Source organism: Streptomyces sp. NPDC006711 (assembly GCF_042869775.1).
Classification (GTDB): domain Bacteria; phylum Actinomycetota; class Actinomycetes; order Streptomycetales; family Streptomycetaceae; genus Streptomyces.
Genome location: NZ_JBIAGO010000009.1, coordinates 41,146 through 270,175, shown reverse-complemented (window position 1 = coordinate 270,175; position 229,030 = coordinate 41,146). Strand labels below are relative to the sequence as shown.

General features: G+C 71.6%; 198 protein-coding genes, 6 tRNA genes, 1 other RNA gene, 1 pseudogene and 2 riboswitches (1 of these 208 cut by a window edge). Of the genes and pseudogenes, 116 read left to right on the top strand and 90 right to left on the bottom strand.

Translation table 11 applies throughout. The features are described from left to right. The 7 genes from mtnA to ACFYM2_RS20415 form a co-directional block, all read left to right on the top strand. Window positions 1–78: the end of an S-methyl-5-thioribose-1-phosphate isomerase gene (mtnA, locus tag ACFYM2_RS20445; RefSeq protein WP_388837809.1), read on the top strand. It extends 1,071 nt beyond the left edge of the window; only the last 78 of its 1,149 coding nucleotides appear in the window; its start codon lies beyond the left edge, outside the window; the stop codon is at window positions 76–78. A 4-nt stretch (window positions 79–82) separates the two neighbouring features. Continuing rightward, window positions 83–772: a two-component system response regulator MtrA gene (mtrA, locus tag ACFYM2_RS20440; protein WP_189389435.1), complete on the top strand. Its 690-nt coding sequence runs from the start codon at window positions 83–85 to the stop codon at window positions 770–772. Window position 773: 1 nt separating this feature from the next. Next, window positions 774–2,774 carry an MtrAB system histidine kinase MtrB gene (gene mtrB, locus ACFYM2_RS20435; RefSeq protein WP_359003087.1) on the top strand — a complete coding sequence of 667 codons (2,001 nt, stop codon included), beginning with the start codon at window positions 774–776 and terminating at the stop codon, window positions 2,772–2,774. Continuing rightward, complete coding sequence (locus tag ACFYM2_RS20430; RefSeq protein WP_388837806.1) at window positions 2,764–4,665, top strand: LpqB family beta-propeller domain-containing protein; 1,902 nt, start codon at window positions 2,764–2,766, stop codon at window positions 4,663–4,665. Before mtrB ends, ACFYM2_RS20430 begins: the two co-directional genes overlap by 11 nt. Window positions 4,666–4,795: 130 nt before the next feature. Continuing rightward, a complete protein-coding gene (locus ACFYM2_RS20425; protein WP_388837803.1) occupies window positions 4,796–5,632 on the top strand; it encodes a ComF family protein in 837 nt (278 codons plus the stop codon). Between the two features lie 321 nt (window positions 5,633–5,953). Next, entirely contained in the window at window positions 5,954–6,643 is a 690-nt protein-coding gene (gene hpf, locus ACFYM2_RS20420) for a ribosome hibernation-promoting factor, HPF/YfiA family (protein ID WP_388837800.1), read from the top strand. A gap of 249 nt (window positions 6,644–6,892) precedes the next feature. Continuing rightward, window positions 6,893–7,648: a response regulator transcription factor gene (locus tag ACFYM2_RS20415; protein WP_359003095.1), complete on the top strand. Its 756-nt coding sequence runs from the start codon at window positions 6,893–6,895 to the stop codon at window positions 7,646–7,648. A 21-nt stretch (window positions 7,649–7,669) separates the two neighbouring features. Here ACFYM2_RS20415 and ACFYM2_RS20410 read toward each other — a convergent pair whose 3' ends face one another. Continuing rightward, window positions 7,670–8,833 carry a winged helix-turn-helix domain-containing protein gene (locus tag ACFYM2_RS20410; RefSeq protein WP_388837797.1) on the bottom strand — a complete coding sequence of 388 codons (1,164 nt, stop codon included), beginning with the start codon at window positions 8,831–8,833 and terminating at the stop codon, window positions 7,670–7,672. 119 nt (window positions 8,834–8,952) lie between these two features. Then, entirely contained in the window at window positions 8,953–9,531 is a 579-nt protein-coding gene (locus tag ACFYM2_RS20405) for a GNAT family N-acetyltransferase (protein WP_359003099.1), read from the bottom strand. Window positions 9,532–9,729: 198 nt separating this feature from the next. Between ACFYM2_RS20405 and secA the strand changes: the two genes are divergently transcribed. Continuing rightward, window positions 9,730–12,555, top strand: coding sequence for a preprotein translocase subunit SecA (gene secA / locus ACFYM2_RS20400; RefSeq protein ID WP_350230702.1), 2,826 nt, complete (start codon window positions 9,730–9,732; stop codon window positions 12,553–12,555). Between the two features lie 585 nt (window positions 12,556–13,140). Here secA and ACFYM2_RS20395 read toward each other — a convergent pair. Next, window positions 13,141–13,548 (bottom strand): Rv3235 family protein, encoded by a 408-nt coding sequence (locus ACFYM2_RS20395; protein WP_350230701.1) that lies wholly within the window; start codon window positions 13,546–13,548, stop codon window positions 13,141–13,143. A 279-nt stretch (window positions 13,549–13,827) separates the two neighbouring features. Here ACFYM2_RS20395 and ACFYM2_RS20390 point away from each other — a divergent pair, with 279 nt between their 5' ends. The 3 genes from ACFYM2_RS20390 to ACFYM2_RS20380 all read left to right on the top strand — a co-directional run bounded on the left by ACFYM2_RS20390 (window position 13,828) and on the right by ACFYM2_RS20380 (window position 20,736). Further along, window positions 13,828–14,334, top strand: coding sequence for a DUF6912 family protein (locus ACFYM2_RS20390; protein ID WP_359003101.1), 507 nt, complete (start codon window positions 13,828–13,830; stop codon window positions 14,332–14,334). A 91-nt stretch (window positions 14,335–14,425) separates the two neighbouring features. Continuing rightward, on the top strand, window positions 14,426–15,133 hold the full coding sequence (locus tag ACFYM2_RS20385; protein ID WP_388455669.1) for an HAD family hydrolase: 708 nt from the start codon (window positions 14,426–14,428) through the stop codon (window positions 15,131–15,133). 617 nt (window positions 15,134–15,750) lie between these two features. Further along, window positions 15,751–20,736, top strand: coding sequence for an NAD-glutamate dehydrogenase (locus ACFYM2_RS20380; RefSeq protein ID WP_388837795.1), 4,986 nt, complete (start codon window positions 15,751–15,753; stop codon window positions 20,734–20,736). A gap of 302 nt (window positions 20,737–21,038) precedes the next feature. On the opposite strand, the gene ACFYM2_RS20375 is transcribed toward ACFYM2_RS20380, so the two are convergent. Both ACFYM2_RS20375 and ACFYM2_RS20370 read right to left on the bottom strand, forming a co-directional pair. Further along, window positions 21,039–21,857 carry an ABC transporter ATP-binding protein gene (locus tag ACFYM2_RS20375; protein WP_388455747.1) on the bottom strand — a complete coding sequence of 273 codons (819 nt, stop codon included), beginning with the start codon at window positions 21,855–21,857 and terminating at the stop codon, window positions 21,039–21,041. A gap of 10 nt (window positions 21,858–21,867) precedes the next feature. Continuing rightward, on the bottom strand, window positions 21,868–22,770 hold the full coding sequence (locus ACFYM2_RS20370; protein ID WP_388837843.1) for an ABC transporter permease: 903 nt from the start codon (window positions 22,768–22,770) through the stop codon (window positions 21,868–21,870). 238 nt (window positions 22,771–23,008) lie between these two features. On the opposite strand from ACFYM2_RS20370, the gene ACFYM2_RS20365 reads away from it, so the two are divergent. Continuing rightward, on the top strand, window positions 23,009–23,635 hold the full coding sequence (locus tag ACFYM2_RS20365) for a TetR/AcrR family transcriptional regulator (protein ID WP_359003107.1): 627 nt from the start codon (window positions 23,009–23,011) through the stop codon (window positions 23,633–23,635). Window positions 23,636–24,611: 976 nt separating this feature from the next. Here the strand turns inward: ACFYM2_RS20365 and ACFYM2_RS20360 are convergent. The 4 genes from ACFYM2_RS20360 to ACFYM2_RS20345 form a co-directional block, all read right to left on the bottom strand. After that, on the bottom strand, window positions 24,612–25,493 hold the full coding sequence (locus tag ACFYM2_RS20360) for a carbohydrate ABC transporter permease (RefSeq protein ID WP_359003109.1): 882 nt from the start codon (window positions 25,491–25,493) through the stop codon (window positions 24,612–24,614). Further along, window positions 25,490–26,842 carry a sugar ABC transporter permease gene (locus tag ACFYM2_RS20355; protein WP_359003111.1) on the bottom strand — a complete coding sequence of 451 codons (1,353 nt, stop codon included), beginning with the start codon at window positions 26,840–26,842 and terminating at the stop codon, window positions 25,490–25,492. The genes ACFYM2_RS20360 and ACFYM2_RS20355 overlap by 4 nt, the downstream gene beginning before the upstream one ends. A gap of 7 nt (window positions 26,843–26,849) precedes the next feature. Next, window positions 26,850–28,244, bottom strand: coding sequence for an ABC transporter substrate-binding protein (locus ACFYM2_RS20350; RefSeq protein ID WP_388837793.1), 1,395 nt, complete (start codon window positions 28,242–28,244; stop codon window positions 26,850–26,852). Window positions 28,245–28,477: 233 nt separating this feature from the next. Beyond that, a complete protein-coding gene (locus tag ACFYM2_RS20345; RefSeq protein WP_388837791.1) occupies window positions 28,478–31,708 on the bottom strand; it encodes an FtsK/SpoIIIE domain-containing protein in 3,231 nt (1,076 codons plus the stop codon). Window positions 31,709–32,157: 449 nt separating this feature from the next. On the opposite strand from ACFYM2_RS20345, the gene ACFYM2_RS20340 reads away from it, so the two are divergent. From ACFYM2_RS20340 to ACFYM2_RS20325, 4 genes are all read left to right on the top strand, one after another. Beyond that, on the top strand, window positions 32,158–33,786 hold the full coding sequence (locus tag ACFYM2_RS20340) for a serine/threonine-protein kinase (protein ID WP_388837788.1): 1,629 nt from the start codon (window positions 32,158–32,160) through the stop codon (window positions 33,784–33,786). 142 nt (window positions 33,787–33,928) lie between these two features. Next, entirely contained in the window at window positions 33,929–35,173 is a 1,245-nt protein-coding gene (locus tag ACFYM2_RS20335; RefSeq protein WP_388837785.1) for a serine/threonine-protein kinase, read from the top strand. 90 nt (window positions 35,174–35,263) lie between these two features. Continuing rightward, window positions 35,264–36,370: a peptide chain release factor 2 gene (gene prfB, locus ACFYM2_RS20330; protein WP_359003119.1), complete on the top strand. Its 1,107-nt coding sequence runs from the start codon at window positions 35,264–35,266 to the stop codon at window positions 36,368–36,370. A gap of 449 nt (window positions 36,371–36,819) precedes the next feature. Beyond that, entirely contained in the window at window positions 36,820–37,797 is a 978-nt protein-coding gene (locus tag ACFYM2_RS20325) for a hypothetical protein (protein ID WP_388837782.1), read from the top strand. 119 nt (window positions 37,798–37,916) lie between these two features. Here ACFYM2_RS20325 and ACFYM2_RS20320 read toward each other — a convergent pair whose 3' ends face one another. Then, window positions 37,917–38,108, bottom strand: coding sequence for a hypothetical protein (locus ACFYM2_RS20320; protein ID WP_388455653.1), 192 nt, complete (start codon window positions 38,106–38,108; stop codon window positions 37,917–37,919). Window positions 38,109–38,385: 277 nt separating this feature from the next. Between ACFYM2_RS20320 and ftsE the strand changes: the two genes are divergently transcribed. The 5 genes from ftsE to ssrA all read left to right on the top strand — a co-directional run bounded on the left by ftsE (window position 38,386) and on the right by ssrA (window position 42,433). Next, window positions 38,386–39,075: a cell division ATP-binding protein FtsE gene (ftsE, locus tag ACFYM2_RS20315; RefSeq protein WP_359003125.1), complete on the top strand. Its 690-nt coding sequence runs from the start codon at window positions 38,386–38,388 to the stop codon at window positions 39,073–39,075. A 46-nt stretch (window positions 39,076–39,121) separates the two neighbouring features. Continuing rightward, window positions 39,122–40,045 carry a permease-like cell division protein FtsX gene (ftsX, locus tag ACFYM2_RS20310; RefSeq protein ID WP_350230686.1) on the top strand — a complete coding sequence of 308 codons (924 nt, stop codon included), beginning with the start codon at window positions 39,122–39,124 and terminating at the stop codon, window positions 40,043–40,045. Between the two features lie 97 nt (window positions 40,046–40,142). Next, window positions 40,143–41,345 (top strand): S41 family peptidase, encoded by a 1,203-nt coding sequence (locus ACFYM2_RS20305; protein WP_359003127.1) that lies wholly within the window; start codon window positions 40,143–40,145, stop codon window positions 41,343–41,345. A gap of 34 nt (window positions 41,346–41,379) precedes the next feature. Continuing rightward, window positions 41,380–41,892, top strand: coding sequence for an SsrA-binding protein SmpB (gene smpB / locus ACFYM2_RS20300; RefSeq protein WP_388837779.1), 513 nt, complete (start codon window positions 41,380–41,382; stop codon window positions 41,890–41,892). Window positions 41,893–42,063: 171 nt separating this feature from the next. Then, window positions 42,064–42,433: a transfer-messenger RNA gene (gene ssrA, locus ACFYM2_RS20295) on the top strand. Window positions 42,434–42,528: 95 nt separating this feature from the next. Here the strand turns inward: ssrA and ACFYM2_RS20290 are convergent. Both ACFYM2_RS20290 and ACFYM2_RS20285 read right to left on the bottom strand, forming a co-directional pair. Then, on the bottom strand, window positions 42,529–42,948 hold the full coding sequence (locus ACFYM2_RS20290) for a hypothetical protein (RefSeq protein ID WP_388455648.1): 420 nt from the start codon (window positions 42,946–42,948) through the stop codon (window positions 42,529–42,531). Window positions 42,949–43,042: 94 nt separating this feature from the next. Then, window positions 43,043–44,359 carry an MFS transporter gene (locus ACFYM2_RS20285; RefSeq protein WP_388837776.1) on the bottom strand — a complete coding sequence of 439 codons (1,317 nt, stop codon included), beginning with the start codon at window positions 44,357–44,359 and terminating at the stop codon, window positions 43,043–43,045. Between the two features lie 101 nt (window positions 44,360–44,460). On the opposite strand from ACFYM2_RS20285, the gene ACFYM2_RS20280 reads away from it, so the two are divergent. From ACFYM2_RS20280 to ACFYM2_RS20255, 6 genes are all read left to right on the top strand, one after another. Continuing rightward, on the top strand, window positions 44,461–45,471 hold the full coding sequence (locus ACFYM2_RS20280) for a LysR family transcriptional regulator (protein ID WP_388837773.1): 1,011 nt from the start codon (window positions 44,461–44,463) through the stop codon (window positions 45,469–45,471). 153 nt (window positions 45,472–45,624) lie between these two features. Next, on the top strand, window positions 45,625–46,818 hold the full coding sequence (locus ACFYM2_RS20275) for a hypothetical protein (RefSeq protein WP_388837770.1): 1,194 nt from the start codon (window positions 45,625–45,627) through the stop codon (window positions 46,816–46,818). Window positions 46,819–47,058: 240 nt separating this feature from the next. Further along, window positions 47,059–49,161 carry a bifunctional polysaccharide deacetylase/glycosyltransferase family 2 protein gene (locus ACFYM2_RS20270; RefSeq protein WP_350234598.1) on the top strand — a complete coding sequence of 701 codons (2,103 nt, stop codon included), beginning with the start codon at window positions 47,059–47,061 and terminating at the stop codon, window positions 49,159–49,161. Beyond that, complete coding sequence (locus ACFYM2_RS20265) at window positions 49,158–50,315, top strand: acyltransferase (RefSeq protein WP_388837767.1); 1,158 nt, start codon at window positions 49,158–49,160, stop codon at window positions 50,313–50,315. Before ACFYM2_RS20270 ends, ACFYM2_RS20265 begins: the two co-directional genes overlap by 4 nt. Window positions 50,316–50,457: 142 nt before the next feature. Further along, window positions 50,458–51,795, top strand: coding sequence for a nitrate/nitrite transporter (locus ACFYM2_RS20260; RefSeq protein ID WP_388837764.1), 1,338 nt, complete (start codon window positions 50,458–50,460; stop codon window positions 51,793–51,795). A 102-nt stretch (window positions 51,796–51,897) separates the two neighbouring features. Then, entirely contained in the window at window positions 51,898–53,052 is a 1,155-nt protein-coding gene (locus tag ACFYM2_RS20255) for a uroporphyrinogen-III synthase (RefSeq protein ID WP_388837761.1), read from the top strand. A 12-nt stretch (window positions 53,053–53,064) separates the two neighbouring features. On the opposite strand, the gene ACFYM2_RS20250 is transcribed toward ACFYM2_RS20255, so the two are convergent. Continuing rightward, window positions 53,065–53,325: a type II toxin-antitoxin system VapB family antitoxin gene (locus ACFYM2_RS20250; RefSeq protein WP_388837757.1), complete on the bottom strand. Its 261-nt coding sequence runs from the start codon at window positions 53,323–53,325 to the stop codon at window positions 53,065–53,067. On the opposite strand from ACFYM2_RS20250, the gene ACFYM2_RS20245 reads away from it, so the two are divergent. From ACFYM2_RS20245 to ACFYM2_RS20215, 7 genes are all read left to right on the top strand, one after another. After that, window positions 53,324–53,884 carry a GNAT family N-acetyltransferase gene (locus tag ACFYM2_RS20245; RefSeq protein ID WP_388455634.1) on the top strand — a complete coding sequence of 187 codons (561 nt, stop codon included), beginning with the start codon at window positions 53,324–53,326 and terminating at the stop codon, window positions 53,882–53,884. The genes ACFYM2_RS20250 and ACFYM2_RS20245 overlap by 2 nt on opposite strands. Window positions 53,885–53,965: 81 nt before the next feature. Continuing rightward, entirely contained in the window at window positions 53,966–54,526 is a 561-nt protein-coding gene (locus ACFYM2_RS20240; protein WP_388837754.1) for a CGNR zinc finger domain-containing protein, read from the top strand. Window positions 54,527–54,630: 104 nt separating this feature from the next. Then, window positions 54,631–55,218 carry a sigma-70 family RNA polymerase sigma factor gene (locus ACFYM2_RS20235; protein ID WP_350234597.1) on the top strand — a complete coding sequence of 196 codons (588 nt, stop codon included), beginning with the start codon at window positions 54,631–54,633 and terminating at the stop codon, window positions 55,216–55,218. Further along, window positions 55,215–55,973 (top strand): anti-sigma factor family protein, encoded by a 759-nt coding sequence (locus ACFYM2_RS20230; protein ID WP_388837751.1) that lies wholly within the window; start codon window positions 55,215–55,217, stop codon window positions 55,971–55,973. The genes ACFYM2_RS20235 and ACFYM2_RS20230 overlap by 4 nt, the downstream gene beginning before the upstream one ends. 172 nt (window positions 55,974–56,145) lie before the next feature. After that, window positions 56,146–58,503 carry a HelD family protein gene (locus ACFYM2_RS20225; RefSeq protein ID WP_388837840.1) on the top strand — a complete coding sequence of 786 codons (2,358 nt, stop codon included), beginning with the start codon at window positions 56,146–56,148 and terminating at the stop codon, window positions 58,501–58,503. A 373-nt stretch (window positions 58,504–58,876) separates the two neighbouring features. Further along, entirely contained in the window at window positions 58,877–60,310 is a 1,434-nt protein-coding gene (locus ACFYM2_RS20220; RefSeq protein ID WP_359003152.1) for an NAD-dependent malic enzyme, read from the top strand. 365 nt (window positions 60,311–60,675) lie between these two features. Then, a complete protein-coding gene (locus ACFYM2_RS20215; RefSeq protein ID WP_003968811.1) occupies window positions 60,676–60,957 on the top strand; it encodes an HU family DNA-binding protein in 282 nt (93 codons plus the stop codon). A 605-nt stretch (window positions 60,958–61,562) separates the two neighbouring features. Here ACFYM2_RS20215 and murA read toward each other — a convergent pair. Beyond that, complete coding sequence (gene murA, locus ACFYM2_RS20210) at window positions 61,563–62,903, bottom strand: UDP-N-acetylglucosamine 1-carboxyvinyltransferase (protein ID WP_359003154.1); 1,341 nt, start codon at window positions 62,901–62,903, stop codon at window positions 61,563–61,565. Window positions 62,904–63,208: 305 nt separating this feature from the next. Here murA and ACFYM2_RS20205 point away from each other — a divergent pair, with 305 nt between their 5' ends. From ACFYM2_RS20205 to ACFYM2_RS20150, 12 genes are all read left to right on the top strand, one after another. After that, window positions 63,209–63,808, top strand: coding sequence for a YqgE/AlgH family protein (locus ACFYM2_RS20205; protein WP_350230670.1), 600 nt, complete (start codon window positions 63,209–63,211; stop codon window positions 63,806–63,808). Between the two features lie 55 nt (window positions 63,809–63,863). After that, the gene (locus ACFYM2_RS20200; protein WP_267052954.1) at window positions 63,864–64,151 is read left to right on the top strand and encodes a DUF3039 domain-containing protein; all 288 of its coding nucleotides are present in this window, start codon (window positions 63,864–63,866) and stop codon (window positions 64,149–64,151) included. Between the two features lie 198 nt (window positions 64,152–64,349). After that, the gene (locus ACFYM2_RS20195) at window positions 64,350–65,669 is read left to right on the top strand and encodes an extracellular solute-binding protein (protein WP_388837748.1); all 1,320 of its coding nucleotides are present in this window, start codon (window positions 64,350–64,352) and stop codon (window positions 65,667–65,669) included. Further along, entirely contained in the window at window positions 65,666–66,622 is a 957-nt protein-coding gene (locus ACFYM2_RS20190; RefSeq protein WP_388837745.1) for a carbohydrate ABC transporter permease, read from the top strand. The genes ACFYM2_RS20195 and ACFYM2_RS20190 overlap by 4 nt, the downstream gene beginning before the upstream one ends. 122 nt (window positions 66,623–66,744) lie before the next feature. Beyond that, window positions 66,745–67,563 (top strand): carbohydrate ABC transporter permease, encoded by an 819-nt coding sequence (locus ACFYM2_RS20185; RefSeq protein WP_359003183.1) that lies wholly within the window; start codon window positions 66,745–66,747, stop codon window positions 67,561–67,563. Between the two features lie 520 nt (window positions 67,564–68,083). Then, entirely contained in the window at window positions 68,084–69,787 is a 1,704-nt protein-coding gene (locus ACFYM2_RS20180; RefSeq protein ID WP_388837742.1) for a beta-N-acetylhexosaminidase, read from the top strand. 343 nt (window positions 69,788–70,130) lie between these two features. After that, a complete protein-coding gene (locus tag ACFYM2_RS20175; RefSeq protein WP_359003162.1) occupies window positions 70,131–71,030 on the top strand; it encodes an FAD binding domain-containing protein in 900 nt (299 codons plus the stop codon). After that, complete coding sequence (locus tag ACFYM2_RS20170; RefSeq protein WP_388837740.1) at window positions 71,027–73,108, top strand: 2Fe-2S iron-sulfur cluster-binding protein; 2,082 nt, start codon at window positions 71,027–71,029, stop codon at window positions 73,106–73,108. The genes ACFYM2_RS20175 and ACFYM2_RS20170 overlap by 4 nt, the downstream gene beginning before the upstream one ends. Continuing rightward, window positions 73,105–75,420, top strand: a complete 2,316-nt coding sequence (locus ACFYM2_RS20165; protein WP_359003166.1) for a xanthine dehydrogenase family protein molybdopterin-binding subunit — start codon at window positions 73,105–73,107, stop codon at window positions 75,418–75,420. Before ACFYM2_RS20170 ends, ACFYM2_RS20165 begins: the two co-directional genes overlap by 4 nt. 123 nt (window positions 75,421–75,543) lie before the next feature. Further along, the gene (locus ACFYM2_RS20160) at window positions 75,544–75,957 is read left to right on the top strand and encodes a hypothetical protein (RefSeq protein WP_388837737.1); all 414 of its coding nucleotides are present in this window, start codon (window positions 75,544–75,546) and stop codon (window positions 75,955–75,957) included. A gap of 20 nt (window positions 75,958–75,977) precedes the next feature. Next, window positions 75,978–78,290, top strand: a complete 2,313-nt coding sequence (locus tag ACFYM2_RS20155) for a DUF6571 family protein (protein ID WP_388837734.1) — start codon at window positions 75,978–75,980, stop codon at window positions 78,288–78,290. A gap of 113 nt (window positions 78,291–78,403) precedes the next feature. Next, window positions 78,404–78,850, top strand: coding sequence for a hypothetical protein (locus ACFYM2_RS20150; protein WP_359003172.1), 447 nt, complete (start codon window positions 78,404–78,406; stop codon window positions 78,848–78,850). Between the two features lie 6 nt (window positions 78,851–78,856). Here the strand turns inward: ACFYM2_RS20150 and ACFYM2_RS20145 are convergent. Continuing rightward, a tRNA-Cys gene (locus tag ACFYM2_RS20145) sits at window positions 78,857–78,931 on the bottom strand. A gap of 194 nt (window positions 78,932–79,125) precedes the next feature. Between ACFYM2_RS20145 and ACFYM2_RS20140 the strand changes: the two genes are divergently transcribed. The 4 genes from ACFYM2_RS20140 to ACFYM2_RS20125 all read left to right on the top strand — a co-directional run bounded on the left by ACFYM2_RS20140 (window position 79,126) and on the right by ACFYM2_RS20125 (window position 84,995). Further along, window positions 79,126–80,562: an MFS transporter gene (locus tag ACFYM2_RS20140; protein WP_388837731.1), complete on the top strand. Its 1,437-nt coding sequence runs from the start codon at window positions 79,126–79,128 to the stop codon at window positions 80,560–80,562. Window positions 80,563–81,169: 607 nt separating this feature from the next. Continuing rightward, a complete protein-coding gene (locus ACFYM2_RS20135) occupies window positions 81,170–82,996 on the top strand; it encodes a DEAD/DEAH box helicase (RefSeq protein ID WP_388455611.1) in 1,827 nt (608 codons plus the stop codon). Window positions 82,997–83,476: 480 nt separating this feature from the next. Next, on the top strand, window positions 83,477–84,121 hold the full coding sequence (locus ACFYM2_RS20130) for a helix-turn-helix domain-containing protein (protein ID WP_350230659.1): 645 nt from the start codon (window positions 83,477–83,479) through the stop codon (window positions 84,119–84,121). An 85-nt stretch (window positions 84,122–84,206) separates the two neighbouring features. Continuing rightward, on the top strand, window positions 84,207–84,995 hold the full coding sequence (locus tag ACFYM2_RS20125; RefSeq protein WP_388455609.1) for a S16 family serine protease: 789 nt from the start codon (window positions 84,207–84,209) through the stop codon (window positions 84,993–84,995). Here the strand turns inward: ACFYM2_RS20125 and ACFYM2_RS20120 are convergent. The 8 genes from ACFYM2_RS20120 to ACFYM2_RS20085 all read right to left on the bottom strand — a co-directional run bounded on the left by ACFYM2_RS20120 (window position 84,925) and on the right by ACFYM2_RS20085 (window position 91,590). Beyond that, window positions 84,925–86,301: an MFS transporter gene (locus ACFYM2_RS20120; RefSeq protein WP_359005004.1), complete on the bottom strand. Its 1,377-nt coding sequence runs from the start codon at window positions 86,299–86,301 to the stop codon at window positions 84,925–84,927. The genes ACFYM2_RS20125 and ACFYM2_RS20120 overlap by 71 nt on opposite strands. Then, window positions 86,298–86,477, bottom strand: coding sequence for a hypothetical protein (locus ACFYM2_RS20115; RefSeq protein ID WP_359005007.1), 180 nt, complete (start codon window positions 86,475–86,477; stop codon window positions 86,298–86,300). The genes ACFYM2_RS20120 and ACFYM2_RS20115 overlap by 4 nt, the downstream gene beginning before the upstream one ends. Window positions 86,478–86,517: 40 nt before the next feature. After that, window positions 86,518–87,126, bottom strand: a complete 609-nt coding sequence (locus ACFYM2_RS20110) for an ArsR/SmtB family transcription factor (RefSeq protein ID WP_388837727.1) — start codon at window positions 87,124–87,126, stop codon at window positions 86,518–86,520. Between the two features lie 113 nt (window positions 87,127–87,239). Further along, the gene (locus ACFYM2_RS20105) at window positions 87,240–88,205 is read right to left on the bottom strand and encodes a glycine betaine ABC transporter substrate-binding protein (RefSeq protein WP_388837837.1); all 966 of its coding nucleotides are present in this window, start codon (window positions 88,203–88,205) and stop codon (window positions 87,240–87,242) included. Between the two features lie 17 nt (window positions 88,206–88,222). Further along, window positions 88,223–89,098: an ABC transporter permease gene (locus ACFYM2_RS20100; protein WP_388455604.1), complete on the bottom strand. Its 876-nt coding sequence runs from the start codon at window positions 89,096–89,098 to the stop codon at window positions 88,223–88,225. Then, a complete protein-coding gene (locus ACFYM2_RS20095; RefSeq protein ID WP_388455741.1) occupies window positions 89,095–90,351 on the bottom strand; it encodes a betaine/proline/choline family ABC transporter ATP-binding protein in 1,257 nt (418 codons plus the stop codon). The genes ACFYM2_RS20100 and ACFYM2_RS20095 overlap by 4 nt, the downstream gene beginning before the upstream one ends. Before the next feature lie 37 nt (window positions 90,352–90,388). Continuing rightward, window positions 90,389–91,036, bottom strand: coding sequence for an ABC transporter permease (locus tag ACFYM2_RS20090; RefSeq protein WP_350230653.1), 648 nt, complete (start codon window positions 91,034–91,036; stop codon window positions 90,389–90,391). A 38-nt stretch (window positions 91,037–91,074) separates the two neighbouring features. Then, window positions 91,075–91,590 carry an Lrp/AsnC family transcriptional regulator gene (locus tag ACFYM2_RS20085; protein WP_350230652.1) on the bottom strand — a complete coding sequence of 172 codons (516 nt, stop codon included), beginning with the start codon at window positions 91,588–91,590 and terminating at the stop codon, window positions 91,075–91,077. A 121-nt stretch (window positions 91,591–91,711) separates the two neighbouring features. On the opposite strand from ACFYM2_RS20085, the gene hppD reads away from it, so the two are divergent. Beyond that, window positions 91,712–92,857, top strand: coding sequence for a 4-hydroxyphenylpyruvate dioxygenase (gene hppD / locus ACFYM2_RS20080; protein ID WP_350230651.1), 1,146 nt, complete (start codon window positions 91,712–91,714; stop codon window positions 92,855–92,857). A gap of 175 nt (window positions 92,858–93,032) precedes the next feature. Here hppD and ACFYM2_RS20075 read toward each other — a convergent pair whose 3' ends face one another. Continuing rightward, complete coding sequence (locus ACFYM2_RS20075) at window positions 93,033–94,685, bottom strand: tetratricopeptide repeat protein (RefSeq protein WP_359005020.1); 1,653 nt, start codon at window positions 94,683–94,685, stop codon at window positions 93,033–93,035. 98 nt (window positions 94,686–94,783) lie between these two features. Here ACFYM2_RS20075 and ACFYM2_RS20070 point away from each other — a divergent pair, with 98 nt between their 5' ends. Continuing rightward, window positions 94,784–96,151 carry an FAD-linked oxidase C-terminal domain-containing protein gene (locus ACFYM2_RS20070; RefSeq protein WP_359005023.1) on the top strand — a complete coding sequence of 456 codons (1,368 nt, stop codon included), beginning with the start codon at window positions 94,784–94,786 and terminating at the stop codon, window positions 96,149–96,151. 10 nt (window positions 96,152–96,161) lie between these two features. Here the strand turns inward: ACFYM2_RS20070 and ACFYM2_RS20065 are convergent, their stop codons facing one another. Then, window positions 96,162–96,656, bottom strand: a complete 495-nt coding sequence (locus tag ACFYM2_RS20065; protein WP_388837724.1) for an SsgA family sporulation/cell division regulator — start codon at window positions 96,654–96,656, stop codon at window positions 96,162–96,164. A gap of 143 nt (window positions 96,657–96,799) precedes the next feature. Continuing rightward, entirely contained in the window at window positions 96,800–97,966 is a 1,167-nt protein-coding gene (locus ACFYM2_RS20060; protein WP_388837721.1) for a hypothetical protein, read from the bottom strand. A 266-nt stretch (window positions 97,967–98,232) separates the two neighbouring features. On the opposite strand from ACFYM2_RS20060, the gene ACFYM2_RS20055 reads away from it, so the two are divergent. Together ACFYM2_RS20055 and ACFYM2_RS20050 are read left to right on the top strand one after the other, a co-directional pair. Next, window positions 98,233–99,837 (top strand): RDD family protein, encoded by a 1,605-nt coding sequence (locus ACFYM2_RS20055; RefSeq protein ID WP_388837718.1) that lies wholly within the window; start codon window positions 98,233–98,235, stop codon window positions 99,835–99,837. A gap of 105 nt (window positions 99,838–99,942) precedes the next feature. Beyond that, the gene (locus tag ACFYM2_RS20050; protein ID WP_359005033.1) at window positions 99,943–100,737 is read left to right on the top strand and encodes an RDD family protein; all 795 of its coding nucleotides are present in this window, start codon (window positions 99,943–99,945) and stop codon (window positions 100,735–100,737) included. On the opposite strand, the gene ACFYM2_RS20045 is transcribed toward ACFYM2_RS20050, so the two are convergent. Further along, the gene (locus tag ACFYM2_RS20045) at window positions 100,723–101,073 is read right to left on the bottom strand and encodes a hypothetical protein (protein ID WP_359005036.1); all 351 of its coding nucleotides are present in this window, start codon (window positions 101,071–101,073) and stop codon (window positions 100,723–100,725) included. The two genes, ACFYM2_RS20050 and ACFYM2_RS20045, sit on opposite strands and share 15 nt — an antisense overlap. A 423-nt stretch (window positions 101,074–101,496) precedes the next feature. Here ACFYM2_RS20045 and ACFYM2_RS20040 point away from each other — a divergent pair, with 423 nt between their 5' ends. Further along, a complete protein-coding gene (locus ACFYM2_RS20040) occupies window positions 101,497–103,887 on the top strand; it encodes an immune inhibitor A domain-containing protein (RefSeq protein WP_359005039.1) in 2,391 nt (796 codons plus the stop codon). A 135-nt stretch (window positions 103,888–104,022) separates the two neighbouring features. After that, on the top strand, window positions 104,023–104,322 hold the full coding sequence (locus tag ACFYM2_RS20035) for a hypothetical protein (protein WP_359005042.1): 300 nt from the start codon (window positions 104,023–104,025) through the stop codon (window positions 104,320–104,322). Between the two features lie 22 nt (window positions 104,323–104,344). On the opposite strand, the gene ACFYM2_RS20030 is transcribed toward ACFYM2_RS20035, so the two are convergent. Further along, window positions 104,345–104,932, bottom strand: a complete 588-nt coding sequence (locus ACFYM2_RS20030; RefSeq protein WP_350230642.1) for an isochorismatase family protein — start codon at window positions 104,930–104,932, stop codon at window positions 104,345–104,347. Window positions 104,933–105,123: 191 nt separating this feature from the next. Continuing rightward, window positions 105,124–106,452: a nicotinate phosphoribosyltransferase gene (locus tag ACFYM2_RS20025; RefSeq protein WP_359005045.1), complete on the bottom strand. Its 1,329-nt coding sequence runs from the start codon at window positions 106,450–106,452 to the stop codon at window positions 105,124–105,126. A gap of 285 nt (window positions 106,453–106,737) precedes the next feature. Between ACFYM2_RS20025 and clpS the strand changes: the two genes are divergently transcribed. The 10 genes from clpS to ACFYM2_RS19975 all read left to right on the top strand — a co-directional run bounded on the left by clpS (window position 106,738) and on the right by ACFYM2_RS19975 (window position 114,597). Next, window positions 106,738–107,043 (top strand): ATP-dependent Clp protease adapter ClpS, encoded by a 306-nt coding sequence (gene clpS, locus ACFYM2_RS20020; RefSeq protein ID WP_350230640.1) that lies wholly within the window; start codon window positions 106,738–106,740, stop codon window positions 107,041–107,043. After that, the gene (locus tag ACFYM2_RS20015) at window positions 107,043–107,633 is read left to right on the top strand and encodes a DUF2017 domain-containing protein (RefSeq protein WP_388837715.1); all 591 of its coding nucleotides are present in this window, start codon (window positions 107,043–107,045) and stop codon (window positions 107,631–107,633) included. Before clpS ends, ACFYM2_RS20015 begins: the two co-directional genes overlap by 1 nt. Window positions 107,634–107,952: 319 nt before the next feature. Continuing rightward, window positions 107,953–109,422, top strand: a complete 1,470-nt coding sequence (locus ACFYM2_RS20010) for an amino acid permease (protein WP_388455589.1) — start codon at window positions 107,953–107,955, stop codon at window positions 109,420–109,422. 86 nt (window positions 109,423–109,508) lie between these two features. Continuing rightward, window positions 109,509–109,931 carry a M67 family metallopeptidase gene (locus ACFYM2_RS20005; protein ID WP_350230637.1) on the top strand — a complete coding sequence of 141 codons (423 nt, stop codon included), beginning with the start codon at window positions 109,509–109,511 and terminating at the stop codon, window positions 109,929–109,931. Window positions 109,932–110,023: 92 nt separating this feature from the next. After that, window positions 110,024–110,171: riboswitch (cobalamin riboswitch) on the top strand. A gap of 37 nt (window positions 110,172–110,208) precedes the next feature. Next, entirely contained in the window at window positions 110,209–111,183 is a 975-nt protein-coding gene (locus tag ACFYM2_RS20000) for an ABC transporter substrate-binding protein (protein ID WP_388837712.1), read from the top strand. A 58-nt stretch (window positions 111,184–111,241) separates the two neighbouring features. After that, window positions 111,242–112,270: a FecCD family ABC transporter permease gene (locus ACFYM2_RS19995; RefSeq protein ID WP_388837709.1), complete on the top strand. Its 1,029-nt coding sequence runs from the start codon at window positions 111,242–111,244 to the stop codon at window positions 112,268–112,270. Then, window positions 112,267–113,061 (top strand): ABC transporter ATP-binding protein, encoded by a 795-nt coding sequence (locus tag ACFYM2_RS19990; RefSeq protein WP_388837706.1) that lies wholly within the window; start codon window positions 112,267–112,269, stop codon window positions 113,059–113,061. Before ACFYM2_RS19995 ends, ACFYM2_RS19990 begins: the two co-directional genes overlap by 4 nt. Before the next feature lie 66 nt (window positions 113,062–113,127). After that, window positions 113,128–113,256, top strand: coding sequence for a putative leader peptide (locus ACFYM2_RS19985; protein WP_264198279.1), 129 nt, complete (start codon window positions 113,128–113,130; stop codon window positions 113,254–113,256). A gap of 110 nt (window positions 113,257–113,366) precedes the next feature. Further along, window positions 113,367–113,645: a MoaD/ThiS family protein gene (locus tag ACFYM2_RS19980; RefSeq protein WP_388837703.1), complete on the top strand. Its 279-nt coding sequence runs from the start codon at window positions 113,367–113,369 to the stop codon at window positions 113,643–113,645. A 1-nt stretch (window position 113,646) separates the two neighbouring features. After that, complete coding sequence (locus tag ACFYM2_RS19975) at window positions 113,647–114,597, top strand: cysteine synthase (RefSeq protein WP_359005063.1); 951 nt, start codon at window positions 113,647–113,649, stop codon at window positions 114,595–114,597. 75 nt (window positions 114,598–114,672) lie between these two features. On the opposite strand, the gene ACFYM2_RS19970 is transcribed toward ACFYM2_RS19975, so the two are convergent. Beyond that, window positions 114,673–115,185 carry a type II toxin-antitoxin system PemK/MazF family toxin gene (locus ACFYM2_RS19970; protein ID WP_388455584.1) on the bottom strand — a complete coding sequence of 171 codons (513 nt, stop codon included), beginning with the start codon at window positions 115,183–115,185 and terminating at the stop codon, window positions 114,673–114,675. Window positions 115,186–115,502: 317 nt separating this feature from the next. On the opposite strand from ACFYM2_RS19970, the gene ACFYM2_RS19965 reads away from it, so the two are divergent. After that, window positions 115,503–116,255 (top strand): MBL fold metallo-hydrolase, encoded by a 753-nt coding sequence (locus ACFYM2_RS19965; protein WP_388837700.1) that lies wholly within the window; start codon window positions 115,503–115,505, stop codon window positions 116,253–116,255. A 73-nt stretch (window positions 116,256–116,328) separates the two neighbouring features. On the opposite strand, the gene ACFYM2_RS19960 is transcribed toward ACFYM2_RS19965, so the two are convergent. Both ACFYM2_RS19960 and ACFYM2_RS19955 read right to left on the bottom strand, forming a co-directional pair. After that, entirely contained in the window at window positions 116,329–117,591 is a 1,263-nt protein-coding gene (locus tag ACFYM2_RS19960) for a PTS transporter subunit EIIC (protein ID WP_359005071.1), read from the bottom strand. A 387-nt stretch (window positions 117,592–117,978) separates the two neighbouring features. Beyond that, on the bottom strand, window positions 117,979–119,274 hold the full coding sequence (locus ACFYM2_RS19955; protein WP_388837697.1) for a PTS transporter subunit EIIC: 1,296 nt from the start codon (window positions 119,272–119,274) through the stop codon (window positions 117,979–117,981). Between the two features lie 230 nt (window positions 119,275–119,504). On the opposite strand from ACFYM2_RS19955, the gene ACFYM2_RS19950 reads away from it, so the two are divergent. The 3 genes from ACFYM2_RS19950 (at window position 119,505) to rdgB (ending at window position 121,990) form a co-directional block, all read left to right on the top strand. Next, window positions 119,505–119,738, top strand: a complete 234-nt coding sequence (locus ACFYM2_RS19950; RefSeq protein WP_018517946.1) for a glucose PTS transporter subunit EIIB — start codon at window positions 119,505–119,507, stop codon at window positions 119,736–119,738. A gap of 736 nt (window positions 119,739–120,474) precedes the next feature. Then, window positions 120,475–121,212 carry a ribonuclease PH gene (rph, locus tag ACFYM2_RS19945; RefSeq protein WP_388455576.1) on the top strand — a complete coding sequence of 246 codons (738 nt, stop codon included), beginning with the start codon at window positions 120,475–120,477 and terminating at the stop codon, window positions 121,210–121,212. Between the two features lie 175 nt (window positions 121,213–121,387). Further along, the gene (rdgB, locus tag ACFYM2_RS19940; RefSeq protein WP_388837694.1) at window positions 121,388–121,990 is read left to right on the top strand and encodes an RdgB/HAM1 family non-canonical purine NTP pyrophosphatase; all 603 of its coding nucleotides are present in this window, start codon (window positions 121,388–121,390) and stop codon (window positions 121,988–121,990) included. A gap of 66 nt (window positions 121,991–122,056) precedes the next feature. On the opposite strand, the gene ACFYM2_RS19935 is transcribed toward rdgB, so the two are convergent. The 4 genes from ACFYM2_RS19935 to bcp all read right to left on the bottom strand — a co-directional run bounded on the left by ACFYM2_RS19935 (window position 122,057) and on the right by bcp (window position 124,279). Continuing rightward, window positions 122,057–122,140, bottom strand: a tRNA-Leu gene (locus ACFYM2_RS19935). Between the two features lie 33 nt (window positions 122,141–122,173). Next, window positions 122,174–123,193, bottom strand: coding sequence for an HNH endonuclease signature motif containing protein (locus ACFYM2_RS19930; protein WP_359005082.1), 1,020 nt, complete (start codon window positions 123,191–123,193; stop codon window positions 122,174–122,176). Then, window positions 123,186–123,668, bottom strand: a complete 483-nt coding sequence (locus ACFYM2_RS19925) for an HNH endonuclease (protein ID WP_359005085.1) — start codon at window positions 123,666–123,668, stop codon at window positions 123,186–123,188. Before ACFYM2_RS19925 ends, ACFYM2_RS19930 begins: the two co-directional genes overlap by 8 nt. 143 nt (window positions 123,669–123,811) lie before the next feature. Next, on the bottom strand, window positions 123,812–124,279 hold the full coding sequence (gene bcp, locus ACFYM2_RS19920; protein WP_359005088.1) for a thioredoxin-dependent thiol peroxidase: 468 nt from the start codon (window positions 124,277–124,279) through the stop codon (window positions 123,812–123,814). Window positions 124,280–124,432: 153 nt separating this feature from the next. Between bcp and ACFYM2_RS19915 the strand changes: the two genes are divergently transcribed. From ACFYM2_RS19915 to ACFYM2_RS19905, 3 genes are all read left to right on the top strand, one after another. Continuing rightward, entirely contained in the window at window positions 124,433–124,750 is a 318-nt protein-coding gene (locus ACFYM2_RS19915; protein WP_359005091.1) for a DUF3618 domain-containing protein, read from the top strand. A 44-nt stretch (window positions 124,751–124,794) separates the two neighbouring features. Then, entirely contained in the window at window positions 124,795–125,127 is a 333-nt protein-coding gene (locus tag ACFYM2_RS19910) for a co-chaperone GroES (protein ID WP_114036654.1), read from the top strand. A gap of 73 nt (window positions 125,128–125,200) precedes the next feature. Beyond that, window positions 125,201–125,271, top strand: a riboswitch (guanidine-III (ykkC-III) riboswitch). Between the two features lie 30 nt (window positions 125,272–125,301). Further along, a complete protein-coding gene (locus tag ACFYM2_RS19905) occupies window positions 125,302–125,622 on the top strand; it encodes a multidrug efflux SMR transporter (RefSeq protein ID WP_359005094.1) in 321 nt (106 codons plus the stop codon). A 45-nt stretch (window positions 125,623–125,667) separates the two neighbouring features. Here ACFYM2_RS19905 and ACFYM2_RS19900 read toward each other — a convergent pair whose 3' ends face one another. Next, a complete protein-coding gene (locus ACFYM2_RS19900; protein WP_388837690.1) occupies window positions 125,668–128,259 on the bottom strand; it encodes a transglycosylase domain-containing protein in 2,592 nt (863 codons plus the stop codon). Window positions 128,260–128,453: 194 nt separating this feature from the next. Between ACFYM2_RS19900 and ACFYM2_RS19895 the strand changes: the two genes are divergently transcribed. The 5 genes from ACFYM2_RS19895 (at window position 128,454) to ACFYM2_RS19875 (ending at window position 133,545) form a co-directional block, all read left to right on the top strand. After that, window positions 128,454–129,254: an ABC transporter permease gene (locus tag ACFYM2_RS19895; protein ID WP_388837687.1), complete on the top strand. Its 801-nt coding sequence runs from the start codon at window positions 128,454–128,456 to the stop codon at window positions 129,252–129,254. 115 nt (window positions 129,255–129,369) lie between these two features. Then, the gene (locus tag ACFYM2_RS19890) at window positions 129,370–130,146 is read left to right on the top strand and encodes an ABC transporter permease (protein WP_388455565.1); all 777 of its coding nucleotides are present in this window, start codon (window positions 129,370–129,372) and stop codon (window positions 130,144–130,146) included. 55 nt (window positions 130,147–130,201) lie between these two features. Further along, complete coding sequence (locus ACFYM2_RS19885; RefSeq protein ID WP_388837684.1) at window positions 130,202–131,206, top strand: ATP-binding cassette domain-containing protein; 1,005 nt, start codon at window positions 130,202–130,204, stop codon at window positions 131,204–131,206. A 115-nt stretch (window positions 131,207–131,321) separates the two neighbouring features. Continuing rightward, the gene (locus tag ACFYM2_RS19880; RefSeq protein WP_388837835.1) at window positions 131,322–131,987 is read left to right on the top strand and encodes a DUF1707 domain-containing protein; all 666 of its coding nucleotides are present in this window, start codon (window positions 131,322–131,324) and stop codon (window positions 131,985–131,987) included. A 187-nt stretch (window positions 131,988–132,174) separates the two neighbouring features. Further along, window positions 132,175–133,545 carry a DUF445 domain-containing protein gene (locus tag ACFYM2_RS19875; protein WP_359005109.1) on the top strand — a complete coding sequence of 457 codons (1,371 nt, stop codon included), beginning with the start codon at window positions 132,175–132,177 and terminating at the stop codon, window positions 133,543–133,545. A gap of 277 nt (window positions 133,546–133,822) precedes the next feature. Here ACFYM2_RS19875 and ACFYM2_RS19870 read toward each other — a convergent pair whose 3' ends face one another. The 4 genes from ACFYM2_RS19870 to ACFYM2_RS19855 all read right to left on the bottom strand — a co-directional run bounded on the left by ACFYM2_RS19870 (window position 133,823) and on the right by ACFYM2_RS19855 (window position 139,442). Then, window positions 133,823–134,128: a hypothetical protein gene (locus ACFYM2_RS19870; protein WP_388837681.1), complete on the bottom strand. Its 306-nt coding sequence runs from the start codon at window positions 134,126–134,128 to the stop codon at window positions 133,823–133,825. An 89-nt stretch (window positions 134,129–134,217) separates the two neighbouring features. After that, window positions 134,218–135,117 carry a restriction endonuclease gene (locus ACFYM2_RS19865; protein ID WP_388837678.1) on the bottom strand — a complete coding sequence of 300 codons (900 nt, stop codon included), beginning with the start codon at window positions 135,115–135,117 and terminating at the stop codon, window positions 134,218–134,220. Window positions 135,118–135,191: 74 nt separating this feature from the next. Beyond that, window positions 135,192–138,329 carry a DUF3427 domain-containing protein gene (locus ACFYM2_RS19860; protein WP_388837675.1) on the bottom strand — a complete coding sequence of 1,046 codons (3,138 nt, stop codon included), beginning with the start codon at window positions 138,327–138,329 and terminating at the stop codon, window positions 135,192–135,194. Window positions 138,330–138,422: 93 nt separating this feature from the next. Further along, entirely contained in the window at window positions 138,423–139,442 is a 1,020-nt protein-coding gene (locus ACFYM2_RS19855) for an SEC-C domain-containing protein (protein ID WP_388837672.1), read from the bottom strand. Window positions 139,443–139,964: 522 nt separating this feature from the next. On the opposite strand from ACFYM2_RS19855, the gene ACFYM2_RS19850 reads away from it, so the two are divergent. The 7 genes from ACFYM2_RS19850 to ACFYM2_RS19820 all read left to right on the top strand — a co-directional run bounded on the left by ACFYM2_RS19850 (window position 139,965) and on the right by ACFYM2_RS19820 (window position 147,257). Further along, a complete protein-coding gene (locus tag ACFYM2_RS19850) occupies window positions 139,965–140,726 on the top strand; it encodes a class E sortase (RefSeq protein ID WP_388837669.1) in 762 nt (253 codons plus the stop codon). Between the two features lie 9 nt (window positions 140,727–140,735). After that, on the top strand, window positions 140,736–140,993 hold the full coding sequence (locus ACFYM2_RS19845) for a DUF3311 domain-containing protein (protein WP_388837666.1): 258 nt from the start codon (window positions 140,736–140,738) through the stop codon (window positions 140,991–140,993). Beyond that, window positions 140,990–142,477, top strand: coding sequence for a sodium:solute symporter (locus tag ACFYM2_RS19840; protein ID WP_388837663.1), 1,488 nt, complete (start codon window positions 140,990–140,992; stop codon window positions 142,475–142,477). The genes ACFYM2_RS19845 and ACFYM2_RS19840 overlap by 4 nt, the downstream gene beginning before the upstream one ends. 130 nt (window positions 142,478–142,607) lie before the next feature. After that, entirely contained in the window at window positions 142,608–142,928 is a 321-nt protein-coding gene (locus ACFYM2_RS19835; protein WP_388455550.1) for a DUF6412 domain-containing protein, read from the top strand. Between the two features lie 157 nt (window positions 142,929–143,085). Continuing rightward, the gene (locus ACFYM2_RS19830) at window positions 143,086–143,853 is read left to right on the top strand and encodes a YidC/Oxa1 family membrane protein insertase (RefSeq protein ID WP_359005155.1); all 768 of its coding nucleotides are present in this window, start codon (window positions 143,086–143,088) and stop codon (window positions 143,851–143,853) included. A gap of 134 nt (window positions 143,854–143,987) precedes the next feature. Then, on the top strand, window positions 143,988–144,845 hold the full coding sequence (locus ACFYM2_RS19825) for a fumarylacetoacetate hydrolase family protein (RefSeq protein ID WP_388837660.1): 858 nt from the start codon (window positions 143,988–143,990) through the stop codon (window positions 144,843–144,845). Between the two features lie 870 nt (window positions 144,846–145,715). After that, window positions 145,716–147,257 (top strand): choice-of-anchor A family protein, encoded by a 1,542-nt coding sequence (locus ACFYM2_RS19820; RefSeq protein ID WP_388455545.1) that lies wholly within the window; start codon window positions 145,716–145,718, stop codon window positions 147,255–147,257. Window positions 147,258–147,277: 20 nt separating this feature from the next. Here ACFYM2_RS19820 and ACFYM2_RS19815 read toward each other — a convergent pair whose 3' ends face one another. Together ACFYM2_RS19815 and ACFYM2_RS19810 are read right to left on the bottom strand one after the other, a co-directional pair. After that, window positions 147,278–147,751, bottom strand: coding sequence for a heme-degrading domain-containing protein (locus ACFYM2_RS19815; protein ID WP_388837832.1), 474 nt, complete (start codon window positions 147,749–147,751; stop codon window positions 147,278–147,280). A 71-nt stretch (window positions 147,752–147,822) separates the two neighbouring features. Then, a complete protein-coding gene (locus tag ACFYM2_RS19810; protein ID WP_388837657.1) occupies window positions 147,823–148,926 on the bottom strand; it encodes a Gfo/Idh/MocA family oxidoreductase in 1,104 nt (367 codons plus the stop codon). Window positions 148,927–148,982: 56 nt separating this feature from the next. On the opposite strand from ACFYM2_RS19810, the gene ACFYM2_RS19805 reads away from it, so the two are divergent. The 10 genes and pseudogenes from ACFYM2_RS19805 to ACFYM2_RS19760 all read left to right on the top strand — a co-directional run. Continuing rightward, window positions 148,983–150,110 (top strand): ROK family transcriptional regulator, encoded by a 1,128-nt coding sequence (locus ACFYM2_RS19805; RefSeq protein ID WP_359007764.1) that lies wholly within the window; start codon window positions 148,983–148,985, stop codon window positions 150,108–150,110. A gap of 262 nt (window positions 150,111–150,372) precedes the next feature. Continuing rightward, a complete protein-coding gene (locus tag ACFYM2_RS19800) occupies window positions 150,373–151,164 on the top strand; it encodes a hypothetical protein (protein ID WP_359007761.1) in 792 nt (263 codons plus the stop codon). Between the two features lie 108 nt (window positions 151,165–151,272). Then, the gene (locus tag ACFYM2_RS19795) at window positions 151,273–152,067 is read left to right on the top strand and encodes a GntR family transcriptional regulator (protein ID WP_388455538.1); all 795 of its coding nucleotides are present in this window, start codon (window positions 151,273–151,275) and stop codon (window positions 152,065–152,067) included. A 537-nt stretch (window positions 152,068–152,604) separates the two neighbouring features. Beyond that, window positions 152,605–153,735 carry a TIGR03364 family FAD-dependent oxidoreductase gene (locus tag ACFYM2_RS19790; RefSeq protein WP_388837652.1) on the top strand — a complete coding sequence of 377 codons (1,131 nt, stop codon included), beginning with the start codon at window positions 152,605–152,607 and terminating at the stop codon, window positions 153,733–153,735. A gap of 5 nt (window positions 153,736–153,740) precedes the next feature. After that, a complete protein-coding gene (locus ACFYM2_RS19785) occupies window positions 153,741–154,475 on the top strand; it encodes a phosphonatase-like hydrolase (protein WP_388837649.1) in 735 nt (244 codons plus the stop codon). Further along, window positions 154,472–155,551 (top strand): ABC transporter ATP-binding protein, encoded by a 1,080-nt coding sequence (locus ACFYM2_RS19780; protein WP_359007750.1) that lies wholly within the window; start codon window positions 154,472–154,474, stop codon window positions 155,549–155,551. The genes ACFYM2_RS19785 and ACFYM2_RS19780 overlap by 4 nt, the downstream gene beginning before the upstream one ends. A gap of 145 nt (window positions 155,552–155,696) precedes the next feature. After that, window positions 155,697–156,512: a 2-aminoethylphosphonate ABC transporter permease subunit gene (locus ACFYM2_RS19775; RefSeq protein WP_388837646.1), complete on the top strand. Its 816-nt coding sequence runs from the start codon at window positions 155,697–155,699 to the stop codon at window positions 156,510–156,512. Next, the gene (locus ACFYM2_RS19770) at window positions 156,499–157,296 is read left to right on the top strand and encodes an ABC transporter permease subunit (RefSeq protein ID WP_359007745.1); all 798 of its coding nucleotides are present in this window, start codon (window positions 156,499–156,501) and stop codon (window positions 157,294–157,296) included. Before ACFYM2_RS19775 ends, ACFYM2_RS19770 begins: the two co-directional genes overlap by 14 nt. Before the next feature lie 111 nt (window positions 157,297–157,407). Continuing rightward, the gene (locus ACFYM2_RS19765; RefSeq protein ID WP_388455529.1) at window positions 157,408–158,511 is read left to right on the top strand and encodes a 2-aminoethylphosphonate ABC transporter substrate-binding protein; all 1,104 of its coding nucleotides are present in this window, start codon (window positions 157,408–157,410) and stop codon (window positions 158,509–158,511) included. 140 nt (window positions 158,512–158,651) lie between these two features. After that, window positions 158,652–158,860, top strand: a pseudogene (locus ACFYM2_RS19760) (TIGR01457 family HAD-type hydrolase); the annotation flags it as partial. 91 nt (window positions 158,861–158,951) lie between these two features. Here ACFYM2_RS19760 and ACFYM2_RS19755 read toward each other — a convergent pair. Further along, window positions 158,952–159,731, bottom strand: coding sequence for an HAD-IIA family hydrolase (locus tag ACFYM2_RS19755; RefSeq protein WP_359007740.1), 780 nt, complete (start codon window positions 159,729–159,731; stop codon window positions 158,952–158,954). A 447-nt stretch (window positions 159,732–160,178) separates the two neighbouring features. Between ACFYM2_RS19755 and ACFYM2_RS19750 the strand changes: the two genes are divergently transcribed. The 3 genes from ACFYM2_RS19750 to ACFYM2_RS19740 all read left to right on the top strand — a co-directional run bounded on the left by ACFYM2_RS19750 (window position 160,179) and on the right by ACFYM2_RS19740 (window position 162,833). After that, entirely contained in the window at window positions 160,179–160,763 is a 585-nt protein-coding gene (locus ACFYM2_RS19750; protein WP_388837643.1) for a hypothetical protein, read from the top strand. Window position 160,764: 1 nt separating this feature from the next. Continuing rightward, window positions 160,765–161,448 carry a class F sortase gene (locus ACFYM2_RS19745; protein ID WP_388455525.1) on the top strand — a complete coding sequence of 228 codons (684 nt, stop codon included), beginning with the start codon at window positions 160,765–160,767 and terminating at the stop codon, window positions 161,446–161,448. Between the two features lie 263 nt (window positions 161,449–161,711). Further along, window positions 161,712–162,833 carry a glycoside hydrolase family 6 protein gene (locus ACFYM2_RS19740; protein WP_388837640.1) on the top strand — a complete coding sequence of 374 codons (1,122 nt, stop codon included), beginning with the start codon at window positions 161,712–161,714 and terminating at the stop codon, window positions 162,831–162,833. Window positions 162,834–162,895: 62 nt separating this feature from the next. Here the strand turns inward: ACFYM2_RS19740 and ACFYM2_RS19735 are convergent. Beyond that, a tRNA-Lys gene (locus tag ACFYM2_RS19735) sits at window positions 162,896–162,969 on the bottom strand. 195 nt (window positions 162,970–163,164) lie between these two features. Here ACFYM2_RS19735 and ACFYM2_RS19730 point away from each other — a divergent pair. From ACFYM2_RS19730 to ACFYM2_RS19710, 5 genes are all read left to right on the top strand, one after another. Beyond that, entirely contained in the window at window positions 163,165–164,925 is a 1,761-nt protein-coding gene (locus tag ACFYM2_RS19730) for a peptidoglycan-binding protein (protein ID WP_388837637.1), read from the top strand. 11 nt (window positions 164,926–164,936) lie between these two features. Further along, the gene (locus ACFYM2_RS19725) at window positions 164,937–166,259 is read left to right on the top strand and encodes an SPFH domain-containing protein (RefSeq protein ID WP_388837634.1); all 1,323 of its coding nucleotides are present in this window, start codon (window positions 164,937–164,939) and stop codon (window positions 166,257–166,259) included. A 192-nt stretch (window positions 166,260–166,451) separates the two neighbouring features. Continuing rightward, window positions 166,452–167,051: a lytic polysaccharide monooxygenase gene (locus ACFYM2_RS19720; RefSeq protein ID WP_388837631.1), complete on the top strand. Its 600-nt coding sequence runs from the start codon at window positions 166,452–166,454 to the stop codon at window positions 167,049–167,051. A gap of 89 nt (window positions 167,052–167,140) precedes the next feature. After that, window positions 167,141–167,791, top strand: coding sequence for an HAD family hydrolase (locus ACFYM2_RS19715; protein WP_388837628.1), 651 nt, complete (start codon window positions 167,141–167,143; stop codon window positions 167,789–167,791). 197 nt (window positions 167,792–167,988) lie between these two features. After that, window positions 167,989–168,993 carry an SGNH/GDSL hydrolase family protein gene (locus ACFYM2_RS19710; protein ID WP_388837625.1) on the top strand — a complete coding sequence of 335 codons (1,005 nt, stop codon included), beginning with the start codon at window positions 167,989–167,991 and terminating at the stop codon, window positions 168,991–168,993. Between the two features lie 34 nt (window positions 168,994–169,027). Here the strand turns inward: ACFYM2_RS19710 and ACFYM2_RS19705 are convergent, their stop codons facing one another. The 10 genes from ACFYM2_RS19705 to ACFYM2_RS19660 form a co-directional block, all read right to left on the bottom strand. Further along, on the bottom strand, window positions 169,028–170,569 hold the full coding sequence (locus tag ACFYM2_RS19705; RefSeq protein ID WP_388837622.1) for an MFS transporter: 1,542 nt from the start codon (window positions 170,567–170,569) through the stop codon (window positions 169,028–169,030). Window positions 170,570–170,864: 295 nt separating this feature from the next. Then, window positions 170,865–171,725, bottom strand: a complete 861-nt coding sequence (locus ACFYM2_RS19700) for a helix-turn-helix transcriptional regulator (RefSeq protein ID WP_388837619.1) — start codon at window positions 171,723–171,725, stop codon at window positions 170,865–170,867. A gap of 126 nt (window positions 171,726–171,851) precedes the next feature. After that, window positions 171,852–173,279 carry an MFS transporter gene (locus ACFYM2_RS19695; RefSeq protein WP_359007710.1) on the bottom strand — a complete coding sequence of 476 codons (1,428 nt, stop codon included), beginning with the start codon at window positions 173,277–173,279 and terminating at the stop codon, window positions 171,852–171,854. 166 nt (window positions 173,280–173,445) lie between these two features. Next, window positions 173,446–173,519: transfer RNA gene (locus tag ACFYM2_RS19690), tRNA-Lys, on the bottom strand. Window positions 173,520–173,610: 91 nt separating this feature from the next. Continuing rightward, window positions 173,611–174,369 carry an IclR family transcriptional regulator C-terminal domain-containing protein gene (locus tag ACFYM2_RS19685; protein ID WP_350230557.1) on the bottom strand — a complete coding sequence of 253 codons (759 nt, stop codon included), beginning with the start codon at window positions 174,367–174,369 and terminating at the stop codon, window positions 173,611–173,613. Between the two features lie 212 nt (window positions 174,370–174,581). Further along, window positions 174,582–175,364, bottom strand: a complete 783-nt coding sequence (locus ACFYM2_RS19680; protein WP_359007704.1) for an amino acid ABC transporter ATP-binding protein — start codon at window positions 175,362–175,364, stop codon at window positions 174,582–174,584. After that, window positions 175,354–176,004 (bottom strand): ectoine/hydroxyectoine ABC transporter permease subunit EhuD, encoded by a 651-nt coding sequence (ehuD, locus tag ACFYM2_RS19675; protein ID WP_388837616.1) that lies wholly within the window; start codon window positions 176,002–176,004, stop codon window positions 175,354–175,356. Before ehuD ends, ACFYM2_RS19680 begins: the two co-directional genes overlap by 11 nt. Beyond that, window positions 176,001–176,660: an ectoine/hydroxyectoine ABC transporter permease subunit EhuC gene (gene ehuC / locus ACFYM2_RS19670; RefSeq protein WP_359007698.1), complete on the bottom strand. Its 660-nt coding sequence runs from the start codon at window positions 176,658–176,660 to the stop codon at window positions 176,001–176,003. The genes ehuD and ehuC overlap by 4 nt, the downstream gene beginning before the upstream one ends. Then, window positions 176,657–177,535, bottom strand: a complete 879-nt coding sequence (ehuB, locus tag ACFYM2_RS19665) for an ectoine/hydroxyectoine ABC transporter substrate-binding protein EhuB (RefSeq protein ID WP_388837612.1) — start codon at window positions 177,533–177,535, stop codon at window positions 176,657–176,659. Before ehuB ends, ehuC begins: the two co-directional genes overlap by 4 nt. 76 nt (window positions 177,536–177,611) lie before the next feature. Next, a complete protein-coding gene (locus tag ACFYM2_RS19660; protein WP_388837609.1) occupies window positions 177,612–179,012 on the bottom strand; it encodes an amidase in 1,401 nt (466 codons plus the stop codon). A gap of 144 nt (window positions 179,013–179,156) precedes the next feature. Between ACFYM2_RS19660 and ACFYM2_RS19655 the strand changes: the two genes are divergently transcribed. Both ACFYM2_RS19655 and ACFYM2_RS19650 read left to right on the top strand, forming a co-directional pair. Then, window positions 179,157–180,254 carry an LLM class flavin-dependent oxidoreductase gene (locus tag ACFYM2_RS19655; protein WP_359007691.1) on the top strand — a complete coding sequence of 366 codons (1,098 nt, stop codon included), beginning with the start codon at window positions 179,157–179,159 and terminating at the stop codon, window positions 180,252–180,254. Between the two features lie 427 nt (window positions 180,255–180,681). Further along, entirely contained in the window at window positions 180,682–182,403 is a 1,722-nt protein-coding gene (locus ACFYM2_RS19650) for a glycosyl hydrolase family 18 protein (protein WP_388455503.1), read from the top strand. 145 nt (window positions 182,404–182,548) lie between these two features. Here ACFYM2_RS19650 and ACFYM2_RS19645 read toward each other — a convergent pair whose 3' ends face one another. Further along, window positions 182,549–184,474, bottom strand: a complete 1,926-nt coding sequence (locus ACFYM2_RS19645; protein WP_388837606.1) for an EAL domain-containing protein — start codon at window positions 184,472–184,474, stop codon at window positions 182,549–182,551. Between the two features lie 341 nt (window positions 184,475–184,815). On the opposite strand from ACFYM2_RS19645, the gene ACFYM2_RS19640 reads away from it, so the two are divergent. After that, on the top strand, window positions 184,816–186,087 hold the full coding sequence (locus tag ACFYM2_RS19640; protein WP_388837603.1) for a M6 family metalloprotease domain-containing protein: 1,272 nt from the start codon (window positions 184,816–184,818) through the stop codon (window positions 186,085–186,087). A 393-nt stretch (window positions 186,088–186,480) separates the two neighbouring features. On the opposite strand, the gene ACFYM2_RS19635 is transcribed toward ACFYM2_RS19640, so the two are convergent. From ACFYM2_RS19635 to ACFYM2_RS19620, 4 genes are all read right to left on the bottom strand, one after another. After that, window positions 186,481–186,554 (bottom strand) — tRNA-Lys (locus ACFYM2_RS19635). Then, on the bottom strand, window positions 186,545–187,270 hold the full coding sequence (locus tag ACFYM2_RS19630; RefSeq protein WP_388837600.1) for a hypothetical protein: 726 nt from the start codon (window positions 187,268–187,270) through the stop codon (window positions 186,545–186,547). Before ACFYM2_RS19630 ends, ACFYM2_RS19635 begins: the two co-directional genes overlap by 10 nt. Window positions 187,271–187,525: 255 nt before the next feature. After that, window positions 187,526–187,873, bottom strand: coding sequence for a hypothetical protein (locus ACFYM2_RS19625; protein ID WP_350230547.1), 348 nt, complete (start codon window positions 187,871–187,873; stop codon window positions 187,526–187,528). 230 nt (window positions 187,874–188,103) lie between these two features. After that, complete coding sequence (locus tag ACFYM2_RS19620) at window positions 188,104–188,979, bottom strand: LysR family transcriptional regulator (RefSeq protein WP_388837597.1); 876 nt, start codon at window positions 188,977–188,979, stop codon at window positions 188,104–188,106. Window positions 188,980–189,082: 103 nt separating this feature from the next. On the opposite strand from ACFYM2_RS19620, the gene ACFYM2_RS19615 reads away from it, so the two are divergent. Further along, window positions 189,083–189,631: a GNAT family N-acetyltransferase gene (locus ACFYM2_RS19615; RefSeq protein WP_388455493.1), complete on the top strand. Its 549-nt coding sequence runs from the start codon at window positions 189,083–189,085 to the stop codon at window positions 189,629–189,631. Between the two features lie 490 nt (window positions 189,632–190,121). Here ACFYM2_RS19615 and ACFYM2_RS19610 read toward each other — a convergent pair whose 3' ends face one another. From ACFYM2_RS19610 to ACFYM2_RS19565, 10 genes are all read right to left on the bottom strand, one after another. Further along, a complete protein-coding gene (locus tag ACFYM2_RS19610) occupies window positions 190,122–190,316 on the bottom strand; it encodes a hypothetical protein (RefSeq protein ID WP_358995194.1) in 195 nt (64 codons plus the stop codon). Beyond that, entirely contained in the window at window positions 190,313–190,540 is a 228-nt protein-coding gene (locus ACFYM2_RS19605) for a hypothetical protein (RefSeq protein ID WP_388837594.1), read from the bottom strand. The genes ACFYM2_RS19610 and ACFYM2_RS19605 overlap by 4 nt, the downstream gene beginning before the upstream one ends. A gap of 5 nt (window positions 190,541–190,545) precedes the next feature. Next, window positions 190,546–190,758, bottom strand: coding sequence for a hypothetical protein (locus tag ACFYM2_RS19600; protein WP_388837591.1), 213 nt, complete (start codon window positions 190,756–190,758; stop codon window positions 190,546–190,548). A 92-nt stretch (window positions 190,759–190,850) separates the two neighbouring features. After that, window positions 190,851–191,702, bottom strand: coding sequence for a helix-turn-helix domain-containing protein (locus ACFYM2_RS19595; protein ID WP_388837588.1), 852 nt, complete (start codon window positions 191,700–191,702; stop codon window positions 190,851–190,853). A 24-nt stretch (window positions 191,703–191,726) separates the two neighbouring features. After that, complete coding sequence (locus ACFYM2_RS19590; protein WP_358995183.1) at window positions 191,727–192,257, bottom strand: DUF6879 family protein; 531 nt, start codon at window positions 192,255–192,257, stop codon at window positions 191,727–191,729. Continuing rightward, window positions 192,220–192,414 carry a hypothetical protein gene (locus tag ACFYM2_RS19585; RefSeq protein ID WP_388455484.1) on the bottom strand — a complete coding sequence of 65 codons (195 nt, stop codon included), beginning with the start codon at window positions 192,412–192,414 and terminating at the stop codon, window positions 192,220–192,222. The genes ACFYM2_RS19590 and ACFYM2_RS19585 overlap by 38 nt, the downstream gene beginning before the upstream one ends. A 218-nt stretch (window positions 192,415–192,632) precedes the next feature. Continuing rightward, the gene (locus tag ACFYM2_RS19580) at window positions 192,633–193,964 is read right to left on the bottom strand and encodes an AAA domain-containing protein (RefSeq protein WP_388837585.1); all 1,332 of its coding nucleotides are present in this window, start codon (window positions 193,962–193,964) and stop codon (window positions 192,633–192,635) included. Next, window positions 193,961–195,547, bottom strand: coding sequence for a hypothetical protein (locus ACFYM2_RS19575; RefSeq protein WP_388837582.1), 1,587 nt, complete (start codon window positions 195,545–195,547; stop codon window positions 193,961–193,963). Before ACFYM2_RS19575 ends, ACFYM2_RS19580 begins: the two co-directional genes overlap by 4 nt. Beyond that, the gene (locus ACFYM2_RS19570; protein WP_358995172.1) at window positions 195,538–196,884 is read right to left on the bottom strand and encodes a hypothetical protein; all 1,347 of its coding nucleotides are present in this window, start codon (window positions 196,882–196,884) and stop codon (window positions 195,538–195,540) included. Before ACFYM2_RS19570 ends, ACFYM2_RS19575 begins: the two co-directional genes overlap by 10 nt. After that, window positions 196,805–197,692, bottom strand: coding sequence for a phosphatase PAP2 family protein (locus ACFYM2_RS19565; protein WP_388837579.1), 888 nt, complete (start codon window positions 197,690–197,692; stop codon window positions 196,805–196,807). Before ACFYM2_RS19565 ends, ACFYM2_RS19570 begins: the two co-directional genes overlap by 80 nt. A 339-nt stretch (window positions 197,693–198,031) precedes the next feature. On the opposite strand from ACFYM2_RS19565, the gene ACFYM2_RS19560 reads away from it, so the two are divergent. Further along, on the top strand, window positions 198,032–198,637 hold the full coding sequence (locus ACFYM2_RS19560; protein WP_350230533.1) for a histidine phosphatase family protein: 606 nt from the start codon (window positions 198,032–198,034) through the stop codon (window positions 198,635–198,637). 517 nt (window positions 198,638–199,154) lie between these two features. Here the strand turns inward: ACFYM2_RS19560 and ACFYM2_RS19555 are convergent. Then, the gene (locus ACFYM2_RS19555) at window positions 199,155–200,678 is read right to left on the bottom strand and encodes a hypothetical protein (protein ID WP_388837576.1); all 1,524 of its coding nucleotides are present in this window, start codon (window positions 200,676–200,678) and stop codon (window positions 199,155–199,157) included. Between the two features lie 402 nt (window positions 200,679–201,080). On the opposite strand from ACFYM2_RS19555, the gene ACFYM2_RS19550 reads away from it, so the two are divergent. Further along, window positions 201,081–201,491: a hypothetical protein gene (locus ACFYM2_RS19550; protein ID WP_388455728.1), complete on the top strand. Its 411-nt coding sequence runs from the start codon at window positions 201,081–201,083 to the stop codon at window positions 201,489–201,491. A 62-nt stretch (window positions 201,492–201,553) separates the two neighbouring features. After that, entirely contained in the window at window positions 201,554–202,417 is an 864-nt protein-coding gene (locus ACFYM2_RS19545; RefSeq protein ID WP_358995164.1) for a fused MFS/spermidine synthase, read from the top strand. Window positions 202,418–202,429: 12 nt separating this feature from the next. Here ACFYM2_RS19545 and ACFYM2_RS19540 read toward each other — a convergent pair whose 3' ends face one another. Next, window positions 202,430–203,005, bottom strand: a complete 576-nt coding sequence (locus ACFYM2_RS19540; RefSeq protein ID WP_388837573.1) for a hypothetical protein — start codon at window positions 203,003–203,005, stop codon at window positions 202,430–202,432. A gap of 99 nt (window positions 203,006–203,104) precedes the next feature. Here ACFYM2_RS19540 and ACFYM2_RS19535 point away from each other — a divergent pair, with 99 nt between their 5' ends. Together ACFYM2_RS19535 and ACFYM2_RS19530 are read left to right on the top strand one after the other, a co-directional pair. After that, window positions 203,105–203,794, top strand: coding sequence for a response regulator transcription factor (locus ACFYM2_RS19535; protein ID WP_358995158.1), 690 nt, complete (start codon window positions 203,105–203,107; stop codon window positions 203,792–203,794). After that, window positions 203,791–205,170, top strand: coding sequence for a HAMP domain-containing sensor histidine kinase (locus tag ACFYM2_RS19530; protein WP_358995156.1), 1,380 nt, complete (start codon window positions 203,791–203,793; stop codon window positions 205,168–205,170). Before ACFYM2_RS19535 ends, ACFYM2_RS19530 begins: the two co-directional genes overlap by 4 nt. A gap of 11 nt (window positions 205,171–205,181) precedes the next feature. On the opposite strand, the gene ACFYM2_RS19525 is transcribed toward ACFYM2_RS19530, so the two are convergent. Next, window positions 205,182–205,754 carry a GNAT family N-acetyltransferase gene (locus ACFYM2_RS19525; protein WP_358995153.1) on the bottom strand — a complete coding sequence of 191 codons (573 nt, stop codon included), beginning with the start codon at window positions 205,752–205,754 and terminating at the stop codon, window positions 205,182–205,184. 286 nt (window positions 205,755–206,040) lie between these two features. Here ACFYM2_RS19525 and ACFYM2_RS19520 point away from each other — a divergent pair, with 286 nt between their 5' ends. Continuing rightward, the gene (locus ACFYM2_RS19520) at window positions 206,041–206,415 is read left to right on the top strand and encodes a hypothetical protein (protein ID WP_358995150.1); all 375 of its coding nucleotides are present in this window, start codon (window positions 206,041–206,043) and stop codon (window positions 206,413–206,415) included. Window positions 206,416–206,728: 313 nt separating this feature from the next. On the opposite strand, the gene ACFYM2_RS19515 is transcribed toward ACFYM2_RS19520, so the two are convergent. The 7 genes from ACFYM2_RS19515 to ACFYM2_RS19485 all read right to left on the bottom strand — a co-directional run bounded on the left by ACFYM2_RS19515 (window position 206,729) and on the right by ACFYM2_RS19485 (window position 213,055). Next, window positions 206,729–206,890, bottom strand: coding sequence for a hydrophobic protein (locus ACFYM2_RS19515; RefSeq protein ID WP_100575597.1), 162 nt, complete (start codon window positions 206,888–206,890; stop codon window positions 206,729–206,731). A gap of 219 nt (window positions 206,891–207,109) precedes the next feature. Next, on the bottom strand, window positions 207,110–207,292 hold the full coding sequence (locus tag ACFYM2_RS19510; protein ID WP_358995146.1) for a hypothetical protein: 183 nt from the start codon (window positions 207,290–207,292) through the stop codon (window positions 207,110–207,112). 35 nt (window positions 207,293–207,327) lie between these two features. Continuing rightward, window positions 207,328–208,095, bottom strand: a complete 768-nt coding sequence (locus tag ACFYM2_RS19505; RefSeq protein ID WP_388837568.1) for a MerR family transcriptional regulator — start codon at window positions 208,093–208,095, stop codon at window positions 207,328–207,330. A gap of 59 nt (window positions 208,096–208,154) precedes the next feature. Continuing rightward, window positions 208,155–209,600, bottom strand: a complete 1,446-nt coding sequence (locus ACFYM2_RS19500) for a GH1 family beta-glucosidase (protein ID WP_388837565.1) — start codon at window positions 209,598–209,600, stop codon at window positions 208,155–208,157. A 295-nt stretch (window positions 209,601–209,895) separates the two neighbouring features. Continuing rightward, window positions 209,896–210,738: a carbohydrate ABC transporter permease gene (locus ACFYM2_RS19495; RefSeq protein ID WP_358995137.1), complete on the bottom strand. Its 843-nt coding sequence runs from the start codon at window positions 210,736–210,738 to the stop codon at window positions 209,896–209,898. Beyond that, window positions 210,735–211,730, bottom strand: a complete 996-nt coding sequence (locus tag ACFYM2_RS19490) for a carbohydrate ABC transporter permease (protein ID WP_388455466.1) — start codon at window positions 211,728–211,730, stop codon at window positions 210,735–210,737. Before ACFYM2_RS19490 ends, ACFYM2_RS19495 begins: the two co-directional genes overlap by 4 nt. Before the next feature lie 2 nt (window positions 211,731–211,732). Next, window positions 211,733–213,055 carry an extracellular solute-binding protein gene (locus tag ACFYM2_RS19485; RefSeq protein ID WP_388837562.1) on the bottom strand — a complete coding sequence of 441 codons (1,323 nt, stop codon included), beginning with the start codon at window positions 213,053–213,055 and terminating at the stop codon, window positions 211,733–211,735. A 251-nt stretch (window positions 213,056–213,306) separates the two neighbouring features. On the opposite strand from ACFYM2_RS19485, the gene ACFYM2_RS19480 reads away from it, so the two are divergent. After that, on the top strand, window positions 213,307–214,338 hold the full coding sequence (locus ACFYM2_RS19480; RefSeq protein WP_358995128.1) for a LacI family DNA-binding transcriptional regulator: 1,032 nt from the start codon (window positions 213,307–213,309) through the stop codon (window positions 214,336–214,338). Between the two features lie 99 nt (window positions 214,339–214,437). Here the strand turns inward: ACFYM2_RS19480 and ACFYM2_RS19475 are convergent. The 3 genes from ACFYM2_RS19475 to ACFYM2_RS19465 form a co-directional block, all read right to left on the bottom strand. Continuing rightward, a tRNA-His gene (locus ACFYM2_RS19475) sits at window positions 214,438–214,510 on the bottom strand. Between the two features lie 133 nt (window positions 214,511–214,643). Beyond that, window positions 214,644–215,246, bottom strand: coding sequence for an oligoribonuclease (orn, locus tag ACFYM2_RS19470; RefSeq protein WP_350230519.1), 603 nt, complete (start codon window positions 215,244–215,246; stop codon window positions 214,644–214,646). A 10-nt stretch (window positions 215,247–215,256) separates the two neighbouring features. Next, window positions 215,257–216,507 (bottom strand): helix-turn-helix domain-containing protein, encoded by a 1,251-nt coding sequence (locus ACFYM2_RS19465; RefSeq protein ID WP_350230518.1) that lies wholly within the window; start codon window positions 216,505–216,507, stop codon window positions 215,257–215,259. A gap of 1,191 nt (window positions 216,508–217,698) precedes the next feature. Here ACFYM2_RS19465 and ACFYM2_RS19460 point away from each other — a divergent pair. After that, the gene (locus tag ACFYM2_RS19460) at window positions 217,699–218,220 is read left to right on the top strand and encodes a universal stress protein (protein ID WP_350230516.1); all 522 of its coding nucleotides are present in this window, start codon (window positions 217,699–217,701) and stop codon (window positions 218,218–218,220) included. A gap of 150 nt (window positions 218,221–218,370) precedes the next feature. Here the strand turns inward: ACFYM2_RS19460 and glmS are convergent, their stop codons facing one another. The 3 genes from glmS to ACFYM2_RS19445 all read right to left on the bottom strand — a co-directional run bounded on the left by glmS (window position 218,371) and on the right by ACFYM2_RS19445 (window position 221,636). After that, complete coding sequence (gene glmS / locus ACFYM2_RS19455; protein WP_358995123.1) at window positions 218,371–220,188, bottom strand: glutamine--fructose-6-phosphate transaminase (isomerizing); 1,818 nt, start codon at window positions 220,186–220,188, stop codon at window positions 218,371–218,373. A 63-nt stretch (window positions 220,189–220,251) separates the two neighbouring features. Next, window positions 220,252–220,533, bottom strand: coding sequence for a hypothetical protein (locus ACFYM2_RS19450; RefSeq protein WP_358995120.1), 282 nt, complete (start codon window positions 220,531–220,533; stop codon window positions 220,252–220,254). Between the two features lie 218 nt (window positions 220,534–220,751). Then, window positions 220,752–221,636, bottom strand: a complete 885-nt coding sequence (locus tag ACFYM2_RS19445; protein WP_358995117.1) for a DUF4429 domain-containing protein — start codon at window positions 221,634–221,636, stop codon at window positions 220,752–220,754. Between the two features lie 182 nt (window positions 221,637–221,818). Here ACFYM2_RS19445 and ACFYM2_RS19440 point away from each other — a divergent pair, with 182 nt between their 5' ends. Beyond that, a complete protein-coding gene (locus tag ACFYM2_RS19440; RefSeq protein WP_358995115.1) occupies window positions 221,819–223,420 on the top strand; it encodes a beta-N-acetylhexosaminidase in 1,602 nt (533 codons plus the stop codon). Window positions 223,421–223,478: 58 nt separating this feature from the next. Here ACFYM2_RS19440 and ACFYM2_RS19435 read toward each other — a convergent pair whose 3' ends face one another. Genes ACFYM2_RS19435 through ACFYM2_RS19420 form a run of 4 tightly spaced genes read right to left on the bottom strand, consistent with a single transcriptional unit; the run spans window position 223,479 to window position 228,637 of the window. Further along, window positions 223,479–225,314 carry an IucA/IucC family protein gene (locus tag ACFYM2_RS19435; RefSeq protein ID WP_388837553.1) on the bottom strand — a complete coding sequence of 612 codons (1,836 nt, stop codon included), beginning with the start codon at window positions 225,312–225,314 and terminating at the stop codon, window positions 223,479–223,481. Next, entirely contained in the window at window positions 225,311–225,913 is a 603-nt protein-coding gene (locus ACFYM2_RS19430) for a GNAT family N-acetyltransferase (protein WP_358995109.1), read from the bottom strand. Before ACFYM2_RS19430 ends, ACFYM2_RS19435 begins: the two co-directional genes overlap by 4 nt. Next, window positions 225,910–227,205 carry a lysine N(6)-hydroxylase/L-ornithine N(5)-oxygenase family protein gene (locus tag ACFYM2_RS19425; protein WP_388837550.1) on the bottom strand — a complete coding sequence of 432 codons (1,296 nt, stop codon included), beginning with the start codon at window positions 227,203–227,205 and terminating at the stop codon, window positions 225,910–225,912. Before ACFYM2_RS19425 ends, ACFYM2_RS19430 begins: the two co-directional genes overlap by 4 nt. After that, window positions 227,189–228,637: an aspartate aminotransferase family protein gene (locus ACFYM2_RS19420; protein WP_358995103.1), complete on the bottom strand. Its 1,449-nt coding sequence runs from the start codon at window positions 228,635–228,637 to the stop codon at window positions 227,189–227,191. The genes ACFYM2_RS19425 and ACFYM2_RS19420 overlap by 17 nt, the downstream gene beginning before the upstream one ends. Window positions 228,638–229,030: the final 393 nt, after the last annotated feature.

Here is a 229,030-nt window from a genome sequence, read left to right as displayed (position 1 = left end):
GAGGGTGTCCTGTCCCCGGTGACAGGCGGCGGGCTGAGGGAGCTGTGTGCCAGGTCACGCCAGGTAACGATTAGCTAATGGGATGATGACGTTTATGAAGGGACGCGTCCTTGTCGTCGACGACGACACCGCACTGGCCGAGATGCTCGGCATTGTGTTGCGTGGAGAAGGTTTTGAGCCGTCGTTCGTAGCGGATGGCGACAAGGCACTGGCGGCATTCCGTGACGCCAAGCCCGACCTGGTGCTGCTCGATCTCATGCTGCCCGGACGGGACGGCATCGAGGTGTGCAGGCTGATCAGGGCCGAGTCGGGCGTGCCGATCGTCATGCTCACCGCCAAGAGCGACACCGTGGACGTGGTGGTCGGCCTGGAGTCCGGGGCCGACGACTACATCGTGAAGCCGTTCAAGCCCAAGGAGCTGGTCGCCCGGATCCGGGCGAGGCTGCGCAGGTCGGAGGAGCCCGCGCCGGAACAGCTCGCCATCGGCGATCTGGTGATCGACGTGGCCGGACACTCGGTGAAGCGGGACGGGCAGTCGATCGCGCTGACCCCGCTGGAGTTCGACCTGCTGGTCGCACTGGCCCGCAAGCCGTGGCAGGTGTTCACTCGTGAAGTACTCCTCGAACAGGTCTGGGGGTACCGCCACGCGGCGGACACCCGCCTGGTCAATGTGCATGTCCAGCGGCTGCGCTCGAAGGTCGAGAAGGACCCCGAGCGGCCGGAGATCGTGGTGACCGTCCGTGGCGTCGGTTACAAGGCAGGACCGAGCTGAGATGACCCAAGTGGCTGGGCGCAAGACGTCCTGGGGCGGCCGGTTGCTCCAGGACGGAGCGCCCGGCGGTCCGGTGCTGCGGCTCGTCGTGCGCTGGCTGCGGCGCCCGCTGCTGCCCGCCGCGCGGCTGTGGCGGCGCAACATCCAGCTCCGCGTGGTCGCGACCACGCTGCTGATGTCGCTCGGCGTGGTGCTGCTGCTCGGCTTCGTGGTCATCGGCGCGGTGCGCAACGGCCTCCTGGAGACCAAGGAGAAGGCCGCCGAGAGCCAGTCCGCCGGAGGATTCGCGGTGGCGAAGGACAAGGCGGGCACACCCGTCTCGTCCGGCACCGACGACTCCGCCCCGGGCGGGCGCGGCTCCGGTTCATCGGTGAGCTGGCGCAACGATCTGGTCACCCAGCTCGCCAGCAGCGGCCAGGGCGCGTTCTACGTCGTCGCCCTCGGCTCGGCGTCCTCCGACTCGGCGTCCAGCAACCGGGGGCCGCGCGCCTCCGGGTTCGTCGATCCCCGGGCCAGCGTGCCGCAGACCCTGCGGGACGACGTCGACGAGGGCACCGGCGCGTTCAAGACGTACACCTCGATCAAGTTCACCGACGGCCAGGAGGCCGAGCCCGGGCTCGTGGTGGGGACCCGGCTCAAGGACGTCGACGGGCAGTCCTATCAGCTGTACTACCTCTTCCCGCTGGTGCAGGAGGAGAGGTCGCTCACCCTGGTCAAGACGACCCTGGCGACCGCCGGGCTCTTCGTCGTCGTCCTGCTCGGGGCGATCGCCTGGCTCGTGGTGCGCCAGGTGGTGACGCCGGTGCGGATGGCGGCGGGGGTGGCCGAACGGCTGTCCACCGGCGTCCTCAGAGAGCGCATGAAGGTCACCGGCGAGGACGACATCGCCCGCCTCGGCGAGGCGTTCAACAAGATGGCGCAGAACCTCCAGGTCAAGATCAACCAGTTGGAGGAGCTGTCGCGGATGCAGCGCCGGTTCGTGTCCGACGTCTCCCACGAGCTGCGCACCCCGTTGACGACCGTACGGATGGCGGCCGACGTCATCCATGAGGCCCGGGCCGACTTCGACCCGGTCACGGCGCGCTCGGCGGAGCTGCTGGCGGGGCAGCTCGACCGGTTCGAGTCGCTGCTCGCCGACCTCCTGGAGATCAGCCGGTTCGACGCGGGCGCGGCGGCCCTGGAGGCCGAGCCGATAGACCTGCGGGAAGTCGTACGCCGGGTGATCGAGGGCGCCGAGCCGCTGGCCCAGTGCAAGGGCACCCGGATACGCGTGTCCGGCGACGAGCAGCCGGTGGTGGCCGAGGCCGATGCCCGCCGCGTCGAGCGGGTCCTGCGCAACCTGGTGGTCAACGCCGTGGAGCACGGCGAGGGCAGGGACGTCGTGGTGCGCCTCGCGGCGGCCTCGGGCGCCGTCGCGGTGGCAGTGCGGGACTACGGCGTGGGGCTCAAGCCCGGCGAGGCGACACGCGTGTTCAACCGCTTCTGGCGGGCCGACCCGGCCCGCGCCCGCACCACCGGCGGTACCGGCCTCGGCCTGTCGATCGCCGTCGAGGACGCGCGGCTGCACGGCGGCTGGCTCCAGGCCTGGGGCGAGCCGGGCGGAGGCTCCCAGTTCCGTCTGACGCTGCCGCGTACCGCCGATGAGCCGCTGCGCGGATCCCCCATACCGCTGGAGCCCGAGGACTCACGGGCCGCCCGTGAGCGCGCCAAGGCCGAGGCGGCCGCCGGTCAGGCACAGGGCAACCGGCTCTCCACCGTCCCGACGCCGCGCGTGGACCGTTCGACGCTGCCCGTGCCGCCCACCGCCCCTGCGCGCCCACGCACCTCGGGTCCGGCCGCCAGCCCCGCGGGGCTGCCGGGAGGCGGCGGGGGCCGGGTGGTGACACGGCTGGGTGACGCCGAGCAGGGCGCGCGGGCGGGCGCCGAGCGCGGCGAGGGCATGGCGGGCCCCGAACGGTTCGCCGAAGCGACTGACCAGGAGGGATCGGCCCGTGGGCGCTGACCGGGGGAGGGCCCGCGGCAAGCTGCTGGGGCCCGTGGTGGCGCTGGGCTGCGGCTCGCTGCTCGTGTCGGGCTGCGCGTCCATGCCGAGCAGCGGTGACGTGCACTCGGTCTCGGCGTCCCAGCGGGCCGACTCGCAGGTACAGGTCTACGCGGTGCCGCCACGGCCCGGGGCCGAGCCCAACGAGATCGTCGCGGGCTTCCTCGAGGCGATGACCAGCGATGATCCGCAGTTCGCGATGGCTCGTCAGTATCTGACCACGAAGGCCGCCAAGGACTGGCGGGCCGACCAGGTCACCGTCCTGGCCGACGGCCCCGACCCGCAGGCCAACCGCTCCAGCGACCGGGGCGCGGACTCCAGCGGCTTCACCTTCACCGTCTCCGGCAAGCGCGTCGCCCTCGTCGACAAGCAGCGCGCCTACCAGCCGGCCAAGCCGCAGGAGACGTACACCCAGACCATCCACCTGGTCCGCCAGAGCGGCCAGGACGGGACGGGCCGGGAGTGGCGCATCGACGCGCTGCCGCAGGGGCTGCTGCTCGGGCAGTCGGACTTCCAGCGGATCTACCGTTCCGTCAACAAGTACTACTTCGCGGCGGGCCAGGACCGTCTGGTCGCCGACCCGGTGTACGTGCGCCAGCGCACCGATCCCGAGACGCAGATGAACCTCATCACGCAGACGGTGCAGTCGGTCCTCGACGGCCCCACCAGTTGGCTGGAACCGGTCGTCACATCGAAGTTTCCCTCGGGGACGTCACTGAAGAGCGACACCAAGTCGCTCGCCCTTGACGACCGCAACGCGCTAAAAGTTCCCTTGAATGAGCGCGCGTCCAACGCCGGTGAAGCGGTGTGCAAGCGGATGGCGGCCCAACTCCTGTTCACCGTGCGGGATCTGACGACCACTCGGGTCAGCTCCGTAGAGCTCGACCGTGCCAACGGATCCCAGTTGTGCGTACTCAGCGGCGACCAGGCCGAGACGTACGCGCCCGACCGCATGTCGACAAGTCCCGGACAGTACTTCGTGGACGCCGGGGGCCATGTGGAGCGCATGCGCGCCGACAGCGGCTCGGGCGGCTCGGGCAGTGGCGTGGACGGCTCCGACGACACGGACTCCACGGCGGTCACGGAGCCGGTGCAGGGCCCGTTCGGCAAGGGCGAGCAGCAGGTGCGTACGGTCGCCGTCTCGCGGGACGAGAAGCGCGCGGCCGGGGTGTCGGCGGACGGCAAGTCGCTGTTCGTGGCTCCGCTCGCGGCCGGCGGCGAACTGGTGCGGACGTCGGTGACCAGCGCCGACAAGGACCCCAATGGCGGCCTCTCGTCGCCGAGTTGGGACGGGAGGGGCGATGTGTGGGTGGCCGACCGTGACCCGGCGAGGCCTCGTCTGCTGCGCCTTGTGCAGGGCTCGGGCTCACCGGAGACGGTGGACGTCGCCGGTCTCGGCGGCGGGCGCGTCCAGCAGGTGCGGATGTCGGCGGACGGGGTGCGGGCGGCGCTGCTGGTGTCCGACGGCGGCCGTACGACGCTGCGGATCGGCCGGGTCGAGCGGACCGCACAGGGCGGCAAGAACGTGATCTCGGTGGTCGAACTGCGGCCCGCCGCCCCGCAGATGGAGGACGTGACGGCGGTGTCCTGGGCCGGACGCAGCCGCCTGGTGGTGGTCGGCAAGGAGGTCGGCGGGGTCTCGCAGCAGCTGCGTTACGTGCAGACCGACGGTTCCACCTCGGCGGCCGGCACCCTGCCCAGCGTCAACAAGGTCACGGATGTCGCCGCCACCGACGACGACCGGATGCCGTTGGTGGCCCACTCGCAGGAGGACGGCATCGTCCGGCTGCCGCCGGGCGCGAACTGGAAGACGGCGGTCAAGAAGGGCTCGGCGCCGGCCTACCCGGGCTAGTCGGTCCGGGAACGCCCGGCGCCCCCAGCGCCCCCAGCGCCCCCCCCGGCACCCGCCTGCTCCGCCCGACGGTCCCCGCCGGTTGTCCACAGGGGTGGCCGGGGCGCGGCGGTGTGGGCACAGTGGACTCATGCGGGGGTGGTGGCGGGAGTTCTCCGGCCTGGTGCTGCCGGCTTCCTGCGGCGGCTGCGGCAGGCAGCGTACGGCGCTGTGCGGGCGGTGCCGGGCGGCTCTGCTGGACGGGCCGGTGCGGCGGGTGCGTCCGGCGCCCGAGCCGGCCGGGCTGCCCGAGGTGTACGCGGCGGCGCGGTACGAGGACGCGGTGCGCGCGGTACTGCTCGGTCACAAGGAGCGCGGCGCCCTCGGTCTGGCCGGGGTGCTCGGGCGGGCGCTGGCCGGCGCGGTGCGGGCGGCCGCCGGCCCCTGCGCGCGGGGGCCGTTGGTGCTGGTCCCCGTGCCGTCGTCGCGCCGGGCGGTACGGGCCCGGGGCCATGACGCGACCCGCAGGATGGCGCTGGCCGCCGCCGGAGAGCTGCGCAGGACAGGGACGGACGCCCGGGTGGCGCCGGTCCTGCGCCAGGGTCGCGCGGTGGCCGACCAGGCGGGGCTGAGCGCTCCGCAGAGGCTCGCGAATCTGACGGGCGCCCTGAGGGTGGCGGGCGGCGGGGCGCGGCTCCTGGAGGGCGCCGGCGTGGTCCTGGTGGACGATCTGATGACCACGGGCGCGTCCCTGGTGGAGGCCGCGCGGGCGGTCGCCGCAGGGCGGGTACGGGAACCGGGTATGGGTTACCGCGGAGAAGGCGAAGAAGATGGATGCCTCAGGCAGGGAATTCCGGGAAATTCACCGCCGGGATCCGCGCATCATCGGCGAAGAAGCGGGGATGCGCAGGTGCATGCGGGTCCTCGGGCGGTCCGGGCCGCGGTTGTCGCGGCCACTCCGGAATCGTTCGCGATAAACCGGAACTGACCGAGAACGTGCATCGTTGCAGGTAGTGAGAGAGCGGAAACACCTGACTGGAGGTACGTTCCAGTAGCGGGTGCCGACATCGCGTCGGGCGAGCTATGTTCGGTGGTGAGGAATGGCGAAAGCCCGTTCACTTAATGCACGGCTGAGCTCCGGCGCGTTTTCACTTACCACCCGACGAGGTGGGGTGGGGATCTTCTCGACGGGGGAGGAGGAGGTGATACGTCACCGAGTCCGAGGCTCCGGTACTCACCGGGGCCTGGTGCAAGTGCAAAAGGGAGCAACTCCGCGTTGAGGCGGAGTGATCCGGGAACGGAGTTCTGCGTGGACATCGTCGTCAAGGGCCGCAAGACCGAGGTGCCCGAGCGGTTCCGCAAGCACGTGGCCGAGAAGCTGAAGCTGGAGAAGATCCAGAAGCTCGACGGCAAGGTAATCAGCCTGGACGTCGAGGTGTCCAAGGAGCACAACCCGCGGCAGGCGGACCGCTCGGACCGGGTGGAGATCACCCTCCACTCGCGCGGCCCGGTGATCCGGGCCGAAGCGGCGGCAGCGGACCCGTACGCGGCGCTCGACCTGGCGACCGGCAAGCTGGAGGCGCGGCTGCGCAAGCAGCACGACAAGCGGTACACCCGCCGCGGCAACGGGCGGCTCTCGGCCGCCGAGGTCGTCGACGCCGTTCCGGGCGTGGCGCAGCTGGACGGAAACGGCGAGCTCGTGGCCACCGCGGATGAGGAGCGCGTCCCCACCACCAGGATCGGCTCGCTCGAAGTGCAGGGCGAAGGACCGCTGGTGGTGCGCGAGAAGACACACACCGCGGCTCCCGTGACGCTCGACCAGGCGCTTTACGAGATGGAGCTGGTCGGGCACGACTTCTATCTGTTCGTCGACTCCGAGACCAAGCAGCCCAGTGTCGTCTACCGGCGGCACGCGTACGACTACGGCGTCATCCGCCTGGAGACCGACCCGCTCGCCGGTGAGGACGCTAGTGGCGCGGGCGGCGCTCTGGGCGGCTGATCCCGCCGGGAAGGACCACGGGTGAACACGCCGGCCGACGCGTTGAACAACGGCGGACGGCGTGCCGTATCCACGGATGATGGTGCCCCTGGAGCGTCTGTGCGCCCCCAGGGGCACCACCGTGCGACCACGGAATCGCCTTTCTGAGGGCCGGGCATGAAATCATGGCGCCGCACGCCAACCCCGCCTCCCCGGAGCGTGGTTGGTGCGGCACACCAACTCGGGCCACGGCCTTCAGGGGGAGGAACGATGGCGGACAGCTTCGGGCCGGTGCACCACGGTTCCCACGCGGACAGCCCGAGCGGTGGGGACGGCTGCGACAGCGGCATGGGCGGCTCGCGCGAGGAGCCCATCCGCGTCCTGGTCGTGGACGACCACGCCCTCTTCCGCCGGGGCCTTGAGATCGTGCTGGCCGCCGAGGAGGACATCCAGGTCGTCGGCGAGGCCGGGGACGGCGCGGAGGCGGTGGACAAGGCGGCCGATCTGCTGCCCGACATCGTCCTGATGGATGTGCGCATGCCCCGGCGTGGCGGCATCGAGGCCTGCACCTCCATCAAGGAGGTGGCCCCCAGCGCGAAGATCATCATGCTGACGATCAGCGACGAGGAGGCCGACCTCTATGACGCGATCAAGGCCGGCGCGACCGGCTATCTCCTGAAGGAGATCTCCACCGACGAGGTGGCGACCGCGATCCGGGCGGTGGCCGACGGCCAGTCGCAGATCAGCCCGTCGATGGCCTCCAAGCTGCTCACCGAGTTCAAGTCGATGATCCAGCGCACCGACGAGCGCCGCCTGGTGCCCGCGCCCCGGCTCACCGAGCGGGAGCTCGAAGTGCTCAAGCTCGTAGCGACCGGGATGAACAACCGTGACATCGCCAAGCAGCTGTTCATCTCCGAGAACACCGTGAAGAACCATGTGCGCAACATCCTGGAGAAGCTGCAACTGCACTCCAGGATGGAGGCGGTGGTCTACGCGATGCGCGAGAAGATCCTCGAAATCAGATGACCGGCGCCGAAGCCGTGGCCCTCACGTGAGCGCCGCGGTGAGCGCCGCCGTCTCCTGAGGTGTCCCGGCCCGCTCGATCCGTACGGCGTCGCAGTTCACCCACTGGGCCGCCTCCCGCAGCGCCTCGGCCATGGGCCCGACGGCTCTGGGCGACTCCAGGGAGACCTGCTTGGCGACCAGGGTGCGGCCCTCGCGCGCCGGATCGACCCGGCCGATCAGCTTGCCGCCGGACAGCAGCGGCATCGCGAAGTACCCGTGGATGCGGCGGGGTTTGGGGACGTAGGCCTCCAGGCGGTGGGTGAAGCCGAAGATCCGCTCGGCCCGGGCCCGCTCCCACACCAGCGAGTCGAACGGCGAGAGCAGCGTGGTGCGGTGACGGCCGCGCGGCGCGGAGGCCAGCGCCTGAGGATCGGCCCACGCGGGCTTGGACCAGCCCCGCACGGTCACCGGGACCAGGCCGGAATCGGCGACCACCGCGTCGAACTGTTCACCCTTGAGGCGGTGGTAGTCCGCGATGTCCGTGCGCGTACCGACGCCGAGGGACTGGCCCGCGAGCCGCACCAGCCGGCGCAGGCATTCGGTGTCGTCCAGATCGTCGTGCAGCAGCGCGTCCGGAATCGCGCGCTCGGCCAGGTCGTACACCCGCTTCCAGCCGCGCCGCTCGGTGCAGACCACCTCGCCGTACATCAGAGCGCGCTCGACGGCGATCTTGGTGGCCGACCAGTCCCACCACTCGCCCTTGTTCTTGGCACCGCCCAGGTCCGTCGCGGTGAGCGGGCCCTCGGCGCGCAGCTGCTTGATCACCTGCTCGTAGGTGCTCTGCGGCAAGTCGTGGTTCCAGTGCGGGCGCGCGCGGTAGGCGCGGCGGCGGAAGGCGAAGTGCGGCCACTCCTCGATGGGCAGGACGCAGGCCGCGTGCGACCAGTACTCAAAGGCGTGGCCGCCGCTCCAGTACGCCTCTTCGACGGCCTTGCGGCCCACCGCGCCGAGGCGGGCGTAGGCGACGAGTTCGTGCGAGCGGGCGAGCACGGAGATGGTGTCGAGCTGGACCGCGCCGAGGTGGCGCAGCACTCCGCGCACTCCGCCCCTGCGGTCGGGCGCGCCCAGGAAACCCTGCGCGCGCAGGGCGATCCGGCGGGCCTCGTCGGCGGACAGTTCGACGGCGGGGAGCGGCAGGCTGGTCATGCTCCGCACGATAGTGGCCGCCACTGACAGCGCCCCGGGGGCGGGCGGGTGCGCGTGGGCGGGACGGGTCCGGGCCCGCGTTCACGGGCAACGCCCGTCGCGGCGCGGGCAGATGACGCTCAGGCCCGCGCGGGCGCGGGCAGATGCGGCAGCGTGGAGGGCAGGCCGAGATCGGAGGGGAGCAGGGAGCCGACCCAGGCATCGCGCCGGGTGCCCTTGTTGACCGTGCCCGCGCGCAGGACGCCTTCGATGGTGAACCCGGCCCGCTCGGCGACGGCCCGCGACGCGGTGTTGCCGACCTCGGCCCGCCATTCGAGACGGTCGACCCCGATCCGGGTGAACGCCCAGCGGGCGAGCAGCAGCACGGCCTCCGTCACATAGCCGCGGCCCCGGTGGCCGGCCGCCGCCCAGAAGCCGATCTCGGCTCCGCCCCGGCCGCGCGCCATGACGCCCATCACGCCGAGCAGCGGACCGCCGCCCCTGGGGAAGATCGCGAAGCAGTACTCGGTGCCGTCCTGCCAGGCCTGCGGAGCGATCTTCCCGGCGAAGGTTTCGGCGTCGGAGCGCGCATAAGGGGAGGGGATGGTCGTCCAGCGCTGGATCGCCGGGTCCTGGGCGGCCTCGTAGACCGCGTCGATGTCCTGGGGGCCGAGCGGACGCAGAAGCAGGCGCTCGCTGGTCAGCGTGATGGGTTCCATCGCCCGATTCTCCGGGGGTCCCGGCGGGCACGGCCACCCCTTTTCCCCCTCAGCCCGGCACCTTCGCACAGTCCTGTCCGTTGTCGTAACAGCAGACCTCCCGGCGCGGCCGGGTCCTCGCATACGATGACCGTTGCTGTATCCACACCCATAGCCACTCGACCGCGCCAGGCCCGACCGGCAAGGAGACCAACCCCCGTGTCCGTCCTCTCAAAGATCATGCGTGCAGGCGAAGGCAAGATCCTGCGCAAGCTGCACCGCATCGCGGACCAGGTCAACTCCATCGAAGAGGACTTCGTCAACCTCTCCGACGCCGAGCTGCGAGCCCTCACCGACGAGTACAAGGAGCGGTACGCGAACGGCGAGAGCCTGGACGACCTGCTCCCCGAGGCTTTCGCGACCGTGCGTGAGGCGGCCAAGCGCGTCCTTGGCCAGCGTCACTACGACGTCCAGATGATGGGTGGCGCCGCCCTGCACCTCGGCTACGTCGCCGAGATGAAGACCGGTGAGGGCAAGACCCTCGTCGGCACGCTGCCGGCCTACCTCAACGCGCTGTCCGGCAAGGGCGTCCACCTGATCACGGTGAACGACTACCTGGCCGAGCGCGACTCCGAAATGATGGGCCGGGTGCACAAGTTCCTCGGTCTCGAGGTCGGCTGCATCCTCGCCAACATGTCGCCCGCCGAGCGCCGTGCCCAGTACAACTGCGACATCACGTACGGCACGAACAACGAGTTCGGCTTCGACTACCTGCGCGACAACATGGCGTGGTCGCAGGACGAGCTCGTCCAGCGCGGCCACAACTTCGCGATCGTCGACGAGGTCGACTCGATCCTGGTGGACGAGGCGCGTACGCCGCTGATCATCTCCGGCCCCGCCGACCAGGCCACCAAGTGGTACGGCGACTTCGCCAAGCTGGTGACGCGCCTGACCAAGGGCGAGCCGGGCAACCCGCTCAAGGGCATCGAGGAGACCGGCGACTACGAGGTCGACGAGAAGAAGCGCACGGTCGCCATCCACGAGCCGGGCGTCGCCAAGGTCGAGGACTGGCTGGGCATCGACAACCTCTACGAGTCGGTCAACACCCCGCTCGTCGGATACCTGAACAACGCCATCAAGGCGAAGGAACTGTTTAAGAAGGACAAGGACTACGTCGTCATCGACGGCGAAGTCATGATCGTCGACGAGCACACCGGCCGTATCCTCGCCGGCCGCCGCTACAACGAGGGCATGCACCAGGCCATCGAGGCGAAGGAAGGGGTGGACATCAAGGACGAGAACCAGACGCTCGCCACGATCACCCTCCAGAACTTCTTCCGCCTCTACTCCAAGCTGTCGGGCATGACCGGTACGGCGATGACCGAGGCCGCCGAGTTCCACCAGATCTACAAGCTGGGCGTCGTGCCGATCCCGACGAACCGGCCCATGGTCCGCAAGGACCAGTCGGACCTGATCTACCGCACCGAGGTCGCCAAGTTCGACGCGGTCGTCGACGACATCGCCGAGAAGCACGAGAAGGGCCAGCCGATCCTGGTCGGCACCACCTCGGTCGAGAAGTCGGAGTACCTGTCGCAGCAGCTCTCCAAGCGCGGCATCCAGCACGAAGTGCTCAACGCCAAGCAGCACGACCGTGAGGCGACCATCGTCGCCCAGGCCGGCCGCAAGGGCGCCGTCACCGTCGCCACCAACATGGCCGGACGAGGCACCGACATCAAGCTCGGCGGCAACCCCGACGACCTGGCCGAGGCGGAGCTGCGCCAGGCGGGCCTCGATCCGGTCGAGCACGTCGAGGAGTGGGCTGCCGCGCTGCCCGCCGCCCTGGAGAAGGCCGAGCAGGCCGTCAAGGCCGAGTTCGAAGAGGTCAAGGAGCTCGGCGGCCTGTATGTGCTCGGCACCGAGCGCCACGAGTCGCGCCGTATCGACAACCAGCTGCGCGGCCGCTCCGGCCGTCAGGGCGACCCCGGCGAGTCCCGCTTCTACCTGTCGCTCGGCGACGACCTGATGCGCCTGTTCAAGGCCCAGATGGTCGAGCGCGTCATGGCGATGGCCAACGTGCCGGACGACGTGCCGATCGAGAACAAGATGGTCACGCGCGCGATCGCCTCGGCCCAGTCGCAGGTCGAGCAGCAGAACTTCGAGACCCGCAAGAACGTCCTGAAGTACGACGAGGTGCTGAACCGCCAGCGCGAGGTCATCTACGGCGAGCGCCGCCGCGTCCTTGAGGGCGAGGACCTGCACGAGCAGGTCAGGCACTTCATGGACGACACGATCGACGCCTACATCCAGGCCGAGACCGTCGAGGGCTTCGCCGAGGAGTGGGACCTGGACCGGCTGTGGGGCGCCTTCAAGCAGCTCTACCCGGTGAAGGTCACCGTGGAGGAGCTGGAGGACGCGGCGGGGGACCGCGCGGGCATCACCGCCGAGTTCATCGCCGAGTCCGTCAAGGACGACATCCACGAGCAGTACGCCGCCCGCGAGGAGCAGCTGGGCTCCGACATCATGCGCGAGCTGGAGCGCCGCGTGGTCCTTTCGGTGCTCGACCGCAAGTGGCGTGAGCACCTGTACGAGATGGACTACCTCCAGGAGGGCATCGGCCTGCGGGCCATGGCGCAGAAGGACCCGCTGGTGGAGTACCAGCGCGAGGGCTTCGACATGTTCAACGCCATGATGGAGGGCATCAAGGAGGAGTCGGTCGGCTACCTGTTCAACCTGGAGGTCCAGGTCGAGCAGCAGGTCGAGGAGGTCCCGGTCGTGGACGCCGCGCCCGCCGACGCGCCCTCGCTCACCAAGGAGGACACCATCCCGGCCGCGCGTCCGGAGATCCGGGCCAAGGGCCTGGACGCCCCGCAGCGCCCGGACCGGCTGCACTTCTCGGCGCCGACGGTGGACGGCGAGGGCGGCATCGTCGAGGGCGACTTCGACAACGGTGACGACGAGCCGGCCCGCTCGGAGTCCGACGGCATGACCCGCGCGGAGCGCCGCAAGGCGCAGAAGACGGCGGGTGGTCGCCGCCGCAAGAAGTAAGCGGTCGGCACACCGGCGAGGGCCCGGCACCGGGAGGGGACACGAACGTCCCGGACGGCGCGGGGCCCTTCGCCGTGCCCGGCCCTCCACCGGTGCCGGGCGTTCGCCGCGCCGGGCTCCGCCATGCCGGGCCCTTTGCCGTGGCGGCCTCTTAGCCGTGGCGGGCCCTCCGCTGAGTCCGGGCCCTCCGCTGTGCCGGGCTCCCCGCCGTGCCGGGCGCTTCGCCGTGCCAGACCCTCCGCCATGCCGGGCTCTTAGCCGTGGCGGGCCCTCCGCTGAGTCCGGGCCCGGCGCTGAGTCCGGGCCCCACCGCCGTCCCGGGCTCCCCGCCGTGCCGGGCCCCTTGCCGGGCCGGGCTCTCACCGTGGCGGCCCCCCGCTGAGTCCGGGCCCTCCGCTGTGCGGGCCCCACCGCCGTGCCGGGCTCCCCGCCGTGCCGGGGCCCTCCGCTGTGCCGGGCCCCAACCGCCGTGCCGGGCCGTTCGTGGAGGCCCCTCCGCCGTGCCGGGGCGGCGGAAGGGTGCCGGGCTCGCCCCGGGGCCGCCCGCTGCCTGGCCACGCCGCCGGCCCTCCGGCGCCGCACCCGTCATCCCCGCACCCGCTCACCGCCGAGTTCGACCGCCGCGCAGCGCCAGCGCAGGTCTGCTCCTCGCTCCAGGCGGAAGGCCATGGCGCGCACCTGCTCGCCGGCCGCGATGCAGGCGGCCACCTCGACGATGCCCCGGGCCGGCGGGGCCGCGCGGCAGGACCGTACGACGGGGCGGGCGCCCCGGGTGCGGAAGGGCGTGCCCGGGGCGAGCCGCACCAGTTGCTCGTACGCCTCTCCGACGGTCAGGCCCAGCATCCAGTGCACCGGGCGTTCGCCGCTGAGCACGGCGAGCAGCTTGTGCGCGAACAGTTCGTGCGGAGTGAGCCGCCGTGGCCCGCGGGTTCCGGTGCTGCCGGGCCCGCGCTGATCGCCGCGCCCCGCCGGTCCTGTCGTGGTCCTGCTCATGGCTGCCGCCCCCTTCGATACCAGTGAGTAACGTGCGTTGGGGACCTTGTACGGGGGCGGCGGGACGGCCCGCAAGGACCGCGCCGGGGGAGCCGAGGGGGCGCAGCGCTTCACCTATCCGAGTGAGCGCGGGGCACGTCTTCCCAGGTGGCGGCGGTGCTGACCGGCTTCGCGGGGAAGGGACACCGGGCGGGCACCGGCAGCTCGAAGGGGGACTCCCGCGCGTATCCTGAAGCCGTCTCCCGACCCGATGAGACGACGAGAAGAGAGCGGTCCCTCATGCGCGTGTACGTACCCCTGACCATCTCCGGTCTCGCGACGGCGCACCGTGCCGGAGAGCTCGGCCCCGGGCCGCTCACCGCCTACGCCGTCACGCCCGGCCTGCGCGAGTGGTACGTGTCCGACGACATCGAGGAGCTGGAGTACGCCGCGCTCAACCGGGCCGCCGCCGCCTCGCTGCGGCTGCTCGCCGGGGAGCCCGGCACGCCGAGGCGCCGGGTCGTGATCGCCGCCGACGTGCCCGACAACGCCGCGACCGCCGACCCGGACCGGGCGTTGGACGCGAGTTCGGTCGGCGAGGTGCGGATCGAGACCTCGGTGGCGCTGGCCAGGGCGGCCGCCGTCCACGTGGACGCCGAGGACGCGGTGGCCGATGTGACGGCCGCGGCCGACGCGCTCGGGGCTGCCGACCACGGCGACGACGACGCCCAGTTCACGGTGGACGGCGCCGAGGACCACGAGCTGCTGTGGTTCGGGGTGCAGGAGATTCCCAACCTGATCGCCTGACCTGCGCGTACGCCCGCCGCCCGGGCGTCGTGGGCCGGCGTCACGGCCCGCGCGGTGCTCGATTGTCAGTGGGGGTGGGTACTTTTTTGTCATGGGGTTCGTCATGGGGAACGGCACGCAGAAGACGGGAAAGCGCCCGGCGCATCTCGTCTGGGACTGGAACGGCACGCTGCTCGACGACATCGCCGCGGTCATCGAGGCGACCAACGCCGCGTTCGCGCAGCTCGGCATGGCGCCGATCACGCTGGAGCGCTACCGCGACCTGTACTGCGTGCCGATCCCGGTGTTCTACCAGCGGCTGATGGGCCGGCTGCCCACGGACGCGGAGTGGCTGGTCATGGACGCGGCCTTCCACGAGCAGTACTGGGCCAGGGCGGATGCCTGTGGGCTCACCGAGGGCGCCGCCGAGCTCCTTGCCGCGCGCCGGAGGGCGGGGCGCGGCCAGTCGCTGCTGTCCATGGCGCCGCACGAGCACCTGGTGCCGATCGTGCGGCGGCACGGCATCACCGAGCACTTCCTGCGGGTCGACGGGCGCACGGGGCCCTCGCACGGCAGCAAGGCCGAGCACATGGTGCGCCATCTGACCGCGCTGCGGGCGGCCGACCCGGAGATATCGGGCGAGCGGATCGTGGTGATCGGGGACGCGGTGGACGACGCGGTGGCGGCGGCCGCCGTGGGGGCGCGGGCGGTGCTGTTCACCGGGGGCTCCCACAGCCGGGTCAGCCTCACGGTCGCGGGCGTCCCGGTCGTCGACACCCTCGCGGAGGCGGTGGCCGTCGCGGAAGAACTGGTCGGCTGAGCTCGCGGGCGCGACGTCTAAGCAGACCGGCGACGTCTGCGGCGGCGCCCTGGCGGGCGGGCAGACCGGGGCTGGGGCGGGGGGCGGGCCGGCCCGAGCGGCCAAACCGTACGGCCGGACCGGGTGGGGGCAGACCGTGCCGGGAGAGGCAGGGGCGGGGCAGGCCGGGTCGGAGGAGGCCGGGCGGGATCGGGCCGGACGAGGCCGGGACCCCCTCGGCGGCTGGTTCGTGTCGTTGCTCGCGCCTCCGCGACGGGTCACGGACGCGGCCGTCGGCGGGTGCGCTGTCCAGAGTGTCCAACTCTGAGGCCCGCTTTTGTACACAAGAGGCTCATGACGATCCGGGGCCCAGGAGCGATAGCCTAGTCCCGTGATCAGCGCGATATGTCGCGGAGGCACTGATGCCTCTGCCCTGCGCCCGGCGCACGACCGTGCCCGGGCAGTCGCTGATTCCCCCCACCCGGAATCAAGGCCCCCAGCCACACAATTGGCCGGTATGCGCCCGGGTATCTCCCATCGCGGCATAGCGTCGACACCGACCGGACACCCCGCGTCGTGGCGTTGCGTCGCTTCTTTCCCCTACGTCACGCAACGGCGCGCGACAGGAGCCAGAGGACATGCAGACCAAGCTGGACGAAGCCAAGGCCGAGCTGCTCGCACGGGCGGCCCGGGTAGCTGAGAACAGCCCGGCCGGGGGGCCCGGAGCCCTGGGGGACACCCCCAGGAGCGACCGGGCGGCCACGACCGAGGCCACGAGCGAGGAAGGACCCGACCAGGGCGTCCTCCTCGGATACCTCCAGCGCTACTACCTGCACACCGCACCCGAGGACTTGGCCGACCGCGACCCGGTCGACGTCTTCGGCGCGGCACTCTCCCACTACCGCCTCGCGGAGAACCGGCCACAGGGCACCGCCAACGTCCGGGTGCACACCCCGACGGTCGAGGAGAACGGCTGGACGTGCAGCCACTCCGTCGTCGAGGTCGTCACCGACGACATGCCCTTCCTCGTGGACTCGGTCACCAACGAGCTGTCCCGGCAGAGCCGTGGCATCCACGTGGTCATCCACCCGCAGGTGGTCGTGCGCCGCGATCTGACCGGCAAGCTCATCGAGGTCCTGGACACCGGGACCCAGACGGCCGACCTGCCGCACGACGCGCTCACCGAGTCCTGGATCCACGTCGAGATCGACCGCGAGACCGACCGGGCCGACCTGAAGCAGATCACCGCCGATCTGCTGCGCGTCCTGTCCGACGTACGCGAAGCCGTCGAGGACTGGGAGAAGATGCGCGACGCCGCGCTGCGCATCGCCGACGAGCTGCCCAAGGAGCCGAAGGCCGGCGACCTGCTCGACGAGGACATCGACGAGGCCAGGGAGCTGCTGCGCTGGCTCTCCACCGACCACTTCACCTTCCTCGGCTACCGCGAGTACCAGCTCACCGACGACGACTCGCTCTCCGCCGTCCCCGGCACCGGCCTCGGCATCCTGCGGTCCGACCCCAAGCACGGCGAGGACGAGGCCCACCCCGTCTCGCCGTCCTTCAGCCGGCTGCCCGCCGACGCCCGCGCCAAGGCCCGTGAGCACAAGCTGCTCGTGCTGACCAAGGCCAACAGCCGCGCCACCGTGCACCGCCCGTCCTACCTCGACTACGTCGGCGTCAAGAAGTTCGACGAGCAGGGCAACGTGATCGGCGAGCGCCGCTTCCTCGGCCTGTTCTCCTCGGCCGCGTACACCGAGTCCGTGCGCCGGGTGCCGGTCGTGCGCCGCAAGGTCCAGGAAGTCCTCAAGGGCGCGGGCTTCTCGCCCAACAGCCACGACGGCCGCGACCTGCTCCAGATCATGGAGACCTACCCGCGCGACGAGCTGTTCCAGACCCCCGCCGACCAGCTGCGCTCCATCGTGACCTCCGTCCTGTACCTCCAGGAGCGGCGCCGGCTGCGCCTCTACCTGCGGCAGGACGAGTACGGCCGCTACTACTCGGCGCTGGTCTACCTGCCGCGCGACCGCTACACCACGGGCGTACGGCTGCGGCTCATCGACATCCTGATGGAAGAGCTCGGCGGCACCAGCGTCGACTTCACCGCCTGGAACACCGAGTCGATCCTGTCCCGGCTGCACTTCGTGGTCCGCGTCCCGGCCGGCACCGAGCTCACCGAGCTCACCGACGCCGACTCCGAGCGCATCGAGGCCCGCCTGGTCGACGCCGCCCGCTCCTGGGCCGACGGCTTCTCCGACGCGCTGAACGCCGAGTGCGGCGAGGAGCGCGCCGCCGAGCTGCTGCGCCGCTACGGACACGCCTTCCCCGAGGGCTACAAGGCCGACCACTCGCCGCGCGCGGCCGTCGCCGACCTCGTCCACCTGGAGCAACTGACGCACGGGCGGCGGGACTTCGCGCTCTCGCTGTACGAGCCGGTGGGCGCCGCACCCGGCGAGCGCCGCTTCAAGATCTACCGGATCGGCGAGCAGGTCTCGCTCTCCGCGGTGCTCCCGGTCCTCCAGCGCCTGGGCGTCGAGGTCACCGACGAGCGGCCCTACGAGCTGCGCTGTGCCGACCGTACGCACGCCTGGATCTACGACTTCGGCCTGCGCATGCCGAAGAAGAACAGCGGCGACCACCTGGGCGACGACGCCCGCGAGCGCTTCCAGGAGGCCTTCGCCGCCACCTGGACCGGCGCCGCCGAGAACGACGGCTTCAACTCCCTGGTGCTGCGCGCCGGCCTCAACTGGCGCCAGGCGATGGTGCTGCGCGCCTACGCCAAGTACCTGCGCCAGGCCGGCTCCACCTTCAGCCAGGACTACATGGAGGACACCCTCCGCGACAACGTCCACACCACCCGGCTGCTGATCTCGCTCTTCGAGGCGCGGCTCTCGCCCGAGCGCCAGAAGGCCGGCACCGAGCTCATCGACGGCCTGCTCGAAGAGCTCGACGGCGCCCTCGACCAGGTCGCGAGCCTGGACGAGGACCGCATCCTGCGCTCCTTCCTGACCGTCATCAAGGCGACGCTGCGCACCAACTACTGGCAGAAGAACGCCGAGGGCAAGCCCCACGCGTACATCTCGATGAAGTTCGACCCGCAGGCGATCCCCGATCTCCCGGCGCCCCGCCCGCAGTTCGAGATCTGGGTGTACTCGCCGCGTGTGGAGGGCGTCCACCTGCGCTTCGGCAAGGTCGCCCGCGGTGGTCTGCGCTGGTCGGACCGGCGTGAGGACTTCCGCACCGAGATCCTTGGCCTGGTCAAGGCGCAGATGGTGAAGAACACCGTCATCGTGCCGGTGGGCGCCAAGGGCGGTTTCGTCGCCAAGCAGCTGCCCGACCCGTCGGTGGACCGCGACGCCTGGCTCGCCGAGGGCATCGCCAGCTACAAGACGTTCATCTCGGCGCTGCTCGACATCACCGACAACCTGGTCGGCGGCGAGGTCGTGCCCCCGGCCGACGTGGTCCGTCACGACGAGGACGACACCTACCTCGTGGTCGCCGCCGACAAGGGCACCGCGACGTTCTCGGACATCGCCAACGACGTGGCGATCAGCTACGACTTCTGGCTCGGCGACGCCTTCGCCTCCGGCGGCTCCGCCGGCTACGACCACAAGGGCATGGGCATCACCGCCCGGGGCGCCTGGGAGTCCGTCAAGCGGCACTTCCGCGAGCTCGGCCACGACACCCAGAGCGAGGACTTCACGGTCGTCGGCGTCGGCGACATGTCGGGCGACGTGTTCGGCAACGGCATGCTGCTCTCGGAGCACATCCGCCTGGTCGCCGCCTTCGACCACCGGCACATCTTCATCGACCCGAAGCCGGACGCGGCCGTCTCCTACGCCGAGCGCCGCCGCCTGTTCGACCTGCCGCGCTCCAGCTGGGCCGACTACAACAAGGAACTGCTCTCGGCCGGCGGCGGCATCCACCCCCGCACCGCCAAGTCGATCCCGCTGAACACGCACATCCGTGAGGCCCTGGGCATCCCGGCAGGCGTCACCAAGCTGACCCCGGCCGACCTGATGCAGGCGATCCTGAAGGCGCCGGTCGACCTGCTGTGGAACGGCGGCATCGGTACGTATGTGAAGTCGTCCGCGGAGTCCAACGCGGACGTCGGCGACAAGGCCAACGACGCGATCCGCGTCAACGGCGAGGACCTGCAGGTCAAGGTCGTCGGCGAGGGCGGCAACCTGGGTCTGACCCAGCTCGGCCGGATCGAGTTCGACCGCAAGGGCGGCCCCGACGGCGAGGGCGGCAAGGTCAACACCGACGCCATCGACAACAGCGCCGGCGTGGACACCTCCGACCACGAGGTGAACATCAAGATCCTGCTCAACGGGCTCGTCACCGACGGCGACATGACCGTCAAGCAGCGCAACAAGATCCTCGCCGCGATGACCGACGAGGTCGGTCATCTGGTGCTGCGCAACAACTACGCGCAGAACGTGGCGCTGGCCAACGCGGTCGCGCAGTCGCCCTCGTTGCTCCACGCCCACCAGCGCTTCATGCGCCGTCTGGGCCGGGACGGGCACCTGGACCGCGCGCTGGAGTTCCTGCCGAACGACCGCCAGATCCGGGAACTGCTCAACGGCAACAAGGGGCTCAGCCAGCCCGAGCTCGCCGTCCTGCTCGCGTACACCAAGATCACGGTGGCCGACGAGCTGATCCACACGGTGCTCCCGGACGACCCGTACCTCGCCAAGCTCCTGCACGCCTACTTCCCCGAGCAGCTGCGCGAGAAGTTCACCGAGGCGGTCGACGGACACGCGCTGCGCCGCGAGATCATCACCACGGTGCTGGTCAACGACACCGTCAACATCGGTGGTTCGACCTTCCTGCACCGCCTCCGCGAGGAGACCGGGGCCTCGCTCGAAGAGATCGTGCGGGCGCACGCCGCGGCCCGCGAGATCTTCGGCGTGAACGGCGTGTGGGACGCGGTGGAGGCGCTGGACAACAAGGTCGACGCCGACGTCCAGACCCGGATCCGGCTGCACTCGCGCCGTCTGGTGGAGCGCGGCACCCGCTGGCTGCTCAACAACCGGCCGCAGCCGCTCCGGATCGCCGAGACGATCGAGGACTTCTCGGCCGGTGTCGCCCAGGTCTGGGACGCGCTGACGGAGCTGCTGCGCGGCGCCGACCTGGAGTGGCACCAGAGCATCCTGGAGGAGCTGACCGGGGCGGGTGTCCCGGATGAGCTCGCGCGACGGGTCGCCGGGTTCTCCTCGGCCTTCCCCGCGCTGGACATCGTGGCCATCGCGGCCCGCACCGGCAAGGAACCCCTCCAGGTCGCGGAGGTCTACTACGACCTGGCCGACCGGCTGGGGATCGCCAAGCTGCTCGATCGGATCATCGAGCTGCCGCGCGCCGACCGCTGGCAGTCGATGGCGCGCGCCGCCATCCGCGAGGACCTGTTCGCCACGCACGCCGCCCTGACGCAGGACGTCCTGTCGGCCGGCGACAGCACCAGCTCGCCGGAGGAGCGCTTCAAGGCGTGGGACGAGCAGAACGCGGCGATCCTGGGCCGCGCCCGCACCACTCTGGAGGAGATCCAGTCCTCCGACGCCTTCGACCTGGCGAACCTGTCGGTCGCGATGCGGACCATGCGGACGCTGCTGCGCACGCACAGCTGAGGCGGTGAACGGCCCGGGACCGTGAACCGTTGAAGGGGGCGCCCACCATCACGGTGGGCGCCCCCTTCGCGTGCTCGGGGCACGGTCGGGCGGGTGGAGCCCTTCCTGACCACGCCGGCTCCGTAGGCCGCCGGGTCCGGTTTGCACGGCGCGGGGCCCTGACCCCTCCTCGCGCAGTTCCCCGCGCCCCTTGAGCATCCGGGGCCGGCCCGCATGGGCAGGTTCGGCTTCCCCGGGCCCCGGCAGGGTTGGGGGAGGCCGGCACGGGCGCCCCCGGCGGGGCCGGGGCCGGCCCGCGTTGGTCACCTCTTCTTCGTGAAGCTTTCGTACGCCGCCAGTACCTCGTCCGTCGGCCCGTCCATCCGCAGCGTGCCCGACTCCAGCCACAGCGTCCGCTCGCAGGTCTCCCTGATCGACGCGTTGCTGTGGCTGACCAGGAACACCGTGCCGGCCTCCTTGCGCAGCTCGGTGATGCGCTCCTGGCTGCGACGCTGGAAGCGGGCGTCCCCCGTGGCCAGGGCCTCGTCGATGAGCAGTACGTCGTGGTTCTTGGCGGCCGCGATGGAGAAGCGCAGCCGGGCACCCATCCCGGAGGAGTACGTGCGCATGGGCAGCGAGATGAAGTCGTCCTTCTCGTTGATCCCGGAGAAGTCGACGATGTCGTCGTAGCGCTCACGCACCTCCTCGCGGGACATGCCCATGGCGAGCGCGCCGAGCGTGACGTTGCGTTCGCCCGTCAGGTCGTTCATCAGCGCCGCGTTCACGCCGAGCAGTGACGGCTGGCCCTGCGTGTAGATCTTGCCCCGCGCGGTGGGGAGCAGCCCCGCGATCGCCTTGAGCAGGGTCGACTTGCCCGAGCCGTTGGAGCCGATGAGGCCGATCGCCTCGCCGCGCCGGGCCACGAAGCTCACGCCCTTCACCGCGTGCACCTCGCGCAGGCCCGGGCTCTCCTTGCGCGAGACGATGCGGTTGAGCGCGGCGGTGGCGCCGCCCTTGTTCTTGGCGCCCCCGCCGACGACCTTGTACACGATGTGCACGTCGTCGGCGATGACGGTCGGGGTGCCGGGGGTGCCCGGCGAGTCCGTCGTGGTCTTCGGGGTCTTCGAGGTCTTCGGGGTCAGGGTGTCGGTGTCAGCCACGGCCGTACTGCTCCTCTGCCTTCCAGAAGTAGATGAAGCCCGCCGCCAGCGCGACGAAGGCCCAGCCCCCGGCCACCAGCCACACGTGCGGCGGCAGCTGCTTGGCGTGGAAGCTCTTGATCATGGCGAACCGGACCAGGTCGATGTAGACGGCGACCGGGTTGAGGCCGAGCAGCCGGCCCACCACGTGCGGCAGCTTGTGCAGCTGCGGGGCGAGGTTCCACATCACGCCGGACATGTACATCCAGGTGCGCAGGACGAACGGCATCACCTGGGCGACGTCCGGGGTCTTCGCGGTGACCCGGGCCATCACCAGGGACAGGCCCGTGTTGAACATCGATTGCAGGACGAGCGCCGGCACGAGCAGCAGCCACGAGGCGCCCGGCAGCTGCCCGAAGCCGATGATGATGATCGCCAGCGCCGCCAGCGAGAACAGCAGCTGCTGGAGCTGCTGGAGGGCGAGCGAGACGGGCAGCGAGGCGCGCGGGAAGTGCAGCGCGCGCACCAGGCCGATGTTGCCGGTGATCGCGCGGGTGCCCGACATGATCGAGTTGGCCGTGAAGGTCCAGATGAACACGCCCGTGACCAGCCACGGGATGTAGTCCGGCGTGCTGGATTTGTTGCCCATCAGGATGCCGAAGATGAAGTAGTACACCGCCGCGTTCAGGAGCGGCGTCATCAGCTGCCAGATCTGACCCAGCTTCGCCTCGCTGTACTGCGCGGTCAGCTTGGCGGTGGCGAACGCGGTGATGAAGTGGCGCCGGGCCCACAGCTGGCGTACGTAGTCGGGCAGCGTCGGGCGGGCGCCGCTCACCTTCAGGCCGTACTTGGCGGCCAGTTCGGCCGGGCTGAGGTTCTGGTCGCCGGCGGAGCTGCGGGTGGACTGCGTCGGGATGGATGCCGACGCTGCCGAGGGTGCTGCGGTCGGTCGCGCAGCTGCGGTCTGGCTCACTACGGTCGCTTTCGCCGGGGGCCCCGGGAGGCTTCCCGGGGGCGGGGGATCACTCGCGACGGGAGGGTTCCCGGGCGGGGGGGAGGGCTTGCGACGGGACGGGACCGTATCGTCGCAACGACGAGAGTAGGACGCGGTACGTCGCAACGCAACCGTCTCGTCGCAACGCTATGCTCAAGCCATGACCAAGACGGACCCGGAGACTCCCGCAAGCCGACCGCCGTCGCGGCGCGCGCCCGCCGGGGCGGCCGTGCTGCGTGAGGACGTCACGGACGCCATCCGCAAGGCCGTTTTCGAGGAACTTGCCGCGGTCGGGTTCGCCCGGATGTCCATCGAGGGGATCGCGCGGCGCGCCGGGGTCGGCAAGACGGCGGTCTACCGGCGCTGGAAGTCCAAGCTCAGCCTGGTCCTGGACCTGGTGTCCGTCTTCGCCGAGCAGGGGCTTCCGGTGCCGCACACGGGGTCGCTGTACGGGGACATCCGGGCGCTGCTCGCGGTGGCCTCGCTCGCGCTGCGCCACCCCATCGCCTCGCAGGTCATCCCGGATCTGCTCGTCGAGTCCGTACGCCATCCGGAGATCGCCGACGCGATCAAGACGGCGCTGCTCGACGGGCAGCAGGGGGTGGCGGCGGTGGTGGTACGGGAGGCGGTCGAGCGGGGTGAGCTGGCGGCCGGGGCGGATCCCGACCGGGCGCTCGATCTGATCGTGGGTCCGCTGTACTGGCGGCTCGTCGTGGTCAAGGGTCCCCTGCCGAAGGGGTACCTGGACGATCTGGCCAAGTCGGCGGTGGCCGCGCTGACGGCGTAACGGGCCGGACCCCGGCTGGGTATGCGGGTGGGCCAGCGCCAACCCCGCCGGGGGCGCGGGGAACTGCGCGAGGAGCGACCACGGCCCGCAGCCGACGTCCCTGGGGCTCCGCCCCAGACCCCGATCGCGCTGAACGCGCTCGTCCTCAAACGCCGGACGGGCTGAGGGGGCCGATACGGGCCAGCGCCAACCCCGCCGGGGGCGCGGGGAACTGCGCGAGAAGCGCCCACGGCCCGCAGCCGACGTCCCTGGGGCTCCGCCCCAGACCCCGTTCGGCCTGAACGGCCTCGTCCTCAAACGCCGGACGGGCTGAGGGTGCCGATACGGGCCAGCGCCAACCCCGTCAGGGGCGCGGGGAACTGCGCGAGAAGCGCCCACGGCCCGCAGCCGGGGTCCCTGGGGCTCCGCCCCAGGCCCCGTTCGGCCTGAACGGCCTCGTCCTCAAACGCCGGACGGGCTGGGTGTATGTGCACACGGGCCAGCACCAACCCCGCCGGGGGCGTGGGGAACTGCGCGATAAGCGCCCACGGCCCGCAGCCGACGTCCCTGGGGCTCCGCCCCAGACCCCGTTCGCGCTGAAGGCGCTCGTCCTCAAACGCCGGACGGGCTGAGGTATGTGCATACGGGCCAGCACCGACCCCGTCAGGGGCGCGGGGAACTGCGCGAGGAGCGACCACGGCCCGCAGCCGACGTCCCTGGGGCTCCGCCCCAGACCCCGTTCGGCCTGAACGGCCTCGTCCTCAAACGCCGGACGGGCTGAGGGTGGCGATGCAGGCCAGCACCGACCCTGCCAGGGGCGCGGGGAACTGCGCGACCAGCCACGTACGGCCCGCGCTCCGAAGGCCCCCGGGGCTCGGCTGGGGCAACCGGCCCGGCCCGCACGCCGAAGGGCCCCGGGGTTCGGCCGAAACCCATCGACCCCGGCCCGCACCTCGGAGGCCCCCGGGCCGGGGCGGTCGGCCCGGGGGGTGGGGGGTTACTTCACCGCGCCGGCCATCACCCCGGACACAAACTGCCGCTGAAACGCGAAGAACACCGCCAACGGAATCACCATCGACACGAACGCCCCCGGCGCCAGCACATCGATGTTGTTGCCGAACTGCCGGACCTGCTGCTGAAGCGCCACCGTGATCGGCGGATGCTTGGAGTCGGCGAAGATCAGCGCGACCAGCATGTCGTTCCACACCCACAGGAACTGGAAGATGCCGAGCGAGGCGATCGCCGGCCCGCCCAGCGGCATCACGACCCGGGTGAACAGCCGGATCTCGCCCGCCCCGTCGAGCCGCGCGGCCTCAAGCAGCTCGCGCGGGATCTCCGCGAAGAAGTTGCGCAGCAGGAAGATCGCGAACGGCAGGCCGAAGGCGACGTGGAAGATGATCACGCCGGCCGTCGTCTCGAAGATCCCGATCTGGCCGAAGAGCTTGGCGACCGGCACGAGCGCGACCTGCACCGGCACCACCAGCAGGCTCACCACGACCATGAACCACCAGTCACGCCCGGGAAAGTCCATCCACGCGAACGCGTAGCCCGCGAGGGATCCGATCACGACGACCAGAACGGTGGCCGGGACGGTGATCGTGATCGTGGACAGGAGGGAGTTGGTGATCGTGCTGTTGTCGAGCAGGCTGGCGTAGTTGTGGAAGGTGAACCGGGACGGGTCGGCGAACGTCTTCCACCAGCCGGTCGAGGCGATGTCGGCGGGGCTGCGCAGCGAGGAGAGCAGCAGCCCGACGGTCGGCATCAGCCAGAACAGCGCGACCAGGATCAGGAAGACGCGCAGCGCCCCGCCGCCGGCCCGCGAGGCGATCCGCGCGGGCAACGACTGCCGGGCCCTGACGATCCCTTCGACGGCGGTCATCGCCTCGCCTCCCGTCGCATGCGGCGGACATTGAACAGCATCACCGGGATCACGAGCAGCAGCAGCAGAACCGCGATCGCGCTGCCGATGCCCAGGTCCGCCTCCGTGCCGAAGGACGAGCGGTAGAGCTGAAGGGCGAGCACGTTCGCGTCGGCCTGGCTGGAGCCGGGGGCGATGATGAAGACCAGGTCGAAGATCTTCAGGACGTTGATCATCAACGTCACCAGGACGACCGCGAGCACCGGCGCGAGCAGCGGGACCGTCACCCGGCGGAACACCTGCCACTCGTTCGCGCCGTCGACCCGCGCCGCTTCGAGCAGTTCCCGTGGCAGGCCCGCCAGGCCCGCCGCGATGAGCACCATCGCGAACCCCGCCCACATCCAGATGTACGAGCCGATGATGGCGGGGGTGACCAGGGCCGGGCCCAGCCATTCGACGCCGTTGTACGGGGCGTGGAAGTTGCTTTCGGGGAGCCGGAGTTGGGCCCCGTCGGCCGTGGCCGGCAGCGAGAACGTACCGTCCGCGGCCGCCGTGGCCGAGGCGACCACCTTGCCGCCGCGCACCGCCTCGACCTTCATGCCCTTGAGGCCGAGCTCCTTGGGGTCGATGACGGTCGGCCGCCCGCCGCCGCCCTTGGTGAAGTCGAGCCAGACCGTGCCGGTGACCTTGCCCGGGGTGCTGGGGGCGGCCTTCGCGGGCGCGGCCGACGACGGCATCGCGTCGGCGGCGACGCCCACCAGGGGCAGCAGCACGGGATGGCCGGCCCGCACCGGGCCACGGGTGAGGAACGTGCCCCCGCCGCCGTCCTTGAGCGGCGCGGTCGGCAGCGGATGCGCCTTCGGGTAGCCGGCCGCGTCGGTGAACGTGTCGTGCACGCCCACCACGACCGCGTTGGCCACCCCGCGCGCCGGGTCCTGCTCGTACACCAGGCGGAAGATGATGCCCGCGGCGAGCATGGAGATCGCCATCGGCATGAAGACGACGAGCTTGAACGCCGTTCCCCAGCGCACCCGTTCGGTCAGCACGGCGAAGATCAGGCCGAGGGCGGTGGCGATGGTGGGGGCGCAGACGACCCAGATCGCGTTGTTCTTCACCGCCGTACGGATGGTGTGGTCGGTGAACAGGGTCTTGTAGTTGTCGATCCCGGCGAAGGAGTTCCCCGACTGGTCGAAGAACGAGCGGTAGACCGAGAAACCGATCGGATAGACGACGAGCGCGCCGAGCAGCACGAGCGCGGGCAGCAGGAACACGGCCGCGATCCACTTGCGCGTGGCGGTGACGCTCTTGCGGGTCCTGGGCGCGGGGGGCGCGGCGGGCGGCGGGGCGCCCCCCGCCGTGGCGGTGGTCATCGCGGGGTCAGTTCTTGAACGCCGCGGCCGCGTCGGCCTCCAGTTTGGACTGGGTGCCCGCGACGTCGGAGGGGTTCTTGAGGAAGTCCTGGAGGTCCTTCCACTCGCCCTTGCCGGGGGTGCCGCCGAAGGACTGCGGGGCCTGGTCCGACATGTCGAAACGTACGTTGTCCCCGGCCGCGACCAGCGCCTTGGCGATGCCGCGCTGCACATCGTTGGGGTACGCGCCGAAGTCGAGGGCCTTGTTGGGCGAGATGAAGCCGCCGGAGCCCGCCGCGATCTTCGCCGCGTCGGTGGACGCCAGCCAGGTCAGCAGAGCCTGCGCGCCCTTGGTGTCCTTCAGGGCCACCGCCGCGTCGCCGCCGGTGACCACCGGCGCCTTGTCGCCCACCGCGGGGAAGGGGAACGCCTTCGCGTCGGTGCCGACCTTGGCGGAGGTCTCCGCGATGTTGACCGAGGCGAAGTCGCCCTCGAAGACCATGCCCGCCTTGGGATGGTCGCCGCCGGTGAACGTCTGGGTGACGGAGGCGGGGAACTCGGTCTGGAGCGCGCCGTCGGTGCCGCCCGCGATCAGGTTCGGCTTGCCGAAGAGCTGGGCGAGCGTGGTGAGCGCGTCCCTCACGGACGGGTCGGTCCACTTGATGGCGTGCTTGGCCAGCTGGTCGTACTTCTCGGGCCCGGCCTGGGAGAGATAGACGTTCTCGAACCAGTCGGTGAGGGTCCAGCCGTCCGCGCCGCCGACGGACACCGGGGTCACACCGGAGGCGGAGATCGTGTCGGCGGTGCTGAGGAAGTTCTTCCACGTCGTGGGCGGGGTGGCGCCCGCGTTGTCGAAGACCTTGGTGTTGTACCAGACCAGGGACTTGTTGGCGGCCTTGAAGTACACCCCGTACTGGGTGCCGTCGACCGCGCCCAGGTCCTGCCACACCTTGGAGTAGTTCGCGGTGAGCTGCGCCTTGGCCTCGGGACCGGCCGGCTTGGCCCACTTCTTCGCCACGGCCTGCTGGATCGCGCCGACCTGGGGCAGCATGGCCACATCGGGCGGGCTGCCGCCGGCGATCTTCGTGCCGAGGAAGTTGACGATGGGGTCCTGGGCGGGGACGAAGGTGACGGTGGCGCCGGTCCGCTTCTCGAACTCCTTGAGCACCTTGACGAAGTTGGCCTGCTCGGCCCCCGTCCACACCGCGGCGACCTCGATCTTCTCGCCGTCGAGCCGGGGGAGCTGGACGCCGGAGGCCGATGTCGTGCGGGTGGCGCTCGTGGACGGCGTGTCCTTCTTGCCGTCGCCACCGCCGCACGCGGTGGCGCCGAGCGCGAGAGCGCCTACGGCCAGGGCGGCCACGAAGGTGCGGCCGGGTGTGCTGGTGCCTGCGGTGGTGCGGACTGTGCCAGTGGTGCGCATGCGTGCCCCGTCTCTCCCGTGCGCGTACGAACTGCCGCGCCCGGTGACGCAGGCGCCGCCGCTCTCGTCCCGTGCGACAGTCCTACGCCGGGCGCCGGGGCCCCGCAATACCGCCTTCACGGTCAACTCGGTGATCGTAATGGGCTTGTGACGTTGGGTCATGCCGGGATGTCCCGACTACCGCCCCTTGCGGCCGGGTTGATCACCTGGGCGGGCGCGGCGGGCTCCGGTCCCTACGTCAGCGGTCCCACCGGGCAGGCGTTGACCAAGGACGCCGCGCGCTCCAGGGCGCTGGCGAGCAGGGCCAGGTCGGTCGGACCGTTGCCGAGTTCGCGGACGGGCCTGCGGGCCGGCGGGTCGCCCATCCGCTCCCACTCCAGGACCACGACCGTCGGGCGCTGCGTCGCGGTGCGCGGTATGCGCCCGGTGACGCGGCCGCCCTGGAAGGGGACGGACACCCCGTCCGCCTGGTGCAGCCGGCCACGGCCCGGGGACGGCTCGTCTGGCGAGGGGACGGCGGGCGGCGCGTCGAGGACCACCCGGTGGCGGGCGCCGCGCGCGAGCTCGGTGTCGGCCGTGCGGTCGGGCCGGGCCGAGGACGCCACCAGGTGCACCCCGAGGCGCTCGCCGTCCCTGGCCACCGCCTCCAGGGCGCGGACGACCGAACCGGCGGCGGGCCGGCCCGGGCTGCCGAGGGCGGGCGCGACCAGCGCGTCCAGATCGTCGACCAGGACGACAAGGCGGGGCAGCGCCGGACCGTCGTCCGCGCGCTCACGGGAGACCGGGCGCAGGCGCAAGGTGCTGCTGCCGGGCGGATCGAGGTCGCCCCGGCTCTCCGTGGCGGGCGCCTGGCGCTGGCCCACCAGACGGCCGGCGATCTCGCGCCGCTCCTGCCACGCGGTGAAGCCGAGGCCGCCCAACAGCTCGGCCCTGCGTTTCAGTTCGGCCCCGAGCGCCTGCGCGAACTCCCGCATCCGTACGGGGTCGGAGGCGACCAAGTGCGTGGAGACGTGCGGCAGTTCGGTGCACGGTCGCAGGCCGTCGCCGCGCTCGCCGCCCGCGCCGTCGACCAGGATCAGGCCGAGCCGGTCGGGGCGCGCCCCTGCCGCGAGGGAGGCGGCCGCCGCCCGCAACAGCTCCGTACGGCCGCTGCCGGGCGGGCCTTCGATCAATAGGTGGGGGCCTTCGGACACCAGGTCCACGCCGAGCGGGCCGCGCGGCCCGGTGCCGAGCACCACCGTGCCGTCGGGCGCCGACTCCCAGCGGGCCATCAGGGACGCGGGGGTGGCCCGGGCGAGCCCCAGCTCGTCAAGCAGGCGCGAGGTTCCCGGCAGCGACGAGGCGAGCCGCCCCGCCGATGCCGTCGCGCCGTCGCCGGTGCGCAGCGGGGCCAGCGCGCGGGCGAACCGCTCGGCCCAGGGCCGCGACACCGCGTCCACCGTCGCCACCGTGCCGTGGCCCGCCGGGTGGCCGCCCGCGATGCGCACCAGGCGCAGCGCGGTGGCCACATCGCCGCTGAGCAGGGCGACCGCCCCGCACTCGCGGAAGGCGAGCGAGGCCGCGCACGCCGTCTCATAGGTGGCCGCGACGGGGGAGGAGGCGGACGCGGCCGGGGTCTCGGCCAGGCACAGCAGATGGATCCCTGCGGCGGCGCCGGCCGCGGCGAGGCGCGCGGTGCTCTCGCGCAGCGGGGCCGAGCCCGGGTCGCCGTCCACGACGACCACCGTGAAGGGGCCCTCGTAGCGGGCGGCCGCCTCGGCCACCGCGCCCCGGTCCGCGGAGGCCCAGCCCGGGCCGAGCGGGCCCGCGTCGAGTCTTCTGGTCAGCTCGGCGATGCGGGCCGCTGCCTGGTCGCGGTCGTAGGCGAGCAGCAGCCGGCAGTCCTGGCCGTGCGCGGGGCGCACCTGGGGGAGCCAGCCGAGCCAGTCCCACTCGGCGGTGCGCGCCTGGAGGCCGCGTGCGCGGTCCGTGCTGATGAGGACGATCTCCAGGGTGGCCGGCGCGTGCAGCGCGGCGAGCTGGGCGATCGCCGAGCGGGCCAGGCCCGCAAGCCGCTCGCGGGGCCCCGCGAGGCCCAGCGAGCCCGCCTCGCGCAGCCCCACCGTGACCGGCACGGCCGCGAGCTCGCCCCGGTCCGCCGTGCCGAGCCGTACGGCAAGCGCCTCCGGGTGGCCGGGGCCGCGCTCCCACAGCCGGGGGCCGGGGCCGAGCGCGGTCAGGAGCAGCGCGGCCGGGTCGGGCCAGCTCTCGGGCGTGGGCGCGGCCGGGAACTCGTCCGGCTCCGCCGGTGCCTGCTCGGGGGCCGGCTCGCCGCGCCCGCCGGCCAGCCGCCGCGCCCATGCTCCTATCCCGCCCCGCCTGCGGCCGCCGTCGCCCTGGTCGGCGCGCGCGTGCTCGACCTCGTCGATCGCCTGGCGCATGTGCTCCGGCAGCCGGGTGCCGCGCGTCGGGGTGCCCTGGCGCCTGCTGGGCCCCTGCTCCCGCCGGTCGTCCCGGTCGTCGTGTCCGTGTCCCCTGGGGGCCTGGGGCGTACCGAACGCGTCGAAGCGCTCGCCGTACGGCTGCTCGTGCCCGCCGGGTCCTGAGGCGGGACCCGAGTCGGTACGGAAGGAAGCCGGGCCGGGAGGGGCCGTACGGGAAGAAGAGGAGGCCGCGTGCGGGGGCGCCCCGGAGGAACCGGCGGAACCGGAGGGAGGTGAGGGAGGTGAGGTGGGCGGGGGAGCGGTTGGGGACGACGGGGACGTGCCGGGCCGGGCTTCCAACGGGGCCGCGCCGCTTGCCTGTTGGGGGTCCGCGGCCAGGGGTGACGCCGGGGCCGGGGTGACCCGGAGGTGGCCCTCGCCGTCCGGCGTGGTCGCGAGGGACGGCTCCGCGCCGGGCCCGCCGGGCGTGAGGCGCAGCGCGGACTCGCCGATCCGCAGCAGCGCGCCGGGGGCGAGCCGGACCGGCCGGGCGCCGATCTCCCCGCCGTCGATCCGGGTGCCGTTGGTGGAGTCGAGATCGGCGACGCTCACGCGGCCGTCCTCGCCGACGGTGACCGCGCAGTGCCGGCGCGAGACGTCGGGGTCGTCGAGCGCGACGTCGGACTCCGTGGAGCGGCCGATGACGACGCGGCCGCCGTGCAGCAGATGGACCCCGCCCGCGTCGGGCCCCGCCACCACGTGCAGCCGGGCCGGGGCCGGGCCGTCGTGGGCCGGCTCGTCCTCGGCCGGGACCGCGAGCGAGAGCACCGCGCCGTCCACAAGCGGCGGCTCGCCGAGGACGCGGCGCTGGGGGTCGAGCCGGTCACGGCCCGCGAACAGCACCACGGAGGCGCCCGACACCTCGGCGCCGGACGCGGCCGACGCGAGGCCCGAGGCGACGGCCGCGAGCGCCGTCCCCGCCGGGGCGGTGACGAGCACGTCACAGGCGCGCGCCACAGCGTGGCCGCTGCGCGGCGCGAGGACGGTCAGCCGGATCTGCATCGCCTCGGCGGTCCCTTCTGCGCGGGGGTGCCGCGAAAGGGGGAGCAGCCTTGTGATTCCCCCCACCCGGCACACAATTCGTGCTGGGGGCATCCTCGCACCTGCCACTGACAACACGCCCGTCGCCCACCTCGAATTGATCTTGATTGGTCGGCTCGGCGCGCAAAAGTGGACGCAAAAGTGGCTGGTTGCGACCGAGTGGGGCATGTGCGACGGATGCCTGGCACGGTCGTTCGGCAACCTTCCGTACGAGGGGCGCGTCTCCCCACGAGGGGCGCGTCTTCCCCGAAAAGCGTGACGCGCCCTCCCCGGGAGCGCCCCGGGACGCGGGAGAAGAGCGTGAACAACCCCGTGGCGCCGAGCCCACGACCCGCCGGGACCGCCGGGGGCGGCATTAGAGTGGGCCGGAAACCCCCAGCAATGGACGCGAGCAGCAGGGAGCGCATGACGTGCGGCCGGTAGGCAGCAAGTACCTGCTCGAGGAGCCGCTCGGACGCGGCGCCACGGGCACCGTCTGGCGAGCCCGCCAGCGCGAGACCGCGGGGTCCGAGGCGTCCGTCGCGGGCCAGCCGGGCGAGACCGTGGCCATCAAGGTCCTCAAGGAAGAGCTCGCCAACGACGCGGACGTGGTGATGCGCTTCCTGCGCGAGCGCTCCGTCCTGTTGCGGCTGCGCCACGACAACATCGTGCGCACCCGCGACCTGGTCGTCGAGGGCGATCTGCTGGCCCTGGTCATGGACCTGGTCGACGGCCCCGACCTGCACCGCTACATCCGCGAGAACGGCCCGCTCACGCCGGTCGCCGCCGCGCTGCTCACCGCGCAGATCGCCGACGCGCTCGCCGCGAGCCACGCCGACGGCGTGGTGCACCGCGATCTGAAGCCCGCCAACGTCCTCCTGGACGAGCGCGACGGCGTGATGCGCCCGATGCTCACCGACTTCGGCATCGCCCGCCTCGCCGACTCCCCGGGCCTGACCCGTACGCACGAGTTCGTCGGGACCCCGGCCTATGTCGCGCCGGAGTCCGCCGAGGGCCGGCCCCAGACCTCGGCCGTGGACATCTACGGCGCGGGGATCCTGCTGTACGAGCTGGTCACCGGGCGTCCGCCGTTCGCCGGCGGCACCGCGCTCGAAGTGCTGCACCGCCACCTCAGCGAGGAGCCGCGCCGTCCCACGACGGTGCCCGCCCCGCTGTGGACGGTCATCGAGCGCTGCCTCAGCAAGGATCCCGAGCGCCGCCCGAGCGCCGAGAACCTGGCGCGCGGGCTGCGCGTCGTCGCGGCCGGCATCGGGGTGCACTCCACCCCCGCCCAGGTCGAGGCGGCCGACGGCGTGGGCGCGCTCCTCGCGCCCGATCCGGCGCCCGCGCCGGTCCCCGACGCGCCGGGCGCCGCCGACCCCACCCAGGTGCTGCCGAGCAACGCGGCCTCCTACGACCCGGCCGCGCGCACCTCGGTGCTCCCGCAGACGGGGCAGGGCCCCCACGCCGACCCGACCGCCGTCATGCCGCCGGTCCCGCAGGGGCAGCCCCAGCCGCAGGAACCGCACCCCTGGCAGTCCCAGCTCCAGGCGGCCCGCGACCGCAACGAGCAGACCCAGGTCGGCTACCTCCCGCCCGACCAGGACCCCCTGCGCCGCCGCCCGCACCGCCAGCAGCAGCCCCCGCAGGGCTACGGCCAGCAGCGTCCGCCACAGGGCCACCAGCGCCCGCCCCAGCACCAGCAGCAGTACGCGCCCCCGCCGGGGTCCTACCAGCAGCCGCAGCACTACGAGCCGCCGCGCCAGCAGTACGCGCCGCAGCCGCAGGCCCCGCAGCCGCAGGCCCCCGCGCGTGAGCCAAGGGAGCCCCGCGAGCCGCGCCGGCGCAGCCCGAACCGGATGCGCATTCCGGGCCTCGGCTGCCTCAAGGGCTGCCTGTTCACGTTCGTGCTGCTCTTCGTGGCGGGCTGGCTGATCTGGGAGCTCACCCCGCTCCAGGACTGGGTCGCCCAGGGCAAGAGCTACTGGCAGGCGATCGGTGACGGGATTTCGACGGTATCCGGCTGGATCAAGAGCATCGGCAGCGCGGCGAAGCAGTGATCACGGGGCCTCGCGTCGCCCGCGCGGGACGCGAGTTCGTGGATTTGTCGACTTCCAGAGGGTGATTTCGGCGCCGGAAGTGAAGGTTGGCGTCCCGGCCGCGTAGCCTCAGCGTGCACAGCCAGCCGCTGAGGGAGCAGTCTTGGCACGGAATATCGGCAGCCGGTACACCGCCCACCAGATCCTGGGCCGGGGGAGCGCCGGCACGGTGTGGCTCGGCGAGGGACCCGAGGGGCCCGTCGCCATCAAGCTGCTGCGCGAAGACCTCGCGGCCGATCAGGAGCTGGTAGGCCGCTTCGTGCAGGAGCGCACAGCCCTGCTCGGCCTCGACCACCCCCATGTGGTGGGCGTACGCGACCTGGTGGTCGACGGCAACGACCTCGCCCTGGTCATGGACCTGATCCGGGGCACGGACGTGCGCACCCGGCTCGACCGCGAGCGCAGACTGGCCCCCGAGGCGGCCGTTGCCATCGCCGCCGACGTCGCCGACGGACTCGCCGCCGCGCACGCGGCGGGCATCGTGCACCGCGACGTCAAGCCCGAGAACATCCTCCTGGACATGCAGGGCCCGCTCGGCCCCGGCGGCGCCCACCCCGCGCTGCTCACCGACTTCGGCGTCGCCAAGCTCATCGACACCCCGCGCCGCACCAAGGCGACCCGCATCATCGGCACCCCGGACTACCTCGCCCCCGAGATCGTCGAGGGCCTGCCGCCGCGCGCCGCCGTCGACATCTACGCGCTCGCCACCGTCCTGTACGAACTGCTCGCGGGCTTCACCCCGTTCGGCGGCGGCCACCCCGGCGCCGTCCTGCGCCGCCATGTGACCGAGACCGTGGTCCCGCTGCCCGGCATCCCCGACGAGCTGTGGCAGCTGATCGTCCAGTGCCTTGCCAAGGCGCCGGCCTCCCGCCTGCGCGCCTCCGAACTCTCGGCCCGGCTGCGCGAACTGCTCCCCCTGGTCGCGGGCATGCCCCCGCTGGACGTGGACGAGCCCGGCGCCGAGGGTGACCCGGACGAGGAGGCGTACGAGGACCCGTACCCGACCGCTCCCACCAGCCCCCGGCGCGGCGCGGTCCCGCTGGTGCCCGGGGCGCCGCACGACTCCGCGAACCGCGACACCCACACCAGCATGCGGGTGCCGGGCCCCGACGAGCTGGCCGGCGGCCCCCTCGGCACCGCCCGCGCGCCGCGCCCGGCGGGCACGCCACGGCCCGGCTCGGCCCGGCACCGCGCCGACCAGGTCCGCAAGCGCCGCCTGGTCCTGACGACGGCCGCGGTCGCCCTGGCCGCCGCGGTCGGCGTCGGCGGCTGGCTGGCCCTGAGTGACGACTCCGGCTCCCAGTCGCCGCCGCACGACACCAAGAACTCGGCGCCCGTCGTCCCCTAGGCGGCGCCGGGGCGAGGCCGGAGCGGGCTGGCGGGCCCGTGATCCGGCGGCCCGGGGAACGCCGGAGCGCGCAGCCGTTACGCTGGACCCGTGGCAGTCGTCGATGTATCCGAAGAGCTGAAGTCCCTCTCCTCGACCATGGGGTCGATCGAGGCCGTCCTGGACCTCGACACGATGAGGGCAGATATCGCTGCGCTCGAAGAGCAGGCGGCCGCCCCGTCCCTCTGGGACGACCCGGAGGCGGCGCAGAAGATCACCAGCAAGCTGTCGCACCTCCAGGCGGAGCTGCGCAAGACCGAGGCCCTGCGCAGCCGGATCGACGACCTGGCGGTGCTCTTCGAGCTCGCCGAGGAGATGGACGACCCGGACACCCGCACCGAGGCCGAGGCCGAGCTGGAGTCCGTGCGCAAGGCGCTGGACGAGATGGAGGTCCGCACCCTCCTGTCCGGCGAGTACGACGCCCGTGAGGCGCTGGTCAACATCCGCGCAGAGGCCGGCGGCGTCGACGCCTCCGACTTCGCCGAGCGCCTTCAGCGCATGTACCTGCGCTGGGCCGAGCGCCACGGCTACAAGACCGAGGTGTACGAGACCTCGTACGCGGAAGAGGCCGGCATCAAGTCGACCACCTTCGTGGTCAACGCGCCCTACGCCTACGGCACGCTCTCCGTGGAGCAGGGCACGCACCGCCTGGTGCGCATCTCGCCCTTCGACAACCAGGGCCGCCGCCAGACGTCCTTCGCGGGCGTCGAGGTGCTGCCGGTCGTCGAGCAGTCCGACCACGTCGACATCGACGAGACCGAGCTGCGCATCGACGTGTACCGCGCGTCCGGCCCCGGCGGCCAGGGCGTCAACACCACCGACTCCGCGGTCCGCATCACGCACGTGCCGACCGGCATCGTGGTGTCCTGCCAGAACGAGCGCTCCCAGATCCAGAACAAGGCGAGCGCCATGAACGTCCTTCAGGCCAAGCTCCTTGAGCGCCGCCGCCAGGAGGAGCAGGCGCTGATGGACTCCCTCAAGGGCGACGGCGGCAACTCCTGGGGCAATCAGATGCGTTCGTACGTCCTGCACCCGTACCAGATGGTCAAGGACCTGCGCACCGAGTTCGAGGTCGGCAACCCGCAGGCGGTGCTCGACGGCGAGATCGACGGCTTCCTCGAAGCCGGCATCCGCTGGCGCAAGCAGCAGGAGAAGTAAGCCCGTACGCGTAGGTACGGACACGACGGCGCCGGTCCCCGCTCAAGGGGACCGGCGCCGTCCGTCGTACTCGGGATGCGTGTGCCGCGACGGTGGTTCGGCGGGGAGGCGGCGGGCACGGATCTCCTCCGGTCTCCTCCTGCGCCGAATTAGCTGGCGCAAGCTTGAGTGGGGCGACTCGGCGCTTTGTCGACATCGGAACTTCCTTTTGTTGGGCGCCAGTTCGGGTCTTCTGTCACAGTCGTATTCCCGTACGCCCGGCAAGTGAGTCGATATCGGACATTGCGTGCGCAACGGCCTTGACGCCCTCTTTAAAACTGGCAAAGCTAGCGCGCGGCATGCGTAACTCTGGGGCGCGTGTGACGGGGGAGGGGCTTTTACGGTCCGCCCGGTGTTGCCGCCCCGGGCGCTGCTCCATGACGAGATCGGCTACTGGGGGTAGCAAGCAGATGACCAAGAACACGCGGCTGCGCGTCGCGCGGATAGCCGCCGGCGCGGTGATCGCCGCCGGTGCGTCCCTGACCGCTGCGGGGGCGGCCCAGGCCGTCGGCTCCGGCGACTCCACCCCGCCCGCACTCACGCTCGGCGGCACGTGCGCGCCGACCGACCCGCTGTGCAGCACCACGGGTGGCACGAATTCCTCGGGCTCCACCACGGCCGGTTCGACCGGTTCGTCGACGGAGGGCTCCACGGGCTCCAGCACGGCCGGTTCGACCGGTTCGTCGACGGAGGGCTCCACGGGCTCCAGCACGGCCGGTTCGACCGGTTCCAGCACGGCCGGTTCGACGGGCTCGTCGACGGCCGGGTCCACGGGCTCCAGCACGGAGGGCTCCACCGGTTCCAGCACCGCCGGTTCGACGGGTTCGTCGACGGCCGGTTCGACCGGTTCCAGCACGGCTGGTTCGACGGGTTCGTCGACAGCCGGTTCGACGGGCTCCAGCACGGCTGGTTCGACGGGTTCGTCGACGGCCGGTTCGACCGGTTCCAGCACGGCCGGTTCCACGGGCTCGTCGACGGCCGGGTCCACGGGTTCGACCACGGCGGGCTCGACGGGCTCCAGCACGGCCGGTTCGACCGGTTCGACGGGCTCCACCGGCTCGACGGGCGGCACGGGAAGCACCGGCTCGACCGGCAGCACCGGCTCCGCCAGCACCTCCGGTGGCACGGGCAGCACCGGCTCCACGGGCTCGACCGGCACGACCGGCTCCACGGGCACCACGGGCTCCACCGGCACCTCGGGCAACACCGGCACCAACCCCGACACCGTCGGGTCGCAGCCGGTCGAGCAGGGGCAGCAGAAGGAGGAGCTGGCCGCCACCGGAGCGGGCGGGACCACCTTCCTGCTGATCGGCGCCGCGACCATGATCGCGGGCGGCATCGGCTTCCGCTTCATGCCGCGCGTGGTCAACGGCCGCAACGTCGCGTAAGCGCACGCCGTAGTCACACGCCGTAGGCAAACGAGAGGGCCCGGAGCGCGATCACGCGCCCCGGGCCCTCTTCGCTTACCGGCGTCGTCGGGTACCCGCCCGCGCCGCCGCAGCCCGTCTCAGACGGTCTGGTGGGCCAGCAGCGCCACGGCGCCCACCAGCACGATCAGCAGCGTGATCAGGGCGGCGGGGCTCAGGGACCCCCACGGGTGCTCCTGCTGGAGGCGCTCCCGGTTCGCCCGGCAGACGCGGCAGCGGCCCTCGCTCACGGGCGCCGCGCAGTTGGCGCACACCAATCGGTCATAGGTCATGCGCTCTCCTCCTCCCGCGCGGCGGAGCCGGCGTGTTCTGCTTCAACCCGCTGTCTCTCCGCTCAACGCTCAGGGAAACGCAACCGTTCCCACCTACCACTGTGCCAGCTTCCGCGCGGTTCGGCGCGCCCCACCGGATTCATCACCGCCCGGCCTCCGCCGTCAAGGGCCATGTCCTGGGACATAAGGGGCATCCAAGGACGGGGCCTGCGCGGGCTCGTCCCCTTCGCGTAAGGTCACGCACACCTATACTCCCGGCCGACCCCGTGGTGCACCCGTGATCCGATTCGACAATGTCTCCAAGACCTATCCCAAGCAGACCCGACCAGCCCTGCGGGAAGTCTCCCTCGACATCGAGAAGGGCGAGTTCGTCTTCCTCGTCGGCTCGTCCGGTTCCGGGAAGTCGACCTTCCTGCGACTCGTCCTGCGGGAAGAGCGCGCCAGCCACGGGCAGGTGCACGTGCTGGGCAAGGACCTGGCCCGCCTGTCCAATTGGAAGGTGCCGCACATGCGGCGCCAACTGGGCACCGTCTTCCAGGACTTCCGCCTGCTGCCCAACAAGACCGTGGCGGAGAACGTCGCGTTCGCCCAGGAGGTCATCGGCAAGCCGCGCGGTGAGATCCGCAAGGCCGTGCCCCAGGTGCTCGACCTGGTCGGGCTCTCCGGCAAGGAGGACCGCAGGCCCGGTGAGCTGTCCGGCGGTGAGCAGCAACGCGTGGCCATCGCCCGCGCCTTCGTCAACCGGCCCATGCTGCTCATCGCGGACGAGCCGACCGGCAACCTCGACCCGCAGACCTCCGTCGGCATCATGAAACTGCTCGACCGGATCAACCGGACCGGCACCACGGTCATCATGGCGACGCACGACCAGAACATCGTCGACCAGATGCGCAAGCGCGTCATCGAGCTGGAGTCCGGCCGACTCGTACGCGACCAGGCGCGCGGCGTCTACGGCTACCAGCACTGAGCGCCGTAGCGCACTCGTCGAGCACTGAAAGGCTGAAATAGTCGCCATGCGCGCCCAGTTCGTACTCTCGGAGATCGGGGTCGGTCTCCGCCGCAACCTGACCATGACGATCGCCGTCGTCGTCTCCGTCGCCCTCTCGCTGGCCCTGTTCGGCGGGACGCTGCTGATGCGGGACCAGGTCAACAGCATGAAGGATTACTGGTACGACAAGGTCAACGTCTCCCTCTTCCTGTGCAACAAGGCGGAAGCCGAGACCGAGAAGGTCACCCAGTGCGCCAAGGGCGCGGTGACGGCGCAGCAGAAGAAGGACATCGAGGCCGACCTCAAGAAGCTCGACATCGTGCAGAGCGTGGTGTACGAGTCGCAGGACGAGGCGTACAAGCACTACAAGGACCAGTACGGCTCCACCCCGATGGCCAGCACCATCACCCCCGACCAGATGCAGGAGTCCTTCCGGGTCAAGCTCAAGGACCCGCAGAAGTACAAGGTGGTGGCGACCGCCTTCGCGGGCCGGGACGGCATCGAGTCGGTGCAGGACCAGCGCGGCACCCTGGACACCCTCTTCAAGATCCTCAACGGCATGAACGCGGCGGCCCTCGCGGTCATGGCGATCATGCTGATCGTGGCGTTGATGCTGATCGTCAACACGGTGCGGGTCTCGGCGTTCAGCCGCCGCCGCGAGACCGGGATCATGCGCCTGGTCGGCGCGTCCAGCTTCTACATCCAGGCGCCGTTCATCATGGAGGCCGCGTTCGCCGGGCTGCTCGGCGGCATCGGGGCGGCCGGACTCCTCGTCATGGCGCGGTACTTCATAATCGATCACGGCATGTCGCTGGCGCAGAACCTGAGCCTCATCAAGTTCATCGGATGGAACGCCGTGCTCGCCAAGATCCCGCTGGTGCTCGCCGCCAGCGTCCTGATGCCCGCCGTCGCGGCCTTCCTCGCGCTGCGCAAGTACCTCAAGGTCTGAGTCAGGTCCGGACCGACCCCCGCGTGTGACGTACGCCCCGGGCGCCATGGGAGCAACACCCCCTGTGGCGCCCGGGGTTTGTCCTAGACTCGGCGCCATGTCCGGCCCCGATCTCTGTCCCGGGCCCCGTGGCGCGGGCCGCCGCGGGGCCGCTCTGGCGCTGGTCCTCCTGGGCGTGCTGGCCACCGCCGCCGCCACCAACTGCCTGCCGGGCCCCGAGCGCGCGCCCCTCGTCCTGACATCCGGCACCTCGGTGGCCGCCGAGGCGGACGCACGCGCGGGGCACACCACCCGGGGCGGCGAACGCACCGTCGACGAGGTGCGGCGCGCGGCCGCCGAGGCCGAGGCCGACGGCAAGTCGGGGGCCCGGGCCGCCGAGGAGGCAGTGGGGCGCAGCGGGGACCGCTGGGGCGCGGTGTACGACAGGGCGCAGTACGAGCAGTACGAGGACGCCCTCGAAGGCCGCTACACCGGGGTCGGGCTCTGGCTCGCCCGCACCGCCGACGGCCGCACCGAGGTGACCCGCGTCCAGGACGGCGGTCCCGCCGCGCGCGCCGGCGTCCGGCCCGGCGACTTCCTGCGCGCGGTCGACGGCCGGCCCACCCAGGGACAGCCCGTCACCGACGTGGTCGCCCGGCTGCGCGGCGACGCGGCCGGCAGCAGGGTCGCCCTCGACCTGAGCCGGGGGACGCGCGTCTGGACCCTGACGCTCGGCCGGGCCGTCCTCGCCGCCCAGGACGTGAGCGTCACCGATCTCTCCGCCAAGGTCGTGATGATCAAGGTGGCCGCTTTCACCAAGGGCACGGGCGAGCGGGTGCGCGGCGCGGTGCGCCGGGCGCCGAAGGGCGCCGGGATCCTGCTCGACCTGCGGGGCAACAGCGGGGGCCTGGTCACCGAGGCCACCACGGCGGCCTCCGCCTTCCTCGACGGCGGCCTGGTGGCCACGTACGACGTGCACGGCCGTCAGCACGCGCTGTACGCGCAGGGCGGCGGCGACGGCACGCGCCCCCTGGTCGTCCTGATCGACGGCGGCACCATGAGCGCGGCGGAGCTGCTGACCGGCGCGCTCCAGGACCGGGGCCGCGCGGTCACCGTCGGCGCGCGCACCTTCGGCAAGGGCTCGGTCCAGATGCCCACCGGGCTCGCGGGCGGCGCGGTGGCCGAGCTGACCGTGGGCCACTACCGCACCCCGGCGGGCCACGCCCTGGACGGCTCGGGCATCACGCCGGACCTGCCCGTCACCGACCACCCGCTCGAACACGCCGAGACGGTCCTGAGCGGTCTTGGCGGCGCGAGGTAAACCGCTTGCGCGGGGGTGAGAAAATGGCCGCACTATGGCTAAGAACACGGGCAAGGACAAAGAGAAGGACAGCAAGCGCAAGCTCGTCGCGCAGAACAAGAAGGCACGGCACGACTACCTCATCATCGACACCTACGAGTGCGGTCTCGTGCTGACCGGTACCGAGGTGAAGTCGCTGCGGCGGGGCCGGGCCTCGCTGGTCGACGGGTTCGTGCAGATCGACGGCGGCGAGGCGTGGCTGCACAACGTGCACGTGCCGGAGTACGCGCAGGGCACGTGGACCAACCACAGCGCGCGGCGCAAGCGGAAGCTGCTGATGCACCGGGTCGAGATCGACAAGCTGGAGTCGAAGTCGGGCGAGACGGGTCACACGATCGTGCCCCTCGCGCTCTACTTCAAGGACGGCCGCGCCAAGATCGAGATCGCGCTGGCCAAGGGCAAGAAGGAGTACGACAAGCGGCAGACCCTGCGCGAGAAGCAGGACCGGCGCGAGACGGACCGGGCCATCTCGGCGGTCAAGCGCAAGGAGCGGGCGAGTCTGCGGTAGGGCCCGCACCTCGGCCGCGCCCGGTCCGCACGCGGCCTGCCCGGTCCGCACCTGTTCCGCACCCGGTCCGCGCGCCGCACGCGCGTAATGGGCTGGCACCGTCGGGCGTCGGTCACGTACGATGGCACTGCACCTCAGCGAAGGTGCGGCACCACCTTGAAAACACCACATGGGGATGATCGGTTTCGACAGCGGATGTCGAAGCAGGGGAAGCGTGTCGAGGAAGCGGCAATGATCTCGTAAACCATATGTCGCAAACAATAATCGCCAACACCAAGCGCGATTCCTTCGCCCTCGCTGCCTAAGTAGCGACTTGCGAAGTGTCAGCCCGGGGCTGTTCCCGACCCGGATCCTGGCATCAGCTAGGGAACTAAACTTCTGGACCCGGTCACGGGGTTCAGGAGGAAATCAAACAGTGACTGGGCCCGTCGGCGACTTGTTCGCGTGATCGCCGGGGCCGAGAAAATCGCAGCGAACTGCACACGGAGAAGCCCTGTTTTTGCACCGTTGGACGCGGGTTCGATTCCCGCCATCTCCACCGTCGAGGAGAACCGGATGTCCGGCTCGCCTCGCCCCATGTAGGCAAGGGCCCGGTCGCTTTCGAGCGGCCGGGCCTTTGTCGTGCCCGGAGCCGGATCAGGCGACCGGGCGGCCGGTGAGCATGCCGAGGAGCTGGTCCATCTCCTTGCGCCACATGCGGTGGACGTTCATGCGGACCGGCTTCGGCTGGCCGGGCAGCTGACAGCGGAACGAGCTCCACAGCGTGTTGCGCCGGACGTCGGTGATCATCCGCATCGCCTCGTGCGGCGGGATCGCGGTGACGAGCTCCTGGGGGCGGTTGCTCATCCGGCTGGCCCGGTGGAGCAGCACGGCCTGCTGGGTCACGGTGACGAAGTAGTAGGTCAAGAAGGCCTGACCCACGATGCCGAACAGGCTCATCAGCCAGACGCTGGGGCCGGCTATCGCCTGGATCGTGACGATCGGGCGGTCCTGCGGATTGGCCTGGGCTATCGCCTCGGCGACCTGCCGCTGGATCGTCGACTTCTTCATGGCCACGGGGAAAGGCCTTTCTTCGTTACGCGGACACGCGGGCATGCGGGCGGAGGGGGACGCCCATGAGCGGTGTCGCAAGCGGAGGGGGATGCCCCGCTCATCGGCGGGGCGGTGCAGAGTACCGCCCGTGTCCCGCGACGCACACCACCAGGGCGACGGCCGCCGCGCAGACCGGGACCAAGTAGCCCATCACGGCGCCCGCTTGACCGATGACCTGGCCACCGGCCGCCGAGCCGAGCGCGATGCCGCCGAGGATCGCGGTGACGGCGAGCGTCATGCCCTCGTTCAGCCGGCCGCGCGGGGTGCGCCGCTGTATCAGCGTCATGCCGGTGACCATGGTGGGCGCGGTGGCGGCGCCCGCGCACAGCAGCGCCGCCGCGAGCACGGGCAGCGAGCCGCCCGCCCGCGCCGCCAGCAGCGGCAGGCACATCAGGGCGCTCATGGCCGCGACACAGACCACTAGGGTCTGTCCGGCGGATCTGGTCGGCTCCCGCACAGCTCGGCCTCGCGTCCCAGACAAGATCCGCCGGACAGGCCCTAGCCGCCCGGCCGCGCGGCGCGCCGGGGGCAGGGCGCCGTAGGCGAGACCGGCGGCGCAGGACCCGGCCGCCTGGAGCGCGAGCACCGCACCGGCGGCGGCGCGGTGGCCGAGCGCGTCGGCGTACGCGATGGTCGTGATCTCCAGGGCGCCGAACACCGCGCCGGTGGCCAGGAAGACGGCGAGCAGCGGGACGAACCCCCGGGCGCGGAGGGGGGACTTGGAGGCCTTCGTACGGGGTGCGGCGGGCGGCTCGGTGGCGCGCTGGGCGGCGAAGATCAGCACGCCCGTCATCAGGAGCACCGCCCCGACGAGGGTGCCGGCCTCGGGGAACAGGGCCGAGCACAGAAAGGCGGCGGCGACCGGGCCGACCATGAAACAGAGCTCGTCGGCGGCCTGTTCGAAGGAATTGGCGGTGTGCAGGGCGGCCGCGTCCGCCGGCGACGGGCCGCCGAACAGATGGGCCCAGCGGGCGCGGGACATCCCGCCGGTGTTGGGGGTGGTGGCGGTCGCGGCGTACGCGGCGAACAGGGTCCAGTCGGGGGCGCGCAGGCGCACGCACAGCAGCAGCGCGAGCGAACCGGCGACCGCGATCGCCGTGGCGGGTACGGCGACCCGGGCCTGTCCGTGCCGGTCGACGAGCCGGGCCGTCCAGGGGGCCACCAGAGCGGTGGCGGCGAGACCGGTCGCGGTGACCGCACCCGCCAGGGCGTAAGAACCGCGCGACCCCGAGATCATGAGGACGGCGCTCACGCTGAACATGCCCATGGGAAGCCGGGCGAGCAGATTGCCCAACGTGAAGGGGAGGGCGCCCGGGGTGCGCAGGAGGCGGAGGTAAGGGTTCGACGGGTGGGCGTGCGGGGGCGTGGGCGGCATGGCCCGATCCTTTCCGTCGCCGCGCACAGCCGTCCAACACCTGCTCGGCGCCCATTCACGCACTCTTGTTGTCAACGCGCTGCCTGCGGTTGACTGCCCGCGTGCCCCGTGACGCCGACCCCCGCCTGCTGCGCTCCTTCGTCGCCGTCGCCGAGGAGCTGCACTTCACCCGTGCCGCCGCCCGGCTCTTCGTCGCCCAGCAGGCCCTGAGCCGTGATGTCCGGCGTCTGGAGCGGGAGTTGGGGGCCGAACTGCTCGTGCGTACCACCCGCGCGGTGGCGCTCACGGCGGACGGCGCGCGCCTGCTGCCGTACGCCCGCCGGGTGCTCGCCGCGCACGACGAGCTGAGCGCGGCCTGGGCCGGCGGCGGGGAGGAGCGGCCGCTCGTCGTCGACATCTCGGCGCCGGTCGGCACCGGCGCGCGGGTGCTGGCGGCGGCCCGGGCCGAGGCGCCGGGCGTCGAGTTCGTGGCCCGGTACATCAGCGGCCTCACCGGGGCGGCCGCCGAGATCCTGGCCGGGCGCGTCGACGTCTCCTTCGGCCGGGTGGCCGGGCTCGGGCCCGAGGTCCTGGCCGGGCTCGACCACCAGCCGGTGCGCTTCGAGCGGATGGCGGTGCTGCTCGACGCGGGGCACCGGCTCGCGGGTCCGGCCGAGGTGCCGGTGGACGCGCTGGCCGGCGAGACGCTGTACGTGGCGGCGGGCAACCCGGCCACCCTGGAGTGGACCGATCTGGCCCGGCGGCTCTTCGCGGGGCGCGGCATCGAGGCGGCCGCGCCGTTCCCGGAGATCGCGGGCGAGGAGGAGTTCGTACGGGTGGTGCGCAAGCGGGGCTGGTCGGTGCTGGCCAGTACCGACTTCATGGAGGTGCCCGGGATGGTCGTGCGCCCGCTGACCGCGCCCGTGCCGCTCTCGCCGGTGTCGATGGTGTGGCGCGCGGGGTTCTCGCACCCGGGTCTTGGCGCCCTGCGCCGGGTGGCCGACGCGGCGGCGGCACGGCACGGATGGCTGACGCGGCCCCCGCGAAGCTGGCTGCCCGAGCCCGACATGTCCTTGATGGAGTCGTATGCCCCAGGTGTGGGCGGCCTAAGGCGAACATCACGCGATACGTGAATACATGTCCACAGCAGCGTGCGCTACATTCAACGCCCGGGTGCGGCGGGATAGTGGGGGCGCGAGGAACGGGTGGGGTTTTCCCCGTTCCGGAGGTGGTGCCCGGGAGTCGTGCGCGCAACCCGCGAACACATTCAGGGAGTGCGTACGAACATGGACAGTCGGATAGCCAGCGGGCCGGGCGGACAGCCCCCGGCCGGACGCGCCGCCAAGGAACACCCGCAGCACGACGCGACGATGCAACTCAGTGTCCTGGCGGAGCCGTTGAGCGCCCCCGGGTCCACGGAGCGGCCCTCGGTGCCCGCCCCCCGTCCCCGCCAGGCCCAGGCCACCGCCACGGCCCCCACGGCCCCCACGGCTCAGTTCACCGCCCGGGTGCCCCAGCCGGCCCCAGCGGCCCGGATCTCCGCCCCGCAGCCCACCGACGGGGCCGCCCCCCGGCCCGCCGACGCGGCCGCCGCCCCGCAGCCCACCCCGGCCCGTTCGACCAAGCCCGCCCCCGCCGACCGCCTGACCAAATCCGACCCCGCCGACCGCTTGGCCAAGCCCGCCCCCGCCGACCGCGTGACCAAATCCGCCCCCGCCGACCGCTTGGCCAAGCCCGCCCCCGCCGACCGCGTGACCAAATCCGCCCCCGCCGACCGCCTGACCAAGCCCGGCCCCGCCGACCGTGCGCCCGCGCGGCCCGAGATCGAGGACCGGACGACCAAGCTGCGGCCCCTCGACCGGGTCGTCGCGGCGGGTGCGTCCGCGCGGGCGGGCGCGGTCGGCGCGGCGCGGGAGGACGGCCGGGCTGGTGGGGCGGACCGGGTGGCTGAGGGCGGGGTGCAGAGCGAGGGCGTGGAGCGGTCGGCCACGCAGAAGATCCCCATCTTCCGGCCGCTCGCCGCCATACCGAGCCAGCGCGGCCACGACCGGCCCGTGTTCGTCGACTCCAGCGGGCGCCGAGGCAAGAAGGTGCGCTGGCTCGGCTGGGTCTTCGGCCTCGCCGCGACCGGCTTCGCCGCCGCGCTCGTCGGCTCGCTGCTCGGCGGCAGCGCCACCGCCCCGAGCCTGACGATCCCCGACGGCGGCGGCAAGGCCGACGCCGTGACGGCGCCCCCGCAGGCGGCCACCTCGCAGGCCCCGGAGCCCAAGTCGTCCCCGAAGAAGATCACGGCGCCCACGCACACCGTCCCCAAGGCGCCCTCACCCAAGGCCTCCAAGCCCGCCGGCAAGCTCCCGCACGGCGCGACCCCGGTCACGGGGCGCGGCCCGGTGAACACCAAGGCGTCCCCGCCCGCGGGCACCGCCTCCAAGCCGGCCGGCCACGCGGTCTCGCCCTCCGGCGGCAAGACCGGCGCCTGAGCCGAGAGGCCGCCCGCGGGGGCCGCCCCGCGCGGCCCGCCCGAACTCCCGCACCCCGCCGGCTCCCCGGCGCCCGGCACCCCCCCTCCGGTCCCGTCCGCAGTGGTCCGAGACGGCGCCGGCAACCCTCAGCACCAACCCCGTACGGCCACGTCGGCGTACCGGCCCGAAGGCGTAACGACACCTGCCATGAGAACCACCAAGGCCAAGCCGCGGCCCATGCGGCGCAAGCGGCTGCCCATGCGCTATCTGCTGCCGCTGCTGCTGCTCGTCGCGCTCGTCGCGATGCTGATGCTGCGCGGCTATGTGCACAGCGAGATCTCCGCGGACCACCGCGTGCGCGACCCCGCGCCCACCGACAGGGTCCCGGACAAGATCATCGACGGTGGCCCGGTCATCGACGCGCGCACCCCCGGCAAGCCGGTCAGCCTCCAGATCCCGGATCACAAGATCGTCATCACCTTCGACGACGGCCCGGACCCGACCTGGACCCCCAAGGTCCTCGACGAGCTGAAGAAGTACCACGCGCACGCCGTCTTCTTCGTGACCGGCACCAACGCCTCGCGCTACCCGGACCTCATCAAGCGCATGGTCGCCGAGGGCCACGAGGTGGGTCTGCACACCTTCAACCACCCCGATCTGTCCTACCAGTCCAAGTCGCGCATCGACCGCGAGCTCTCCGAGAACCAGCTGGCGCTCGCGGGCGCGGCCGGCGTGCACAGCTCGCTGTTCCGGCCGCCGTACTCCTCCTTCGCCGACGCCATGGACAACGACACCTGGCCGGTCGTCCAGTACGTCGGCAGCAAGGGCTACGTCGTGGCCCTCGACTCCACCGACAGCGAGGACTGGAAGCGGCCCGGCGTCAAGAAGATCATTCACAACGCCACCCCGGAGGACGACAAGGGCGCCATCGTCCTGATGCACGACTTCGGCGGCGACCGCTCGCAGACCGTGGCCGCGCTCGACAAGTTCCTGCCGGACATGCAGGAATCGGGCTACACCTTCGTCAACCTCACCACCGCGCTCGGCGCGCCCAGCGCCCTGACCCCGGTCAGCGGCATGGACCTGTGGAAGGGCGAGGCGTTCGTCGGCGCCGTCCAGGTGGCCGAGCACACCACCGACTTCCTGGTCGTCGGCCTCGCCGTCGTCGGCGTGCTCGTCTTCGCCCGCTTCGGCCTGATGCTGGTGCTGTCCTTCGCGCACGCCCGCAAGGTGCGCGGCAAGGGCTTCCAATGGGGAGCGCCGGTCACCGAACCGGTCTCGGTGCTCGTGCCCGCGTACAACGAGCGTGAATGCATCGCCAATACCGTTCGTTCGCTCATGGCGAGCGATCATCCGATCGAAGTGATCGTGATCGATGACGGTTCGAGCGACGGCACCGCCGACATCGTCGAAGCGCTCGGCTACCCCAATGTGCGCGTGGTGCGCCAGGAGAACGCGGGCAAGCCCGCCGCCCTCAACAACGGCATCGCGCACGCCCGTTACGAACTCGTCGTCATGATGGACGGCGACACCGTCTTCGAGCCGTCCACCGTGCGCGAACTGGTGCAGCCCTTCGGCAACACACGCGTGGGAGCCGTCGCGGGCAACGCCAAGGTCGGCAACCGCGACTCGCTCATCGGCGCCTGGCAGCACATCGAGTACGTGATGGGCTTCAACCTCGACCGCCGCATGTACGACCTGATGGGCATCATGCCCACCATCCCCGGAGCGGTCGGCGCCTTCCGCCGCCAGGCCCTGGAACGCGTCGGCGGCATGAGCGAGGACACCCTCGCCGAGGACACCGACATCACCATGGCCATCCACCGCGACGGCTGGCGCGTGGTCTACTCCGAGAACGCCCGCGCCTGGACCGAGGCCCCCGAGTCCGTCCAGCAGCTCTGGTCGCAGCGCTACCGCTGGTCCTACGGCACCATGCAGGCGATCTGGAAGCACCGAGGCGCCGTCAAGGACCGGGGCGCCTCCGGCCGCTTCGGCCGCGTCGGCCTGCCCCTTGTCGCCCTGTTCATGGTCGTGGCCCCGCTGCTCGCGCCGCTCATCGACATCTTCCTGCTGTACGGGATCGTCTTCGGCAAGACCGAGCAGACCATCGTGGCCTGGCTCGTCGTGCTCGCGATCCAGGGGGTGTGCGCGGCGTACGCCTTCCGGCTCGACAAGGAACGCCTGACCCACCTCCTGTCGCTGCCCCTCCAGCAGGTCCTGTACCGGCAGTTGATGTACGTCGTGCTGCTCCAGTCCTGGATCACCGCGGTGACCGGCGGCCGCCTTCGCTGGCAGAAGCTGCGCCGCACCGGCGTGGTCGAGGCGCCCGGCAACCCGGCCGAGCGGAAGGCCGCGCGATGAGTGCGTACGTGGAGGTGCCCCAGGCGGTGGCGACGGCGCCCGCCCCGGCACCCCCGGCGCCCGCGCGCGACCGGTACTTCGACTTCCTGCGCGCCCTGGCCCTGTTCCGGGTGGTGCTCTACCACCTGATGGGCTGGGCCTGGCTGCCGCTCGCCTTTCCCTCCATGGGCGTGATGTTCGCGCTCGCCGGCAACCTGATGTCCCGCTCCCTGAAGCGGCCCGCCCTCCAGGTCGTCCGCGGCCGGATGCGCCGCCTGCTGCCCCCGATGTGGCTGCTCGGCGCGGTCGGGATCACCGGCATGCTCGCGCAGGGCTGGGGACCCGACGCCGAGGGGCACCCCGCCTGGTGGTGGGGGCACCTGCTGTTCTGGGTGGTCCCGCTGAGCGATCCGCCGTACGCGGCCGGCCTGCCCGGCATCCACCACGTCCTCGGCGACAACTGGGGCGCCAACCTCGCCGAACCGCTCTGGTACCTGCGGGCGTACCTCTGGTTCGTGCTGCTCTCGCCGCTCTTCCGGGCGATGCTGCGCCGCGCCGCCTGGCCCACCGTCCTCGCCCCGGTCGCGCTCTGCGCGCTCCTGGAATTCGTCGACCTCGGCCTTCCCGGGCGCGTCGACTCCGCGCTCACCGACTTCGCCACGTTCGGCGCCTGCTGGATCCTCGGCATGGCCCACCAGGCGGGCGTGCTGCGCGAGGTGCCGGGCTATCTGGTGCCCTCGCTGGCCCCGATCGTGATGGTCCTGGGCTACGCGTGGGCGGTGCACGGCGGGTACTCCGTCACCGGCTCCACCGAACTGGACTCCATCCCGCTCGCCCAGGCCCTGTGGTCGCTCGGGTCGGTGCTCCTGCTGCTGCACATCAGCCCCTCGTGGGCCCAGTGGCCGGCCCCGCTGCGCCGCTGGGACCGCGTGATCACCCTGCTCAACTCCCGCGCCGTGACGGTCTACCTCTGGCACAACCTGTGCATCCTGGTCGCCGCCACCGTCTGGGACGACCTGTGGAGCATCAACGCGCTCGCGGGCGCGGGCAAGTTCCTCAACAGCTCATGGCCGGTCCTCGCGGTGACCTGGTTCCTGGTCGGCCTGTGCGTGCTCTGCTTCGGCTGGGTCGAGGACGTGGCCGCCAAGCGGAGACCGCGGCTTCTGCCCGTGTGACCCCGTGGGCGGCGGCGGGCTCACCGCCGCCGCCCGCACCGCGTGAAGACACGGTTGCACCCCGGTCACCGGGCGCCACGCGGGCGAAACCCGGCCTCCCTACGGTCGCTCCCACCAGTGGTGGACCGACCGTGGAGGCACGATGACCGGCCGATGGATCGAACGGTGGGAGCCGGAGGACGACACCTTCTGGCGCCACACGGGCGCACGCGTCGCCCGGCGCAACCTGTACCTGTCCGTGTTCTGCGAACACATCGGGTTCTCCGTCTGGAGCCTGTGGTCGGTCCTTGTGCTCTTCATGGGCCCCGCCTACGGAGTGGACCCGGCGGGCAAGTTCGTCCTCATCTCGCTCGCCACCCTCCTCGGCGCCCTCGCCCGCATCCCCTACACCTTCGCCGTCGCCCGCTTCGGCGGCCGCGACTGGAGCGTCTTCAGCACGCTGCTGCTCCTGGTCCCGGCCGGCGCCGCGTGGTTCGCGATGCGCCCCGGCACCTCGTACACCACCTTCCTGCTCGTCGCCGCGCTCGCCGGGGTCGGCGGCGGCACCTTCGCCTCCTCGATGACCAACATCAACGCCTTCTTCCCGCTCCGCGAGAAGGGCTGGGCGCTCGGCCTCAACGCGGGCGGCGGCAACATCGGCGTACCCGTCGTCCAGCTCGTCGGGCTGCTGGTCATCGCGACGGCGGGGGCCGGCCACCCCCGGGTCCTGCTCGCCGTCTACCTGCCGCTCATCGTGCTCGCCGGGCTCGCCGCCGCGCTCGGGATGGACAACCTGGCGCCGGTGCGCAATGACACCGGAGCCGTCAAGGAAGCGCTGCGCGACGCCCACACGTGGATCATGGCGTTCCTCTACCTCGGCTCGTTCGGCTCGTTCATCGGCTACAGCTTCGCCTTCGGCCTGGTACTCCAGACCCAGTTCGGACGCACCCCGCTGCAAGCGGCCTCGCTGACCTTCGTCGGGCCGCTGCTGGGCTCCCTGATCCGGCCCGTCGGCGGCCGGCTCGCCGACCGCTACGGCGGCGCCCGCATCACCCTGGGCAACTTCGCCGCGATGGCCGTCGCGACCTGCGTCGTCCTGTACGCCTCGCTCCACACCTCGCTGCCGGTCTTCCTGACCGGGTTCATCGCCCTGTTCGCGCTCAGCGGGCTCGGCAACGGCTCCACGTACAAGATGATCCCCGCCCTCTTCCAGGCCAAGGCGCTCGCCCAGGGGCTGACCGGAGCGGCGGCGGCGGACCGGGGACGGCGGCTCTCGGGGGCGGCCATGGGTCTGGTCGGCGCGGTCGGCGCGCTCGGCGGGCTCGCCGTCAACCTGGCCTTCCGCCAGTCCTTCCAGACCTCGGGCACCGGCACCGCCGCCTTCGTGGCCTTCCTGGTCTGCTACGCGGCGTGCTCGGCGGTCACCTGGGCGGTATACGTCCGCAGGCCCGCGCCGGCGCCGGTACGCGCGGAGGCGGCGCCCGTGGGCGGCGAAGTGTGATCCTGGTCGGCGGGGCGGTACGTAACAGCGGGGAAACCGGGGTGAACCGCGCACGTCACGCCCCGTTGGCAGGCTCGGCCGTCACCGCACACCTGGAGAGTCATGACCGCAGCACCACAAGCGGCCGCACCCCACGGGCCGCTCGCCGGGTTCACCGTCGGGGTCACCGCCGCCCGTCGCGCCGACGAGCTCGCTGCGCTGCTCACCCGGCGCGGCGCCACCGTGCTGCACGCGCCCGCGCTGCGGATCGTGCCGCTCGCCGACGACAGTGAACTCCTGGCCACCACACGGCAGTTGATCGCCGCTCCGCCCGACACGGTGGTGGCCACCACCGCCATCGGCTTCCGGGGCTGGATCGAGGCCGCCGACGGCTGGGGAGTGGGCGGCGCCCTGCTCGACACCCTCAAGGGCGTCGAACTCCTCGCGCGCGGGCCCAAGGTGAAGGGCGCGGTGCGGGCGGCCGGGCTCACCGAACGCTGGTCGCCGGCCTCGGAGTCGATGGCCGAGGTCCTTGACCGGCTGCTCGCCGAGGGCGTCGCGGGCCGGCGCGTCGCGGTCCAGCTGCACGGCGAACCGCTGCCGGGCTTCGTGGAGGCGCTGCGCGAGGGCGGCGCCGAGGTCGTCGGGGTGCCGGTGTACCGGTGGCTGCCGCCGCAGGACATGGCGCCGCTCGACCGGCTCCTGGACGCGGCCCTCGCGCGCGGCCTTGACGCGCTCACCTTCACCAGCGCGCCCGCCGCGACCTCCCTCCTGAACCGGGCCGAGGAGCGCGGCCTGCTGCCCGGGCTCCTCGCCGCGCTCCGCGACGACGTACTCGTGGCCTGCGTGGGCCCGGTCACCGCGCTGCCGCTCCAGGCCAGGGGCGTGACCACCTACACCCCCGAGCGCTTCCGACTCGGCCCCCTCGTCCAGCTCCTGTGCGCCGAACTCCCCGCCCGGGAAGGGGTGTTGCCGCTGGCCGGGCACGCCGTGGAGATCCGGGGTCACGCCGTCGTGGTGGACGGCGAACCGCGCCCGGTCCCCCCGGCGGGCATGGCCCTCCTGCGCACCCTGGCCCGCCGCCCCGGCTGGGTGGTCCCCCGCGCCGACCTGCTGCGCGCCCTGCCCGGCTCGGGCACCGACGAACACGCCGTGGAAACGGCGATGACCCGCCTGCGCACGGCACTTGGCGCTCCGCGCGTCATCCAGACCGTGGTCAAGCGCGGCTATCGGCTGGCGCTTGATCCGGGGGTGGATGCGAAGTACGGGGGCGGGTGAGGGACGCGCCGCTCAGGAGGCGCCCTTCTCGACGGCGTGCGGCCGCCCGAAGCTCTCCTCGTCCCGGTCCCGCGTCGCCCGAAGGTGCTTGGGGCGGTCCGGGGCGCGGCGTCGTCGCTCGGCGTACTCGCGCAGGGCGAAGTTGACCGTCTCCTCCTTGGCGCGGGCGCCGGACAGCCGCATCGCCTCGGCAAGCACCTCGTCGTCGATGTCGATCCACGCGGCGGACCTGGCGCCGCATCCAAGAGTTGGCCTCGCACAAGGATGGCCCATGGGCAGGCACATCGGCCCGCATCGCTACCGTACGTCCATGACGACGCTGCGCCCCGCCGAGCTCTCCGACGCCCCTGCCATAGCCGCTGCCCTGGTGCGCAACCGCGAGCACATGCGGCCCTGGGAGCCTCATCGCGACGAGTCCTTCTATACCGCCGCCGGGCAGGAGGAGCGGATGTCCGAGCCGGGGGCGCGGCGGTGGCTGCGGGTGGACGGGGAACGGGTGGTCGGACAGTTCACGCTGTCCTCGATCGTGCTCGGGCCGCTGTGCAGTGCGAACCTCGGGTACTGGGTCGACGCCGGGTACAACGGCCGGGGCATCGCCACGAGCAGCGCCGTGGAGGTCTGCCGCATCGCCCGCGACGAGCTGGGTCTGCACCGGGTGGAGGCGGGCACCGTGCTGGACAACCATGCCTCCCAACGGGTGCTCGCCAAGGCCGGGTTCGAGGAATATGGCGTCGCGCCGCGGTACCTGCACATCGACGGCGCGTGGCGCGACCACCGGCTCTTCCAGCGCATCCTGCACGACGGGCCGCCCGCAGGACTGGCGGGGCGGTAGGAGGTCTTCCGGGGGCGGCTCCGGGCGGGCACTCTGGAGGGGGCACTCACCGGTAACCCCCCACGAGGCGGTGACAGGCGCATGGTGCGGTTCGAGTCCGGGCGGATCTGTCTGGATCTGGTGGCGACCGGGGCGTACGAGCGTGAACAGCTCGGTGGCGCCGAGCAGTTGGGGCGCTGGCTGATCGGGTACGGGCTGCTCCCGCCGGGCTCGCCGCTCGCGGGCGTCGACCCCGACTGGACGCCGCGCTTCCTGGAACTGCGCGCGTGCGTGGGCCAGTTGACGCGCGCGGAGCTCGGCGCTCCGGCCGAGGGCGCGGCCGTCGCGCTCGACCGTCTGAACGCCCTCGCCGCCGCGCCGCCCCCGCCCGTGCGGGCCACCCGGGGCGCGCACGGCGGCCTCGTACGGACCCTGGAGCGCGCGCCCGAGTGCGGCGCGCTGCTCGCCTTCGTGGCCCGGGACGCCATCGACCTGCTCACCGACCCCGGCGCCCTTGCCCTGCTGCGCCAGTGCGAGGGCGACACCTGCCGGCTGCTCTACCTCGACACCTCGCGCGGGCGCAGACGCCGCTGGTGTTCGAGCGAGGCGTGCGGCAACCGCGAACGGGTGGCCCGCCACCGCAGGCGCGTCGCCGCGCTCTGAGGGGGCGCCGAACGGCCGCCGCGCCGGGAAAGTCGCCGCCGCTTTGAATGGTTGCGGTCAACCGTCCGTATGGAGGGACGTACCGGCTCGCAGCCGCGCGCCGGATGGTCTCGACCTGGAGGTGCCGGTTGCGCAAGGATGCCGCCGTGGCCGATGACCGTCCGCGCGGCGCCCGACACCGCTCCGTGCCCGACGAGGAGCTGATGCGGGCGCTGTACCGCGAGCACGCGGGGCCGCTGCTCGGGTACGTCATGCGGCTCGTGGCAGGCGACCGCCAGCGGGCCGAGGACGTCGTGCAGGAGACGCTCATCCGTGCCTGGAAGAACGCCGGTCAGCTCAACCGGGCCACCGGTTCGGTCCGCCCCTGGCTGGTGACGGTCGCGCGTCGCATCGTCATCGACGGCCACCGCAGCCGGCAGGCCCGGCCGCAGGAGGTCGATCCGTCGCCGCTGGAGGTCATGCCCGCGGAGGACGAGATCGACAAGGCGCTGTGGCTCATGACCCTCTCCGACGCGCTCGACGACCTGACCCCGGCCCACCGGGAGGCGCTGGTCGAGACGTACTTCAAGGGACGTACGGTCAATGAGGCTGCCCAGGCGCTCGGCGTGCCCAGCGGGACCGTGCGGTCCCGGGTGTTCTACGCCCTGCGCTCCATGAAGCTCGCACTGGAGGAGCGGGGGGTGACGGCATGACGAGCGGGGAGTACGCCGAGGGCTCGGCGCACGAGGCGGTCGGCGCGTACGCGCTCGGCATCCTCGACGACGCCGAGGCCACCGCCTTCGAGGCGCACCTCGCGGGCTGCGAGGCGTGCGCCGCCGAACTGGACGACCTGGCGGGCCTGGAGCCGGCGCTGGCCGCGCTCAAGGAGTTCCCGGGCCCCGCCGCGCAGCCGTTGCGGCCGGTGCCGCCGGGGATGACCGAGGGCCTGATCAACGAGGTCGCCGCCCAGCGCGCCCGGCGCAGGCGCCGCACCACCTATCTGGTGGCGGCCGCCGCCGCGCTGATCGTGGGCGGGCCCGCGGTCGCGGTGGTGGCGACCTCGTCGGACACGGGCACCCACCAGAGCGCCCAGGCCAACCCGGCCAACCCGGCCGCGGACGCCTTCGACCACATGACCCAGAAGGTCTCCGCGACCGACCCCACGACCGGGACCACCGCGACGGTGGGCACCGAAACCCAGGCCTGGGGCACCAACACCGTCCTGGAGCTCAAGAACGCCAAGGGCCCCGAGAAGTGCAGCCTGATCGCGATCGGCAAGAACGGCGAGCAGGAGACCGTGACGTCCTGGGCGGTGCCCGCGTGGGGCTACGGCATCAAGGACAGCCCGCACGCCTCGGCCCGCTACCCGCTGTACGTGCACGGCGGCACCGCGATGAACCGTGACCAGATCGACCACTTCGAGGTCCGCACCTTCGACGGGAAGGCGCTCGTGGACGTCCCCGCGTGACCCCGGGGCCCCGGGCGGGCGTCCCGACATGCGGGGCCGCACCGGACAGTGGCCTGACAAGGGGTCCCCCTTCGCGTACGGTTGACGGCTGCCCAATGCACGTCAGAAGGGGGCCTCGGTGGCCGCGCAGGATGCCGCTGTCGATTCCGCTGCCGGTACCTCCGAATCCGCGGTGGATTCGGTCCGGGAACGCGAAATCGCTGGTGAACAGGTACATCTCGACCAGGTGTACCGCCGCCTGGAGGAGAAGATCCATGAGGCGGAGTTCCTGATGGACGACGCCGCCAAGCGCGGACAGGTCGGCACGCCGGGCGCCCTGGCCGAGCGCGACGCCCAGGTCTTCCGGGCGGGGGTCCATCTCAACCGGCTCAACAACGAGTTCGAGGACTTCCTCTTCGGCCGGATCGACCTGCTGCTCGGGGTGGACGGCAAGAAGGGACCGGACGGCGCGTACACCTCGGTCGAGCCCGCCGAGGACGCGGTGCGCCCCGACGCCACGGCCGACATCGCCGAGACCCTGCACATCGGCCGCATCGGCGTCCTGGACGCCGACTACTCGCCGCTGGTGATCGACTGGCGCGCGCCGGCCGCCGCGCCGTTCTACCGCTCGACGCCGGTCGACCCCGGCCGGGTGGTGCGCCGCCGCGTCATCCGCTCCAAGGGCCGCAAGGTGCTCGGCGTCGAGGACGACCTGATGCGCCCCGAGCTGACCGCGACCCTGGACGGGACCGCGCTCGCGGTCATCGGCGACGGCGCCCTGATGGCGGCGCTCGGCCAGGCCCGCAGCCACACCATGCGCGACATCGTCGCCTCCATCCAGGCCGAGCAGGACATGGTGATCCGGGCGCCCGCCGCCTCCGTCACCTACGTCGAGGGCGGCCCCGGCACCGGCAAGACCGCCGTCGCGCTGCACCGCGCCGCCTACCTGCTCTACCAGGACCGGCGCCGCTACGCGGGCGGCATCCTGATCGTCTCGCCCACCCCGCTGCTCGTCTCCTACACCGAGGGCGTGCTGCCCTCGCTCGGCGAGGAGGGCCAGGTCGCGATCCGCGCGGTCGGCAACCTCGTGGACGGCGCGGAGGCCACCGCGTACGACGACCCGGCGGTCGCCCGGATCAAGGGCTCGTCCCGCATGCTCCACGTGCTGCGCAAGGCCGCCAGGGGCGCCCTTGAGGGGCCGGGGGAGCGCCCGGGACGCTCCAGACGGCGCGGCGGCGAACAGCTCGCCCTCGGTGACCAGCTGCCCCTCGGCGAGCAGGCGCCCGCGCCGGAGCCCGCCCAGCGGCTGCGGGTCGTCGCGTTCGGAGCCCGCGTCGAGCTGGAGGGCGAGGAGCTGCGGCGCATCCGCCAGACCGTGCTCAGCGGCACCGCGCCCGTCAACCTGCTGCGCCCGCGCGCCCGCAGGCTCCTGCTCGACGCCCTGTGGGCCAAGTCCGGCGCGGGCGGCCGCCACACGGACCCGGAGCTCGCCGCCGAACTGCGCTCCTCCTTCGACGACGACATCACATCCGAGGACTCCTTCATCGCCTTCCTCGACGCGTGGTGGCCGGAGCTGACCCCGCGCGGGGTGCTGGCGGCGATGGCCGACGAGCGGCGCCTGGCGCGCTGGTCGCGCCGGGTCCTCAACCAGGGCGAGGTGCGCCGCCTGGCCCGCTCGCTGGCCCGGGCCGCCGACGGCGCGTACTCGGTGCACGACGTGGCCCTCCTGGACGAGCTGGAGACGCTGCTCGGCGCCCCGGCCCGGCCAAGGCGCAAGCGCGAGTACGACCCGCTGGACGCGCTGACCGGCCTCGAAGAGCTCATGCCGCACCGCGAGGAGACCCAGCGCGAGCGGGCCGAGCGCCTGGCCCAGGAGCGCACCGAGTACGCGCACGTCATCGTCGACGAGGCGCAGGACCTGACCCCCATGCAGTGGCGCATGGTGGGCCGCAGGGGCCGCACCGCCACCTGGACGGTGGTGGGCGACCCCGCGCAGTCCTCCTGGTCGGATCCGGACGAGGCGGCCCAGGCGCGCGACGAAGCGCTCGGCAGCCGCCCGCGCCGCCGCTTCGAGCTGACCGTGAACTACCGCAACCCGGCCGAGATCGCCGAACTGGCCGCCAAGGTCCTGGAGTTGGCGATGCCGGGCATGAAGTCCCCGGCCGCCGTACGCTCCACGGGCGTGGAGCCCCGGTTCGCGGTGGTGCGCGACGGCGACCTCGCCCGCGCGGTGCGCCAGGAGGCGGCGCGCCTGCTGGACCAGGTGGACGGAACCGTCGGCGTGGTCGTCGCCATGCGCCGCCGCGAACAGGCCGCGCGCTGGCTCGCGGAGCTCGGCGACCGCGTGGTGGCGCTGGGCAGCCTTGAGGCCAAGGGCCTGGAGTACGACGCCACGGTGGTCGTGTCGCCGGCCGAGATCGCGGACGAGTCCCCGGCCGGGCTGCGGGTGCTTTACGTGGCGCTGACCCGGGCGACGCAGCAGCTCACGGTGGTCTCGGGGGACCGGGACGAGCCCGACGCGGACGGGGTGCCGGACCTGCTCCGGGATTAAATTCGCCGTCAACTCGCGATGCGGGGATCACTTCCCGGGGTGGTTTGTTAGCCTGGTTGTGGCACCGGCTCGATCCAAGCCCCCGGGCCCAACCTTAGTCGCTCAGAGCGACCACTTGCCGCGAGGCGAGCATGGCGGGCCGGTGTCCTTAACGTGAGCGACAGGCCCACGTCATCTTCTGGTGACGTGGGCCTGTTGTCGTTGGCGGGGTCTTCCGCCGGACCACCACTTTCTCGTATGGTGGAAACAACTTTCCGAAACAGGACGCCCATTATCGGCTACCAGCCAGTAGGTGCGACCATCGGATGGCACCGCCACGCCACAGCCGAGGCGGTGCTAGCAACGAAGCTAGGGAAAGCAGAGGAACACGGTCATGGCAACGGCGCCCAGCGTCTCGTACTCGATGACGGTCCGTCTTGAGGTGCCGGCAAGCGGCACGGCGGTATCGCAGCTCACCACGGCGGTCGAGTCCTCGGGCGGCTCCGTCACCGGCCTCGACGTGACCGCCTCGGGCCACGAGAAGCTGCGGATCGACGTCACCATCGCGGCCACCTCCACCGCGCACGCCGACGAGATCGTCGAGGAACTGCGCCGCATCGAGGGCGTCACCCTGGGCAAGGTCTCCGACCGTACGTTCCTGATGCACCTCGGCGGCAAGATCGAGATGCAGTCCAAGCATCCCATCCGCAACCGTGACGACCTCTCGATGATCTACACCCCGGGCGTGGCCCGCGTGTGCATGGCGATCGCCGAGAACCCCGAGGACGCCAGGCGCCTGACCATCAAGCGCAACACCGTCGCAGTCGTGACGGACGGTTCCGCCGTGCTCGGCCTCGGCAACATCGGCCCGATGGCCGCCATGCCGGTCATGGAGGGCAAGGCGGCCCTGTTCAAGCGCTTCGCCGACATCGACGCCTGGCCGATCTGCCTGGACACCCAGGACACCGACGCCATCGTCGAGATCGTCAAGGCGATCGCCCCCGGCTTCGCCGGCATCAACCTGGAGGACATCTCCGCGCCGCGCTGCTTCGAGATCGAGGCCCGCCTGCGCGAAGCCCTCGACATCCCCGTCTTCCACGACGACCAGCACGGCACCGCGATCGTGGTCCTCGCCTCGCTGACCAACGCCCTGCGCGTGGTGGGCAAGGGAATGGGCGACGTACGCGTCGTCATGTCCGGCGCGGGCGCGGCCGGTACGGCCATCCTCAAGCTGCTGCTGGCGGCCGGCGTCAAGAACGCGGTCGTCGCCGACATCCACGGCGTGGTGCACGCCGGCCGCGCCGACCTGGTCGACGCGAGCCCGGAGTCCCCGCTGCGCTGGATCGCCGACAACACCAACCCCGAGGGCCTGACCGGCACGCTCAAGGAGGCCGTGGTCGGCGCCGACGTCTTCATCGGCGTCTCCGCCCCCAACGTCCTGAACGGCGACGACGTCGCGGCGATGGCCGAGGGCGCGATCGTGTTCGCGCTCGCGAACCCCGACCCCGAGGTCGACCCGGCGATCGCCCGCGAGACAGCGGCCGTCGTCGCCACCGGCCGCTCGGACTTCCCCAACCAGATCAACAACGTCCTGGTCTTCCCCGGCGTCTTCCGCGGCCTCCTGGACGCGCAGTCGCGCACCGTCAACACCGAGATGATGCTGGCCGCGGCCGGCGCGCTCGCGGACGTCGTCGCCGAGGACGAGCTCAACGCGAACTACATCATCCCGTCGGTCTTCAACGACAAGGTGGCCGGGGCGGTCGCCGGGGCCGTCCGCAACGCCGCCAAGGCCGCCGGAGCGGCTGTGACGGGCCCCACGTCGGCCTGAGCTACGGCGCGTCGCGGGATGCGGGCCCAGTAACGCCCCCTTAGGGTGGCGGACCATGACCCGCATCCGTACCGGCCCCTCGTGAGTCCTCACGTTGTCGACGGAGCGTCACCTTGATGAGGCAGTGGCGCTTTTCGTGTGACTCAGTGTGACTCGGACGGGTGCCGGATTGGCTTTCCCGCCGTAGGTGGGGGCAGGATGCTCCCCCAAGGACTTCGTCCAGGGGGGACCCCCAGGACGCGAGGGTCGTGACCCGGGTGCGGGGACTGTCCGAGGGCCCTGGCAGCATCGGCTTCGCTGTATCCAACATGCGGCTTCCGCCGCGTGGCACGCCTCACAGGCAAGAAGAACACGGGAGTAAGAACATGAACCGCAGTGAGCTGGTGGCCGCGCTGGCCGACCGCGCCGAGGTGACCCGCAAGGACGCCGACGCCGTGCTGGCCGCTCTCGCCGAGACGGTCGGCGAGATCGTCGCCAAGGGCGACGAGAAGGTCACCATCCCCGGCTTCCTGACCTTCGAGCGCACCCACCGTGCCGCTCGTACCGCTCGTAACCCGCAGACCGGCGACCCGATCAACATCCCGGCCGGTTACAGCGTGAAGGTCTCGGCGGGCTCGAAGCTCAAGGAAGCCGCCAAGGGCAAGTAAGCGTCCTTTGCTCCGCAAGGCCGCTTAGCAGCAAACGCCGAGGGCGGCCACCCTGTCCAACAGGGTGGCCGCCCTTTCGCGTGCCGCGGGTGGCTGGGTGCGCAGTTCCCCGCGCCCCTGGCGGGGTCGGCGCTGGCCCACTCCGGCACCCTCAGCCTGTCCGGCGTTTGAGGACGAGGCCGTTCAGGCCGATCGGGGTCTGGGGCGGAGCCCCAGGGACCCCGGCTGCGGGCCGTACGTGGCCGGTCGCGCAGTTCCCCGCGCCCCTGACCACTCGGCGCTGGCCCGTATGGGCATACCCAGCCCGTCCGGCGTTTGAGGACGAGCGCCCTTCAGGCGCGAACGGGGTCTGGGGCGGAGCCCCAGGGGTTGGGGACTCGGCCCGTTCATGACCCCCGGAGGGTTTCGGGGAGGGGTGGGTGGGGGCGTCCCCCGGGGTCTGGGGCGGAGCCCCAGCGACCCCGTCCGGTTTCGGGTGCGGGCCGTGCTGGGGCGCCCGCGCAGTTCCCCGCGCCCCTCGTGGGGCACCCGGCACGGCCCCGAGCCCCGCGTAAGGCACCCGGCACGGTAAGGCACCCGGCACGGCCCGAGCCGCCCCGGGTCGGCTAGACCAGAGTGCCGTTGGGGAGTTCCACCTTCGCGCCCAGGCTTTCCAGCTTCTCCATGAAGTTCTCGTAACCCCGGTTGATCAGGTCGATGCCGTGGACCCGGGACGTACCCTGGGCCGCCAGCGCCGCGATGAGGTAGGAGAAGCCGCCCCGCAGGTCCGGGATGACCAGGTCGGCGCCCTGGAGCTTCGTGGGCCCGCTCACGACCGCCGAGTGCAGGAAGTTGCGCTGCCCGAAGCGGCAGTCCGAACCGCCCAGGCACTCGCGGTAGAGCTGGATGTGCGCGCCCATCTGGTTGAGCGCGGAGGTGAACCCGAGCCGCGACTCGTACACCGTCTCGTGGACGATGGACAGCCCGGTGGCCTGGGTGAGGGCGACGACCAGCGGCTGCTGCCAGTCCGTCTGGAAGCCCGGGTGGACGTCGGTCTCCAGCGCGATGGACTTGAGCGAGCCGCCGGGGTGCCAGAAGCGGATGCCCTCGTCGTCGATCTCGAAGGCGCCGCCGACCTTGCGGTAGGTGTTCAGGAACGTCATCATCGAGCGCTGCTGGGCGCCCCGGACGTAGATGTCGCCCTCGGTCGCCAGCGCGGCGGACGCCCAGGAGGCGGCCTCCAGGCGGTCCGAGAGGGCCCGGTGGGTGTAGCCGCCGAGCGTGTCGACACCGGTGACCCTGATGGTCCGGTCGGTGTCCATGGCGATGATCGCGCCCATTTTCTGGAGGACGCAGATCAGGTCCTCGATCTCCGGCTCGACCGCCGCGTTGGACAGCTCGGTCACGCCCTCTGCGAGGACGGCCGTCAGGAGCACCTGCTCGGTCGCGCCGACCGAGGGGTACGGCAGCGTGATCTTGCACCCGCGAAGCCTCTGGGGGGCCTCCAGGTACTGGCCGTCGGCCCGCTTCTCGATGGTCGCGCCGAACTGCCGCAGCACCTCGAAGTGGAAGTCGATGGGCCGGCCGCCGATGTCGCAGCCGCCGAGGCCCGGGATGAAGGCGTGGCCGAGGCGGTGCAGGAGGGGGCCGCACAGCAGGATCGGGATCCGCGAGGACCCCGCGTGCGCGTCGATGTCGGCGACGTTGGCGGACTCGACGTGGGAGGGGTCGAGGATCAGCTCGCCGGGCTCGTCGCCGGGGCGGACCGTGACGCCGTGCAGTTGCAGCAGGCCCCGGACGACGCGTACGTCGCGGATGTCGGGCACGTTGCGCAGTCTGCTCGGGCCGCTGCCGAGGAGGGCGGCGACCATCGCCTTCGGCACGAGGTTCTTCGCGCCGCGGACGCGGATCTCGCCCTCAAGCGGGGTTCCGCCGTGGACAAGCAGTACATCGTCTGTGCCGGTCATGAATCTCGCGTTCCGGAGTCGTCGGGCAAGGGGCAGGGGTAAAGGGTAAGGGGCTTTCGCCCCTGCCCCATAAGGCCAAGGACGGTTCACGTGTGTAATGAATTCGCTACAGCACGCTCCGCTCAGGCCCGCTCACCGCAGGGTCACGGACCCGGGCCCCTCGCGGGAGGCACGGGGCCGGGGCACGCGCGTGCGCCCCGCTGCTGCCGTGCGCCCGCCGGCCGCCCCGGCCCCCCACCCCGTGTGACGCCCTTCGCGGGCCGTCCCGTCTCCCGCGGGGCCCGGTTATGCGGGATCATGTCGGCATGACCGAGGTGTCCTCGCTCACCGGGCGGCTGCTCGTCGCCACACCGGCCCTCGCGGATCCGAACTTCGACCGCGCGGTCGTGCTGCTCCTCGATCACGACGAGGAGGGCACGCTCGGCGTGGTCCTGAACCGTCCGACACCGGTCGGCGTAGGCGACATCCTGGAGTCCTGGGCGGGTCTGGCAGGGGAGCCGGGGGTGGTGTTCCAGGGCGGCCCGGTCTCGCTGGACTCCGCGCTCGGCATCGCGGTCATCCCCGGCGACGAGGGCACGTCCCCGAGCTCTCAGCTCCGGTCGAGCAGGGGAGACCCCGTCGGCTGGCGCCGGGTGTACGGGGCGATCGGCCTGGTCGACCTGGAGGCGCCGCCGGAACTGCTCGCGGGCGCGCTCGGCTCGCTGCGGATCTTCGCCGGGTACGCGGGCTGGGGCCCGGGCCAGCTGGAGGCCGAACTCGGCGACGGCGCCTGGTACGTGGTCGAGTCGGAGCCCGGCGACGTGTCCTCCCCGGATCCGGAGAGCCTGTGGCGGGCGGTGCTGCGCCGCCAGCGCAGCGATCTCGCGATGGTCGCCACCTATCCGGACGATCCCTCGCTCAATTGACGTCCCTGCGATGCCCTTCCCCCGGTTCCGGGTGGCTTCAGTACCCTTGGTGGTTATGAGCACTCTTGAGCCCGAGCGCGGGGCAGGTACGGGGACCCTCGTAGAGCCGACACCCCAGGTGTCGAACGGCGACGGCGACCACGAGCGCTTCGCCCACTACGTCCAGAAGGACAAGATCATGGCGAGCGCGCTCGACGGCACGCCCGTCGTCGCGCTCTGCGGCAAGGTGTGGGTGCCGGGGCGCGACCCGAAGAAGTACCCGGTCTGCCCGATGTGCAAGGAGATCTACGAGTCCATGAGCGCCGGCGGCGACAAGGACAAGGGCGGCAAGGACAAGAAGTAGGTCCCTCCCCCTCCACGGCCCCCGGGGTGTGCTTCAAGCACACCCCGGGGGCCGTTTCGCGTCCCCGGGGGCGTCCGTGGGCCGGTGGGTTGTCCAGACCTCTTGCCCAGGGCTTTGCCGCCGCCATAACCTCCTCCCTGTTGTGCAAGATGCGAAACGCTCGTTGCGTATGCTGCAACGCCCTGGGGAGGATCCACCGTGAAGCTGTCGAAGCAGCTGTCGAAGCTCTCTGCCCGAACCGCCCTTCCGCTGGCGGCACTTGCCCTCTTCTGCGCGGCCGGCTGCGCCCCTCAGACCTCCGGCACGTCCGCGAAGAGCGACGACCAGAGCGGCACCCTGCGGGTCTGGCTCTTCCAGGAGGTGAGCAACGGCCCCAAACAGCAGGTGGTGAACAAGGCCGTGGCCGCCTTCGAGCAGGCTCATCACGGCGTGGACGTGCGGGTCGAGTACATACCCGTCGACACCCGCGCCCAGAAGATCAAGGCCGCGTTCAACGACCCCGGCTCCGCGCCCGATCTGATCGAGTACGGCAACACCGACACGGCGGGCTATGTGCGGGACGGCGGACTCGCCGATGTGAGCGCGGAGTTCGCCGCCTGGGACGAGGCGAAGGACACCGACCCGACGGCGAAGCAGTCCGTGACGGTCGGCCGGAAGATCTACGGCGCCCCGCTGTTCGTGGGCGTGCGCGCGCTGTACTACCGCACCGACGTCCTCAAGGGCCTCGGTATCGCCGTGCCGAAGACCCAGGACGAGCTGGCCGCCGCGGCCAAGAGGATCCACCGGGCCGAACCCGGTCTGTACGGGCTTGCCGTGGGCGGCGCCTACACGTACGGGGCGCTGCCCTTCCTGTGGGCCCACGGGGGCGAACTGGCCACCGAGAATGGCGGAAAATACACCTCCGCCCTCGACAGCGTGCCCGCCCGCGAGGGCATCGCCGCCTACACCTCGCTCTTCGGCGACGACAACTGCCCGGCCGCCAAGTGCGCCCAGATGGGCGGCAACGCCACCATCACCGCCTTCGCGGGCGGCAAGGCGGCCATGGCGATCGGCGGCGACTTCAACCGTGCCGCCGTCGAGGCCGGCGCGGTCAAGGGCAAGTACGCCGTCGTGCCGCTGCCCGGCCGCACACCGGGATCCATCGCCCCCGCCTTCGCCGGCGGCAACAACATCGGCGTACTGAAGAGCAGTTCGCACCGCTCCCTCGCGGTCGGTCTCATGAAGCAGCTCACCGGCAAGGCGACCCAGCGCGAGATGTTCGACGCGATGGGCTTCCTGCCGACGTACACCGATGTACGCGCCGAGGCCGCGAGGAAGCAGCCGTCCGTCGAGCCGTTCGTCCGCACCCTGGCCTCGGGCACCAAGTTCGTTCCCGCGTCGCCCGGTTGGGGCCAGATCGACTCCTCGCTGGTGCTGCCCACGATGTTCCAGGAGATCGTCAGCGGCAAGAAGGACGTCGCCCAGGCGTCCTCGGACGCGGCGAAGAAGATGAACGAGGCGTTCGGGGCGACGGGTTGAGTCCCGCGACGGCCGAGCGGACGAAGGCGCCGCCGACGCCCGCGCCGAACTCCCCGCCCCGGCGCGCCCGCTCCTTCGGCCGGACGGGCTTGACGCCATGGCTCTATCTGGCCCCCGCGCTCGCTGTCCTGGCCGCGCTGCTCGTCTACCCGATCTACCAACTCGGCCTGATCTCCTTCCTCGAATACACCCAGGCCCAGGTCAGCGGCGGCGCGGCGACCAGCTTCCAAGGGTTTGGCAACTACGCCACGCTGTTCTCGGACGGCCAGTTCTGGTCGGTGCTGCTGGCCACGCTCGTCTTCGCGGCGGCCTGCGTCCTGTGCACCCTGGCGGCCGGCTGCGCGCTCGCCGTCCTCCTGACGCGCGTACGGGCGCTGCCCCGGCTCGCGCTGATGCTGGCCGCGCTCGGGGCGTGGGCCACGCCCGCCGTCACCGGCTCGACGGTGTGGATGTTCCTGTTCGACCCGGACTTCGGCCCGGTCAACCGCGTGCTCGGCCTCGGCGACCACTCCTGGACGTACGGCCGCTACAGCGCGTTCCTGCTCGTGCTGCTCGAAGTGGTGTGGTGCTCGTTCCCGTTCGTGATGATCACGGTGTACGCCGGGATCAGGGCCATCCCGGGCGAGGTCCTGGAGGCGGCCGCCCTCGACGGCGCGTCTCAGTGGCGGATCTGGCTGTCCGTCATGGCCCCGATGCTGCGGCCGATCCTCACCGTCGTCACGATCCAGTCCGTCATCTGGGACTTCAAGGTGTTCACGCAGATCTACGTCATGACGAACGGCGGCGGCATCGCGGGCCAGAACCTGGTCCTGAACGTGTACGCGTACCAAAAGGCGTTCGCCTCCTCGCAGTACAGCCTCGGCTCGGCGATCGGGGTGGTGATGCTGGTGATCCTGCTGGTGGTGACGCTGGTGTATGTGCGGTTGCTGAGGCGACGGGGGGAGGAACTGTGATCGACAGCAAGGTAGTTGGGGCCGGTGGCGCTGGTGGGGCCGGCGGGGCCCGCGCGGCCGGGGCTGGCGCGGGGCCCGGTCCCGGTTCGGGTTCCGTCCGCCCTGGGTTCTCTCTCCGGGTCCTGCGGCCCGGGCGGCTGGCCGCCGAGGGGGTCGCGCTGCTGGTGGCCGCGGTGGTCGCCTTCCCCCTGTACTGGATGGTCCTTTCCGCGTTCAAGCCGGCGGGGGAGGTGCAGACGAGCCACCCCCGGCCGTGGACGCTGTCCCCCTCGCTCGACTCCTTCCGGCGGGTCTTCACCCAGCAGGACTTCGGGCGTTACTTCCTCAACAGCCTGATCGTGGCGGGGACGGTGGTGCTGCTCTCCGCGCTGATCGCCTTCCTGGCCGCGACCGCGGTGACCCGCTTCCGGTTCCGGTTCCGCACCACGCTGCTGATCATGTTCCTGGTGGCACAGATGGTGCCGGTCGAGGCGCTGACGATCCCGCTGTTCTTTTTGATGCGCGACCTGGGGCAGCTCAACACGCTGGGGGCGTTGATCCTGCCGCACCTCGCGTTCTCGCTGCCGTTCGCGATCTGGATGCTGCGGGGGTTCGTGAAGGGGGTCCCGGTCGCGCTGGAGGAGGCGGCGGCGCTCGATGGGGCGAGCCGTACGCGGTTCCTGTGGCAGATCCTGTTTCCGCTGGTCTTTCCCGGGCTCGTGGCGACCAGCGTCTTCTCCTTCATCTCCGCGTGGAACGACTTCCTGTTCGCGAAGTCGTTCATCATCAGCGACACGTCGCAGTCCACGTTGCCGATGGCGCTGCTCGTCTTCTTCAAGCCGGACGAGAACGACTGGGGCGGGATCATGGCGGCGTCTACGGTCATGACCGTGCCGGTGCTGGTGTTCTTCGTGCTGGTGCAGCGGAGGTTGGTGGTGGGGGTGAGCGGTGCGCTCAAATAACCCCGGGTACGCCTCCACCGGGGCGCCACCCCGGTCCCGGCCCCTCCCGACCCGGGCCAGGCCTCCGCCGGGCTCCCACCCGGACCGGTCCTGGCCCCGGCCAGCTCGGGCGCGCGCCGCCGGGGTGCCACCCCGGACCGGGGTTCTGGCCCCGGGCCTGGGAACGCCGCCAGGGTTGCCGTCCAGGATCTGGCCCCTCCCCGCCCCTTCCCTAAACCCGCCGGGGGTGAAAGACCCTGGGGCTCCGCCCCAGACCCCGTTCGCGCCTTAAGGGCGCTCGTCCTCAAACGCCGGACGGGCTGAGGTTGCCGATGCGGGCCAGCACCAACCCCGCCAGGGGCGCGGGGAACTGCGCGAGAAGCGACCACGACCCGCGCCCGAACACTAACCCTGCAAGGGGCGCGGGGAACTGCGCGATCGGTTCCCCCGGCCCCGCCGCACCCCGTACCCGCACCCCTCCCCACCCCCGGCGGGTCTCGGGAAGGGGTGGGGAGGGGCAGACCAAACCGGAGGACCACCCATGCCCACCAACCCCCCCAACAACACCGCCCACACCCTCATCCCCGCCCCCCGCACCCTCCTCACCCACGACACCCCCACCTCAACCCCCCACCCCCTCGCCCCCCTGACCCACCTCACCCCCACCACCACCCTCCACACCGCCCCCGGCACCGAACCCCTCGCCCCCCTCCTCCGAAACACCATCGGCGCCGCGACCGGCCTCCCCCTCCCGGGCGGAGCCCCCACCCCGGACGGCATCGTCCTGCGCCTCACCCCCATCGCCCCCGCCGCCCCGGCGGAGGGCTACCGCCTCACCACCGACCGCTCCGTCGAAAACGTCGCCGTACTCCTCGAATCCCCCACCCCCGCCGGCCTCTTCCGAGGCATCCAGACGCTGCGCCAGCTGCTGGGACCGGAGGCGTTCCGGCGGGCCCCGCTCAGGGGCGCCGGTCAGAGCTGGGCGCTGCCGCAGGTCAGCGTCACGGACGAACCCCGGTTCGCCTGGCGCGGGCTCATGCTCGACGTGGCCCGGCACTTCATGCCGAAGGACGGCGTACTGCGCTACCTGGACCTCATCGCCGCCCACAAGCTCAACGTCTTCCACTTCCACCTCACCGACGACCAGGGCTGGCGGATCGAGATCAAGCGCCACCCCCGGCTCACCGACGTCGGCGCGTGGCGCGGCCGCACCAAGTGGGGGCACCGCGCCTCACCCCTGTGGGACGAGAAGCCGCACGGGGGCTACTACACCCAGGACGACATCCGCGAGATCGTCGCGTACGCCGCCGAGCGGCATATCCGCGTCGTCCCCGAGATCGACCTCCCCGGCCACTCGCAGGCCGCCATCGCCGCGTACCCCGAACTCGGCAACACCGACGTCATCGACACCGCCTCCCTCTCCGTCTGGGACACCTGGGGCGTCAATCCGCACGTACTCGCCCCCACTGACACCACCCTCCGCTTCTACGAAGACGTGCTGGAGGAGGTACTGGAGCTCTTCCCCGAGGACGTCTCGCCGTTCATCCACATCGGGGGCGACGAGTGCCCCAAGGACCAGTGGCAGAAGTCGGACATCGCCCAGGCGCGGATCCGCGAGCTCGGGCTCGCCGGTGAGAACGAACTCCAGTCCTGGATCATCCGGCACTTCGACACCTGGCTCAGCGCGCGCGGACGCCGCCTCATCGGATGGGACGAGATCCTGGAGGGCGGCCTGGCGCCCGGCGCGGCCGTCGCGTCCTGGCGGGGATACGGCGCCGGTGTCGCCGCCGCCGAGGCCGGGCACGACGTGGTGATGTGCCCCGAGCAGTACGTCTACTTGGACCACCGCCAGGCCCCGGGGGCCGACGAGCCCATGCCCATCGGGTTCGTGCGCACCTTGGAGGACGTCTACCGGTTCGAGCCCGTTCCGCCCGGGCTCGGCCCCGAGGCCGCGGCCCACATCCTGGGCACCCAGGCCAACGTGTGGACCGAGGTGATGGAGAACCAGGCCCGCGTCGACTACCAGACCTTCCCCCGCCTGGCCGCCTTCGCCGAGGTCGCCTGGAGCGTCCTGCCCGCCCCTGCCGACCGCGACTTCGCGGATTTCGAGGCGCGAATGACCGCCCACTACCGGCGCCTTGACGCGCTCGGCGTCGATTACCGGCCGCCCACGGGCCCGTTGCCGTGGCAGCGGCGCCCCGGTGTGCTCGGACGCCCGATCGAGGGGGCGCCCCCAAACAGGTGAGCCACGGCCCAAGGTGACCGCCCGGCGGCCGTCGTCCTGGGACCGTGGCCCCGGGTCACGGCCGCCCGGCCACGACCGGCTGCGAGGAAGACCGCTGTGACGAACACCCGGCGTGCGGAACGAGGCGTACCGCATAAGGCGCACAAGTCGCGCAAGGCTTGCGAAACCGGAACATTCCCCTGGGCGGGGAAGGAAGTGAGCTTCGTGGACCCTCCCGTCGGGCGGTACGGAAGATGTGCCAGAGTTGCCACGTCCGGGCTGTGAGCACGTACGGTACGGCCATCAGCAGGTGGCCACAGACGGCACAGTCGTACGGCCGGGACACCGGGAAGGGGCAGCTGGGTTGACCACGCACGCACCGCAGACGGCGCAGTCGGTGACGCTGCCGGTCTCGCTCGACGAGGCCGTGGCGGCTCTCGCGGCCATGCCCGCCGCCGTGCCCGTCGCCGGCGGCACCGACCTGATGGCGGCGGTGAACCGGGGTCTGCTGCGCCCCGCGGGACTCGTCGGACTCGGCCGCATCAACGAGATCCGTGGCTGGCAGTACCAGGACGGCCATGCCCTGCTGGGCGCCGGGCTCACGCACGCGCGGATGGGGCGCCCCGACTTCGCGGCGCTCATTCCGGCGCTCGCCGCCGCCGCGCGCGCCGCCGGGCCCCCGCAGATCCGCAACGCCGGCACTCTCGGCGGCAACATCGCATCCGCCGCCCCCACCGGCGACGCGCTGCCCGTGCTCGCCGCCCTCGAAGCCACTCTCGTCATCGCGGGCCCCGACGGCGCGCGCCGCGAGCTCCCGGTGTCGCATCTGCTGGCGGGCCGCGACATGCTGGCCCCGGCCGAGTTGATCGGATATGTCCGGGTGCCGCTGCTGCACGCGCCCCAAGTTTTCCTCAAGGCGACCGGCCGCACCGGACCCGGCCGCGCGACCGCCTCGGTCGCCGTCGTCCTCGACCCGGCCCGGCGCGGCGTGCGGTGCGCCGTCGGCGCCATCGCGCCGATGCCCCTGCGCCCCCTCGAGGCCGAGCACTGGATCGCCTCGCTCATCGACTGGGACGGTGAGCGCGCCGCCCTCGCCCCCGAGGCGCTGGGCGCGTTCGGCGAGTACGTGGCCGCCGCCTGCGTACCCGACCCGGCGCCCCCCGCGGACGGCTCACCGCCGCCGCCCCTCTCGCCCGCCGTACTGCATCTGCGGCGCACCGTCGCCGCGTTGGCCCGACGAGCACTGGGGAGGGCGCTGTCGTGACCGACCGCGACAACGAACACGAGCCCGAGCGGGCGTACGAGCCCGAGCGCGAGCAGGAGTCCGCGCGGGCGTACGGGTACGGCTACGGCCAGGCCCACGGGTACGGCGGCTGGGAGCCGGTGCCGCACGGCGGCGAGTACGAGCCGGACGCCACGGCGTTCGTCCAGCTGCCCCCGGACATGGACATGATGGGCGCGCCTCTTGAGGCGCCCGGGCACGGCTATGTGCCGCCCATGATCGTGCCGCTCACGCCAGCCGCCGCCACGGACCCGGGTGCCACCGGCGTCTGGCGCATCCCGACGGAGCTGTCCGGCCAGGGCCCCTCCGGCGCGCCCGAGTCCGAGCACGCGCCCGGCGCGCAGACGGTGGTGTGGCCGGAGCCCCCCGCGCCCACCCCGCAGCCCGCGACCCCGACGCAACCCGCCCACGACCCCTCCGCCACGGCCCAGTGGAACTTCGCCGACGAGCCCTCCCTCGCGGGCACCGGCCAGTGGACGATCCCGGTCGCGCGGGGTGAACTCCCAGAGGAATCCGGCGAGTTCACCACCTCGTCGTTGATCGAGCAGTGGGGTTCGACCCCGCCCGCCACGCTTCCCGGCGGTGCGCCCGCGCCCTGGGCCCACCAGTTCCCCGAGCCCGCGCCGCACCCCGCGCCCGGGACCCAGGAGCCCACGCCGGAGCACGCGCCGAGCGCGCCCGGCGACGCGGACGCGCCCGACGTGCGGAACGTCCCGGACGCGCCCGTGACGCCCGCGCCGGTGGCACCGCACGCGCCGGCCGCCCCGACCGGGCACGCGGTCGCGGACGCCCCGGAAGCGTCGGCCGCGCCGGGGACCGCGACGCCGCAGCAGACGCCACAAGTGCCGGACGTACGGGACGATTCGGGCGCCCCGGGGCACGAAGACAGCCCGGCGTCCCACCCGTTCCCGCACGCGTACCCCCAGCCCCCCGAGCAGCCGCACGCCGAGGCGGTGCCCCAGCCGTACCCGCACCCGGACGCGACACCCGCCCCGCACCCGGCGCCCACCCCGGCCCCCGAAGCCGGGTCGGCACCGCAGCCGCACCCGCAGCCGGAGCCGCACCCGCTTCCGGAAACGTCCGCCGCCGAGCCGGTGGCGGAAGTCGTCCCCGAGCCCGAAACGGCCGCTCCGGAGGCAACCGGCGCACCCGCCGCCCCCGGTGAGCCCACCGAGCCCACCGCGTCCGAGTCCACCGCGTCCGAATCCGCCGCCCATGCGACCACCCCCACCGGCGACCCGACCACCCCCCCGGGCCCGGACGCCACCCACACCCCCGAGCCCGCCACCCCGGACCCCGAAGCCCCCGCATCCGCATCGGAGCCCCAGCCCGAACCGGAGCCCGCGCCCGCCGCCCCCGAGCCCGCGTCAAGCGAAACCGTCGCCGCGCCCGCCGCGCCCGAAGACGCGCCGACCGCCGAGCTGACCGCGCCCACCGCCGAGCCGGCCGCGCCGCCCGCCGACGTGACGCCCGCCCCCGACCTCGAACACCCCCGCGCCTCCTACGTGTTGCGTGTCAACGGCGCCGACCGGCCCGTCACCGAGGCCTGGGTCGGCGAGTCGCTGCTGTACGTGCTGCGCGAACGGCTCGGGCTCGCAGGCGCCAAGGACGGCTGCTCGCAGGGCGAGTGCGGGGCGTGCAACGTCCAGGTGGACGGGCGGCTCGTCGCCTCCTGCCTGGTGCCCGCGGCGACCGCCGCCGGGAGCGAGGTCCGCACCGTCGAGGGGCTTGCCACCGACGGCGAACCCTCCGACGTACAGCGTGCGTTGGCCGAATGCGGCGCCGTGCAGTGCGGCTTCTGCATCCCCGGCATGGCGATGACCGTGCACGACCTGCTCGAAGGCAACCACGCGCCCACCGAGCTCGAAACGCGCCAGGCCCTCTGCGGCAACCTGTGCCGCTGCTCCGGCTACCGGGGCGTGCTCGACGCCGTGAAGGACGTGGTGGCGGCGCGCGAGGCGGCCGGAGCGCCGGCCGACGAGCCCCGCATCCCGCACCAGGCACCCCCGGGGGCCGGCAGCGTGCAGCCCCCGCACACGCACGACGGAGGCATGGCGTGAGCAACGACGCAGCCACCGCGACGGCCGAAGGCGCCGCTTCGGCGGCGGGGCCGGAGCAGCAGCCGCCCACGCACGGGATCGGCGCGTCGCTCGCGCCCGTCGACGCGCGGGCCAAGACCGAGGGGACCTTCCCCTACGCGGCCGATCTGTGGGCCGAGGGCCTGCTGTGGGCGGCCGTGCTGCGCGCGCCGCACGCGTACGCCCGTATCGTCTCCATCGACACCGCGGCCGCCGCCGCCATGCCGGGCGTACGGGCCGTGGTGACCCACGCCGACGTGCCGGGTGAGCCCGCCTTCGGACGCCGCGTCGCCGACCGTCCGGTCTTCGCCTCCGAGTTCGTACGCCACCACGGCGAGCCCATCGCCGCCGTGGCCGCCGACCATCCGGACACCGCGCGCCTGGCGGCCGCCGCGATCGCCGTCGAGTACGAGGTGCTGGAACCGGTCACCGACCCGGAGAAGGCGTTCTCGGCCGAACCGCTGCACCCCGACGGCAACTTGATCCGGCACATCCCGCTCCAGTTCGGCGACCCCGAGGTGACCGGCGAGGTCGTCGTCGAGGGGCTGTACCGGATCGGCCGCCAGGACCCCGCGCCCATCGGCGCCGAGGCGGGACTCGCGGTGCCGAGGCCCGACGGCGGCGTGGAGCTCTACACCGCCTCCACCGACCCGCACAGCGACCGCGACCTGGCCGCCGCCTGCTTCGGCCTCGAACCGGAGCGGGTGAAGGTCGTGGTGACCGGAGTGCCCGGTGCCACCGGCGACCGCGAGGACCTGAGCTTCCAACTCCCGCTCGGGCTCCTGGCGTTGAGGACCGGCTGCCCGGTCAAGCTGACCGCGACCCGCGAGGAGTCCTTCCTCGGCCACGCCCACCGTCACCCCACCCTGCTGCGCTACCGCCACCACGCGGACGCCGAGGGCCGCCTGGTCAAGGTGGAGGCGCAGATCCTCCTCGACGCGGGCGCCTACGCGGAGGCCTCCGCCGAATCCCTCGCCGCCGCCGTCGCGTTCGCCTGCGGCCCCTACGTCGTGCCGCACGCCTTCGTGGAGGGCTGGGCGGTGCGCACCAACAACCCGCCGTCCGGGCATGTGCGGGGCGAGGGCGCGATGCAGGTGTGCGCGGCCTACGAGGGCCAAATGGACAAGCTGGCAACGAAGTTGGGGCTTGACCCGGCCGAGCTGCGGATGCGCAACGTGCTCGCCACCGGCGACTTGCTGCCCACCGGCCAGACGGTCACCTGCCCGGCCCCGGTGGCCGAACTCCTGGGTGCGGTACGGGACTTCCCGCTCCCCGTGCTGCCCAAGGACGCGCCCGAGGACGACTGGCTGCTGCCGGGCGGCCCCGAGGGCGCGGGCGAGCCGGACGCGGTGCGGCGCGGGGTCGGCTACGCGCTCGGCATGGTCCACATGCTCGGCGCCGAGGGCACCGACGAGGTCTCCACGGCCACGGTCAAGGTCCACGACGGCGTCGCCACGGTCATCTGCGCCGCCGTCGAGACCGGTCAGGGCTTCACCACGCTCGCCCGCCAGATCGTCCAGGAGACCCTGGGCGTCGAGGAGGTGCACGTCGCGCCGGTCGACACCGACCAGCCCCCGGCGGGCCCCGCCACCCACGGCCGCCACACCTGGGTGTCCGGCGGCGCGGTGGAGCGCGCGGCCAAGATGGTCCGCACCCAGCTCCTCCAGCCCCTGGCGCACAAGTTCGGCATGTCAACGGAACTGCTCCAGATCGCGGACGGCAAGATCACGTCGTACGACGGCGTCCTGTCGACCACCGTCAGCGAGGCCATGGACGGCAAGGAGCTCTGGGCCACCGCCCAGTGCCGCCCGCACCCCACCGAACCGCTCGACGACACCGGCCAGGGCGACGCGTTCGTGGGCCTCGCGTTCTGCGCGATCCGGGCGGTCGTGGACGTCGACATCGAACTCGGCTCGGTCCGCGTCGTCGAACTCGCCGTCGCCCAGGACGTGGGCCGCGTCCTCAACCCCCGCCAGCTCGCCACCCGCATCGAGGCCGGCGTGACCCAGGGCGTGGGCGCCGCCCTGACGGAGAACCTGCGCACCTCGCGCGGCCGGATCCGCCACCCCGACCTCACGGGCTACGCCCTGCCGACCGCGCTCGACGCGCCCGACATCCGCATCGTGAAGCTGGTCGAGGAGCGCGACGTGGTGGCGCCCTTCGGCGCGAAGGCGGCCGGCGCCGTGCCGGTCGTCACCTCCCCGGCCGCGATCGCCTCGGCGGTCCGCGCGGCGACGGGCCGCCCGGTCAACCGCCTCCCGATCCGCCCCCAGGCGGCGGTGGTGCAGGCCTGAGGCCTCAAGTGGCGTCCCCAGTAACCCCGTTGGGCTGAATCTGCCCGGATCCGCCTGGTGAGGTCCGCGCAAGCTCCGTAAGGTACGCGACCGGCAAAGGTCCGGTCCGTACAGGGAGTTGGCATGGCCTTCGAGGACGAATGGCGTCAGTCGCATGCGAACGTCGCCGTGCGGCTGAACCAGGTTCCTAGGAACCCGGGAGGCCCCGGCGGCGGGGACCTCGTCGCGCACGCCGACGACCTCGGAGTGGTGGGCGGCGACGCGTACAAGCTGTACGAGGCCCTGCGGACCGACGGCGACCGCGCCCGGCAGACCACCTTCGAGGCCGCGCGAGCGCTCAGCGCCGACAACTTCACCAGCGGCGACGCCCTGATGCGCGTCCACGACCGGTGGGGGACCCAGCTCTCCACGCTGAAGGACGCCTGCGCCCAGATCTCCAACCATCTCGACTATTCGGTCGCGCGCCACGCCAAGGACGACGCGGCGGTCCTGGGCTCCCTGGCCCAGGTCTCCGTCATCACCGGATACCTCAAGTAGGCCCGGGGGAGGGCACGTTCATGCTGACGTACGCGGATGTCCTGAACGCTCCGGTGGACAAGCTGAAGAGCGCGGCGGACGACTGGTCGGACATGGCGACCCGGCTCAAGAAGCTCGCCGGTGAGGCGCACGACGGCATGCGGGCGCACGCCGAGCGGGCCGCGTGGGCGGGCGTGAACGCGGGCGTCACGCGGGAGTTCATCACGCGGACGGCCCATGAGTTCGACGACGCGGCCAAGGAGGCGGCAGGCGTCCACCGGGTCCTGCTCGACGGGTACGGCGCGTTCAAGAAGGCCAGGGACGAGCTGCGGGCGATCGTGGACGACGCCGGGCGCGACGGCATCACGATCGACGCGGCCGGGACCGTCACCGCCCGCCACCCCCTCCAGGACGACCTCGCGGCCCGCCATGACCGTGACCATCCGCAGGCGGTCCAGAAGCAGAACGACGCCGTCCAGTCCTGGCAGCGGCGCGTCGACGCGGTCCTTGAGACGTGCGCCGACGCGGACGAGGCGCTGCGGCGCGCGCTGGACGGCAATGCCACCGACGTCCACGACTTCGCCGCGCCGGCGTTCGCGAGCCTCGCCGACGAGGAGGCCGCGCGCGCCGCCGGCCTCGCGAAGAAGGTCACCGGGCCGGGCGGCACCGCCCGCAACGTGGCCGAACTCGGGCAACTCCAGGCGCTGTTGGACGACCATCGAGGCGACCCGGCCTTCTCCGCCGCCTTCTACCGGCGGATGGGCGCGGACGGCACGCTGGAGTTCTACACCCGGGTGTCCCTGGACGCGACGGGCCTCGGCCCGGCCGGCGCGGACCGGGCGGCGGCCGTCCGGCACATCCAGGACGACATGGGCCCCATGCTCGGCCTCGCCACCAGCCCCCGCACCCCCGGCCACCTCGACGCGGGCTGGACGCTCGACCTGATGCGGGCCGGCCGCAAGAGGGTCGACGTCAGTGGTTTCGCGGGTGCCACCACGCAGGTGTACGGCTACCAGGCGCTCGGCGCGCTGCTGCGGCACGGCACGTACGACAGGGAGTTCCTGCTGCCCGTCGCCCGCGACCTGGTGGGCTTCGAGCACCAGCACCCGAAGATCTTCCAGCAGGCCGTGCCGTACAACAACGCGATGGCCTTCAACCTGGACAAGGAGGGCGGACGCGGCTTCGACCCCCTGACCGGCCTCATGACGGCCCTGAGCAACAACCCGCGCGGGGCAGCGGAGTTCTTCAACGAGCCGGTGCGCGAGGACACCGACGGCAACGGCATCGTCACCACCGACGACAGCCCGGTGACCGTCGTGGGGGACGACGGCAGGCGCGCGCCGCTGGGCATGGTCGACCACATGCTGGACAAGGAGGCGAACGACGGCTGGTACGACACGGCGCCGGGCGGCGGCTCGACCCCGTTCCAGTCGGCCCTGGGCAACGCCCTGGAGGCGGCCGTCACGGGCCGCACCCCGGGCGACACCGACGCACGCCCGGTGGAGCACACGGCGGCCATGGCGCGGGTGATGGAGCAGGTGGTCGAGAAGATCGGCTCCGATCCGGGCCTCCTGAAGGAGGACGAGGACGGCAACCCCGGCAGACTGTCGGGCCTGGTGGGGCACTTCGGGGACATGGCGGCGGAGTACATGCCGGATGTGCAGATCGCCACGGAGAACGGCGCTCACCAGGGAAAGCCGTTCGGGGTGCTCGCGGCGTTCGACCGGGTGCACGTGGCGCGTTTCCTCGGCGCCGTGGCCCAGGACCCGGGGGCGTACGGTGCCATCACCAACGCCCAACAGGCCTATACGACGCTGCTGGTCCGGGACGTCTTCGTCCACCCCGACCAGCACGGCCACGACGTGGGCGAGGCGGTACGCAACGCCGTGCACCCGGGCGGGCAGATCGCCGGAATGATGGCCGAAGCGCGGGTGGAAGCCGTCCATGAGAAGCAGGCGGCCGACGACGAGGAGTTCAACAAGGCCGTCGAGGCGAAGTCCAAGTGGGTCAACCGGATCATCGACTCGGTGGGCGGCAAGTACATCGAGCTGCTGCCCGTCGGAGGCGATGCGGTCGACTGGCTCAAGGAGGACATCACGGAGTCCTTGACGGAGGGAGCCCAGCAGGACACCTCCGAGGAGGCGGGGCAGGCGGCGGCGGACGGATACGCGAAGGCGGAGACGAACGCCAAGAGGGCCGCCGCCGACGCGGTGGGCAGCGCGGGACGCAGCGCGGGGCTCGCGGAGCGGGACATCCGGGAGTACCGGGGGACGGCGTCGACGAGTGTCGCGGACGCGTTCGCGGATGGGCGGGGCCTGAAGGCGACCGGGTCGCCGGAGGGCGTTGGAAAGTGATACGCGCCGGACGCGGGCCGGCCGCTGCCGCAGCAGTCGGCCTGCTGCTCGTCTCGGGTGCCTGCTCGCGGGAGCCGTCCGTACCGAGCCTTCCCGAGAGCCTGTGCTGGGGGGTGTCCAGCGGACGTTCCGTCGAGCCTCTGCTCCCGAACGGCGCGTCGGCCCAGCAGAGGAACGAGCGGCCCTTCGATGTGTTCGAGCAGCAGAGCAACACCTTCTGCTCGCTGTTCGTCGACGACCACGCGGTCTTCATCGTCTATGCCGTCCGCAGGAACAGCGGCAGGGGCTCGGACTGGAACGGTTACGCCCGCAAGAACGGTACGCCGGTGCGGGCCGGTGACGAGGGGTTCGTCTGGGACAGGGGCGCGGGCGCGGTCTTCCTCTGCGAGCGCCCGGATCTGCCAAGGGGCCCCGCGCTGCCGCCGTCGCAGAAGTACGTCGAGCTCGAACTCTCCGCCGACCGGGCCCCGAGGACGCCCCGCAGCCGCGAGATCCTGACCTCGCTGCTCCAGCGGTACGCCGAGTTCGCCCGGCGGATGCTCAAATGCCGTAACACGTAAGGAAGTTGGAGGCCGTGGCGGGAATTGAACCCGCGTAACTCGCTTTGCAGGCGAGTCCCTGAGCCACTCGGGTACACGGCCGTGTGGTGGGGCGTTGTGATGACCGTAGGGGCGGGGGAGCGGGGTGGGGAAGGGGTGGGCGCGGGCCGCAATGTGACTGCCATGCGGCGTTCACGGGGGTTCACACTCGGCGTGGGTGCCTGCGTCCATCGGACGAGGGCGGGATACGACTTTCGACAGGGGCCAGTGGGCCGTACGCCTCTTACTCTGAGCGAATGAGCGCCCTTGAACCGATCGATGCCGACGTCGCCGATGTCCCTGCCGGCGACCTCCTGGAAGGCGGGATCCTCGGGCGGGAGCGCCGCGCGCTGAGCTTCGGGATCATCACCGTCGTGCTGCTGATCGCGTTCGAGGCGACCGCCGTCGGCACCGCGATGCCCGTCGCCGCGCGCCGGCTCGACGGGGTGTCGCTGTACGCCTTCGCCTTCTCCGCGTACTTCACGACCAGCCTGTTCGGGATGGTGGTCGCGGGCCAGTGGGCCGACCGGCGCGGGCCGCTCGGGGCGCTGGGCGTGGGGATCAGCGGGTTCGCGGCGGGGCTCGTGCTCTCGGGGACGGCGATGAACATGTGGACGTTCATCGCGGGCCGCGCCGTGCAGGGGCTCGGCGGCGGCCTGGTGATCGTCGCGGTGTACGTCGTGATGGGCCGGGCCTACCCCGCGCGTCTCCAGCCGACCATCATGGCGGCGTTCGCGGCGGGCTGGGTCGTGCCCTCCGTGGTGGGGCCGCTCGTCGCGGGGACGGTCACCGAACAGCTCGGCTGGCGCTGGGTGTTCCTCGGGATCCCGGTGCTCGTGGTGTTCCCGCTGGCGCTCGCGCTGCCGGCGACGCGGCGCATCGCGTCCGGGCCCGCCGACCCGGCCGCGCCCGTCGAACCCTTCGACCGGCGCCGGATCAAGCTCGCGCTCGGCATCTCGACGGGGGCGGGGCTCTTGCAGTACGCCGGGCAGGACCTCAGGTGGCTGTCCGTGCTCCCCTTCCTCGCGGGCGCGGCCCTGCTCGGACCCGCCGTCGTCGGGCCGCGCGCGCTGCTCCCGCACGGCACCTGGCGGTCGGCGCGGGGACTGCCCTCGGTGGTGCTGCTGCGGGGGGTGGCGGCGGGGTCGTTCATCGTGGCGGAATCGTTCGTGCCGCTGATGCTCGTCACCGAGCGCGGTCTCACCCCCACGATGGCCGGGCTCTCGCTGGCCGTGGGCGGGGCGACGTGGGCGCTGGGCTCCTACGTCCAGGCGCGGCCCCGGGTCGAGGCGCACCGGGAACGGTTCATGGTGGCCGGGATGGTCCTGGTGGCCCTCGCGATCCTGGCGGCGCCCAGTGTGCTTCTGCCGGCGGTGCCGGTGTGGGTGGTGGCCGTCGCCTGGGGTGTGGGGTGCTTCGGGATGGGCGTGGTCATCACCTCCACGAGCGTGCTGCTGCTCAAGCTGTCGGCTCCGCGGGAGGCCGGGGCGAATTCCGCGGCGCTCCAGATCTCGGACGGGCTGTGCAATGTGCTGCTGCTGGCGGGGGGTGGGGCGGGGTTCGCGGCGCTGGGGGGTGGGTCGGTGGCGGGGGGCTCGGGTTCGCACCCGGGGGCGTTCTTGGTGGTGTTCCTGCCGATGGGGGTGGTGGCGTTGGGCGGGGTGTTCGTCGCGGGGCGGGTTCGCGTGCGCTGAGCGGCGGGGGCCGGCTCCACCCGGGATTCACCCCACCCCGCCCCTTCCCCGAACCCGCCGGGGGATCGGCCCGGCCGCGCCGTGCGTGGCTGGGCGCGCAGTTCCCCGCGCCCCTGGCGGGGCGGATGCCGGCCCGCATGGGCATCCTCAGCCCGTTCGCCCCTGGTAGGGGGCGATGCTGGCCCGTCTGGCATACCTCAGCCCGTCCGGCGTTTGAGGACGAGCGCCTTCAGCGCGAACGGGTCCGGGGCGGAGCCCCGGGATTCTGGAGCTCGGCCCGCTCACAAGCCCCCGGAGGGTTTCGGGAAGGGGCGGGGTGGGGCCATCACCGGAGTCTGGGGCGGAGCCCCAGGGACCTTGGCTGCGGACCGTGCGTGGCTGGGCGCGCAGTTCCCCGCGCCCCTGGACGGGGCCGGTGCCGGCCCGCACGCGCGTCCTCAGCCCGTTCGCCCCTGGGGACGGGGTCCGGGGCGGAGCCCTGCGGTCCGGGTGTGAGCCCGATCTCATGGGTGGGCTGCCGCGAGGCGATGCGGCGGGGGACCGGGGCCCGCGCCGGTAGGGTGGCCCGGTTGTCGTACGTAAGCCCCGCCGGGCCCCCGCGGCCCGGATGCCCGTGACCCCGTACACCGAGAGACCCGAACCGGAGACCGTGACTACTACCGCCTCCCACCACCTCTCGCCCGCCTTCCCCGGCCGCGCCCCCTGGGGCACCGCCAACAAGCTGCGTGCCTGGCAGCAGGGCGCCCTGGAGAGGTACGTCCAGGAGCAGCCCCGCGACTTCCTCGCCGTCGCGACGCCCGGCGCCGGCAAGACGACGTTCGCGCTGACGCTCGCGTCGTGGCTGCTCCACCACCACGTGGTGCAGCAGATCACCGTCGTCGCGCCGACCGAACACCTCAAGAAGCAGTGGGCGGACGCGGCGGCCCGCGTCGGCATCAAGCTCGACCCGGACTACAGCGCGGGCCCGCTGAACCGCGAGTACCACGGTGTCGCCGTCACCTACGCCGGCGTCGGCGTGCGCCCGATGCTGCACCGCAACCGGTGCGAGCAGCGCAAGACGCTCGTCATCCTCGACGAGATCCACCACGCCGGTGACAGCAAGTCGTGGGGCGAGGCGTGCCTGGAGGCGTTCGACCCCGCCACCCGGCGCCTCGCGCTCACCGGCACCCCCTTCCGCTCGGACACCAACCCGATCCCGTTCGTCACGTACGAGGAGGGGAACGACGGGATCCGGCGCTCCTCCGCCGACTACACGTACGGATACGGCAACGCGCTCGCCGACGGCGTCGTGCGGCCGGTCATATTCATGAGCTACAGCGGCAACATGCGCTGGCGCACCAAGGCGGGCGACGAGATCGCCGCCCGGCTCGGCGAGCCCATGACCAAGGACGCCATCTCGCAGGCCTGGCGCACCGCGCTCGACCCGCGCGGCGACTGGATGCCCAATGTGCTGCGCGCCGCCGATCAGCGCCTGACCGAGGTCAGGAAGGCCATCCCGGACGCGGGCGCGCTCGTCATCGCCTCCGACCAGGACTCCGCCCGCGCCTACGCCAAGCTGATCCGCGAGATCACCGGCTCCAAGGCGACGGTCGTCCTCTCCGACGACACCGGCGCCTCCAAGCGGATCGACGAGTTCAGCGCGAACGACGACCGGTGGATGGTCGCCGTGCGCATGGTGTCGGAGGGCGTCGACGTGCCGCGGCTCGCGGTCGGCGTGTACGCCACCACCATTTCGACCCCCCTCTTCTTCGCCCAGGCCGTCGGCCGTTTCGTCCGCTCGCGCCGGCGCGGTGAGACCGCTTCCGTTTTCCTCCCCACCATTCCGATGCTGCTGAGCTTCGCCAATGAGATGGAGGTCGAGCGCGACCACGTGCTCGACAAACCGAAGAAGGACGGCGAGGAAGACCCCTACGCCGAGTCCGAACAGGAAATGGACGACGCGAACAAGCAGGAGGACGAGGACACCGGGGAGCAGGACGCGCTGCCCTTCGAGGCCCTTGAATCCGACGCCGTGTTCGACCGCGTCATGTACAACGGCGCCGAATTCGGCATGCAGGCCCACCCGGGGAGCGAGGAGGAGCAGGACTACCTCGGCATTCCTGGGCTCCTCGAACCCGACCAGGTGCAGATGCTGCTCCAGAAGCGGCAGGCCCGGCAGATCGCGCACAGCCGCCAGAAGCCGGCCGACCAGGCCGACCTGCTCGAAATGCCCGCCGAGCGGCGGCCCGTGGTCTCGCACAAGGAACTGCTGGAACTGCGCAAGTCGCTCAACACGATGGTCGGCGCGTACGTCCACCAGAGCGGCAAGCCGCACGGCGTCATCCACACCGAGCTGCGCCGGGTGTGCGGCGGCCCGCCGAGCGCCGAGGCGTCGGCGGGCCAGCTCCGTGAGCGGATCAAGAAGGTGCAGGAGTGGGCCACCCGCATGAAGTAGGCGCCCGGGAACGCGAGCGGGGCCCGGCGTGCGCTGCCGGGCCCCGCTCGATCCCATGCGGTCGGGATGGGCACGAGGAGCGGCCCCCACGGACGCCCCCCGGACGTCGCCCACGGTAATGTCCCGGCAAATCCCTGGCGCCCGGCCAAGGTCCCTCGTGATACGGACTTTGGTCCCGAAGGTGATCGAACAGGGATCAAATTCATCGCTTCCGGCGTTTATTTGTCCATCCAACGGTTCCCTTACGCCCCTTTACCGGCGCGCGGAATTCTGCTCGCGCCCGGATTCTGGACGAGGTCTTCCGCTGAGCGGTGTCCGCTCGCTACTGTCCCCGCCATGCAAATCGCCCCGTGGCAGCGTCGCCGCGGAGCGCAGCCGGTGCCTTGGCCTCGCCGGCGGGCTCTGCGCGCGCCGCCGACGGGACCGGTGTCGCGAATCACGTGAGAGCGCCGCCGCGACTCGCCACCTAAGGAGTGGGTCGTGACCGCGGAGACCTCCCAGACGCTCGACCGGGGACTGCGTGTCCTCAAGCTGCTCGCCGACACCGACCACGGCCTGACGGTCACCGAGTTGTCCAACAAACTCGGGGTCAACCGCACGGTCGTCTACCGTCTGCTCGCCACCCTCGAACAGCACACCCTGGTCCGCCGCGACCTCGGCGGGCGGGCCAGGGTCGGGCTCGGGGTGCTGCGCCTGGGCCGCCAGGTGCACCCGCTGGTGCGCGAGGCGGCGCTGCCCGCGCTGCGCTCGCTGGCCGAGGACATAGGCGCCACCGCCCACCTCACCCTGGTCGACGGTTCGGACGCGCTCGCGGTGGCCGTGGTCGAACCGACCTGGACGGACTACCACGTCGCCTACCGCGCCGGGTTCCGCCACCCCCTGGACAAGGGGGCCGCTGGCCGGGCGATCCTCGCGGCGCGGCAGAACGGCGGGCTCGCCGAGCCCGGCTTCACCCTCACGCACGGCGAGCTGGAGGCCGGCGCGAGCGGCGCCGCCGCGCCGCTGGTCGGGGTCACCGGGATAGAGGGCAGCGTGGGCGTGGTGATGCTCGCCGACGCCGTGCCCGAGCGGGTCGGGCCCCGAGTGGTGGACGCGGCGAGGGAAGTCGCCGACGCCCTGCGGTGAGCGGCGGCGCCCAGGGCCCGCCCCCGGCCGCGTGCGGCAAGGGGCGTGCGGCCGTCGGTGGGAAGCGTACGGATAGATTGGGCCCGTGCTCTTTCGTCACCCCCGCCTCCGTAACCTCGCCATCGGCGCCGCTCCGGTCGTCGCGCTGCTCGCCGTCGCCTGTTTCGCGCCGCTGCCGTTCGCGGTGGCGCAGCCGGGGCCGACCGCGAACGTGCTGGGGGACGACGCGGGCAAGCCGGTGATCACCATCACCGGCGCCCCCACCCGTCCCACCACCGGGCAGCTGCGGATGACCACGATCCTGGCGACGGGGCCCGACGCGGACGTCGGTGTCACGGACGTCGTCGACGGCTGGTTCCGTACCGACCGGGCCGTGATGCCCCGCGACTCGGTCTACCCCGGCGGCGGCAGCGAGAAGGACATCTCCGAGCACAACCAGGCCGAGATGAAGCAGTCGCAGGACGCCGCGTCCGTCGCCGCGCTCGGCTACCTGGGCCTGAGCCCCGACAAGGTAACGATCGACCTGCACCTCGCCGACGTGGGCGGCCCGAGCGCGGGTCTGCTCTTCACGCTCGGCATCATCGACAAGCTGAACGGCGACGGCGCGGGCGGCGACCTCACCGGCGGGCGCACCATCGCCGGCACCGGGACGATCGCCGGCAACGGCGAGGTCGGCGCGGTCGGCGGGGTCGCGCTCAAGACCCAGGCCGCCGCGCGCGACGGCGCGACCGTCTTCCTGGTGCCGAAGGGGGAGTGCTCGGACGCCACCTCCGAACTGCCCAAGGGCCTGCGCCTGATCCCCGTCACGACACTGAAGGGCGCGGTGTCCGCGCTTCAGGCGCTGCACAAGGGTGACGCGGTCCCGTCCTGCTGAGGGCTGCACCGACCTCTTCCCCGCCGGTCCCAGCCGCTTCCGCGCCGGCTTCTCCCGCCCCGCCGGGCCCCGCTGCCAGGCCTCGCCATGCCGGGAAGACCAGCGGGCTCAGCGTGGCCAGCAGATACACCCCGCCGACCACCAGCAGCGCGCCGCGCGGGCCCGCGCTCTCCACGAGGAGACCCGCCGCGATCCCGCCGAGCGGCATCGCCAGTTCGCAGCCCGCCGTGAGCACCCCGGAGACCCGGCTGCGCAGCGCGTCCGGCACCCTCTCGTAGATCACCGTGGTCAGGATCGGGTTGAGCGTGCCGCCGGCGAGTCCCGCCACCACCATCGTGACGGCCAGTGGCAGCGTGGTGTGGGTCAGCGCGGCCACCGCGTACCGGGGCGCCCCGCACAGCAGCACGCAGACCGAGAAGACGGTACGGCGCGAGAAGCGGTGGCCGACCAGACCGTACAGGAGCGCGCCCGCGAGGCCGCCGGCCCCGAACAGGGCGGTCAGCAGGCCGAGTTGGGACGCGCCGCCCAGGTACCGCTCGGCGTGGACCGGGAGCAGTACGGCGTTCCAGCCCTGGTCGGTCCCGTTCATCAGCATGACCATGGCGACCACCGCGAGCAGCAGCCGCGTACGCGCCAAGTGGGCGTATCCCTCGCGCAGTTCGGCCTTGTACGTCCGCACGGTGACCGGCGGCGCGCCGCGCAGGGGCCGCGCCTCGGGGAGCCCGCGCAGGCCGGCCGCGACGAGCAGGGCCGACACGGCGAAGGTCGCGCCGTCGATGAGCAGGACGTTGCCCGCGCCCGTCAGCGCGATGAGCACGCCGGCCAGGGCAGCGCCGGTCATGCGTGCGCCACGTGCGACGGCGTCGTACGCGCTGGCCGCGCGCGCCAGGGACAGCCCCGAGCGCCGGGCCAGATCCGGCAGCAGGACGGCGCGCGCGGTGGTGCCCGGGGTGTGCGCGAGGCCGCCGAGCGCCATCAGGGCGCACAGCAGCCAGAACGCGAGGAGTCCGGCCTGGTGCAGGAGCGGGATCGTCGCGACCGCGAGCCCGCACACCACGTCGGAGCCCACCGACACCCGGCGGCGCCCGACGCGGTCGATGACGGGGCCTCCGGCCAGGGCCGACACGACGATCGGCAGTGTCGCGCAGAAGGCCACGACTCCGGCGCGGCCCGCGCTGCCCGTGGTCTGGAGCACGAACCAGGGCACGCCGATGAGGGTGAGTGAACTCCCGGCCGCCGAAACGGCGTTGGCGGTCAGGACCGCCGTGAGCGGTCGTCTGTCGCGGTGTCCCCCCGGCCCGCTCATGCGAAGTGGGTTCGACGGTGGGGCGTTCGGTGGGCGGCCAGGCGCAGCCCGACCTCGACCAGCAGCCAGCCGACGCGGGCGCGCAGACGGTGCTCGCCGGGGACGGTGGCGGCCGCCCGGGTGGTCAGTTCGGCGGCGCGCAGATGGTGCAGCAGGAGGTGGGTGTCGCTGTGCATGGCGTGAGTCCCTTCGGCGGGGCGGCGCGTGCCGCGCGGGTCAGGCGGGCGGGATGGCGCGCGGGAAGGAGTGCAGGTGGACCCGGATCTGGGCGGCCTCGGAGCCGTCGGATGTGTCGGGGCCCGCCGTGCGGTACGTCTCGACGACGGCGTGCAACTTCTCGTTCAGTTCGTGCAGTTGGGCCGCGGACAGTCTCAGTGTGAAGTCGCTCAGATCGCCGCTGGTGGCCCAGGGGCCCGGCCAGTCGCGCGCGGTGGCGAGCCAGGTCGACACCTCTTGGGTGTGGATGCCGGCGATCTCGTGCATGAACAGATCAGCGGCGCCCCGCACTTCGGGGTCGGCACTGGTGTGCAGGTCGTCGGCGAACGTCGTGCCGGTGTGCACTGCCTTCCACCAGCGTTCGCGGCCCTTGCCGCGCCCCGGATCGTCCTCGACGAAGCCATGGGTGGCGAGCTGGCGCAAGTGATAGCTGGTCGCGCCGCTCGACTCGCCCAGGCGCTCGGCGAGTTGGGAGGCGGTGGCCGGCCCGTCATGGCGCAGGGACTTCAGGATCCGGATGCGCAGGGGGTGGGCCAGGCCGCGCAGGGAGCGCGCGTCCAGGATGCGCTCGCCGGCCGCGTTCTCGGCGGGCTGGTTCTTCTCGGGCATGGCCCAAAGATAGCTATGCAAAGGAAAGGTTGCAACGCTTTCTTTGCATCGCCTTCTTTGCACGTTTCGCCGGAGCGCCACCACCCCAGGGGGGTGTCAAGAGGGGGCCGCACTCACCCCTTCTTGATGAACCCCTCCCGCACCAGCCACTCCAGCGCCACGTCATGCGGATCCTGCCCGTCGACGTCGACCTTGGCGTTGAGGCTCCGCGCGACCTGGGTCGTCAGCTTCGCGCTCAGCGGGTCCAACAGGGCCGCGATCGCCGGGTACTTGGCGTACGTCCGGCTGTGCACCACGGGCGCCGCGTTGTAGTTGGGGAAGAAGTGCTTGTCGTCCTCGACGGTCGCCAGGTTCATGGCCTGGATGCGGCCGTCGGTGGTGAACACCTCGCCCAGCAGGCAGGAGTTGGACTTGGACACCTGGGTGTAGATGATCCCGGCGTCCATCTTCTGGATGCGGGACGCGGGGATCGACATCCCGTACGCCTTCTCCATGCCCACGAGGCCGTCCTCGCGCGAGGCGAACTCGTTCTCCACGCAGATCGTCACCGCCGAGGGGTCCTTCTTGGCCAGCGCGGCCACGTCCGAGAGCGTCTTCAGATGGTATTTGGCGTTGTTGGCCTGGCTGATGCCGAGCGAGTACGTGTTGTTGAGGGCCGACTGCGGCAGCCAGGTCACCCCGTTCTTCAGGTCGGCGTCCCGCACCGCCCGCCACTGCGCCGCCGGGTCGGTGATCGGCTTGCTGTGGCCGAGGAAGGTGATCCAGCCGGTGCCCGTGTAGTCGTACATCGCGTCCGCGTCCCCCTTGACGATCGCCTCGCGGGCGCTGATCGAGCCGGGCAGGTTGGTGCGGTCGAGGACCTCGGCGCCGGCCGCCTTGAAGACCAGGCCGACCATCTGGCCCAGGACGATGTTCTCGCTGAAGTTCTTCGACGTGACCGTCAAGGACGCCCCCTTGAGGGGCAGGCCCCTGCCGAGCGAGCCGGGCACCACGTCGTCGACCATCGGCGAGCCGGACTTGAGCCCGCAGCCCGACACCGCGGCGAGCAGCCAGAGCGCGGCCCCGGCGGCGGCCAGGATCGTACGGGGGCGGTGCGTCACGACTCCTCCAGACCGCGCGGGGTCAGCGCCACTTCCGCCAGCGAGGCCAGCCAGTCCACGAAGAGTGCCAGCGCCACGGTGAGGATCGAGCCGATGACCAGGACCGGCATGCGCTGGGTCTGGATGCCGGAGGTGATCAGGTCGCCGAGCCCTCCGCCGCCGCCGAAGGTGGCCAGCGTCGCGGTGCCGACGTTCAGGACGAGCGCGGTGCGCACCCCCGCGAGGATCAGCGGTACCGCGAGCGGCAGTTCGACCCTGCCGAGGGTGCCGAAGGCCGACATGCCGATGCCGCGGGCCGCCTCGACGAGCTGGGGGTCGATCGCGCGGAGCCCGGCCACGGTGTTGGAAAGCACCGGCAGGACGGCGTAGATCACCATGCCGATGATGGCGGTGCCGGGGCCGATGCCGAGCCAGATCACCAGGAGCGCGAGCAGTCCGATCGCGGGGGTGGCCTGGCCGATGTTGGCGATGGCGGTGACCGGTGGCGCGGCCCTGCTCACACCGCGCCGGGTCAGCGCGATGCCCAGCGGGATCGCGATGATCAGCACCCAGAAGGTGGAGATGGCGGTCAGCTTCACGTGCTGCCACAGGCGCAGGGGCACATTGCCGTTGCCCAGGGAGTTCTTCGCGATCGTGTCCAGCTGGGCATGCGTGATCCAGACGTAGGTGATCACCAGGACGACCGCGAGGACGAGCGGCAGCAGGAGGAGCTTGTGCCAGGTCACGCGCCGGGCCGGCCGGGCGGTGGGGGCCGGGCCCGAGGGCTCATCGGGCTCGGTGAGCGGGTCGGGCGGCTCGTCGCGGAAGGCGTGGCCCTTGACGTCGTGCTCGCCCGGCGGGCGCTCGGCGGGGGCGGGGTTCCTCGGCGTCATGACGTCCCCGCACCGCCCTCCAGCTCCTGTTCGGTCTGGTGATGGCGGAGGTCTTCGAGGTCGTGCTGGTGCTCCATGGCGGCGAGCCGGTCGGCCTCAAGGAGTTCGTGCACGGAGTTCATCAGGGTCTCCATGTCGACGACGCCGATGTACTCGCCGCGCCGCCCTGTCACCGCGACCCGGCCGCCGGAGTCGGTGAGCACCGCCTCAAGAGCGTCGTGCAGCGTCGCGTCGCGGGTCACGGTGTCGTGCACCAGCTGTCCGGCCCGGGCGAGTGAGCCCTTGGCGCGCATCAGGTCGCCGCGCCGCAGCCATTTGTAGGGGCGGTTGTTGCGGTCCAGCATGAGCAGTTCGTTGTGCGGGCCGCTGCGGAGCTTGTTGAAGATCGACTGGAGCGGGTCGTCCACGGTGACGGTGGGGAACTGCGCCATCTCCACGTGCCGTACGCGGGTGAGGTTGAGCCGCTTGAGGGCGGCGCCCGCGCCCACGAAGCCGGAGACGAAGTCGTCGGCGGGGTTGGTGAGGATGGCCTCGGGGGTGTCGAACTGGGCGATGTGGGAGTGCTCGCGCAGCACCGCGATCCGGTCGCCCAGCTTGATCGCCTCGTCGAAGTCGTGGGTGACGAAGACGATCGTCTTGTGCAGTTCGTGCTGGAGGCGGATCAGCTCGTCCTGGAGGTGGTCGCGGGTGATCGGGTCCACCGCGCCGAAGGGTTCGTCCATCAGGAGTACCGGCGGGTCGGCCGCCAACGCCCTTGCCACGCCCACCCGTTGCTGCTGTCCGCCGGAGAGCTGGCGCGGATAGCGGCCGTGGAACTCGCGCGGGTCGAGCCCGACCAGGTCGAGCATTTCCTCCACCCGGTCCTTCACCTTCGCCTTGGACCAGCCGACCATCTTCGGCACCAGCGCGATGTTGTCGGCGACCGTCATGTGCGGGAAGAGCCCGGACGACTGGATCGCGTACCCGACCTTGCGGCGCAGCTTGACCGGGTCGATGTCGGTGACGTCCTCGTCGTTGATCCGGATGCGGCCCGACGTCGGTTCGATCAGACGGTTGATCATCTTCAGCGTGGTCGACTTCCCGCACCCCGAGGGCCCCACGAAGATGACCGTCTCGCCCGCCTTGATCTCCATCGTGACGCTGTCCACCGACGGGGTGGGGTTGCCCGGGTAGCGCTTGGTCAGGTTCTCCAGGTGGATGGAGGCACCCGAGGTGGCGGCGCCACCGGGCCCCGGCTCGGCAGGCCCGGACACGACGGACGCGGACACGACGGACGCGGACTCGGATCGCTCAGACACGGATCCCCCTCGGGATGGTGAGACGGCCGATCAGGACGTACGCCGCGTCGAAGAGCAGGGCGAGCACCACGATGCCGAGGGTGCCCGCGAGCACCTGGTTGATGGCGTTGGCGCTGCCCAGCGAGGCGATGCCGCGGAAGATCTCGTTGCCGAGGCCCGGGCCCGAGGCGTACGCCGCGATCGCCGCGATGCCCATCAGCATCTGGGTGGAGACGCGGATGCCGGTCAGGATCGGGGGCCAGGCCAGCGGGAGTTCGACGCGCAGCAGGCGGGCGGCGCGCGACATGCCGATGCCCTTGGCGGCGTCCACCAGCGAGGGGTCCACGCCGCGCAGGCCCACGATGGAGTTGCGCACGATCGGCAGCAGTCCGTACAGGGTCAGGGTGACCACCGTGGGCGCCACGCCGAGTCCCACCAGCGGGATCAGCAGGCCGATCATGGCGAGCGAGGGGATCGTCAGGATGGTCGAGGTGGAGGTGACGGCCAGGCCCGCCGCCCAGCCGCTGTGGTACGTCACCACGCCGATCACCACACCCAGCACGGTGGCGATCACCATGCACTGGAACACCGCGCTCGCGTGCTGGAGGGCGTCGGTGAGCAGCTGCTGGTGCCGGCTGGAGAGGTAGTCCCAGAACCCCACGCGCTCACCCCTGTCCTCACGCGGTCGGCCACCGCTCCTTACGCGGTCGGCCACCGCTCCTCGCGCGGTCGGCCACCGCCGGGTACGGAGTCCTGACCCGCCTGCTCCACCAGCGGGATGATCCGCAGGGGGACCGGGTTCTCCATGACGATCGCCGTCGCGGCCCGGACGATGCCATCAAAACCGACAACACGGTCGATCACACGTTGGAGATCGGCGTTGGAGCGCGCCACCAGACGACACAGCATGTCGCCCTGGCCGGTGGTGGTGTGCAGCTCAAGGACCTCGGGCACGGACGCCAAGTGGGCCCGCACGTCCGCCCCCTGACCCTGTTTGATCTCCAGGGTGGCGAAGGCGGTGACCGGGTAGCCGAGCGCCGCCGGATCGACATCGGGCCCGAAGCCCCGGATGACTCCATTGGACTGAAGCCGGTCCAGCCGTGCCTGGACCGTGCCGCGTGCCACCCCGAGCCGCCGGGACGCCTCCAGGACCCCGATGCGGGGTTCACGCGCGAGCAGCACGATCAGCCGCCCGTCCAGATGATCGATCGCCATGGCCGCCTCCGGATGGTCATCGTGTACAGAACGCCCTCCCATCCTCGGGCTCCACTGAACAGATTGACCAGTGAAAACGCGAACTATTGCGCAGCTTGCCTCTCGGGGCGACGCTCGCTCCATGACTGAGACCCTGGATCAGACCCCCGGAACCGCGCGGCAGGCCGACCCCTTCCCGGTGAAGGGCATGGACGCGGTCGTCTTCGCTGTGGGCAACGCCAAGCAGGCCGCGCACTACTACTCGACGGCCTTCGGCATGAAGCTGGTGGCGTACTCCGGACCGGAGAACGGCAGTCGCGAGACGGCGAGCTACGTGCTGACCAGCGGCGCCGCCCGCTTCGTCTTCACCTCCGTCATCAAGCCCGCCACCGACCGGGGCCGTTTCCTCGCCGACCACGTCGCCGAGCACGGTGACGGTGTGGTGGACCTCGCCATCGAGGTGCCCGACGCGCGCGCCGCGTACAAGTACGCCACCGAGCACGGCGCCACCGGCATCGAGGAGCCGCACGAGGTCTCCGACGAGCACGGCACCGTCGTCCTCGCCGCGATCGCCACCTACGGCAAGACCCGGCACACCCTGGTCGAGCGCTCCGGCTACACCGGCCCCTACCTGCCGGGCTTCGTCGAGGCCGCCCCCATGGTCGCGCCCGTGGAGAAGCGTTTCTTCCAGGCGATCGACCACTGCGTGGGCAATGTCGAGCTCGGCAAGATGAACGAGTGGGTGGCGTTCTACAACAACGTCATGGGCTTCACCAACATGAAGGAGTTCGTGGGCGACGACATCGCCACCGAGTACTCCGCGCTCATGTCGAAGGTCGTCGCCGACGGCACCCTCAAGGTGAAGTTCCCGCTCAACGAGCCGGCCATCGCCAAGAAGAAGTCCCAGATCGACGAGTACCTGGAGTTCTACGGCGGCCCCGGCGTCCAGCACATCGCGCTCGCCACCAACGACATCGTCGCCTCGGTCAAGGCCATGCGCGCCGCCGGTGTCCAGTTCCTCGACACCCCCGACTCCTACTACGACACCCTCGGCGAGTGGGCCGGCGAGACCCGGGTGCCCGTGGAGACGCTGCGCGAGCTGAAGATCCTCGTCGACCGCGACGAGGACGGCTATCTGCTCCAGATCTTCACCAAGCCGGTGCAGGACCGCCCGACCGTCTTCTTCGAGATGATCGAGCGGCACGGTTCGATGGGCTTCGGCAAGGGCAACTTCAAGGCCCTGTTCGAGGCGATCGAGCGCGAGCAGGAGCGGCGCGGCAACCTCTGACCTGCAACAGGTCCCGTCCGTACGGTAAGTGAGTTACCGTCATGAGTCCCCGGCCCCACGGACCTGACCCGTGGGGCCGTGGCCTTTCATGGCCCACGCTGTGGTTCCACGCTGTGGCCCCGCGCGCTCCCGTAACCCCGCGCTCCCACGGCCCCGCTCTTCCGTGCCCCGGGCCTCAGTGCCGCTGCGAGGGCTTGGCGGGCCTGGCCTGGCGGGGCCTCGCGGGCCGGCGCGCACCCTGGCCCGACGACGACGAGCCGGACGACGACGCCGCGGCGCCCCCGCCGCCGCCCCCGCCCCCGCCGCCGGATTCCGCGTCGGAGCCCGAAGGGCCCGCCTGCGCGGCCGCCGCCACATGCCCGTACATGTCCCTCGGGCCGCCGTCGGGCGGCTCACCCAGCGCCGCGAGCGCTTCCTTCGCCTTCGGCGCGAGCAGCGGCGAGAAGTACGGATTGGTGCGCAGCGCGTCCTGGAGGTGGCGCCGGGCCGCGCCCGACTGGCCCAACTCCCGCTCGATCACGGCCTGATGGTAGGAGAACAGGGCGCTGCGCACCCCGGAGTCGGTCGCCTTGCGCAGATGCGTCAGCGCCTCCTCCGTCTCACCCGCGTGGTACATCGCCCAGCCGAGCGCGTCCTCCGCGTCCGCGCTCGGATGCGCCTTCCACTCCGCTTCCAGCCGGTCCACCGCGGCGTGCGCCGCCCCGTGGTCCGTCTCGAAGCGGCCGAGCAGCAAGGCGTCGTCCACCCCGCCCGCCTCGTCCCGCGCGATCAGCTCGCGCATCTTGGCGAACCACGTCCTCGCGTCGCCGTCCAGGCCCTGAGACTCGTACAACTCGCCCAGTTCCAGGGCGAATCGGGGCTCCGGCAGCCGGGCGATGGCCGTCTGGTAGTCGCGCTGGGCCTCGGCTCCCCGGCCGAGCGCGGCCTCGGCTCTGGCCCGGCCCGCGTACGCCGAGGCCGCGCCGGGATCGGCGTGCAGCGCCGCCGCGTAGCGCGCCAGCGCACCCTCCGGCTCGCCCCGCTCCCAGGCCAGATCGCCCGCCGCCGTCAGCGCGGCCGCCTTCTGCACCGGCGATGCGGCGTGCGCGACGGCCTCGTCGAGCGCCACCGACGCGTCCTCGCGCCAGCCGCGCGCACGGTAGACCTCGCCCGCCCGCGCCAACGCGCCCGCGCCCTCGCGCAGTTCGAGCAGCCGCTCCGCCGCCTTGGCCGCGGCCTTGGTGTCCCCGAGCCCGCTGTAGGCATCGATCAGCGGGGGATACAACGTCCAGCGGCCGGCCGCGCGGGACCGTACCCCCTCGGCCAGCGTGCGCGCCGCCGCGTAGTCGTGCCGGGCGTCCGCGAGCGCCGCGAGGCCGATCTCGGCGTCCTGGTTGTCCCGTGGCCGCACCTCCAGGGACCGCCGCAGCGCCCACTCGGCCCGCGGATAGGAGGCGGGGTCCGCGCCGCGCGCCCCGCGCTCCACATAGGCCGAGCCGAGCACCGCCCAGGACGCCTCGTCCTTGGGGTGGGTGCGCACCCAGGCCGCCCGGTCCGCGATGAGCGCCGTCAGATCGCCCACCGAGGCGGGGGCCCCCGAGGCCACCGCCGTCAGGGCCCGCGTGGCGGGCCCCGGCGCGGGCGGCGTCTCCTTGCGGGCCCCGCCGTCGGGCCGCAGCAGCAGGACGCCCCCGACCAGCGTCCCCGCCGCGAGCGCCACCAGGGCGGCCCGCCGCAGGACGGGGCCCGGGCCCTGGCGCCGCGCGGTGCGCTGGGCCGCCGCCGACGCCGAGAGCCACGCCGCCCGCCGGGCCGCGGCCGGATCCTGTTCGGTCTTAGCGATCTCCATGGTGTTCACTGTGCGTCAATACGAAGAGCACACCCGGCGCCGCCCGACCGGCCGGGTAAAGGGTTCACACCGATGGCCCCGGGTGCCACGCTGAGGACATGGACGATCTTCTCGAACGGCTGCGCAAGGGCCTCCCGGCGGACGCCGTCGTCTCCGATCCCGACATCACCGCCTCCTACGCCCACGACATGGCGAGCTTCTGCGCTGCGGGCAGCCCGGCCGTGGTGGTGCTGCCCCGCACCGTCGAGCAGGTCCAGCACGTCATGCGCACGGCCACCGCGCTGCGGGTGCCCGTCGTGCCGCAGGGCGCGCGCACCGGTCTGTCCGGCGCGGCCAACGCGAGCGACGGCTGCGTCGTCCTCTCGCTCGTCAAGATGGACCGCATCCTGGAGATCAACCCCGTCGACCGGGTCGCGGTCGTCGAACCCGGCGTCGTCAACGCCGTACTGTCGCGCGCGGTCCACGAACACGGGCTCTACTACCCGCCCGATCCCTCCAGTTGGGAGATGTGCACCATCGGCGGGAACATCGGCACCGCGTCCGGCGGGCTGTGCTGTGTGAAGTACGGGGTGACCGCCGAGTACGTCCTCGGCCTCGAGGTCGTCCTCGCCGACGGGCGGCTCATGAGCACCGGCCGGCGCACCGCCAAGGGCGTCGCCGGATACGACCTGACCCGGCTGTTCGTCGGCTCCGAAGGCAGCCTCGGCGTCGTCGTCAAGGCGGTGCTAGCGCTGCGGCCGGCGCCGCCGCCCCAGCTCGTGCTCGCCGCCGAGTTCGCCTCCGCGGCGGCCGCCTGCGACGCCGTCGTGGCGATCATGGAGCGCGGCCACACCCCCTCGCTGCTCGAACTCATGGACCGCACCACCATCCAGGCCGTCAACCGCATGGCCCACATGGGGCTGCCCGAGAGCACCGAGGCGCTGCTGCTCGCCGCCTTCGACACACCCGGCGCGGCCGCCGACCTCGCCGCCGTGGGCGAGCTGTGCGCGGCCGCCGGCGCCACCGACGTCGTCCCCGCCGACAGCGCCGCCGAGTCCGAACTGCTGCTCCAGGCCAGGCGGTTGTCGCTCACCGCCCTGGAGGCGATCGCGCCGGCCACGATGATCGACGACGTGTGCGTGCCCCGGTCCCGGCTCGCCGCGATGCTGGAGGGCACCGCGGCGATCGCCGCCAAGCACGACCTGACCATCGGCGTCTGCGCGCACGCCGGCGACGGCAACACCCACCCCGTGGTCTGCTTCGACGACGCCGACGACGACGCCTCGCGGCGCGCCCGTGAGTCCTTCGACGAGATCATGGCGCTCGGCCTGGAACTCGGCGGCACCATCACCGGCGAACACGGCGTAGGCGTCCTGAAGAAGGAGTGGCTGGCCCGCGAGCTCGGCCCGGTGGGTATCGAGATGCAGCGCGCGGTCAAGCGCGCCTTCGACCCGCTCGGTCTCCTCAACCCGGGCAAGCTGTTCTGACCCGGGGCCCTCACGCGCCCTCCTCCGGCCGCGACTCGTCGCGGGACCAGCGTTCCCCCAGCCACGCCTCGTCGGCCCGGCCCCGGCCGGTGGTGGTCGCGAGCAGTTCGGCCAGGCCGTCGTCGACGCACAGCAGCTCGCTCTCGCGGCCGGGCGGCACCACCCGCAGCGAGCGCTCGAGCCACGCCGACACCTGCGCGGCGGGCGCCTCAAGGAGCGCGTCGCCGTCCGGCGAGCTGAGCGCCATCAGGACCGCGCCGCGGCCCTCGGTCCTCGTCGGCCAGATCCGCACATCGCCGTGGCCGCACGGCCGGAACACCCCCTCGACCAGGAGCTCACGCGCGAAGGTCCAGTGGACGGGGGTGTCGGACCCGATGTGGAAGGCGATGTGCACGGCGTAGGGGTCGTCGGCGCGGTAGGTGAGGCGGGCCGGCACGGGGACGGCACGCTCGGGCGACAGGACCAGCTTCAGTTCGAGCTCGCGCTCCACCACGGTGACATGCATGGGGTTCCTCATTCTCTTCCCGGTACGCGGCCGACGCGGGTGGCGGCGGCGCGGTACGGGCCCGGGAGCGGGCCGTACCGGATGAGAGCGCGTCGCCCCTGGTTCATTACGCGAGAACGGGAAACTTTTTCGCCGCGCCCCTCCTACGGCGGCCCCGAGCCGTTGAGCCAGCTCGCTCCGTACGCCGCCGAACCGAGCGCGAGAGCCGCGACGAGGGGCACCGAACGCGTGGCGCGCACCCGCGACAGCGCGAGCGCCACCGGAAGCAGCAGCGGGAAGGCGGGCAGCAGCAGCCGGGGCTTGGAGCCGAAGTAACCCGACGAGCACAGCGCGAGCGCCAGCACGACACCGGTGTAGACGAGCAGCGGAAGCGGCTGGCGCCCGCGCACACACGCCACGTACGCCCACAGCGCGAGCGCGGTGCCCACGATCAGACCGAGCCCGGCGAGCACGACGGGCCAGCCGCCCAGGTGCGCCACGATGAACTTCCCGTACGCCAGACCGCCGTCGAAGCCGTTGCCCCACTCCGCCTGCACGTCCAGATAGGCCAGGAGGCGGCCCCGGCGCAGCCCCACCCACAGGATGTAACCGGCCGCGCCGAGCGGGGCGATCACCATCCCGGCGAGCATCCGCGCGCCGACACGGCGGGTGCGCCACGCCTCGACGACGGCGCCCGCCCACAGCGCGGCGGCCACCGCGAGCCCCACCGGCCGGGTGAGTCCCGCCAGCGACGCGAGCAGCCCGGCCACCACCCAGCGCCCGCGCGCGACCGCGTACAGGGACCAGGCGGCGAGCGCCACGAACAGGGTTTCGCTGTACGCCATCGACTGGACGATCCCGACCGGCACCGCCGCCCACAGCGTCACCAGGAGGAGCCCCGCGCGATGGCCGTAGAAGTGGTGGCCCATCAGATACATGCCCCAGGCGGCCATGGGCCCCGCGATCCCGCTGACCAGCAGGCCCGCGTCGCCGGGACCCAGCGGGCTCACCGCGCCGACGGCCCGCTCCAGCCAGGGAAGCAGCGGGAAGAACGCCTGGTCGGACAGAACCCGCCCGTCCGGCGCGGTCAGCGTGAAGTCGTAGCCGCAGGCCGCGACCCGCGCGTACCAGAGCGAGTCCCAGCGCGCGGACAGCAGCTCATGGGCGTCCTCGCCGTTGACGCGTGACCACAGGCCGAGCACGAGCAGGCCGAGCGCGCGGACCGCCGCGAAGGCCGCGACCGCCGTCCACGCCCGCCGCAGCGCCGGCTCCGCCACCGGGGGACCGTCCACCGGGCTGTCATGACCGGTCCGGCCAGGCCCCACGCGCATTGCTCACTCACTTTCCTGACCGGCTGCGCCGGGGGCACCAGTTCGATGCGCCACGACTGTACGCAACCGCGGGGCGCGGTCGCGCGGCGGCGGACCCGGGCGGCGCGCGTCGCCCGTACGCGGGCTTCCTGCCCGGCTTCCTCCAACGGGCCGCGCGTTCTTGGTTAGGGTCCTCCTGGGACAAGCGGAAGCGCGCGGTCTGGCCCGGTGCGGCCGCCGTACCGCGGGGGACATCAACTGTGCTGGATCGGAACGGAGTTGGGGACATGGCGACGGTTCCTCCTGACAACGACGGGAGCGCGGCCCGGGAGGGGTACTACCCGGATCCCTCCATCCCGGGATATGTCCGGTACTGGAACGGGGTCTCCTGGGTGCCCGGCACGAGCCGGCCCGCGCCCGCCGCCGGTGAGGCGCCGCCCTCCCCGCCGCCGGGCGCCCAGCCCGCCCCCGCGCCCTCGCTCGCCGCGGTGCCGCCGGCCACGGCCGCCCCCGCCGCCGAGGAGACCGGCCCGGTCTTCCTGGACGAGCCCGAGCCCTCGGCCGCCGCGCCCGGCCAGAACGGACCGCAGCCCGCCTGGCACGCGGACGCCGCCCACCAGTCCGGCTTCGGCGGCGACCAGGACCGCCGGGTCTCCTGGGGCCTGCCGGCCGAATCACCCGACCCACGCGTGCCCGACTCGCGCCTGTCCGACCCGCGCCTTCCTGATCCGCGTCTGCCCGACCCCCGGCGCTCCGGAACCCCCGGACCCGTAGTCCCGGAGCAGCCGCGCCCCGGGCACGGGTCGAACCCGGCGCACGGGTCGAACCCAGCGCACGTGTCGAACCCAGCGCACGTGTCGAACCCCGAACGCGCGGCGAACCCCGGGCATGGGGCGAACCCCGCGCACGCGGTGAACCCCGGTCACCCCGCGCCGTCGTCGGACCCCGGCCCGTCCGGGCCCCCGGGTGCCCCGGCCGGTGCGCGGCCCGGTGGCTCAGTGCCGCACCAGCACCAGCACCCGCAGCCGCATCAACAACCGCAGCCGCACCATCAGCACGCCCCGCAGCCCATCCCGTCCGGTCCGTCCGGACCGTTCGCCGCGCTCGCGGGGCCCGTGCCGCCCGCCGCCGTCGAACCCGCACCCGCCCGGGCCCAACTCCCGCGCCCCGCCGACCCGTTGCCGCCCGCGCAGCCCGGCCCCGCGCAGCCCGCACCCGTACAGCAACAGCTGCCGGCCGCCGCCCTGCCCGGGTCGCCGATGGCGGCCGGGGCCGGGGGAGGGGCCGCGTCCTGGGCGCAGCAGGTGCACCAGCTCGCGCAGCCCGATTCCCGGGCGACCGAGCCGGTCGCGCCGTGGAAGCCGCCCGTAGCCGACCCCTTCCTCGCGGCCGCGCAGGCGCAGGCGGCGGCTCGGCCCGCCGGGCTCGGCAGGCGCCTCGGCGCGCGGCTCATCGACACGGCGGTGCTCGGCGTCGTGGCGGGCGGCCTCGCCCTGCCGCTGCTCACCCGGGTCGGCGACCACATCCAGGAGAAGATCGACGCGGCCAAGCTGTCGGGCCGTACGGTCACCGTCTACCTCCTGGACGGCACGACCGCGAGCCTCCTCGGCATCGTGCTCGGCGCGTTCCTCGTCCTGGGGCTGCTGTACGAGGCGCTGCCCACCGCCAAGTGGGGCCGCACGCTCGGCAAGCGGATCTGCGGGGTCGAGGTGCGGGGCATCGAGTCGTTCGAGCCGCCCACGTTCGGCCAGGCGGCGCGGCGCTGGGTGGTCTACGGGGTGCTGGGCCTTCTCGTGGTCGGCGTGGTGAATGTGATGTGGTGCCTCTTCGACCGTCCGTGGCGCCAGTGCTGGCACGACAAGGTGGCGCATACGTTCGTGGCCCAGGGATAGCGCGGGCGCCGCCCCTTCCCCGGAACGCCCCGGCCCGAACGGCCCGCCCCCCCCGAACGGCCCGCCCCGGTCGCGGGGCTCTCGCGCGCGCGGTGCACTACCGGCATGAGTACCGATCAGCCGCCGCCCGGTCAGCCGCCCGAGGACGACCCGTTCCGCAAGAAGCCGTCCGAGCCTCCGCCGAGCGGTTCGCCCTACGGCGGCACGCAGCCGCCGCCCGCTGATCCGCCCCACGGCCCGGGCCCGTCCGGCGGCCAGGGCCCCTACGGAAGCCCGCCCCCGCCGGGCGGAGGCGGCCCTTACGGCGGTGGTCCCTACGGCGGGCCGCCCCCCGGCGGCGGCTCGCCCTACGACAGCGCGCCGCCACCGCCGTCGGACCCGTACGGCGGCCAGTACGGCGGTGTGGACCCGCTGGCCGGGATGCCGCCGCTCGCCGACTTCGGCAAGCGGTTCCTGGCCCGGGTCATCGACTTCCTGATCATCGCGGTGCCGCTCAACCTGATCGAATGGGCGACAAGCAATCGCGTGGTGATCTCCACGGACAACGGCGACTCCGGCACCGAGGTGATCAGCAAGACGTACTCCGGCGCGGGTCTGCTGTGGCTGCTGATCTCGCTCGCCGCCTACATCGGCTACGACACCCTGATGGTCTCGAAGACCGGGCAGACCCTCGGCAAGAAGTGGCTGGGGCTGCGGGTGGCGATGCTCAACGACGGCAGGGTGCCCACCATCAACGCCGCGCTCGCCCGGGCCGCCGTGCTGTGGGCGCCGTTCGTGCTGTGCTGCTACTGCCTGTGGGACATCGTCCTGATCATCACGATCGTCGCGGACAAGCCGTATCGGCAGGGCTGGCACGACAAGGCGGCCAAGACGGTGGTGGTGGTCTCAGCTCCGCAGTGAGTGCGCGCGGGCGGCGGTGCGCTGCCCGCGGGGGGAGGGGACGCTCTCCCGGTGCCGTACGGGCCCGGGACGAGCCGTCGTCGCGGAAGTCTCCTGGACGGCCGCACGGTCGACCGGCGCTGTACTGGCCGGCGCCGTGCGGCCGTTCGCGCGTGCGCGCCGGGACAGCGGCATGGGGACCGTCACGGCGACGAGCAGTCCGAGCAGCAGCGCGGCGAGCACGATGACCGCGACTCCGACGCCCGACTCGGTGCGCGAGAGCAGCAGCATGGCGACGGTCGAGAAGACGACGGTGGCCGAACCGTAGGAGAGCTGTGCGGCAGTGGGACGCGGCATGGCGTTATCCGTCCTCATGGTTCGGATAGGGGGTGAGCCTCAAGACCGTTCTTCGACCGGCGGCCCCGGGCCACCGGATCGCACTGCCTAGCGACTCTACGACGGTCCATGCCCGAGCGGAACTGTTGGTAAGCATGACCTAACCCACAGTGCCGGTGCACAGGGGGCGCATGGAGTCATTCGGGGATGCGCCCCGGTCCGGATGGCGAGACGTGTGCACCTGTTGTCCCGGTCTGTTAGCACACCTGTCACGTTCGGATAGCGGAACTGGCCTTCTGCATAATGTACTTGGCACGAACAAGTCAAGATCTGTCTTTTCTTTGGTAACTCCGGTCCAATGTCGTCACTTGAGACGCGTGTCGTGCACCGGAACCAGCTCCTCACCCCCGGGTTCGTGCCGGCCGCGGGGGAGGAAATCGTCAAGTGACCAGCAGCAGGAGGGCGGCAAGAGCCGCCGCCGTGCTCGTGGCCATAGCCACGGTCGGCGCAACGGGGTCGGCGTTCGCCACGGCCCAGGCCGACTCGAAGGCTCCGGCGGCCGTACAGCGCCAGGACCCGTCGAGGGCCAGCGGCCAGGAGCACAACCTCAAGGGCCCGTTCAGCGACCAGCAGGCGCAGCAGCGCCAGGCGGCGCTCGAGCAGGTCATCTCCGGCAAGAAGCAGGTGGAGAAGCGCGGCGGCTCCGACGTCGTGAAGCTCAGCGACAAGAAGTACGTCGAGCTCGGCCGCGAGAAGACCGACAAGATCTTCACGATCCTGGTGGAGTTCGGCGACAAGGTCGACAACACCACCATGTACGACCCGGACGGTCCCGACGGTCCCAAGCCGCCGCAGCCCAAGTACGGGGGCACCCCCGGCCCGGCGCACAACCAGATAGCCCAGCCTGACCGGGCCAAGGACAACTCCACGGCCTGGCAGGCGGATTACAACCAGAAGCACTACCAGGACCTGTACTTCGGTACGGGCAAGAACGTCAACTCGCTCAAGACGTACTACGAGAAGACGTCATCGGGCCGCTACTCGGTCGACGGCCAGGTCACCGACTGGGTTAAGATCCCGTACAACGAGGCCCGTTACGGCTCCAACTACTGCGGCCAGACCAACTGCGCCAACGTCTGGGACACCGTCCGCGACGGCGTCAACGCCTGGGTCGCCGACCAGAAGGCCAAGGGCCAGACGGACGCGCAGATCAAGGCCACCCTGGGACAGTACGACCAGTGGGACCGCAACGACTACAACAACAACGGCAACTTCAACGAGCCCGACGGCTACATCGACCACTTCCAGATCGTGCACGCCGGCGAGGACGAGTCGGCGGGCGGCGGCGCCCAGGGCACCAACGCCCTGTGGGCACACCGCTGGTACGCCTACGGCACCGACGCGGGCAAGACCGGCCCCTCCTACAACAAGGCCGGCGGCACCCAGATCGGCGACACCGGGATGTGGGTCGGCGACTACACGATGCAGCCGGAGAACGGCGGCCTCGGTGTCTTCGCGCACGAGTACGGCCACGACCTCGGTCTGCCGGACCTCTACGACACCACCAACACCGCCGAGAACTCGGTCGGTTTCTGGTCCCTGATGTCGGCGGGCTCCTGGCTCGGCACCGGCAAGGACTCCATCGGAAACCTGCCCGGCGACATGACCGCGTGGGACAAGCTCCAGCTGGGCTGGCTCGACTACGCATCGGTGAAGGCGGGTTCGAAGGTCACCGCCAAACTGGGCGTCTCGGAGTACAACACCAAGGACAACCAGGCGCTCGTCGTCGAGCTGCCCAAGAAGGAAGTCACCACCACCGTCGTCAAGCCCGTCGAGGGTTCGAAGCAGTGGTGGAGCGGGATGGGTGACAACCTCAACAACACCCTGACCCGTTCGGTCGACCTGACCGGCAAGTCCAAGGCGTCCCTGGACCTTTCGGGCTGGTGGGACATCGAGAAGGACTACGACTTCCTCTACACCGAGGTCTCCACCGACAACGGCGCCAGCTGGAACGCGATCGACGGCACCGCCGACGGCAAGGCCATCACGCGCGACTCCAGCGACAAGCCGGCCCTGACCGACGCGTCGGGCGCGTACAAGAAGCTGTCGTACCCGCTCGACCAGTTCGCCGGCAAGAACATCCAGCTCCGCTTCCGCTACCAGACGGACGGCGGCGCGGGCGGCAAGGGCTTCACCGCCGACGCGATCACCGTCACCGCCGACGGCACCGCCGTGGTCACCGACGGCGCCGAGGGCGGCGACAACGGCTGGGCGGCGAAGAACTTCACCCGCATCGGGCAGTCCTTCACCAACGACTACCCGCAGTACTACCTCGCGGAGAACCGCCAGTACGTCTCGTACGACACGACCCTCAAGGTCGGCCCGTACAACTTCGGCTTCTCCAAGACCCGTCCGAGCTGGGTCGAGCACTACCCGTACCAGAAGGGTCTGCTCATCTGGCTCTGGGACACCTCCCAGAAGGACAACAACGTCTCGGCCCACCCCGGCCAGGGCCTGATCCTGCCGGTCGACGCGCACGCCAAGCCGCTCAAGTGGGCCGACGGCACGATGATCCGCAACAAGATCCAGCCGTTCGACGCGCCGTTCAGCCAGTACCGCACGGACGCCTTCACGCTGCACAACGCGGACGTGGCGACCAAGATCAAGTCGCAGGCGGGCGTGCCGGTCTTCGACGACCACCTCGGCACGTACTGGTACGCCGAGAACCCGACCGGAAGCGTCAAGGTTCCTGACACCAAGACGCGGATCTCGATCGTCGACCAGCCGCGGAGCGGCCAGACGATCACGGTGAAGGTCGGCACCTCACCCAAGTAATTCTCAAAACCGCAGGTCAAACCATGATCGGCCGTCGCCCTCTAGCGGGCGGCGGCCGATCGTGTTTAGGTGCGTTCTACGAGTCCTTATTGACAGCGGGTCCAACGCGTCGTCCCGCAGGGGGAGTGGTCCGGCATGCCCGGCGGAGGTTTTTGCAAGTTGCCAGGGGGCAGCGTGGTCGTCGCGCTGACCCTGCCGAACCCGGCGGCGCCGGGCAGTGACGTGCGCGTCCTGGTGCACGCCGTCAACCGGGCGCGGGCCCTGACCAGGCTCCGCAACCTCGGCCTGCGGGCGGTGTACCTGCGCGGCCAGACCGAGCCGCCCACCCTGGACGAGATCACGGCCGTCCTGCACCATCCGGACGGCCTGCTGTGGCGCACGGCCCCGGAGACCACCGAGGAGCTGTGGCACCCGATACGGGCGCTCCTGCGATAGCTGCGTCCGTTTCCGGTCCCCGCTAGACCACGGGCTTGCCCGACAGGTCCACGCCCGCCGCCCGCATCTCCTCCAGGGCCGCCGACGTGGTGCCCGGGGCCACCCCCGCCGTCAGGTCGAGCAGGACGTGGGTGACGAACCCGGCGCGCACCGCGTCGAGCGCGGTGGCCCGCACGCAGTGGTCGGTGGCGATGCCCACCACGTCGACCTCGCCCACCTGCCGCTCGCGCAGCCAGTCCGCCAGCGAGAGACCGTTCTCGTCAAGCCCCTCGAAGCCGCTGTACGCCGCGGCGTAGGCGCCCTTGTCGAAGACCGCGTCGATGGCTCCGCAGGCGACGGCGGGGGCGAAATTGGGGTGGAAGCCCACGCCCTCGGTCCCGGCGACGCAGTGCACCGGCCAGGAGTGCTCGAAGTCGGGCGTGTCCGAGAAGTGCGCGCCCGGGTCGATGTGGTGGTCGCGGGTGGCCACCACGTGGCGGTAGGCGGATCCGGCCGCCTCGCCCACGAGCTCGGTGATCGCTGCGGCGACGTCCGAGCCGCCCGCGACCGCGAGGGAGCCGCCCTCACAGAAGTCGTTCTGGACGTCCACGACGATCAAAGCGCGGTGCATGTCGGCTGTCCTTCGGTCTGCGGGCCCGGGTGGGGGAGGGCTGTTCTTCGAGCGTAGAGACTTCGATCCGCGCGCGGCAGGGGGCAAACGGGGGCGGAAAACCCGCCGGGCGGCCCGGGCGCGCGCCGAGGCCGCGCCCGGCCCCCGCCCGGGGCCCGGCTCAGACGTCCTCAGACGTCCTCAGACGTCCTCTAGACGTACTCCGTCGGGATGACCGGTTCGCCGCGCGAGAGCTGGCCCGCGGACATCGGCAGCGCGGCCAGCGCCTCGATGTGCCGCGCGCGGGCGGCGTCCAGCGGCTCGCGGGCCACCACCGTGCCGCCCTTGACCAGCTCGACCAGGAGCTGACGCTCACCGAGCGCGGCCGGCACCGCCCCGGTGCCCACGACCTCGGCCTCGGCGATTCCGTACGCGTCCGGGCGGCGCGCGGCCCACTTGCGGCCGCCCAGCGAGGACTTCGCGCCGAGCGACTTCTTGGCGACCGGGATCAGCGGGGCCTTGGGATCGGCGGACTGGGCGCGGGCGACCAGCTTGTAGACCATCGAGCACGTCGGGTGCCCCGAGCCGGTGACCAGCTGGGTGCCCACCCCGTAGGCGTCCACGGGGGCCGCGGCAAGCGAGGCGATGGCGTACTCGTCGAGGTCGGAGGTGACCACGATCTTGGTGGCGGTGGCGCCGAGCTCGTCCAGCTGCTGGCGCACCCGGTGCGCGACCAGGAGCAGGTCGCCGGAGTCGATGCGGACCGCGCCGAGCTCGGGCCCGGCGATCTCGACGGCGGCGCGCACCGCCTCGGCGACGTCGTAGGTGTCCACCAGCAACGTGGTGCCCCGGCCCAGCGAGTCGACCTGGGCCCGGAAGGCGTCCCGCTCGCTGTCGTGCAGCAGCGTGAAGGCGTGGGCGCTGGTGCCGACGGTGGGGATGCCGTAGCGGAAGCCGGCCGCGAGGTCGGATGTGGTGCTGAAACCGCCGACGTAGGCGGCGCGCGCGGAGGCGACGGCGGACAGCTCGTGGGTGCGGCGCGCGCCCATCTCGATCAGGGGGCGCCCGCCGGCCGCCGAGGACATCCGGGAGGCGGCGGCGGCGATCGCGGAGTCGTGGTTGAGGATCGAGAGGATCACGGTCTCCAGGAGCACGCACTCGGCGAAGGAGCCCTCGACGCGCAGGATCGGTGAGCCGGGGAAGTAGACCTCGCCCTCGGGGTAGCCCCAGATGTCGCCGCTGAAGCGGTAGGAGGAGAGCCAGCGCAAGGTGGGCTCGTCCACGATGTTCCGCTCGCGCAGGAAGCCGAGGACGCCCGCGTCGAAGCGGAAGTTCTCCACCGCGTCCAGGACGCGCCCGGTGCCGCCCACCACGCCGTAGCGGCGGCCCTCGGGCAGGCGGCGGGTGAAGACCTCGAAGACCGAGCGCCGCTCGGCCGTGCCGGCCTTCAAGGCGGCCTGGAGCATCGTGAACTCGTACTGATCGGTGAAGAGCGCGGTCGACGGCACGTCCACCGGCAGACCGAGGTCCGCAGCATTCACAGCGAGCTACCTCGCACTTTCGTCCGGGCCGGGCACACGCCGGCCGGGGGTTCGCTGGATCGCCCCGTGCGGGGCATGCCGGGATGCTACCCCGAATACTCGTCACTCTGACGATTTCCAGGGGCCCGTTTGTGCGATGAGCCGCCCCGGGTGGCAGCATGGAGGCCGTGGCCGTTCGGGCTGCGCCGACCGGGGGCCCTCCGGGAACGGCGCGACCCTCGGCAGGCTGTTGTTCCCCGGGGCCGGCCCCCGGCCCCGGCAGAAGAGACAAGGTCGCCCCAAGTCGTGAGCGTTGCCCCGGTAGAGATCGAACGTCCCGAGTCGGCGGAGTCGGACCTTCCCGTCGCCGAGCCCGACGTGCCCTGGGTGACGCTCGTCCACAACGACCCCGTCAATCTCATGAGTTACGTGCAGTACGTCTTCCAGTCCTACTTCGGCTACTCCAAGGACAAGGCCCACCAGCTGATGCTCGACGTGCACCACAAGGGACGGGCCGTGGTCTCCAGCGGCAGCCGCGAGGAGATGGAACGCGACGTGCAGGCCATGCACGGCTACGGCCTGTGGGCCACGCTCACCCAGGACCGCGGCTGATGGCCGGGGCCGTGAGCGGCTTCGAGGCGCTGCCGCGCGGGGGAGCCGCCGCAGCGTTCGACGAGGTCGAGATCGCCATCCTGCGCTCCCTCGCCGTCCAGCTGCTCGAACTCATCGGGCCCGGCGACCAGCCCGCCGAGGAGGAGGACCCGCTGGCCGCCCTCTTCGCCGAGGGCCCGAGCGAGCCGCCCACCGACCCGGCGCTCGCCCGCCTCTTCCCCGAGGCGTACGCGAGCGGGGAGAGCGAGGAACTGCGGGCCAAATCGGCCGAGTTCCGGCGCTTCACCGAGAACGACCTGCGGGCTCGCAAGCGCGCCGACGCCCTCGCGGTCGTGCGCGGCCTCGACGAGCTGATCCCCCGGGGCGACGGCGGCGCCGTCCTGAAGCTGACCGCCGACGACGCGCGGCACTGGCTCGGCGCCCTCAACGACCTGCGGCTGACCATCGCCACCCGCCTGGACATCACCGATGAGGACGAGAGCGGCGAGCTCTACCGGCTGCCGGACGACGACCCGCGCAAGCCGATGGTGATGGCCTATCTGTGGCTGGGTGTGCTGCAAGAAACACTCATCGACACGCTCATGCCCTGAGCGATCGACCGGAAAATGACCGTTCGCTCAGCGGACGCTCAAATCCGTATAACGATCCCATCACCACATCGACCTGCTTTGTCATATTGAATGCGGTTTGTCCGCTTCTTCCTGTGATCCCTGCCACAAAGGCCGCTGGGGATCACCCATAAGCCCGTGATAAATCTTCACGACCACCCGGGGACGCCACCCATGTTCCCGGGGGCGCTTCGACCGGCTGACCGCCGGCGGCACTCCATCCACATCCGGGGGGATCAGGACCTGATCCGTCGCTTCGTGACCGAGGCGGACGGGTCAGCATGGAGAAAGGCGCACCACCATGACCTCAGCGCAGGTCGACCAGCACGGAGACCGTCCTGCCGGCAATGAGGCCGCGGGGACCGACAGCGTCAACGAACCGGGCGAAGCCGCGGGCGAGGGATACCAGCGGGGCCTCGGGGCCCGGCAGATCCAGATGATCGCGATCGGCGGTGCCATCGGCACCGGCCTCTTCCTCGGCGCGGGCAAGGCCATCTCGAAGGCCGGACCCAGCCTCATCCTGGCGTACGCCATCGCCGGCCTCGTCATCTTCTTCATCATGCGCGCCCTGGGCGAGCTGCTCATGTACCGCCCGGTGTCGGGCTCCTTCTCGGAGTACGCCCGCGAGTTCATCGGCCCGTTCTGGGGCTATGTGACGGGCTGGACGTACTGGCTCTTCTGGGTCGTCACCGGCATCACCGAAGTGACCGCGGCCGCCCAGTACATGTCCTTCTGGACGCACAAGAGCATCCCGCAATGGGCCTACGCCCTGATCTTCACGCTCATCCTGTACGCCGTGAACCTCATCTCCGTGAAGCTCTTCGGCGAGCTGGAGTTCTGGTTCTCGATGGTCAAGGTGACCGCCATCGTCGGCATGATCCTGATCTGCGCCGGCATCCTCACCGTCGGCTTCTCCGACGCCGCGGACACCGCCACCGTCGCCAACCTCTGGAACGACCACGGGTTCTTCCCCAAGGGCATCGGCGGCACGCTGATGACGCTCCAGATCGTGATGTTCGCCTTCCTCGCCGTCGAGCTGGTCGGCGTGACCGCGGGCGAGTCCAAGGACCCCGAGAAGACGCTGCCCAAGGCCATCAACACCGTGCCGTGGCGCATCGCCGTCTTCTACATCGGCGCCCTGATCATGATCCTCTCGGTCGTCCCGTGGCACGAGTTCCAGCCCGGCGTGAGTCCCTTCGTCGCCGCGTTCCAGAAGATGGGCCTCGGCGTCGGCGCGGGCATCGTCAACTTCGTCGTGCTGACCGCCGCGCTCTCCTCCTGCAACTCCGGCATGTACTCCACCGGCCGCATGCTGCGCGACCTCGCGCTCAACGGCCAGGGCCCCAAGGTCTTCACCAAGCTCACCAGGAGCGGCACCCCGCTGGTGGGCACCTCGGTCTCCGCCGGGCTCATGCTGGTCGGTGTCTGGATCAACTACGTCGCGCCCGGCAAGGCCTTCGACTACGTCGTCTCCTTCGCCACGATCTCCGGCATGTGGGCCTGGATCATGATCCTGGTCTGCCAGATCCGCTACCGCGCCAAGTCCGACCGCGGCGAACTGCCGCAGTCCACCTTCCGCGCCCCCGGAGCCCCGTGGACCAGCTGGTTCGCGCTGCTCTTCATCGGCATGGTCATCGTCATGATGGGCATCGACAAGGACTCCCGCGTCTCGCTGTACTGCGCGCCGCTGTGGGCCCTGATCCTGGGCGTCTCCTACCTGGTCCTCAAGGCCAAGAACCCCGAGAACAAGGCGTTCGCCAAGCGCGTCTGACCCCGCTGACCGGCACGTTCTCACCATGTGGGCCGCCGCGTATCGCCACTCGATACGCGGCGGCCCCTTTGCTTATCCTTGCCGACATGCTGACCCTCACCCAGGCCCTGTACGACCAGCTCGTCGCGCACGCCCGCGCCGACCACCCCGACGAGGCGTGCGGTGTGGTCGCGGGCCCGGCCGGCACCGGCCGCCCCGAGCGCTTCATCCCCATGCTGAACGCGGCCCGCTCGCCCACGTTCTACGAGTTCGACTCGCAGGACCTCCTCAAGCTCTACCGCGAGATGGACGACCGCGACGAGGAGCCGGTGATCGTCTACCACTCCCACACCGCGACCGAGGCCTACCCCTCGCGCACCGACGTGTCCTACGCCAACGAGCCCGGCGCGCACTACGTCCTGGTGTCCACTGCGGACACCGACGGCGCGGGCGAGTTCCAGTTCCGCTCGTACCGCATCGTGGACGGTGTGATCACGGAGGAAGACGTCAAGGTCGTCGAGGCCTACTGAGCCAGGCCCACTGAGCCAGGCCTACTGAGTCACCCCCGGGCGCCGTGACGGATGGCGCGTACCGATCGAAATTCGCGCATATCGAAATTCGCGCATACTGTCCGTACGAAATTTTGATCATCGGGCGGCAGGACCCAGGAAGCCGGTGCGAATCCGGCACGGTCCCGCCACTGTGACCGGCCCCGGGGGACCCCCCTCGGAGCCGGAAGCCAGGAACTGACCTGCCGCCTTCTCCCATCGACAGGGGACGTGGAAATCCCCTTGGAGGAGCGCAGCCATGCTCTGGCGCCGCGCGGCACTCGCCGCCGCCCTGCTGTTCCCGCTCGCCGCGTGCACGACGCGGCCGCAGCCCGAGGCCACGGGCGCTACGGCCCCCGGCTTCCCGTACACCGTCACCAACTGCGGCGTGCGCACCACGTTCACCGCGCCTCCCAAGCGGGCCGTCACGATGAACCAGCACGCCACCGAGGTGATGCTGGAGCTCGGCCTCGCCAAGTCCCTTGCCGGGACGGCCTACTTGGACGACAAGGTACTGCCGAAGTACGAGGCGGCCTACCGCTCGGTCCCGGTCCTGGCCGCCGAGTACCCCTCCTACGAAAAGCTCCTGGCCGCCGGCCCCGACTACGTCTACGGCGGTTACGCCTCGGCCTTCGCCGCGGGCGAGGGCCGAAGCCGCGAAGCCCTCGCCAAGAGCGGCATCAAGTCCCGCCTCAACGTGGAGAACTGCCCCCGCGCCGACGCGACCACGATGGACGACGTGTACGAGGAGGTCACCGAGGTCGGCCGCACCTTCGGGGTGCCCGAGCGGGCCCAGACGTGGATACGCTCGGCCCAGGAGGCCAACGAGCGTACCCGGACGGCGCTTTCGGGCCGGGAGCCGGTGCCGGTGTTCGTCTACGACAGCGGCGACAAGACGGCGTTCACGGCCGGCGGCAAGGGCATCGGCAACGACATCGTGACGCGGGCGGGCGGACGCAACATCTTCGCCGACGACCTGAAGACGGCCTCCTTCGGCGACGCGAGCTGGGAGGACGTGGTGGCCCGCGCCCCGAAGACCATCCTCATCCTGGACTACGGCGGCACGAGCGTGGAGGCCAAGAAGAAGCGCCTGCGCGACGACCCGGCGCTCGCCTCGGTGCCCGCCGTCAAGAACAACAGCTTCGCGGTCCTCGCGCTGTCCGACATGGTGACGGGCGTACGGGCCCCGGACGCGGTGGCCAAGCTGGCCGCGCAGCTCGGGGCGGGAGCATGAGGGGGCGCCACCACGCGGGCCCGCAGCCCCGTCCCGCCGGTCGAGAAGGAGCCCGCCGGTGACCCCCCGCCGGCGCTACCTCGCGCTGCTCGGCGGCCTGACCCTCGTGCTCCTGGCCGGCGCCACCGCCGGGCTCGCGCTCGGCTCGGTACGGATACCGGCGGGCGAGGTGTGGGCCATCGTCACCGGCGCCGCCGAACCCGGCCCCTACCGCACCATCGTGCTGGACGTCAGAGCCCCCCGGGTCGTGCTCGGCGCGGTCACCGGCGCCGGTCTCGCCGTCATCGGCACCACCCTCCAGGCCCTCGTGCGCAATCCGCTCGCCGATCCCTTCCTGCTGGGCGTCTCCAGCGGAGCCTCCGCGGGGGCCGTCGCCGTGATCGTCCTCGGGGCCGGCGCCGGGGTGGCCACCACCGTCGCCCTGCCCGCCGCCGCCTTCGCCGGAGCCCTCACCGCCCTCGTCCTCGTCTACGCGCTCGCCCGGCGCGCCGGCTCCCTGGCGGGCGGGCGCCTGGTGCTGGCCGGGGTCGCCGTCTCCTACGTCCTGTCCGCGCTCACCAGCCTGATCCTGGTCACATCGGCCAGCGCCGAACACGTCACGGAAGTCCTGCACTGGACACTCGGCGGACTCGGCGGCGCCCGCTGGGACATGCTCGCTCTGCCCGCGCTCGCCCTCGCCGCGGGCACCCTGCTCCTGATCGCCCTGGCCCGCCCGCTGGACCTGCTGCTCGTCGGCGAGGAGGGCGCCACCGTGCTCGGCCTCGACACCGGGCGCTTCCGCGCGGCCGCCTTCGTGCTGGCATCGCTGCTCACCGGCGTCCTCGTCGCGTACACCGGGTCGATCGGCTTCGTCGGCCTGATGGTGCCGCACGCCGCCCGCATGGCCGTCGGCGCCGCCCACCGCGCCCTGCTGCCCGTCGCGGCCCTGGGCGGCGCCGCCTTCCTCGTCCTGGCCGACCTGGCGGCCCGCACGGTCGCCGCGCCCCAGGACATCCCCGTCGGCGTCCTCACCGCGCTCACCGGCGGCCCCTTCTTCCTGTGGATGCTGCGCGGACACGGCGCCCGCGCGGAAGGCGGCCCCGCATGACCACGCTGCGCGCCCAATCGCTCTCGTACACCACCCCCCAGGGCCGCGCCCTGCTGCACGACATCACCCTGCACGCCGCCGACGGCGAGACCGTCGGCCTGGTCGGGCCCAACGGCAGCGGCAAGACCACACTGCTGCGCTGCGTCTACGCCACCCTGCGCCCCACCTCGGGCCGCGTCCTGCTCGACGGCGCCGACCTGCACGCCCTGCCGGCCAGGGCCCGCGCCCGCCGGCTCGCGACCGTCCCGCAGGACGCCGACGCCGGCGGCATCGAACTGAGCGTGCGGGAGATCGTCGCCATGGGCTGCTCCCCGCACCACCGCTTCTGGGAGGCCGACACCGCCGCCGACGACGCCCTCGTACGCGACGCGCTGGCACGCCTCGGCATCGCGAACCTCGCCGCCCGCCCCTTCCCGTCCCTGTCCGGCGGTGAACGCCGGCGCGCCCTGGTCGCCCGCGCCCTCGTACAGCAGCCTGACCTCATCGTCCTGGACGAGCCGACCAACCATCTCGACATCCGCTACCAGCTCGAAGTGCTCTCCCTGGTAAGGGAGTTGGGCACCGTCAACCTGCTCGCCCTGCACGATCTGAACCTGGCCGCGCAGTACTGCGACCGCCTCTGCGTCCTGGCGGACGGCCGGATCGTCGCGGCGGGAGCGCCCGCGGACGTACTGACTCCGGATCTGCTGCGCGAGGTGTACGGGGTCGAAGCCGACGTCGGCGTACACCCCACCACCGGGGCGCCCACCGTCGTCTACCTGCCGCCCACCAGGAGGGTGACCACATCCTGAGCGGGATGCGTCCAGGATGCGAGATCACATTCCGGGAAGCGGACCGGGAATCTATACGATGACCCCATGGTTTCGAACGACGTGAGCGACAAGACGCCGAGCAGCGGCCCCGCCCTGCTGCTCGTGGCGCGGCTGCACGTCGACCTGTGCCGTCTCGCCAGCGCGATCTGTACGGCCCGCGCAGCCGCCGTCTGACGCCGCGCGCCCCGCACCAACGCACCACCGCACGCCCCCGGGCGTGCGGCGCGCGGACCCGAGCCCGAGCCGCGCCCACGCCTCACATCTTCCGATCAGGAGCCCACGCCATGGCCATCGAGGTCCGCATCCCGACCATCCTCCGCACCTACACCGACGGCGCCAAGGCCGTCGAGGGCAGCGGCGCCACCCTCGCCGAGCTGCTGGGCGACCTCGAAACCCGGCACACCGGCATCCGCGAGCGCATCGTGGACGGCGACAAACTGCGCCGCTTCGTGAACGTGTACCTCAACGACGAGGACGTCCGCTTCCTCGACGGCATCGACACCAAGCTGTCCGACAGCGACAACGTCACGATCCTGCCCGCAGTCGCGGGCGGCCGCGTCTGACATGCGCTACGACTCCCCGCTCGCCGCGGTTGGCAACACCCCCCTGGTCCGCCTGCCCCGGCTCTCCCCCTCGGCGGACGTACGGATCTGGGCCAAGCTGGAGGACCGCAACCCGACCGGCTCCATCAAGGACCGGCCGGCCCTCCACATGGTCGAACAGGCCGAGAAGGACGGCCGGTTGACACCCGGCTGCACCATTCTCGAACCCACCAGCGGCAACACGGGCATCTCGCTGGCGATGGCGGCCAGGCTCAAGGGCTACCGCATCGTGTGCGTCATGCCGGAGAACACCTCCCAGGAGCGCCGCGACCTGCTCGCGATGTGGGGCGCCGAGATCGTGTCGTCCCCGGCGGCCGGCGGCTCCAACACGGCCGTACGGGTCGCCAAGGAGCTGGCCGCCGAGAACCCGTCCTGGGTGATGCTCTACCAGTACGGAAACCCGGACAACGCGGGCGCCCACTACGCCACCACCGGCCCCGAGATCCTGGCCGACCTGCCCTCCATCACGCACTTCGTGGCGGGCCTCGGCACCACCGGAACGCTGATGGGCGTCGGCCGCTACCTGCGCGAGAACGTCCCCGGCATCCAGATCGTCGCCGCCGAACCCCGCTACGACGACCTGGTCTACGGGCTGCGCAACCTCGACGAGGGCTTCGTGCCCGAGCTGTACGACGCCTCGGTCCTCACCACCCGCTTCTCGGTCGGCTCGGCCGACGCGGTCACCCGCACCCGCGAACTCCTCAAGGAGGAGGGCATCTTCGCGGGCGTCTCCACCGGCGCCGCCCTGCACGCGGCGATCGGCGTCGGCAAGAAGGCCGTCAAGGCGGGCACCCCCGCCGACATCGCCTTCGTCGTCGCCGACGGCGGCTGGAAGTACCTGTCGACCGGCGTCTACACCGCGCCGACCACCGAAGCGGCCATCGAGACCCTGCACGGCCAGCTCTGGGCGTGAGCGCCCCCGAGGCGGGGACCGGGCCGCGCGCCACGAGCGGGCCCGGCCCCTCACCTCACGCGGGCCGGGGGTCCGTCACCTCGCCAGGTGACGGACCTGGTCCCACAGCGTGGGGTCCACCACGCCCACCCGGCGCCGGAACGCCGACACCCCGACCTCGCGCAGCTCGTCCGTCTCCAGGAAACTGGGCCGGCCGTGCGCGTCGGCCACCGTGCCCGGCGGCAGCGGAATGACCCCGGCGCGCTCGTCGTGGTACTTGCTGGTGATCTTCGCGACGGTCACCGTCCCGCCCCGCACCCGCAGCACCAGACACGGACGGTCCTTGCCGCCCGGAACATCCTCATAGGGCACCTCGGCCCACCAGATCTCCGCCGCCTTCGGCGCCTGCCGCGCCCGCCCGGCACCCGAGGGCCGCGCCCGCTCATCGCGCCGCCCGCGCGGCCGCGTCCCCCGCTCACGCCCCGGCGCCGCCCGCGGCCGCGAACGCCCACCGGGCCCGCGCCGCGTCCGCCCGCGCCCGTCCACGACGGCCGCCACCAGCGCGAGCGCCACCACGGCGCCGAGCGCCAGCCACCACGACGTGTCCATACCGCAGACGTTACCGGCGCACCATTCGCGGCGCGCCCCCCGGGACCACCCCTCCCCGCGGCACGGTCGAACCCCTGTTCCGCCACCGGGCCACCCCGGCCCCACGGCCGCACACCTGCGCCCTTGGCCGTACGGGGGAAGAGTGGACTTGGCGGTGACTTCCCCCACAACGGCCCGCCGCGAAGGAGCGGGCGGCCCTGGCGCGCCTTACGCTCGACGCACCGCAAGCCGTTACCCGCGGTCTCCTTGCCGGCCCCGCGCCCCGCCCCGCAACGACGGGCTTCGCCCATCCCCTGCTGTCCGGAGGTTCACGCTCCATGAAGCTCACCGTCGTCGGCTGTTCCGGGTCGTTCCCGTCCGCGGAATCGGCCTGCTCCAGCTACCTCATCGAGGCGGACGGCTTCCGGCTGCTCCTCGACCTGGGCAACGGAGCCCTCGGTGAGCTACAGCGCCACATCGGCCTGTACGACCTCGACGCGATCTTCCTCTCGCACCTGCACGCCGACCACTGCATCGACATGTGCGGCTACTTCGTCGCCCGCTACTACCGCCACGACGGCGGGCGCTGCGCCCCCCTGCCGGTGTACGCGCCCGAAGGCGCCGAGCAGCGCCTGACCACCGCCTACGCGGACACGCCCTCCCCCTCCGCGATGAGCGAGGTCTTCGACTTCCACACCCTGAAGCCGGGCACGTTCGACGTCGGCCCCTTCACGGTGCGCACCGAACGCGTCTGCCACCCCGTCGAGGCGTACGCCGTCCGCGTCGAGCACGGCGGCCGCGTCCTGACGTACTCCGGCGACACCGGGCCGTGCGCCGCCCTGGACGAACTGGCCGCGGGCGCCGACCTGTTCCTGTGCGAGGCGTCCTTCACGTACGGCAAGGAGGACATCCCGGGGCTGCACCTCAACGGCCGCGAGGCCGGCGAGCACGCGGCGCGCGCCGGGGCCGGGCGCCTGGTCCTCACGCACATCCCGCCGTGGACGGACGGCGAGGTCGCCCTCGCGGACGCCCGCGCGGTCTTCACCGGCCCCACCACGCTGGCCGCGCCGGGCGCGGTGTACGAGATCTGACCCCGCCCCGGCCCGAGCACGCGAAGGGCCCCGGAACCAGGTGGTTCCGGGGCCCTTGCCGTGCCGCTCGGGCTTACGCCTTCGTCAGGTCCTCGACCTCTTCCTCGGGCTCACGGCCCGGGGTGGGGATGTTGAACTTGACGATCGCGAAGCGGAACACCACGTAGTAGATGGCCGCGAAGGCGAGACCGATCGGGATGATCAGCCACGGGTGGGTGGCGAACTTCCAGTTCAGGACGTAGTCGATCGCACCGGCGGAGAAGGTGAAGCCGTGGTGCACGCCGAGCGCCCAGGTCACGGCCATCGAGACGGCGGTCAGGACCGCGTGGATCACGTAGAGCACCGGCGCGATGAACATGAACGCGAACTCGATCGGCTCGGTGATGCCGGTGACGAAGGAGGTCAGCGCGAGGGACATCATCATGCCGCCGACGACCTTGCGGCGCTCGGGGCGGGCGCAGTGCGTGATGGCCAGGGCCACGGCGGGCAGGGCGAACATCATGATCGGGAAGAAGCCCGTCATGAACTGGCCGGCCGTCGGGTCGCCGTGCATGAAGCGCTGAACGTCACCGTGCCAGGTGGCACCGGAGGAGTCCGTGTAGGTGCCGATCTCCTGCCAGGCGACCGTGTTCACGAACTGGTGCATGCCGACCGGCAGCAGGGCGCGGTTGACCACACCGAAGATGCCCGCGCCGACGGCGCCGAGACCGGTCATCCACTCGCCGAACGAGGTGATGGCGTTGCCGATGGGGCCCCAGATCAGGCCGAACAGCACACCCATGGCGGTACCGATGAAGGCCATGAGGATCGGGACCAGACGGCGGCCGTTGAAGAAGCCGAGCCAGTCCACCAGCTTGGTGCGGTGGAAGCGCTGCCACACGACGGCGGATATCAGGCCCATGACGATGCCGCCGAGGACCTTGGGGTCGTTGTAGACAGCGGGGACGTCAACGCCCTTGTTGGCCGTGGTGTTGATGACGGCGTCGTGGACGGGGAACGCGGTCAGCACGTTCTTGTAGACCAGGAAGCCGACGAGGGCGGCCAGGGCGGTGGAGCCGTCGGCCTTCTTCGCGAAGCCGATCGCGACACCGATGCAGAAGAGCAGCGGCATGTTGGAGAAGACCGCGTCACCGGCGGTCATGAAGACCTTGGCGACCGTGTTCCAGCCGAGGCCGTCCTTGCCGAAGACATCGTCCTGGCCGAGGCGGAGCAGAATGCCCGCCGCGGGCAGCACGGCGATCGGCAGCTGCAAGCTGCGGCCGACCTTCTGCAAACCCTGGAACAGGCCGGAGCCCCGCTTCTTCGCGGGCGCCGCCGTAGCGGTGGCCGTACTCATCAACATCCTCCAGTAGGGCAAGGCGCCGCCCGGGGGCATGGGAAAATACGGGGGGACGGCGGCGTCTCAGGGGAACGCGGTCAAGCCCGCGTGGTCTACACCAATGAGTGGTGTAGACCAGTTTTAGCACGGTGAGGGTTAGATAAGGAACCTTCGTTTTTTGTGGCCTGAGCCATACCGGGCAATCGGGTCAAGACCGACTCGTCGCCGTAACCGTTTCGTGGCCGGCGAGGACGCCCGGACGCGCCGAAACGCCGGAGCTCGGGCATGCCGGAAGCCCCCGGACCGCAGGGTCCGAGGGCTTGAGGGGCTGAGCGCCTGAGGGCCGAGCGCCTGAGGGGCCGAGGCGCGCGGCGGGCGTTACGTGCGTTACGTGCGCTACGGGCGCTACGCCTGGGTGTTCTCCTTCTCCAGCTCCTCCTCGTCCGGCTCCCGCCCCGGCGTCGGCAGGTTGAACTTGGTGATCGCGAAGCGGAACACCGCGTAATAGACGACGGCGAAACAGAGCCCCACCGGGATGATCAGCCAGGGCTTGGTCGCCAGGCTCCAGTTGATGACGTAGTCGATCAGGCCCGCCGAGAAGCTGAACCCGTCCTTGATGCCGAGCCCCCAGCTCACCGCCATCGACACACCCGTGAGCACCGCGTGGATGACATACAGGAGCGGCGCGATGAACACGAAGGAGTACTCGATCGGTTCGGTGATGCCCGTGACGAACGAGGTCAGGCCCACCGAGAGCATCATGCCGGCGACCTCCTTGCGGCGGTGCGGCTTGGCGCAGTGCGCGATCGCGAGCGCCGCCGCCGGCAGCGCGAACATCATGATCGGGAAGAAGCCGGTCTGGAACTGCCCGGCGGTCGGGTCGCCCGCGAGGAAGCGGGGGATGTCGCCGTGCACGATCGTCCCGTCCGGCTTGGTGAAGTCGCCGAACTGGAACCAGATGAACGTATTCAGGAACTGGTGCATGCCGATCACGAGCAGCGCGCGGTTGGCGACACCGAAGATGCCCGAACCCGTCGCGCCCAGGTCCACCAGCCACTTGCTGAAACTGGTCAGCGCGTCACCGATCGGCGGCCACACCCACAGGCACGCCACCGAGAACACGATCGCGACCCCGGCCATGATGATCGGCACGAGCCGGCGGCCGTTGAAGAAGCCGAGCCAGTCCACCAGCTTCGTACGGTGGAAGCGCTGCCAGAAGTACGCGGTGAGCAGGCCCATCACGATGCCGCCGAACACCCCGGGGTTCTGGTACGTGGCGAGGACCGCCGAGCCGTCCTTGGCGACGCACGCCCCGGCGGTCAGCTTCGCCCCGGTCGCGCAGTCCTTCGGGAATTGCAGCAGCACCCCGTAGTAGACGAGGAACCCGGCCACCGCCGCGAGCGCGGTCGAGCCGTCCGCCTTCTTCGCCATGCCGATGGCGACGCCCACGCAGAACAGCAGCGGCAGCCCGAGCGAACCGTTCAGGAGCGCGCCGCCCGCGCCGGCGAACACCTTCGCCACGTCGTTCCAGCCGAGCCCGGTCTTGCCGAACACGTCGTCCTGGCCGAGCCGGTTGAGGATGCCGGCGGCGGGGAGCACGGCGATGGGGAGCTGGAGGCTGCGGCCCATCTTCTGCAAGCCCTGGAACAGGCCGTTCCACCACTTGGTCCGCGGCGGGGCGGCCGCGCTGCTCGCACTCATCGGCAACCTCCAGGCTCGCGGAACAAGCCGGCTAGGACCGTCGTTTGCACTGGTGTAGACCAGTTGCGGTATCGTCCGGAGCGGGCCCCTCGCGGGCACGGCTCCGGTGATCGCCATCCTTGGCCAGGCGGAATGCGCCCGCGCGCATAGCTGGGCCAAACGTGGGTTACCGTGACAAAGCGGACCTACCGTGGGCCGACACAGCGTTCTTCACGAACCAGGAGAGACACATGGCCAGCAAGGCTGAGAAGATCGTCGCCGGCCTCGGCGGTATCGAGAACATCGAAGAGGTCGAGGGCTGCATCACCCGCCTGCGCACCGAGGTCATCGACCCGAGCAAGGTCGACGAGGCGGCGCTGAAGGCGGCCGGTGCCCACGGTGTCGTCAAGATGGGGACGGCGATTCAGGTCGTCATCGGGACCGACGCGGACCCGATCGCGGCGGACATCGAAGACATGATGTGACCCGCTGACCCCCTCAGCCCCCCAAGGCCGGCCCCCCACCAGGAGGCCGGCCTTCTGCGTCCCCAATCGCCGGACGGGGCCGAGTATGCGATGCGGCCCGGCACCGACCCCGCCAGGGGCGCGGGGAACTGCGCGGGGAGCGACCACGGCCCGCAGCCAGGGTCCCTGGGGCTCCGCCCCAGACCCCATTCGCGCTGAACGCGCTCGTCCTCAATCTCCCCCAAGGCCTTAAGGGCCAGGGGGGACCCCCATGACGGGCTGAGGTATGCCGGGTGGGCCAGCACCAGCCCTGCCAGGGGCGCGGGGAACTGCGCGAGGAGCGACCACGGTCCGCAGCCGGGGCTCCTGGGCTCCGCCCCAGACCCCGTTCGCGCTGAACGCGCTCGTCCTCAATCGCCGGACGGGCTGGGTATGCCGGTGCGGGCCGGCACCGACCCTGCCAGGGGCGCGGGGAACTGCGCGAGGAGCGATCACGGTCCGCAGCCGGGGCTCCTGGGCTCCGCCCCAGACCCCGTTCGCGCTGAACGCGCTCGTCCTCAATCTCCCCCAAGGCCTTAAGGGCCAGGGGGGACCCCCATGACAGGCTGAGGGGTGCTCATGCGGGCCCGCACAGGATGCTCAGGGGCGCGGGGAACTGCGCGACCAGCCACACCGCGGCCCGCACGTCCACACGGCCCGCACCCCGCAGGGGCCCCGCAGGGAACCCACCCCCACCCGGATCGCCTAGGCTCACCCCATGTCTCGAATCGACGGCCGCACCCCCGAACAGCTCCGCCCCGTCACCATCGAACGCGGATGGAGCAAGCACGCCGAGGGCTCCGTCCTCATCTCCTTCGGCGACACCAAAGTCTTCTGCACCGCCTCCGTCACCGAAGGCGTACCCCGCTGGCGCAAGGGCAGCGGCGAAGGCTGGGTCACCGCCGAATACTCGATGCTGCCCCGCTCCACCAACACCCGCGGCGACCGCGAATCCGTACGCGGCAAGATCGGCGGCCGCACCCACGAGATCTCCCGCCTCATCGGCCGCTCCCTGCGCGCCGTCATCGACTACAAGGCGCTCGGCGAGAACACCATCGTCCTGGACTGCGACGTCCTCCAGGCCGACGGCGGCACCCGCACCGCCGCCATCACCGGCGCCTACGTCGCCCTCGCCGACGCCATCACCTGGGCCCAGGGCAAGAAGCTCATCAAGCACGGCCGCCAGCCCCTCACCGGCACCGTCTCCGCCGTCTCCGTGGGCATCGTCGACGGCGCCCCCCTCCTCGACCTCTGCTACGAGGAAGACGTACGCGCCGACACCGACATGAACGTCGTCTGCACCGGCGACGGCCGCTTCGTCGAAGTCCAGGGCACCGCCGAAGCCGAGCCCTTCGACCGCAAGGAGCTCAACGCCCTGCTCGACCTCGCCACCGGAGGCTGCGCCGACCTCGCCGCCCTCCAACTCCGGGCCCTGGCCGCCGCGTCCGGAGAGTAAAGCGGCACCCGAGCCGCGAGGCGTACGGGCGTACTGGCCGACCACGCGCCCGTACGCCCACGCCACCCTGGCCCTCACAGCCACCGCCCCCGCCAGGCCGGCTTGCACCCGCGCGGACCCCAGGCACGCCCCCGCCTGACCGGCCGCCCTCCGCGCCGCCCCGATACTGGTGGGCATGACCCGCCTGATCCTCGCCACCCGCAACGCCGGCAAAATCACCGAGCTCCACGCCATCCTCGCCGCCGAAGGCCTGCCCCACGAGCTCGTCGGCGCCGACGCCTATCCCGAGATCCCCGACGTCAAGGAAACCGGCGTCACGTTCGCCGAGAACGCCCTCCTCAAAGCGCACGCCCTGGCCAAGGCCACCGGACTGCCCGCCATCGCCGACGACTCCGGCCTCTGCGTCGACGTCCTGAACGGCGCTCCCGGCATCTTCTCGGCCCGCTGGTCCGGCACCCACGGCGACGACCGAGCCAACCTGGACCTCCTCCTCGCCCAGCTCTCCGACATCGCCGACGAACACCGCGCCGCGCACTTCGCCTGCGCCGCCGCGCTGGCCCTGCCGGACGGCACGGAACGCGTGGTGGAAGGCCGCCTCCTGGGCACCCTGCGCCACGCCCCTGCCGGAACGGGCGGCTTCGGCTACGACCCGATCCTCCAGCCGGAGGGCGAGACGCGTACGTGCGCGGAGCTGACGGCGGACGAGAAGAACGCGATCAGCCATCGCGGACAGGCGTTCCGGGCGTTGGTGCCGGTGGTGCGGGAGTTGGTGGGGTGAGGGGCCGCCGACGGGATGGCCCGGCTCGCCATTATTGACGAGCCGGCCCTTCGATTCCTCGGTCTGTGCGGCCTGAGGGATTCGAACCCTCACGGGATTTCTCCCATCGCACCCTAAATGCGAGGCGTCTGCCAATTCCGCCAAGGCCGCATACAGCCGACCTCTTATGCTCGGACGGCAGCGTCAGTGTACGGGGCGGTTGGCCTGTGTGACGAGCGGCCTCGACCGACGGGAGCGGCCCCAGGTGTCAGTTAGGGCATGGCAATTGGGGCAGAGGTACCGCAGGTTTTCTGCCCGGTTGTCCAGCCAGTCGCCACTGATGTGGTCGATCTGCAACGTGATCCGTTGGCCGAGCCACTCGCCGGCGTTGTCGCACGATACGCACCGGTATGGGACGCCGATCTCCTGGAGGGCCCGATGCAGGCGGGCCCGGTTCGTCCGCGGTGAGCCTTGTGGGAGCTGGACCAGGGTGCCCGCTGCGGTCGGCTTGGGTTTGTGTGGCGGTGCCGAATTCCTCGGGCGCCGTATGAAGTGGCTGGCATCTAGTGCGAGTTGGGCTATGCGGCGGCGCACCCGGCGATGGTTGGTGTCGTTCACGGGGAGCCCGAGGGCTCGCATGACACCGGCATAGCTGGTCGCGCCGGGGACTGCTGCGCGCAGGGAATTCTCGGAGATGGTGACGCGGGCGTTGCCGAAATGAGAGGTGTCGATGCCCTCCTGCTTCAGCATCCGCCCAAGCGCGGCTCGCGAGCGGCTGTCATCAGGGACGCCAAGAGTCCGGGCAACACCCCGAATACTCTGGCTTGTTGCTGCGGCATCCGCCAGCTGCGCCCGTGTGAACGGAAGGTCGATCGACACCTGATTGGCGCTTGGGAAGTGGCTGATGTCGATCCCAGCCGCTGTTATTCGGCGAGCGATGTGCGACATCGTCCCGCTTGCTGGCGTGGCGCCCAGCCTCGCGGCGACCTCGCGGAGTGTTGATGAGCAGGCCGCAGCTGCGGCAATGGCCTCGTCGGGATACTTGCGCCAGGGGCTGCGCTGCTTGAAGTGCTTGGTGTCGAGGCCGAGCTCGGCAACCTTCTCCTGAAGGACGCGTCGTTGACCGCCGCTGGCGCTCAAGTCGAGCTGACGCATCAGGTCAGCCCAGCTCTGCGCGGAGGCCACGGCAGCGGCCAGTTTCTCGTGTCCGTAACGCTCAGACACGGTTGCCTCGCCCCGCCACGCTCGCCACTGCTCCGGCGTGAGCTACGAAGGCGTACCGCCTGCCGCCGCCCGGGACCCTGCCGTCCTCGGGATCGCGCAGGCCGAGGACGTCGCCGAGTGAGCCCTTTGGACGGCCTCGCCGTGTCCGGGTGAAATGGCCCGTGTCGATTCCGAGTGCGGCTATGCGGCGGCTGATATGGGTCTGGTTGCCGCCGACTTGGTTGATGCCCAAGTGCCGTACAACATCCTTGATGTTGGATGACACCGCCACCGCCGCCCGCAAGCGCTCCTCGGTGTGCCGCACCTGGTTCGTGGCGAAGTGCGAGATGTCGATCCCGGCCTGTGCCATCCGTTGCCGCAGATAACGCCTGCTGCCGGGCGTCGGTACGCCCCCGCACCAGCGGACCGCGTCGTCCATGTGCCGTGTTTCCCGGGCCGCTTCCATCACGAGAGCCCGGGTGTACCTGCCTGCCATGATTCTCCGTCCCGGCCACGCGTTCGCAGCCTCGTACGGAGTAACGAACCGAATTGCGGACCGTCACATCCGACATGCGGAACGACGCATCCCGCTTGCGGGGCCGGGGCCGGGACCGGGGCCGTTCGACGGGAGGGGCAGGGTCAGACGCCCAGGTCTTTGATGATCTTGGCTACGTGGCCCGTCGCCTTCACGTTGTACAGGGCCCGCTCCACCTTGCCCTGCTCGTCCACGACCACCGTCGAGCGGATGACCCCGGTGACGGTCTTGCCGTACAGCTTCTTCTCGCCGTACGCCCCGTACGCCTCAAGGGTCTCCTTGGAGGGGTCGCCGACCAGCGTGACCTTAAGGGACTCCTTCTCGCGGAACTTCGCCAGCTTCTCCGGCTTGTCGGGGGAGACGCCGATGACGTCGTACCCGGCGCCGGCCAGCAGCTCCAGGTTGTCCGTGAAGTCGCACGCCTGCTTGGTGCAGCCGGGCGTCAGGGCGGCGGGGTAGAAGTAGACGATGACCTTGCGGCCCAGGTGGGCGGCGAGCGAGACCTCGTTGCCGTCGGCGTCGGGCAGGGTGAAGGCGGGCGCGGTGTCGCCGGGCTGAAGTCGCTCACTCATGGGGTTTCCTCCGGGAAGGCCAGAAAGTGCAGAGGGTCGGGGGTCGGGGCGTACACCGACAGAGCCTAATGGGGGCCTGTGACAGTGCATTGGCCACAGAGCTGACAGACTGTGGAGGACGGACGACCCCATACGACCACCGGAGGCGGCGCAGTGTCGGATGCCAGGACCCCTGCGCAGATCGAGGCGGACATCAGGAGCCGGCGGGCCCAGCTCGCGGTGACCCTCGACGAGATCGGCGTGCGGCTGCACCCGTCCACGATCGTCGGCGATGCCAAGGCGCGGATCGCCTCGACCGTGGACCACACCGCGGGACGCGCGTACGTCGCGGTGAACCGTGCGGTGAGCGATGTGAAGGCGCGCTTCGTGACCGAGGACGGGACGCCCCGCGTGGAGCGGATCGTGCCGGTCGCGCTCGTCGCGGTGGGCCTGGTGGGGCTGCTTGCGCTGTCGAAGAAGCGGCGTGCCTGACCCTTCGGCACACGCGTGGCGCCGGGCCGGGTAGGTTCGACCCCGTGAGCGAGAACACCCACGACAAGCTGCCCATCCGGATGCTGCACGACCGTGTGCTGGTCCGGTCCGACACGCCTGAGGGCGAGCGGCGTTCGGGCGGCGGCATCCTCATTCCGGCGACCGCCGCCGTCGGCAAGCGCCTGGCCTGGGCCGAGGTGGTCGCGGTCGGCCAGAACGTACGGACGGTGGAGCCGGGCGACCGGGTCCTGTACGACCCGGAGGACCGTGCCGAGGTCGAGGTGCGGGGCGTGGCGTACGTCCTGATGCGCGAGCGCGATCTGCACGCGGTGGCGTCGGAGCGGGTGTCGGTGGACGCGACGGGGTTGTATCTGTAGCGATCTGTAGAGACCGGTAGAGACCGGTAGAGATCTGTCGCGAGGGCCGGTGACGGTTGTCACCGGCCCTTCGGCATGCCCTTTGCTACGGTGGTGGGACCCCGACGAGACGCGTCGTACCGGGTCAGGACAAGACGACGCACCTGTTCCGTCACGTGTCTCGGAGGTGCCGTCATGGCCTGGGTTCTGCTGCTTGTCGCCGGTCTGCTGGAAGTGGGCTGGTCAATCGGGATGAAGTACACCGAGGGGTTCACCCGTCTGGTCCCGAGTGTGCTGACGTGCGCGGGGATCGTCGCTTCCATGCTGCTGCTGTCGCAGGCCGCCAAAACGTTGCCGATCGGGACGGCGTACGGCGTGTGGGTGGGGATCGGCGCGGCCGGTGCGGCGGTGCTCGGCATGGTGGTGCTCGGGGAGCCGGTGACCGCGGCCCGGATCTTCTTCGTCTGTCTGCTGCTGGTGGCCGTGGTGGGTCTGAAGGCGACGAGCGGTCACTGAGGAGCGGCCCGGGCCCCGCCACGCGAGCGGGGCCCCGGTCGGGCCTCAGGGGCGGGTGGGGCTCCAGGGGGTGCGGGGGACGTGGGGGCGGTCGGCGGCGCCGGTCGTGGTGCCGCCCAGGCCTTCGGTGGTCCCGCCGTCGGTGACGCCGCCGTTGTCGGTGGCTCCGATGGCACCGGTGCCTCCGGTGGTCTGGCCGCCGTCCGTGGTGCCGCCCTGGGTCCGGCCCTGGCTCTGCCCCTGACTCTGGCCCTGGGTGCGGCCCTGGCTCTGACCGGCGTTGACGGCGCCCTCGTTGTCGGCGCCGCCCTGCGTCCCCTGGTTCTGGCCCTGCGTCTGCCCCTGGTTCTGTCCTTGGTTCAGGCCCTGGGTCCTGCCCTGGTCCTGGCCCTGGGTGCGGCCTTGGTCGCGGCCGCCGGTGCGGCCCTGGTTCTGCCCCTGCGTCTGCCCCTGGTCCCGGCCCTGGTTCTGTCCTTCGGTCTGCCCCTGGTCGCCGCCGGGCGTCGGGGACTGGAACGGGTTGGTGGTGGGCGGCTCGACGGGGGTGTTCGCGCCGTCCTGGAGCTCCAGGTCGAAGTCCTTGGCGTCGCTGCCCTGGAGGGCGCCCTGGGTGTACTGGGCCCAGATCTGCGCGGGCGGCCCGCCGCCGTTCATGCGGGGCAGGCCGAGCGCTCCGTACAGCGGCTGCTGCGCGGCGGTGTCGGGGTCGGCGCCCATGACGGCGACGACGGTCGCGAGGTCGGGGGTGTAGCCGGCGAACCAGGCGGCCTTGTCCTGTTCGGCGGTGCCGGTCTTGCCGGCGGCGGGCCGTCCCGAGGCCTGCGCGGCGGTGCCCGTGCCGCCGTCCACGACGCTTTGCAGCATGGACGTCGTGGTGTCGGCGGCCTCCCGGCTGACGGCCTGCTCGGTGTCCTGCGAGGGCAGCTCGGTCCGCTCGCCGTCCTTGGTGACCGATTCGACCAACGTGTACGTGCCGTGCCGGCCGTGTCCGGCGAGCGTGGCGTACGCCTGTGTCATGTCGAGCACGCTCGCGGTGGCGGGGCCGAGCGCGATCGAGGGGGAGGCCACCAGGTCCGGTGTGGCGGCCGGGATGCCGAGGCTGATGGCGGTCTGCTTGACCTTGGCGGGGCCCACGTCGACGGCCATCTGCGCGTACACCGCGTTGACGGACTTGTCGGTGGCGGTGCGCACGGTGATCTGCCCGTAGGAGGCGTCGTCCTCGTTGGCGGGGTTGTACGAACCGCCTTTCCAGCCCTGTACGGGGCGCCTGTTGGTGCCGTCGTAGAGGGTGTTGGGGGTGATGACGCGCCCGTCCTGCGTGGTGGAGCCGTTGGCCACGGCCGAGGTGAAGACGAACGGCTTGAAGGTGGAGCCGACTTGGAAGTCGCGCCGGGTCGCGTTGTTGACGTACTGCTTGGTGTAGTCGATGCCTCCGTACAGGGCGAGGACCTTGCCGGTCGCCGGGTCGATGGAGGCGCCTCCCACGCGTACGTTGCGGTCGGCCTTGCGCACGCTGCTCAGCTTGGAGTTCACCTTGTCGTCGACGGCCTTGACGAAGGCGTCCTGCTTGTCCTTCTGGATGGTGGTGGTGATGCGGTAGCCGCCGGTCGCGAGGGTGTTCTCCTCGATGATCCTGTTGCTGGTGAGGTAGTCCTTGACCGCCTCGACCAGGTAGCCGCGCTGGCCCGCGAGCCCGGCGCGCGGCTTGACCTTGCCGGGCACGGGGAAGGTGGTCGCGGCCCGCTCCGGGGCGCTGAGCCACTTCTTCTTGACCATGCCGTCGAGTACGTAGTTCCAGCGGGCCAGCGCCCTCGGTTTGTTCTCGGGGTGGGCGATCACGTCGTAGGCGCTGGGGGAGTTGAGCAGCGAGGCGAGGTAGGCGCCCTCGGCGGTGGTGAGCTGTTCGACGTTCTTGCTGTAGTACGCCTGGGACGCGGCCTGGATGCCGTAGGCGTTGCGGCCGAAGTAGCTGGTGTTGAGGTAGCCGGTGAGGATGTCCTCCTTGGTCTCCTCGCGGTTGAGCTTGATGGCGATGAAGAACTCCTTCACCTTGCGGGTGACGGTCTGTTCCTGGCCCAGGTAGTAGTTCTTGACGTACTGCTGGGTGATGGTGGAGCCGCCCTGGGTGCCCTTGCCGCTGAGCGTGTTCCAGGCGGCGCGGACCATGGCCTTGGGGTCGACGGCGCGTTCGGAGTAGAAGTCGCGGTCCTCGGCCGCGAGCACGGTGCGCTGCACGCTCAGCGGGACCTGGGAGAGCTGGATGTTCTCGCGGTTGACCTCGCCGTCCGAGGCGAGCTGGGTGCCGTCGGCGTACAGGAAGACGTTGGACTGCGCGGTGGCGACGGCGTTGGCGGGCGGGATGGAGACGAGGGTGTAGCCGGCGATGAACGCCCCGATGAGCAGCAGGGCGCAGAACAGGAAGAGGCCGAGCACGACGCGCCAGCGGGGGAGGAAGCGGCGCCATCCGGTGCGCCCCGGGCGCTCCGCGTCGGGGGCGGGGTCGTCCTGGTGGGGGTCGCCGGGCGCGGCAGTGGGGCCGGTTTGGGCGCCCGTCGCGCCGCCGAGGTCCCGGGGCGCCCAGGTCCGCGGCGGCTGGGGTCCGGGGTGCGGTGGCTCCGGCTGCTCGTCGTCGCTCATGTCTCTCCGGCCGATGCGTCTGGTTCGTGGGCTGGTGGGGCCGATGCGAGCCGATGTGGGTGTTTCATCCCTCTTCGGCGGTTTTGGGCTGTGTAGACATCTTGCATGCCGGGCCGTGGAAAGTCCGTCGCGTAGGGCCAAAGCGCTGGGCTAGGCTCCTGCGCTTTGGTGCCGATGGAGGGAGGGCGGCGTTCGTGCGGCTGTACGGGGCGGTGGCCCTTGGCGGGTTCCGGCGGTATACGACCTACCGGGTGGCCACTGCGGCAGGGGTGTTCACCAACACTGTTTTCGGCGTCATCGTGGCCTACACCTATATAGCCCTGTGGGAGCAGCGCCCCCATCTCGGCGGTTACGACCAGTCGCAGGCCCTGACCTTCGTGTGGGTCAGCCAGGCCCTGCTGATGACGGTCAGCCTGTTCGGCGGAGGCTTCGCGGACGAGCTGGTGGAACGCATCCGTACGGGTGACATCGCCATCGACCTCTACCGCCCGGCGGACCTCCAGATGTGGTGGCTCGCGGCGGATCTGGGCCGGGCGCTCTTCCACTTCCTGGGGCGCGGGGTGATCCCGCTCGCCTTCGGCGCGCTCGTCTTCGACCTCGCGCTGCCCGGCGAGGCGGTGACCTGGCTCGCGTTCGTCCTGGCGGTCCTGTTCGCCGTGGTGGTGAGCTTCGCGCTGCGCTTCCTGGTGGCGCTCACGGCGTTCTGGCTGCTCGACGGCGCGGGCGTCACCTCGCTCGTGTCCATCGCGGGGCTGTTCTTCTCCGGCATGCTGCTGCCGCTCAACGCCTTCCCCGGCCTGCTCGGCGAGGTGGCCCGGGCGCTGCCGTGGTCCGCGCTGTTGCAGATCCCGGCGGACGTCCTGATGGGCCGCCACCGGGGCGTGGGCCTGCTGGGCGCGTACGGCTTCCAGCTCGGCTGGGCGGCTGCCCTGCTCGGCGCGGGCCGGCTGCTCCAGAACGCGGCGGTACGAAGGGTGGTGGTGCAGGGTGGCTGACGTAAGGGGGACGGCGACGTGGGCCGACGGGGGTGCCGGGTCCGGGTCCGGGTCCGGGTCCGGCGGCCGGAGTGCGGGCGGGCGGTCGGCGCCGGGCGCGTTCAGCGCGTACCGCATGATCGCCGGGATGTGGATCCGCTCGACCCTGGCCTACCGGGCGTCGTTCGCGATGATGCTGGTCGGCAACTTCCTGGTGACGGCGTTCGACTTCGTCGTGATCGCCCTGATGTTCTCGCAGGTCCACTCGCTCGGCGGCTACTCGTTCGCCGAAGTGGCGTTCCTGTACGGGACGTCGACGACGGCCTTCGGCCTCGCCAACGCGGTGGTCGGCTCGATCGACAAGCTCGGCGCGCGCATCCGCGACGGCACGCTCGACACGCTCCTCGTCCGCCCGGTGCCGGTGCTCGCGCAGGTCGCCGCCGACCGGTTCGGGCTCCAGCGCCTGGGCCGGCTGCTCCAGGGCGTCCTGGTCCTGGCGGGCGCCCTGGTGGCTCTCGACGTGCACTGGACGGTGCTCAAGGTGCTCCTGGTGCCGGTGATGCTGGGGAGCGGCACGGCGATCTTCTGCGCGGTGTTCGTGGCGGGCGCGGCCTTCCAGTTCTGGGCGCAGGACGCGGCGGAGGTGCAGAGCGCGTTCACCTACGGCGGGCAGACGCTGCTGCAATACCCGCCGACGGTGTTCGCCAAGGACATGGTGCGGGGCGTGACCTTCATCCTGCCGCTGGCCTTCGTCAACTGGCTGCCCGCGCTGTATGTCCTTGGCCGCCCCTACCCGCTGGACCTGCCGCACTGGCTGGCGTTCACCCCGCCGCTGGTGGCCGCCGCGTGCGTGGCCCTGTCCGGGCTCGCCTGGCGGGTCGGCGTACGGGCCTACCGCAGCACGGGCAGCTGAGCGGACCAGCCGCCCAGAACACCCCAACACGACCAGTACGGAAGGGAGTTGACCAGTGGACGACCTCATCGAACTCGACGACGTGGAGAAGGTCTTCGACGTACGGCGCAGGACGGGCCGGCTGCGCCGCGAGAAGCGGCAGGTCAGGGCCGTCGACGGGATCAGTTTCCGGGTGCCGCGCGGCGAGATGGTGGGCTACATCGGGCCCAACGGCGCCGGCAAGTCCACCACCATCAAGATGCTGACGGGCATTTTGACCCCGAGCGCCGGAAGGCTGCGCGTGGCGGGCCTCGACCCGTCCCGCGAGCGGACCGCGCTGGCCCGCCGGATCGGCGTGGTCTTCGGCCAGCGGACCACGCTGTGGTGGGACTTGCCGCTGTACGACTCCTACCGCCTGGCCCACCGCATGTACCGCATCCCCGACCACCGCTTCCGCGAGAACCTGGACCGGTGCGTGGAACTCCTGGATCTGGCCGACCTGTTGGACGTACCCGTACGCCAGCTCTCCCTCGGTCAGCGGATGCGCGGCGACATCGCGGCGGCGCTCCTGCACGACCCGGACGTGCTCTACCTCGACGAGCCGACGATCGGCCTCGACGTCATCAGCAAGGCGAAGGTGCGGCAGTTCCTGCGCGACCTGAACGCCGAACGCGCCACCACCATCCTGCTCACCACCCACGATCTGACCGACATCGAGCAGCTGTGTGAGCGGGTGATGGTCATCGATCACGGCCGCCTCATGTACGACGGGGCGCTCGCGGGGCTGCACGAGGCGGGCGAGAGCGAACGCACCCTGGTGGTCGACCTGGAGCGCGAACTGCCCCCGGTGCGCGCCGAGGGCGCCCGCGTGGTGAAGGTCGAGGGCCCGCGCCAGTGGCTCGCCTTCCCCGCGTCGGCGTCGGCGGCGCCGCTGGTGGCGCACATCGCCGAGACGTATCCGCTGGTGGATCTGTCGATCCGCGAACCGGACATCGAGGCGGTGATCGCGCGCATGCTGTACGCGCCGGACGGCGGCGCCGACGGCTCCCCGGACGGGCCCGCCCCGCTCTCCCCGTCGTGAGCCGGGCCCGCACCCCGCACCCCGCACTCCGCGCCCCCGCACCCCCGGCGCCGTGGGGCGGGGACTTCACTAGGCTTCGCCCATGACGAGTGAACCAGCGGGTGGGCTGCCGGAGATGCGCGCTTCGGACGCGGAACGCGAGCGGGTCGCGGAATCGCTGCGGGAGGCGATGGCGGAGGGGCGGCTCGACATGGAGGAGTTCGAGCAGCGCCTCGAAGCCGCCTACAAGGCGCGTACGCATGGGGAGTTGGAGCCGCTGGTGCGCGACCTGCCGGCGCCGGGCACCATCGGGCCGGACCTCGCGGTGCCGCGCGCGACGCGGGACGACGCCGAGGTCCACTGGCCTTCGCGCATCGGCCACGCGCCGACCTCCAAAGGAGGCTTCGCCTTCTGGAGCGGCTTCTCCCGTAAGGGCGAGTGGACGGTGGCGAAGAAGTTCACGGCGTTCGCGATGTGGGGCGGCGGCGAGATCGACTTGCGCGAGGCGCGCTTCGAGGACCGCGAGACGGTGCTGCGACTGTTCACGATCATGGGCGGGATGGGTGTGACGGTACCGCCGGAGCTGAACGTCCAGGTCAAGGGCTTCGGTCTGATGGGCGGAGTGGACGGCGGCAAGGCCAATGGCGTGGGCACGCCCGGCTCCCCGAAGATGACGATCGTGGCGTTCGCCCTGATGGGCGGAATCGGCGTGGACCGCAAGCTGCGCAAGGCGCAGATGGAGCGGATGCGGCTGGAGAAGAGGGGGCAGGAGGGGGACGGGGGCCGGAAGGAACTGAGGTGACCGGGGCGACGCACCCCGCGCCGGCCGTTCTCCGCCCCCACCCGAACGAGTGGACGTACGCACGTACGGGACCGTACGGGAACTGATCGCGCACCCCGTGAGTACTTCATGTAGAGCACGGCAAGTACGACATGGAGAGCACGACGGCGGGCGGGGAAGGCCGCTTCCGGTGAGAACGGTGGAGCGCATGGAACGTACGGGAACGGGGTCCGAGGAACCCGGCCCCCAGACGCCGGGCGCGGCGGGGGCGGCGGGCACGGCGGCCGGGACCCGGCCGGGCGGGCCCCTCTCCTCAGCCTTCGCGTACACGGCGGCGGACGAGGAGAAGCGCCGGGGCGTGCGCCGGATGAAGGCGACGGCGACCGGCCTGCTGATCCTGGTCGCGGTGGTCTTCGCGCTTGCGACCTGGGCGGACCGTACGGGCGCGGGCGCCTGGGCGGGGTATGTGGCGGCGGCGGCCGAGGCCGGCATGGTGGGCGCGCTGGCGGACTGGTTCGCGGTGACGGCGCTGTTCCGCCGCCCGCTGGGCCTGCCCATTCCGCACACGGCGATCATCCAGAACAAGAAGGACCAGTTCGGCGCGTCCCTGGGCATCTTCGTCGGTGAGAACTTCCTCTCGGCCGCCGTGGTGCGCACGCGCCTGCGCGCGCTGGGGATCGGGCAGCGCCTCGGCACCTGGCTCGCGGAACCCGAGCACGCGGACAGGGTCACGTCGGAACTGGCCACGGCGCTGCGCGGCGCTCTGACGGTGCTGAGGGACGCCGACGTGCAGGCGGTGGTGGGCGAGGCCATCACGCGCCGGGCGGACGCGGCGGAGATCGCGCCGGGCGTGGGCAAGACGCTGGAGCGGATCGTCGCGGACGGCAGCCACCGCAAGGCCGTGGACCTGGTGTGCGTGCGGGCCCACGACTGGCTGGTGCTGCACGGGGACTCGGTGATGGACGCGGTGCAGGGTGGCGCACCCGGCTGGACGCCGCGCTTCGTGGACCGCAAGGTGGGCGAGCGCGTCTACAAGGAACTGCTGCGCTTCGTGACGGAGATGCGCGACATGCCGGCGCATCCGGCGCGCGGCGCCCTGGACCGCTTCCTGGCGGACTTCGCGGCGGACCTCCAGTCGGACACCGAGACGCGGGCGAGGGTGGAACGCTTCAAGTCGGAGATCCTGGCCCGCGCGGAGGTGCAGGACATCATCGCCTCGGCGTGGTCCTCGGTCCGTTCGATGATCATCGCGGCGGCGGAGGACGACCACAGCGAACTGCGCCGGCGCGCGCGGGCGTCCCTGCTCTCCCTCGGCACCCGCCTGACGACGGACCCGCGCCTCCAGTCGAAGCTGGACGGCTGGCTCGAGGACGCGGCGGCGTACGTGGTGTCGACGTACCGCGCGGAGATCACCTCACTGATCACGGACACGGTGGCATCGTGGGACGCGAACGACACGTCCCGCAAAATCGAGGCGAACATCGGCCGCGACCTGCAATTCATCCGGATCAACGGGACGGTGGTGGGTGCGTTGGCGGGGCTGCTGATCTATACGGTGTCGCACGCGGTGGGCGGGTAGCGGGCAGGGGCAGCGGTGGCGGGTTTGGTGCGTGGGCCTGGGGGCGCGGCGCCGGTGTCGTGCGGCGGTGGGCGGGGCGCCGCACCGGCTGGTAGGGCGAGGGGGAGGGCGATGCGCGCCCCGCCGCCGTCTCCTCCCGCCGGGCGCACGACCGGCCTTGCCTGTCCCTGCCGTACGGCCGTGCGCCCGACCACTGGGGGGAGTTGCCCTGAGGTACGCATGGGCAGCGGGCTCCGTTCAACGGTGCTGAAAACAACCCGACGCCGTCGCGTCGGGGCTACGCGGCGGAGTCGCGAGTGACGGCCCAGGACGCCAGCGCGACGGCGCCGGCGACGCCGAACACGGAGGGCCAGGCGCCCACCTTCTTGGCCAGCGGGTGCGACCCGGCGAACGCGGCGACGTAGGCCCCGGTCAGCCCGACGGCCGCCCTGGTCCCGGCCGCCTTCCGCCACTCCCGCGCCGCCCCCGCCCCGGCCGCAGCCAGCACCACCCCACCGAGCGGCCGCCTCTCGGTCCACCGGGCAACCCCATACCCCCCAACGAGCCCGCCGACCGCGACAGCAGTTCCGGAAACCTTCGCCATGGTGTGCCTCCTGAGGTGGGGTGCTTCGAGGCTAACGCGGGGGTGCTGCGGGGCCTGAGCGGGGTCCGGCCGTAGCTGCGGGTATCTGGTTACGGCATGCTCTTCGCATACGTGTCGCCTTCAGGCCAGATCACCTGAGCGGCGACCTCAGCCGCGTGACAGAGCTTAAGAAGGTCGGGTCGGGGCTGGGACGGGAGCAGCAAGGCAATATCTGGTGTGGGCGTTACGAAGCGGCGGTAGTCAAAGAGTTGCCCTATGGCCATACGGATGGCTTCTCGCGTCACGGTGGCTTTAGCTTCGATCAAGAGTTTGTCGGTGACATCATAGAGGTCCGTGTAGAGGTGCTTGACTTCCCCTTCGGGCAATATCTTTTTTCGGGTAACGACGTGCCCTTGTGATTCCAGGTACTGCCGATACGCCTTAACAAGCTTTGCTTCCCGACGATCCGCCTTTCGCGGTTCGCCACTCGGGGTGACCGTCATATGCTCGACGTTGTACTTTTCGACCTCTACATCTTGAACTGCGGTTGACGCTGCGGGGCTGGCTACGAGGTCATCGGTATTCGGGGTTGCATCCACTGGGTGGAGAATGAACATGATGACGGTGCGCGTGTCGCCATCGGCGTCGGGAGCCTCCGCGGTGAACCAGGGCTTTTCCTGGTCGAGCACGAACTGCCCGAGGTTAGCCACCACTCCGTCTTTCGCGGACTCGAAGAGATGGAGGGAACGATTCTGCTGTGCGTGCTGAGCGACCTCGAGGTTGCCCCCAGTCATCTCCTGGTCTCCGTATCGTCCCTCGCCGCAGTAGTGGTAGCACCCGTCTTCACCCCAGCCGTCGTAGTAGCCGTTCTGGCGACCACGTCCGGCGTTCGAGAAGAGGAAGATATAAGGGTGACCTGCGGGGTGGCTAATTCCCTTTTGTCGATTTCCTCCGTACTCGTCATGAATTTCCCCGCGCTTCACCTTCGTGCCTATAGCCGTCAGATCCATAATGGGCCTCCCTGAAATTCAATCATCCGGTTGTGAAAGCGTGTACGGCGTGTCCTATGTGCAACAAGGCGACGTCATCCTGTGGCGATCGCGGCGTACGTTAGGACATCCGCCGGAATCTCGTGAAGAAGCTCCCAGGTGATGGCCATAGGCTTGCTGCCTTCGTGCTTCACGTACTGGGCCGGCCCGAGGAGCATCCACGGCTGGGCCCCGCCGATGTCCGTGTGTTTGTAGCGACGCAGGAAAAGCAGAACGTGACTACCTTCGGCTTGATGATTCTGGTAGCGCTTCCCGGTAGGTGAGGATTTCGACGTCTGGTTCTGGGATTCCCAGTGGAAAAGCTTCTCGCTCAACGCGTAGTCGTGATAACGCGTCTGCGGGGAGAAGTCTTTCTCATCCTTCTCGCGAGTGACGAACAGAGCATCGGTCTTCGTGGACTCGCACCACCTCACTCCCTCGCGGAAGTGGCCTGCCATGAAGCCACCGATGCCCGCCTGCCTTAGTGCCGGGAGAATTTCCTCGCGCGTGTACGAGGCGTGCACCGTGAGCGGTAGATCGGCTTGGTCATCGCCGAGCGGAACAGGGATGTGCTCTGTGCGGGCCAAGTTATACGCCAGCACTTGTCTCAACTCATCGCGCACGGCACGCTGATTAGCCAGGGACGCGAACGCCTCGTCGTAGCTCTCGAAGGTGCCTCCGGTGGGCCAGAGGGAAAAGAAGAGCATTCGGGCGTAACCCTGGGCCTGTGTGCTGAGGTCGTCGTAAGCGGGGGGTTGGTCGTTCAGCATCTGCGAGTACGCGGCCACTCGTTGGGGGTCGTCTACGTGAAGAAAGGACGGGACCCGCTTGAGGAGGGCTGCCTCATCATCGGGAACAGGGTTTGTCAGGAGCTGTGCTCGACGCAGCAAAACCGTCCACGAGTTGCCTCCTCGGTAGATCTCCTTAAGCTCGCGTCCGCTCTCCTCCAGGTAATTGCTAAGGCGCCGCTCTCCGTATGCCGCCACTTCACGAGCCAACACGACCACGTTGACTCCGAGTTGCGACTTGATGTTCTCGATAATAATCCCCTTTGCTTTAGGCTCCAGGATGATCTGGCAGCCGGACGGAAGCTGGGGAAAATCGTGCTCGATGTGGTTGAGAAGGCGCTTCCTGGTCAGGTTAGTGAGCGCGCGGAACTGGTTCTCGAACCGGAACTCCTTGCGATGCTGTCCGATGAAGTCGAGGACGGTCAGCACGGCTTTTCCTTCGCTGCGCCGCAGCCCTCGGCCTAGCTGTTGGAGGAAAACCGTGGCACTGGCGGTGGGACGCAACAGCAGCAACGTGTCTACGTCAGGGATATCAAGTCCCTCGTTGAACAGGTCGACCGAGAAAATGACCTGTAGGTTGCCCGACTTCAGATCGGCCAATGCCTGTTGGCGTTCCAATGACGGCGTCTCACCGGATAGGGCGACGGCGTTCAACCCGGCCCGCTGGAAGTATGCCGCCATGAAACGAGCGTGGGCGACCGAGACGCAGAAGCCGAGGGCTCGCATTGCAGCAGGGTCGGCGACCTTGTCCTCAACGGCCTTGATCACCAGGCGGGCACGAGCATCGTTCCCGGTCAGAACGTTGTTCAGCGATGAGTTGTCGTACGTTCCGCGCTTCCACTCGACAGCGCGCAGATCCGTGTTGTCGCTGATCCCGAAGTAGTGAAAGGGGCTAAGGAGGTCGTTCTCTAGAGCTTCCCAGAGGCGCATCTCGGCCGCGATGCGCCCGCCGAAGAACTCATCATGAATGGTCTTACCGTCCATGCGTTCGGGAGTCGCGGTCAGGCCGAGGAGTTCGACGGGATGGAAATGGTCAAGAATTTTCCGATACGTGGGGGACGTGCCGTGATGAAACTCATCGATCACAATGACGTCGAAGTGATCTGGTGCAAGCCGCTCAAGGGCACGGGTGTTGAGGGACTGGACGCTTGCGAACACATGCGTCCAGCGCTCGGGGATCTCGCCGCTGAAGAGGAGTTCACCGAAGTCTGCGTCAACTAGGACGTCCTGGTAGGTGCGGAGTGACTGTTGCAAAATTTCTTTGCGGTGAGCGACGAACAAGAGTCGAGCGTCGCGTCCTAGCGTGTGACGCAACTGCTTGTAGTCAAGAGCCGCCATCACTGTCTTGCCTGTCCCGGTCGCGGCAACGAGCAGGTTCCGGTGTCGATCGTGGACGGTCCGTTCAACCGCCAGGCGCTCCAGCATGTCGCGCTGGTGTGGGTAGGGCCGTACTTCCAAGCCGGAAAGCTGAAGTGAGGGGCGCCCGTCGTTGAGCGTACGTCCTGAGGCACGCCCCAGTGCTTCATCGAGTCGCGTGCCGTCCCGGGCTGGGTCATACGGCTCGAAGGATGAATCGTTCCAGTACGAATCGAAGGTCGCCTCAAACTTCCGCAGGACGTTGGGGGTGGCGACGGATGACAGTCGCACGTTCCATTCCAAGCCATCTAGGAGGGCCGCCCTAGAGAGATTCGAGCTGCCGACGTACGCCGTGTCGTATCCGCTCTCGCGCCTAAAGAGCCACGCCTTCGCGTGGAGACGCGTCGACCGCAACTCGTAGCTGACGCGTACCTCCGCATTGAACTCCTGCACCAGGCGGTCCAGGGCCCGTCGCTCAGTGGCCCCGATGTAGGTGGTGGTGATGACTCGGATCGGTACGCCCCGGGATCGAGCCGCCTTGAGGGACTGCTCCAGAACTCGCAGACCGTGCCATTTCACAAAGGCACAGAGCAGGTCCACTCGGTCCGCTGTGGCGAGCTCGGTACGAAGCTCAAAGCCCAGGTTCGGATCGTCGGGCGCGTTGGTGATGAGCGCCGTTTCCGAAAGAGGGGTGGCGGGCCGGAGCGCGTAAACGCCTGGCGCCTCCGGCTCGGCGAGAGCCAACAACTGACGTGGTCCATCGTCCACGAGATCCACCCACTGGCGCGCACCATCCAGGGTGCTCATGGATTCCAGGATGTGATTGGCGGCGTGCACGCGCTCTGCGCTCGGCAGTCCATGCAGCACCCGGCGCACCGTCTCAGCGATGTGCCGAGCAAGGACATGCGGCGTCGACTCGCTACCGACCTCCGCTTCAACGGTGCGCCAGCCGTGAGCACTGAGCCCCTTGAGCTGTTGAGTGAGGCGCAGCGTAATGAGCTGCTCGTAGAGGCCAGTTGCTGGTTGCCCGGAGTCGATGGTGTTGGTCACGTGCGCCCCTCCCGTGGATTGTGACCCCTAGTGAAGCAGGGGCCACTGACACTTCGGGGAGAGTGAAGCAGCTTGCCTACGTCCGCCCAGGATTTACTGCACGCCGTGGCAGTCCCCATAGTTGATTTCTGAGCCGCACCAGCAGTCCGCGCCGCGGCTTGGGGGCCAGGGGACTGCTCGGCCTCGGGCGGCCAGGGTGGTGGCGTACTGGGGGAGGAGGTCGGCGTTGGCGGGGGAGGAGGATTCCGAGGCGGCGAAGGCTTCGTAGGAGGGGACCGTGGCTGTTACGACGCCCAGGTTCGGGGTGCCGGCGGCCGCCAGTTCGCGCAGGGACGCCTCGATGTCCAGCAAGTGGGCCGCGTGGGTGGGGTATTCGGACTGGAGCTCGGGATACGCGGTGAGGAGTTCGTCCAGTTCCGGCTCCGGCCAGTGCAGGACCGCGACCGGGAACGGGCGGGACAGGGCAAGGCGGTAGTGGCCCAACTCCGCGCGCAGGCGGGCCAGTTCGGCGCGGAGTTCCGCCGGGTCCTCCGAGCCGAGGGACCACAGGCGCTTCGGGTCGTGGAGTTCGTCCAGGGAGATCGGCGCGGTGTGCAGCTCGTCGGCCAGGGTGTCCCACGTGTCGTGCGGCAGCGCCAGCAGGCGGCGCACCCGGTGCCGGGTGGCGAGCAGGGACTGGGTGCTGTACGGGATGCCCGTGCGGTCCACCGACGCCTCCGCGACGCCCAGCAGGGTCAGCGCGGTGGTCAGCGAGGCGTGGGCCAGGTCGAGTTCGTCGTGGGCCTCCAGCGTCTCGGCGACGATCTCCCAGGCCGCCGGGTCCAGCGGCGCCGCCGCCCGGATGCCGTCGATGATCGCGCGTGCCTCCGGCTCGTGACCGTACTCCCACAGGTTCGCCGCCTTGAACGCCTTCACCAGGTGGGGGTGGTCCACCTTCGCGGACGAGGACAGCAGGCGGTCGTAGAGCGTCGTGGCCCCGGGGCGGTCGCCCGAGAGTTCCAGATGGGCCGCGGCCCGCAGCAGCAGGGGCTCGTGGTCCTCCGGGTACTGGGCCGCGGTGCGCAGCAGACGCTCGGCTTCGGCAGTGTGATCGGCAGGCGTGTCGGGGCGCATGAGGGACACCGTACTGCTGTACGGGGGCTCGACGGAGGGCGCTTCGGAGGCTGGGGGGTGAGTGCGTCACGTCGGGTCCGTCACGTCGGGTCCGTCACGTTCGGGTCCGTCAGCTCCGGCCCGGCACGTTCGGGCTGTCGGGTCGGGTCCCGTCACGTCGGGTTCGTTACCTCGGGCCGCCGCCTCGGGTCGGGTCCGTCGCGTCCGGCCGTTGCGTGGGGCCCGGCACGTTTGGGGCCGTCGCCACGAGCCCTCAGCTCCGGACCGGCATGTTCGGGCCGTCGCGTCGCGGGGCTGGTGGGTTGCGGGTGCGCCACCTACCCTGCGGCCGTGCGCACAGGGATGCCGGTGGTGGCGCGGGGCGGGCGCGGGTGGCGGGTTCGGGTGGCCGCCCGGCGGGGGTGGCGGCGCTGGGCGGGCCGGCGCCGGTGGCGGCGGGTCCGGGTGGACCGGTCCGGGTGGCGGGGGTGCGGGGCGCGGGGGTGGGGGGCGCGGGGGCTGTGGGCCGGGGCCGAGGTCGCCGTGACGCTTGGGCTCGTCGTCCTGCTGCTCGTCGCGCACCAGCTGTGGTGGACCAACCGGGAGGCGCGCGCCGAGGCCGGCCGCACCGTCCGCTCCCTTGAACAGACGTGGAGCGCGGCCGGGCGGGGGCCCGCGGACACCGGGCTCGCGGCGGGGCAGGGGGACGTAAGCGGTCAAGGGGATGCGAACGGGCAGGCGGACGGGACCGGTCAGGGGAGCGCGGGCGGTGGGCACGGGGTGTCCGTCGACCGGGGCGGGCCGGCCACCGGGGTCCAGTCCTCCGGCGTCGGAGGTGGCGGCGCGCCGCGCGGGGACCACGCGTACGCCGTCATCCGGATTCCACGGATCGGCATCACCGCGCCCGTCGCGCAGGGGATCAGCAAGGCCGGCGTCCTGGACAAGGGGTATGTCGGGCACTATCCGGGGAGCGCACAGCCGGGGCAGGCGGGCAACTTCGCGCTCGCCGGGCACCGCAACACCCATGGGGAACCCTTCCGCCACCTCGACAAGCTGGGGGCGGGGGACGAGGTGGTGGTGGAGACGCGGGACGCCGTCTATACGTACGTCGTCGATTCCGTGCTGCCCCAGACCTCGGCGCGCGACGGCGGAACCATAGCGGCCGTTCCCCATAGTGATGTCAAGCCCTCGTACGGGTACAGCACGCCCGGGCACTACCTCACGCTCACCACCTGTACGCCCGAGTTCACCTCCACCTACCGCCTGGTTGTGTGGGGCAAGTTGAGGTCGAGCCGGCCGCGCTAGCGTTCGGGTATGCGTCGTCGTCGATCTCATGTGCTCTGGCTGGGGGTGCCCTACCTGCTCTACCTGGGGGCGCTGCCCTTCGTGAACAAGGTGCGGCCCGTGGTGTTCGGGCTCCCCTTCCTCTTCCTGTGGCTGCTGATCGCGACGCTGCTGACGCCGCTCGCCATCTGGTTCACCTGGCGGGGCGACCGTCGCGCCCGCGCGGCAGCGGCAGCGGCACCGGCGGCGGCAACGAAGCCGACACCGGCGGCGGGAGGCGAGCGATGAGCAGCGCCGCCGTCGCCACGACCATCTTCGGCGCCTTCATGGTCGGCACGGTCGCACTCGGGCTGCTCGCCGTCCGTGGCCGAAGGGCCGAAGGAGGGGGCGGGCTCGCCGAGTGGTCCGTCGGGGGGCGGAGCCTTGGGACCGTGTTCATCTGGGTTCTGATGGCCGGCGAGAGCTACACCAGTTTCAGCTATCTGGGTGCTGCGGGGTGGGGCTACAACTACGGTGCCCCGGTGCTGTACGTCGTCGCCTACATGTCGTGCGGCTACGCCGTGGGGTACGTGGTCGGGCCCCTGCTGTGGGCGTACGCGAAGAAGCACGGCCTGGTGGGGATCACCGACATGGTGGCCCACCGGTACGGGCGGCCCTGGCTGGGGGCGCTGGTCGCGCTGCTCGCCACCGTCTTCCTGCTGCCGTACATCCAGTTGCAGATCACCGGCATGGGCGTGGTCGTCTCGACCATCTCCTACGGCGCGATCTCGCTCAACTGGGCCTATTTCCTTGCCTTCGCGGTGACGACGGGGTTCGTGGTGGTCAGCGGGCTGCGCGGCAGCGCCTGGGTGTCCGTGCTCAAGGACGTGCTCGTCATCGTCACCCTGGCCCTCCTTGCGATCTATGTGCCGCTGCACTATTTCGACGGGTACGGGCACTTCTTCGACCGGATCGTGAACGAGAAGAGCGACTGGCTGACGCTGCCCGGCCATGGCGGGGTGTTCGGGCAGGCGTGGTTCGCCTCGACGACCGTCCTCAACTCCCTGACCGTCGTCATCTTCCCGACCACGGTGGCCGGTTACCTCGGCGCCCGCAGCGCCGACACCCTGCGGCGCAACGCCATGCTGCTGCCCGCCTACAACGTGCTGCTCTTCGTGCCCATGCTGCTCGGCATGGCGGCGGTCTTCGTCGTGCCGGGGCTGGTGGGCGCCGACTCCAACCTCGCGCTCTTCAAACTCGTCGTGGACTCGCTGCCCGCGTGGACCGTCGGGCTCATCGGCGTTGCCGCGGCGCTGTCCTCGATCGTGCCGATGGCGGTGTTCATGCTGGTCATCGGCACGATGTGGGGGCGCAGCGTGCTGGCGCTCGTACCGGGCCTCCGGGTGCGGCAGAAGGCGGCCTCGCAGGTCGTGGTGATCGTCGCGGGGGCGCTGGCGCTGCTCATGACGTACACCGTGCCCAACACTCTCGTACGGCTCTCGCTCATCTCCTACGAGGGGATGGCTCAGCTCCTGCCGCTGCTGCTCTTGGGGCTCGTGTGGCGGAGGGTGACGCTGGTGGGCGGGCTCGCGGGGCTCGCGGTGGGGGTCGGGACGGTCTGCGGGTTCGTGTTCACCGATCACGATCCGGTGTGGGGGGTGAACGCGGGGATCGTCGCGCTCGGCGTCAATCTCGCGGTGACGCTCGCGCTGTCGTACGCGGGGCCGAAGGGGGCGGAGCCGGTGGGCGAGGATGCCCTGGCTCGAGATCCGTTCGACGACGTTCGGGTGTGAGGCGGCCCGCACGGGGCGCTGGCCTGGGCGGGGTGGCCCGGGGCCGTCCCTCAACGGGGCCGCGCCCGGGGGTCGTGTATAACGGGAAGGACATACGCGGCTGAACGAGTGACCGAAGGAGGCGGGCGGCATGAGCGGAGTCATCGCGCGGTGCGCACGCCTCGCCCGGCCCCTGTTCGGCTTCCTCCTGTTCGTGCTCGCCCAGGCCGTCCTCGTCGAGGGCGGCACGCTCTCCGCCGCCGTCGCGCTCGCCGCGACCGCCGCCGTCGGCTCCGCGCTCGCCGTGTGCGCCACGCTCGCCTCGCGCGCGATGCCCGTGGCGCGCACCCGGGTGCGGACCGCGATCCGCGACCGGGAACGGCGTACCGCCTTCCTGCCGCAGCGCGATCCCGACGCCTCCGGGCGGCCCCGGCCCCGAGCGCCCGGCCGTCTCGTCCTGACGGCCGCGTAGGGGCATCCGCATCCCCACCAGCGCTTCCTAGCCTCTTAGCCTCCTGGCTCCTGGCTTCCTGGCGTCGCCCCGCCGGCTCGTCATCGCACGCGCATCCGCACGGCACACCCGTGCGCCCACGTGTCATCCCTGACGAGACGCCCCGGAGGGCTTCCGCATGTTCACGCCCCTTTTCAGCGCTTTCGCGAACCTCACCGAACACCTCGCCGGTCTGCTCGACCCGGTCTTCCACGGTGCGTCGACGGCCGTCGCGATCATGCTTTTCACTGCTTTTGTACGTCTCGCTGTGCACCCCCTGTCGCGGCAGGCAGCGCGGGGTCACAAGGCGCAGACCAGGTTGAAGCCGCAGATCGCCGCGCTGCGGGAGAAACACGGCAAGGACAGCAAGGCACTCCAGAAGGCGGTCATGGAGCTGCACGCCGCCGAGAAGGTGTCGCCGATGTCGGGGTGTCTGCCGGGGCTGCTCCAGATGCCCGCGTTCTTCCTGCTCTACCACCTGTTCTCCAGCACCGACATCGGCGGCAGGGCCAACGGTCTGCTCGACCACACCCTCTTCCAGGCGCCGCTCGGCGGGCACTGGGCGGACGCGCTCGCGCACGGCGGGTTCTTCGGTGCGCGCGGGCTCGTGTATGTCGCGCTGTTCGCGGTCGTCGGGGCCGTGGCCACCTTCAACTACCGGCGGATGAAGCGGCAGATGGCGGCCAGTCCCGTCGTGGCGCCGGGCGGGCAGGACGCGGTGCCGGGGATGGCGGCGATGAGCAAGTTCATGCCGCTGCTGTCCTTCGCCACCCTGTTCACGGTCGCCGTGGTGCCGCTCGCCGCCGCGCTCTACGTCGTGACCAGCACCACCTGGACCGCCGTCGAGCGGGCCTTCCTCTACCAGCACATGCTGCCCGCGCCCGCCGCGCTGACGACCGCCGCCTAGCACGTGCCGCCCTGGTTACGGTCCAGTTTGTGAACGGGGTCTTGCGGAGTGGACGGCTTCCTTGGACGATCGGACGATCCTCCGATGGCCGCTACCCATCGGCCGGGCCCCGCTCGACCATAGGGAGACTGACCATGAAGCTGCTGCGCGTAGGCGACGCCGGTGCGGAACGTCCGGCGCTGCTCGACGCCGACGGGACCCTGCGGGACCTGTCCGGCCTGGTGACGGACATCGACGGCGACCTGCTGGCCGACGAGTTCGCCCTGGACCGGATACGGGCCGCGGCCGGCGCCGGGGTGCTGCCCGCGCTCGCCGATGCCGGGGTGCGCGTCGGGCCGCCGGTGGCGCGGGTCGGGAAGGTCGTGTGCATCGGGCTGAACTACCACGACCACGCCGCCGAGACCGGCGCGGCGACGCCCGCCGAGCCCGTCGTCTTCCTCAAGGCGGCGGACACGGTGGTCGGGCCCGACGACACGGTGCTCGTGCCGCGCGGGTCGGTCAAGACCGACTGGGAGGTCGAGCTTGCCATCGTCGTCGGGCGCACCGCGCGGTATGTGGGCGAGGACGAGGACGCGCTGGCGTACGTCGCCGGGTACGCGGTGTCGCACGACGTGTCCGAGCGGGAGTTCCAGCTGGAGCGCGGCGGCACGTGGGACAAGGGCAAGAACTGCGAGACGTTCAACCCGCTCGGGCCGTGGCTGGTCACCCGGGACGAGGTGCCCGACCCGCAGGCGCTGTCGCTGAGGCTCTGGGTCAACGGCGAGCTCAAGCAGGACGGGTCGACGGCGGGGCAGATCTTCTCCGTGGCGGAGGTCGTGCGGTACGTCAGCCGGTTCATGACGCTGTACCCGGGGGACGTCATCAACACGGGTACGCCTGCGGGGGTGGCCATGGGGCAGGCCGAGCCCAAGCCGTATCTCCGTGAGGGGGACGTGGTGGAGCTTGAGGTGTCCGGGCTTGGGCGGCAGCGGCAGGTGTTGAAGGGGGCGTAGCGCTTCCAGCGGGGTTGGGGGTGGGGGGGGGCTTGGGCCTGCGGCCCTTGCCCTTGCCCACCCGCCCGCCCGTGCGGCCGGGTTGGCGGGTTCGGCCACCTGTGGGTGGCGTGCGTTTCGCCGGCTTCCGGCGGTGGGTGGTCGTGACGCCCGCCTGCGGCGGGCCGGGGTTTCCCACCCGCCCGCCCATGCGGCCGGGTTGGCGGGTTCGGCCACCTGTGGGTGGCGTGCGTTTCGCCGGCTCCCGGCGGTGGGTGGTCGTGGCGCCCGCCTGCGGCGGGCCGGGCTTTCCCACCCGCCCGCCCGTGCGGCCGGGTTGGCGGGTTCGGCCACCTGTGGGTGGCGTGCGTTTCGCCGGCTTCCGGCGGCCGGTGGACGCGGCGCCCGCCTGCGGTGACCTGCCTGCCCGTTCTGCCGGGTTGGCGTAGGCGTCCGCCTGTGGGTGGCGTGCGTCTCGTCGGCTTCCGGCGGCCGGTGATGCGGCGCCCCGCCTGCGGCGGGCCCGAGGCCTCCCCACCGTCCGTGGCGGCCCGGGCTTTCCCACTCGCCTGCCCGTTCCGCCGGGTTGGCACAGGCGGCCACCTGTGGGTGCCGTATGTCTCGTCGGCGCCCCGCCCCGGTGGTCGCGGCGCCGCCCGTAGTGATCCCACCCTGCGCCGGATGGGGCGCCTCCGTGCGTGTCTCAGGGGATACGCGTGGCAAATTTCGCATATTGCGTAAATGCGAAATGCGGCAGGAATTCGGAAAAGGGCGGCCACTGCCTCGGCCGTTGTCGTGGGGGCGTCCGTCGTCGTCGGGGCCCTGGCCACGCTCGGGGTCGCCGATCCGTTGCCCGACGGGCTCGGGCCCTGCAAAGGGAGCAACTGTCCGGTGGTCTACCCCGATCACAACAACGGGCCGCTCGCCGGGCGGGACAACAACATCAACATCTTCGTCGGCGGGGACTTCCTGGTGCGGCAGGCCGCCGCCGAGGCCGAGGGAAAGGTCGTCGTCCTCGGCAACTTCGACCAGCACAAGGCGGCCGGCGTCTCCCAGGTCTACAACGTCGGCGTCGCCGGGGTCGGCTCCCGCGTGCCGCCGGACAACGGCACCGACTTCCTGACCACCGGCAAGGACGTCACCGTCGCCCCCGGTCAACGCCTCCTCGCCGAAGAGGGGTCCACCTTCGGCGTCGTACGCCACGGCGGGGCGCTCAGCGGCACCGTCCGGCCCCGGGCCGTGCAGGACGACGACGCGGCCGCCCCGTACGCCCGGCTCAGGCCGAGCCTCGCCGCGGCCAGCCACTGTTACGCCTACGTGGACGGCAAGCCCAGGCCCGCCACCGGCACCGCGCGCAACAACGGCAACGAGACGCTGTTCACCGGCGACGGCACGTCCGCGATCCAGGTGTTCAACGTCGACTTCGACCTCATCTCCTCGGGCGGCGGCGCGCAAGGGTACTTGTTCACCGGAATCCCCGCCGGGGCCACCGTCCTGGTCAACCTCACCGGTGAGGCGCGCGAGATCAACACGTACATGGGTACGCTCCCGCCCGCTCTGCGCGACCGGTTGCTGTGGAACTTCCCCGACGCCGGGACGGTCCGGCTGCGCGGCAGCGGGCAGTTCTCCGGCAGCGTTCTGGTCGGCAACGCCGACAGCACCACCACGGTCACGCTGCCCGGCGTCAACGGGCGTTTCTTCACGGTTGGTTCGCTCGTCCACACCTCCGTGGTGGGGGGTGGGGGCGGGCAGGAGTTCCACGCCTATCCCTTCAACGGGGACCTGCCCAGCTGCCGGGGCGAGGAGCCGGAGCCCTCACCGACCCCGCCCACCCCGACGCCCACGCCGGAGCCCCCAACTCCCACGCCGGAGCCCCCCACTCCGACCCCCGAACCTCCTACGCCAACTCCCGAACCCCCGACTCCGACCCCCGAGCCGCCCACTCCCACCCCCGAGCCGCCGACTCCAACCCCGAGCCCCACGGACTCCGAGGAGACGACCACCGGCGGAACCACGGGTGGCACCACCGGTGGCACCACGGGTGGTGACTCCGGTGGCACGACGGGTGGTGACTCCGGTGGCACGAACGGCGGCGACACCGGCGGAACCACGGGTGGTGACTCCGGCGGAACCACGGGTGGTGACTCCGGCGGCACGAACGGCGGCGACACCGGCGGAACCACCGGCGGCGACACCGGTGGCACGAACGGCGGGGACTCCGGCGGCACCACCGGTGGGGATTCCGGTGGGCATTCCGGCGGCAGCGACTCCGGCGGGTACGGCACGGACGGCGGGAGCAACGGCGGCGGTGAGCTCCCCGACACCGGTACGCCCTCCGACACGATGGTCCTGTACGGCGGACTCGCCGTGGCCCTCGTCGCGGCCGGCGGCGTCACCTACGTCGTGACCCGCAAGCCCAAGGGTTTGGGTTAGGACGCCAGAAGGCCAGGACGCTAGGACCCGTCCCGCCGTGGACGGGTGCCGGCGAGCAGTTCGGCGAGCGCCCTGGCCACCAGCGCGTGATCCTGCGCCTGGGGCAGGCCCGAGACCGTCGCCGTGCCGACGACCCCGACGCCCTCGACCGTCACCGGGTACGAACCCCCGTGCGCGGCATAGGAGTCGGGGTCCAGGCGCGACCCCTCTTCGAACGTCGTGCCCTTGGCCCTGAACCGGGCGCCGACCAGGAAGGACGGCGCCCCGTACCGTTCGGCGACGCGGCGCTTGCGGTCGATCCAGGCGTCGTTGTCGGCGCTCGACCCGGGCAGCGCGCAGCGGAACACCGTACGGGCGCCGTGCCGTACGTCGATCACGACCGGCGCGTTCCGCTCGACGGCGAGCGCGCGCAGGAGCATGCCGAGTTCCCAGGCGTCCTCGTACGTGAACTGCCGCAGCGTCAGGCGCTGTTGCTCGGCTTCGAGAACGGCCACGTCGTCTTCTGGCGCGCCGCTGCCGGCCGCGCCGCCCGCCGGCTCCGGGTGCGTCGTCGTGTCCCGTGCCCTCACAGCGCCACCTCCACCGTCACGCCTTCGCGGGCCGAGCGCCGGGCCGCCTCCAGGACGTCGAGGGCGGCCGCCGCCTCGTGCGCGGTGACCGGCGGTTCGCCGCCCTCGCGCAGGGCCTTGGCGATCGCCGCGTAGTACGCCGGGTAGTCGCCCGGCTCCGTCGGCACGGGGCATCCGCCGCCGGTCAACGAGGAGTCGCCGCTGCCGACCCGGCCCCACAGCGACTCGGGCTCCACCCCCCACGGTTCGTTCGCCGAGGGACGCCTGCCCTCGCGCAGGGCCGCCTCCTGCGGGTCGAGCCCGTACTTCACGTAACCCGCCGACGAGCCCAACACGCGCATGCGCGGGCCGAGTTGGGCTGCGGTCGCGCTGACGTACAGGTGCGAGCGGACGCCGTTCGCGTGCGTGATCGCGATGAAGGTGTCGTCGTCGGCCTGGGCGCCGGGGCGGCGTACGTCGGCCTCCGCGTAGACGCGCAGCGCCGGGCCGAACAGGACGAGCGCCTGGTCGACGACGTGGCTGCCCAGGTCGTACAGGAGCCCACCGATCTCCGCCGGGTCGCCGGACTCGCGCCAGCCGCCCTTGGGCTGCGGCCGCCACCGCTCGAAGCGCGACTCGAAGCGCTGGACCTCGCCGAGTTCGCCGTCCGCCAGCAGCCGCTTCAGGGTCAGGAAGTCGTTGTCCCAGCGGCGGTTCTGGAAGACCGAGAGCAGCAGGCCGCGCTCCTCGGCGAGGGCGGCGAGCTCGCGCGCCTCGGCCGCGGTGCCGGCCAGCGGCTTGTCCACGACGACGGGAAGGCCGGCCTTGAGCGCGCCGGTCGCGATCGGCACGTGCGTCTTGTTGGGCGAGGCGATCACGACGAGGTCGAGCCCCGCGTCGTACAGCTCCTCGGGGCTGCCCGCGAAGCGCAGCCGCTCGCCGTGCTCGGCGCGGGCCTGCGCCTGCCGCTCGGGACTTGAGGTGACGACCGTGTCGAGGACCAGGCCCTCGGTCGCGGCGATCAGCGGGGCGTGGAAGACGGAGCCGGCCAGGCCGTAGCCCACGAGTCCCACGCGGAGCTCGGTGGTCATGGCGTTACCGGCGTTCATGGGGTCCTTCATGCGTCCCACTTAAGCAACGCTGTTGCCAAAGTGCAAGCAACAGGGACAATGGGTCGGTGAACAGGAGCAATACGGGTGTGAATCTTCCGGCGCTGCGCCATCACAACGCCGCGCTCGTCCTGGACCTGCTGCGCGCGGCGGGCGAGCGGGGCATCAGCAGACTGGAACTGGCCGAGCGCACGGGGCTCACCCCCCAGGCGGTCAGCAAGATCACCGGGCGGCTGCGGGACGAGGGCACGGCCACCGAGGCGGGCCGGCGCGCCTCGACCGGGGGCAAGCCGCGCACCGTGCTCAAGCTGGTGCCCTCCGCCGCGCACGCGATCGGGCTCCATCTGGACCGCGACGAGCTGACGGCGGTCCTCGTCGACCTCGCGGGCACCCTGGTCGGCGCCAGGACCGTACCGCTGGACCTCGGCGAGGAGCCGGCCCGGGTGGTGGAGGCGGCCGCCGCCGAGGCCGAGGCGCTGACCGGCGGCCGGCGCGTGCTCGGCGTGGGCGTCGCCATGCCGGGCCCGCTCGACCACGCCGGCGGGATCCTGCACCGCGTCACCGGTTTCCCGCACTGGAACGGCTTCCCGCTGCGCGACGCGCTCGCCGAACGGCTCGGCCAGAAGGTCTTCCTCGACAAGGACACCAATGCGGCCGCCCTCGGTCTGGCCTTGCGCGACCGCACAGGGGACGGCTCCTTCGCCTACCTCCACCTGGGCAGCGGGCTCGGCGCGGGTCTCGTGCTCGGGGGCGCGCTGCACCGGGGGGCCCGTACGGGAGCGGGCGAGTTCGGCCACCAGACGATCCTGCTCGGCGGGCCGGTGTGCGGGTGCGGGGGGCGCGGCTGCATCGAGGCGCTGTGCCTGGCGGCGGTCGCCCGGGGGGACATCGCGGCGGCGGCCCGCTTCCTCGGGGTGGGCGCGGCCAACCTCGTCGGACTGCTCGACATCGACGAGATCCTGCTCGGCGGGCGTACGGTCACCGCCGACCAGGACACGTTCGTGCGCGGTGTGGGCGCGGTCGTAGAGGAACGGGCCCGGCGCGGCGGGGCCCCCGCGGTCCCGGTCCTTGCGGCGGCCGGCGGTCCGCACGCGGTGGCCGAGGGCGCGGCCCAGCTGGTCCTGGTCCCCGTCTTCGGCCGCGCGAGCGTGGTCGGCCCGGGGGCCCGGCGGGAGAGCGCGGCGACGGCGCACTGACAGGAGCGCGGCGACGGCGGACCGATAGGAGCGCGGCGACAGCGGACCGATAGGGCGGTATTGGGCTGATAGGGCGGTCTTACCGGTACGGGTGGCCGCGCCGGGCCGCGTCGCCCGGAAATGCGGCGCGGGCGCGTGGCAGGCTCGCGGACCACGGCCGCGGTCGGCCGAGGAGCCCCGGCTCCGGGCGCGGCCCCGAAGTCCGGGCCCGAACCGGGCCGTGAGCCCGAGCCCCGAACGCCGCGAGCAGCAAAGGCCCCGCATGCGACTGCGTACCGCCCTCGCCACCGCAGTGGCCGCCGCCACGATCGTCCCGCTCGCGGGGGTCGCGGCGGCCGACGACGGCGGACTGCCGCCCGGACGGCACGATGTCGCGCCGCGCAAGCCGGTCGTCGCGACACAGCCCGTCGAGCGGCCGCTCGCCGAGAAGCCGGCGCCGTGCGCCCTGAAGACCGGCTCCGCCTTCCCGCTGGACACGCGGATCCAGGGCGGGCCCGCCGAGTACGTCCCCGGCGGCGAAAGCCAGGAGTGGTCCATCGGCCTCACCAACACCTCGGGCGAGACCTGCGACGGCATCCACCCGGTGCTGGTCCTCGTCGACCGGGACCGCACCCTGGAGAACTCCCAGCCACGGATGGAATTCGACGACCCCGCCACCGGGCGCCGGCACCCGGTGACGTTCGTCAAGACGGATCTGGACGAGCACATCGGCGTCTTCGACGACGGCTTTCCCGGGTTCGTCATCGGCCCGGGCAAAACCGTCACGGTGCGGGTGCGGCTCGGCTTCGCCGACGACACCGTGCCGGGGCCCGTCACGGCGAACGCGGCGATCGTGCAGCGCCGGGGGAGCGACGGCCAGTGGGTGGGGGAGTCCGGCGACTACCACTTCGACATCGTGGCCGAGGACGATCTGCTGGGCGCACTCGACGCCGAGCTCGCCGCGACCGGCCGGGGCAGCGCGCTCACCGGGCTCGCGCTCACCGCGGCGGTGCTGCTCGTCGTGGGGGCGGCGCTCATGAGCGGGGCGCGGAGGCTGCGCGGGCGGCGCGACTGAGGTTGCGTGGGTCCTGGCCGGAGTGGGGCGACTGAGGTCGCGCCGGCAAGGACCCCGGCCCGGGCTCCCGGCCCCGGGCGTTCACCTGCCCGTGCGAGCATCGACCCCGTGGCACACCAGAACGACTCCCTGTCCGGCTACCCCGAGAACCAGGCACCCGGCGCCCCCGTCCGCTCCGGCATCCCCGAGCACGGGCGCATCCCCAAGTACTACCTCGTCAAGGCCCAAGTGTCCCTGCTCATCGACGAGTTGGGCGAGGGTGGGCTGCTGCCGGCCGAGCGTGATCTGGCCCTGCGCTACGAGGTCGCCCGCGAGACGGTGCGGCTGGCGCTGCGCGAGCTGGTCCTGGAGGGGAGGCTGCGGCGCCAGGGGCGGGGCACGGTGGTGGCGGGGCCCAAGCTGGCGCAGCCCCTGTCGCTGGCCAGCTACACCGAGGGCGTACGCCGTCAGGGGCGCAAACCCGGGCGGCACCTCATCACGCTCGAACGCTTCCCCTGTCCGCCCGCGCTCGCCGACGAGACCGGGCTGCGGCGGGGGGAGCCGGTGTGGCACATGGAGCGGGTGCTGCTCGCGGACGACGAGCGGGTGGGGCTGGAGAGTACGTATGCCGCCGTGGCCCGCATGCCGGATCTGGAGGCGGAGTTCGCGCCGGACTCCTCCTTCTACGCCTATCTGCGCGACCGGCTCGGCGTGACCCTCGGCGATGTCGACGAACGCATCGAGACGGTGCTGGCCACGCCTCGGGAGGCGCTGCTCATCGGTACGCCGCCGGCGTTGCCGATGCTGCTGATTCACCGGGTTTCGCGGGATGCGCGGGGGTTGCCGTTGGAGCGGGTGCGGACGCTGTACCGGGGGGACCGGTTCTCCTTCACCACGCACCTGGACGCGAGCGTGCGCGCCTGAACGCGTCGTGCGGGCCGCGTTCGAGTGTGTGGTGCGGGTTGGTGGCGGCTGGCCGCGCAGTTCCCCGCGCCCCTGGGCATCCGGTGCTGGCCCGCACCGGCATCCTCGGGCCTGCGCGGGGGCCTTGCCCGCAGACCGTGCGTGGCCGGTCGCGCAGTTCCCCGCGCCCCTGGCAGGGCTGGTGCTGGCCCACACCGGCATCCTCGGCCGGCCCGGTGTTTGCCCCCGGCGGGGTCCGTGCTGGCCCGCAGCGGCATCCTCAGCCCGTCCGGCGATTGAGGACGAGCGCGTTCAGCGCGAATGGGGTCTGGGGCGGAGCCCCAGAGGTCCCGGCTGCGGGCCGTGGGCGCTCCTCGCGCAGTTCCCCGCGCCCCTGGCCAGGGGCGGCGTCGGCCCGCGCGGTCGTGGTTGGGCTGCCCCACGCGCGGCGCAAGGTCACGGAAGCGTAACGGGTCTAGGCCAAGTTTGGGGGGCCGTTCACCGGGGGGTTGCCGGGGGGACCGGGGTGGGACACCCGGGCGCAGGAGCGTGGGCCGCGTGAGAGTCATCGTCGTAGGAGCCGGCGTGGTGGGAACCACACACGCCTGGCACGCAGTGGAACGCGGCCACGAGGTCGTACACATCGAGCGCGAGAGCGAGGCCCGCGGCGCCTCGCTGCGCAACTTCGGCCAGATCTGGGTCAGCGGCCGCGCGGGCGGTGAGGAACTGGCCACCGCCCTGCGCGCCCGCGAACTGTGGGAGGAGATCGGCCAACGCGTCCCCGGCCTGGGCTTTCGCGCCAACGGCTCGCTGACCCCCCTGCGTACCGACCTGGAGGTGGCCGTGGCCGAGGCCGCGGCGGCCCGCGACGACGCCGCCGAACGCGGCTACCGGCTCGTCACCGCCGACCGGGCCCGCGCCCTCAACCCCGCCCTGCGCGGCGACTTCAGGGCCGCCCTGTGGTGCGCAAGGGATGCCGCGGTGGAGCCCCGTACCGCGCAACTCGCCCTGAAACAAGCTCTGTTGGCGTCCGGGCGCTACACCTACCTGGGCGGCAGGGAGGTCCGCGAGGTCCTTGACGGCCCGGGCGGTCACGCCGTCCGCGACGACCACGGTGAGCGGCACACCGGCGACGCCGTGATCCTGTGCACCGGCGCCTGGCTCGGCGGACTCGTGCGCGAACTCGTCCCCGACCTGCCCGTGCGCCGCGTACGCCTCCAGATGATGCAGACCGCGCCGCTCGGCGAGCCGCTGACCACCTCCGTCGCCGACGCCGACAGCTTCCGCTACTACCCCGCGTACGCGGGCGAGGCACTGGACGCGCTGAACGCGGGCCAGGCGCAGGAGCCGGCCGCCGCCGCGCACCGGATGCAGCTCCTCATGGTGCAGCGCGCGGACGGCGGACTGACCATCGGTGACACCCACGAGTACGAGCACCCCTTCGCCTTCGACGTGACCGAGGAGCCCTACGACCACCTCACCCGGGTCGTGGAGTCCTTCCTCGGGCGGCCCCTGCCCGCGATCCGGCGCCGCTGGGCCGGGGTCTACGCCCAGTGCGTGGACACCACCCGCGTCGTGCACCGCCAGCGCGTGTCGGACGGGGTGTGGCTGGTGACCGGGCCCGGCGGACGCGGCATGACCTGCTCACCCGCCATCGCCGAACAGACCGCCAACGAGCTGCACTGGTAAGGGAGTTGACCACCGTGACTACGACCAGCGTGACCACAGCCACCGCGACCGCCTACAACCTGGTCGTGCTCGACATGGCGGGCACCACCGTCGCCGACGGCGGACTCGTCGAGCGGGCCTTCGCGAGCGCGGCGGACCGCCTCGGCGTCGAGCCCGGTTCCGCCGAGCACGCCACCATGCTCGACCACGTCCGCGCCACCATGGGCGAGTCCAAGATCTCCGTCTTCCGCCACCTGTTCGGCGACGAGGACAAGGCGCGGCTCGCCAACACCGCCTTCGAGGGGGCCTACGCGAGCCTCGTCGACGCCGGGCACATCGCCCCCGTCCCCGGCGCCCGCGAGGCCGTCGAGCGGCTGAAGTCCGAGGGTCGCACCGTGGTCCTGTCCACCGGCTTCGCCCGCGTCACCCAGGACGCGATCCTCGCGGCGCTCGGCTGGCAGGACCTCGTCCCGCTCACGCTGTGCCCCGCCGACGCGGGCGGCCGCGGCCGCCCCTACCCCGACCTGGTGCTCAGCGCGTTCCTGCGGACCCGCGCCGTCGACTCGGTGCGCGCCGTCGCGGTGGCGGGCGACACCTCCTACGACATGCTCAGCGGCGTACGGGCGGGCGCGGGCATCGTCGCGGGCGTGCTGACCGGCGCCCACGACCGGGCGGCGCTCACCGAGGCGGGCGCGGGCCATGTGCTCGCCTCGGTTACCGAACTCCCCGACCTCATAGCCGAGTTGGAGGCCGCGAGGTGAGCGGCGCGGCCCCGCCCGGCGCGCCCGGCAGCGGTATCCGCTTCGACGGCGTCACCGTGGCCTACGACGGCAACGTCGTCCTCGACTCGCTCCAGCTCAGCGTCGAGCCAGGCGAGGTCATGGCCCTGCTCGGCCCCTCCGGCTCCGGCAAGACGACCGCGCTGCGCGCCGTCGCCGGGTTCGTCCGGCCCGCCGCGGGCCGGGTGTTCATCGGCGAACGCGACGTGACCCATCTGCCGCCCCACCGGCGCGGCATCGGCATGGTCGTCCAGCAGTACGCGCTCTTCCCGCACCTGCGCGTCCAGGACAACGTCGCCTTCGGGCTGCGGGCGCGCAAGGTGCCCAAGGCGCAGATCGCCGTCAGGGTCGCCGAAGCCCTCGCCATGACCGGCATGGAGAGCTACGCCAAACGCCATCCGCGCGAGCTCTCCGGCGGCCAGCAGCAGCGCGTGGCCATCGCCCGCGCGCTCGCCATCCGCCCCGGCGTCCTCCTCCTGGACGAGCCGCTGTCCGCGCTCGACGCCCAGCTGCGCTCGGGCATGCTGGCCGAACTGGCGCGCCTGCACCGGGAGTTGCCGGACGTCACGATCCTGTACGTCACCCACGACCAGATCGAGGCGCTGACCCTCGCCGACCGCATCGCGGTCATGGACCGCGCCCGCCTCCAGGACTGCGGAACCCCGCAGGACCTCTACCGCAGGCCCCGTACGCGGTTCACGGCGTCGTTCGTCGGCAACGCCAACCTCCTGCCCGTGCGGGTGGGTTCGGGCTCGGTCCTCTTCGGCAGCACGGAGCTCTCGGTCGCGACCCACGAGGTGGTCCGGGGCGCGCAGGCCACCCTGTGCGTGCGGCCGCACCTGGTCGGGCTCGGCGCAGGACCCAACGCGCTGCGCGGCAGGGTCGCGGAGGTGCAGTGGCGGGGGGCCACGCACCGGCTGTACGTGGATGTGGACGGCCACCGCGTGAAGGCGGACGTCCGCGAGCTGCGGACCACCCCGGCCCTCGGCGACGAGGTCACCCTGCACTTCGCCCGCGAGGACGCGGTGCTGCTCGGCGCGGAGGTGAGCGGTGGATAGGAGCGCGGTGCTCAAGAGCGGCCCGGCGCCGGGGACCGCGCCGAACGGTTCCGCCCGGCGCGGTGACAACGCGCGGGAGCGACGGGAGCGGCGGGAGCGACGGGAGCGGCGGGAGCAACGGGAGCAAGGAGGGCGCGGCCGTCAAGTGCCCGCGTTCGTATGGGCGTTGCCGCCCGTCCTGGTCCTTGCCGCCGTCTTCCTCTACCCGCTGGCCCTCGTCGTCCGGCAGTCCCTCTCCCCGGACACCGGGGGAACCTCGTTCGCGCCGTACGCCGACGTGTTCGCATCGGCCGCGTTCCGGGACGCGCTGGGGACCACGGTGTGGCTGGCGGCCGGGGCCACCGCCGGGTGCCTCGTGCTGGGGTTCGTGCTGGCGCTGGTCATCGCGTTCGTGCCGTTTCCCGGCGGGAAGGCCGTCGCCCGGTTCATCGACGTCTTCCTCTCCTTCCCGTCCTTCCTGATCACGCTGGCCCTGCTGTTCGTCTACGGCTCGGTCGGCATGGCCAACGGCCTGTGGAGCGACGTCACCGGCGCGGGCACCGGGCCCTTCCAGTTCCTGACCACCCCCTGGGGCGTGCTGCTCGCGGAGATCACGTACTTCACGCCGTTCGTGATGCGCCCGCTGCTCGCCGCGTTCTCCCAACTCGACACCGCGCAGCTGGAAGTGGCGTCCTCGCTGGGCGCGCGGCCCGCCAGGATCGTGCGGCAGGTGATCCTGCCCGAGGCGCTGCCCGCGCTCGCGGCCGGGGGCGCGCTGGTCCTGGTGATGTGCCTCAACGAGTTCGGCATCGTCCTGTTCACCGGCGCCAAGGGCGTCACCACGCTGCCGATGCTCGTCTACAGCAAGGCGATCCTGGAGTCCGACTACCCGGCCGCCTGTGTCGTCGCCGTCGTCAACGTCGTCATTTCCGTGGGTCTTTACGGCCTCTACCGGGTGGTGAGCCGTCGTGTTGGTGCATAGCCGGGCCGCGCGCCGGGCCACCTGGGCGCTCTTCTTCGTGCTGTTCCTGCCGGTCTTCGCGCTGCCCCTGCTGGTCATCGTGGCCGCCTCGTTCGCGACCGGCTGGTCCGGCGCCTTCCCGTCCGGCCTCACCGCGTCGCACTACGGCGCGGCCACCACCGGCGACTCTCTCCAAGCGCTCACCACGAGCCTGGTCACCGCGCTCGCGGCGAGCGTCCTCGCGCTCACCGTGGGCTCCTGGGCGGCGCTCGCGGCGGCCGGCCTGAAGAAGGGCGGGCGGCGGTTCATGGACGCGTTGTTCGTGCTGCCGGTCGCCGTGCCGTCGGTGGTCGTGGGCCTCGCGGTCCTCGTCGCGTACTCCAGGCCGCCGGTGCTCCTGAACGGGACGCGCTGGATCGTGATCCTGGCGCACACCGTTCTGGTCATGGCCTTCGCCCACCAGTCGGTCGCCGCCGCCATCCGGCGCCTCGACCCGATGTACGAACAGGCCGCCGCCAGCCTCGGCGCCCGGCCGCTCGTGGTGCTGTGGCGGGTCAGACTGCCCCTGCTGCTGCCGTCCCTGACGGCGGCCGCCGGGCTCTGCTTCGCGCTGTCCATGGGCGAGTTGAGCGCCACGATGATGCTCTACCCGCCGGACTGGACCCCGCTGCCGGTGCAGATCTTCGCGGCCACCGACCGGGGCTCGCTGTTCACCGGGGCCGCCGTCGCCGTGGTCCTGATGGGCACGACGCTGCTCGTCCTGCTCGCCGTCTCCCGCATCCGTACCCGCGCCTCCTTCCGCTGACCCGCGCCCCGGGTCCCGCCACCCGCGTCCGTGCCCGCCTTCGTACCCCGCACCCGGTGCGGCGCCCCGCCGAACCCTGTTGATCCGAAAACCTCAGGAGCCCCGAACGCCATGCGCACCAACCCCCGCGTGTCCGCCCGAGCCACCGCCCGCACCACGGTCAAGCCGGTCGCCGCCGTCACCGGCGCCCTCGTCCTCGCCGCCACCCTCTCCGCCTGCGACGCCACCTCCTCCGCCGACGACGCGAACGCGAAGACCGTCACCGTCTACAGCGCCGACGGCCTCAAGGGCGAGAAGGGCGACGGCTGGTACGACCGGGTCTTCAAGGACTTCGAGGCGAAGACCGGCATCAAGGTCAAGTACGTCGAGGGCGGCTCCGGCGAGATGGTGCAGCGCGCGGTCCGCGAGAAGTCCAACACCCAGGCCGACGTGCTGGTGACGCTGCCGCCCTTCATCCAGCAGGCCGAGGACAAGGGCCTGCTGCAAAGGTACGAGCCCGCCGGCGCCGACAAGGTCGACGGCGGCGCCAAGTCGCCCGACGGCACGTGGACCTCCATCGTCAACAACTACTTCGGGTTCATCTACAACAAGAAGGAGCTCAAGGAGGCCCCCAGGAACTGGGAGGACCTGCTCGACGCGCGCTACAAGAACAAGATCCAGTACTCCACGCCGGGGGTCGCGGGCGACGGCACCGCCCTCGTCATCAAGGCCATGCACGACTTCGGCGGCAAGGAGGCCGCGATGGAGTACCTGCGCAAGCTCCAGGCCAACAACGTCGGCCCGTCCGCCTCCACCGGGAAGCTCGCGCCCAAGGTGGACAAGGGCGAACTGCTGGCCGCCAACGGCGATGTGCAGATGAACTACGCCCAGTCCAAGACCATGCCCAACCTCGGCATCTGGTTCCCGGGCACATCGAGCGGCACCAAGCCGTCGTCCTTCGTGCTGCCCTACGCCGCCGGTCTGCTCGGCGGCGCCCCGCACAGCGCCAACGGCAAGAAGCTCCTGGACTACCTGCTGAGCGAGCCGGCGCAGCGCCAGGTCAGCGAGATCGGCGGCGGCTTCGCGGCCCGCACCGACATCAAGGCCACCGACGCCAACGCGGTCGCGCTCGCCGGACTGACGCGGGGGATCGACATCTTCCAGCCCGACTGGATGGACATCGCGAAGAACCTGCCGAAGTACATCGACGCGTGGAAGAGCGCCACCGGAAACTGACCGGGGCGATCGGCAGGACCGTGCTCCTCGGTACCTGACTGGGCAAAGGGCGTCGGCAACGCACAGTGCGGTGCGCCGGCGCCCCCAGCTGATCGCTCATCAGCGCGTAAAGACCGCGCGGAACGCAGGAGTCCGCACCCATGGCAGAGCGCAAGCCGATCGAATCCTGGCTCACCGGCATGGACGGTGTCCTCATCCACGAGGGCACCCCCATCCCCGGTGCGGACGCCTTCCTCAGGACGCTCTAGGACTCGGGCCGCCCATTCCTCGTCCTCACCGACAACTCGATTTCCTCGATGACCAGCGCCCCGGCGGCACCGCCTACGCCATCGGCGAGGCTGGCCTGACCCTGACCTGCGGAAACGTCACGTCCAGGGTGTGTGAAGAGCTCTCTCCGGCCGCCTGAGCAAGTCAGCCGCAGCGGCCAGAGCGTCCACCCGTCAGACGAGGTCGACCAGGTCCGCGATCGAGTCCTTCACGTGCGTCGGCCGGAACGGGTACTGCCCCATGTCGTCCGGCCGGGTCAGCCCCGTCAGGACCAGGAACGTCTGCATGCCCGCCTCAAGGCCGGCCAGCACGTCCGTGTCCATCCGGTCGCCGATCATGGCGCTCGTCTCGGAATGCGCTCCGATGGTGTTGAGCGCGGTCCGCATCATCAGCGGGTTTGGCTTGCCGATGAAATAGGGCTTCTTGCCGGTAGCCGCAGTGATAAGCGCTGCGACGGCCCCCGTGGCGGGAAGCGCTCCCTCAGCAGACGGGCCTGTCTCGTCAGGGTTCGTGGCAATGAACCGAGCGCCATCGTTGATGAGCCGCACTGCCTTGGTCATAGCCTCGAACGAATAGGTTCGAGTCTCGCCCAGGATCACAAAATCAGGCTCAGTATCCGTAAGGACATAGCCCACCTCGTGCAGTGCTGTCGTCAGGCCGGCCTCACCGATGACATAGGCGGAGCCGCCAGGGTGCTGGTCGTCGAGGAACTTCGCGGTGGCCAGAGCGGAGGTCCAGATGTTCTCCGCAGGCACGTCCAGACCAATGCGGTTCAGCCGGGCGTGCAGGTCCCGCGCCGTATAGATCGAATTGTTGGTCAGGACCAGGAAGGGCCTGTCGGAGTCACGCAGCTTCTTGATGAAGGCATCCGCCCCCGGCACAGGAGTGCCTTCGTGCATCAGCACCCCATCCATATCGGTGAGCCACGATTCGATGGGCTTACGCTCTGCCATGTGCCGGTCTCCTGTACAGAAGGGGTCGCTGGGTGCCGGGACGACGCTGTGCCGCGACGCCCACAGCGTAGCCAGGGCGAGGGCGATCGATTCATGCACCGCGGCTCGCAGGGGCGGCCCCGCCCGGCACCTGGCTGTCACGCGGTGCGCCGGGCAGTTCCGTCAGCGACGCCGGCGAGCGGCGTCGAGTAGCCGCGCCGGGTCGATACCGAGGGCATCAAGAAGTTCGAGACAGCCGGCCCACGAGCGGGCGTGACCCGCTGCCCGCATAGTTGCTCGGTCCCTCTCCTCAACAGACGCGTCACCCGCGGTGGGCAGGCTGTCCTCGATGAACCTCAGTGGGCTTGCCCGCGAAGTAGGGTCGTGCGCCCGTCCGGCGCAGTCCTGCCGCCCCCCGGGATGCGAAAGGGCGCGCCGCGCGTGACGCTCGGTGGCAGGAGGTTCACGATGCGCATCCGTCCCACGACACTCTGCGCGGCCGTGGCGGCCGCCACCCTGACCGTGCTGCCCGCGTCCCCCGCGGTGGCCGAGTCCGAGCCGCACGGATCGGTGCGGGTGACCCCGAGCACCACGGCCCCCGGCGGGGAGGTGGACCTCAGGGTCAGCGTGTGCGGCGGCCGCGAGGCGGTCGGCTCCTCGGACGCCTTCGTCTCGGAGGCCCGCTTCACGCCCGCCGACGGCGGCCTCGTCGCCCAGGCCCGCATCCGTTCGGACGCCCAGGACCGTGACTACGACGTCTGGGTCACCTGCAAGGACAGCCACGGCAAGGCGAGCGGACGGTTCACCGTGGTGCACGGCGACCGCCGCGACCACGATCACGACCGCGACCACGACCATGACCGCGACCACGGCCGTCCCACTCCCGACCACCCCGTGCACGCGGGCGGAGGCGGCGCGGCGACGCTCGCCTCCGAGGAGGCCAAGGAGCAGGGCCCCGGCACCCGGCACGCGGTGATCGGGCTCGCGCTCGCGGCGGTGGCGGCGGTCGCCGTGGCCTCGCGCAGCGTCCGCCGTCGGCGCGGCGGCGGCTGACATGTCCTCGGCGCGGGGCAGCGGGCGGCTCGTCACCGGACTTGCCTGGGCGGTGCTGCTGCTCGGACTGTGGCTGTGGGGCCGGGACGTCTCCGACGGCACCGGCAGCACGTCGGCGCCCACCACCGGCGACATAGCCGCCGTGGGCCGGCCGCTCGGCGTGGCGCTGCCGCCCGCCCACGACCCGCTCAGGGGAGCGGCGCCCCGGCGGGTGGAGATCCCCTCCATAGGCATCGCCGCGCCGGTCATACCGCGCGGCCTCGACGCGGACGGCGCGGTGGACCCGCCGCCCTACGCACAGCCCGGCACGGTGGGCTGGTTCGACAGCGGGGCCCGGCCAGGTGAGGCCGGAACGGCCCTGCTCGTCGGGCACGTGGACACCCAGAGCAAACCGGCCGTGTTCTACGGCCTCAGCGCGGCCCGCCCCGGCCAGCGCGTGAAGGTGACCGGCGCCGACGGCACGGTCGCCGAGTTCACCATCGACGACGTGCAGGTCTTCCCGCGCAAGCACTTCGACGCCGCGAAGGTGTACGGGCCCCGCAGGCGCGGCCGCGCCGAGCTGCGCCTGATCACCTGCGGCGGGACCTACGACCGCGAGACGAAGGCGTACACCGCCAACGTGGTCGTCTCCGCCTACCTCACCGGCGCCCAGGATTCGGCCCCCTCACCCCAGGACAAGCCCTGATCGCGCGGCGCGGCCCGGCGGGCGGCCGAGCGGCGCGCACCTGGCCCGGCCGACGGCCCGCTCCCCCCGTGACCGAAGGCCGGGCCGGTCCTCGACCGCCGGTGCGCGGGCCGCGGGAGAAGCCCCGCACTGCCACGGGAGGTTCAGTGGGGCCAGGGACTCATGAGACGGCCGGCGCGGAGGCCGGCCCCACCACTGTAGAGCCGCCCCGCGTCCCGGGCCTAGGGCCAGATAACGCCAACTACCCTTGCGAGGTAGGCGAGTTGGGCGATCGGACGAGCGGCCCCTGGGGTCACGGAGCACCGTCCGGGCGCGGGCGTGGGCGGCGCGCGGACCGCACGGCCGAGGGGCGCCGCGCGGGCGCACTCGGAACGGCGCCCGGGGTGAGGTTCGCGGTACCGGCCGTCGTGACGGCGCTGCTCCTCGCGGGGTGCGGGGGATCCGGCGGGGGCGGGGGCACGGGAGAGCGTCGGGTGACGCCGTCCCCCGCCGCCCAACTGCCCTCCTCGGCCGGGCCGTTCTGGGTGGACCCGGACTCCAAGGCCGCGCGCCAGCTCGCCGCGTACACCCGGGCGGGCGATCACCACAAGGCCGCGCTCGTGCGGAGGATCGCCGAGCAGCCGATGGGCGAGTGGATCGGCGGCACGGACCCCGAGGCGGTGGTCCGCGGGTACACCGAGAGCGCCGCCAGGGCCGGGCGGACCGCGCTGCTCGTCCTGTACAACATCCCGCACCGCGACTGCGGCCAGTTCTCCCGTGGCGGCGCGGCCGACGGCGACGCCTACCGGGCCTGGGTCGAGCAGGTGGCCCGGGGCATCGGGCAGCGCCGCGCGATGATCGTCCTGGAACCGGACGCGCTCCTGCACGTCGTGGACGGCTGCGCCTCCCAGGAGCTGCGCGAGGAGCGGTACGCGCTGCTCAAGGGCGCCGTCGACCGGCTCAAGCGGCTGCCCGCGACGAAGGTGTACGTGGATGCGGGCAACGCGGGATGGCGCTCGGCGGACGCCCTTGACGAGCCGCTGCGGCGCGCGGGCATCGCGGGCGCGGACGGGTTCGCGGTCAACGTGTCCAACTTCCAGACGACGCGGGCGAGCCGGGAGTTCGGGGAGCGCCTTTCGGCGAAGGTCGGCGGCAAGCACTTCGTGATCGACACCAGCCGCAACGGCAACGGCCCCTACACCGAGGGCGACCCGGAGGAGCGCTGGTGCAACCCTCCCGGCCGGGCGCTGGGCGAGCGCCCGACGACCGCCACGGGCGGCGGGCCGGTCGACGCGTATGTCTGGGTGAAGCGCCCGGGCGAGTCCGACGGGCCCTGCAAGGGCGGTCCCCCCGCCGGCACCTGGTGGCCGGAATACGCCCTGTCCCTCGCGGGCAACACGCGCTGAACGCGCCGCCACCACAACGACCGAGGCCCCCTCGCGCTGGGCGAGGGGGCCTCGGTGGTGCGTGCGCCGCCAGGGACTCGAACCCCGGACCCGCTGATTAAGAGTCAGCTGCTCTAACCAACTGAGCTAGCGGCGCCTGCTGACACGGAAAACTTTACCGGACTCCTGAGGGTGGTTTTGACCAGCGCCACGCTGTCAGATGTTCGTTTAATCGGCACTAATCGGTCAAAATGTGACGCACTTGGGCAGTGTTGAACGCTGCCCCCGCGTGTCCCCGCGCGGAAACGATCGCCGAAGTCCGTGAGAGCGGAACGAACGGGAAGGGCAGCGGATGGAAGCCAGTACACCCGGGCCGGTGTTCGAGGACTACGAGCCCCCGGGGGACTGCGGCTGCCCCGGCTGCGCTGACGGGCGGCGCAGGCAGCTGCTTCCGGTACGCGACGGCGGCCACCCGGCGGCGCACGGCGGCGCCCGCCGCGCGCTGGTGGCGGCCACCGCGGCCTCGATGGTGCTCGGCACGGCCACGGCCGCCGCGGCCGCGCCCCTGCCCGGACCCGAGGGACCCGGCGCGAACAGGGCCGCCGATCCCGGGCCGCCCACCCAGCAGGGCGCCACCAGCGGACTGCACGGCGCGCCCGGCCACGGCGCGAACTCCGACAAGCCGCGCCCCACCACCCGGGCCGAGATCATCGACCGGGCCAAGGTGTGGGTGGCCGCGGCGGTGCCGTACGACATGGAGGCGTACTGGACGGACGGGTACCGCCAGGACTGCTCGGGCTATGTCTCGATGGCGTGGGACCTCGGCACCAACGAGTGGACGGGGAGCCTGGCGAAGTTCGGGGTGCGGGTGACCCGCGACGAGCTCCAGCCCGGCGACATCCTGCTCTTCCACAACCCCGCCGACCCCACCAAGGGCTCCCACGTCGTGATCTTCGGCGGCTGGACCGACCAGACGCACACCTATTACACGGCCTACGAACAGACCCCGCCGAACACCCGGTCCCAGACCACCCCGTACGCGTACTGGAAGAACTCCAGCAGATACGTGCCCTACCGCTACAAGGGGATCAAGGTGAGCGCCCCCGCGACGCCGGTCGTCACCCCCACCACACCGGCCGTCCCCGCCAAGCCGACGACAACCACGCCCACGGCGCCCACTACGCCGACTTCGCCGCCTACCTCGACTACGCCGCCTGCCTCGACTACGCCCGCAGCGCCTACTACGCCCACGGCACCCACCGCGCCTGCCACGCCCACCACTCCCGCTGCCCCCGCCACCCCCACCAGTCCCGCTGCCCCCGCCACGCCCACCGCACCCAGCGCCACCCCCGCCACCCCCGCTGCCCCCGCCAAACTCAGCGCCGAGCCGCCCGCCGCCCCCACGCAGCCCGTCGCTCCCGCCGCCACGCCTCCCACGAGCGCCGCCCCCACTGCCCCGACCACCCCCGGCGTCGCCGCCAAGCCCGCCGCCACCGCCACGCCGGCCGGCACCGGCGTCAAGAAGGAGAGCGGCGCGGGCGGTGCGGTCTTCCCCGGGGCGGACAAGTTCGGGCCGGGCGCCGACAACCCGCACGTCACCCGGCTCGGCCGGATGCTGGTACGGCGCGGCGGCAAACGCTTCTACGGCGAGGGACCCGGGCCGCGCTGGGGGATCGCCGACCGGAACGCGACCCGCGCGTTCCAGGAGGCACAGGGCTGGAGCGGTGCCGACGCCGACGGCATCCCCGGGGCGGCCACCTGGTCGCTGCTGGTGCGCGGAACCGGCCGGAACATCCCCGCCGACCAGGGCGGGCGCCCCGCACTCGACGCCGCGGACGCCGCGCAGACGGCGCGGCCCGCCTCCTGGACGCAGGCCCCCACCTACCCGGGCCCCGGCCTCTTCCGTCCCGGGCAGAGCAGCCCGTACGTCACCCAGCTCGGCCGGCAGCTCGTGCGCAAGGGCTTCGGCGCGCACTACACCGACGGCCCCGGACCGCGCTGGGGCGAGGCGGACCGGCGCAACGTCGAGGCGTTCCAGCGCGCACAGGGCTGGCGCGGCGCGGAGGCCGACGGCTATCCCGGCCCCGAGACGTGGCGGCGGCTCTTCGCATGATGGAGGGACAGATGAACACACAGACCCCAACCCAGACCCCGACCAAGACTTTGGCCCAGACCCCGACGCAGGGCCCGGCCCAGACCCCGGCCCAGACTCCGGCCCCCGCACCCGCCCCCGAGGACGTCGGCCCCTCCCGAAGCCAGGCTCCCGCGACCGCGCCGGACACCGGCACCGCCCCCGCCACCGGCACCGCGCACGCGACCGGCCCCGCGCCGGACACCGGGCGCAGGGTGGCCGTGATCCGTGGCGAGCACACCGCCGAGATCCCGGTCCATCTGCTGTTCCGCGACGACACCGCGCCCGTCCCTCCCGTCCCCGCCGCCGATCCGCCCGCCCCGCGCACCGCCCCGCGCACCGCCGCGCGACCGCCCCAGCAGGCGGGCGCGCGCCCGGCGGTGGCCGCGCCGGCCAGGCCCGCGACCCCGGTCGATCCGCGCATCTCGGAACGGCCGGGCCCGGTGATGGCCGGTGCCACGGCGGTGGCGGCCGGGCTCCTCGCGCTCCTGGGGTGCGGCGCGGTGATCTGGTGGGCGGGCGTCCTGCCGCGTTCCCTCACCGCGCTGCTGCGCCTTCCGGCGTACCCGTACCACGGGATCACGCTGGGGCAGTGGGGGCTGATCACGCTCGCGGTGAGCGCTGCGGTCCTCGCTTTCGGCGGCCTCGTACGGGGCCAGGTCGGCTACGCCTGGGTGCTCACGCTCTTCGGTGACTACCGGGGCACCGTACGGCGTACGGGTCTGACATGGATGAGCCCGCTGCTGCTGCGGCGCCGGGTCGATCTGCGGCTGCGGCACTGGCGCAGCGCGCCGATGGGCGCCGTCGACGCCCGGGGGACCGCGCTCCAGGTGGTGGTGCTCGTGGTGTGGCGGATCAGGGACACCGCGCGGGCCACCCTCGCCGTCGCCGACCACGAGCGGTATCTGCGGGAGCAGGTGGAGGCGGCGATGGCCCGGGTGCTCTCGCAGCTGCCCGCCGACGCCTTCCACGAGGACGCGCCGACGCTGCGTGACGCCGAGGCGGTCGGCGACGCGCTGACCCGCATGCTGAAGGCGGAGGCGGAGCCGGTGGGCATCGAGGTGTACTCGGCGCAGCCGACCCGGATCGAGTACGCGCCGGAGGTGGCGGCGGCGATGCGGCGCCGGCGGGTCGCGGCCATCGACGCCCAGCACCGCGACTCGGTGCTGACGTCGGTCGTGGACGCGGTGGACGACACCGTGCAGCGGCTGACCTCGCGAGGGCTCGTGGAGCTCGACGCCTATGAGCGCAAGGCGCTCGTGAAGGACCTGACCGTCGCGTTCTACACAGGACGGGGGACGGGGGAGGGGGCCTGAGGGAGCCCCGAGGGAGACCGAGGGAGCTCCGAGGGAGCCCCGGGGGAAACCCCAGCGGATTGGCCTGGACCCACCCCTGGACACGCTCAACCGCCGTACCTACCCTGGTAGTTGGTCTAGACCGGAACATGACATACCGCACGCGTGCAGCTCCACTCAAGGAACTCCCCCACGTTCTCCAGGAGTGTCAGCATGCGAAAGAAGCAGCGGCTCGGTGCCGCCGTGGTGGGGCTCGCCGTCGCCGGCGCGTCCCTGCTCGCGACCGGAAGCGCGAGCAGCCACGGCTACACCGACCAGCCCATCAGCCGGCAGAAGCTGTGCGCCAACGGCACGGTCGAGAACTGCGGTGACATCCAGTGGGAGCCGCAGTCCGTCGAGGGCCCCAAGGGCTTCCCGGCGGCCGGACCCGCGGACGGCACGATCTGCGCGGGCGGCAACAGCAGGTTCGCCGCACTCGACGACCCGCGCGGCGGCACTGGCTGGCCCACGACACAACTGACGGCCGGTCAGACCTACACGTTCCGCTGGCAGTTCACCGCCCGCCACGCGACGACCGACTTCCGCTACTACCTCACCAAGCAGGGCTGGGACCCGACCCAGCGGCTCACCCGGGCCGCGCTCGACACCCAGCCCTTCCTCACCGTGCCCTACGGCGGCAAGCAGCCACCGGCCACGGTCTCCCACCAGGGGGCCATCCCCACCGGCCGGACCGGGCATCAGCTGATCGTCGCCGTGTGGACGATCGCGGACACGGGCAACGCCTTCTACGCCTGCTCGGACGTACGGTTCTGACGCTACGTCAACAACGGTGCGGCGCGCGGCGCTCGGCCTTCAGCGAATCTCAGCGCCATGACCGGCCGAGCCGGGCCTATGCTGCGCGAATGATCAAGCCGATAGAACTCGTCATATTCGACTGCGACGGCGTGCTCGTCGACAGTGAACGCATCGCCGTGCGCATCCAAATCGCGCTGGGAGCGGAGCTCGGCTGGCCGCTGACGCAGGCAGACGTCGTCGACCGGTTCATCGGGCGCTCACGGGAATCCATCTGCGAACAGATCGCCCAGCGCCTGGGGGAGGAGACCGCAGCCCTCTGGTGGAAGCAGCTGATCCAGCGCCACCGGGAGGCGGTGGACGCAGGGCTCGAGGCCGTGGACGGGGTGCCCGAGGCGCTGGCCGAGATCACCCTGCCGGTCTGCGTCGCCTCCAGCGGCTCCCACGAGAAGATGCGCCACACGCTCGGCGTCACCGGACTCCACGACCGGTTCGCGGGCCGCGTCTTCAGCTCCACCGAGGTCGCCCGGGGCAAGCCGGCCCCCGACCTCTTCCTGCACGCGGCACGGCGGATGGGCGTCGACCCCGCGGCCTGCGTCGTGGTCGAGGACAGCCGCCCCGGCGTCCAGGCCGCCCGCGCCGCCGGGATGCGCGCCTTCGGCTACGCGGGCGGATTCACCCCGGCCGAACGACTCGAAGGCCCCGGCACCATCGTCTTCCACGACATGCGCGAACTCCCCGGCCTCATCAAGGGGCAGTAGATTCGCCGGCCCTGCCTCACACAGCAGGGCATGCGCGCGGCACGTACGGGAATCGCGTCAACTCGGCGCCTCCTGGCCCCCGGAGGGTCGCGGGAAGGGGCGGGGCGGGGCGAAACCCCCGGCCCCTTTTCCCGCTCCCGGGTGAATTCCCGGCCAGCGTCCCCCCTCGGGGCAGGGCGCAATGGGTGGATGGGGCCGTGAAGCCCCGTTTCCTTCTTGTCTCCCTCGCCCTCGCCGCCGCCTCCGCCCTCCTCGGCGTCCCGGCCGCCCCGGCTCTGGCCGCCGCGCCCAGCGCACCCACCGGGATGCCGGCCGTCGGGCCGCCCGGCCCGGGCCCGGCCGGACCCGGTACAGCCGTCCCCGCCACTCGCGGCGCCCCCCGCTTCCATGAATACGTCGCCCTCGGTGACTCCTGGTCCGCCGACGTCACCGTGCTCGGGATCGACGCCACCTACGCCCCGGCCGGCTGCGCCCAGAGCACCTGGAACTACCCCAAGCAGGTCGCCCGCCGGCTCGGCGTCGCCGTGTTCCGGGACGCGACCTGCGGCGGCGCGACCACCGCCGAGATGACCGCGCCGCAGGACGTCGGCCGTTTCCCGCTGCTCGCCGAGGGCGTGAACCCGGCCCAGTTCGACCGGCTCACCCCCACCACCGACCTCGTCACCGTGGGCATCGGCGGCAACGACATCGGGCTCGCCGCCGCCGTCGTCGGGTGCGTCGACCCGGTGCCCGCCCCGCTGGCCGGCCCGTGCCGTGCCCGTTACACCCGCGCCGACGGCACGGACGTCATGTCCCACCGGATCGCCGACACCGAGTCCCGGATCACCGACGTCCTCGCGGGCATCAGGCGGCGTTCGCCCCACGCCACGATCCTGGTCGTGGACTATCTGGCCGGCGTCGCGACCGACCACGGCTGCTACCCCCTGGTGCCCATCCACGACGAGGACCTGGCGTGGTTCGGCGCCCGGCTCAAGGAGTTGAACGGGATGCTCGCCCGCGCCGCCGCCCAGAGCGGTGCCTCCTTCGTCGACACCTACCGGGGCAGCCGTGGACACGACGTCTGCGAGCCCGTCGGCACCCGGTGGGTGGAGGGCCTGGTGCCGCTCTCCACCAACCCGCCCGGGCTGGCCGTCCCGTTCCACCCCAACCGCTCCGGAGCCGACCACCAGGCCGCAACTGTTCTGGAGAAACTGGGCAGTTGAGGCTCGGCTTGTCGTGTTCTCGTACGGAATCGGCTCAGGCGGCCGGTTGCGCGACCGGGCCCGGCGCCGCCACACCCGCGTCCGCCGCCCGCGCCGGGCCCCGCAGCAGTCCCACCGCCAGCACCGCCGCGATGGCCAGGACCAGCGTCGCGCCGGCCGCCGCGTACCGCATGCCGTGCACGAAGGCGTCCCGGGCGAGGTCCGCCAGGGCGTGGTCGGCGCCGCCCACCGCCGCGCCCAGGGTCCGCCGGGCGGCGGCCGGCGCCGATGCCGGCATGTCCGAGCGGTAGACCGCGGTGCCGATCGAGCCGAGCACCGCCATCCCGAGCGCGCCGCCGAACTCCTGCCCGGTCTCCAGGAGCGACGCGGCCGAGCCCGCCTTCGCGACCGGGGCCGAGGCCAGCGCCATGTCGGAGACCAGCGCCATCACCGTGACGATGCCGCTCCCGATGACCGCGGTCCCGGCCAGCACGAGCCACAGCGAGTCCGTGCCGGTCAGGGCGAGCAGGACGTACCCGGCCGCGGCGACCGCGAAGCCCGTGGCGATGACGTAGGCCCGGTTGACCTTGCGCGAGGCGGCGGACGCGGCGGGGGCGGCGCCGCCGATGGCGAGCGAAGGGGCGACGCTCCACAGCGCGGCCCGCATCGTGCTCATGTCGAGCACCGACTGGAGGTACTGGGTGGTGAAGTACGCCGAGCCCATCAGCCCGAACGCGGCGATCGTGTTGAGCGAGATCGCGGCGCCGAACCCCCGCCCCGGGCGAAACAGTTGACGGCTGATCAGCGCCGAGCTCCGGGTGAGCTGACGGCGTACGAAGACCGCGCCCAGCACCAGCCCCGCCGCGACACAGGCCGCGTACGACCAGGCGAAGCCGTCGGCCGCGTACTCCTTGAGCCCGTACACCACCGGCAGCACCGCGCCCATCGAGAGCGGCACGCTCAGCACGTCGAACTTCCCCGGCGCCGGGTCCTTGGACTCCGGTACCAGCACCGGCGCAAGCACCAGGAGCAGCGCCATCGCCGGCACGTTGATCAGGAAGACCGAGCCCCACCACACGTGCTCCAGCATGATCCCGCTGAGCACCGAGCCGAGCGCGATCCCGCCCGTCATGGCCGCCGACCAGATGCCGATCGCCTGCCCGCGCTGCCTGTCGTCGCGGAACATGGTGCGCACCAGGCCCATCGTCGAGGGCATCAGGGTGGCCCCGCCGACGCCGAGCAGCGCGCGAGCGGCGATAAGCAGGTCGGCGCTGGTGGCGTACGCGGCGGTCACCGAGGCGACGCCGAAGGCGGCGGCCCCGAACAGGAGCAGCCTGCGGCGCCCGATCCGGTCGCCGAGCGAGCCCATCGTGATCAGCAGCCCGGCGAGCGCGAAGGCGTAGACATCGATGATCCACAGCTGCTGGGTGGCGGTGGGGTCGAGTTCGCGGCTGATGGAGGGGAGCGCGAAGTACAGGACGGAGACGTCCATAGAGACGAGGAGGAGGGGCAGCAGAAGGACCGTGAACGCGACCCATTCCTTGCGCCCGGCGCGCAGCGCGCTGGCGCTGGTGCTGGTGCTCTTCGAGTTCGGCATGGCAGCAATGTACGAGCGTCTTAAACGTCTGTCTAGTACGAACGTTTAAGACGATCGTATGAATCTTCCGAAGCCGGTGGCTCCCTGGTGCGGGCCGGACCCTGAAGAAGCCGGCCAGTCGCGAGGACATCGTCGTCGCGACCGGCGACCGGCGACCGGCGACCGGCGACCGGCGACCGGCGAGCGCGAAGCGCGGCGTCGAGGAGTGGTCCGGGAGTCCGGCTACGGGACGCGCGCTGACGGCGAGACGGTGCCCGCGCTGTCTCCCGGGCCGGGCGGGCGGGCCATTCGTGCGTCACCGGGTGTGGACGGCATCCAGATCGACGGTGAGCAGGTTCAGGGCGTTCTCGTTCGGGGAGCCCTTTTCCGCGTGGTAGAACTTCAGGATATTGCCGTCCTGGAGCTCCGCGGACTGGTACATCAATTCCAGCTCGCCGACCACGGGATGGTCGAACACCTTGGTGCCCTCGGTGCAGTTCGCGACCCGCTGGCGGCCCCAGAGCTTCGCGAACTCCGCGCTCTGGATGGTGAGTTCACCGATCAGCTCCGCCAGTCGCGGATCGTGGCGGTGATTGGCCGCGATGAACCGCAGATAGGTGACATTGGCGAGGGACTCCGTGGCCCAGTCGACGTACAGATCGCGCACGTTCTCGTCGAGGAAGTTGAGCTTGACGATATTGGGCCGGAAATCCTCCGACTCGGGCGCCGAGAAGTCCAGGTGCGGGGCGAAGAGCCGGTGGTACATCGGGTTCCAGGAGAGAATGTCGCACCGGTAGTTGAGCACCGCGACGGCGACATTTCCGAGCGAGGCGACCAACATCCGCGTATAGGGGCTGACCTGGTCAAGCTTGGGGGCCGGCACGGGCCGCTCCGACTTCGGTGTGCCGATTTTGAGCAGATACTCCTCCTCGTCCGGGCTCAGCTCCAGGGCGCGGGAGATGGAGAGCAGGATCGAGGGTGACGCGTGGGCGGTCTGTGCCTGTTCGAGGCGGGTGTAGTAGGTCTGACTCACGCCGGCGAGCGCGGCGACCTCCTCGCGCCGCAGCCCCGGCACTCGCCGCGAGCCCCGGCTCACCAGGCCGATCTCCTCGGGCCGGATACGCTCGCGCATCTGCCGCAGATAGCTTCCGAGATCCGTGTTCACGTATTCGTCCACCCCTTCAGTATCACCGTGGTGATGGGACCCGGCAACAATGGATTGGCGCTGTGGCCAACCGAGTTGAAGCGCGCCGGGAATCGACGCCCCGGTCCGCCGCGTGTTCCGATCCGTTGTCGGTTTCGCTCAGTGCTGTGCCGTCGTCGCCCTGCCGCGCAGCACCAGCCACAGGAGTACGCCGCCGAGGATCAGGGTGATGGAGTCCACGGCGAGGGCCACGTGAATACCGGAAAGCTGCTTCGCCGCCCCTGCGTCATTGTCCCCGACGACCGCGGTGAACACCGCGCTCAGCAGCGGAATGCCGATCGCGATGCCGACCTGCTGGCTCTGTGTGGCCATTCCGGTCGCCATCCCCTGTTGTTCGGTGCCGACGGCCGACGTGGAAATCACCATGAAGGACAGCATCGCCAGCATCGAGAAGACGGCGTTCACGAACTGGGTGGCGACCAGCGGAAGCAGCCAGTGGGATGCGGCCGGCATCCAGATTCCGGGCAGCATGAACGCTCCCTGGCCCGCCAGTGCGATACCGAGGAGGGCGCGTGGCGACGTCTTCGCGAGGACCCGGGGTCCGATCGTGCCGCCGAGGATCTGGCCGACGCCGATACCGAGCAGAACGAGACCGGCGGCGAGCGACGAGTAGCCCAGCACATTCTGTACGTACATGCCGGTGAAAAAGATCAGCGCGGTTTCGCCGCCGAAGATGAAGAGCGCGGCGAGGTTTCCGAAGGCAAGGTCGGGCTTACGCAGGACGCGGACCGGAACCAGTGCGTCCGCGGTGCGGTTCTCGACCCTCCAGAACGCGAGCAGAAGGGCCGCCGCCACGACGACACAGGCGGCGGAGATGGCGTCGGTTCCGGATTCGGCAGCGCGCGTGATGCCGTAGATCAGGGTGAAGAGGCCCGCGGTGATGAGCAGTGCGCCAGGGGCGTCGAGCTTGCTCTTGCGCTCGGCCTTGCTTTCGGCGACGACGACCGGCACCACGACGATGGCGGCGACGGCGACGGGAATGTTGATGAAGAAGGCCCAGCGCCAGGAGAGCGTGTCCGTGAGGATTCCGCCGAGGATCGATCCGACGGTGAACCCGGAGCTCATCAGGACGCCGTTGAGACCCAGCGCCCTGGTGCGCAGTTCCGGCTCGGTGAAGGCGGTGGTGAGCATCGCGAGGGCGGCCGGGGTGACCGCCGCCGTGGCCAGGCCCTGGAGGGCGCGCGCCACCAGGAGGAGCGAGGCGGCGGTGGCGATGCCGCCGATCACCGAGGCGACGGCAAGCAGCGCCATACCGGCGATGAAGACGCGCCGTCGTCCCAGCTGGTCACCGACCCGGCCGCACACCAGGGTGCAGCCGGCCGCGCAGAGCGCGAACACCGTGGTGATCCACTGGAGATTGCCGGCCGTGAAGCCCAGGTCCACGCCGACGCGGGGGAGCGCGACATTGAGTACGGAGAAATCGGCGGCCATCATGAACTGCGACGCGAGGAGCACCAGGAGTACGGCGACCTGCCGCCCGGTCATCCGCACCGACTGCTTGGGTACCGCCGCTGTGATCGTTGACATGCCTCCAGGCTGGTGGGGGCGGGAAAGGTCAGCCAGATCCCAGTCGTGGACAGCCTCGGCGAGGGTAGTCCTGCCAGTGACACCTTCGCGGCCGCCGGTCCGGGCCCGGAACACGCCCCCGGACACGAAGAAGCCCCCCGCTCGCGCGAGGGGCTTCTTCTGTCGGTGCGCCGCCAGGGACTCGAACCCCGGACCCGCTGATTAAGAGTCAGCTGCTCTAACCAACTGAGCTAGCGGCGCCTGCTGACAGAGAAAATACTACCTGGTCCCCGGGGGTGCTGATGACCACCCCTGACGGCCGTTCTCGTCCGGGCCCGGGTGGCGCCCGGTCTCAGATGGCCAGCGAGAGCACCACCGGGGCGGCCCGGCGGTTGAGGGTGGCCGCCGCCGCGCGCAGCCGGTGGGCGTGCTCGATCGGCAGGGACAGGGCGAGGCAGCCCACGGCGGATCCGGCGGTCAGCGGAACGGCGGCGCAGACCGTGCCCACCGCGTACTCCTGGAGGTCGAGGACGGGCACGGTGGCGGGCTGGCTGTCGAGCTTGGAGAACAGGACCTTCTCGCTGGTGATCGTGCGCGAGGTCAGCCGGGCGATCTTGTGGCGCGAGAGGTGGTCCCGGCGGCCGTTCTGGTCGAGCTGGGTCAGCAGGCACTTGCCGACCGCGCTCGCGTGCGCCGCCGACTTGAAGTCGACCCACTCGTTGACCTTCGGCGCGCACGGCCCGTCCGCGTACTGGGTGATCTTCACTTCGCCGTCGATGTAACGGCTGATGTAGACCGCCGCGCCCACCGAGTCGCGCAGCGACATGAGGGTGTCCTGGATCTTGGACTCCAGCGCTTCCTTGCGGGCGGCGCCCGAACCGAGCAGCACCATCGAATCGCCGATCACATACGCGCCGTCGGCCACCTGCTCCACATAGCCCTCGCGGCGCAGCATCAGGAGCATGGAGGCCAGATGGGCGGTGGGCAGACCCGTCTCGCGCGCGATCTGGACGTCGGTGACGCCCCCGCCGTGACGGGAAATCGCCTCCAGGACGCGCAGGACGTAGTGCACCGAGTGGAACGGCGCGGTCGGCTCCGGCTTCAGCGCCACGGTTTCCCCCTAGCAGGTCGAGCTGCGAAGGTGGCAGGTCTGCCCTCCCACGATAGCCGCCAAGACCCGTTTCCGGTGGGGGTGTTGACAAGATTGGTGCCGCGCTCCAGGGCCCCTGTCCTGGGACGCGGCACCGTGGCATATGCCAGAGTCACGATTACGGGGCGTTCGGGTGGCCGGAACGTGAGGTCAGCGTCGTGTACGGCGCGTGTTCACGCGATCGCGCCCAGGAACTCCCGGGTGCGCTCGTGCTCCGGCGCACCGAAGATCTGCTCCGGCGGGCCCGACTCGATGACCTTGCCCGCGTCGAACATCATCACCTCGTCCGAGATGTCCCGCGCGAAGCTCATCTCGTGGGTGACGCAGAGCATGGTGATGTCCGTGGTGCGGGCGATGTCGCGCAACAGATCGAGGACGCCCGCCACCAGCTCCGGGTCGAGCGCGGAGGTCACCTCGTCCAGGAGCAGCACCTCCGGCCGCATCGCCAGCGCCCGCGCGATCGCGACGCGCTGCTGCTGCCCGCCGGAGAGCTGGGCGGGCTTGGCGTCGCGCTTGTCGCCGAGCCCCACCAGGTCGAGCAGTTCGCGGGCGCGCGCCTCGGCCTCGTCGGGGGAGAGGCCGAGCACGCGCACCGGCGCCTCGGTGATGTTGCGCAGCACGCTCATGTTGGGGAACAGATTGAACTGCTGGAAGACCATGCCGATCTTCTTGCGGGCCTCTCTGCGCTCCTTCTCGCCCGCGGGGAACAACCGGTTGCCGTTGACCTGGATGGTCCCCGAGTCCGGGGTCTCCAAGGTCATGAGCAGCCGCAGGATCGTGGTCTTGCCGGAGCCCGAGGGGCCGATCAGGGTGACGTGCCTGCCCTTGCGGGCGGTGAAGCAGAGGTCGTCGAGGACGGTGTTGTCGCCGAAGCGTTTGGTGACGTTCTCGAAGCGGATCAGCTCGCTGCCGCTCCGCTTCTTCAGGGGCGTCTCGATCTGGGTGTCAGCGGACAAGGCGGCGCTCCAGGGCTCGTACGAACAGCGAAGCCGGATAGGCGATGAGGATGAAGGCGACGCCGACCACGGTCAGCGGCTCGGTGTACTGGAAGGTGCTCGCGCCCGCCAGACGGGACTGCTGCAACATCTCCAGGACGCCGATGCCGGCGAGCAGCGGCGTGTCCTTCAGCATGGAGATGACGTAGTTGCCGAGCGCGGGCGCGATGCGGCGGACGGCCTGGGGCAGGATCACCGCGAGCCAGGTGCGGTGCGCGGGCAGGCTCAGCGCGGTCGCCGCCTCCCACTGGCCCTTGGGCACGGCGTCGATGCCGGCCCGGTAGACCTGCGCGGTGTACGTGGAGTAGTGCAGGCCGATGGCGAGGATGCCGGTGGTCAGGGCGGAGAACTTCACGCCCCACTCCGGCAGCACGAAGAACAGGAAGAACAGCTGTACGAGCAGCGGGGTGGTGCGGATGAACTCCGTGATCAGGTGCACCGGCCAGCGCACGAAACGGGTCGGCGCGCGGAAGGCGAGCGCCCACACCAGGCCGAGGGAGAAGGAGATGAGGGAGCCGAGCGCGAGGACCTTCAGCGTGGTGAGCACGCCGTCCCCGAAACGCGGCATGAAGTCCCAGACGGCGTACCAGTCCCAGTTCACTTGACGCTCACCCCCAGATTCGCCTTGGTGCGCCGCTCCAGCGCCTTCATCCCCCGGGTCAGGCCGAAGGCGAGCACGAAGTAGATGACCAGGGTCACGGTGTAGATCCCCGCGCTGTCCTGCGTCGCGAGCCGCACCAGATACGCCGCGAACGACACGTCGCCCACCCCGAGCAGGGAGACGAGCGCGGTCCCCTTGAGCAGTTCGACCAGCAGGTTGCAGAACGGCGGGATCATCTCCGGCACCGCCTGCGGCAGCAGCACGAGCCGCATCCGCTGCCAGGGGGACAGGCTGAGCGCGATGCCCGCCTCACGCTGGGCGGGCGCCACCGCGTTCAGGGCGCCGCGCACGATCTCCGCTCCGTACGCCCCGTAGGACAGGCCGAGCGCGAGCACCGCCGCCCACATCGGGACCAGCTGCCAGCCCGCGAGCGGCGGCAGCACGAAGAACAGCCAGAACATCAGGACCAGCGCCGAGGTGCCCCGGAAGATCTCCGTGTACGCGGCCGCGAAGAAGCGCACCACGCGGGAGCGGTGGGTGCGGGCCATGCCCACACCGAAGGCCACCGCGGCCGCCAACGCGGCGCTGTAGAGGGTGAGTTGGACGGTGATCCAGATTCCCGGCAGCACCCAGTGCTGCCACAGTCCCGCCGTCATCGGCACAGCTCCTTGGCGGTCAGGGTGGTCATCTCGGCCTGCGTGAAACCGAAGGGCCTCAGGATCCGGAAGAGCTCGCCGCTCTGCTTCATGCGGTGGATCTCGGCGTTGAAGGCGTCGCGCAGCGCGCCGTCGGTGGGCCGGAACGCGAAGCCGCCGCCGTCGATCTTCTTCTTGCCGTCGACGACCGCGGCGAAGGGCTCGGTGGCCTCGGCCCGCGCGCTCTTCTTCACCACCTCGCGCACGGTCAGCGCGGTGCCGGCGAACACGTCCACCCGGCCGGACTCCACGGCGTTCAGGCCCGCCACCTGGTCCTGGAGGATCACGATGTCCTTTTCGGGATATCCGGCGGCGGTGGCGTAGCCGATCTCCGCGTAGCCGGTGCCGGTCGCGAACCGCGCCTTGGCGCGGACGACGTCCTCGTAGGTGCGCAGGTTCTTCGGGTTGCCCTTGCGGACGATGAACGCGTCCAGCATCTGGTACTCGGGGTCGGCGAACAGCACCTGGGCGCAGCGGTCCTTGTTGATGTACATCCCGGCGGAAACGACGTCGAACTGCTGGGAGTTGAGGCCGGGGATCAGCGAGGAGAAGTCGGTGGCCACGGGCTGGACGCGGCCGATTCCGAGCCGTTTGAAAATCACCCGGGCCAGTTCGGGGGCCTCGCCGGTGAACTCGCCCTGCTCGTTCACATACCCGTAGGGGACCTCACCGGCGATGCCGAGGCGGACCGTGCCCTGTGACTTCAGGCGGGCGAGCGCGTCGCCCTTGGGGACCCGCGAGCAGGCGGCGGCGCCGGTGAGGGCGACGGCGGCGGCGCCGGTGAGCAGCGTCCGCCGGGGTATGGAGGGTCTGGGGCGTGGGGTAGCTCGAGCCATGGCGGCGCGGCTACCCCTCTTCATCCGGCCCATGCCTGCTTTTTTTTCGGACACCGCGCGGGCCCGCGCCCCGGGTTCACCCCATAGGGGCGCCCAGGATGGCGGCGGCCGCGCGCAGGACCACCGCGTCGCCGTGGCGCGCGGCGATCAGTTGGAGGCCGATCGGAAGCCCCTCGGTGTCGGCGCCGATGGGCACGGTCGCCGCCGGCTGCTGGGTGAGATTGAACGGATACGTGAACGGCGTCCACCCCGTCCAGCCACGAGGCGACGCCCCCGCCGGCGCCTCGCGGCCCGCCGCGAAGGCGGTCAGCGGCAGGGTCGGGGTCACCAGGAGGTCGTAGCGCCGGTGGAAGCGGGCCATGCGCCGGGCGAGCTCAAGGCGCGCGTCCTGTGCGGCGAGCAGGTCGAGGGCCGAGAGCCGGGCGCCGCGCGCCGCGATCGCCCGTAGCCCCGGGTCGATCAACTTCCGCTTGTCCGGGGCCACTTGGTCGACCAGTCGGGCCGCCCCGGCGTTCCGCAGCGTCTGGAAGACCTCGACGGGATCGGCGAAGTCGGGGTCGGCCTCTTCCACGTACGCGCCGAGGCCGGCGAGCCGGGTCACCGCCGCCCGCACCGCGGCCGCCACCTGCGGGCGTACCGCGACCTGCCCGCCGAAGGAGGCCGAGTAGGCGATCCGCAGGCCTTTGACGCCGGACGCCGCGTCCTCGGTGAGCGCGGTCACGCAGGAGCGGGCGGGAGGTTCGAGCGCGGTCGGGTCCCGGTCGTCCGCGCCGCTGATGACGTCGAGGAGCAGCGCCGCGTCCGCCGCGTCCCGGGCGATGGGGCCCACGTGGGAGAGGGTGCCGAAGGGGCTCGCGGGGTACAGGGGGACCCGGCCGTAGGTGGGTTTGAGCCCGAGAACCCCGCAGAACGACGCCGGGATGCGGATCGAGCCGCCGCCGTCCGTGCCGAGCGACAGCGGCCCCGCTCCCGCCGCGACCGCCGCCGCGCTGCCGCCGCTGGATCCGCCCGCCGTGCGCGCGGGGTCATGGGGGTTGCGGGTGACGCCGGTGCGCGGGGAATCGGTGACGCCCTTCCAGCCGAACTCGGGCGTCGTCGTCTTGCCGATGAGCACCGCGCCGTGCTCGCGCAGCCGCGCGACGGCCGGGGCGTCCTCGTCCCAACTCCCTTTTTCAGAAGTGGTGTTGGAGCCACGAAGGGTGGGCCCGCCCGCCTGGAGGAGCAGGTCCTTGACCGACACCGGAACCCCGTCGAGCAGTCCTTTCGGCTCCGAGGCGCCCCAGCGCTCCGTGGCGGCGCGGGCCTGGGCGAGGGCGGACTCGTGATCGACGCGTACGAAGGCGTTGAGGCGGGTCCTGGCTTCTTCGGCGCGGGCCAGGACCGCGCGGGTGACCTCGGTGGGCGAGAAGGCCTTGGCCCGGTAGCCGGCCAGTAGTTGACGTGCCGTCAGGTCGCTCAGTTCGCTCGGCTCAGTCATGAGGGGTGTCGTACCCATGTTTTCCCGGGCCCACGTGAGCGGACGGGCCGGGCTCCGCCCGTGTTGGGTGCGCGGAAGCGTACGCGTGTGATGACGATGATGACGGCGCGCGTGATGTCGACGCGTGTGACGACGACGCGTGTGATGACGATCTGGAGGCGTGGAGCGGTGGACGTGGATGCGATACGCGGGACGGCGCTCGGTGCCGCGCCCGTACCCCTGTCCGTACTCGACCTGGTGACGGTGGGCGCCGGCTACACCGCGCACCGGGCGCTCGCCACCAGCGTGGAGATCTCCCGGCTCGCCGAGCGGCGCGGCTTCCACCGGCACTGGGTGGCCGAGCACCACTCCATGCCCGGGGTCGCCTCGTCCGCGCCCGCCGTGATCCTGGCCCACCTCGCCGCGCACACCTCGCGCATCCGGCTCGGCTCGGGCGGCGTGATGCTGCCCAACCACGCGCCGCTGGTGATCGCCGAGCAGTTCGGCACGCTGGAGGCGATGGCGCCGGGCCGTATCGACCTCGGGCTCGGGCGTGCGCCCGGCACGGACGGCGCGACGGCGGCGGCGCTGCGCCGCACGGACAGGCTGAACGAGGGCGCCGAGGACTTCCCCCAGCAGCTGGCCGAGCTGATCCGTTTCCTCGACGACGACTTCCCCGACGGGCACCCCTATGCCCGCATCCACGCGGTCCCGGGACCCGTGCAGGGTCCCTCGGCCCGGCCGCCCATCTGGCTGCTCGGCTCCTCCGGCTTCAGCGCTCGCCTGGCCGGGGCGCTCGGCCTGCCCTTCGCCTTCGCCCACCACTTCTCGGCGGCCAACACGGTCCCGGCGCTCGACCTCTACCGCGACTCCTTCCGGCCTTCGGCGTTCCTGGCCGAGCCGTACGCCCTGATCGGCGTCTCCGCGCTGGCGGCGGACGACGAGCGCGAGGCGCGGCGCCAGACGCTGACCAACGCGCTGTCGATGGTCCGGCTGCGCACCGGGCGCCCGGGCCTCGTGCCGACGCCCGAGGAGGCCGAGGCGTACCAATTCAGCGCGCTGGAGCGGGAGTTCGTGGACGGCTGGCTCGCGAACGTCATCTCCGGTACGGGGGAGGAGGTGCGGGCGGGGCTCGACGACCTCCAGAAGCGGACGGGGGCGGACGAGCTGATGATCACGGCGAACGCGCACGGGCCGGATGTGCGGGTCCGCTCGTACGCCCTGATCGCCGACGCGTACGACCTCCCCACCCTGCCCTCCTGACCCGGGCGGGGTCGGGCATCCCGTGCCGGTCCCTGCCGGGAGCGGGGCTGAGGATGCGCATGCGGGCCGGCGCCAGCCCCGCCAGGGGCGCGGGGAACTGCGCGAGGAGCGACCACGGCCCGCAGCCGGGGCCCCTGGGGCTCCGCCCCAGACCCCATTCGCGCTGAACGCGCTCGTCCTCAATCGCCGGACGGGCTGGGTATGCGCATGCGGGCCGGCGCCGAGTAGTTAGGGGCGCGGGGAACTGCGCGAGTGCGGGGCCAGGGTGGGGCAGACCGGGGCAACTGGGGGCTGGCGCCGGGGAGTCGTGGAGGGATTGGTCTAGTCCTTATTTGGTTCAGACCATTGACGCGACCCCGACAGGATCGCTATCAATTCCTCACCCACCCATTCCGCACCCCACGCCCCACCCCCCCCGGAGGCCGACTTGCCCCGCCGCACCCCCCTCGTCGCCGCCCTGAGCACCGCCGTGCTCACCGCCGGCGCCCTGGCCGCCTTCGCGGGCCTCGGTACCGCGTCCGCCGCCGACTCCGCCCAGAGTTCCACCCGGGGCGCCGCCGCCGCGCCCTCCACCGGTGGCGTGAAGATCGCGTACTACGACCAGTGGAGCGTGTACGGGAACGCCTTCTACCCCAAGCACCTCGACACCCGCGGCATCGCCGGCAAACTCGACGTCCTGAACTACTCGTTCGGCAACATCGACCCCACCAACCTCACCTGCTTCGAGGCGAACAAGGCGGCGGGCGACGACAACAACCCCAACGCCGGTGACGGCGCGGGCGATTCGTTCGCCGACTACCAGAAGTCGTTCTCGGCCGCCGACAGCGTGAGCGGCGTCGCCGACACCTGGAACCAGCCGATCGTGGGCGTCTTCAACCAGTTCAAGGAGCTGAAGGCGAAGTACCCCAAGCTGAAGATCAACATCTCGATCGGCGGCTGGACGTACTCCAAGTACTTCCACGACGCGGCCCTCACCGACGCCAGCCGCAAGAAGTTCGTGTCGTCCTGCATCGACCAGTACATCGCAGGCAACCTGCCCACCGAGGGCGGCTACGGCGGCGCCGGCGCGGCGGCCGGGATCTTCGACGGCGTCGACATCGACTGGGAGTATCCGGGCTCGCCCGACGGCCACCTCGGCAACCACTACGGCGCCGAGGACAAGGCCAACTACACCGCCCTGCTCGCCGAGTTCCGCAAGCAGCTCGACGCGTACGGCTCCGCGCACGGCGGCAAGCACTACCTCCTGACGGCGGCGCTCCCGGCCGGCCAGGACAAGATCAAGAACATCGAGACGGACAAGATCGGCGCGTCCCTCGACTACGCCAACATCATGACGTACGACATGCACGGCGCCTGGAACGCGACGGGCCCGGCCTACCACCAGTCCCCGCTGGTCTCGCCGCCCAACGACCCCACGGACGTCATCAAGCCCGGCACCCAGAAGTACTCGATCTCCAACGCGATCGACTCCTGGATCGACGGCAACCCCGCCTACGGCATAGCCGGCGGCTTCCCCGCCAACAAGATCACGCTCGGGTACGAGTTCTACTACCGGGGCTGGAAGGGCGTCCCCGCCACCAACAACGGCCTCGGCCAGAGCGCGACCGGACCCTCCAATGCCCGGCCCACCAGCCAGGTCGCGGGCACCGCGCTCTACAAGGAGCTCGGCGGCATCGTCGACAACCCGGCGACCACCTTCTGGGACGCCGACGCGAAGGCCTCGTACTTCTACAAGGACGGCGAGTTCTTCACCGGCCTCGACAAGCAGTCCATCCAGGCCCGCGCCGACTACGCCCACCAGCGCGGTCTGGCCGGCGCCATGATGTACAGCCTGCTCGGGCTCGACGACAAGACGACCCTGCTCAACCAGATCGTGGACGCGGTCGGCTCCTCGCCCTCCTCGACCCCGGACCCGACGCCCACGGCCACCAACTCCCCCTCGCCGAAGCCGACTCCGACCGCCACCACCAGCCCCTCCCCGACGCCCGGCGGCTGCACCGCCACCGCGTGGGACAGCGGCGCCACGTACACCGGCGGCAGCCAGGTCTCCTACGGCGGTCACACCTGGAAGGCCCAGTGGTGGACGAAGGGCGAGCAGCCCGGCACCACCGGACAGTGGGGCGTCTGGCAGGACCTCGGCGCCTGCTGAGTCCGCCCGAATTCGCACCGCCACCCTGCCCCGTGCCCGCTCCGCCCTCCTCCCCGGGGGCGGGGCGGGCGCGCGGGCGTACAGGCGTATGGGCGTACGGGCCTCCGCAAGCTCAGGGCTCACGCAAGCCAGACCTGCCGCCGCCTCAGACCTCCTGCGGGCTGAGGCCGATCATCATGGCGATGCGGTCCGGCGCGACGGCCCGTGAGTAGTGCCAGCCCTGGCCGGTGTCGCAGCCGATCCGGGCGAGCCGGGTGGCCTGCTCGGCGGTCTCCACGCACTCGGCGGTGACGGTGAGCCCGAGCCGGTGGGCGAGCTGGACCATGGCCTCGACGATGGTCTCGTCGGCGGGGCTCGGGTGCGCGCCGCCCTCGTCGTACTGGAAGCCGCGTACGAAGGAGCCGTCCAGTTTGAGGACGGAGACGGGCAGCCGGCTCAGATAGGCGAGGTTGGAGTACCCGGTCCCGAAGTCGTCGATCGCGATGTTCACGCCCATGAGGGACAGCGCCTGAAGGGCCTGGAGCGGCCGGCCGGCCGAGCCCATCACCGCGGACTCGGTCAGCTCCAACTGGAGCAGATCCGGGCTCAGTTGGGTCTCTTCCAGGATTTCCGCGACGTCCGCCACCAGGTCGGAGTCCCACACCTGGCGCACCGCGACATTGACGCTCACGAAGACCGGCGGCACGTGCGGATGCTCGATCTGCCAGCGCCTGGCCTGCCAGCACGCGGTGCGCAGCACCCAGCGCCCGAGCTGCACCACCGAGCCGTCCTCCTCGGCGATCTGGATGAACCGATTCGGCGGAAGCAGCCCGAATTGCGGGTGGTTCCAGCGGACCAGCGCCTCCACGCCGTGCACGACCCCGTCGGCCATGCCCACCAGCGGCTGGTACTCCAGGGTGAACTCGCCGCGCTCCACGGCCGGCCGGAGCGTGGAGGACAGGGCCTGGCGGGTCATGCGGTGGGCGTTGCGCTCGGGGTCGAAGAGCGTCCAGCGGGCCTTGCCGTCGGCCTTCGCCCAGTACAGCGTGGTGTCGGCGGCCTGCATGAGACCGGTCGCCGTGGTGCCGGCGCCGGCCCGCTCCACCACCCCGATCGAGGCCGACACCGACAGGCGCTGGCCCGCGAGGTCGAAGGGCCGCTGCAACGCGTTCAGTACGGAACGGGCGAGCTCGGCCAGCTGCTCGGTCCCCGTGGAATCCTCGACCAGGACCGCGAACTCGTCGCCGCCGAGCCGCGCCACCAGGTGCCCGCCGCCGCGCGCGTAGCCGGACTGGTCGGCGCACTCCATCAGGCGCGCCGCGACCGCGCTGAGCAGCCGGTCCCCGACGCGGTGCCCGAGCGTGTCGTTGACCGCCTTGAACCCGTCGAGGTCGAGGTAGCAGATCCCGATCCGGCCGGTGCCGCCGTTGTCGTACGCGGACGCCTCAAGTGCGGAGGTCAGCCGCTCGAAGAAGAGGGTGCGGTTGGGCAGGCGGGTCACCGGGTCGTGCATCTGGAGGTGGCGCAGGCGGGCCTGGAGTTCGCGCCGGTCGCTGATGTCGGCGATGGACAGCAGCACGCTGGCGCTGTCGGGTACGGGGGCGACGGTGACCTCGGCCCACAGCGAGTGCCCGTCGGGGTGCTTGAGGCGGCGGGTGCAGCGGAAGCGGTTGCGGGCGCCGCGCAGCACCTCGCGGTAGGCGTGCCAGGTGCGGTGGTCGGCGGCGAGGTCGACGAGGTCGGCGGCGTCCTGCTCGCGCAGGGAGGCCGGGTCGGTGCCGAGGAGTTCGGCGAGGGCGTCGTTGGCGGCGACGACGCTTCCCTCCCGGTCGACGACGGCCATCGCGAGGTGGGCGGCGTTGAAGGCGGCCTGGTAGTCGCGCGGGGCGGAGGGGGCGTGCGCGCCGGGGGCGCGGGCGGGGCCGGCCGGGGTGGAGGGGGAGGGGTCGGGGGGATGCTCGGACAGGGGGCATCCGGGGCTTTCCGGGGGGCGCTCCGCCACGGCGCCCGCGATCCGGTCCGTATGACGCTCTGTGACGGGCGGCCGGATGGTCCCGGGTGCGCGACCCGGTCCTTCGGAGGTTCCGCTCACCGCTGGCTCCCGCAGTGCATTCGAGTTGTGCAGAGGTAGTACGGAGATGGCCGGGGTCTTCGGCCGGGGTGGACGACGGCCCCAAGAGGCCGGATCCACGCAGGAAAGTGTGCCGATCATAGAGGCTGGCGCCCGGCGCGATCCAGCGTCACCGTCGTGATCAAGAGCACCCGGAGTCCTCCGTCGATCGTTGACCGATCGTTTCTGCGCGGGTGTGGCCGGGCTCCGTCCGTCGGTGACCACTCGTGACTTTCTGTATATCAGCCGGGGTGTCGCGCCCCTCACCCTTCCGGGCCAGCAAAACATGGCATAACTCTGTAAATCTGCACAAAGTGGGCGGGATGTCCCGCATCCCGCTTCCGGAGGTCGCCGTGCAGGGTCAGCAGACACCCGGGGGAGTGGAGCGTGTCCGGCTGCGCAGCGCGGCCGCCGCGCTCACCTCCTTCATGGCGCTCGCCGCCATCTCCCTGGTGTCCGGTCCCGCCGTGGCGGCGGACTCCCCGGTGCTGCCGTGCGCCCTGCCGAGGACCGACGCCCACCACTCGCTCGGCGTCGACACCTGGAACTCCGCCTACCCGCGCCCGGTGCGCGCCCTCAAGGCGGTCATGGTGTTCCTGTCCTTCCCCGACTCCCGGCCCGTCGCCGACCCCAAGGACCTGGCCGCCGACTACTTCCCCGCCACCAGCCGCTTCTTCGAGCAGGCCTCGTACGGGAAGTTCCGGCTCGACGCCGAGCCGCAGCGGCGCTGGGTGCGGATGCCGGCCGCGTCGACCTCGTACCGCATGGAGCGGGACTGGGACCCCGCCCAGCGCACCCGGTACCTCACGGACGCGATCCGGGCGGCCGACCCCACGACGGACTTCTCGCGGTACGACATCGTCTACCTGGTCGCCGATCCGGACGCGCCCGGCGTCGACTCGGACGCCACCAAGGTGGTCAACTTCGACCGGCCCGTGCGCGCCGACGGCCGCGACATCAACCGGGTCGTGACGGTCTTCGAGCACCACCCGCCGGACCGCAACGTGCTGGCCCACGAGACCGGGCACGTCTTCGACCTGCCCGACCTCTACCACCGGCCGCAGGACGGCAAGAGCGGCGACTGGGACACCTATGTCGGCGACTGGGATGTGATGGGCAGTCAGTTCGGTACGGCGCCCGACCTGTTCGCGTGGCAGAAGTGGAAGCTCGGCTGGATCGACCGGCGCGAGGTCGGCTGCGTGAGCGGCGACGGCACGAGCCGCATCACCCTGGAGCCACTGTCCGCGTCCCCCGCGAAGGCGGGCGCCGGCAAGCGGCTCGCGGTGGTCCGCACCGGCGAGGACCACGCCATCGCCATCGAGGCGCGCGAACCGGCGGGCCTGGACCGGGCGAGCTGCGCGTCGGGGCTCCTGGTCTACCGGGTGCGCAGCGGATCCGGGTCCGGCGGCGGCCCGGTGGAGGTGCTGGACGCACATCCCGACACGGAGGCGTGCTGGGAGAAGTCGGTCTACCCGGCACTCGCGGACGCGCCGGTGGGCGTGGGCGAGACGTTCACCGTGCCGGGCGAGGGGATCAAGATCGAGGCGGAGGGGCGGACGAAATCGGGCGCGTGGACGGTGAAGATCTCCCACTGACGCGGAGACCTCCCACTGACCCTGGCCCGGCTGCCCTGGCCCGGCCTGGCCCGGGGGCGACCGCGTGCGGGGTCGGCAGCGTGCGGGGCTCGGTCGCGTGCCGGGGGCGCACGAGTGCCGGGGGCGGCCGGCGTGCCAGGGACGCACGGCCCGGGTCGGCCGCCTGGGGATGTTGTCGCCGGGCTGCCTCGCGGGGCCTGTTTCGCTGGGCCTGCCTCGCGGGGTTGCGTCATCGGGCCCGTCGCGCTGGGCCCGTCTCGCCGGGGTGCCTCACCGGGCCGTCCCGCTGGGCCCGCCTCACCTGGCTCCCTCGGCCGCCCCCAGCGGGGCTCCAAGGGTCCCGCTCAGGGCACGAAGAAGCCCCCCGCTCGCGCGGGGGGCTTCTTCCGTCGGTGCGCCGCCAGGGACTCGAACCCCGGACCCGCTGATTAAGAGTCAGCTGCTCTAACCAACTGAGCTAGCGGCGCCTGCTGACGTCGTAGACATTAGCATCCTGATCCGCGCGAGGAAAAATCGATAACGAGGACGCGTCCACGGCCTCGTTCCTGGCGGCCCGCACGCACGCCCACAGCAGGACGTCAGGCCCCGGCAGCCAGGGGCGGCGGGTGTCGGGCGCGACCAGCCAGCGGGCCGCGCCGGAGCTCTCCCGCCCGGGGGGTACCAGCGCCGGGACGGTGACGGCGTCACCGGCGCCGTGGCACAGCAGCGGGGGCACGGTGGCGTCGGGCCCGTACCACTCCTCCCACTCCAGGAGCGAGGGCAGGCGCTGCGCGGTGCCGGGGGCGGCGAACAGGAGCATGCGGCCCCGGTGGACCGCGACGGGGCCCGAGCCGGGCCCCTCCGCCCACAGCCGGTCGAGCATGCGGCGTCCGAAGATCGACGGCACGTTGACCACGTCGAAGACCGAGCCGCAGGACACCACGCCGGGCGCGGTGGGCCGGGCCTCCCACAGTGCGAGCGTGCTGCGCGGATGCCCACAGGCGGACGCCAGCCAGGCCGCACCCGCCGAGGTCACCTCCCCGGCCTGGTGACACCCCTCGCCCCGCAGCAGACGGAAGACGTCGAGGGTGTCGTCGTGGCCGGCGGGGCCACCGCCGCGCGGGCCCACCGCCGTGAGGTGGCCGCCACCCGTCTCCGTCTGCCGCACGCCGCTGCTCCCGCCGTTGCCGTTGCCGCTGCTCATGCTCTACGTCTACCGGCCGCGCCGGCCCGGCCCCGGCGGCTTGGCGGAAACCGGGACAGGGCGGGGCGGGAGGGCGTATCTTGCGGCCCGGCATATGCCCGGGGCGCGTGGTCGGCGGGACCGGTTGGACGGGGGCGGGCCTGGGCGGGCTGGGGAGGGGGGAGCCGTACGGGGTGGTCGTACGGGGATGCCGGGGCCACGGCCTCGGGGCTCGCCCGTCGTGCGGCCCGGGTTTCAGGGGCGGGCCTCCCGGCGCTACGCCAGGTCGCTGCCCCGCATCAGATCCCGGCCGAACTCGATCATCTTCTTCGCGTAGTCCTCGGTCCACTGTGCCCGTTCCGCCACGTCGGCGGGGGTGAGGCGATCGAAGCGGCGCGGGTCGGCGAGCTGGGCCGCCGCGACCGCCTGGAACTCCACCGCGCGGTCGGCGGCCGCCCGGAAGGCGAGCGCGAGCTCGGTCGCGCGCGACAGGAGCGCCCGGGGGTCGTCCATGGACTCCAGATCGAAGAAGTGCTCCGGGTCGGCGGTCGCCTCGGAAGGCTCGAAGAGCAGCGGCGCGGGCCTCAGCCGCTGCCGCTCCTCGTTCCGCTCGTGCTCCGGCATGTCTGTCCTCCCAGGGCAGGTCGACGCTCAGGGTCCGGGCGCCCCGGGCCACCGTCCATTCTCCCGCGTGCGCGCAAGGGGGCCCGGCGGGGGCGGGCACGGGCAGCCGCACGCGGGGCGTGCGCCGGGTGGCCCGCGGTGCGGGCGCAGAGTGAGGCCGGCTCGGACGAGGCTGGTGATGCGTGAGGGCGGGGCGTTTCCCGCGTGATGGTGTCCGAGGGCGCGGTGGGTCAGGACTTGAGGTGCCCCAGGGCGTTGATCACGGCAGCGATGGCGGGCTCGGCGGCGCGTTCGCGGTGGTGGGCTGCCATGAGGTGGACGTGCCATTCGGGCATGTCGCACACGTCGAGTTCGACCAGGGTGCGGGCGGCGAGGTCGCGTTCGACCGTGGCGCGGGTGAGGACGGCGACGGCCTGCCCGGAGTGCGCGAGATCGGCTGCCGTCTCGGCGGAACTGACGCGGTAGAGCTGATGCGCGCGGGCGGGGGCGTCCAGGAGCAGTTCGTGAAAGAGCTGCGCACCGCTGCCCCAGAGGTTCACGGCGAGGGGGTGGCCGCTCAGCCCCGCGATGTCGCAGGGGCCCGCCGCGAGCGGGTGGTCCGGGTGACAGACCGCGATGACCGGCTCACTGCGGAACGGGTGCAGCCGTACCTCTTGAGCGTGCGGCATCGGCAGGGTGATGGCGATGTCGGTCGCGCCCGCGGCCACCCGTTGGAGTGCGTCCTGACTGTGCTGGTCGTCGACCACGACGGCGTATCTGAGCGGTTGCAGCGCACCGATGACGAAGGGGACGGCCAGCGGCGCGTAGCTGGCGTGGGTGGTCATGTGCAGGGTGCCTTGGGTGCCGTCCTCCCGTGCGATGTCCAGGGCCCGGGCCGCCAGATCCAGACACCGCTCCGCGTGGGGCAGCAGCCGTTCCCCTGCGGGCGTCAGCGACACTCCTCGGCTGGAGCGGTCGAGCAGTGGCTGACCGACGAGCCGTTCCAGTCGGCGCAGCCGCTCGCTGACGGACGGTTGCGCGACGCGCAGCTCACGTGCTGCGGCGGACAGCGAGCCGACGGATGCGGCGGTGACGAAGACACGCAGGTCCGCGAGTTCCAGGGCCATAGGTGCAGCCTATGGCCAGCGCCTTCGGATCACGGGGTTCTGTGGGGCCGAAGGCGCCCATAGCGTGCCGGTATGACATCCCCGTTGAGGTGAGGAGCCTCTGGTGCAAGAGACTTACGAGACCGCTGTCGAACTCGTCCCTGCGACTACGGATGATCTGCCCGGGATCGTCGCCATCCAGAACCACATGGCCGCGACCTCGCACGCCCGGTTCGCCACCAGACCGCATCGCGTGGAGGAACGGCGGGACTGGTTCGCTCAGTTCGCGGAGACGGGTCCGTACCGGATGCTCGTCGCCCGGCGCGGCAACCAGGTGCTCGGTTATGCCTGTAGCCAGTGCTACCGCGATCAGGACGCTTTCCGGGAAACGGTCGAGGTGAGCATCGGACTCGGCGAGGACAGCAGAGGACGGGGGCTGGGAACCGCCCTCTACCGTGCGCTCTTCGGTCTCCTGGCCGACGAACCGGTGCATGTCGCCCTCGCCGGCATCGCCCTGCCGAACGACGTGTCGGTGGCCCTGCACCGCAAGTTCGGCTTCGCCGAAATCGGAACCTTCCATGAGTACGCCGTGAAGAACGGCCAGTACCTGAGCTCCCTGTGGATGCAACGCCTGCGGTCCACCACCCCGTTCCCGGGACCGGACCGGAGCTGACGGGCTCCGTGACCGTCTGCCAGGGGCCAACGGGTATAACGGGTATACGGGGCGGGGTCCGCAAGAGGCGTGCGGTAGCCGCAGACGGCCGCATGTTCGTCGCCCCCGGGACGGGCCCGTCGGGAAACCGGCTTCGAAGGGCCCGGTGCCTGTGGCCAACGAGCGGCTGGGCAGGTAACGGGCCGCGTCGATGAAGGCATGCCTGGTCCTGGACGGGACCCTCTGCCCATCGACCGCGTCGCCGCCGACCGGTGTTTCTCCAGCAGGCCCCGGGGCGGGTACCCGAGCCGGAGTGGCAGGGGCGTTCTTTTGACGACTACCTACGCCGTGACGTCGAACTCGCCCAGCTTGGCACCGGGAAGGAAGCCCGCCCACTCGATGGCGGTGAACCCTGGGTCTGAAGCGGTCTGCCCTCACCGGGGGGCCAAAGCCCGCTCCTGCCACATCGCGCCGCCGCGACCATGGAAAGAGCGGGAGTATCAGGCGCTCGTCAGGTCAGGGGCGGCAGGCGAATCGTGCCCAGTCGACGCACCTCGGCCATGAAGGCGTATGGCCCAAGACCTCGGGCGCCGGTCGTGATGACGGAGCCATTTTCTGCGGCGATGCTCAGGGCGAGCCGGTACAGCACCGCAAGCGATTCGTCCGGGCTCAACTCCTCGGGCGTGTACGCCGAAGGCTCGCTCACGACGGGCCCGCGTGGTCGAGGCTCCCGGCCCGGATCACCTCTGCGACCTGCTCGGCCAGGTGCGCGGGGAGCTGGCCCACGTCCACCCACGCAGTTCCCTTACGGCTCACCGTGGGCCGCAAGTGCGATGTCTGTGTGACCCCGGCTCCCATGCCGTTCAGGGCTTCTCTGAGCGCGTCGGTGGCGTGCTGGGCGCGGGTCCAGGCGTCGCGCCATTCCCGCATCTCCACTACCTCGTCCGATCCGGGTGAGGGTGGTTGCGGACCTCCGCCGCCGCGTCGTACGCCGCGCCCCACTTCTTGGCCGCCTTGGCCTTTTCCAACTCCCTCACGAGCGCGGCGCACACCCCGCACCCATCGGCCGGCGCGCAGTCGTACAGGTATGCCTCCACCGCGCCGGCCAGTTCGACCGGGGGGCGCGGGTACTTGGGCGGAGTAGTCATTTGGTGTCCCCTCGCTGCGTCTGCTGCGGATACACGACTCTGCCCGGCCCCGGCTTCGTGTGCTCACTCGGTTGCAGTTTGTTGCAGACGACTTACCCGAAGAACTCCAACGCGTCACGGATCAAGGCCCGCGCCGGGTTGCCGTGAATGGCCATCTTCGAGAGTTCAGCGAACGCCTGGGCGTATAGCGCGATGTCGCTCGGCTGCGTGACCGTCACCTTCGCTGACAGCAGCTCGATGTGCACCCGGTCCTCGTCGTATATCGAAAATGTCTCCTGCCCCCACATGTCTCGGGGAGTTGTACGGGGGATGACCCCGAGGGACACGTTCGGTAGGCCCATCACGTGCAACAGGTGGTGGAGCTGTCCGGCCATCGTTGCGGCGTCGCCGTGCTGGTAGTGGAGAACATCCTCTTCCACGATCATGGCGAACCTCCGATCGCCTTGGTACAGGATGCTGTGCGAGCGTTCGAAGCGAGCCGTCGCCGCTTGCGCGGAGTCATCGGGGATGCCTCGGAACCTTGCGATCGTGGACAGCAGCGCACGCGCGTATGCCTCGGTCTGGAGCGTCCCGGGGATGACACGGGAGCAGTACACGCGGAAACGTCGCGTGCGTTCGAAGAGAGGAACAATCGCTTCTTGTCGGCGGCGCAGGCCAGAGCGCTGGAGGCGGCGCCATTCGACATACATGGTCTCCGCGCCGCGTGACGCGGCGATGAGGTCGGTTGCTTCCTCCGGGGTGCCGCAGCCGGTACACCATGCTCGGATGTCGGCATCGGCCGGCACGGTCTTCAGGGCTTCGATGCGGGAGACCTTGGATTTACTCCACTGGCACAGATCAGCCAGCCCCTGCATCGTCAGATCTGCGTCCAGGCGTAGGCCTCGGAGCCGGATGGCGACTGACTTCCGAGCGGCTTCAACGCTCGACAGAGGCGACGATGGCATGAGGGCTGGCTGCGTCCGTACGTGCTAGTTGATGTCGAACTCCGCGTGCGGGACGGCCCTGTCCCACACGGCTTTGAAAGCGGAGGAGCATGTGGCGGCGGTGGCGGGGTCGTCGGTCACTTCGGGCCCGGCAGAGCCTCCATCGCCTCTGAAGTGGTTGAACCGCACAAGCCGGTCATCGAAGAGCCAGTAATCATTACCGGGCAACGCCAAGTCGGAGGTGTCTCTGCGCGGCAGCCAACGGACCTCCTCCCCGGCCTTGATGTTCCGGTGTGTCCCCGCGTGCTCGAACCGGATGTAGTCCGATGGGGGCATGGAGATGATCCGGGCCCTGCGGACGGCTACGCCCCGCTCGACGGCGGTCGTGATCGCTTCGAAGAACGGGCTTTGCCTGGCCTGCCTCTGTCCGCTCGTGTCCCCAGCTAGCCAAGCTTGGAAGTCGGCGGATTCTCTCGCGACGCCATACGCGTCCCGCATCTCAAGATGCACAGCCGACACACGAGCATCGGCGAGCATCTCAAGGAAGCTGGGCTGCGGCTCGCCGCTCAGCGTCATCGCACGCCTTCCTGATCATCGACACCATGCGTGCCGGGATACGGACGACTCCTTCGTTGTCGGCGATGGGGCCGTGTGCCCGGCACTGGTCCTGGGTGGCTTCGTCGCCGTTCCAGCCCTGGAACACGAGATCGGCGTTGGTGTCATCCACGAACACTGACGGACACTCGTCTTCCTCCGACTGAGGGTCTTTGCCAAAGAACCTTAGTGACATGGCTACCTCTCCTGTGTCGAGCGAGTCGCGCACTGTTACGCAACCCTCACCCTCCGAGGTGGCCGGGGTCAAGAGGAGCGGACGGTTCCGGCCGGCCGAGGAGTCAGGTGGGCACCCCGCGACGTAACCACCCCGCACGGTCGGCCGAGCGGCGGGGAACGTCAGGGCCGCCAGGGCACCCGGTGTTCCTCTAGGTGGGACAAGACCGCGTGGTTCGCCTCCCAGCCGTCGGGGAACTTCATCGTCACGCCCAGCTGGACCGGCTCCGTCGAGGGGTGGTCGTCCAGGAGGGTCGTCACGCCCTCGCGGCACACCACCACGCAGGCGTGCCGGTGCCGGGAGGCCAGGACGCACAGGCGGCCCGTCTCCAGGTGGAAGGCCGTCGCGTCGGGGCGGCCCGAGAGCGGGTGCAGGACGACCGTCACGTCGAACTCCCGCCCCTGCAAACGGTTCGCGGTGTCCACCGTCACCCCGCCGACGCCGAGCTCCGCCAGGGCCGACCGGACCGCCGCGGCCTGGTCGCGGTGCGCGGTGCCGACCGCGATCCGGTCCGCGGTCAGCGGGACCGGGTCCGGCGAGCGCTCGCTGGTCGCCGCGCCGCCCCGGTCGAGGAGACGGCGTACGACCAGGGCGACCGCGTGCACCGCCTCCGGGTCGGTGCGCGGGGTGTGCCGGGCCGGCAGCTCAAGAAGGGCCCAGCCCGCCGCCGCCGCCTCGTCCACGGCCCGGTCCGCCGCCGAACCGTCCGACGCGACAGCGAAAGCCAGCCGCCGGTCGCCGTGACCCGTGCCGCTGCGAAACGGCGTGAACGGATAGAAGGCGTCCGAGACCAAAGGCGCCGCCGACGCCGGCAGACGCCACGACACCGGCAGCCGGTGCTGCGGCAGCTCCGGGTTGTGCGCCAGCAGCGTGGAGACCGCGCTCGCCGACGGATCGTAGGAAAGACCCGCCCACTGCCCGGCGTCGGCGATCGCGAACGGGTCGAGCTGACCCGGGTCGCCCACGAACAGCGCCCGCTCGAACAGACCGGCCACCGCGAGCAGCGCGTCCGAACGCATCTGGTACGCCTCGTCCACGATCGCGTGCCCCCACGGCTCGACGTCCTTGACGTGCGCCCACTTCGCGGACGTCGAGATCACCACGTCGAGCCCCGCCAGATCGCCCGCCTTCGACGACTTCCGTACGTTCTCCAAATCGTCGAGGACCTTGTCGTACGGGTCGCTCTCGCTGCTGTGCAGCCGCCCCACCGGCAGGTCCGGAGCCTTCTCGGCGAGACGTACGACGAGGTCGTCGACCTGGGAGTTGGTCTGCGCGACCACCATCAACGGGCGCCCCGCCGCTGCCAGTTCGAGCGCCGCGCGCACCACCAGCGTCGACTTCCCCGCGCCCGGCGGCGAGTCCACCACGACGCCACGGGAGGAGCCGTTCAGGGTGTCGGCGAGGATCGCGTCGGTGGCCTCGGCCGCGGCCGTACCCGGATCGAAGGCGGTCACAGCAGGTCCTCGGGGGTGAGCGGGTCGGGCGCCTCGGCGGCGCTCGCGGGCGGCCCGCCGTGCGTCCACGGCGTGGCGTCGGGATCCGGCAGCTTGGGGGCGCCGCGCTGATCGTGCTCGAACAGCGTCCAGCACATCCGGTCGCCCTTGTCGGGCACCGAACCCGGCGCCGGGTCCTTGCCGCGCCCCATCTTGTCCAGGACGCGCACAACCACGGCGCCCTCCGGTTCGTACGCCACGAACTCGGCCTTCTGCGGCTTGCCGTCCAGAGCGCGGTAGACCTTCGCGCCCTCCGCGAGGTGCGGGGCGTCCCGCGTGCGCAGCGTGATCAGCGGGCGGGGGCTGGGGCGCTTGGACTCCGACCACGCCGGCGTCACCTCCACCACCTCACCCGAAAACGCCTCACCCGCGAGCCTGCGGCCCGCCATCACCAGCGGATCGTCCAGCGCCTCGCCCGCCTCCAGCTCGGCCTGCGCGCGCTCGCGGCGCAGCAGCTTGGTGGCGGCGGTCACCGCGTCGTCACGGCGCGGCTGGGGCGGCTCGCCCGCGCTGATCCGGTCGCGGTGGCCCGTGAACGACCAGCGTTCGCTCGTCCAGCGCGCCGCCGCCCGCTCACCCTCGGGCAGCTCCCGCAGCAGATCCAGGGCGCGCCACACCGCCGACCAAGTGGGCCTGAGCTGCGCCGCCACCAGACGACGGATCTCCCGCTCGGCGGCGGTGAGTTGGCCCAGGCGTTCATCGGCGGCCGCACCGTCCTCGGCCGCCTGGAGCGCTTGGCGGGCCCGGTCGTAGCGCTCCACCGCCGGAGCCAGCAGCCGGTTGTCGAACGCCGGGTCGGTGGCCGGGCCGGCCGGCGGACACAGAAGCTGGCCGTCGGCGCCCCGCGCGAGCTCCGCCCGCAGCGCCGCCTCCGCCCCCGACTCCCCGGCGGGCGGGTCGATCCAGGCGAGCAGGGCGCCCAGGTGCTGGTCCTCCAGGCTGGACTGGCCCGTCGCCCAGTGCCGGTTCAACAGGTCGGTGGCGGCCAGCAGCAGCGCCGCGCCGGGGGTGCGGGCCCGCTCGGCGTAATGCGTGAACCAGCGGCCCAGCAGCGGAACCCGGGGCGGCGCGGGGTACGGCGCGTCCGGATCCTGCTCGGCGGTCCGGCGAAAACGCATCGAACGGCCGAGCAGCCGCACGAAGTCGATGCCGCCCGGGCCGGGGACGATCAACTGCGGCGCGTCCGCGCACAGTTCGACCTCGACCTTGGTCTTCTTGCCCGTCTCCGGATCCGTCTCGGAGCGCTCGGTGAGCTCGACGTCGCCCGCGTACGCCTCCAGGTACGGCAGGACGGCCTCGGCGAGGTCGGCGAGGAAGGCGAAACGCAGGTCGCGGTCGCGGGGCTGGGGGACCACGAGCAGCGTCGGCGCCTCGCGGTCGGTGCCGACCAGGGCGCCGAGCGGCGCGCCCGCCTCGCCCGCCGTGGTCAGCGGCACGAAGACGAGCGGCCGCTCGGACAGATGGCGGTGGCGAACGGTGGCGAGCGGCTGGGCACGGCCGGACTCGACGGCCTCCAGACGGGCCAGGGTGGAGATCAGCGACACGGTGCTCCCTCCGGGGCGGTCGCGTCGGCGGCGGGGTGTGAGGTGGCGCTCGCGTCGGCGTCGGCGGGTTGCGAGACGGGGCTCGCGGCGGGGGCGGCCGGCCCTGGGGTCTCGCCCGTCGCTTCGTCCGCAGCCTCGCCCGGGACGGCCCGCGCGGCCGTGCGCGGGGCGGCCACGGTGGGGCGCGCGCCCGTGCCCGCTCCGGTCGCCTCCGCGCGCAGGGCGGCCGCGCGCCGTACCGCGGCCACCGTCGGATCGGCCGGGTCGCCCGCCTCGCCGCGCGCCGCCGCCAGGACGTCGCCGATGGTCGTCAGGGCGCCGAGCTCGCCGCGCAACGGGCGGCCGAGCGCCGTCACCAGGTCCTGCTGCCGGGCCCGGGCGCGGCAGTGGAAGGCCAGCTCACAGGCGGACAGGCACTCCGGCGCGTACACCGCGGGAACCGCCTCGACCGCCGAGGCCAGGGCGGCCCCCGACTGGCCGTCGAGATCGAAGGTGGTGCCCGGCGGCAGCGCGTCGGCGATGTCCTCGATCCGGGCCAGCCGCGTCAACTGGCGCCGCGTGACCGACAGTTGCTTGCGTACGTCGATCACCGACGCGGTCGGCAGATTGGAGAAGTCCTTCGGGCAGACGAGCAGCACCGAGTGGTCCACCGACGCGCCCTCGGTGCGCTCCGCGACCCGTTCGAGGGCCAGGACGTACACGGCGGACTGGCGGGCGGCCGCGCCGACCTTCGACGGGTCCGCGGCGGCGTCGATCATCGGGAAGGACTTGATCTCCACCACGGTCCAGCGGCCGTCCGGATGGACCACCACCGCGTCCGGCTCCAGGTAGGCGGGGGAGCCCGCCACGTCCAGGGCCAGCATCGGGTGGTCGAGCAGCGCCCATTCCCCGGCCGTCGTGGCCTCGCGCAGGGCGAGCGCGGTGCGGGCCGCGCGGCCCTCGGGGCCGGCCGCCGCGAGGTCGGGTGAGGCGGCGGCGCCCGGCGGCTCGGCGCCGCTGCCCATCCGCTCGTACAGCAGGCGCAGCAGCTCGGTGCCGCCGTCGCCCTTGACCTTCGCCTCGAAGGCGTTGCCCCGCATGAACGCGAACTGGGACTGGCCGAACGCCGCCGACGGCGACCCGATCGCCTCCGCGAGCGCGCCCTTGTCCACCCCGGCGCCGTCCAGCAGGGCGCGTCTGCGGCAGCCCGGGTTGGCGGCGAGGGCCGCGAGCGCCCGCGCGTCCAGCGGCCGGGCGGGTGCCGCCGGGCCGCGTAGCTCAGCGAGCCTTCGACGCAGTGACGTCGACGGCTTCTGCGGGGGTGTCGGAGGAGGTCCGCTGCCCAGGGAATGGCTCACCCTGGGAAGTCTGGCATCCAGGACTGACAATCGGGGCGCCGGTGACCGAAGGGGCGGCTGTGAAGCGGGCACGCACGCGCGCCGCGAGCCGCAGCAGGGGCTTGGAGAGCAGCAGGCCGACGCCCATGACCGCGACGCCCGCGACCGCGTCGAGCAGATAGTGGTTCGCCGTGCCCATCACCACGAACGTGATGGTCAGCGGGTACGCGACGGCCGCGACCCGGGCGATCTTGCTGCCGCCGAAGCGCCACAGCATCACCCCGCACCACAGCGCCCACCCGACGTGCAGACTGGGCATCGCCGCGAACTGGTTGGTCATCCCGCCCAGGCCGCGCGGCGCGCTCGCCTCACCGCCCCACCAGCCGTACGAGCCGTACTGGGCCATCGTGTCCGTGAAGCCGTGCACCGCCGGGAGCAGACGGGGCGGGCAGGTCGGGAGGAACGTGAAGCCGATCAGACCGAGCATCGTGGACGTCATCAGCCAGCCGCGGGCCGCCCGGTACTGGGCGGGGCGGCGGCGGAACAGCCAGATCAGGACGGCCGGGGTGATCAGATAGTGCAGTGAGGCGTAGAGGAAGTCGGCGGGTATGCCGACGGCCGGGGTGTGCGTGAACAGCCGGTTCAGCGGGTGCTCGGCGTTGAGGTGGAGCGTCTTCTCCAGGCGCAGGATGGACAGGCCGTGCTCGACGGCCCGCGCCTCGTCACCGCGTACGATCAGCCGGCCCGCGGAGTACGCCCCGTAGATGAGCGCGATCAAGGGGAGTTCGGTCCACCAGCGCGGTCGCGTGGCATGCTGCGGCAACTGCATCCGGAAGGTTCCCCCCACTTGGTCCTCGGGCTGCCCGCTGGGGGCCTCCGGGTTTTCGACGTGCGTTCAACCGTACGGTGTAAGCGGTCGTCTCCGCACAGCACCCCGGTGTTCGGATCAGACGCCGGGATCCGGCTCGGGGTTGCTTCGGGGGGTGCGCGATGATGGGTGGCGGCACATTTGGCAGTATTTCGGCACGGGTTGTGCGTCGGGTGTGAGGTGTGACGCGTTGCTCGCCCTTGCTTGTTGAACGCCGTCGAACGGCGGACAGATTTCAGTATCCGTCATGTGTTATCCGTCATTTGTCAGATCTCGTACGGCATCGGGGAGAGAACACCCATGGCAGCCGCCGCACCGCGCATCCTGCTGGCCCGGCACGGGCAGACCGAGTGGTCGCTCGCGGGCAAGCACACCGGCAGGACCGACATTCCTCTCCTGGAGGAGGGCCGGCGCGGAGCCAAGCTGCTCGGTGAGCGGCTGCACCGCGCGCCCTGGGACGGGCTGCCCGGCGTCGAGGTGCGTACGAGTCCGCTGGTGCGGGCCGCCGAGACGTGTCAGCTCGCGGGGTTCGGGGAGCGGGCCGAGCCGTGGGACGCGCTGATGGAGTACGACTACGGGGCGTACGAGGGGATGGCGCCGCCCGAGATCCAGGCCGTGCGGCCGGGCTGGTTCATCTGGCGGGACGGGGTGCCGGACGGCGAGAGCCTGGCGCAGGTCTCCGCGCGGGCGGACGAGGTGGTGGCGTGGGCGCGGTCGGCCGGGCGGGACGTGCTGGTCTTCGCCCATGGGCACATTCTGCGGTCCATCGCGGCGCGGTGGCTGGGCGAGGACATCTCCTTCGCGGCGCGGGTGCGGCTGGATCCGACGTCGCTTTCGGTGCTGGGGTGGGCGTATGGGGCGCCGGCGGTTGAGCGGTGGAACGACACGGGTCACCTCGAGCAGTAGGCCCCTGTGGCTCCGCCCCAGCTCCGTTGGCCGGGTCCAGGTGGGCCGGCACGACCCTGCCAGGGGCGCGGGGAACTGCGCGCAGCCCGGGTCCCTGGGGCTCCGCCCCAGACCCCGTTCGGCCTGAAGGGCCTCGTCCTCAATCGCCGGACGGGCTGACTATGTCCATGCGGGCCGGCACCGACCCCGTCAGGGGCGCGGGGAACTGCGCGCAGCGCGGGTCCCTGGGGCTCCGCCCCAGACCCCGTTCGGCCTGAAGGGCCTCGTCCTCAATCGCCGGACGGGCTGACTATGTCCATGCTGGCCAGCGCCGACCCCGTCAGGGGCGCGGGGAACTGCGCGCAGCCCGGGTCCCTGGGGCTCTGCCCCAGACCTCGTTCGGCCTGAAGGGCTTCGTCCTCAAGCGCCGGACGGGCTGGGTATGCGTGTGCTGGCCAGCGCCGAGTAGTTAGGGGCGCGAGGAACTGCGCGACCAGCCACGTACGAGGCGCAGGGAGCGGGAAAGGGGGCCGGGGCGTCAGACCGCCGTGGCTGTGCGGCGTTCCAGGAAGGAGGCCACCTCCGGGCAGGAGCGGTGAGGGGTCAGCGTGTGGGACGTATCCGTCAGCATGGCCTGGACGCGCGTGGACTGGACCTGGTTCAACAGGTCGAGGACCTGGTGGCCCGCCGCGGCGGACTCGGCCGGAGCCCCCGCCCGCGCCAGATCCTCGGCCAGCTCCGCCCGGTACAGCGCGAGGTTCCGCGTGAAGTACGGATCCTGAAGCCCCGCCGCCCGCCGGGCGTGCCGCGCCGCCCGCCCCCACTCGCCCAGCGCCGAGTAGCACTGCGCCCGCAGCATCTCCAGCTCGGCCTCGACGAAGAAGCTCATCCACTCCGGATCGAGGTCCGAGACGCCCCGCCCGAACAAGTCCCGCGCCCGCCCCAGCGCCTCCTCGCACGCCGAACGGTCACCGAGCCCGGCCCAGCCGCCCGCCTCCCGCAGCGCGAGCAGCGAGAGCAGCCGGGCCGAGCCGAGCGGCCGCGCGGCCCGTTCGCCCGCCTGCGCCGCCCGCATCGCCTCGCGCGGCCGGCCCATGTCCCTGGCCAGGAACGACATGTTGCAGAACGCGTGCGCCTCCAGCGCGCCGTCCCCCGCGAGCCGGGCCGTCGCGAGCGCTTCCGCGTAGTGCGAGCGGGCCTCGCCGAAGCGGCCCGAGTCGTGCGCGAGCCAGCCCACGGAGATGGCCAGTTCACCCGCGCCGGAATGCAGCCGCTCCTGGGTGGAACGGCGGGCCGCGCTCGCGTCGAGCAGCGCGTAGGCGGTACGCAGCGGCTGCTCGGCACGCTGGTAGAGCCCGTCCGCGCCGTGCCGGTCGTCCAGGAGTCTGATCCGGCGCACCGCCTCCTCGACCGCGCTCACCTCGGCCTCGCCGACGCGCTGGACGGAACGTGCGGACGCCGGGCCGAGACCGAGCGAGACGGCCGCCACGGTGGCGGTGGAGCCCGTCATGAATGCGCGACGCAGCACGTCGCTCTCCTCGTGGTTCTGGTGGTTGTGGGGGTCTTGGTGGTCTTGGTGGTCTTGGTCAGCGCGGTGAGTCCGATCGGTGCTGTCGGCACTGCGACCGCTGCGGCCGCGTTGACCGCTGCGGTCACGTTGATCGACGTGGTCACGTTGATCGCCGTGTGCTCCGTGTGCTCCGTGCGCTTCGTGTGCTTCGTACTCCGCGTACCCCTCGCGCTCGGGGCGGGGTGCCAGACGGATCAGCGGGGTGGCGACGACGGGGCGTGCCCCCCGGCCTCGTACCGTCTCCCGTGCCGAGAACCCCAAGTCCGCCAGGCTCAAACCCGGGAACATGTGCCGGAAGACCCTTTCGTACGCATAGTTGGGGCAGCGGATCTCGCCGTTCTCCACGCGTCCGATGTAGCGGGCGTCGCAGGCGACCTGCTCGCCGATCTCGCGGGCCGCGCGCCGGACCACCGCCGCGAACTCGCCGGGCGAGCGCGCGCCCCTCAACTGCCGGAACGCCACGTTGGGTTCCGGGGGAGGCCGATGCGGCATCGCCGGGGGCCGCGCGTTCACCCGGGGGTCTGCCTGGGGATCTGGTGACGGCGCCATGGCACGACAGCTCTCTCTGGCGGGGTGGTGCGGAGCAAGAACGTACCGTCTGTGACGGGGTGTTCACACAGTGTTTGGCTACAAAAGGGATATCTCACCCGCGATCCGCCATGAACTGCCATCCTTTGCGGCGGCGTGCCGCCGTTCCTCTTGACGCGCACGGGCGTTGAACCATGTGGAGAGCGCCAGACGCCGCCAAGACGCGGAGGGCTTGCCTTGTTGGAGGACTGCGTGAACACCGACGCCCACATCGACTTCACCGTTTCCGCTGTTTCCGCCGCTTCCGCCGTCCGCGCTCCGCGGGCGACGGCCGCCGTCCAGCATCCGCGGGCCAGCGCCCCGCCGGTGTTCGCGCGGGGCGCCGAGGAACCCTGTGATCTGGTGACCGTGCCCGCCCGGCAGGGCATCGAGGCCGTCGACATCATCCGCCGGGGCGCCGCCCCGGCCGCCGTCGGACCGGTCCTGCACGACGGGGCCTGCGACACCGTCGGCTTCCTCGTGCCCCCCGGCACCGCCGCCGCCTGGGACGTACCGGGCAGCGCCTGTACGGAGACCAACGGGCGCGGGCTGCGTCTCGCGGGCCTGCCCGTCCAGCCGCCCGTCACCGGCTCGGGCTGGCTGCTTCCGCCGGACGCCACCGAGGTCACCGACCCGGGCCTGCTGCGGGCCGCCCTCGGCGAGGCGGCCCGGATGATCAAGGCGGCCGACGGCATCTGTGAGGCCACCCCCCGCGCCGGCGGGCCCGAGCGCCGCTGACCTGCCACGCGCCGCCACGCCCCGGGCGGGCGGCGCCCTCGCGGCCGGTCGATAATGGCCGGATGGCGAAGAGCAGCAGGCGGCGGGGGGCGGGCCCGGAACCCGTCGTGGAGGCCGTGGACGGCGGCCTCGCCGAGCTCATACCGGACCGCGACCGCTCGGGCGGCTGGACCCTGCTGCTCGACGGCGCGCCCCAGTCGCATGTGGATCTCGACGCCCCGGAGCGGCTGACCTTCGAGTACCAGCGCCGCCTCGGCCACGTCATCGACCTCGCCGCCGCGCCGGGACAGCCCCTGAACGTCCTGCACCTCGGCGGCGGCGCCTTCACCCTGGCCCGCTACACAGCGGCGACCCGGCCCCGCTCGACCCAGCAGATAGTCGAAGTCGACGCCGCGCTCGTCCAGCTCGTACGCCGGGAGCTGCCGCTCGATCCCGGGGCCCGGATCCGGGTGCGCGGCGGCGACGCGCGGGCCGGGCTCGCCAAGCTCCCCGACGCCCTGGCCGATCTGGTCATCGCGGACGTGTTCAGCGGGGCCCGCACCCCCGCCCATCTGACCAGCGCCGAATTCCTCGACGACGTACGCCGGGTACTCAAACCGGGCGGTACGTACGCCGCGAACCTCGCCGACGGGCCGCCGCTTGCGCATCTGCGGGGCCAGATCGCCACCGCCGCCACCGTCTTCCCCGAGCTCGCGCTCGCCGCCGACCCGACCGTGCTACGCGGCAAGCGGTTCGGCAACGCGGTGCTCGTCGGCTCGGCCGTGCCCCTGCCCGTGGCGGAGCTGACCCGGCGCATCGCGGGCGACCCGCACCCCGGGCGCGTCCAGCACGGGCGTGAGCTCGCCGACTTCACGGGCGGCGCGGCGGTGGTGCGCGACGCGAGCGCCAAGCCCTCGCCCGCGCCGCCCGCGTCGGCCTTCCGGTGAAGTGCCCGGCCCTCAGGTGTCGTTGATCTCCACGGCGGGCGGATGGCCGTTCCAGGTGCAGAACACCGAGACGGAGTCGCTGCCGCGCGTGAAGGTGACCCGTATCCACTCCGTCTGGATCCAGCGTTCCATCCGCCACCCGGACGCGGGTGTGGCGGAGACCAGTTGGGCCGAGCCGGCGCCCAGGTCGAAGACGACCCGGCCGCCCGAGACGTTGTAGCCCCGCACCGCGCCCGAGTGGGCGGGATCGTCCGAACTGCCGGGCGGGGTGGGCGACTTGGCAGTCGTCGAGGGGGAGTGCCCGCCAGGCGGCTGCCCGGCCCCCGGGTCCTTGGCGGCACCGGACGAGGCGGACGCCGCCGACGCGGACGGGCTCCGCGAAGGGCCCGGGCCGGTGGAGGTGCCCGAACCGGTGGAGGCGCCCGGGGTCGCGCTCGGCGACAGGCGCGCACCGCCGCCGATCGGCAGGGCGCGCGGCGGGCCGTACGCGGTGCCGGCCATCACCGAGTGCACCCCCCACCACGAGAGCGTCACCGCCGCCCCCGTGGCGAGCGCCCACGCCGATACGTGTACGAGTCCTCTGAGCATCCGGGCCATACTGCACCACGGCCCACACCCGTGTCCCACCTCCGCCGACTCCCCTCCCACGGGGGACCCGGTCCCTCCGTATGGCGTACGGTGCGGCCCATGGCACGTGTGCTCGTGGTCGAGGACGACCAGTTTGTCCGATCCGCACTCATCCGCCACCTCACCGAGGCCTCCCACACGGTACGGAGCGTCGGCACGGCGCTCGAGGCGCTGCGCGAAGTGGCCCATGTCCGGTTCGACGTGGTCATCCTGGACCTCGGCCTGCCCGATCTGGACGGGGCCGAGGCGCTGAAGATGCTGCGTGGCATCACCGACGTACCGGTGATCATCGCGACCGCGCGGGACGACGAGTCGGAGATCGTACGGCTGCTCAACGACGGCGCCGACGACTACCTCACCAAGCCGTTCTCCGTGGAGCACCTGTCCGCGCGGATGGCCGCCGTGCTGCGCAGGGCGCGCGCCGCGGCCGGGGCCGAGCCGCCCTCGCGGGTGCTCAAGGTCGGCGGGCTCCGGGTCGATCCGCTGCGCCGCAAGGCCGAACTCGACGGCGTCCAACTCGATCTGACCCGGCGGGAGTTCGACCTGCTGGCCTTCCTCGCCGGGCGGCCCGGCGTGGTCGTGGCGCGCAAGGAGCTCCTTGCCGAGGTGTGGCAGCAGTCCTACGGCGACGACCAGACCATCGACGTCCATCTGTCGTGGCTGCGGCGGAAGTTGGGCGAGACGGCCGCGCGGCCCCGCTATCTGCACACCCTGCGCGGGGTCGGCGTGAAACTGGAGCCGCCGCGATGAGATGGGCGCTGGTCAAGGTCTGTCTCGCCGTCACGGTGATGGTCGTCGTCGCCTTCGCGGTGCCGCTCGGCATGGTCATCAAGGAGATGGCCCGCGACCGGGCGTTCTCCAACGCCGAACGGCAGGCCGCGGCGATCGGGCCCACCCTGTCCATCACCACCGACCGCGACGCGCTGGAGCGGGCCGTCGCCTCCACGCAGTCCGGCGCAGAGGACCGGATGGCCGTGCATGTGCCGGCCGACCCGGCCGTGCCCGGGAGCGCGCCCCTCGACATCGGCACGCGGCGGGCGCCGGTCAAGGACCTCGAAGCCACCCGCGAGGTCATCAAGGCCTCGGTCGCCGATGTCCCGGGCGGCTCCGCGCTTCTCCAGCCGACCGCCCTCAGCTCCGGCCAGATCGCCATCGTCGAGGTCTTCGTGCCGCAGGCCGAGGTCACCCACGGCGTCACGACGGCCTGGCTGGTGCTTGCGGGCGTGGGCATCGCCCTGATCATCGGGTCCGTGGCCGTCGCCGACCGGCTCGGGGTACGCATGGTCCGCCCGGCGCAGCGGCTCGCGGGCGCGGCGCAGGACCTCGGGGAGGGCAGGCTCGGGGCGCGGGTCCCGGAGGAGGGCCCCACCGAACTGCGCTCCGCCGCCGTCGCCTTCAACTCCATGGCCGACCAGGTCGTTCAACTCCTGTCCAAAGAGCGGGAGTTGGCGGCCGACCTCTCGCACCGGCTGCGTACGCCGCTGACCGTGCTCCGGCTGAACGCGGCCTGCCTGGGCGAGGGGCCGGCGGCCGAGCAGACCCGGGCGGCGGTCGAGCAGCTGGAGCGTGAGGTCGACACCATCATCCGCACGGCGCGCGACGCCAGGCCGAGGACGCAGCCGGCCGGGCCGGGGGCGGGGTGCGACGCCTGCGAGGTGATCCGGGAGCGGATGGCGTTCTGGTCGGCGCTGGCGGAGGACGAGGGCCGCGAGGTGCGGCTTGCGGGGGTGGAGCGGCCCGTCCGCGTCCCGGTCGCCCGGGCCGACCTCGTCGCGGTCCTCGACGCGCTGCTCGGCAACGTGTTCCGGCACACCCCGGAGGGGACGGCGTTCTCGGTGGACGTCCACAACGGCGAGGACGCGGTGATCGTGCTGGTCTCCGACGCGGGGGCGGGCATCGCCGATCCCCGGGCGGCGCTCGCGCGGGGCAACAGCGGGGGCCGGCCCGGGTCGACCGGGCTCGGGCTCGACATCGTCCGCCGGGTGGCCGAATCGACGGGCGGCGACGTGCGGATCGGCCGGTCCGTCCTGGGCGGCACGGAAGTCCGCCTCTGGCTGACCCGGGCCCGGCCCGGCGCCCGCCCCCACCGCAACCACCGCCTGCGCCGCAGGGGAACCCGCGTGTAGCGTCGCCCTTTTCAGGGGCGGGGAGCGCTCTTGGCGGGCGGCGTGGGACGGTTCAGGCGCCAGATCACGTCGATCCCGCTGCCCGAGGGGGCCACGGGCGGCGTTCCCTGTTCCCGCAGGACCTCGGTGAAGCCCAGTCGGCGTGGTATCGCGGCGCTGGCGGCGTTGGACAGGTCGTGCGCGACTTCCAGGTACGCCACGTCCGGCAGGGAGAACATCTCCTCGACCACGGCCGCCGTCGCCCTGGTGGCGATGCCCCGGCCGGTGGCGGCGGGGTGCAGCCAGTACCCCATGCGCCGCCCGTGCGGTGCGCCCGCGACGCGGTAGGCCTGGCACATGCCGAGGGGAGTTCCGTCCTTGACGATGGCGTAGTTGTACACGTCACCGCTCGCCCACTTCGACTCGCACGACGCGAGGAAGTCCCGGGTGCCTCGCGCACTGTGCCCGGCCACCCACGGCTCCCAGGGGCGCAGGTGCTCCAGCGACTCCTCGATCAACTGGTGCGCCGGAGCGAAGTCGTCCTGTCCCCGCCAGCGCCGCAGGACGAAGCCTTCGCACGCGATGATCTGTCTCGGTCGGTCCATGGCGGCCATGGTGATTCGCGGGCCTGTCCCGCCGCAACGGGATACCGGGAAGCGGCGGCGGGAGACCGCGAACCGCTGGATCGTCCACCCGGCACCGCTCAGACCGCCACGGCCGGCGCGGCGTACCTCTGGAACTCCGGCCCGCGGTCATTCCCACGCTCTCCTGTCTGCATCTATCGGGTGAACTTTCCCGAAGGGCCCTACTCGTCCCGCATGCCCGGGTGGGACTCTGGCGAGGGGACCGCAATTCCCTGCGCAGGCAACGTAATGGGATGAGGGTGAATTGATGAAGAAAGCTTCCGTGCTGGCTGCCACGTTCCTGGTCGGCGCCGCCTCCCTCGTGACAGCCACGGGTTCGCACGCCGTAGCCAACCGCCCTCTGAGCTGGGACTGCACCGCTGGCTGGGTGTGCATGTACGCGGAACACGGAGGCAACGGAGGGGTGGTGGCCAGCAGGAAGTGCGGAGTTATTGACATCCCGTCCGCCTGGCACGGAAAGATCCAGAGCATTGCGAGCAGGGCGGAGAGATTTGGCGTTGTTCTTGAACACCAGAACCCCGATGGCACCGTAACGAATATTGCCACCCTGAACCCCGGAGACAATCTGGACCTGTCTGCCGGTCAAATCGCGATGCTGGATTTTGTTTACAAGGTCTGCTGACCGGAATCGATGAGCGGTCCAGCGCCTTCCGGGCCGCGATGGCCGCCGCGCCCGGTCTCGACGCATGACCATCGCCACCAACTGCCCCGAAGCGACGGGCGTCTCGGAACTTCGCTGAGAGTTCGGGTGGCCGCAGCGCGGTGTCCTGGAGGCGCGGTTCCCGTGCGCGGATCCCGCGCCGCGGCCATGAGATGCCCGTACCCGCGATTCGGAACGTGATGACTCCCGCCCTCTGCGTAACGGGACGTGGCAAACAGGTGGGTGCCCCGCGCCGAAGCGCGGGGCACCCACCTGATGATCGATTGAGGCCGGCCTACCAGCGGTACCAGCGGCCGCTTCCTCCCTTGGGGCGGGCGACGAAGCCGACGAGCCAGACGACGAGCACGATGATCGCGATCCACCACAGGGCCTTGAGTGCGAAGCCCGCGCCGAACAGGATCAGAGCCAGCAGAAGAACGAGAAGCAGGGGAACCATGGTTATCAACCTCCGAGCCAGCGAATGCCCCCGCTTTCTCCGCCGACACGCCCCCAGCGCGATTGTTTACAAGATTCTTATCCGGGCATTCGTTGGCGTTCCTCCTTGCGCCCGAACGCCCGTCAGGGTGCGCGCACCGGCAGTGCACCGAGGTGGTCTCCCTGTCCGGGAGCCGGCCCGACGCGGCCGACGCCATCCTCCACGCCGGCCGGGGCGCCCTCAACGCGGGCGCGCCTTCGATCCCGCCCGCACCACCACCGCGAGCACACCCACCGCGCCCGCCACCCCCAGGACCACATCCCACCCGATCACCCCGAACCCCGCGAGCACGCACACCAGCGGCACGGTGATCAGCAGGAACGGCACCAGTGAGTACGCGTTCAACGCGGGCGCCCGCCCCACGCGGCGCCCGCGCTCCCTCCACGCCCACGCCCCCCTCACTGTCCGGCCCCCTCTCTCGCCGCGTCCAGGTACGCCGTGAGGCCGTCCCACTGACCGGGCCGGGCCGAGGCGTCACCGGACAGGGCCGCCGGGTCCTCGCGCCACGCGGCCCGCACGCCCGACGCGATCGCCGTGTCGCCGCCGCCGAACAGCGCGCTCAGCTCGTCCATCCGGGCCGCCAGGGCGCGTACGCGGGGATCGGCCGGCGGGGCGCCCGACGTCCTCAACTCCTCGGCCCGCCGGTACAGTTCGGGCCACTCGACCTCCAGGAGATAATGCGCGGCAGGCCCCGCTGCCGCGCCGTGGACGCCGAGCGCCCGCAGCTGGTCGTCGTCCAGATGGCGGCGTACCGCCTCGTCGGCGCCGGGGCCCGCGACGCCGGTGGCGCGCACAGCGGCCAGGACCGCGTCCGTGGTCGGCGCCCCGCCGTCCGCGACCTCCCGCTCGATGCGCGCGAGCCGGTCCCGCAGGACGGTGAGCGCGGCGATGTGGGCCTCGACGCTCGCGCGGTGGTCGCGCAGGATCCGGGTGGGATCGACCCCGGCGTCCAGGCAGACGGCGATGGTGTCGAGTCCGAGCCCGAGGCCGCGCAGGGCGAGGATCTGGTAGAGCCGGGCGACGTCGTCCTCGGTGTACTCGCGGTGCCCGGCCGGCGTGCGCCGCGACGGCGACAGCAGCCCGATGCTGTCCCAGTGGTGCAGGGTACGAACGGTGAGCCCGCCGGTCTCGGCCAGCGGACCCACCTTCCAGGTGGAAGCGGTCATGCCCCCACTGTGCGTCCTCACGCCACGTGAGGTTCAAGCCCCACGCGGTGCGCCGCCCCTCACACCTCGGACCCCCCGGGCACCTCGGGCAGCTCCCCGGTCCGGGCCACCCGTGCGTACCAGTGGGCGCTCGACTTCGGGGTGCGGGTCAGGGTCTCGTAGTCCACGTACACCGCGCCGAACCGCTTGCCGTACCCGTACGACCACTCGAAGTTGTCCATCAGGGACCACAGGTAGTAACCCCGTACGTCCGCGCCCGCCTCCATCGCCCGGCGCACCGCCGCGAGGTGTCCGCGCAGGTAGTGAATGCGGTCCGGGTCGTGCACGGTGCCGTCGGGGCCCGGCTTGTCCTCGCAGGCCGCGCCGTTCTCGGTGACCAGGAGCGGGAGCCCCGGGGCCTCCTGGGTGTAGCGCAGCAGCAGGTCGTACAGGCCCGTCGGGTCGATGCTCCAGCCCATCGCCGTCCGCTCGCCCGGCGGCTGGTGGAAGGCGACGGAGTCGGCGCCGGGCCAGCACGAATGGGCGCTGGCGCCGTGGCCGTCGGCCCGGGCGCCCGCGTGGCCGGGTGCGGCCGCCGACACCAGGGACGTCGTGTAGTAGTTGAGTCCGAGCGCGTCGAGCGGCTGGTGGATGGCGCGTACGTCGCCGTCGTGCACGAAGGACCAGTCGGTGACGGACGCCGTGTCGGCGAACAGCCGGCTCGGGTAGGCGCCGTGCAGCATCGGGCCGTGGAAGATCCCGTTGGCCAGGTCGTCGATCCTGCGTGCCGCCTCCAGGTCCTCCGGGTCCCGCGAAAGCGGCCTGACGACGGCCGAGTTGAGGCTCACCGCGATCTGGTTGCGGGCCGGCATCACCGCGCGCAGGGCCGAAGTCGCCTGCCCATGGGCCAGGTTGAGGTGGTGGGCGGCGCGCAGGGCTGCGACCGGGTCCGTGCGTCCGGGGGCGTGCACGCCGGACGCGTACCCCAAAAAGGCGCTGCACCAGGGCTCGTTGAGGGTGATCCACCGCTCGACCCGGTCGCCGAGCGCGGCCCCGACGAGCGCCGCGTACTCGGCGAAACGGGCCGCCGTGTCGCGGGCGGGCCAGCCGCCGCCCGCGGCGGAGCCGCTGGAGGACCCGGTCTCCAGCTCCTGCGGCAGGTCCCAGTGGTAGAGGGTGAGCGCGGGCGCGATGCCGTGGTCGAGCAGTTCGTCGACCAGGCGCCGGTAGAAGTCGAGGCCGGCCTGGGCGGCGGGACCGCGCCCGGTGGGCTGCACCCGGGACCAGGAGACGGAGAAGCGGTAGGAGGTGAGGCCGAGGTCCGCCATGAGGGCGACGTCCTCGCGCATCCGGTGGTAGTGGTCCACGGCCACGTCCCCGGTGTCGCCGCCGGCGGTCCGGCCCGGGGTGTGGCTGAAGGTGTCCCAGATGGAGGGGGTGCGGCCGTCCTTCCGTACCGCCCCCTCGATCTGGTAGGCGGAGGTGGCGGCGCCCCAGAGGAACCCGGGCGGAAAGCGGTCGGACATGCGGTACTCCCAACGAGCGGAGGGGCGAGGGGACTTGGGGCGAAGGGGCGGAGGGGCGAAGGGGCGGAGAGGTGGAGAGGTGGAGAGGTGGAGAGGTTGAGGGGGATCAGAGGGCCCGGAGGGCTCAGGGGGCCAGGGGGGGCTGAGGGGCCGGGGCCAGGAGGCCCAGGTGGCCCAGGTGGCCCAGGTGGCCCAGGTGGCCCAGGAGGCCCAGGAGGCCCAGGTGGCCCAGGTGGCCCAGGTGGCCCAGGAGGCCCAGGTGGCTCAGGTGGCTCAGAAGATCAGAGCCCCGGGGCTACCCCTTGACCGCGCCCTGCATGATCCCGCCCACGATCTGCCGCCCGAACACCACGAACGCGACAAGCAGCGGCAGCGTGCCGAGCAGGGCGCCGGCCATGATGACCGACTGGTCCGGGATGTAACCCCGGCCGAGCCCCGTCAGGGCCACCTGGACGGTGGGGCTGCCGTTCTGGGTCAGCGCGATGACCGGCCAGAAGAAGTCGTTCCACGCCATGACGAACGTCAGCATCCCGAGCACCGCCATCGCGGGCCGGGCGACGGGGAACACGATGTGCCACACCACCCGCCAGCTGCTCGCCCCGTCCACCCGGGCCGCCTCGATCAGCTCGGTGGGCAGCGCCCCCACGAGGTACTGCCGCATGAAGAACACCCCGAACGCGCTGACCAGGGTGGGCAGGATGACCGCCTGGAGCTGGTCGGTCCAGGACAGCTTGGCCACCATCATGTACAGCGGTACGACGCTGAGCTGCGGCGGCACCATCATCGTGGAGACCACCAGGGTCAGCAGCAGGTTCTTGAAGCGGAAACGCAGCTTGGCGAAGGCGAAGCCGGCCAGCGTGGAGAAGAACACCGTGCCGGCCGCGACACACCCCGCCACGATCGTCGTGTTGAGCAGGGCCGTGCCCATGTTGGCGTCGGTCCAGGCGATCTTGAGGTTCCGGAACAGGTTCCCGCCGAACCAGAACGGCGGTGGTGTCTGGGCGAGCCGGGTGTTGGTGCGGGAGGCGGCCACCGCCGTCCAGATCAGCGGGAAGAGGGATCCGGCGGTGAACACGGTCAGTACGGCGTAGGTGAGGCGGCCGCCGTGGAGCTGGCGGCCGGCGCGCTGGGCCCTCAACTGGTCATCCCCTTACGCAGTTTGCGGGAGACGAGCCAGTTCACCGCGCCGATGAGGAGCAGGATCAGGAACATCGCCCAGGCGATCGCCGAGGCCCGCCCGAGGTGCAGGTTCACCCAGCCCTGTTCGTACAGATACAGGCCGAGCGTCTGGAACTGGTGGTCCGAGCCGCCGGTGGCGCCCGCCGCCCCGTTGAAGAGCAGCGGCTCGCCGAACAGCTGGGTGGCGCCGATGGTGGAGACGACCGCGGTGAACAGGATCGTCGGGCGCAGGGACGGGATCGTCACATGGCGGAACTGCTGCCAGCGCGAGGCGCCGTCGAGGGCGGCGGACTCGTACAGGTCGGCGGGCACGGCCTGCATCGCGGCGAGGTAGATCAGCGCGTTGTAGCCGGTCCAGCGCCAGACGACGATGGTGGAGACGGCGAGCTGGGAGGTCCAGGTGCCGTTCTGCCAGTCCACATGGCCGAACCCGACGAGCCCGAGCGCCCAGTTGACCATCCCGTAGTCGCGTCCGAAGAGCAGCACGAACACCAGGGTCGCCGCCGCCACGCTGGTGGCGTACGGGGTGAGGACGGCGACCCGGAAGAACATCGAGCCGCGCAGCTTGTAGTTGAGCAGATGCGCGACGCCCAGCGCGATGAGCAGCTGCGGCACGGTGGACAGCAGGCCGATGGTGAAGGTGTTGCGCAGCGCGTTCCAGAAGAAGTCGTCGGACAGCAGCCGTGAGAAGTTGCGCAGGCCCACCCACGTCATGGTGTCGGGGGCGGTCAGCTCGACCTGGTGCAGCGAGGCCCAGCCCGTGTAGAGGAGCGGGAAGAGGCCGAAGGCGGCGAAGAAGACGAAGAAGGGCGCGATGAACGCGTAGGGACTCCAGCGCGTGTCGCGCCGGTAGCGGCGGCTGCGGCGCTCGTCGGCGTCGGCCCGGCCGGGGGCCGTGCCCTCCTGCCCGGGAGTGGGGGAGGGCACGGCGGCCGTGGTGTCGCTCGCCATCGTCACTGGTCCAGGGCGTTGTCGATCGCCTTGACGGCGGCGTCCCAGCCCTGCTGCGGCGTCTTGCCCTTCTGCTCGACCTGGAGCATGCCGATGTCGGTGAGGTTCTGCTGGATGATCTGGTCCTTCGGGCCGAGGATCTGCACCGGGGTGCCCTCGGCGGCCTTCGCGAAGATCTGGCCGATGGGCGCGCCGCCGAAGTAGGCGTGCTTGGCGTCGGCGACGGCGGGCAGCGCGTAGGCGGCCTTGGCGCTCGGGAAGCTGCCGCGCTTTTCGAACAGGGTGGCCTGCTGGGCGGGGGCGGTCAGCCACGCGGCGAGTTTGGCGGCCTCGGCCTTGTGCCGGCCGGCCGAGGGCACGGTCAGGAAGGAGCCGCCCCAGTTGGACGGCTTGGGGGCGGCGGCCACGTCCCACTGGTCCTTGCCCGGGGCGCCCGCCTTGTCCTGGATGTAGCCGAGCATCCACGCCGGGCAGGAGACGGTGGCGAAGGCGGCGTTGGCGAAGCCCTGGTCCCAGGTCGGCTGGAACTGCTGGAGTCTGGCGGTGAGCCCGTCGGTGGCGAACGCGGTCGCGGTGGTCCAGGCCTCCTTGATGGCCGGGTTCGACTTGTAGACGACTTTGCCGTCGGCGTCGTAGTAGCGGGTGGCGCTGGACCCGGTGATCGAGTTCAGTACGCCCGACGCGGAGTCCACGAAGGCGGGGCCCGAGGGGACCTTCGCCTTGAACTGGCGCCCCACCTCCAGGTACTTGTTCCAGTCGCCCGCCCACAGCTTGCCCACGGCGTCGCGGTCGGTGGGCAGCCCGGCCTTGGCGAACAGGTCCTTGCGGTAGCAGATGCCGGTGGGGCCGGTGTCGGTGCCGAGCCCCACCGTCCTGTTGTCCTTGGCGGTGGCCTCGGACCACTTCCACGGCAGGAAGTCGCCCTTGTTCACGCCGGGCGCCTTGGACAGGTCCTCCAGCTTGCCGCTCTGGGTGGCGGTGATCTCGGCGATGTTGCTGACCTCGACGGCCTGGATGTCGGCGAGGCCGCTGCCGGAGCCTAGGTGGGTGAGCAGCTGGGGGTAGTAGTTCTCGTTCCGCTCGATCGAGGTCTGCTTGATCTCGATGTCGGGGTGGAGCTTCATGTACGCGTCGTAGAGGCCGGCCTCCTTCAGGCCGAACGCGCCGAAGACGCCGACGGTGAGGGTGGTCTTCGCGCCGCCCCCGCCCCCGCCGCCCGCCGTCGGGCCCTCACCGCCCGCCCCCGCGCCGTCGTCGGCGCACCCGGTGAGCAGCCCGGTGCCGAGGGCGGCCACGGCCGCGAGCGCGGCGAGGCGTCTGGACATACGTGTACGCGTGCGCATGTGCTTCCTCCAACTGTCGTCCGGGCCAAGCCCCTTGGGGCGGTCGGCGCGGGCGGAAGGGATGCGAAAGGTGTACTGGCCTACTACTGTGGGAGCGCTCCCAGCCGTGATGTGTTGAAGGGTCGCGGCTCGCTGTTGGGCTGTCAAGGGACCGCGCGAGGGCGGCTCATGGGGTTCCCCGCGCGGCCGGGGCTGTTACTTTCACCGGAGTTGCGCGAGTGGGGGAGGCAGACGTGGCGACAGCTCGTACGGTCAGGGGCCGGGGCGCGGGGCGGCCCACGCTCGAAGAAGTGGCGGCAAGGGCCGGGGTCGGCCGGGGCACGGTGTCCCGGGTGATCAACGGTTCGCCCCGGGTCAGCGAGGAGACCCGCGCCGCCGTGGAGGCCGCCGTCGCCGAGCTTGGTTACGTACCCAACCGGGCGGCCCGCGCGCTCGCCGCCAACCGCGCCGACGCGATCGCCCTGGTCGTTCCCGAGCCCGAGGCCCGCTTCTTCGCCGAGCCGTACTTCTCCGACATCGTGCGCGGAGTGGGCGCGGCGCTCGCCGGCACCGAGATGCAGCTGCTGCTGACCCTGGTCGGCGACGACCGCGAGCGCCGCCGCCTGGCCCAGTACCTGGGCGCCCACCGGGTGGACGGGGTGTTGCTCGTCTCCGTCCACGCCGACGACCCGCTGCCCGAACTCTTGCGGCAGCTGGGCATCCCCGTGGTCATCAGCGGCCGCCGCCGCGAGGACGAACCCCTCGCCTCGGTCGACTCCGACAACTTCGAGGGGGCGCGCGGCGCGGTCGCCCACCTCCTCGCGCGGGGCCGGCGCGGCATAGCCACGATCGCGGGCCCGCAGGACGTGTACGGGGCCCGCCGCCGCCTCGACGGCTACCGGGCCGCGCTCGCGGACGCGGGCCTGCGCGAGTGCGTCGCCCACGCCGACTTCACCGAGGAGGGCGGGCGCCGCGCGATGGCCGAACTCCTGACCCGCTCCCCGGACCTGGACGCCGTGTTCGCCGCGTCCGACGTCATGGCCTCCGGCGCCCGCCAGGTCCTGCGCGACCACGGCCGCCGCGTCCCCGAGGACACGGCCCTGGTCGGCTTCGACGACTCCGCGATCGCCCGCCACATGGACCCGCCCCTGACGAGCGTGCGCCAGCCGATCGAGGACATGGGCCGCGCGATGGCCGAACTCCTCCTCACCGAGATCACCGCCACCGAACCCACCCGCCGCGGCCTGGTCCTGCCCACGGAACTGGTGGTGCGGGCGTCGTCATAGCGAAGGCCCGCACCCCGCCGGGCGCTCCCCGGGCACCCCGCCCCTCGGAACGCGAAGAGGGCCCGGATCGTTTTCACGATCCGGGCCCTCTTCGTTCAGGGTGAGTAACGGGACTCGAACCCGCGACATCCTGGACCACAACCAGGTGCTCTACCAGCTGAGCTATACCCACCATGCGTGACCGGACTGTTGTGGTCTTGGGAAGTCCCTGGGGGCTTCCCTACCGGCCGAGAAAAAGTGTACAGGGTCTGGGAGGGTGCTCGCGCACATGTTTCGAGGCACCCTCCCCGACCCCCCGCGCGGGGCTACTGCGCAGGCAGGACGTACTTCGCCGCGATGGCCTTCGCGGTGTCGGAATCCGGGCCGGGCTGCGGGACGAAGACCGCCTCCCGGTAGTAGCGGAGCTCCGCGATGGATTCGCGGATGTCCGCGAGCGCCCGGTGGTTGCCGTTCTTGTCCGGGCTGTTGAAGTACGCCCGCGGATACCAGCGGCGGGCGAGCTCCTTCACGGAGGAGACGTCCACGATCCGGTAGTGGAGGTGGGACTCCAGGCTCGGCATGTCCCGCAGCAAAAAGCCCCGGTCGGTGCCGACCGAGTTCCCGCAGAGCGGCGCCCTGCCCGGCTCCTTGACGTGTTCACGTACGTACGCCAGGACCTGCTCCTCGGCGTCGGCCAGCGTGGTGCCGCCGGCCAGCTCGTCGAGGAGCCCGGAGGCGGTGTGCATGGTGCGCACCACCTCCGGCATGGTCTCCAGCGCGGCGTCGGGGGGACGGATCACGATGTCCACCCCTTCGCCCAGTACGTTCAGCTCCGAGTCGGTGACCAGCGCGGCCACCTCGATGAGTGCGTCGTCCGCCAGCGAGAGCCCGGTCATCTCGCAGTCGATCCACACCATGCGGTCGTTCATGTGTCTTACCCTACGGGGCGCTCCGCTGGCCGGGCAGACTCGGACGGCCACCGGCGTACCCGGAGGCGTACAGATCGGAGCTGGGTTTTCCCGGCTCCGGCCCGGTGTGCGAGGTGGCGGAAGGACCCATCACCGCGCTGGCCGCCGCCGTCCGCCGGACCTGGGGAAGCGCCTGGGGCGGCACGGTCTCCGGCACGGGGGCCGGCAGGGCCACCGCGACGGGACCTCCGTTCGGTTCCGGCTGGGGACGCCTCGCCCGGTAGGCCGCCCGGTAGGAGGCCGGGGACGAGCCGAGCTGGCGGCGGAAGTGCCCGCGCAGCGCGACCGGCGAACGGAAGCCGCAGCGGCCCGCGACCTCGTCCACCGAGTAGTCCGACGTCTCCAGGAGACGCTGGGCCTGGAGCACCCGCTGAGTGATCAGCCACTGGAGCGGGGCCGACCCGGTCAGCGAGCGGAACCGGCGGTCGAAGGTGCGGCGGCTCATGTACGCCCGCGCGGCCAGGGTCTCCACGTCGAACTGCTCGTGGAGGTGTTCCAGCGCCCAGGCGACGACCTCGGCCAGCGGGTCGGAGCCGATCTCCTCTGGTAAAGACCTGTCCAGATAGCGCTCCTGCCCGCCACTGCGGCGCGGCGGCACGACGAGCCGGCGGGCCAGTGCTCCGGCCGCCTCACTGCCGTGGTCCGTCCGCACGATGTGCAGGCAGAGGTCGATTCCGGCCGCGGTCCCGGCCGAGGTGAGCACGTCCCCGTCGTCGACGAAGAGCTCCCTCGGGTCCACATGGACCGATGGATACCGCTTGGCCAGTGTCGGCGCGTACATCCAGTGCGTCGTCGCCGGGCGGCCGTCGAGCAGACCGGCCGCGGCGAGCACGAACGCGCCGGTGCACAGCCCGACGATCCTTGCCCCTTCCTCGTGTGCCCGGCGCAGCGCTTCGAGCGCGGCGGCGGGGGGCGGCGAGGTGATGGAGCGCCACGCGGGCACCACCACCGTTCCCGCCCTGCTGATGGCTTCCAGGCCGTAGGGCGCGGTGAGTTCGAGTCCCCCTGTGGTCCGCAGGGGTCCTTCCTCACCGGCACACACCAGCAGCCTGTAACGCGGTACTCCCGCGTCCTGTCGGTCGATCCCGAATACGGAGAGCGGAATGGAACTTTCGAAGATAGGGCCGCCGCTGAACAGCAGTACGGCGACAACCTCCCGGCGTCGGCGGCCGGCCAGCTTCCTTGCGGTCTCCGGTGATGCGGCAGCGGAGTCCTGGCTCATGGCGCTAAGCCCCCCTCGGTGTTCGCGGCTCCCCGTTCTTGTCGGGCCTGTCGCTCCTGCACTTTTCCCCTCGGTTTTGCACGAGTCCCCAGCCTTCGATACGCATGATCGAATCTACTGCGTCCCGTGGCGCCGGCGTGACAAGTCCGGCACCCAGCGCTATGTCGACAAGGCAACTTGGCGCGAAGCTTTCGATCACGAGCGTTTCACTCGTGGGCCGTGCAGGGGAAGTGCGCCTCCGGGGGATGGCCCGTACCCGTATGGTGCCAGAGGCCGCAATAGTCCTTTCCTCCCTGGTGACAAGGGGGTTGGCAGGCCATATCGCCAAGGAATACGCCACCCCGGGAAGTTGGCCGAAAACATACGGGTCCAGGTGTGCGATCGAGCTACCTTCCGGGTGTACAGCCTCCCCCGTGACGCCCTCCTCGACGCCCTCCCGCCGACGCCCGGCCGGCTCGCCCTGACGTCGCGGGCGGCACCTCGCCCCGCCCGTCGGCGGCCGCGCGCTCGGACCGGCGCAACAGCAGCCGGCACACCGCTGTCACGGCCATCAGGCCGATCGCGGAGCCTGCCGCGCCCGCGAACGAGGACCCGTAGACGACGAGAACCACGGGTACGAGCAGACAGCTGAACGCCGCCCAGCGCACGACATCGCCCGCCGGATCCGACGCGGAACCCTCGACAGGGGACCAGAGTAGTTTGGCGTTCACGGACCGGTTGGTACGTACGGTTTCAGCCGCGCGCGAGGGTCCACGCGCATGACGCCCGGTCCGGGTCGGCGCGGCGGGGGCGGAGGGGCGGACGACCGGGGGAGGGGGCACGGGAGGTGCTTCCTGATCGGGGTCGGGGTGATCGCCTGCCTAACGCGGAAGCGGCTGCTCCGGTCACTGGAAGATCATCCGCGGGGGGCCGGCCGCCGGTGCGGGCGGTGGGGCGCCGGGGACGGCTGTAAAGGGCACCGGGCATTGCCATCCGGGGCGGGCTCGTGCATGCTCCGGGGAACGCCGAGAAGGTTCGGCGTCTTCGGGCCGGGAAGGAGTGTCGCCGTACCCTTGGGGGTATGGGGTTGGGAAGATGATTCCCGGACACGGCTCCCCCCGGGACACCGCTACGCCGCCGACTCGTTGTTGCACGTCAGTCCCCTGCTTCCCCCTTGTCCCTCGACTGAGGACCTCTTTCGCCGAGACACCCATGGCCGGTCACGAATTCTCCGAACCAGCGGACCGCAAGCAGGTAGCCGACCCCACGTCGGACCTCCAAGCGGCGACAGAACCACGTCATTCCTGCGATCCCGCGTTCCGTCACGGCGTCGTCGTCGGCTTCGACGGCTCGACCTCCAGTGAACGGGCTCTCGCGTACGCCATCGGCATGGCCAGGCGCTCGGGCTCCGGGCTGATCATCGTCCATGTGGCCAACCGGCTGCCCACCACCGTGTGGGCGGGCTGCGAGCCACCGGTCTTCGTGGACGTCCCCGACCACCGCACGGAAGTGCTCGGCCTCGAACTGGCCTGCGCCGACTACCTCGCCGAGGTCCCCTGGATCCTGGTGGAGCGCGGCGGGGACATCTGCCACGAACTGGAAGAAGTCGGTCGCGAGTACGCGGCGGACGCGATCGTAGTCGGCTCCACGCACGGCCTGGTCGGACGGATCTTCGGCTCGGTCGCGGGGCGCCTCGCCCGGCGCGCCCAGCGCCCCGTCGTCGTCATTCCGTGAACCGGCGTATTGGCTGACGGGGTGTCAAGCTCCTTGCCCCGCAAGTGAATCCACGTGGCACCGGCACGCGCGAGGGCGGCCCCCGCTCATGCGCGGGGGCCGCCCTCATGGAGTGTGCGGTGCGTACGGTGCGTACGACCTGTGCCTCGGCTACTCGACCGTGACGGACTTCGCCAGGTTGCGCGGCTTGTCGATGTCGCGGCCCATCGCGAGCGCCGTGTGGTACGCGAAGAGCTGGAGCGGGATGCCCATGAGGATCGGGTCGAGCTCGTCCTCGTTCTTCGGCACGACGATGGTGTGGTCGGCCTTCTCCTGGTTCTGGTGCGCGACCGCGAGGATGCGGCCGCTGCGGGCCTTGATCTCCTCGAGGGCGGCGCGGTTCTTCTCCAGGAGGTCGTCGTCGGGGACGATCGCGACCGTCGGCAGCGCGGGCTCGATGAGCGCGAGCGGGCCGTGCTTGAGCTCGGAGGCGGGGTAGGCCTCGGCGTGGATGTAGGAGATCTCCTTGAGCTTCAGGGAGGCCTCCAGGGCGACCGGGTAGCCGCGCACACGTCCGATGAACATCATCGACTGGGCGCCGGCGTACTCCTGGGCCAGCTTCTCGATCTCCGGCTCCATGGCCAGGATCTCCTCGATCTGGCCGGGCAGCTTGCGCAGGCCCTCGATGATCCGCTTGCCGTCGGCGACCGACAGGTCGCGGATGCGGCCGAGGTGCAGGGCGAGCAGCGCGAAGGCGACGACGGTGTTGGTGAAGCACTTGGTCGAGACGACGCAGACCTCGGGGCCCGCGTGCACGTAGGTGCCGCCGTCGGCCTCGCGGGCGATCGCGGAGCCGACCACGTTCACGACGCCGAGGACGCGGGCGCCCTTGCGCTTGAGCTCCTGCACCGCCGCAAGCACGTCGTAGGTCTCACCCGACTGCGAGACCGCGATGTAGAGGGTGTCGGGGTCCACGACCGGGTTGCGGTAGCGGAACTCCGAGGCCGGCTCGGCGTCGGCGGGGATGCGGGCCAGCTCCTCGATGAGGCCGGCGCCGATCAGACCCGCGTGGTAGGAGGTGCCGCAGCCGAGGATCTTGATCCGGCGCACCCCGCGCGCCTCGCGGGCGTCCAGGTTCAGGCCGCCGAGGTGCACGGTGGAGAACCGGTCGTCGATGCGGCCGCGCAGGACCCGGTCGACGGCCTCGGCCTGCTCGCTCATCTCCTTGTGCATGTACGTGTCGTGGCCGCCCATGTCGAAGGAGGCGGCCTCCCACTCGACGGTCTCGGGGGTGGCGTTGGTGACCGTGCCCGAGGTGGTGTACGTCCGGAAGTCGTCGGCCTTCAGGGTCGCCATCTCGCCGTCGTTGAGGGTGACGACCTGGCGGGTGTGGGCGATGAGCGCGGCCACGTCGGAGGCGACCAGCATCTCCTTCTCGCCGATGCCGAGGATGACCGGGGAGCCGTTGCGGGCCACCACGATGCGGTCGGCGAAGTCGGCGTGCATCACGGCGATGCCGTAGGTGCCCTCGATGACCTTCAGCGCCTCGCGGACCTTCTCCTCGAGGGAGTCGGCCGGGGAGCGGGCGATGAGGTGGGTGATGACCTCGGTGTCGGTCTCCGAGGCGAAGACGACGCCCTCGGCCTCCAGCTTGCCGCGCAGGTCGGCGGCGTTGTCCACGATGCCGTTGTGGACGACGGCGACCTTGTTCTCGGGGTCGAGGTGCGGGTGCGAGTTCACGTCGGAGGGGGCGCCGTGGGTGGCCCAGCGGGTGTGGGCGATGCCCGTGGTGCCGGCGAAGCGCTTGGGGACGCGGGCCTCCAGGTCACGGACGCGGCCCTTGGCCTTGACCATCTTCAGGGCCCCGGACTTGGGGGTGTTGACGACCATGCCCGCGGAGTCGTAACCCCGGTACTCCAGCCGCGCCAGGCCTTCCAGCAGCAGCGGAGCCACATCACGCTTACCGATATAACCGACGATTCCGCACATAAAGTCTCTGCCCCTCCATCAACGTACAACGTTCCTGTGTGCCCGGCCGCGCCCGTTGGCGTGTCAGCCGTAGACGATGCGGCGCAGCTGCCGGAGCGAGAGCTCCGGTGGCGCCACGGCGCGGTGCGGCAGCTCGGCCGCGATCCGCTCGAAGATCTCCGCGTTGACCGCGCCGCCGGACTGAAGTTCCCGGTGGCGCCGGCGCACGAATTCCTCGCACGTCTCGTCGAAGTACGCCAGCACTTCGAGAATCACCCGGGCCGCCTCACCGCGCTGGAGCGCGGTGCTGCGCACCAGATGATCTACGAGGTCGTCATGGGACGACGGGTTGCGGCGTTCGAGCACCCGTCGATATTGCGGGCTGGCGAGGCCATACGCAAGAATCCTGCCCGATTCCGGGCAGGATCTCCATGATCACGCCCCTGGTCTGGACCAGGAGCGATCCCGGGGCACGGTCGGCCCGGACGCCCGACGGTCCTGCGGCCGGCCGCCCCGTGGTCCTGCGTCGGGCTGCCGCCCCCGGTCCCGCGGCGCGACGTCCCGCAGTCCCCTGGCCGGCCGTCTCACAGCCGCTTCAGGACCGCCTGCTTGGCCAGCGTGAACTCCTCCTCCGTCAGGACCCCGCTCTGCCGCAGCTCGCCCAGCTCCCGCAGCCGGCGCAGCAGGGCGTCGTGGTCCTCGGCGGGCGCGGCGGGCGGCGCCTCCAGCGCCTTGGCCGGTGCGGCGGCCTCCAACTGCCGTTGCGGGGCGCCCGGATGAGGCATCCGGACCACCACGGCCGAGGCGAGCAGCGCCATCAGCGGGTCCTTCTTGAAGCCGTTCAACTCGACCGCGAGCGGGTCGCTGCCAGGGGCGAGGCGCGGCGCGTTCGGCGTGGTCACGAAGCGCAGATGGCCGTCGGCCAGACCCCGCGCGGGCTGCCAGTGCACCGCCGTGAGGTCGTCCAGGTCCAGACTGACCGGCCCGGCCGCCGTCTTCTTGTCATCGGTGTGCCAGGTCCACTCCAGCCGCACCGTGCGCCCGTCGAAGCTGACCGTGCCATCCCCCGCGCCCACCGTCATCGGCAGCGCGGGCCCCGGCAGGAGATAGGCGTCGACCGGGCCGTCCGGCACCTCGTCGAGCAGCAGCGCGTTGCGCACCTCGTCCACCATGTATTCGGCCACCCCCGCCGACCGCGGCTCCACCGCCAGGACGTACGGGTCCGAGCCTTCGGGCAGCTTGCCCGCGGTGACCTGCGTCAATGGACACGCGCCGTCCCGCAGGCGCAGCCTGAGCCGCCCGCTCTTGCGCCCCGGCTCGTACGCGATGCCCGCGAGCGCCGTCAGGGGCAGGGCTATCTCCCCGAGCGTCCTGCGCAGCAGGCCGACCGACTTGTCGCTGCCCGGCACGATCCGCAGCGTGGAGCCGTCGAACGTCCACGTGCCGTCCTTCTGGATGATTTCCGCCATGACAGGATTCTTCCACCGAGCGACCGGGTGATGATCGACTTACGGACGTCCCCGGTGCGCCCCGCCCCGCCCTGCCCACCGGCCGGTTGGCACCTTGACCCGGCCGGGATCGCCGGGTCCCATGGGAAGGGTTCGGTTGCTCGGCCCCCACAGCTGCGTGCGCCCTTGGAAGGGAACCGCTTGTGAGACAGAGACAGCGCAGGACATTCGCCCGGCTCCTCGGCTCGCTGGTCCTGGTGTCGGCCGCCGGGCTCACCAGCATCGGATCATCGGCGGCCCCCGCCTCGGCGGCCGCGCCCCGCCCGCTGGGCCAGATCGTGCCCGCCCCCGCCGACACCTCGCCCGGCGGCTCCCCCTACACCATCGGCTCCGCCACCCGGATCGGCGTCACCCCCGGCTCACCCGAGGCCCAGCGGATCGGCGCCTACCTGGCGGACATCCTGCGTCCCTCGACCGGGTACGCCCTGCCCGTCACCACCGCCCGCGGCAACACCGGCATCCGTCTGCTGCTCGACGCCGGCGACGCCGACGAGGGGACCCTGGGCGACGAGGGCTACCGCCTCACCTCCACCCAGGCCTCCGTCACCATCGCGGCCAACACCCCGGCCGGGCTCTTCCACGGCGTACAGACCCTGCGCCAGCTGCTGCCCGCCAACGTGGAGAAGAAGTCCAGGCAGGCCGGGCCCTGGCAGATCGCCGGCGGCTCGATCACCGACGCGCCGCGCTATGCCTACCGGGGCGCGATGATCGACGTCTCGCGGCACTTCTTCACCGTCGCCCAGGTCGAGCGGTACATCGACCAGCTCGCCCTATACAAGATCAACGAACTGCATCTGCACCTCAGCGACGACCAGGGCTGGCGCATCGCCATCGACTCCTGGCCCAGGCTCGCCACCTACGGCGGCCAGACCCAGGTCGGCGGCGGCAAGGGCGGCTACTACACCAAGGCCGACTACCGGGCGATCCTCGACCACGCCGCCTCGCGCTACATGGAGGTCGTGCCCGAGATCGACGCCCCCGGACACATCAACGCGGCGCTAGCCTCCTATGCCGAGCTCAACTGCGACGGCGTCGCGCCCCCGCTCTACACCGGCACCCACGTCGGCTTCAGCTCGCTGTGCGTGCCCAAGGACGTGACGTACGCCTTCTACGACGACGTGGTGCGCGAGATCGCCGCCATGACGCCGGGACGCTATGTCCACATCGGCGGCGACGAGGCGCAGTCCACCTCCAAGGAGGACTACGCCACCTTCATGGACCGGGCCCAGCCCGTCGTGCGCACGTACGGCAAGACGGTGATGGCCTGGCACCAGATCGTCGACGCCACACCGGCGCCGGGGGCGGTCGCCCAGTACTGGGGCACCACCGGTGACGAGGCGGACGTGGCGGCGGCCGCGCGAGCCGGCACCCGCCTGGTGATGTCGCCGGCCAACCGCGCCTATCTCGACATGAAGTACGACGCGAAGACGAAGCTGGGCACCAACTGGGCCGGCTACGTCGACGTCGACAAGTCCTACGCCTGGGACCCGGACACCTTCGTGCGCGGCGTGCCCGCCGGCGCCGTGCTCGGCGTGGAGGCGCCGGTCTGGTCGGAGACGCTGAGCACCAGCGCCCAGATCGAGTACATGGCCTTCCCCCGGCTCCAGTCGATCGCCGAGATCGGCTGGTCGCCCGCGGCCACGCACGACTGGGCGTCCTACAAGGTGCGCCTGGCGCAGCAGGGCCCCAGGATGTCGGCGCTCGGCATCGGCTTCTACCGCTCGCCGCTGGTGCCCTGGGTCTGAGGTCCGTTGCACCCGCGCGGTGCGGGGGGCGGCCTGGCCCGCCCCCCCCACCGCCGTGTCAGGCGGCGATGGGGTTGCGCAGGGTCCCCACCAGCTGGAGGGCGCCCGCCGGGTCGGCGAGGTCGACCATCTGCTTGTTGTCGCGCAGCTGGAGGCGGTTCAGGCAGGACAGCGCGAAGTCCGGCGTGAACAGGTCGTACCGCTCGAAGCGGTCGGCCAGCTCGGGCTTGGAGTCCTGGTAGGCGCGCACGCAGTCGGCGACCGTCCCCCAGAACTCCGTCTCCTCCAGGACGCCCTCGGTGACGAGCGCCGCGTTCAAGAACCGCAGGAAGCAGTCGAAGACGTCCGTGAAGACGGAGAGCAGCTTCAGGTCGTCGGGCACGTCGGCCCGGATCCGCTCCACCTCGGGGGGCAGCACGGCGTGCGGGTCCATCACCGCGATCTCCTCGGCGATGTCCTTGAAGACCGCCCGCGTGACCGTGCCGTCCTCGCCGAGCACCAGGATCACGTTCTCGCCGTGCGGCATGAAGACCAGGTCGTAGGCGTAGAAGGAGTGCAGGACCGGCACGAGGTAGGCGTCCAGATAGCGGCGCAGCCACTGCGCGGGGGACAGCGCGGACTCGGCGATCAGGGCCCCGGCGAACGAGGCGCCCTCGTGATCGGTGTGCAGCAGCGAGGCCATCGTGGCCAGGCGCTCGCCGGGCGCGAGCGAGGGCACCGGGCTCTCGCGCCACAGCGCGGCCAGCATCTTGCGGTAGGGCGAGTAGCGGTCGGTGGCCCGCTCGTACTGCTCGTGGCGGTAGCCGATCGCGGCGCGCTCACGGATGATCGAGAACCGAGCGGCGCGGAACGTCTCGTCGGCGGCGATCACCCCCGCGAGCCAGTCGTTGATCGCGGGCGTCGCCTCCATGTACGCGGCCGAGAGCCCGCGCATGAAGCCCATGTTGAGCACCGAGAGCGCGGTCTTGACGTAGTGCTTGGCCGGGTCGCTGGTGTTGAAGAAGGTACGGATGGACTGCTGGGCCAGGTAGTCGTCGTCGCCCTCGCCGAGCAGCACAAGGCGCTCCTGGGCGACCTCGGCGGCGAAGGTGACCGACAGCTTGTTCCGCCACTGCCAGGGATGCACGGGCAGCAGCAGGTAGTCGTCCGACGCCAGCCCGCGTGCCTCCAGTTGGGCGGCGAACCGGTCGAGCGTCGCGGGGCCGAGTTCGGCGCGCATCAGGCTCTCGTGGTCCAGGCCGGCGCCCGCGGTGAAGGTGGCGCGGTCGCGGCGGGCGGCGAGCCAGATCAGCCGGACCGGGCTCGCGGTCTCGGGGGCGTACGCCAGGTACTCGTGGGCGCCGAAACCGAGCCGGCCGTTGTTGGCGACGAAGCAGGGGTGGCCCTCGGTCATGCCGGTCTCGATGGCCTGGAAACCGGCGCGGGCCAGCTCGGCGGAGGTGACCGGCTCCTTGGTGAGTTTGTACGCCGTGCCCGCGAGCGTGGAGGAGATCTCCTCCAGGTACACCGGCAGGATGTCCTCGCTCAGGCCGAGCGAGGAGCGCAGGTCGAGAAAGAAGTCCAGGGCGTCCAGGGGGAGTTGGCCGCTCGCGTCGTGCCGCGAGATCGACTCGGGCCGGATGTGCCAGTGGTCGAGGGCGAGCCGGGAGGCGGTGAAGCGGTACTCGACGGTTCCCGCATCGGCGCGCACGCGGTAGGAGGTCTCACCCGGCCGGGCGGGGCCGGCAACGGGCGGGTGGTCGCCCAGCGGCTCGGGGGTGAGCAGGCGCTCGTGCGCGAACTCGGCGAGCGCCTTGCGGATCAGCTGCCGGCCCGCCTCGGCCCACCGGGCGGGGGTGAGGTGGGGGACCGTGAGGCCGGCGGGGGCAGTGTCGGTGTCGGTATCGGTGGTCATCGTGCTGGGGCCTCTCCGGCTCGGGCCGTACGGAACTGCTCTCGGGTGCAGAAGGACAACAGGGCGTCCTTCTCGGGCTTGGTGATCCGCCCGGCGGCCTCGAAGCCGACGGCCGCGTTCAGCGCGTGCACCGCCGTGTTGCGCACATCGGGTTCGACCACGACACGCTCGGTGGCCGGGTCGGCGAACAGGTGCTCCATCACGGCGGTGATGACGGCCCGCGTGAAGCCGTGCACCGGGGTGTCGGTGGGGGCGACGAGGAAGTGCATGCCGACATCGCCCGGCCGGGGTTCGTACAGGCCGACGAGCTCGACGCGCGAGGGGTCGTAGTGCTCCATGAGGAACGCGGGCTCGCCCCGGTGCAGCCCGATCAGGGCGTGGTGGTGGGGGTGGGCCGCGATCGCCCTGTACTCGCGCTCGACGTCCTGGAGCCTTGCGTCCTGCATCAGCCAGAACGCCGACTTGGGGTGCGTCACCCAGGCGTGCACCAGCTCGGCGTCGGCGGCGGGGTCGAGCGGCCGGAAGGCGAAGGGGCCGATGGCGGGGGCGTCGGCGCTGTGGGTGCCGGGGGCGGGGGTGCCGGAGGCGGGGGTGCTCATATGGCGAACTCCTGGAAGGCGATGGACTTCTCGACCGGGTAGTGGGCGCGGCCGAGCAGTTCGCCGATGATGTACGCGTTGCGGTAGGCGCCCATGCCGAGGTCGGGCGAGGTGATCGAGTGGGTGTGCACGCCGGCGTTCTGGAGGAAGACGCCGCGCCCGGTGGTGTCGATGGAGTAGTTGCGGGCCACGTCGAAGCGGCCGCGCCCGTCGCGCCGCAGCCGGCCCGCGATGGGGGCAAGGAACTCCGGCTCGGCGTACTGGTAGCCCGTGGCGAGCACCAGGCCCTCGGTGCTGAGCGTGTAGTCCTTCTCCTGCTCCTCCTGGCGCAGACCGAGCGTGTACGTACCCGTGGCGGAGTCGTAACTGGCCGTGTTCAGAGCGGAGTTGGTGAGCAGTCGGGTCGGCACCGGACCCTTGAGGTTCTTCTGGTAGAGCAGATCGAAGATGGCGTCGATCAGCTCCGAGTCGATGCCCTTGAACAGCCCCTTCTGCGCCGTCTCCAGACGGTAGCGGGTGGCTTCGGGCAGGGCGTGGAAGTAGTCGATGTACTCCGGGGAGGTCATCTCCAGAGTGAGCTTGGTGTATTCGAGCGGGAAGAAGCGCGGGGAGCGCGTCACCCAGTTCAGCTGGTAGCCGTGGACGTCGATCTCGCTCAGCAGGTCGTAGTAGATCTCGGCGGCGGACTGCCCCGAGCCGACCAGGGTGATCGACCTCTTCTTCAGCAGGCTCTCCTTGTGCTCCAAGTAACGGGAGTTGTGCAGGAGGTCGCCGCCCAGGCCTCGGCAGGGCTCGGGAAGGTGCGGCGGGGTGCCGGTGCCCAGCACGAGCCGGCGGGCGCGGAAGACCTCGCCGGTGGTGGTCGTGACCAGATACGTCTCGCTGGTCTCCTCGTACGTCACGGAGGCGACGGTCTGGTTGAACCGGACGGAGCTCAGTTTCGCGGCGGCCCAGCGGCAGTAGTCGTTGTACTCGGTACGCAGCGGATAGAAGTTCTCGCGGATGTAGAACGAGTACAACCGCCCTGATTCCTTCAGGTAGTTGAGGAAGGAGTAGGGCGAGGTCGGGTCGGCGAGGGTGACCAGGTCGGACAGGAAGGGCGTCTGGAGGTGGGCGCCCTCGAGGAACATCCCCGAGTGCCACTCGAAGTCCGGCTTGGTTTCGAGGAAGAGCCCGTTCAGCTCCTCGATGGGTTCGGCCAGGCAGGCGAGGCCGAGGTTGAAGGGGCCGAGCCCGATCCCGATGAAGTCGTACGCCTCGGACGTGCCGGGGGTTTCAGGACGCGTGGACAAGGTTCTCTCCCAGGTACTGCTCGGCGTGGCCGGCGATCAGATCGAGTACGGCGGCGATGTCCTCGACGCTCGTCTCGGGGTTGAGCAGGGTGAACTTCAGGTACTGGCGGCCGCCGGACTTGGTCCCGGCGACGACGGCCTCGCCGGACGCGAAGAGCGCCTTGCGGGCGTAGAGGTTGGCGCGGTCGATCTCGGCGGGCGAGGTGACGGCGGCGGGGATGTAGCGGAAGACGAGGGTGGAGAGCGAGGGCCGCACGACCACGTCGTAACGCGGATCGGCGGTGAGCAACCGCCAGCCCTCGTCGGCGAGTTCGCACACCTCGTCGAAGAGCGAGCCGATGCCGTCGGCGCCCATGGTGCGCAGGGTCATCCACAGTTTGAGGGCGTCGAAGCGGCGGGTGGTCTGGAGCGACTTGTCCACCTGGTTGGGGATGCGCTCCTCGGCGGCCCGGCGCGGGTTGAGGTAGTCGGCGTGGTACGTGGCGTGGCGCAGGGTTGCGCCGTCGCGGACCAGGACGGCGCTCGAACTCACCGGCTGGAAGAAGGACTTGTGGTAGTCGACGGTGACCGAGTCGGCGCGCTCGATGCCGTCGAGCAGGGCGCGGCGGGCCGGGGTGGGCGAGGCGAGCAGGCCGCACCCGTAGGCGGCGTCGACATGCATCCAGGCGCCGTACTGGGCGCAGAGCTCGGCGATGCCCGGCAGCGGGTCGATGGAGCCGAAGTCGGTGGTGCCGGCGGTGGCGACGACCGCCATGGGGACGTTGCCCTCCTCGACGCAGTGCTCAAGGGCGCGGGCCAGCGCGACGGTCTGCATGCGCTTGGTGTGGTCGGTGGGGACGGGGACGACCGCGTCCCGTCCCATGCCGAGCAGTTGGGCGGACTTCTGCACGCTGAAGTGGCTGCACTCGGACGCGAAGACGCGCAGCCGGGCGAGGTCGGTGGTCTTGGCCTCCTCGCGGGCCAGCAGCAGCGACTGGAGGTTGGACTGGGTGCCACCGCTGGTGAACACGCCGTCGGCGGCGGGCCCGAGCCCGATCCGGGACGCGGTCCAGTCGATGAGGCGGCGCTCGATGAGGGTGCCGCCCGCGCTCTGGTCCCAGGTGTCGAGGGAGGAGTTGACGGCGGAGAGCACCGCCTCGCCCAGTACGGCCGGGATGACGACGGGGCAGTTGAGGTGGGCGAGGTAGCGGGGGTGGTGGAAGTAGACGGCGTCGCGGAGGTAGACGTCTTCGAGTTCGTCGAGCACGGCGGAGGCGTCACCGAGGGGGCGGTCGAGGTCGATGCCGTCGATGAGCGGGGCGAGGTCGTCGACGCCGACGCCGGTGAACGGCCGCCGCGTCGCGGCGAGTTTGCGGGCCACCCGCTCGACTCCCTCGGTCACGGAGCGGCGGTAGTGCTCCGCGGTCGTGTCGTTGAGCAGATGGGAACGCATGCGGGGCCTCCTGGGGGCGTGAACTCGAACTTAGGTTAGCCTAACCTAAGTAGTGGTTCAACGGGGTCCGCCGGGTGGGGCTCGCTTTCGGGTGCGCCCCTGCGGCTGGGCGCTCGCGCAGTTCCCCTCGCACGTGGTGCTGGCCCGCACGGGGGCTCCGGCCCGGTTGGCGCAGTTCCCCGCGCCCCTTGAGAGCTTGGCGGTCGAGTGCCGGTCGTGGGCGCTCCTCGCGCAGTTCCCCGCGCCCCTGACCACGTGGTGCTGGCCCGCACGGGGGCTTCAGCTCGGTTGGCGCGGTTCCCCGCGCCCCTTGAGAGCTTGGCGGTCGAGTGCCGGTCGTGGGCGCTCCTCGCGCAGTTCCCCGCGCCCCTGACCACGTGGTGCTGGCCCGCA

Bases quoted from the DNA above. Each gene is read 5' to 3' on its own strand.
- mtrA (WP_189389435.1), top strand. From the start codon at position 83: ATGATGACGTTTATGAAGGGACGCGTCCTTGTCGTCGACGACGACACC.
- mtrB (WP_359003087.1), top strand. From the start codon at position 774: ATGACCCAAGTGGCTGGGCGCAAGACGTCCTGGGGCGGCCGGTTGCTC.
- ACFYM2_RS20425 (WP_388837803.1), top strand. From the start codon at position 4,796: ATGCGGGGGTGGTGGCGGGAGTTCTCCGGCCTGGTGCTGCCGGCTTCC.
- ACFYM2_RS20415 (WP_359003095.1), top strand. From the start codon at position 6,893: ATGGCGGACAGCTTCGGGCCGGTGCACCACGGTTCCCACGCGGACAGC.
- ACFYM2_RS20410 (WP_388837797.1), bottom strand. From the start codon at position 8,833: ATGACCAGCCTGCCGCTCCCCGCCGTCGAACTGTCCGCCGACGAGGCC.
- ACFYM2_RS20405 (WP_359003099.1), bottom strand. From the start codon at position 9,531: ATGGAACCCATCACGCTGACCAGCGAGCGCCTGCTTCTGCGTCCGCTC.
- ACFYM2_RS20395 (WP_350230701.1), bottom strand. From the start codon at position 13,548: ATGAGCAGGACCACGACAGGACCGGCGGGGCGCGGCGATCAGCGCGGG.
- ACFYM2_RS20390 (WP_359003101.1), top strand. From the start codon at position 13,828: ATGCGCGTGTACGTACCCCTGACCATCTCCGGTCTCGCGACGGCGCAC.
- ACFYM2_RS20385 (WP_388455669.1), top strand. From the start codon at position 14,426: ATGGGGTTCGTCATGGGGAACGGCACGCAGAAGACGGGAAAGCGCCCG.
- ACFYM2_RS20380 (WP_388837795.1), top strand. From the start codon at position 15,751: ATGCAGACCAAGCTGGACGAAGCCAAGGCCGAGCTGCTCGCACGGGCG.
- ACFYM2_RS20365 (WP_359003107.1), top strand. From the start codon at position 23,009: ATGACCAAGACGGACCCGGAGACTCCCGCAAGCCGACCGCCGTCGCGG.
- ACFYM2_RS20360 (WP_359003109.1), bottom strand. From the start codon at position 25,493: ATGACCGCCGTCGAAGGGATCGTCAGGGCCCGGCAGTCGTTGCCCGCG.
- ACFYM2_RS20355 (WP_359003111.1), bottom strand. From the start codon at position 26,842: ATGACCACCGCCACGGCGGGGGGCGCCCCGCCGCCCGCCGCGCCCCCC.
- ACFYM2_RS20350 (WP_388837793.1), bottom strand. From the start codon at position 28,244: ATGCGCACCACTGGCACAGTCCGCACCACCGCAGGCACCAGCACACCC.
- ACFYM2_RS20345 (WP_388837791.1), bottom strand. From the start codon at position 31,708: ATGCAGATCCGGCTGACCGTCCTCGCGCCGCGCAGCGGCCACGCTGTG.
- ACFYM2_RS20325 (WP_388837782.1), top strand. From the start codon at position 36,820: ATGACCAAGAACACGCGGCTGCGCGTCGCGCGGATAGCCGCCGGCGCG.
- ACFYM2_RS20320 (WP_388455653.1), bottom strand. From the start codon at position 38,108: ATGACCTATGACCGATTGGTGTGCGCCAACTGCGCGGCGCCCGTGAGC.
- ftsX (WP_350230686.1), top strand. From the start codon at position 39,122: ATGCGCGCCCAGTTCGTACTCTCGGAGATCGGGGTCGGTCTCCGCCGC.
- ACFYM2_RS20305 (WP_359003127.1), top strand. From the start codon at position 40,143: ATGTCCGGCCCCGATCTCTGTCCCGGGCCCCGTGGCGCGGGCCGCCGC.
- smpB (WP_388837779.1), top strand. From the start codon at position 41,380: ATGGCTAAGAACACGGGCAAGGACAAAGAGAAGGACAGCAAGCGCAAG.
- ACFYM2_RS20285 (WP_388837776.1), bottom strand. From the start codon at position 44,359: ATGCCGCCCACGCCCCCGCACGCCCACCCGTCGAACCCTTACCTCCGC.
- ACFYM2_RS20275 (WP_388837770.1), top strand. From the start codon at position 45,625: ATGGACAGTCGGATAGCCAGCGGGCCGGGCGGACAGCCCCCGGCCGGA.
- ACFYM2_RS20270 (WP_350234598.1), top strand. From the start codon at position 47,059: ATGCGCTATCTGCTGCCGCTGCTGCTGCTCGTCGCGCTCGTCGCGATG.
- ACFYM2_RS20265 (WP_388837767.1), top strand. From the start codon at position 49,158: ATGAGTGCGTACGTGGAGGTGCCCCAGGCGGTGGCGACGGCGCCCGCC.
- ACFYM2_RS20260 (WP_388837764.1), top strand. From the start codon at position 50,458: ATGACCGGCCGATGGATCGAACGGTGGGAGCCGGAGGACGACACCTTC.
- ACFYM2_RS20255 (WP_388837761.1), top strand. From the start codon at position 51,898: ATGACCGCAGCACCACAAGCGGCCGCACCCCACGGGCCGCTCGCCGGG.
- ACFYM2_RS20245 (WP_388455634.1), top strand. From the start codon at position 53,324: ATGGGCAGGCACATCGGCCCGCATCGCTACCGTACGTCCATGACGACG.
- ACFYM2_RS20250 (WP_388837757.1), bottom strand. From the start codon at position 53,325: ATGGGCCATCCTTGTGCGAGGCCAACTCTTGGATGCGGCGCCAGGTCC.
- ACFYM2_RS20240 (WP_388837754.1), top strand. From the start codon at position 53,966: ATGGTGCGGTTCGAGTCCGGGCGGATCTGTCTGGATCTGGTGGCGACC.
- ACFYM2_RS20235 (WP_350234597.1), top strand. From the start codon at position 54,631: ATGGTCTCGACCTGGAGGTGCCGGTTGCGCAAGGATGCCGCCGTGGCC.
- ACFYM2_RS20230 (WP_388837751.1), top strand. From the start codon at position 55,215: ATGACGAGCGGGGAGTACGCCGAGGGCTCGGCGCACGAGGCGGTCGGC.
- ACFYM2_RS20220 (WP_359003152.1), top strand. From the start codon at position 58,877: ATGGCAACGGCGCCCAGCGTCTCGTACTCGATGACGGTCCGTCTTGAG.
- ACFYM2_RS20215 (WP_003968811.1), top strand. From the start codon at position 60,676: ATGAACCGCAGTGAGCTGGTGGCCGCGCTGGCCGACCGCGCCGAGGTG.
- murA (WP_359003154.1), bottom strand. From the start codon at position 62,903: ATGACCGGCACAGACGATGTACTGCTTGTCCACGGCGGAACCCCGCTT.
- ACFYM2_RS20205 (WP_350230670.1), top strand. From the start codon at position 63,209: ATGACCGAGGTGTCCTCGCTCACCGGGCGGCTGCTCGTCGCCACACCG.
- ACFYM2_RS20200 (WP_267052954.1), top strand. From the start codon at position 63,864: ATGAGCACTCTTGAGCCCGAGCGCGGGGCAGGTACGGGGACCCTCGTA.
- ACFYM2_RS20180 (WP_388837742.1), top strand. From the start codon at position 68,084: ATGCCCACCAACCCCCCCAACAACACCGCCCACACCCTCATCCCCGCC.
- ACFYM2_RS20160 (WP_388837737.1), top strand. From the start codon at position 75,544: ATGGCCTTCGAGGACGAATGGCGTCAGTCGCATGCGAACGTCGCCGTG.
- ACFYM2_RS20155 (WP_388837734.1), top strand. From the start codon at position 75,978: ATGCTGACGTACGCGGATGTCCTGAACGCTCCGGTGGACAAGCTGAAG.
- ACFYM2_RS20140 (WP_388837731.1), top strand. From the start codon at position 79,126: ATGAGCGCCCTTGAACCGATCGATGCCGACGTCGCCGATGTCCCTGCC.
- ACFYM2_RS20135 (WP_388455611.1), top strand. From the start codon at position 81,170: ATGCCCGTGACCCCGTACACCGAGAGACCCGAACCGGAGACCGTGACT.
- ACFYM2_RS20120 (WP_359005004.1), bottom strand. From the start codon at position 86,301: ATGAGCGGGCCGGGGGGACACCGCGACAGACGACCGCTCACGGCGGTC.
- ACFYM2_RS20115 (WP_359005007.1), bottom strand. From the start codon at position 86,477: ATGCACAGCGACACCCACCTCCTGCTGCACCATCTGCGCGCCGCCGAA.
- ACFYM2_RS20110 (WP_388837727.1), bottom strand. From the start codon at position 87,126: ATGCCCGAGAAGAACCAGCCCGCCGAGAACGCGGCCGGCGAGCGCATC.
- ACFYM2_RS20100 (WP_388455604.1), bottom strand. From the start codon at position 89,098: ATGACGCCGAGGAACCCCGCCCCCGCCGAGCGCCCGCCGGGCGAGCAC.
- ACFYM2_RS20085 (WP_350230652.1), bottom strand. From the start codon at position 91,590: ATGGCGATCGATCATCTGGACGGGCGGCTGATCGTGCTGCTCGCGCGT.
- hppD (WP_350230651.1), top strand. From the start codon at position 91,712: ATGACTGAGACCCTGGATCAGACCCCCGGAACCGCGCGGCAGGCCGAC.
- ACFYM2_RS20075 (WP_359005020.1), bottom strand. From the start codon at position 94,685: ATGGAGATCGCTAAGACCGAACAGGATCCGGCCGCGGCCCGGCGGGCG.
- ACFYM2_RS20070 (WP_359005023.1), top strand. From the start codon at position 94,784: ATGGACGATCTTCTCGAACGGCTGCGCAAGGGCCTCCCGGCGGACGCC.
- ACFYM2_RS20065 (WP_388837724.1), bottom strand. From the start codon at position 96,656: ATGCATGTCACCGTGGTGGAGCGCGAGCTCGAACTGAAGCTGGTCCTG.
- ACFYM2_RS20060 (WP_388837721.1), bottom strand. From the start codon at position 97,966: ATGCGCGTGGGGCCTGGCCGGACCGGTCATGACAGCCCGGTGGACGGT.
- ACFYM2_RS20055 (WP_388837718.1), top strand. From the start codon at position 98,233: ATGGCGACGGTTCCTCCTGACAACGACGGGAGCGCGGCCCGGGAGGGG.
- ACFYM2_RS20050 (WP_359005033.1), top strand. From the start codon at position 99,943: ATGAGTACCGATCAGCCGCCGCCCGGTCAGCCGCCCGAGGACGACCCG.
- ACFYM2_RS20045 (WP_359005036.1), bottom strand. From the start codon at position 101,073: ATGCCGCGTCCCACTGCCGCACAGCTCTCCTACGGTTCGGCCACCGTC.
- ACFYM2_RS20035 (WP_359005042.1), top strand. From the start codon at position 104,023: ATGCCCGGCGGAGGTTTTTGCAAGTTGCCAGGGGGCAGCGTGGTCGTC.
- ACFYM2_RS20030 (WP_350230642.1), bottom strand. From the start codon at position 104,932: ATGCACCGCGCTTTGATCGTCGTGGACGTCCAGAACGACTTCTGTGAG.
- ACFYM2_RS20015 (WP_388837715.1), top strand. From the start codon at position 107,043: ATGGCCGGGGCCGTGAGCGGCTTCGAGGCGCTGCCGCGCGGGGGAGCC.
- ACFYM2_RS20010 (WP_388455589.1), top strand. From the start codon at position 107,953: ATGACCTCAGCGCAGGTCGACCAGCACGGAGACCGTCCTGCCGGCAAT.
- ACFYM2_RS20005 (WP_350230637.1), top strand. From the start codon at position 109,509: ATGCTGACCCTCACCCAGGCCCTGTACGACCAGCTCGTCGCGCACGCC.
- ACFYM2_RS20000 (WP_388837712.1), top strand. From the start codon at position 110,209: ATGCTCTGGCGCCGCGCGGCACTCGCCGCCGCCCTGCTGTTCCCGCTC.
- ACFYM2_RS19990 (WP_388837706.1), top strand. From the start codon at position 112,267: ATGACCACGCTGCGCGCCCAATCGCTCTCGTACACCACCCCCCAGGGC.
- ACFYM2_RS19985 (WP_264198279.1), top strand. From the start codon at position 113,128: ATGGTTTCGAACGACGTGAGCGACAAGACGCCGAGCAGCGGCCCCGCC.
- ACFYM2_RS19980 (WP_388837703.1), top strand. From the start codon at position 113,367: ATGGCCATCGAGGTCCGCATCCCGACCATCCTCCGCACCTACACCGAC.
- ACFYM2_RS19975 (WP_359005063.1), top strand. From the start codon at position 113,647: ATGCGCTACGACTCCCCGCTCGCCGCGGTTGGCAACACCCCCCTGGTC.
- ACFYM2_RS19970 (WP_388455584.1), bottom strand. From the start codon at position 115,185: ATGGACACGTCGTGGTGGCTGGCGCTCGGCGCCGTGGTGGCGCTCGCG.
- ACFYM2_RS19965 (WP_388837700.1), top strand. From the start codon at position 115,503: ATGAAGCTCACCGTCGTCGGCTGTTCCGGGTCGTTCCCGTCCGCGGAA.
- ACFYM2_RS19960 (WP_359005071.1), bottom strand. From the start codon at position 117,591: ATGAGTACGGCCACCGCTACGGCGGCGCCCGCGAAGAAGCGGGGCTCC.
- ACFYM2_RS19955 (WP_388837697.1), bottom strand. From the start codon at position 119,274: ATGAGTGCGAGCAGCGCGGCCGCCCCGCCGCGGACCAAGTGGTGGAAC.
- ACFYM2_RS19950 (WP_018517946.1), top strand. From the start codon at position 119,505: ATGGCCAGCAAGGCTGAGAAGATCGTCGCCGGCCTCGGCGGTATCGAG.
- rph (WP_388455576.1), top strand. From the start codon at position 120,475: ATGTCTCGAATCGACGGCCGCACCCCCGAACAGCTCCGCCCCGTCACC.
- rdgB (WP_388837694.1), top strand. From the start codon at position 121,388: ATGACCCGCCTGATCCTCGCCACCCGCAACGCCGGCAAAATCACCGAG.
- ACFYM2_RS19925 (WP_359005085.1), bottom strand. From the start codon at position 123,668: ATGGCAGGCAGGTACACCCGGGCTCTCGTGATGGAAGCGGCCCGGGAA.
- bcp (WP_359005088.1), bottom strand. From the start codon at position 124,279: ATGAGTGAGCGACTTCAGCCCGGCGACACCGCGCCCGCCTTCACCCTG.
- ACFYM2_RS19905 (WP_359005094.1), top strand. From the start codon at position 125,302: ATGGCCTGGGTTCTGCTGCTTGTCGCCGGTCTGCTGGAAGTGGGCTGG.
- ACFYM2_RS19900 (WP_388837690.1), bottom strand. From the start codon at position 128,259: ATGAGCGACGACGAGCAGCCGGAGCCACCGCACCCCGGACCCCAGCCG.
- ACFYM2_RS19890 (WP_388455565.1), top strand. From the start codon at position 129,370: ATGATCGCCGGGATGTGGATCCGCTCGACCCTGGCCTACCGGGCGTCG.
- ACFYM2_RS19880 (WP_388837835.1), top strand. From the start codon at position 131,322: ATGCGCGCTTCGGACGCGGAACGCGAGCGGGTCGCGGAATCGCTGCGG.
- ACFYM2_RS19875 (WP_359005109.1), top strand. From the start codon at position 132,175: ATGGAACGTACGGGAACGGGGTCCGAGGAACCCGGCCCCCAGACGCCG.
- ACFYM2_RS19870 (WP_388837681.1), bottom strand. From the start codon at position 134,128: ATGGCGAAGGTTTCCGGAACTGCTGTCGCGGTCGGCGGGCTCGTTGGG.
- ACFYM2_RS19865 (WP_388837678.1), bottom strand. From the start codon at position 135,117: ATGGATCTGACGGCTATAGGCACGAAGGTGAAGCGCGGGGAAATTCAT.
- ACFYM2_RS19855 (WP_388837672.1), bottom strand. From the start codon at position 139,442: ATGCGCCCCGACACGCCTGCCGATCACACTGCCGAAGCCGAGCGTCTG.
- ACFYM2_RS19845 (WP_388837666.1), top strand. From the start codon at position 140,736: ATGCGTCGTCGTCGATCTCATGTGCTCTGGCTGGGGGTGCCCTACCTG.
- ACFYM2_RS19840 (WP_388837663.1), top strand. From the start codon at position 140,990: ATGAGCAGCGCCGCCGTCGCCACGACCATCTTCGGCGCCTTCATGGTC.
- ACFYM2_RS19835 (WP_388455550.1), top strand. From the start codon at position 142,608: ATGAGCGGAGTCATCGCGCGGTGCGCACGCCTCGCCCGGCCCCTGTTC.
- ACFYM2_RS19830 (WP_359005155.1), top strand. From the start codon at position 143,086: ATGTTCACGCCCCTTTTCAGCGCTTTCGCGAACCTCACCGAACACCTC.
- ACFYM2_RS19825 (WP_388837660.1), top strand. From the start codon at position 143,988: ATGAAGCTGCTGCGCGTAGGCGACGCCGGTGCGGAACGTCCGGCGCTG.
- ACFYM2_RS19810 (WP_388837657.1), bottom strand. From the start codon at position 148,926: ATGAAGGACCCCATGAACGCCGGTAACGCCATGACCACCGAGCTCCGC.
- ACFYM2_RS19800 (WP_359007761.1), top strand. From the start codon at position 150,373: ATGCGACTGCGTACCGCCCTCGCCACCGCAGTGGCCGCCGCCACGATC.
- ACFYM2_RS19765 (WP_388455529.1), top strand. From the start codon at position 157,408: ATGCGCACCAACCCCCGCGTGTCCGCCCGAGCCACCGCCCGCACCACG.
- ACFYM2_RS19755 (WP_359007740.1), bottom strand. From the start codon at position 159,731: ATGGCAGAGCGTAAGCCCATCGAATCGTGGCTCACCGATATGGATGGG.
- ACFYM2_RS19750 (WP_388837643.1), top strand. From the start codon at position 160,179: ATGCGCATCCGTCCCACGACACTCTGCGCGGCCGTGGCGGCCGCCACC.
- ACFYM2_RS19745 (WP_388455525.1), top strand. From the start codon at position 160,765: ATGTCCTCGGCGCGGGGCAGCGGGCGGCTCGTCACCGGACTTGCCTGG.
- ACFYM2_RS19730 (WP_388837637.1), top strand. From the start codon at position 163,165: ATGGAAGCCAGTACACCCGGGCCGGTGTTCGAGGACTACGAGCCCCCG.
- ACFYM2_RS19725 (WP_388837634.1), top strand. From the start codon at position 164,937: ATGAACACACAGACCCCAACCCAGACCCCGACCAAGACTTTGGCCCAG.
- ACFYM2_RS19720 (WP_388837631.1), top strand. From the start codon at position 166,452: ATGCGAAAGAAGCAGCGGCTCGGTGCCGCCGTGGTGGGGCTCGCCGTC.
- ACFYM2_RS19715 (WP_388837628.1), top strand. From the start codon at position 167,141: ATGATCAAGCCGATAGAACTCGTCATATTCGACTGCGACGGCGTGCTC.
- ACFYM2_RS19705 (WP_388837622.1), bottom strand. From the start codon at position 170,569: ATGCCGAACTCGAAGAGCACCAGCACCAGCGCCAGCGCGCTGCGCGCC.
- ACFYM2_RS19695 (WP_359007710.1), bottom strand. From the start codon at position 173,279: ATGTCAACGATCACAGCGGCGGTACCCAAGCAGTCGGTGCGGATGACC.
- ehuC (WP_359007698.1), bottom strand. From the start codon at position 176,660: ATGACGGCGGGACTGTGGCAGCACTGGGTGCTGCCGGGAATCTGGATC.
- ehuB (WP_388837612.1), bottom strand. From the start codon at position 177,535: ATGGCTCGAGCTACCCCACGCCCCAGACCCTCCATACCCCGGCGGACG.
- ACFYM2_RS19660 (WP_388837609.1), bottom strand. From the start codon at position 179,012: ATGACTGAGCCGAGCGAACTGAGCGACCTGACGGCACGTCAACTACTG.
- ACFYM2_RS19655 (WP_359007691.1), top strand. From the start codon at position 179,157: ATGACGATCTGGAGGCGTGGAGCGGTGGACGTGGATGCGATACGCGGG.
- ACFYM2_RS19640 (WP_388837603.1), top strand. From the start codon at position 184,816: ATGTCCCGCATCCCGCTTCCGGAGGTCGCCGTGCAGGGTCAGCAGACA.
- ACFYM2_RS19630 (WP_388837600.1), bottom strand. From the start codon at position 187,270: ATGAGCAGCGGCAACGGCAACGGCGGGAGCAGCGGCGTGCGGCAGACG.
- ACFYM2_RS19625 (WP_350230547.1), bottom strand. From the start codon at position 187,873: ATGCCGGAGCACGAGCGGAACGAGGAGCGGCAGCGGCTGAGGCCCGCG.
- ACFYM2_RS19620 (WP_388837597.1), bottom strand. From the start codon at position 188,979: ATGGCCCTGGAACTCGCGGACCTGCGTGTCTTCGTCACCGCCGCATCC.
- ACFYM2_RS19605 (WP_388837594.1), bottom strand. From the start codon at position 190,540: ATGCGGGAATGGCGCGACGCCTGGACCCGCGCCCAGCACGCCACCGAC.
- ACFYM2_RS19600 (WP_388837591.1), bottom strand. From the start codon at position 190,758: ATGACTACTCCGCCCAAGTACCCGCGCCCCCCGGTCGAACTGGCCGGC.
- ACFYM2_RS19595 (WP_388837588.1), bottom strand. From the start codon at position 191,702: ATGCCATCGTCGCCTCTGTCGAGCGTTGAAGCCGCTCGGAAGTCAGTC.
- ACFYM2_RS19590 (WP_358995183.1), bottom strand. From the start codon at position 192,257: ATGACGCTGAGCGGCGAGCCGCAGCCCAGCTTCCTTGAGATGCTCGCC.
- ACFYM2_RS19565 (WP_388837579.1), bottom strand. From the start codon at position 197,692: ATGCAGTTGCCGCAGCATGCCACGCGACCGCGCTGGTGGACCGAACTC.
- ACFYM2_RS19560 (WP_350230533.1), top strand. From the start codon at position 198,032: ATGGCAGCCGCCGCACCGCGCATCCTGCTGGCCCGGCACGGGCAGACC.
- ACFYM2_RS19555 (WP_388837576.1), bottom strand. From the start codon at position 200,678: ATGCCGCATCGGCCTCCCCCGGAACCCAACGTGGCGTTCCGGCAGTTG.
- ACFYM2_RS19545 (WP_358995164.1), top strand. From the start codon at position 201,554: ATGGCGAAGAGCAGCAGGCGGCGGGGGGCGGGCCCGGAACCCGTCGTG.
- ACFYM2_RS19540 (WP_388837573.1), bottom strand. From the start codon at position 203,005: ATGCTCAGAGGACTCGTACACGTATCGGCGTGGGCGCTCGCCACGGGG.
- ACFYM2_RS19535 (WP_358995158.1), top strand. From the start codon at position 203,105: ATGGCACGTGTGCTCGTGGTCGAGGACGACCAGTTTGTCCGATCCGCA.
- ACFYM2_RS19530 (WP_358995156.1), top strand. From the start codon at position 203,791: ATGAGATGGGCGCTGGTCAAGGTCTGTCTCGCCGTCACGGTGATGGTC.
- ACFYM2_RS19525 (WP_358995153.1), bottom strand. From the start codon at position 205,754: ATGGACCGACCGAGACAGATCATCGCGTGCGAAGGCTTCGTCCTGCGG.
- ACFYM2_RS19520 (WP_358995150.1), top strand. From the start codon at position 206,041: ATGAAGAAAGCTTCCGTGCTGGCTGCCACGTTCCTGGTCGGCGCCGCC.
- ACFYM2_RS19515 (WP_100575597.1), bottom strand. From the start codon at position 206,890: ATGGTTCCCCTGCTTCTCGTTCTTCTGCTGGCTCTGATCCTGTTCGGC.
- ACFYM2_RS19505 (WP_388837568.1), bottom strand. From the start codon at position 208,095: ATGACCGCTTCCACCTGGAAGGTGGGTCCGCTGGCCGAGACCGGCGGG.
- ACFYM2_RS19500 (WP_388837565.1), bottom strand. From the start codon at position 209,600: ATGTCCGACCGCTTTCCGCCCGGGTTCCTCTGGGGCGCCGCCACCTCC.
- ACFYM2_RS19490 (WP_388455466.1), bottom strand. From the start codon at position 211,730: ATGGCGAGCGACACCACGGCCGCCGTGCCCTCCCCCACTCCCGGGCAG.
- ACFYM2_RS19485 (WP_388837562.1), bottom strand. From the start codon at position 213,055: ATGTCCAGACGCCTCGCCGCGCTCGCGGCCGTGGCCGCCCTCGGCACC.
- orn (WP_350230519.1), bottom strand. From the start codon at position 215,246: ATGAACGACCGCATGGTGTGGATCGACTGCGAGATGACCGGGCTCTCG.
- ACFYM2_RS19465 (WP_350230518.1), bottom strand. From the start codon at position 216,507: ATGAGCCAGGACTCCGCTGCCGCATCACCGGAGACCGCAAGGAAGCTG.
- ACFYM2_RS19460 (WP_350230516.1), top strand. From the start codon at position 217,699: ATGGCCGGTCACGAATTCTCCGAACCAGCGGACCGCAAGCAGGTAGCC.
- glmS (WP_358995123.1), bottom strand. From the start codon at position 220,188: ATGTGCGGAATCGTCGGTTATATCGGTAAGCGTGATGTGGCTCCGCTG.
- ACFYM2_RS19445 (WP_358995117.1), bottom strand. From the start codon at position 221,636: ATGGCGGAAATCATCCAGAAGGACGGCACGTGGACGTTCGACGGCTCC.
- ACFYM2_RS19435 (WP_388837553.1), bottom strand. From the start codon at position 225,314: ATGACCACCGATACCGACACCGACACTGCCCCCGCCGGCCTCACGGTC.
- ACFYM2_RS19430 (WP_358995109.1), bottom strand. From the start codon at position 225,913: ATGAGCACCCCCGCCTCCGGCACCCCCGCCCCCGGCACCCACAGCGCC.
- ACFYM2_RS19420 (WP_358995103.1), bottom strand. From the start codon at position 228,637: ATGCGTTCCCATCTGCTCAACGACACGACCGCGGAGCACTACCGCCGC.